Consider the following 230,686-nt stretch of genomic DNA (forward strand, 5'->3'; position numbering starts at 1 on the left):
GCGCCGACCGCCCCGCTCGCCGTCTCCGCTGCGCCGCTGGCGCCGGCCCCCGCGCCCGACCTCCCCGCCGCTCTTCACCCGTCGCCCTCCGAGACGGAGGGACACGACATGGAGGGGATGGATCACGGGCCGATGGACCACGCCGCGACGAGCTCCGAACCGATGCCGTCCGCCGCGTCGGCCGAGGCCCCGATCCGCCCGGTCCTCGACGCCTACCTCGCCGTCCACGACGCGCTCGCAGCGGACCGGCTGGCGCCCGACGCCGCCGACGCGCTCGCCGAAGCGGTCGACGCCTGGACCGCGACCCCGCCGGCTGACGACCCGCACGTCTGGCACCGTCAGGCGGACGCCGTCGCCGCCGTCCGCCAGTCGGCCGACGCGCTCGCCGAGGCGGACGACCTCGACGCCGCGCGCGCCGCGTTCGGCGCCCTCAGCGTCCCGTTCGCAGCGCTCGTCGAGGCCGTGGGCGTACCCGATGGGTACGACCTCGCCCGGTTCACCTGCGGCATGGCCCATGCGCCTGACGGCGGCGTCTGGCTCCAGCCGCCCGGCGACGCCCAGAACCCGTACTTCGGCCAAGCCATGGCGATGTGCGGGACGCGCGATGAGTCCGTGCCGTCTCCCCCCGAGACCGAGACGCACCACGACGGGATGGGGACGCACCGATGAGACGCCTCTCCCTCATTCTGCTGCTCGGCGCCGTCGGCTTCGGCGGCTGCGCGGGCGTCCGTCCCCAGGCCGCGTTCGACGACGTCGAGGCCACGCTCGCCGAGCGGACCGACTCCCGCGTGGCCTGGGCGACGGGGACTGCCGAAGACGCCGCCCTCCGAGCCGCCGTCGACTCGCTCCTCGCCGACAGCCTCACGGCCGGTGCGGCCGTCCAGATCGCGCTCCTCAACAATCGCCGGCTCCAGGCCACGTACGAGGACCTCGGCGTCGCGCAGGCCTCCCTCGTCCAGGCCGGACTCCTGTCGAACCCCGTCTTCGGCGCCCGCGCGCTGTGGCCCATCGAGGGCGGCGGTGCCCCCGACCTCGGGTTCAACGTCGCGTTCGAGTTCCTCGACGTGTTCTACCTCCCACTGCGAAAACGCGTCGCGCGGAGCGCCTACGAGGCCGCCCGGTACCGTGTGGCCGCCGCCGTGCTCGACCTCGCCGCCCGGACGCGCACCGCCTACATCCGGGCCCAGGCCGACCAACTCCGACTGGCGATGCAAGCGCGGATCGTCCAGAACACCGAGGCCGGCTACACCGCGGCCCGGCTGCTCCGCGAGGCCGGCAACGTCCCGGCCGTCGATCTCCTGGCCGAGCAGGCGCTCTACGAGCAGGCCCGCCTCGACCTCCTCGTGGCAGAGGGCGCCGCCGCGGAGAGCTGCGAAACATTGGTCCGGCTGATGGGCCTCAGCGGACCGGCCGCCGCGATCGACCTCCCGACGGCCCTCCCACCGGTCCCGGCCGAGAGCCCGCTCCCGTTCGTCCGAACCTCCACCGAGGCGGACCTCCCCGGCGCTGTCGTCGACGCGGCGGCGCTGGAACGACTGGCCGTCGAGGCCAGCCTCGACCTCGCCGCGGCCCGCCAGGATGTCGAAACGGCCGCGGCCCGACTCGGCATCGCGAACGTCGAGAGCGTCCTCCCCGACCTCGAGGCGGGCGGCGAGTTCGAGCGCGAGGAGGGCGAGTGGCAGGCCGGCCCCGAGGCCGAGGTCGTCCTCCCCCTGTTCGACCAGGGACAGGCCGCACGCGCCGCCGGCCGGGCCGAGCTCCGCCGCGCCCGCGCGCTCTACGAGGCCGTGGCCGTCGACGTGCGGTCGGCCGCCCGCGTGCTCGCGCAGCGCCTCGCGACGGCCCGCCGCGCCGGACTCCACTACCAAACGACGGTGCTCCCACTCCGCGCCGAGCTCTCGGCCCAGACGCTCCGCCAGTACAACGCCATGCAGACCGGCGTCTTCGGCGTGCTCCAGGCCCAGCGCCAGGAGGCCGAGGCCGCCCGCGCGTATGCCGACGCCCTCGCCGCCTACTGGACCGCGCGCGCCGACCTGGACCTGCTCCTCCAGGGCCGGATGCCGCCGCTCGACGGCGGGCTCGCGCTCTCCGCCGCCGGCCCCTCGATGCCCACCCCCGACCGCCACTAGCCCGATGTCCACGTTTTCCCGCCGCGACTGGCTGAGGGCCGGCGCCGCCGCCGTCGGCGGCGCCACGCTCGGCCGGATCTCGCGCGCCGCCGCGCTCCCCGCCACCTGGGACCCGCAGACCGCCGCCGACGCGCTCGCCGCCGACTCCGTCGCCGCAGCGAACGCGAGCCGCACCGCCGGCCGGCCGGCTCCCCCCGCCTCAGCGCCGAGGCGGGACCTCTCGACGCCGTACGTCGGCGACCGACCGCCACGCGTCCACACGCCAAACGGGTCGTCGATCACGGGCTCCCGGGGGCCCGACGGCGTGTGGGTCTACCACCTCACCGCCGAGGAGGTCGAGCACGAGTTCGCGCCCGGCCTCACCGCCACGTGCTGGGGCTACAACGGGCAGGTCCACGGGCCGACGTTCGAGGCCGTCGAGGGCGACCGCGTCCGGGTGTACGTGACCAACAGGCTGCCCGTCGCCACGACGGTCCACTGGCACGGGTTCTTCCTGCCGTCCGGGATGGACGGCGTCGGCGGGCTGAGTCAGGCGCCGATCCCGCCCGGCGAGACCTACGTCTACGAGTTCCCGATCACGCAGAACGGGACGTTCATGTACCACTCGCACCACGACGAGATGACCCAGATCGCCCTCGGGCTGACGGGGATGTTCGTCGTCCACGAGCGGGGCGCGGACCGGTTCGACCGGGACGTCGCCATCATGCTCCACGAGTGGCGGATCGAGCCGGGCACGAGCCGCCCGGACCCGAACGAAATGAGCGACTTCAACGTGCTCACGATGAACGCCCGGGCCTACCCGGGCACCGACCCGCTCGTCGTCGGCCACATGGACCGCGTGCGGATCCGGTTCGGCAACCTCTCGCCCATGGACCACCACCCGATCCACCTCCACGGGCACGTCTGGAAGATCGCGGCCACCGACGGCGGCCGGATCCCCGACGCCGCGCAGTGGCCCGAGACGACGGTCCTCGTCCCCGTCGGCAGCACCCGCACGGTCGAGTTCACCGCCGACGCGCTCGGCGACTGGGCCATGCACTGCCACATGACGCACCACGTCATGAACCAGATGGGCCACGGCGTCCCCAACATGACCGGCGTCGACGCGGCCACGCTCGACCGCCAGGTCCAGCCCGTCGCGCCGGGCTACATGACGATGGGCGAGGCGGGGATGGACGAGCACGGCGCGCACGTCGAGTCCGGCCACATGCCGGTCCCGGAGAACTCGATCCCGATGGTCGGCCAGATGGGACCGTTCGGATACATCACGATGGGCGGGATGTACACCAACCTGAAGGTCCGCCCGAAGCCGGTCGACTACGATCGGGACCCCGGCTGGTACGACCACCCGCCCGGGACGGTCGCCGGCCCGGCCGACCCCGCCCAGCTCGCCCGTGACGGCATCGCTCTTACCTAGCCCCTCCCGCCTCGGTCCGCTCGCCGCCCCAGCCATGTCTTACAAACGCTTCTTCGCCATGATCATCACGTCGACGGTGATCATGTTCGGCCTCATGTACTCGACGGTCTACACCGCCGACCACGTCTGGTGGAGCCAGACGAAGTTTTGGATGGCGCTCTACATGGGCGCCGTGATGGCCGTCGTGATGCTGGCGTTCATGTGGAAGATGTACGACGACCGGCGGGCCAACCTCGCCATCGTCGCCGGCAGCGCCCTCGTGTTCGCCGTCGCGCTGTGGCTCGCGCGGAGCCAGGCGGCCGTCGGCGACGTGGCGTGGATGAAGGCGATGATCCCGCACCACTCGATCGCGGTCCTGACGAGCGAGCGGGCGAGCATCTCCGACCCGCGCGTCCGCCGCCTCGCCGACGACATCATCCTGGCCCAGCGGCGCGAGATCGCCGAGATGGAGGCGTTCATCGCCGACCTCGAGGGGTCGGACGTCGAGGGCGAGATCCTCCCGCCCGACGTGCCGCCGGTCGAGGGCGGGTCGGCCGAGCTCACGGGCCCCGTGCCCGGCGCGCCGGCCCTGTTCCTGGGCGCGGCCCCGCTCGTCGGCGACGTCCTCGTGGTCGACTCGGTCAAGGTCGTCTCCGACGCCTGGCTCGTCGTCCACCCCGCCGGCGAGGGCGGCCGGCCGGACGTGTCGCAGATCGTCGGGCGGGCGTTCGTGCAGCACGGCGTGTCGGAGGACGTCCCCGTCGAGCTGAGCGGGGCCGAGGCCGGCGTCCCGCTGGTGGTGATGCTCCACGACGACACGGGCGCGATCGGCCGGTTCGAGTTCGGGTCGGGGGAGGCCGACGGCCCGCTCCTCCGCGACGGAGCGCCCGTCCTCGCGACCGTCCAACCCTAGCATCCGCTTCGATGCCTCGATTCGCCCTCGCCGCCCTGCTCGCGCTCACCCTGGCCGTCCCGCTCCGCGCGCAGCACGGCCATGCCGCCCACGGCGCCGCGCCGACCACCGACGGGCCCGCAGGCCTCACGGCCGACGAGGTCGCCGGGCTCCGTCAGGGCCACGGCCTCGGCATGGCCCGGCCGGCCGAGCTCAACCACTACCCTGGCCCCCTCCACGTCCTCGAACTGGCCGGCGACCTCGGCCTCGACGCCGAGCAGCGGGCGACGGCCGAGCGGCTCCGCGCCGACATGCTGGCCGAGGCGGTCCCCCTGGGCGAGCGGATCGTCCAGGCGGAGCACCACCTCGACGCCCTCTTCGCGTACGAGGAGGCGAGCCCGGATGCCGTCGGCCGGATGACGGCCCACATCGCCGAGCTCCGCGGCCGGCTCCGGGCCGCGCACCTCCGGGCGCACCTCGGGATGCGCGACGCGCTCACGCCGGAACAGATCGTGGCGTACGGCCGGCTCAGGGGTCACGCCGAGTAGCCGGACCCTCCGCCGGGGCCGACGCGTCCCACCGCCTCGACTCTCCCTCACCCCGATGCCCCTCCGTTTCTCCGCCCTGCTCGCCCTCGCTGTCCTCGCCGGCTGCACCTGGGAAGGCCGCCCCGACGGCGCCGAGGCCGTCCATTCCGCCAGCGACGGGTACTATGAGGACGACGGCGCGCCCCAGACCACGCCGCTCGGCGGCGACGCCGAGGTCGTCGAGCCGCTCGACGCCGAGGTCACGGCGCCCCTCGCCCCGGCCCCTGGCGCCCCCGTCGAACTCACCCAACCTCCGCCCACCACGGGCACGGCCGACGCGACCTCTGAGGTTGAAGAGGCCCTCACCCCCGGCACCGAACAGTAGCCCCATGCGCCCACTCCTTCTCCTCCTCCCGCTCCTCGTCCTGACCGCCTGCCGCGTCGAGGACGCGCCGGCCGCGCCCGCCGAGCCGGCGCCACAGGCCCAGGAGGCCGCGATCGTGCCCGCCTCGGCCGTCGCCCCGGCCGACGCGCCGACCGTCACGGTCTACAAAAGCCCCACGTGCGGCTGCTGCTCGATGTGGGTGGAGCACCTCGAGGCCTCGGGCTTCGAGGTCGAGAGCGTGGACCGGACCGACATGGGCGCCGTCAAGGACAGCCTCGGCGTTCCGAGTCACCTGTCGTCGTGCCACACGGCCGTCGTCGGCGACTACGTCGTGGAGGGCCACGTGCCGGCCGAGCACGTCGCCCGGATGCTGGAAGAGCAGCCCGCCGGGCGCGGCCTCGCCGTCCCGGGGATGCCGATCGGCTCGCCGGGCATGGAGCAGGGCGACCGCCGCGACCCGTACGACGTGATCGTGTTCGACGAGGCCGGCGACGGCGCCGTCTTCGCCCACGTCGAGGGCAACACCCGGCCCTAGCCCGGCCCCCGTGACGACCGAGGCGGGCCCGGCGGCGGCGTATCCTGCGCCCATGCCGAGCCCGCTCGCCGTGAGACTCCGTCCCGCTCTCCTCGCCGCCCTCGTCCTGGCGGCCTGCGCCGACGCCCCCGACCCCGTCGGCGCCGCGCCCGAGGCGGCGCCCGTCGCCGCCGGCGAGGTCGCCGTGCCGGCCGACTCCGGGGCCCTCGCCCCGCGCCTCGCGCTCGACGGCGCGGGCCGGCCGCTCCTCTCCTGGGTCGAGCCCGCCGACAGCGGCCACGCCCTCCGCTACGCCCGGTGGGACGTCGACCACTGGACCGACGCCCGCACCGCCGCCGAGGGCACGGACTGGTTCGTCAACTGGGCCGACACGCCGGGCGTGATGGAAACGGCCGACGGCCGGCTCGTCGCCCACACGCTCCCGCGCCACCCGGGCGACGACTCGCCCTACGCCTACGACGCGGCCGTCCGCCAGATGACGGCGGCCGGCTGGGGCGGGTGGACCGAGCCCCGGCTCCTCCACGACGACGGCCGCGCGGCCGAGCACGGGTTCGTCTCGGCCGTCGCCCTACCCGACGGCCGGACCGGCCTCGTGTGGCTCGACGGGCGGAACCAGGGTGGCCACGGCCACGGCGGCGGTGCCATGACGCTCCGCTACGCTGCGCTCGACGTGAGCGGCGCGCTCGCCGACGAGGCCGAGCTCGACACCCGGACCTGCGACTGCTGCCCGACCGCCGCCGCCGCCACGCCGTCCGGCCTCGTCGTCGCCTACCGCGACCGGAGCGCGGCCGAAGTGCGCGACATCGCCGTCGTCCGTCTCGTGGACGGCGCGTGGACCGACCCGACAATCCCGCACCCCGACGGCTGGACGATCGCAGGCTGCCCGGTCAACGGCCCGGCGCTGGCGTCGCGCGGCGACCGCGTGGCGCTCGCGTGGTACTCCGAGGGGGACGGCGCGCGCGTCCAACTCGCGGCCTCCGAGGACGGCGGCGCGACGTGGGGCGAGCGCGTCCGGATCGATGGCGAGAGCCCGATCGGACGCGTCGGCGTGGCGCTGATGCCGGATGGGAGCGCGGTCGTGAGTTGGCTCGCGACAGTAGGCGACGCCGCCGAGCTCCGCCTCCGGCGCGTCGCGGCCGACGGCACGCGCGGCGAGTCGGTCCCCGTCGCGACGGTCGCCGCCGGCCGGAGCAGCGGGATGCCGCACGTCGTCGCCCTCGGTGGGCAGGCCCTCGTGGCGTGGACCGATCCTGCCACCGCGACCGTCCGGACCGCCGTCGTCGACGTCTAAGCCCGCTGGGGGCTCAGGACGCGGGTTCAAGGCCCCTGCCCTCTCCGCCTTCCGATGAACCTCCTCTGGATCCTGCTCGGCGCCGCGCTCGCCCTCCCCTACATCGCCGCCGGGCGCCGGAAGCGGGGCCGACCGGCGCGCGCGTGGTGGGCCGGCGGGCTCGTCGTCGCCGCGCTCGTGTACGTCGGGTTCGCGAGCGCGGCCGGCGCCGGCTGGGCCGGCCTCGGCGTCGAGGTGGGCGGGGTCGTGCTGTTCGGGGCCTTCGCCGCGCTCGGGCTTCGAGGGCTCCTCGGGTGGACCGCGGCCGGGTGGCTGCTCCACCCGATCTGGGACCTCGCCGTCGGGCACCCCGGCGCGCCGGAGTGGTACCTGTGGCTGTGCCTCGGCTTCGACGCCGTCGTCGGCGTCTGGCTCTGGTGGCGCGCTCAGTCCTGATCCCTCCGTTCCCCCTCCGATGGCCGACTACACCTTTACCCGCACCCTCGACGCCGACCTCGCCGCTGCCGAAGAGCGTGCCACCGCCGCGCTCCAGGACGAAGGCTTCGGCATTCTCACCGAGATCGACGTCCAGGCCACGCTCAAGAAGAAGATCGACGTGGACGTGCCGGGCTACAAGATCCTCGGCGCCTGCAACCCGGCGCTCGCGCACCAGGCGATGCAGGCCGAGCCGCGGATCGGCGTGATGCTCCCGTGCAACGTGATCCTCCGCGACCTCGGCGACGGGCGCACCGAGGTGGCCGCCGTCGACCCGGTCGCGAGCATGGCCGCGGTCGAGAACGCCGGCCTCGGGGAGGTCGCGACGGAGGTCCGCGAGCGGCTCCAACGCGTCGTCGCGGCGCTGTGACGATCGGGCGCCTCGCGGACGCCGCGGACGTCTCCGTCGACACCGTCCGCTACTACGAACGGCGCGGGCTCCTCGCCGAGCCGCCCCGGACGGCGGGCGGCTTCCGCGACTACGACGCCGACGCGGTCCGACGGCTCCGCGCGCTCCGCCGCGCCCAGGCCCTGGGCTTCACGCTCGACGAGGCCGCGGACCTCCTCGCCCTCTCGCGCGACGAGCACGCCGACGCCGAGGCCGTCCGCGAGCGGACCGTCGAGAAGATCGCCGACCTCGACGCCCGGATCGCCGAGCTAGAGAAGACGCGCGACGCCCTCGCCGAGTTGGCCGACGCCTGCGGCGGGCGCCACGACACCCGAGCCGAGTGCCCCGTGCTCCGCGCGCTCGCCGTGCCAGATCCGTAGCCGGAATCTTCACGCAACCCTGGACCCCGGTCCAGGGCGTTGAGAGAGTCCACAGCCTCTCCGTGACCATGCCCGCCACCGCCCCGCCCCCCGACGACCGCACCGTGACCCTCCGCGTCGAGGGCATGGAGTGCGCCTCGTGCTCGGCCCGCGTCGAGCGCGTCCTCTCCCGCCTCGACGGCGTCGCCGAGGTGGGCGTGAACCTCGCGACGGAGCGGGCGACCGTCCGCGCCCGGCCAGGGCTCTCGGACGACGTTATCGCGGAGGCCATCCGGAAGGCGGGCTTCGGGGCCGAGACGGAGGCCGCGGCCCGGAACGAGGCCGAGCGCGCCGCCACCAAGGACGCCGAGCGCGACCGCCAACGCACGCGGCTGTGGTGGGCCGTCGGCCTGACGATCCCGATCTGGCTCCTCGAGATGGTCCCGATGCTCGTCCCCGGCGGGCACGCGTGGGTGGACGCGACGCTCGGCACGCAGCCCGTCCGGCTCATGCTGCTGGCGCTCGGGACGGCCGTCCAGTTCGGGCCGGGCCTCCACTTTTTCCGCGCCGGCTGGGCCGCGCTCCGCTCGGGCGCCCCGTCGATGGACACGCTCGTGATGATCGGCACGTCGGCGGCGTACGGCTACTCGGTCGTGGCGACGCTCGCGCCGGGCGTCCTCCCGGCCGGGGCCGACCACGTCTACTTCGAGGCCGCGGCGACCATCATCACGCTCATCCTGGCCGGCCGCTACCTCGAGGCCGTCGCGAAAGGCCGGGCCGGCGAGGCCATCCGCGCGCTCCTCGACCTCCAGCCGCCGACGGCGCTCGCGCTCCGGAACGGCGAGCCGGTCGAGGTCCCACTGGCGGAGGTCGCCGTCGGCGACCGCGTCCTCGTCAAGCCCGGCGCCCGGGTGCCGGTCGACGGGACGGTCGTCGAGGGCCGGTCGTTCGTCGACGAGTCGGCGATGACGGGCGAGCCGGTCCCGGTCGAGAAAGAGCCCGAGGCCACGGTCGCAGCGGGGACCGTCAACGGGACCGGCGCGCTGACCGTCGAGGCCATGGCCGTCGGCGGGGCGACGGCGCTCGCGCGGATCGTCCGGATGGTCGAGGACGCGCAGGGCTCGAAGCCGCCCATCCAGGCGCTCGCCGACCGCGTCGTCCGCGTGTTCGTCCCGTTCGTGCTCGCCACGGCCGCCGTCACGTTCGCCGCGTGGATGCTCGTCGGACCCGACCCGCGGCTGACGTACGCGCTCGTCGCGTCCGTCTCGGTCCTCATCATCGCGTGCCCATGCGCCATGGGCATCGCCACGCCGATCTCGGTCCTCGTGGGCACGGGCCGGGCCGCCGAGAAGGGCGCGTTCGTGCGTGAGGGCGCCGGCCTCCAGGCGCTCGCCGAGGCCGACCTGATCGTGTTCGACAAGACCGGCACGCTCACCGTCGGCCGCCCCGCCGTCACCGACGTCGTCGCGCTCGGTGACTTCGACGCCGAGGAGGCCGTTCGCCTCGCCGCGGCCGTCGAGCGGCAGAGCGAGCACCCGATCGCGCGCGCCCTCGTCGAGTACGCCCCCGGCGCGCCCGAGGCGGCCGACGTCGAGGCCGTGCCCGGGTACGGCGTCGCCGGGACGGTCGGCGGGCGGCGCGTCGCCGTCGGCGCCGAGCGCTACCTCGACCGCCTCGGCGTGGCGCTGGACCCGACCGACCGCGAGCGGGCCGAGGCGTTGGCCGCCGACGGCAAGACGCCCGTGTGGGTCGTGGTCGACGACGCCCCGGCCGCGCTCCTGGCCGTCTCCGACCCGATCAAGCCCGGCGCGCGGGCGGCGCTCGACGCACTCCGCCAGCGTGGCCTCGACCTCGCCCTCATCACCGGCGACGCCGAGACGACCGCCCGCGCCGTGGCCAAGCAACTCGGCATCGAGACGGTCCGGGCCGAGGTGCTCCCCGACGAGAAGGCCGACGCCGTGGCCGCGCTCCAGGCCGAAGGCCGCGTGGTCGCCTTCGTCGGCGACGGGATCAACGACGCGCCCGCCCTCGCTCGCGCCGACGCCGGGCTGGCCATGGGCACGGGCACCGACGTGGCCATCGAGGCCGGCGACGTGGTCCTCGCGGGCGGTGACATCGAGGCCGTCGGTCGCGCCGTCGGCGTCGCGCGGGCCACGCTTCGCAACATCCGCCAGAACCTGTTCTGGGCCTTCGCCTACAACGTGGTCCTGATCCCGGTCGCGGCCGGCGTCCTCTACCCGGCCCTCGGCGTCCTCCTCTCCCCCATGCTCGCCGCCCTCGCGATGGTGTTTTCCGACCTGTTCGTGATCGGCAACGCGCTCCGGCTCCGCTCGGCGTGACGCCTAGGGCGAGCGCACCCTCCCCTCTCTCCATCCCCTCCCCTGTCATGACCATGAAGCTGATGCCCGACCGTCACGTCGAAGTCCTCGAGATCGAGGGCATGACCTGCGACCACTGCGTCAAATCCGTCCGCGAGGCGCTGGCCGGCGTGTCGAACGCCGTCGTCCGGTCGGTCGAGATCGGGCGGGCGGAGGTCGACGCCGGGCCGGAGGCCACGCGCGAGCAACTCGTCGCGGCCGTCGAGGGGGCTGGGTTCGACGTCGTGGGCGGGACGAGCGAAGCCGCCCCCGAGTAGCCCGTAGCTTCCGGGCCGACCTTTTCCGATGATGGCCGACGACTCGACCCCGACTCCCCGCAAGTCCGACGTGCGCGCCGGCGGCACGCTCGACCTCTCGACCGGCGCGCCCCCCCCGCCGCCGCCCGAGCCCACGCCGCTCCCGCCCGCCCCCGCCGACACCGACGTGAAGGCCGGGCGGACGCTCAACCTGTCGACGGGCAGGGCGCCGTCGGCCCCGCGTCGGAAGCCGGCCGCGGCGTCGCTCGGCCCCGGCCCCGTCGTCCGCGAGACGCTCGACCTGTCGAGCAAGACGCCCGAGCCGTCCGCCGAGGCCGCTCCCTCGGCGGCGCCCAGCGCACCGTCGCAGCCGGGCTCTGGTGGATCGCGGGGCACCAAGCCGAAGGGCGGCGACCGCCGCGACGACCGCAAGGGGGGGCGCTCGAATCGCGGCGAGGCCCCGACCGCCTCGGGCGAGTCGCTGGCGGACCTCCTCGACCCCGACGTCCTGGCGAAGCTCCGCGGCGGCTGACCCCGCCTCGGGCTTCCGTTCGGCCGGGCCGGAGTCGTTCGGTCCGGTGCCGATCCTCTCCTCCTGTCGTCCTGAGCGGAGCGAAGGATCTCGTTGGACTCAGCCTCGTGGCCTATCGACGTGGCGAGGGTACCGACACGTGATCTTTCGTCGCCCCGCTCCTCAGGATGACATGTGGAAGGGGGCGGAGGAAGGTCCACACGCAGAGACGTCATCCTGAACGGCCGCGAGGGATCTCGACGCCGTCGTTCCCGCTCGTCGAAGGCGCAGCCAGCGACCGGTAGCGTCTCATCAAGGCCCTTCGCTACGCTCAGGATGACGAACGAGGCTGAACGGAGGCAACGCAGGGCACCCGCCTCTCTCCCCCATCCCACCGAGGCGGGCGGGCTCAGCGCGGCGTGACGCGGAGCGGGAGCCCGTCGGCGGCGCGGATGATGACGCCGGGGACGAGCCGCGGCGGCCCGCCGACCTGCTCGAAATCGAACCGAGCGACTAGCTCCGACACCATCAGGCGGGCCTGCTGGAGCGCCATTCGCTTGCCGATGCACGTGTGGCGGCCGTGCGAGAACGGGAGGTACTCCATGCCGAGGAGCGCGTCGTTGTCGGGCGCGTCGAAAAAGCGCGCTGGCGCGAACGCGTCGGGGTCGGGCCACCACGCCGGGTTCCGCTGGAGGGCGAACGGCGAGGCCATCACGTGCTCGCCCTTCGGGACCGTGAACCCGCCGAGTTCGACGTCCTCGGTGGCCGTTCGGTGGATGGCCCAGACGGCCGGGTAGAGGCGAAGCGTCTCGCGGAGGACGGCCTCCAGGACCGGCCGGTCGTCCGCCTCGGCCTCGGTGCGGACGGCGTCCGCGAGGTCGGGCCGGGCGGCGAGGCTCCAGAGGGCGAAGGTCACGAGCGCCGACGTCGTGTCGAAGCCGGCCACCAGGAGCGTCCCGATCTCGTCGTGGAGGTTCTGCGCGTCGACCTCGCCGCGCGCCTCGGCCTCAAGGAGCGTGGCGAGCAGGAGCCCGGCGGAGTACCGCCCCGAGCGCGTCCCGTCGATGAGGTCGGCAATGAACGCGTCGAGGCGGGCGAGGGCGCCGCGGACGGCCGTCTCGCGCCACCGGATGCCGACGAGCGCCAGGTTCTGCCGGATCACGGTGCTCCGCATCCCGACAAACTGGAGCACCGCGTCGAGGTCCGCGATGACCTGCCGGTCGTCGACAGGCGCCTCGGGGCTGAACATGATGCGGACGAGCGCGCGGAGGAGGACCCGCTTGGCGTCCTCCTGCACGTCGACGACGGCGCCGGGCACGCGGCGCCAGCGGTCGGCGAGCGCGTCGGTCTCGACTCGGGTCGCCTCGTCCACCACGGCGACGTGGCCGCGGGCGTAGGCCGGGCGGAGCCGCTTCCGCTGCTCGACCCACGTGGTCTCGTCCGAAAAGAGGAGACCGGCGCCCACCAGCTTGCGGAGCTCGCCCAGCCACCGCGACCGCGAGAACCGCTCCGGCACGCGGACGAGGAACTCCTTGACCACGTCCGGATGGTTGACGACGAAGCTGGCACCCGGACCGAACTGGAGGTGGACGACGGGGTCGTCGTAGCGCCGGCTGAGCTCGACGAGGTACGCCAACACGCCCCTCCGGAAGCGGGGCAGCTCTCGGAGGATCGCGGCGTTCTTCGGTCCGGGCGGAAGGGCGACGTCGGTCACGAGTCGGAGTCTGGGGAGCGGTCGAGAGCGGAGGGGTCGAGCAGTCGGCGGTGGACGCTCTGGATGAAGGCCCCGACTTCCAGCCCGTCGACGAGCCGGTGGTCGAACGTGAAGCAGAGGACGGCCCGGCGCCGCACGACGACCTCCCCCCCGACGGCCGCCGGCATCTCGCGCGGGGGGAGGACGGCGACGAGCGACGCGTTCCGGGCAGCCGGGAAGAGCGGGACGAACGCCTCCGTAAAGGCGCCGCGGTCGTGGTCGTAGCCCCGCGCGACCGGCTCCATGCTCGTCACGACGAGCGCGCCGTAGCTCTCCGGCGCGAGGTCGAACCGGGCCATCGGCACGCCGAGGTGGGCCAGGCCGCGGGCCGCGCGGAAGACGCCGTGGCGGAGCGGCCACGGGAGGCCCGCCAGGACGTACTCGGCGAGCGGCCCGCGCTTCGCCCGGTCGCGGAGCCCGCGGATCTGCGCCCGCAACGTGCTCGCGAGCGCCGTCGCCGACGCCACGTGCGCGTCGCGGAGCGGGAGCGCGAGGAGGCCGCCCTGCCCCGGCACCGGCGCTGTGATCGAGACCGTCACGCCGTCGCGCGCTCGGACGCGCCCTCGCTGGAGGTACCCGTTGAGCGCCGGGACGTCCTCGGCGACCGCGCGGGCGGCGGCGGCCGCGACGAAGGGCAGGAACCCGACGGCGCGCTGGGCCCCGGGCGTCGCCGCGAGGTGGGCCTCGACGGGCTCCGCGTCGACCTCGATCCGCACCAGAATCCGCCCCGAGTGGGGCGCATCGAAGAGCGTCGCCGCGAGACGGCGCCAGGGGGTGTCGAGCACGGAGCGGGAGGACGGGGGCGGAGCCCGGAAGGTAGGCCGACCGCCCGGGCGCTACCTCCGCTCGCGCTTCCAGAACTCGCGCACGCGCGTCTCGATGGCGTCGATGCCCGGCAGCGAGAGGCCGCGGCGAAGCGCCTCCCGCACGATGAGGGTCCGGAGCGTCTGGTCGGCCGGGGGCAGCGGGTGGAGCGACGCCTGGATCGGGCGGACGATCGGCCCGAGGAGGTTGTCGACCAGCCCGAGGCGGAACGCGACGAAGCCGGCCACGCCGGTCCACACCGCGGCGAACATCCCGGCCGACGCGAACGCGCTCAGCACGCCGATGTAGATGAGGCCCTGGACGACCGGCTGCTCCATCACCTTCAACGCGGGGATCGCGCCGGGCAGCACGAGGCCAGGCGCGGCGGCGCTCCACAGCGCGTAGAGGAGGAGCACCGTCCCGAGCGCGCCCCACCACGGGAGCGCGAGCAGGAGGGCCGGCAGGAGGAGCACGGCGACCGTCTGCGGCGAGCGGAGCCACACGCCGGCCCGGAGCAGCAGCGGCCCGAGGCCGACCGCCTCGACGACCTCTCTGGCGTACTCGCGCAGGAGCGGCTCGGTCGTCCGGTAGTGCGTGCCGTCGGCCGACAGGAGGCCGGCGGGCGTGTCGACGTAGAGCGGGACGTCGCGGGCGGGGCGGCGGGACCAGGGCCAGGTCATTCGGGAGGGACAGTGCGGCGGGAGCCCTCGGCGTTGACGTCGAGCGTGTCGCCGGGCGCGATCACGAACCGGAAGCGGACGTCGTCCAGGTTCACGCCGGCGGCTTCGAGGGGCGAGGCCAGGACACGGCGGAGCGCGCGGGCCGAGTTGACGCGGGGCTGCTGCGACGTGTCGAGGTGCTCCTCGGCCTGGCGCCGGAGCGCCGGGCGGACCTGGTGGAGCGTCTGCTCGACCGTTCGCTCCGTGAGCGACGGCGTGAGGCGGGCCTGCCCGCTCAGGTCGATCTCGACGTCGGCGTCCTCGAGTTGGGGCTCGACGGAGAACACGCTCAGCGGCGGGAGGACGACCTCGACCACGCCGTCCTCGCGGAACCGGATGGCCTCGGCGTCGAAGTCGTCGAGCGAGAACCCGTACGTCATCGTGGCCGGCACGTGGACGGTGACCTCGGCCCGGCCCGTCTCGACGTCGAGGAGCCGGAGCCGCCAGCGCCGCGCGCTCGACCCGGACAGCGTGGACGACAGCCGGCCGGTCACGACGAACCCCTCGGCCGCCTCGCTCTCGATGCGGGTCTGGACGAGCGTCCGGACATCTTCCTCAGTCAGCCCGCTGCCGCCGCGGACGAGCGCGACGCCGAGGGCGAGGGCGACAGCCAGCGCCGCGGCTAACGCGAGACCGATGACGATCCCGACGCGGCGGGGACGGGGGGACTCAGGCATGGGGCCGGTACGACGCGGGGCGAGCGGGGATTCGGGAACGGGGAACGGGGAACGGGGAACGGGGAACGGGGAACGGGGAACGGAAGGTGCCTGCTGGCGGACCGCGTCGCCAACCGGCCAGGCACTCGCTCTACTCCGTGTCATCCTGAGCGAGCGCAGCGAGGCGAAGGATCTCTGGCGCGGCCGCGTCTCAAGCCGACCGCCGAGAGCGATGACCAGCTGCAGGGCTCGCCAACGACCCTTCCACTCCGCCGTTGCGCGGCTCCGCTCGGGATGACATGGTGGAGAGGCCATGCGCGTCAGACGCGATGGCCGGACGGCAGCCCAGACCACGGGGGCCAAGTCCGCCCGCCTCGGTGTCGAGGCGGGCAGAGTCGCCACCGGAGCGCCGGCAGCCGGGGGACCCACGGCGCCCGCGCTCTCCCCGTTCCTCGTACCCTCTCCCTCGTTCCGAGAGCGGAGCCAGCCCCCTCATCCCGCCAGCAGCACCAGGGCGGCGGCGGCGAGGCCGAGGCCGGCGAGGTTGGCGCGCGACAGCCGCTCCTGCCACACGACTCGGCCGATCAATGCCGCGCCGAACACGATGGCGACGCTGTTGGCCGGGAACGCGACCGTCCCGTCGAGCCGCTCCAGCGCCCGCAGCAGGAACTCCGCCGAGCAGTAGTTGACGACCCCGAGGCCCGTGCCCCAGAGCCACGCCGCGCGGCTCGGCCACCGGCCCGTCCGCAGCCCCGTCGTCACGACGACCGCGGCGCCGACGAGGAACGCCACGCCGAACACGAACACGAGGAACGTCGCGATCGGCGTCGTCCCGCCGGCGGCGACGGAGAACGACTCCCGGAACACCTTCATGTTGACGTCGACGAGGCCGCCCGAGAGGAACAGGAGCGCGAGCACGCCGACTGTCTTGCCATCGGTCACGCCCGCCTCGGGCGAGTCGTCGCCGAGGTCGGGCGGGCCGAGCTTCCCGGGCGGCTCGGCGGCCGGCCGAGCGACGAGGAAGAACGCGCCGCCGGCCAGCGCCAGCCCGACGAGCTGCCACGCCGTCGGCGCCTCGCCCCAGATCAGCCACGACGCGAGGAACGGGACGACGACCGACAGCCGCATCACGCCGGCCGCCAGCCCCATCCCCGCCTCGCGGATGGCGAGCGCGAACAGCCAGAAGCCGACGATGAACAGGACGCCCTGCCCCACGCCGAGCGCGACGAGGCCGCCCGAGAGCCCTGCCGGCGGCTCGACGCCCTGCAGCGCCACCGCCAGCGCGGCGCCGGCGAGGTAGTTGACCGTCAGCAGCGCGGTCCGGTCGAGGTCGCGCCGCTCGGCGACCTTGAAGACGACGGCGATCGCGAGGCTGCACGCGACCGCGAGGGCGAGGAAGAGCATGATCCGGCGTTGGGGGCGCGGGAAGAAGCGGGCGCCTCGCGCGCCCGACTGTGCGTTCTCTCCCTATTCCCCGCCGTCCCCCGGCTCGGGCGCGGCCGGGCGCTGGATGAAGTAGCCCACGCGGGCCGGCTGGAGCGTGACGTTCCGGATGTCGAGGTTGTCGGGCCAGCGCGGCGAGACCGGGACCTGCCCGTCCTGACGGGTCGTGTCGCGGGCGATGTCGAAAAAGTCGACGACGGCGCGGACGCGGGGCGAGTTGAGGGCGCGGTCGTAGGTGTCGCCGGCGGCCGGGACGCGGAAGACGGCCCGCACGCGGGGCGGGTCGAACCGGACGCCGAGCACGCCCGGCGGCACGTTCTCGACCTCGACCTGGAGGTCCCGGAAGCCCTCTGTGAACTCGCCGACGTCGACCTGCACGCGCGTGGCCTCGACGGACGGGCGGAGCAGCCCGCCGAACGTGTCCGCCAGCGCGACGATCCGCGTGAACGAGTCCTCGACGTCCCGAGCCACGAGGAGGTCGGTGGGCCACGAGTCGAGCGTGCCGAGGAGCGACTGCGCACCGGTGACCGTCACGGAGTCGGGCGAGAGCCGCGGCGGGCGGAGGAGGTCGAACCCGACCTCGGTCCCGATCCGCTCGCGGAGGCGGATGGGCAGGCGCCGGTTCGTCTCCGTGTCGAGGTCGAGCTCGACGGCCTGCGGCGTGACGGCCTGGACCTCGATGCCGTCGGGCAGGCCGAGCTCGGAGAGCGCCGCGGCGAGGCTCACGACACGGCTCTCGGCGTCGACCGTGATGGTGGGCGTCCGCCGCGTGAGCGACAGGAGGGTCCAGCCCTCCCCCCGGAGGGTGACCGTGGCCACCTCGGGCGGCCGCGAGCGGAGGGCCGAGCCCGGCGGCGTCTGCGCGATCACGACCGGCATCCGCATCGTGAGCGGGTACGTCTCGCGCATGCTGAAGCTGAACCACATCACCAGCGCGACGACCAGCGACAGGAACATCGCGAGGCTCCGTCGGCCGGGCGGCTCGTCGCCCTCGTCCACGAGTTCGGCGCTCGGGAGGAGCGCGCGGAGCCGGTCGCGGACCGACGTCAGCGTGGGTCGAGGGCGCGGCGGGTCGGGCATCACTCGGAGGCCCGGAGGAACGCCACGAGCTCGTCCTTGGTGGCCGCGGCAATGGCCCGGCCGCGGAGCCGGTCGTCGTCGCGGTCGCGGGCGAGTTGGCGGAGCTCGCGGACCGTCCGGTCCTCGTAGTCGTCAGCCGGCTCCGGCGTGGTCGACGAGACCGCCGAGGCGGGCGCGGCCGGCGGGACCGGGGCCCTCGCGGTGCCGCCGAAGACGCGCCACACGCTCGGGTCCGGCCGCGGGATCACGTGGCGGGCCACGACGCGGCCGACGCGCTCGGCGGCGGCGGCCCCGGCGTCGACGGCCGACTGGACGGCCGCCGTCTCGCCGGTCACGAGGTGCGTCACGAGGCCCGGCACCGTCCGCTGCTGGCGGACGAGCCGGACGTCGGCCGCCTTGAGCATGGCGTCGGCCGCCTCGATGGCGGCCACCAGCCCGAGCGTCTCGAGCAGGCCGAGGGCGCCCTCGGGGACGGAGGTCGGCTCGGCCACGGGGCTACTCGCCCGGGAGGATCGCCTCGACCTCCGTGTGCGGGCGCGGGATGACGTGGACCGACACGAGCTCGCCGACGCGCTCGGCGGCGGCGGCCCCGGCGTCCGTCGCGGCCTTGACCGCGCCGACGTCGCCGCGGACCATCACGGTGACGAAGCCGCCGCCGATCTGCTCCTTCCCGATGAGGTTGACGCGGGCGGCCTTGACCATGGCGTCGGCCGCCTCGATGGCGCCGACGAGGCCTCGCGTCTCGACCATTCCGAGGGCGGCGCCGATGTCTCCGTTGGGCATGGGATCTGTCTGAGTGTAGAAGAGAGGGGGCGCAGCGTCGCGCCGGCCGCCCAATCTACGACGGCCTCCGCCCCGTCAACGATCCTCGGGGTCGCCCGCCTCGGTCGTGCTCCCGGCGTGCTCCCGGACGAGGGCCACGGCCCGGCCGAGGTCGTCCCGCCGGTAGACACCGAGGAGGAACAGGCCCGGGACGTACGCCGCCGCGAGCGCCACGCGCAGCGCGAGCCGCGTCGGGACGGACCACTCCCCAGAGGGCTGAGCCAACAGAAAAAGGGCGGCCACGAGCGCGCCGACCCACACGAGCACGCGCCAGGGATAGCGCACGGCCATGGACGACTGTGCCATCCAGGCCGTGCCGAGCGCCATCGCGGCGTAGGCGATGAGCGTGGCGACGGCCGCGCCGGCGATCCCCATCGTCGGGATGAGGACCGCGTTGAGACCGAGGTTCAGGAGCGCCGCCGCGCCGACCGTGAGCGCGACCGCCGCCGTCCGCCCCGCCGCGTAGAGCACGTTGACGACCACGAAGTAGAGCCCGTAAAACGCGAACCCGCCGCCGATAAGGAGGACCAGCGCCTCGGTCGCGACGTACTCCGGGTCGTCGGTGAGCAGGCGGCTGACGTCGGCCACGAACAGGCCGAGGCCGAGGGTGACCCAGCCGGCGAGCGCGGCGAAGTGGCGGAACGACTGGCGATGGAGGTCCGACGACCCCGACTCGTCGAGCGACTTCAACCCCAGGACGGTGAACGCGAGGACGAAGCTTTGGACGAGGAACACGTTGACGACGCCGCCGAACCGCGCGGCCCACTCGTAGACGGCCGTGGCCTCCGGGCCGAGGTACGCCAGGAGGAGGAACCGGTCGCCGATGTTGAGGAACCGCGAGGCGATGCCGGACGCGATGAGCGGGAGCCCGAACAGGAGCATCGGCCGGATCAGCGCCCACTCGACGCGGCGCTCGACGCGCGACAGGAGCACGGGCGTCACGAAGCACGCGACGACGGCGGCCGAGACCGCGTACCCCTTCATCACGCCCGTCAGCCCCTCCCCCATCAGCAAGAACGCGATCACCGCGCCGACGAGCAGGAGCGCCTCGACCACGCCGATGAGGACGAACGCCCCGGCCCGCTCGCGCTGCCGAAGGACCGTGTACGACACGTCGGCGACGGTCTTGAAGCCGACGAACACGGACAGCCAGCGGACGGCCTCGGCGCGGGCGGCGGTGCCCACCAGCGCCTCCGACGCGAGCGGCGCCAACGCCCACCCCGCCGCGGCGGCGACGGCGCCCGCCACGACGGCCACGAGGAGCGCCGTCGCCGGCACCCGCGCCCGCTCTCGCTCGGACAGGTCGGAAGACGAGGCGAACCGAATGATCCCGAGCGGGAGCCCGACGCCGGCCACCAGCAACACGAGCGCCTTCGCGGCGTCGAGCGCGCCGAGGTAGCCGAACTCGGCCTTCGGCAGGTACTCGGGGTCGCCGTAGTAGATCAGCAGCGCGAAGCCGGTCAGCTTCGAGACGACGCTGGCGACGGCGTACGTCGTGCTCTGGCGGAACAGGCGGCGGAGCATCAGCGGCGCCCCCCACCTCGGCGGCTCCCCGGAGCGGAGCCGAAGGGCCGAGGCGGGCCGGGGCGTCGTGTCGTCGCGCGCCGCACGGCCTAGCCCCGCCGCGTCGCCGCCGCGATCCGGTCGGCGAACGCCTCGGCGACGAGAGCCCCGGACTCCATCGCGCTCTGCCGCATCCGCTCGACGCCGTCGAACAGGCGCGCCCGCGTTTCGGGGAGCTCCGCCAGCACCCGGTCCACGCGGGCCACGAGGCGGTCGGGCGTGACCGTCTCGATGTCCTCCGTCCACCCCTCGACGCCGAGCTCCTCCAGCAGCTCCTCCGTCTTGAACTCGTAGGCGATCCCGAGAACGGGCGTGCCGGCGGCGAGGGCGAGGATGGCCGCGTGCATCCGCGTCGCGATCACGAGGTCGGCCTCGGCGTAGGCGTCGCGGATCGCGTAGGGGTCCCGCGCCTCCCGGTCCACCTCGACCGCCTCGCGGACGTCCGCGTCGAGGAGCCCGACGATGTCGAGCGCCACGGCCGAGTCGTCGAACCGGTACTTCGGGCGGCCCTGGCAGGTCGAGAGGAACCGGACGCGCGCGCCGTGCTGACGGACGAGGTGCGTCGCGGCGGCGGCCACCGACGCTTTGTAGGTCGCCATCCCTTCCGCGGCGTCCTTCGTCGTGAAGTGCGGCCAGTCGCGGACCGAGATGGCGACGGTCGGACGCTCGGGCCACGTCCGCTCCCTCGCCGCCGCCAGTTGGTCGGCCTCGGCGAGCGCGAAGGCGGCGTCGGCCCGGACGATGGCCCGGGTCGCGGGCGCGATCTCGTCGACGAAGTCCTTGCTCCGCTGGCCCCGCAGGAGCGTCACGCGAGCGCCCTCGAAGATCCGCTTCAGCCGGCTCTTGGGCATCGTGTCGAACGGGCCGACAGACTGGGTGTAGAGCGCGTACGGCTGACCCAGTGCGTGGAGCACGTCGAACTCGAGGTAGCGCGGGCCGAGCCAGTAGGCCGGCACGAAGTAGGTCCCCCCCGTGCTCACGACGACGTCGGCGGTGGCGACGGCCTCGAACGGGCCGGCGCCGTCGGGCCCGGCGAGCGCGCGGGCGAGGCCGTGGCGGCCGGCCCTCCACGCCCTCGCGGCGGCGACGAGGCGCGGCCGGCGCTCGAGCCAGCGGGCCGCTCGGCGGGCGCGGGCCGGGATGCCCCTCGCGATCTGCGGCCACGCCACGCTGGCCAGCCCCGTCTCGATGTCGTACTGCGGGAACGCCTTCCGGGCGACCTCGGGCTGCGTCTCGAAGAGCGTCATCTCGAACGGCGGCAGCGCCGCCCGGAGCGCGCGCTCGACGCCGAGCAGGATCGCGGCGTCGCCGCCGTTGCCGAGCGTCACGTTGGTGATGGCGACGCGGAGCGGGGTCGAGTCGGACATGGTCGCGAAGCTACCGGGCGGCCGTTCGGGTCGCGGTGAACTTTGGCGGGCCTACCGCCCTCCGCCCCGTAACGCGGCACCCACGCCCACGAGCGCGCCCGCCCCGGTCGCCAGTCCCCGCAGCGCACCGTGGAGCGCCCGCGGCCGGACGACCGCCAGGGGCAGCCGCGCGAGCCCCGTCGCCACCTGCTTCGCCGCCTTGAGCGCGCTGAATCCGGCCTTCCGCCCGCGCCCGCCGCCGACGTAGCGCCACGCCTGCCGGCCGTTGACGAACGCCCGCCGCGCGACGTAGCCCGGACGCTGCTTCCATGCTGGCTCCAGATGGTCGATGCCCATCCGCGGCGCGTGCCACGTCGCGTTGCCGTAGCGCTCGACCAGGCGGTTCGCGAGTTCCGTCTCCTCCCCCAGCCCGAGCCGGCCCGCGATCATCCCGAGGCCGGGGTCGAACCCGCCGACGGCGTCGAGCGCGGCGCGGCGGACGGCGAGATTGCCCCCCGAGAATCCCTCGCGCGCCGCCGCATCCGAGAGCGGCCCCTCCGGCCCGAACGTGCGGCGGACCGAGTCGGGGTCGAACCACGGCGGCGGCTCGGCCTCGAACCGCGGCGCGATGGGGCCCCCCACGAGCACGACGCCCGGCTGGGCGACGGCCTCGCAGAGGGCGTCGAGCCACGTGTCCCACACGAACGCGTCGTCGTCGAGGTAGACGACCCAGTCGGCCTCGGTGGCGTGGCGGGCGCGGTTGCGGGCGTGGCTGAGGCCGGGCCGTTCTTCCTCCACCGCCCGGAACGCGGGCCAGTCGGCGACGCGCTCCGCGACCTCGGGCGTGGCGTCGGTCGAGCCGTTGTCGACGAGGAGGACCTCGACCCCCTCCGGCGACTCCCCGAGGCGGGCGCGGAGGTGGGCGAGCGTCTCCATGAGGATCGGCGCTCGGTCGCGGGTGCAGATGGCGACGGCGATCGTCATCGGGCCGAGCGGCGGGCGAGGCCGCGGATGACCTCGGCGAGGCGGGCGGTCTGGGCGCGGCGCGTGTACGGCACGACGGCCTCCCAGGGCGCGCCGTCGAGCGGCGTGCCGCCGGCCCAGGCGTCGTAGTGCCGGCGGATCGCGTCGGCGATGCCCCCGATGTCGTCACGGGCGAGGAGGACGCCGCCGCGGGTCTCGACGAGGAGCGCCGCCGCGTCGCCCCCCACCGGGCCGACGCCGAGGACGGGCCGGCCCGACGCGAGGTACTCGTACAGCTTCCCCGTGATCATGCCGCGGTCGGCCGCGAACGGCTCGATGGAGAGGAGCAGGAGCCCCGCCCGCGCCTGCTCGCGGACGGCCTCCTCGTGGGGGACGTAGGGGACGACCTCCACGGGCACCCCGGCCGCCTCGGCACTCTGGCGGACGGACTCGTCGACGCGGCCGACCAGCCGGATCACCAGCTTCTCGGCCTCGCCCGCTTCACGCAGCCGCCGGACGGCCTCCCACACGGCCAGCGGGTCGCGGGTCGCGTAGAAGCTCCCGACGTGCGTCAGCGCGAACGCGTCGTCGCGGACGGCCACGCCCGCGGCGGCCCCGAGGTCGGCCTCGTCGACACCGTTGTGGACGACGGTGACCTTCGACGACGGGAGGTCGCCCTGCTCCGTCAGGAGCCGCGCCCACGTCGGGCTGACGGTCGTGACGGCGTCGGCACCCTGGAGGACGCGGCGCTCCATCCAGCGGTCGACGGCGCGGGCCGCACGCGACATCGGGAGGTCGCCGTAGAAGTTGATCTCGGTCCACGGGTCGCGGAAGTCGGCGACCCACGGGACACCCGTCCGCTGGAGCCGACGGCCGACGAGGTGGACCGAATGCGGCGGGCCCGACGTCAGGACGGCCGCGAACGCCTCCTGCGCCCGCTCGGCCCGCCCCAGGATCCGCCGCCCCGCGTGCTTGGCGAACGGGACCCACCCGACGCGCGCGTCTGGCAGAAACACGTTGGCCCGAGCCCACAGCGCCAGCTTCGACATGATGCCAGCGCCGGAGACCGCCCCCGTCGGGACGGCGTCGGCGCCCTTTCCGGAGAGCCGACCGTAGGCCGTGATCGGGTCCGGCGCGGTCGTCCGGATGACCTCGACGCCCTCGGGGATGTCGGCCGCGAGGCTGGCGTCGGTGCTCGGGAACGCGCCGGCCTCGACGGTCAGCACGACGGGCTCGTAGCCGGCGTCGCGGAGGTACCGCACCGTCTTGAGCGTCCGCTGCACGCCGGGCCCGCCGGCCGGCGGGAAGTAGTACGTGACGACGAGGACGCGGGGGAGCACGGGGGAGTGAGGAGTGAGGAGTAGAAGGTCGTGCGTTGGGCCCCGGCGGGCCGTGAGGTCTCGGAAGAACCTCGCACCACCTCCCCGACGGTGACCCCGAGGCGGGGGACCTCGCGGAGGGAGCGAGGACACCCTCTCAGCCCCATGCGCCTCGTCCTCCTCGCGATCGCGTTCGCCGCCACCGGCTGCTCCGCCGCCGACGCCCTGAACGTGGTCCTCGACCCCACAGCCCGCCCCGTCTCCTCCGCGTCAGACGATAGCCCATCGAACGGCGCTTCGCAGGCCGACGTCATCATCCTCGTCGCCCAGCGGGGCACGCCCGCGTACGCGTTCGCCGAGAGCCGCGAGAACGGCTCCACCATCTTCGCCGAGCGCAAGCTCTGGCGGGGCCTCCAAAAGGCCGCCGAGATCCTCAATGAGGGCGGCAGCCGGACCGTCACGGTCGGCGTCGCCGGGGGCGAGTACGACGGCGAGTTCGGCGGTGGCATCCAACGCGTGCCGAGGATCGACAACCCGGAGGGCACGCTCAAGCTGCTCGCCGGCTTCAACGACGACTTCTCGGGTCGCCAGCCGTTCGCCTTTGCGGTGAGCGTCCCGACGATCCGGGGCCGCGACGGCGCCATCTTCCAGATCGCCAGCCGGACGACGCTCAAGGAGCTCGTCATCAGCGGGCTGATCCTCGACGCCGCGCCGTCGAACAAGTACGACGCGCGGACGAACAGCCTCGTCAAGGGCGAGTCGCGGAACTACCCGCTCATGTCGTGGGCGCAGATGGAGGCCGAGCGCGTCGTCATCGCCGACAACATCTTCCTCAACGGCGCGAGCGGGACGGTCCGCCTCGGGATGACGCCGCCGCGGGGCGTCTCCGGCGAGGTCATCGTGCAGAACAACTTCTTCCTCAACAACCTCCTCGCGTTCGAGACGCAGACCTACGGCCGGCGGATCGGAGCGCCGTACGGGCGGCTCGTGGTCCGGAACAACTCGTTCCTAGCCAACTTCCCCTACAACCCGGACCCGACCTCGTCGAACGTCTCGGCCGTCGAGCTCCACACGTCGGAGAGCTTCCAGGAGACCGTCTTCGAGCGGAACCTGTTCGCCTACAACGCCGGCGGGGCCTTCCAGGTCGACTGGCCGCAGGACCGGCTGGCGGACTTCACGCTCCGGGAGAATCTGTTCTTCCTCAACGGCGTGCTGTGGGGCGAGGGCGCCGCCGAGGCCGCCGTGTTCGCCGGCAAGTTCGGGACCGGCGCCGTGTACCGCATCCTCGACCTCTACGACGTGGAGGACGATGTCGACGGCGAGGTGTCGGGCAACGTGGCCTTCGACCCGCAGGTCCCGATCGTGATGGCCCCGCTCCAGTCGGTCGACGGGGCGAGCGTCTCGGCCCAGCCGACGCTGATGAACGACGTCCGCCGGCTGTTCGGCGCGAACACGGACGGCGGGACGGTCGCCATCGCCAACTTCGCGCCCCAGATGATGTTCGACATCCGCGCGGTGCCGCTGCCGCAGAATGAGGAAGCGAAGGCCTTCGGCGTCCAGCCAGCCATCATCTACGGCGCGACCGGGGCGCCGCAGTAGCCCGGCTCTCCCCGCCTCGGCGCCGAGGTGGAGGTACTGAGGTGCGGTAGTCTGAACGGATCAGTCGCGGGCTCGGGCCCGTCGCTACTGTCGGTCCGCACGCTCCGCGGACCCATGCGCCTCGCCGTTCTGCTCCTCGCCTTCGGCCTCGCCGGCTGCACGCACACCCGCCCCGCCGACCTCTCGTCGGCGGCGACGCGGGCGGAGGTCAACGCGCGGGCCGAACGCGGGCACCCGGTCCTCCACCTGGACGGCCAGCGGGGCCGGCAGGTCCGCTCGCTCCACGTCGCGCCCGACGTGACGACGTGGATCGACAAGAAAACGGGCGAGGCCCGCTCGGCGCCGACCGCGGAGGTCCGGGCGGTCGCCTTCCGGCGCGACGGGCACGGTGCCCTCCAAGGGATCGGCATCGGCGTCGCTGTGGTGGGCCTCCTCGACACGTACCTCGGCGCCCTGGACGGAGAGGGGTTCCTCACGTTCAGCCCGCTCCAGGGCGCGGCCTTCGGCGCCGCGGGCGGGGCCGAGATCGGCGCCCTCGTCGGTGCCATCCGCTCGGACCGGGTCGTGTACGAGACCGCTCGGTGCCGCGGGCCGGTCGCCCGCTGCTCGGAGTAGCCCCGCCTTGGCGCCGAGGCGGGCCTAGTCGCGCTCGACCGTGAGCAGCACGCCGACGGGCTCGACGGCCGGGCGCGCGTCGCCGGGCGGGGAGAACACGCCGTCGGTGGCGGGGACGAACCACGACTGGTCGCCCTGGCGGACGTAGAGCTCGAACGGGACGCCGGCGAGCGTGCCGCCATCGCCCTCCACGGACCACGAGAGCGTCCGCGTGGATTCGTCCCAGCGTGTGCGGAGGGTCGGGACGCCCTCGCCATACACCCAGCGTTCGAAGAGCGGGCCGAGGTCGCGGTCGGCCTCGGCCTCGAGCGCCGCGCGGAACTCGTCCGTCGAGAGCGGCCGGTCCGCGTAGTCGCGCTGGATCTGGCGGATCGCCTCGAAGAATGCCGTGTCGCCGATCGTGAGGCGGATCAGGTGGAAGACGGCGCCGCCCTTCTGGTAGACCGTCGCCGAGAGGACGTCGCCGGGGTCGTCGTAGGACTGGGGTACGAGGGGGCGGGCGGCGTCGCGGGCCGAGATCTCGCGCGACATCAGCGTGCGGAAGCGCCGGCCGGCGGTCGGGCCGTCGAGGCGGGCGTAGACCTCCGTCGTGAAGTACGTCGCAGCCCCCTCGCTCAGCCACAGGTCCCGCCAGTCGTCCGGGACGACGGCGTTGCCCCACCACTGGTGGACGATCTCGTGGACGTTGACCTCCTCGATCGGATTCCGGCCCTCGGCGGTCGCGCCGTACAGCTCCGCCCGGAGGAACGGCGCGGCGGCGTTCTCCATGCCGGCGTAGGCCATCGGCACCTGGACCGTCGCGTAGGTCTCGTACGGGTAGCGCCCGAGGAAATCGGCGAGCGTCTCCAGGATCTCAGGCGTCCGCCCGAGCCGAGACGCGAGGTGGGCGTCGGCGGCGAGGAGCGCGTGGCGGATCGGGACCGGCCCGTCCTGCTCCGTCACCGTGAAGTCGCCGATGGCGAAGGCCCACGTGTACGGCGGCGCGGGCTCGTCGAGGACGAACCGGGCGCGGCGCCGGCCATTCGCGAGCGAGTCGCCGACGGCGCGGCCGGAGGCGACGACCTCGGCCGCCTCGGGCACGTCGAGCGTGAGGTCGAGCGTCGCGGGGTCCGACGGGTGGTGGACCGCTGGGAGCCAGCCGGCCGTCCGGTCGGGCCAGCCGTCGGTGTAGACGACCGTCTGCCCCGCGAACGCGTCGGCGTAGAGCCCGGCCTCCGGGACGCCGCGGTAGGCGACCTCGACGCGGGACGAGTCGTCGGCCCCCGCGAGCGGGACGTCGAGGGCGTCGCCCTCGCGCCAGAACAGGACGGTCTCGCCGTCGACGCGTACCGTGACCACCTCGAGCGCGTCCTCGAGGCCGAACACGAGGCGTCCGAGCGTGTCGGGGTGGACCACGTCGAGCGCCGCCGTCGCGTCGAGCTGGCGCGTCGCGGGGTCGAGGGTGATGTCCGCCCGGACGTGCCAGACGTCGACGCCGGGCTGGGGGCGCGGCGCCTCGACGCCGTCGTCCACGGCGCTCTCGCCGCACCCGCCGACGGCGACCACCAGCGGGACTAGAACAGCGAGAGCGAGTCGGCGGCCCACAGGACCCAGGCGATGAGGACGGCTTGCAGCGGCAGCCGCAGCAGAAGCACCCAGCGGGGCGCGAGACGGCGGAAGCGCTCGGACTCCCGCGCCATGTAGAGGTTCGCCGGGAAGACGGCGACCAGGAGGGCCACCAGCCCCCACCCCGCCCACGGCCGAAGCGCCGGGATCAACAGGCCGGCGCCGCCCAGGATCTCGGCCGCGCCCGACACCAGGACGAGCGTGCGCGGGCTCGGCAGCGACGGCGGGACGATGGCCTCGAACAGCCGCGGCTTCACGAAGTGGAGCACGCCGCCCCCCACGAAGGCGACGGCCAGCAGGACGAGCGAGACGCCGCGCGCGGTCACGGGTGCGCCCGCCTCGGCGGACCGGTCGGGCGAGTCGCCGAGGCGGAACGGGTCACGCGTCGTCGCCGCCGAGCACGTCGCCGTACATCCCCTCGATGAGCGCGTCGGAGATGCCCATCGCCGAGAAGCCGCCGTCGTGGTAGAGCGTCTGCATCGTGACCATCCGCGTGTAGTCGCTGAGGAGCGTCACGCAGTAGTCGGCGCAGGACGCCTGGTCGGCGTTGCCGAGCGGGGCCACCTTCTCGGCGAAGTCGAACATGGCGTCGAAGCCCTGGATGCCGCCACCGGCCGTCGTCTTGGTCGGGCTCTGGGAGACCGCGTTGATCCGGATGCCGCGCCGGCCGAGCCGGTAACCGAAGCTCCGGACGATGCTCTCCAAGAGCGCCTTCGCGTCGCCCATCTCGGAGTACTCCGAAAAGACCCGCTGCGCGCCGATGTAGCTCATCGCGAGGACCGACCCGCCGTCGGCGAGCGCGTCCTTGGCGAGCGCGGCGCGGACCATCCTGTGGAGCGAGATGGCCGAGATGTCGAGCGACTTCTGGTACCACTCGTACTTGAGCTCCTCGTAGGCCCGCCCCTTGCGGACGTTCATCCCCATCCCGATCGAGTGGACGACGAAGTCGAGCGGCCCGCCGAGCGCGTCGGTCGCCTGAGCGAACAGGTCTTCGAGCTCGTCGTCGGCCGTGGCGTCGGCGTAGACGACGGGGCTGCCGCCGGTGGCTTCGGCGAGCTCGTCGAGGCGGCCGAAGCGGCGGGCGACGGGCGCGTTCGTGAGCACGAACCGGGCGCCCTCGCGGTGGGCGGCCTCGGCGAGCGCCCAGGCGATGGAGTCGGGGTCGAGCGCGCCGGAGATGACGCCGGTCTTGCCGGCGAGGAGACCATTCGAGTCGGCCATCGGAAGGGGAGTCGGGAGGGGGCCCCCAAGCTACGGCCGGCCCGGCGGCGCCTGCCGCCGGCGCCCTCGCCGCTCCGACCTCGTCCGCCTCGGCGCCGAGGCGGAGGGAGTCGGCTCGGACGATCCGGCCTCCGTGCTACCGCAGGCGACGCTACGCCAGGAGCTTCTCGACGGCCGCCAGCATGTCGGCCTTCATGACGGGCTTCGAGAGGTAGGCGTCGAAGCCGGCCTCGAGGCAGCGGCGGCGGTCCTCCGGCGAGGCGTGGGCCGTGAGCGCGAGCGTCGGGAGTGTGCTCAGGCGCGGGTCGGCGCGGATCTGCTGGACGAGCTCGATCCCGGTCATCCCGCCCTGGTAGTTCAAGTCGAGGAGGGCCACGTCGACGCCGCCGCCGGCCAGCCGCCGGGCGGCCTCCTCGGCGGACTGGGCCGTCACGACGTCGTACCCCTTGCGGAGGTAGATCTCGAACAGCTGGCAGTTTTCGGGGTAGTCGTCGGCGATGAGGATGGTCGGTCGGGGGGCGGACATGGGGCCAGGGTGGTGGTCTTTGAGGTATCGCCGTGGATCCCTCGACCTGAAGCCCTCGGCGCCAGTTAGGTCCCCACCGCTCGCCGAAACGCGTCACCGAGCGGCGCCGCCGCATCCCGGAGCGCGTCGAACACGCCGGGCGCAGCGGCGACGAGGCCGCCCGTCGTCACGGGGTCGGCGCCGTCCCAGAGGCCGGTGACCGTCCCGCCGGCGGCCTCGACCAGCACGACGCCGGCGGCCACGTCCCACGGCGCGAGGCCGGCCTCGAAGAACCCGTCGAACCGCCCGGCCGCCGTCCACGCGAGGTCGACCGCGGCGGCGCCGTGGCGGCGGAGCCCGCGCGTTGAGCGCATGAGCGCCTCGGCGGTCTCGAGGTAGCCGTCCATCCAGCGGTAGTCGCGGAACGGGAAGCCGGTGGCGACGAGCGCGTCGTCGAGGCGGGCCGTGTCGGACACCGAGGCGCGAGCGCCGTCGAGGGTGAGGCCGGCGCCGCGGACCGCTGAGAACAGCTCGCCGGAGGCCACGTCGAGCACGACGCCGACCTCGCCGACGCCGTCGACGCGGAGGCCGATCGACACGGCGTAGGGCGGGACGCCGTGGGCGAAGTTGGTCGTCCCGTCGAGCGGGTCGACGATCCAGACCCGGCCGCGGTCGAGGTCGACGCCTTCGTCCTCTCCCTCCTCGCCCACGAGTGTGTCGTCGGGGAACGCCTCGCAGAGCGCGTCGAGGACGATCCGCTGCGCGCCCTCGTCGACGAACGAGACGAGGTCGTGGACGCCCTTGGCGCGGAGGTCGTCCGCGGACAATCCACCCGCATGAGGACGGATGAAGGCGGCGGCGGCGCGGGCGGCGGCCTCGGCGGCGCGGCGCTCGGGGTCGAAGGGCATGGGGCGTCCGGGGAGGGTCGAGTGCAACCGTACGCCGGGGGGCGGGTTCTGACCGCGCGTATCCTCGTGCCCGTGCGTTCGCTCCCCGCCCTCGCCCTCCTCGCGCTCGCCGCCGTCGGCTGCGCCGACCCCGACCCGGCCCCGCCACCCGCCGACCCCGAGGCCCTGCGCCTGCTCGACGCGGTCGACGCCTCGGCCGTCGCCGACGCCTTCGCCGACCTCGACGCCGACGGCTACGAAGCCGACCTGACGGTGACGACCCTCGGCGCTGGGGGGCAGCCCCTCGACCGCGAGACGGTCGCGATCGCCTACGGCTCCAACGGGACTCGCGTCCTCGCCGGCACGCCGCAGGAGGACGAGGCCCCACGCCTCCGTGACCCCATCGCCTCGGCGCTCTCGGACGACCCGCCGTACGTCGACCCCGTCGCGCGCGAGGCGTACCGGCTGGCGGCCGTCGGCGACACGACGATCGGCGGCGTCAGCTTCCGCTTGGTGGAGGCCGTCCTCACCGATACGACGGCCGAACAGGGCGTGCGGCGCGTGTGGGCGGCCGTGACCGAGGGCGGTCGCGTGGGCGCCATCGAGGTCGAGCGGCGGGCCGACGCCGCGATCTACACCGAGCGGAGCCGCGTCCGCGTCGACCTCGCCCCCCACGCCGGCGGCTGGGTCCCGCGCCGCGTCGTGACGGACGCCGCGACCGACGTCCCGCTCTCCCCTCCGAGCCGCGTCCGCACCGAGTGGACGATCCGGCCGCGCGGCGCCTCCGGGACGTGACGGCCGCGGCGACGCTCGGCACGCCGATCCGGCACCTCGCGTCGGCCGGCTCGACGATGGACGAGGCCGCGGCGTGGGCGGCCGAGGGCGCGCCGCACGGCGCCGTCGTCGTGGCCGAGCACCAGCACGGCGGGCGTGGGCGTCATGGCCGCGCGTGGGAGGCGCCGCCCGGGCAGAGCCTCCTCGTCACCGTCGTCCTCCGCCCGGACCTCGCCGCCGACCGCGTCGGCCTCGTCCCGCTCGCGGCCGGGCTCGCCGTCGCCGAGGCCGTCGACGCGTTCGGCGCCGACGCCCGCCTCAAGTGGCCGAACGACGTCCGCGTCGGGGGGCGGAAGCTGGCGGGCGTCCTCGCCGAGACGACGTGGTCGCGCGGCCAGGCCTGCGTGCTCCTCGGCGTCGGGCTGAACGTGGGGCAGGACGCCTTCCCTCCGCCTCTCGACCAGACCGCGACCTCGCTCCGCCTGGAGACCGGCCAGCCCGTCCCCCGGCTCGCCCCGCTCCGCCCGATCCTCGACCGGCTCGCGGGCCTCCTCGCCCTCGCCGAGGCGGACCCGGCCGCGCTCGTCAGCGCTGTCGAGGCTCGACTCGAACGGGTCGGCGACGCCATCGAAGTGCGCGACCCCGGGAGCGGTGCGCTGGTCGTCGCCGGCCGCGTCCTCGGCCTCGCCCCCACTGGCGCGCTCCGCCTCCTGACGCCCGGCGGCGAGCGGGACGTCTACGCGGGCGAAGTGACGCTGGCAGCTCCGTGATCCTCGTCACCGGCGCCACGGGCTTCGTCGGCTCCGCCCTCGTCCGCCAGGTGCTGGCGGAGGGCGCGCCCGTGCGGATCCTCCGCCGCGCGACCTCTGACCTCGCCCACCTCGGGGAGGCCGCCGGCCGAGTCGAGCACGCCATCGGCGACGTGACCGACGCCGATTCGGTGTATCGGGCGATGGACGGCGTCCGGACGGTCTACCACGTGGCGGCGGTCGTCGCCTTCGGGCGCGGGGCGCGGCAGCGGCTCCGCGACGTCAACGTGCGGGGGACGGCGCACGTCGTGAACGCGGCGTTGGCGGAGGGCGTCGAGCGGCTCGTCCACACGTCGAGCATCGCCGCCCTCGGGCGGCCGGAGCGGGCCGGCGGCGTCATCGACGAGACGGCCGTGTGGACGCCATCGAAGGCGAACACGGCGTACGCCGTCAGCAAGCGCGACGCCGAGTTCGAAGTGCTGCGCGGCGTGGCCGAGGGGCTCGACGCCGTCCTCGTCAACCCGGCCCTCATCTTCGGGCCGGGCCGACCGGGTGAGGGGACGTTCGCCCTCGCGGAGCGCGTCGCCGCGGGGCGCGTCCCGCTCGCGCCACCGGGCGGCACGGCCGTCGTCGACGTGGAGGACGTGGCGGCCGGCCTCCGCCTCGCGTGCGCCCACGGCGAGACGGGCGCCCGCTACGTCCTCGCCGCGGAGAACCGGCTGTGGGCCGACCTCCTCCAGACCCTCGCCGAGGCGGCCGGGGCCGCGCCGCCGCGTCGGACCGCGCCGGCGTGGCTTCTGAGAACGGCCGGCGCGCTCGCCGAGGTGAGCGCGGCGCTCACGGGCGCGGAACCCGGCCTCACCCGCGAGACCGCTCGGACGGCCGCCGCGGCGCACCGCTACGATGGGTCGAAGGCCCGTCGCGACCTCGGCCTGACGTACCGCCCGTTCGACGAGACCGCCCGGCGCATCGCCGACGCCCTCGGCTAGCGCGGCGGCCCGGTATCTTCCGGCATGGCCCTCCACCTCCGCACCGGCGAGACGTCACTCTCGCTCGACCGCGCCGACGGCGCCCTGACCGCCGACGGCGAACCGCTCGACGCCCGCCTCACCCGCCTCGGCGCGACCGGCGACGCCGAGACCGTCCTCCTCGTCGCCGACGGCCGCCCGCGCGTCGTCACCGTCGAGCGCGACGGGGGCACCACGCGCGTCTGGGTCGATGGCGCGCCCGTCGAGGTCGAGACCCGCACCGACGCCGACCTCCTGCTGGAGCGGTTCGGCCTCGACGCCGGCGACACGGCCGCCGACCGCGAGGTCCGCGCGCCGATGCCGGGCCTCGTCCTCCGCGTGCTCGTCGAGCCCGGCGCCGAGGTCGAGGCGGGCCAGGGGCTCGTGGTCCTCGAGGCCATGAAGATGGAGAACGAGCTGACGGCCCCCGCCGCCGGCACCGTCGCCGCCGTCCACGTCACCGCGAGCGACGCCGTGGCCAAGAACGAGCTGCTGGTCGAGATCGACGTCTAGGCACGCGGACCTCCCGTCGGATGAGCGAGTTCGTCCCTCGCCCCCTCCCGCGCTCGCATGTCCACGCTCCTCCTCCTCAGCAACTCGACCTCGCCGGGCCGGCCTTACCTGGCCCACGCCCGCGACTGGATCGCCGAGGCCGTCGGGGACGCGCGGCGCGTGGCGTTCGTCCCGTACGCCGCCGTGACGTTCGCGTACGACGACTACGTCGCCCGCGTCCGCGAAGCGCTCGACGGGCTGCGCCTGGAGATCGTCGGCGTCCACGCCTCGGCCGATCCTGCTGGCGTCGTGGCCGGGGCTGACGCCGTGTTCGTCGGTGGGGGCAACACGTTCCACCTCCTCCGCGAGGCGTACCGCCACGGGCTCCTCGACGCGATCCGCCAGCGGGTGGCCGACGGCGCGCCGTACGTCGGGTGGAGCGCCGGCTCGAACCTCGCGTGCCCGAGCGTCCGCACGACGAACGACATGCCCATCGTCGAGCCGCCGTCGCTCGACGCGCTCGGGCTCGTCCCGGTCCAGATCAACCCCCACTACACCGACGCGCACCCCCCGGGGCACCAGGGCGAGACGCGCGCCCAGCGGCTCGCCGAGTTCGTCGCCGCGAACCCCGAGTCGCCGGTCGTCGGTCTGCCCGAGGGCACGGCCGTCCGCGTCGCCGACGGGCGGGCGGGGCTGCTCGGAGAGGGCGCCGCGCGCGTGTTCGACCCGCAGTCGCCGGAGGGCCGGGAGGCCGCGCCGGGCGAGGCCGAGGCTCTGTTCGTCCGCTAGGTCCGCCGGCCTCGGGCGCGGCGCCGAGGCGGCCGCATCTCCGGCGAGGCGTCTCCGTTGAACCCCGGACCTCGCGCCCCTCCCCTCGACCGATGCCCGCCCCCCTCATCCCGATCACGTCCGCCGACCACATCCCCGGCCAGACCATCCTCGAGCACCTCGACGTCGTCTACGGCAACACCGTCCGGGCCAAACACGTCGGGCGGGACCTCATGGCCGGGCTGAAGTCGGTCGTCGGCGGCGAGATCCGCGGCTACACCGAGATGCTTCGGGACGCCCGCGATGAGGCTCTCGACCGGATGAAGGAGGACGCCCTCGGCCTGGGCGCCGACGCCGTCATCAACGTCCGGTTCACGACGAGCCAGGTCGGCCAGGGCATGGCCGAGATGCTAGCGTACGGCACGGCGGTCCGGCTCGAGGACTGACCCGCCTCTATCCGGCTTCGGCCTCTGTGGCGGCTTTCTGCGCGAACGCCGTCACCAGCCGCGCGTGCGCGGCGACCACGTCGACGAGGCCGGTCTCGGCGAGGCGCGCGTCGGGCGACGTCGGGAGCTTGGGCGGCGAGACGCGGCCCATCCACAGCGGCAGCTTCTCGCGGAGGAGCGACGGACCCGGGAACCGGCCGGGCGCGAGGTGCACGGCGTAGAACGCCGCCTTCCGGTCGAGGCGGGCGTAGACGCTCTGGTCGGGCTCGACCTCGCCCTCGGCCCCCGTCGCGACGACGGCCGCGCCCAGGAGGAAGTCGTGGTAGAGGAACGGGAGTTCGGCGAGCGCCGGCCCCACGGCGGCCAGCACGTCGGGGTGCCCGCGGAGGCCGACCTCGGCGGCCCGCGCCGTGACCGTCGCGACGAGGGCGAGGGTCTCCTCCGCGACGAGTTCGGGGTCGGCCTGGTCGGTCAACACGGGGAGGACCGAGCGGACGACATCCTGGGTCGTGGACAGCGCGGCGGCGGCGGCGAACGCCGTTACCCGCGCGGAAAGGGAGAGGCCAGAGGTCATGGCAGACTAGATTTTTTAGGCGGAAGCGCTTTTCAGTTTGGACTTGGTGTTGCCAACGGCCACGTCGCAAAAATAAATAGGGGGTTCCACCCACCTACCCCTCCGCTCATGCCCCGCTCGCTCCTCGCGCTCGCGCTGTTCCTCGCCGCGCCCACGGCTCTCGCCCAGCCTGGCGTCTCGCTCGGCGCCGACATCGTCAGCCGCTACGTCTGGCGTGGCATCGACTACGGCGACCAGATCAACATCCAGCCGACCCTCGCCGTCACGTTTGACAACGTCGAGGTCGGGACGTGGGCGTCGTACTCGATCAGCAGCTTCGGCGACGGGCCCGCGTTCGCGGAGCAGGACTTCTACGTCAGCGCCTCGGCCGGCCCGGCCTCGTTCGGCATCACGGACTACTACTACCCGATCCTGAACGGCGCCGAGAGCTCGGACTTCTTCAACTTCGACGGCGACTACGCTGGGGCCCACACGCTCGAGGCCTTCGTCCAGCTCGCGCCCGAGAGCGTCCCGCTGAGCCTGCTCGTGGCGACGGCGTTCTACAACGCCTCGGACTTCCCGACCTACGTCGAGCTGGGCACGGGCTTCGAGCTCGGCGGCCTCGAGTGGGGCGCGGCGGCCGGGGCCGTATTCGCCCTCGACCCGCCGGAGGGGACGACCGGCAGCCCGTTCTACGGGACGACCGACGACGCCGCGCTCATCAACCTGTCGCTCGGCGCCACCAAGGACATCCCGCTGACGGACGCGTTCTCCCTGCCCGTCTCGGCCGCGTTGATCGTCAACCCGGACTCGGAGCGGAGCTTCCTCGTCTTCGGCGTGAGCCTGTAGCGGACTCAGGGCGACGCGTCGCGCCCGGCCGGCGGTCCGCGCCGGCCGGGCGCGATCGAGTTCGGCCCCGGAGTCGGCGCGGCTCAGCTCTGCTGCTGGGTCCCGCCGCCCGGCCCGCCGCCGATGGCCGTCCGCATCTCGGTGTCGGCCTCGATGTTGCGGAGGTTGTAGTAGTCCATGATCCCGAGGTTGCCCTGGCGGAACGCCTCGGCCATGGCCTTCGGGATCTCGGCCTCGGCCGCGACGAGGTTGGCCCGCTGCTCCTGCTCGGAGGCGACGGCCGCCGCGCGGCGCTCCTCGGCCTTGGCCCGGGCGACGCGGAGGTCGGCCTCGGCCTGGTCGGTCTGGAGCTTGGCCCCGATGTTCTCGCCGACGTCGACGTCGGCGATGTCGATCGAGAGGATGTCGAAGGCCGTCCCGTTGTCGAGGCCCTTCGAGAGGACCGTCTTGGAGATGTTGTCCGGGTTTTCCAGCACCATCGCGTGCGTGTCGGACGAGCCAATCGTGCTCACGATGCCCTCGCCGACGCGGGCGATGATCGTCTCCTCGCCCGCGCCGCCGACCAGCCGCTCGATGTTGGCCCGGACGGTCACCCGCGCGATGGCGCGGACCTGGATCCCGTCCTTTGCGATGGCCGAGATCGGCGGCGTCTCGATGACCTTCGGGTTGACCGACACCTGGACGGCCTCGAACACGTCGCGGCCGGCGAGGTCGATGGCCGTCGCCCGCTCGAACGAGAGGTCGATGTTCGCCTTGTCGGCCGAGATCAGCGCGTTGACGACCTGCTGGACGTGGCCGCCGGCGAGGTAGTGGGCCTCGAGGAGCGGCGGCTCGACCGGGATCCCCGCCTTGTGCGCCGTGATGAGCGGCCGGACGATGGCCGCCGGCGGCACGTTCCGCAGCCGCATCCCGACGAGGTCGCGGAACAGGCTCAGCTTCACGCCCGAGAAGATGGCCGTGATCCACAGCCGGACCGGGACGAAGTACAGGATCACGATCCCGAACAGGACCGCGCCGAGGATGACGATGAGGCTGCCGACGCCGAGGAGGTCTTCCATAGGTCTCATAGGTACGCGGCGGCCGGTACGCCCGCCGAGGGTCTAGTTGTTGCGCGGCCCGGCGGGCCGGCGGTAGTCGCCGCTCCGCCCGCCGGTCTTGGCGAGGAGCCGGACGCCCGTGATCTCGATCTCCTTCGTGACCGACTTGCACATGTCGTAGATCGTCAGCGCGGCGATGGACACGGCCGTGAGGGCCTCCATCTCGACGCCCGTCGGGCCCTCCGTCTTCGTGATCGCGCGGACGTCAACCGCCCCGGCCTCGTCGTCGAGCGAGAACTCGATCTCGACGTTCTGAAGGTTGACGTCGTGGCAGAGTGGGAGGAGCCGGCTCGTCTGTTTGGCGCCGAGGACGCCGGCCACGTTCGAGACCGTGAGCACGTCGCCCTTGCGGATCTCGTTCTCGCGGATGAGCCGGAGCGCCTCGGCCCCGACGATCACGCGGCCCGCCGCGACCGCCGTCCGTGCCGTCGAGGTCTTCTGGCTGACGTCGACCATCCGGGCTTGGCCCTGGTCGTCGACGTGGCTGAGGGTAGGGGTCTCGGTCATGGAAGCGGCGGGGGAACGCCCTCGAAGATACCTGGGCGCGGCGAACGGATTCGGGCGTTTTCGAGGGCCGAGTTCCAGGGGGACGGCGTTGCGGCTTGACCCCGGCCGCCGACCGGACACGCGACGTCACCTGCCCCCTCCGATGGCGCTCGCCGACCGGCTCGCCTCTCCTCGCCTCGGCGCCGAGGCGAGGCCACCCGGCGTCAGCCGCCGATGGTGATCATCGGCCGGTTCTCCGTGGCGGCGAGGACGTCCATGCCGGCATGAGCGCGGGCCTTGCCGGCCAGCGACCGGCGAACGAGCTCGAGGAGGTCGGCGTCCGTCGCGCCGCCCCGCATCGCGTCGCGGAGGCTGACCTCACGGGCCCCGAACAGGCACACCTTCAGCGCCCCATCGGCCGTGACGCGGAGGCGGTTGCAGCCGGCGCAGAACGGAACCGTCATGCTCGCCACGAACCCGACGCGGCCGCGCCAGCCGGGGCGCGAGAACGTCCGAGCCGTGGAGTGCGGCCCGTCATCGAGCGCGTCGAGCGGACCGTGGACGTCCTCGATGCGCGCCCGGGTCTCGGCGTAGGGCACCAGCTCCGACCGGTCCCAGCCGTTCCCGTCGAACGGCATGACCTCGATAAAGCGGACCTCGATCGGCTCCCGCGCCGCCCAGTCCGCGAAGTCCACCGCCTCGTCCTCGTTGACGCCGCGGAGGGCGACGACGTTGACCTTCAGCGAGCGGGGGCCGTCGATCCGATAGCCGAGGCGGAGCGCGGCGTCGAGCGCCGAGAGCACGCGATCGAGGCCCGGCCGGCGCGTGACGGCCTCGAACCGGTCGGCGCGGAGGGTGTCGAGCGAGAGCGTGAGGTCGGTGAGGCCCGCGGCACGGAGGTCCGGGAGGCGGTCTTCGAGGAGCAGACCGTTCGTCGTGAGCGCGAGCGAGCGGAGGCCGAGGCGCCCAAGCCGCTCCGCCACCTCGACGGCGTCCTTCCGCACGAGCGGCTCGCCGCCGGTCAACCGGATCTTGTCTACTCCCACCTCGGCGAGCACGCGGGCGAGGCGCTCGATCTCGTCGGTCGAGAGCATCTGCCGGGTCGGCGTGAGCGGGACGCCCTCGGCCGGCATGCAGTAGACGCAGCGGAGGTTGCACCGCTCCGTGAGCCCGAGCCGGAGCGTCGTGTGCCGGCGGCCGAACGAGTCGGTGAGGGGGCTCATTCGTCCTTGCGGAAGATCGTCCGCGCGATGGCGATCACGACGCCGACCGCGATGCCGGCCAGGAGCATCACCACGAACCAGGGGGTCGATCCGAACTCGAGGGGGGCGTCTTGCATGGCGGCGGCGGGGCCCGTCAGGATAACCGCCGCCGGGCTGACGAATGCCCTGAACGCGGCGCGGGCTACTCGAAGTCCTCGACCCAGACGATGTCGCTGTCCGCGCGGTCGAGGCGGGAGAGCAAGAACCGCCGGCCGCCGGGGAAGACGCCGAGGCCGGAGTCCTCGGGCACGTCGGCGACGGCCGCCAGCCGCTCGGCGCGGCCGGTTCGGAGGTCGACGCGGGCCACGGAGCCCCGCCGCTCGTAGTCGCGGAGAAGCACGTAGACCTCGTCGCCCACGACGGTCCAGTTGGCCCAGTCGGCCGGCGAGAGGTTCACGTTGATCCGCTGGGCGCGCACGTCGCGGACCTCGCCGTCGACGACGGGCAGGCGCCAGAGGCCGCGTTGGTCGGGCCGGAGCACGAGGAGCCCGCCGTCGGGCGCCTCGGCCGCCGCCACGCCGCCGTGGACCGTCACCGGCTCGGCGTCGCCGCCGGCCGACGGCACGCGGTAGATCTGCCAGCGCTCGCCGCGGTTCGACGCGAAGTAGACCCAGTTCCCGTCCCGCGACCACGCCGGGGCCACGTCGTCGGCCGGATCGTCGGTGAGCGGGCGGACCTCGCCGTTCGGCAGGACCACGAACACGTCGGCGTTGCCCTCGGGGCGGGCCGAGACCGCCAGCCGGCGGCCGTCCGGGCCCCACCGCGGGCCACTCACGCGGACGCCGTCGAACGCCGTGAGCTTGTTCGCGCCCGACCCGTCGGGGCCGGTGACCCAGACCTCGTGGCTCCCCGAGCGCGTCGAGACGAACGCGACGCGCTGGCCGTCGGGCGAGACGGTCGGCTGTCGGTCGTCGCGGGTCGAGGGCACGAGCCCCTCCGCCTCGACGCCCACCCCGACCGACACGACCTGCGACCGGACCTGCTGGCGCGCGAAGGCAACGCCGCCGCGGCGCCCGACCGAGGGGCCAGCGATCTCGCCGCCGTCGGCGCCGAGGGCCACCCAGCGCGGGTCGCCGCCGGCCAACCCGACACGCCACAGCCCGGCCGCGCCCTCCCGGTTGGCCGCGTAGACGACCTCACTCCCGTCGGGCGTCCAGTCGAGCCCCGTCACGCCCTTCTGCTCGCGCGCCAGCCGCCGCACACGCCCGCCGCTGACCGTCACGACCGCCACGTCTTGCCGCCCGTCGAGCTCCGTCCGGACGAACGCGAGCTGTTGGCCGTCGGGCGAGAACGCCGGGTTGAGGTCGCCGGGGTACGTCGAGGCCGGCGACGTGAGACGCTGCGGCGGCGAGCCGTCGAGCGGCAGGAGGTGGAGGCTGAAGGCGCCCTGCCGGCCACGGCGGCCCGAGAAGGCGAGACGCGATCCGTCAGGGCTCCACACGAGGTCCGTGATGGCGAGGTCGCCGGACGCCACGAGCGTCTCCTCCGCCCCGCCGCCCGCGTCGACCACGTGCACGCCGCAGTCGCCGCCGATCCCGCAGCGGACGAACGCCACGCGCTCGCCGTCGGGACTCCAGGCCGGGCTGAGTTCGTCGGCCGGCTGCATCGTCAGGCGCGTCGGCGCGCCGCCAGCCGTCGGCTGGACGTAGATGTCGAACTGGGGGCCCTCGCCTGGGACGTTCGTTCCGCCGTCCCACGCGAAGGCCACGCGCTCACCGTCAGGCGAGAGGGCCGGGTCGCGCTCGTCGCCGGGCGTGCTGGTGACCGGCACGGCCGCAAGGGGCCGGACGCCGGCCACGCCCGCGCGGTAGGCGACGTACGCCCCCACGAGCGTCACGGCGGCCGCGATCAGCCCCCACACGAGGGCCACAGGCCGCGTCCGCTGCGGGAGGACCGGGCGGCGGACGTCGAGGCCGGTGATGGGCTCGTCCCGACCGACGATAAACGGGACGGCCCCGTCGCCGGTCGGCATCGTGGGCGAGGCCGCGAGGTCGAGGTCTACGTCGTGCTCGACGGGCGCGATGAGCGCGTAGCCTCGCTTGCGGAGCGTCTCGACGTACTTCGGGTTCCGGGCCTTGTCGCCGAGGGCCTTTCTCAGTTCCGAGATGCACCGCGCGAGCACGTCGTCGGTGACGACGGTCCCGGTCCAGACCTCGGCCATGAACTCGTCCTTCGTGACGGTCTCGCCGGGCCGGGCCGCCATCGCCGCGAGCACCTCCATCACCTTCGGCTCGACACGGCGCACGTCGTCCCCTCGCGTGAGCCGGTTGGCCATCGGCTCCGCGATCCAGGCGCCCACGCGGAACGGGGCGGTGAGGGTTGGCTGGTCGGCCGGCTGTGCCGGTTCCATGCGGTGACGTCGTAGAGGGTGCCAGGGATGCCGCCAGAGCCCGGACGATCGAGGGCGGAGGGCGGCCTCGTGTGCCCCAAACGGCCCGGCGCGCTCCGTGGTGCCCGGGTCGGTGGGGGCCCCCTTCACGATAGCGCTGGCGGTCGGCATACGCTACGGACGATCTCCCAAAACGCTCCCAAGCGGCCCCAGCAAGCCGTCTGGAGGGAATCCCTCAGACAACCCTCACGTCTCTCGCAGCCCGTCCCCAAGGTTTTCGGCCCCAGACTCCGCACCTTGGGGTCGTTCGCCACGGGGCCACCCACCACCCTCGGGCCTCGCGGCGAACACACCTGACTACGGCCGGAAGGGGATTCGTGAGCCACCCCGACCGGCCGAGGTCGCCTCCCATCACCATCGGGCGACCGTCCGGGCCGATCCCTGGCCCCCCAGCCCCCGCCCCGTGACGTCGTCGGGGCGGGGGCTCGTTGTGGGTGGGGGGCCCGTCGTCGGGTCCGCCCGCCTCGGCCCTTCCCTTCGACTTCGCTCAGGGCAGGCGGCTTCGCTCAGGAGAGCCGCCGAGGCGGGCGGGCTCAGTCGGCCTCGTAGACGGCCGCGCCGTCGAGGTAGGTCGCCACCACGTCTGTATCGAGGATCTCCTCCGGAGGGACCGTCATGAGGTCCTGCGAGAGCACGACGAAGTCGGCCCGCTTGCCGGGTTCGATGCTCCCGACCTCGTCCTCCATGAAGGCGGCGTAGGCGGCGTCGAGCGTGAACCCGCGGAGGGCCTCAGCGCGCGTCAAGACCTGGTTGCCGAACCACCCGCCGAGCGGCATCCCGTCGGCGTCCTGACGGGTGACGGCGGCGTAGAACCCGAGGAGCGGCGAGACGCGCTCGACGGGGAAGTCGCTGCCGAGCGCGAGGCGCGCCCCGCTGTCGCTCAGCCGGCGCCAGGCGTAGGCGCCCTTCAGACGCTCATCCCCGAGCCGGTCCCCGGCCCACGGCATGTCGCTGGTCGCGTGCGTGGGCTGGACGGAGGCGATGACGCCGAGCGCGACGAACCGCTCGAGGTCGTCGAGCGAGAGGATCTGGGCGTGCTCGATGCGGTGCCGGCCCGGCCCGCCGCCCGTCGCGTCGATGGCGGCGGCATAGGCGTCGAGGACCTGCCGGTTGGCCCGGTCGCCGATGGCGTGCGTGTTGACCTGGAGGCCGCACACCATGGCCGCGCGGACCGTCGCCTCGAGCGCGTCGTCGTCCTGGAACAGGAGGCCGCGGTTGCCGGGGTCGTCAGCGTAGTCGGCGAGGAGCGCGGCGCCGCGGCTGCCGAGGGCGCCGTCGGAGTAGACCTTGACCGAGCGGACCACGAGGCGGGGCTCGTCGATGCCGTCGGGGTTCCGGTCGCAGAACGGGGCGATGCCGGGCGGGGTGATCATGGCGTAGTTCCGGATCGGGAACCGGCCCTCGGCTGCGAACCGCTGGTAGAGCGGGAGGACCGCCAGCGGCACGCCGGCCTCGTGGACGCCGGTCAGCCCGGCCTCGGCCGTCGCGGCGAGCGCTCGCTCCAGCGCCTCGGCGTAATAGGCCTCGTCGGGCGCGGGAATGGCGTTCGCCACGAGCGCCTCCGCGGCGTCGACGAACACGCCGGTCGGCCGGCCCTGGTCGTCGCGGATCACGGCGCCGCCCTCGGGCGCCGCGGGCGCGGGCGCGTCGGGGTCGATGCCAGCAGCGCGGAGCGCGGCCGTGTTGGCCCAGCCGGCGTGCCCGTCGACGCGGCCGAGCCAGACGGGCCGGTCGGGGAACGCCGCGTCGAGGTCCTGGCGGGTCGGGAAGGCGCCGTCGCCGCCCCAGTCGTTCTGGTCCCACCCGCGGCCCATGATCCACGTGCCCTCGGGCACGTCCTCGGCGAAGGCGACGAGGCGCTCGACGACCTCGTCCGTCGAGGTGGTCCCGACAAGGTCGGCCTGGAGGAGCGCCTCGCCCAGCCCCATGAGGTGGGCGTGCGCGTCGATGAGGCCGGGGACGACGGTCCGCCCGCCGAGGTCGAGGCGGGGCCAGTCGGCGTGGGCCCCGGTCACGTCGGCCTCGGTGCCGACGGCGACGAACCGGCCGTCCTCGACGGCGAACGCCTCGGCCGTCGGCGTCGTCTCGTCGACGGTGTAGACCCGCGCGTTGACGGCGACGTAGCGGTCCTGGGCGGCGAGCGCGGGCACGAGGAGCAGGGCGAGGAAGAGCGATCGGAGCATTCGAGTCGGGAGGAAGAACGGACGGAAGGTGCCGCCGACTGGCGCCGCGCGCCACCCGAGGCGGCCGAAGTCGACAGGAAGTCCCCGGCTCACGCGTCGGGCGCGCGCTCGATCCACAGGGTCACGGGCCCGTCGTTGACGAGCGCGACCTCCATTTTGGCCCCGAACACGCCGGTCGCCACGGGCCCGTCGAGCCGCTCGGCGAGGGCGGCGGCGAACGCCTCGTACAGCGGCTCGGCGACCTCCGGACGGGCCGCACGGGCGTAGCTCGGACGCGTCCCCTTCCGCGCGTCGCCCGCGAGCGTGAACTGGCTCACGACGAGGGCCCCGCCGCCGACGTCCTGGAGCGACCGGTTCATGCGGCCGTCGTCGTCGGGGAAGATGCGGAGGCGCGCCACCTTGTCCGCCAGCCAGTCTTTCTCCGCCTCGGTGTCGCCGTCGACCACCCCGAGCAGGACCAAGAGGCCGCGCCGGACCTCCCCCACGGTCTCGCCGTCGACGTGGACGGAGGCGGAGGAGACGCGTTGGACGAGGGCGATCATGAGAAGCGGGAAGCGGGAAGCGGGAAGCGGGAAGCGGGAAGCGGGAAGATGCCCGCGTTCCTCACCCGCCGCCAGTGAGGCGGACGAGCCGTCCGTCCTCGCCCCGCCTGCTCATCCCTCGGGAGCGCCGACGCGACGTGTGAGTAGGAGCGGACCTCGGTTAGCTTCCAGCCCCCTCCCCTCTCGCCTTGGCCCGTCTGCTCCTCACCCTCGGCGTCGTCCTCGTGCTGGCGGCGGCGCTCGCTGCGGCCGTCGGCGTGTTGGCGTACGGGACCACGGCCCCACACGACGGGACCGTCGAGGTCGCGGGGCTGACGGCGCCCGCCACGATCGCGTGGGGCGACAGCGGGCGCGTGTGGATCGAGGGAGAGGACGAGGTCGCCCTCGCGGCCGGGCTCGGCTACGTGCACGCCGCCGACCACGGCTGGGCCGCCGCGCTGTGGCGCCAGGCCGCACAGGGGCGGCTGTCCGAATGGTTCGGCGCCGACGCCCGCGCGCTCGACCTCCACGCCCGCGCGCTCGGGTTCGGCGGGCTCGCCCGGCGGACCTACGACGCGCTCCCCGAGCCGGACCGGGCCGTCCTCGACGCCTACGCCCGCGGCGCCTCGGCCGCCTTCGCCCAGCCCGGCGTGGCGCAGGGCGACGCGTTCATCGTGGCCGACGTGGTCCCCGAAGCGTGGGCCCCGTGGGACGCGCTGGCCGTCGAGCGCCTCCACGCCTACCTCGCAGCGCCCGCCCCCTCCGCCGACTCGACGTGGCTCCGCGCCGCCCGCGCGGACACGGCCGTCGCTCGCTTCGTCGAGGCCGACTCCGCCTTCCGCGCCTTCCTCGGCGTGCCCGACGGCGGCTACGACCGGGCCTACACGCTCGCCGCCGACACGTCCGGCACCGGCCGCCAGCTCGTGCAGCAGGTCTCCGGGGGCGACTCCGCGCTCGGCCTCCTGGCCCCAGCCATTCTGAGAACGCCCGACCGCGAGACGCTCGCCCTCACGATCCCCGGCACGCTCGTCTCGCCGGGCGGGTGGAGCGGCGGGCTCGGCTGGGGGGTCCTCCTCGGCTCCGGCCTCCGCCTCGAGCCCTATGGCGGGCCGAAGCCGCCGCCCGTCTACAGCCGGATCGTCGAGCGCGACGGCGACGAGACGCTCCTCGAGGTGGCCCGCGACACGACTGGCCTCGTCCTCCGCGCAGGCCGGGACGGCGCGCGGCCCGACACGACGGCAGCCGCGGCGTCCGACAGCCTCGGCCGCGGGTGGCGCGTCCGGTGGAGGGGCTTCCGCCTCGGGACCGACCTCGGGGCGTTCCGCGCGCTCCGCGCCGGCCGCGTGCCGGCTTCGTTCACGCTCCTCGATGGTGCTGGCCTCGTCGCCACGCGCGCCGAGGTGCGGGTCCTCGGCTCGCCGCTCGCGTTCGCCGCCAACGGGACCACGCTCGTCGCGCAGGACTCGCTCGCCCGGTACGCCGCGGAGGTCCTCGCCGCGGCGCCGCGCGGGGCGCCCCCACCGCCCGACTCGCTCGTCTCCGACTCGACACTCCGGCCCATCACGCCCGCCGACCGAGAGGTCACGAGCGCGTGGGCCCGGGATCGGCTCCGCGGCCTCATCGCTGGCCTCGGCGCCCGCGACTCGCTCGACGACGTGCTCCAGGCGCCGTACGCCTACCTCAACGGATGGGACGGCGCCTACCGCGCCGACGGCATCGCCCCGTCTCTGTTCGAGTGGTGGCTCGAGGCCCACCGCGACTTTACCGGGCATCTCCCCGACCCCGCCGACTCGCTCGACGCCGCCCTGCTGCCCTCGACCCTCCGCATCGCGCGCGCCGAGCTCCGCGACCGCTACGGCCCCCTCCCGACCGACTGGCGGTGGGGTCGGATCCAGGGCGGCCCCCAGTTCCCCGTCCTCGGGACTCGGCGCTCGGCCGCGGCCCGGCGGTTCCGCAACGGCTACGGCGCGCCCGGGGGGCACCCGACCTCCCTCCTACCCGGCCCCTCCATCGTCTTCCCCGACGCCCGTCCGGGCCGCGCCGTGTGGACCGTGCGGACCGACCTCCGGACGGGCGCGATGACGCTCCGACCTCCCACCTTCCGTCCGTTCGCGGCCTCCGGCGTCGACCTCGACGCCGGCCCGGACGGTCCCGTGATTACCCTCGCCCCGTCGGACCCGATGCCGGCGGAGTGGCTCACCCTCGCCCCCCCATCGTAGTGTCCGATCTGTTGTTCGTGGGCGTGGATGCCGGAGGGACCAAGACGGCCGCGCTTGCGATGGCCGGCGACTGCTCGTGCCGGCTGGAGGGCCCGGCCGCGCAGGCCCTCCGCGACGGCCCCGAGGCGGCCGCGGCCGTCGTCGCCGCCCTCCTCTCCGACGCGCAGGGGCAGCTCGGCGGCGTCCCGTTCGGAGGCGTGGCCGTCGGGCTCGCCGGCGCCGGCCGCGACTCCGTCCGCGGCGCCGTCTCCTCCGCACTCGCCCCGCACCTGGACGGCGCCCCATTCACCGTGACGCACGACGCCGACATCGCCTACCACGCCGCCTGGGGCGACGGCAGCGGCGCGCTCCTGCTCGTCGGGACGGGCTCGCTCGTGTTCGCCCGGACCGAGGACGGCGAGACGGTCCGCGCCGGCGGCTGGGGCACGGTCCTGGGCGACGACGGGAGCGGGGCCGCACTCGGCCGGGCCGCGCTCCGGGTCCTCCTCGCCGCGCTCGACGGCGGCCCCCCCTCGACGCTCCCCGAGATCGCCGCGGAGCGGTTCGACCTGACGACGGCCGACGACGTGATGGCCGCGGTCTACACAGAGCGCCGACCGCTCGCCTCGTTCTGCCCGCTCCTGCTGGCCGCCGTCGAGGCCGGCGACTGGACCGCCGAGGCCGCGCTCCATGCCGAGGTCAACGGCCTCGCCAAGCAGGCCGGCTGGCTCGCCACGCGGACCGGCGACGGCCTCCGCCAGCGGCTAGCCTACGCGGGCGGGCTGTCGGGGGAGCCTGTGTACCGGGCCGCGCTGGAGGCCGCGCTCGACCGCCACCTCCCGGGCTGGGACGTCTCGCGCTGCGAGGCCGAGCCCGTCGAGGGCGCCCTCGCCATGGCCCGCGCGCTCGCCGGCTGACCCCGCCCGCCTCGGCGCCGAGGCGGGGCCTCCTACGCTGGCCTCCCCTCCTACGCCGGCCACAGGATGCCGCTCACGAGATGCTGTCGGGCGGGTACTCGTCCGGGTCGAAGTCCGGCTCGGGGTACTGCGGGTCGATGGACTCCAGGGTGTCGAGGAGGATCTCGCTCACGACGAGGTCGCGGTACCAGCGCGTCTCGGCGGGGACCACGTACCACGGCGCGTCCTCGGTCGACGTCTGCTCGATGGCGACCTCGAAGGCGTCCATGTAGTCGTCCCAGAGCTTCCGCTCGTCGAGGTCGCCGGGGTTGAACTTCCAGTGCTTGTCGGGCCGGCGGAGGCGGCGGCGGAAGCGCTCGAGCTGGTAGTCCTTCGAGATGTTCAGCATCACCTTGACCACGCGGGTCCCGGCGTCGGCGAGGAGCGCCTCGAAATTGCGGATGTGCTCGTAGCGCCGCTCGATGACGTCGGCCTCGGCCCACCCGTGGACGCGGACGATCAGCACGTCCTCGTAGTGCGACCGGTTGAACACGCGGATCATCCCCTTCTCCGGCGCCTTCTTGTGGACGCGCCACAGGAAGTCGTGCCGGAGCTCCTCCTCCGTCGGCGCCTTGAACGACGCGACGCGGACGCCCTGCGGGTTCATCGGCCCGAACACGCTCTCCGTGGTCGAGTCCTTGCCCCCGGCGTCCATGGCCTGAAACACGAACAGGACGGACTGCTCGCGCTCGGCGTAGAGCGCCTCCTGGAGGTCGCGCGCCCGGTCGATGTTGTCGTCGAGCTGGTCCTCGGCCTCGTCTTCGGTCAACCCGCCGTCGTCGTCGGTGGCGCGTTCCCCGAGGCGGACGGGGACGCCGGGCGCGATGCGGTAGCGGTCGAGGTCGAGGGGCATGGAACCGAGGGGTTGGAGGACTGGACACGGGCGGAGGTTGGGACCAGCGGTCTGCCGATTCCCCCTCCAGATTCCCGCACGGAGCGTGCTAGCGGCCGAACAGCTTCCCGAGGACGGCCTTGCCGGCCTGCTGCATCACGTCGTCCTGGATGCTCCCGTCGCCGTCCTTGTCGAGGAAGCCCGACAGCGCGCCGAGGACGCCCGACGGCGCGGCCTGTCGGGCGCGCGTGGCGTCTTCGCCGAGGATGCCCGAGAGGCCCGCCCCGTCGAGGTCGGCCTGGCGCTTCCGCTTGCCGAGCGCGGCCATGACGATCGGCGCCAGGAGAGGGAGGAGCTTGGCGACCTGCGCCATGTCGAGCCCGGAGGCCTTCGCGACGCCCTGCTCGACATGCGGGCTGCGGGCGCTGCCCGCCGAGGATGTGGCCGAGGATGCCCCCGCCGTCGGCCTGCTTGCCGGTGAGCTGGCCGCCGAGGAAACCGCCGAGGTGGTCGAGCAGGGACCCGTCGTGGTCGCGGTCGAGCGCGCCCGCGAGGGCCTGCGCGCCGTCCGTCGAGTTGGTGTTCCGGTTGAGCGCCGTGAGGATCGCCGGGAGCGCGGCCGAGACGGCCGTCTGCGTCTGCTGCGGGCTCGCGCCGATGGCGCCGGCCAGCTGACCGATGTTGTCGCCGCCGATCGAGTCGGCGAGGAGGTCGAGGATGCTGTTCATAGGTCGGGGACGGAGGGGTCGGAGCATACCGCCCCCGGCGGGAACGGGTCCTCGGTGCGTCGGGGTCGACCCGGCCCGCCTCGGCGCCGAGGCGGGCGGGGCCGCGCGCTCTTCGTCACCCGGAGCGGCTTCTACTCGACCAGCGCCACCGGCATCCAACCGCGGAGGGCGTTCGAGAGGAACACGGCGTCGGCGGCGCGGAGGTCACCCGGCGTCAGCCGCCTCTCGCCCGCCTCGGCGCGCGTGTCGAGGACGTGCGCCCGCATGACGCCGCCCAGGCCGCCGGCGTCGAGCGGCGGCGTCCAGAGGCGGCCGTCGATCTCCGCCCACACGTTCGTCCGCGTCCCCTCCGTGACCTCGCCCCTGCCGTTGATGAGGACCGCCTCGTCGGCGGCGCGCGCGACGGCGCGGTCGTGGCGCGCGCGGTAGGCGGCGCGTTCCGTCGTCTTGTGGGCCGTCCGCCACGTGCCCGCGTCCCCGAAGGGCTCGGGGTCGATCCACGCCGTCCGGAACGGCGCGTCCGCGAGCGGCCAGGACTCGACCCGGACATCGCCCTCCTCCCCCAACGTCAGCCGGACGCCCCGAACGCCTCCCCCAGCGGCCTCCGCCTCGACGCGTTCGCGGACCGCGTCGAGGTCGGCCCGGTAGCCGAGGGTGACGGCGCTCGCCCCGAGGCGGGCGAGGTGGCGGTCGAGGAGCGCGATCCGCCCGCCCTCCGCCCGCATCGTCTCGAGGAGCCGCGGCGCGCTCATCCGGCCAGGTCGGTCAAGACGCGCGCCTTCAAGAGACACTCGGCGTACTCCGCATCGAGGTCGCTGTCCCACACGATCCCGCTGCCCACGTCGTAGCGCCCGACGCCGTCGGCGACGACGGCCGTGCGGATGGCGACGTTGAACGCGGCCTCGCTCAGCCCCGAGGCCCCGCCCGGCGCGGCGTAGCCGATGGCCCCGCAGTAGACCCCACGCGGGCCGACCTCCAGGTCGCGGATGATCCGCATGGCGCGGAGCTTCGGGGCGCCCGTGATCGACCCGCACGGGAAGAGCGCGCGGAGCACGTCGCCGAGGCCGACGTCGGGCCGGAGTGCTGCCGTGACGGTCGACGTCATCTGCGTGACCGTCTCGTAGCGCTCGGCCTCGAAGAGCGCCGGCACGCGGACGCTACCCGGCGCGGAGACCCGCGCGAGATCGTTCCGGAGGAGGTCCACGATCATCAGGTTCTCGGCGCGGTCCTTCGGGCTGGCCCGGAGCGCCTCGGCGAGCGCGTCGTCGTGGCTGGGCGAGCCGCCCCGAGGCGCCGTCCCCTTCATCGGCCGCGCCCGGATCGTCCGCCCGCCCCCCTCGGGGTCGACCCGGAAGAACAGCTCCGGTGAGACCGACGCGACGGCAGCTCCCCCCGCCTCGGCCTCGAGGCGGACGAAGGCGCCGTAGGCGACCGACTGGCGGCGACGGAGCGCGCCGAAGAGCGCCAGCGGGTCGCCGTCGAGCCCGAAGCGGAACGGCGCCGTCAGGTTGATCTGGTACACGTCGCCGGCCCGGATGTGAGCGCGGATGGCCGCCACACGTCCGCCGTACGCCGCCTCGTCGAGCGCGAACGTCGGGCGCTCGACCCGGACGGGTCCGGCCTCCGCCAGCGCGGCGTCGACGGCCTCAGCCGGGACGTCCGTCGGCGCGTCGTACACGCCGAACCACGCGAGCGGGACGGCCGGATCCAGCGGCGGGTCGCGGACGTGGTCGGGCTCGATCGCGTAGCCCGCCTCGTAGCTCAGGACCCCGGCGACGTGATGGCCCTCGCCGAGGGCACGATCGAGGGCGTCGAGGAGCGGGCCGACCTCGTCGAGCGTGCGCGCCGCCAGCGCGCAGCGCGGCGACGTGAACAGCCATGCGCCCCGCCGGCCGGTGTCGGCGTCGGGACGCGGGGCGTCGAGGAGGACGGTGCCGGGGCGGCGGAGGGCGGCGGCGAGCACGGGGTGTAGAGCCCGCCGGGCCGTCCTTCGTTCCGCAACATGGTCGTTGGCTCTCGCCGCCTCGACGTCGAGGCGGGCCGACTCGCCCCGGGCCGCCCGCCGTCTATCGGTTCATCTGGGTGTCCGTGTCCTCCGGGCCCAGGTCGACGCCCGTGAGGTTCGCGAGGGCCGGGCCGAGCGCCGTGCGGAACTCGTGGGCCCGCATCCGCTCCATCACGTCGCCGCGGCCGGCGCAGTAGCCGAGGAGCGCGTGCGGGCGCTGCATGTGCTGGAGCCCCTCCCGCACAACCCACGTGTGCCACGGCCGGAGGTCCCGGTCGAACGGCCCGATGAGCCGCGCGTAGAGCCGGTTCGCCGCGCGCTCGACGTCGTCCTCCGACGTCAGCTCGCCCATCTCGAGGAGCCGCTGGAGCCCGCCCCAGATGTAGCCCGCGAGGAAGTCGTGCTGCCCGTCCGTCAGCGCCAGGCCCGACTCGGGGCCGGTGTAGCCGAGGTCCGCCAGCGGCGTGCGGATGCAGGCCTCGACGTGGGCGACGGCCTCACGGATCATGGCCTCGACGTAGGCGGGGGACTTGGAGGGACGAGACATGGGCAGCCAGGGTGGGAGTGTGCGTAGTGCGGCCTCCGTTGCAACCGCCGTTACCACGTGCCCGCGGCTCCCTTCACCCCCCCCGCGATGTTACGACAGCGTGCCATCCGCGAGGACAGGAGCTCCCCGCCCGATTGGCACGGCCGGGCGCCTTAGAGTGAGACGGCCGGCGGGGGGCGCTGCGGCGCCGCTCCGCCGGCCGAGAGCAACTGGGACGAGGCCCCGCTCGGGCCGGGCTAGTTCCCGCCGCGACCGAGGAGCCGACCGAGCCGGCGGCGGCCCTCCTGGACCGCCCCCTCGACGGCGCCGCGCGCGCGGTCCGTGGTCCCCTCCGTCGCCTCCTGGGCCCCCTGCGTCGCGGCCTGAACGGCCTGCCCCGACGCCGAGCACACGCTCGACGTGTCGTCGAAGGAGCGGAGCCACGCAAGCTGGTCTTCGTCAGTCGTGATGTAGACCGACAGGTCGTTCAACGTGTACCCCCCTGCGACGGGCTGGCCGTTGCGGTAGCCCGTTTGCTCGGGCGAGGCCCGAACCGAGAGGGCCACCTTGCCGCCACGCGGGTGCGTCTGGAAGATGTCGCTGAACACGATCACGTTCTCTCGGCGGTACCGCTCCTCGTCGTAGGCGGGCGAGGGGCACGTGTGATCGCGGAAGGAGATCTCCCCTTTGAGCAGCGCGTCCAGTCGTTCGTCGATCCACATCTGGGTTGCGAGGTCTACGGCCCCGTTGCCTCCAGCAACGAAGGCATCAGCCGGCAGCACGGCCCGAATCGTAGCCTCCAGAGTCGGCCGATCCGTGGTCTCGCGGAAGGCCTGGTAGAGGTACTTCGCAAGCTCCATGTCGGACCGAAACTCGGGCACCTGAACGTCGGGCAGAGTCGCGGCGTAGGCCGCAGACGCGGCGTTGTCGACCGCCTCGGAGATCTTCGGGGTCCCCGGCTGACCCGGCCGACGACCGACCTCGTCAGCGCTCCCGATGGAGCCGCCCCGGATGAAGCCCGTCCACGGGGCTTCGAAGGACTCGCGATACAGCCGCACGTCCGTGTCCCACTCGTAGTCCACGAACTCGCGCTCGTTGCCGTCGTAGGTGGTGTAGCGCATCCGGATGGGCACCGTGACGGACTCGAGGCTGTGCCACTTGACCGTGCCGCCGTCGATCACGTCGATGCTCCGGGGGAGGTCCACGGCGTCGATGGGATAGGCGTCAGCGGGCTTCGTCTCCATTAGCGCGAGGATTTCCTCGCTCGAGGGATCCGGTAGGCCGAAGTACTGCCAGTCGCCCACCCGAACGCGGTCGAAGACGTACCGGGAGCCGTGGGACTGGTACACGACATCGTGGTAGCCCTCGATCTCCACGCCCTCGACCTCGGAGTGCGGGTAGCGGGCCGTGATCGAGTGGACGAACTCGTAGACGCCGCCGTTGAGCTGGCGGGATCCGTTGCCGCGGAGGGTGACCGTGGCGTCCGCCGCGATGTTCGCGCGGACGTCGGCACGGATCTGGGATTCGGAGGGCGGGGTCTGTGCGGCCGCACCGGCAGTGAGGACCAGCGAGACGAGGAGGGCGAGGGTGGTGCTGCGCATGGGGAGCAGAGGGGGATGCTCCCTCCCTCCGCGAGTCCGCACGCGAGGGGATCACCCTAACGGTTCCTCGAGCCCAAATAATTGACCGTGTTGGGTTCGACCTCGAAGGTCCAATACGTTCGCTCGATGCAGCCCGCCGGGCAGTCGCCCGAGCCGCGGCTGAAGTCGAGGACCCAGCCGTCGTCCGTCCGGACGGCCGAGATGTCGTCGCCGTCGCCGGCCAGCCCGTCCGGCTCGGCATAGCGGACGCCGTCGACGGCGGCGAACCGGCCCGCCAGGGCGACCGTGTTGAGCGCCGTCGGCGAGTGGAGGACGGCGAGGTCGAGCCCGTCGAGGTAGCGCGAGAGCGAGAGGCCGTACCGGTCGAGGAGAGCGTCGACGGCCGCGTCGCCCGTCTCCGTGGCGCCGGCCCGCCAGGCCCCGGTCCACGCCGCCTCGGGGTCGACGGCCACGAGGAGGCGGACGGGAGAAAGCGCCGCGCGCGCCCGGATCCCCAAGATGAGGTCCCCCTCCTCCGACGCCCGAGCGCGAATGAGGGCGTCGGCGAGGTCGTGCACGAGCGCATCTGGGATCTCGACGGCGTCCCGGTCGCCGGCCTGCAGCTGATACCGGAAGGCGAGGACGGTGGCGTCCTCGGCGTAAGCGGCCTCCTCCTCGGGCGAGAGGGCCGGCGTGTCCGGCGAGACGGGGCCGGCGGCGTCGCACCCCCAGACGAGGGCGGCGGCGAGCAGACAGAGGGCGGTGCGCATGGGGATTCGAGGGGGTCGCGCCACAACGTGGGCGCGTGCACGGGTCGTGTCAAGGGCAAATCCTGAGGCTTCCCTGAGGTCCGGTCACGGCGACGACCCTCACCCGTCCCCTGCCCCGTCGGTGCGCCGACGGGGCGACCGAGGCGGGGCTACATGCTCCGCCGGTACTGCCCGCCGACCTCGAAGAGCGCGACCGTGATCTGCCCGAGCGACGCCACGCGGACCGTCTCCAGCAACGCCTCGAACGTGTTGCCACCCTCCCGGGCCACGCGCTGGAGCGCCGCCAGCGCCGCGGGCGCCTCCGCCTCGTGGCGCCGGTGGAACCGGTCGAGCCCGTTGAGCTGGCGCTGCTTTTCGGCCTCCGTCCCGCGCATGAGCTCCACCTCGGACTGGGACTCGGCCCCCTCGGCGGGCAGGAACGTGTTGACTCCGATGACCGGGAGCTCGCCCGTGTGCTTCCGGTGCTCGTAGAGCATCGACTCCTCCTGGATCTTGCCGCGCTGGTACATCGACTCCATCGCGCCGAGGACGCCGCCGCGGTCGGAGATCCGCTCGAACTCGAGGAGCACGGCCTCCTCCACGAGGTCCGTCAGCTCGTCGATGATGTAGGCGCCCTGGATCGGGTTCTCGTTCTGCGCCAGCCCCAGCTCGCGGTTGATGATGAGCTGGATCGCCATCGCCCGGCGGACGCTCTCCTCCGTCGGCGTCGTGATGGCCTCGTCGTAGGCGTTCGTGTGGAGGCTGTTGCAGTTGTCGTAGATGGCGAGGAGCGCCTGGAGCGTCGTCCGGATGTCGTTGAACTGGATCTCCTGCGCGTGCAGCGACCGGCCCGACGTCTGGACGTGGTACTTGAGCTTCTGGCTCCGGTCGCTCGCCCCGTACAGCTCGCGCATCGCCACCGACCAGATGCGCCGGGCCACGCGGCCGATGACGGCGTACTCCGCGTCCATCCCGTTCGAGAAGAAGAACGAGAGGTTGGGGGCGAACGCGTCGACGTCCATCCCGCGCGCGCGGTAGGCCTCGACGTAGGTGAACCCGTTGGCCAGCGTGAACGCGAGCTGGGAGATCGGATTCGCGCCGGCCTCGGCGATGTGGTAGCCCGAGATCGAGACCGAGTAGAAGTTGCGGACGCCGTGGTCGATGAACGCCTCCTGCACGTCGGCCATGCAGCGGAGCGAGAACTCGGTCGAGAAGATGCAGGTGTTCTGCGCCTGGTCCTCCTTGAGGATGTCGGCCTGGACCGTCCCGCGGACGCTCGTCAGGGCCTTCGCGCGGATCTCCTGGTACTCGTCCTCCGACAGCAGGCCCCACGCGACGAGCTCGCGGCCCGACGTGCCGAGGAGGCCGAGTCCGGAGCCGTCGTGCCCTTCAGGGAGGCCCGCCTCGGCGTCGAGGTCGGCGGAGTCGGGGACGTAGGGGATGTAGCGCGGGCGGTCGTCGCCCAACTCCTCCGCGATCCGCGCCTCCGCCTCGTCCCAGCGGCCCTCGGCCTTCAGGACCTGCTCGACCTGCTGGTCGATGGCCGTGTTGAAGAACATGGCCAGGATCGTCGGCGCCGGGCCGTTGATCGTCATCGAGACGCTCGTCGTCGGCGCGCAGAGGTCGAAGCCGGAGTACAGCTTCTTCATGTCGTCGAGCGTCGCGATCGAGACGCCCGACGTGCCCACCTTGCCGTAGACGTCGGGCCGCGGGTCGGGGTCGCGGCCGTACAGCGTGACGCTGTCGAACGCCGTGCTGAGCCGCTTCGCCGGCATCCCGAGGCTGACGAGGTGGAACCGCTTGTTCGTCCGCTCCGGCGTGCCCTCGCCGGCGAACATCCGGGTCGGGTCCTCCCCCTCGCGCTTGAGCGGGAACACGCCGGCCGTGAAGGGGAAATGGCCGGGGAGGTTCTCGAGGAGCGCGTAGCGGAGCCGCTCGCCGGGGTCCTCCGTCCGCGGGAGCGCGACGCGGGGCACCTTCGTCCCGCTCAGCGTCTCGCGCGTGAGCGGCTGGCGGATGTCCCGACCGCGGACCCGGTAGACGAGCTCGTCGTCGGCGTACTGCTCGGCGACGGCGTCCCAGTTGTCGAGGATCGCCCTAGAGCGCGGGTCGAGGCGCCCCCACCAGTGAGCGGCCATCTCGTCGAGGCGACCCGCGATCTGCTCGCGGTCCTCCGGCGCCCAGCTCTCGACCTGCGCCTTCGCGCCGGCGGCCTGCCCCCACTTCCGCGCCGTGGCCATCTCCGCCTCGGCCCAGTCGCGGTAGGACCGGCACGTCTCGGCGATCTCGGCGAGGTAGCGCTGGCGACTGGGGGGGATCACCGCGAGCTCCGACGGGTCGAGCGCCGGGAGCGTCTCAGCGTCGAACAGCGACGACGCGCGGTCGAACCCGTGCTCGCGGAGCTGATCGAGCAGCGCGAGGTAGAGCCGCGACACGCCCGGGTCGTTGAACTGGGCGGCCATCGTCGGGTAGACCGGCATCTCGTCGGGGGGCGTCGAGAACTGGCCGCGGTTGCGCTGGACCTGCTTCTTGACGTCGCGGAGGGCGTCCTCGGCCCCGCGCTTCTCGAACTTGTTGAGCGCCACGAGGTCGGCCACGTCGAGCATCCCGATCTTCTCGAGCTGCGTCGGCGCGCCGAAGTCGGACGTCATGACGTAGAGCGAGACGTCGACGAGCTCGGCCACCTCGGTATCGCTCTGGCCGATCCCGGCCGTCTCCACGATCACGAGGTCGAACCCGGCCGCGCGGCACACGTCGATGGCCTCGCGGAGCGCCCCGCTCGTCGCGCGGTGCGCCTGGCGCGTCGCGAACGACCGCATGTAGACGCGGTCGGCGTGCTCGCCGGTCAGGCTGTTCATCCGGATCCGGTCGCCGAGAAGCGCCCCGCCCGTCCGCCGCCGCGTCGGGTCGACCGACAGCACGGCCACGTGGACGTCGTCGAAGTCGTTCAAGACCCGGCGGACCAGTTCGTCGGTCAACGTCGACTTGCCGGCGCCGCCGGTCCCGGTGATGCCGAGGACGGGGGCGTGGGACTCGGGACGGGGGACCGGGGACTGGGGGGCGAGCGACGGAGCGCCGTCGCCGGAGGGCTGGGCCGCGCGCTGCTCGACGGCTGTGAGCCGCCGCGCGACGGTCCGCGATGCCACCGAGGCGGGCGCGGTCGCCACGACGGCCCCATCCGCCTCGGGCGCGTCGTCGGTGCCCCGGGCGGCCTCCAGCGGATCGACGTCGCACGCCCGGATCATCGACTCGATCATGCCCTCGAGGCCCATCCGCATCCCGTCCTCGGGCGAGAAGATCTTGGCGACGCCGTAGGCCTCGAGCTCGGCGATCTCCTCGGGGACGATGACGCCGCCGCCGCCGCCGAACACCTTGATGTGGCCGGCCCCGCGCTCGCGGAGCAGGTCGACCATGTATTTGAAGTACTCGACGTGGCCGCCCTGGTACGACGACACGGCGATCCCCTGCGCGTCCTCCTCGATCGCCGTGCGGACGACGTCGTCGACACTCCGGTCGTGCCCGAGGTGGATGACCTCGGCGCCCTGGGCCTGGAGGATCCGCCGCATGATGTTGATCGCGGCGTCGTGACCGTCGAACAGGCTGGCGGCGGTGACGAAGCGGACGGGGTGCGTGGGCGTGTACGCCATGGGATCTCGGAAGGGCTTCCGCAAGGTAGAGAGGCGGGCTCTCGGCGGGGTTGAACGCGCGGGGAAGTGGGCCGTTCAGCGGGAGGCGCCGGAGTGACTTGACCGGTCCCGCGGCGCCCCCTACGCTGCCCTCCCCCGCCCCGCCGCCCATGCGCGCTCTCGCCCTCGCCGCCCTCCTCGCCGCCGGGCCCGGGTGTGCCGGCCCGGGCGCCCCCGCCACCCCGGAGACCGACGCCCGCCCGCCCGTCGAGACCGACGACGACCTCGTGCGGGCGTTCCTCGTACGGGGCTGGACCGTCCTCCCCGTCGGGTTCTCGACCCCGTTCGGCGTCGCCGGCGAGGGGACGGTCTATCGCGTCCAGAACCGGACGGTCGTCGTCTACGACTACGCCTCGCCTGAGGAGGCAGAGGCCCACGCGCACGAGGACGCCGATCGGCTCCTCCGACTCGGCGCGGGGCAGGAGGTCACCGTCTACCGGCGGCCGTCGCTTGTCGTGGTCACCTTCGGGCGGGCCCGGGGGGCCTTCGAGATCCGACTGGCGCGGCTGCTCGCCGGGCCGTCGCTGGCACGCGTGGACTACGCCACCGCGGCACCGCCGACGGCCCACTGAGGCTCCCCGGCGCGCTATCCGAGGCGGACGGTCACGGCGTGCTCGGCGCCGTCGGAAACCAGCGGGACGCGCGCCGTGCCGCCCTCGACCGTCACGGCCTCCCCGTCGACCTCGGCGGAGGTGGCGCCTCCGGGACCGTCGCGCACGACGCGGACGACGTACACGGTCCCCCGCGCGTCGGTCCGGTAGCGGAGCGAGTAGCCGTCCCAGTCGTCGGGGACGCGCGGCGTGAGGACGAGGGCCTCGGCCTGGCGGCGGAGCCCGAGGATCGTCTCGACGGACACGCGCCACATCCACCCCGCCGAGCCGGTGTACCACGTCCACCCGCCGCGCCCGACGTGGGGCTCCACCGAATAGACGTCGGCGGCGATGGCGTAGGGCTCGGTCTTGTAGCGGTCGGCCAGGGCCGGCGTCCGCGTGTGGTTGACCGGCATGATCATCCGCAGGAGCTCCGTCGCGCGGTCGGTCCGGCCCGCCTCGGCGAAGGCGCGGATGGCCCACAGCACGCCGTGCGTGTACTGCCCGCCGTTCTCGCGGACGCCCGGGAGGTAGCCCTTGATGTAACCGGGGTCGTGCCCGGTGATGTCGAACGGCGGCGTGAGAAGGCGGATGATCCCGGCCCGCTCGTCGACGAGGTGCTGGTCGACGGCGTCGAGGACCGAGTCGACGCGGTCGTCAGGCGCGACGCCCGAGATGATCGACCAGCCCTGGGCGATGGCGTCGATCCGGCACTCGTCGTTCTGGGCCGAGCCGAGCGGCGTGCCGTCGTCGTAAAACGCGCGGCGGTACCACTGGCCGTCCCAGCCGTCGGCGTTGAGCGCCCGTTCGAGATCGGCGAGATACGCCGTGTACGTCTCGGCCCGCTGGCGGTCGCCACGGCGCTCGGCGATGGGGATGAACCGGTGGAGGATGTGGGCGAGGAAGAACCCGAGCCAGACGCTCTCGCCCTCCCCCTCGTTGCCGACGCGGTTCATCCCGTCGTTCCAGTCGCCGGAGCCCATGAGCGGGATCCCGTGGCGGCCCTTCGTGAGCGAGATGTCGATGGCGCGCGCGGCGTGCTCGTAGATCGAGCCCGTCTCGCCGCTCGGCTGCGGCGTCAGGAACACCTCGTCCTCGCCCTCCTCCAGCTGGCGCGCCGTGAGGAACCGGGCCTCCTCGTCCAGCAGCGTCTCGTCGCCCGTCGTTTCGAGCGTGAACCCGACGGCGTACGGGAGCCAGAGGAGGTCGTCGGAGAACCGCGTGCGGATGCCGGCGCCGGTGATCGGGTGCCACCAGTGGAGCACGTCGCCTTCGGTGAACTGGTGCTCAGCGTTCGTGAGGATCTGCGCCCGCGTGAGGTCGGGGCGCGTGTAGACCATCGCGAGGCTGTCCTGCAGCTGGTCGCGGAAGCCGTACGCGCCGCCGCTCTGGTAGAACGCGCTCCGGCCCCAGAGGCGGCAGCAGAGGTTCTGGTAGAGCAGCCAGCCGTTGACGAGCACGTCGAGGTCGGGCGCCGGCGTCTCGACGCGGACCGCGCCGAGCGTGTCTTCCCAGAACTGCGTCACGTCGTCGAGCGCGCGGTCCGCAGCCTCGGTCGTGGCGTAGCGGGCGACGAGCGCGCGGACCTCGGCGACCGTCGGGGCCTGGCCGAGGAGGAACACGACCTCCTTCGTCTCGCCCGGCTCCAGCGCCAGCGGCACGCGGAGCGCGGCGCACGGGTCGACGTCGGTCTCCAGCCGCCCGTCGAGGGGCCCGCCGAGGCGGACGGCGTCGGGCGCCGAGGCGTGCCCGTTCCGCCCGATGAACGCGCCGCGCCGCGCGCTCACGGACTCGACCTCGGCGCCGGCGACGGCCACGAACGCGAGGCGCGTCCCGAACGTCTGGTTGTACGGGTTGTGGGCGAGGACCGCGCCCGATTCGAGGTCGCGCTCGACCACGACGTACGGCGCGTTCGGCTCGCGGCGCTCGCCCAGCACCCACTCCGCGTAGCGGTAGAGCGAGAGCCTCCGCGCCTTGTCGGTCGTGTTCGTCACGCGCAGGCGGACCAGCTTCAAGGGGTCGCGCTGCGGGACGAACGCGGTCGTCTCGGTTTCGAGGCCTCCCCAGGCGGTCGTCCACGACGTCGAGCCCCAGGCGTGGCGCGTCTCGTAGGGCGCCGGCGCGGGGGCCGGGCGCGGCGTCGGCGTCCAGAACACGCCCGCGTCGTCGTCGCGGAGGTAGAGGGCCTCGCCGGCGGGGTCGGTGACCGGGTCGTTGGACCACGGCGTGAGCTTGTTCTGCTGCGAGTTCCGGGCCCACGTGTAGCCCTCGCCGCTCTCGGTCGCCGTGAACCCCGCGGCCCGGTTGGCGACCACGTTGATCCACGGGAGCGGCGTCCGCTCGTCCGCCGCCCCGCCCCGCTGGCGGACGACGTAGGCGCGGCCGTCGTCTTCGAAGCCGCCGTAGCCGTTCATGAACTGGAGCGTCTCGCGGACCGGGGCCGGCATGGCCGCCGCGATCCCGAGTTCTTCGTAGCGGGCCGCCGCGTCGGCGTGCGTCGCCGGGACCGCCTCGGCGCCGCCGTAGGCTTGGCCGTCACCGCCGGGCGCAGGTGCGGCCACGACGGCGTGCGCGTCGGCTACGCCGACCGTCGCCGACGTGAGGAGCGTCGGGACCTCGCCGAGGAAGACGACGCGCGCCGCCGTGTGGAACAGCGTCACGTCCTCGTCGGGCATCCCGTCGCTGCGACGGAGGAACACGCCGCCGCGCTGGCCGAGGAGGCCGCGCTGCGGCGAGCCCTCGACGGCGGCCGTGAGCGCCTCCTGGAGGCTGTCGGCGTAGCTCGGCGGGTGGTCGTTGAGCACGACGACGTCGACCTCGAGCCCGCGGCGGCGCCAGAACGCGTGCATCCGGAGGAGCAGCCGGAACGCGTCGAGCTCCTCCATCCGCCCGATCCGGAACAGCAGGATCGGGAGGTCGCCCGAGACGCCGTAGGCCCAGAGCCCCGACTGGGGGCGGACGTTCCGCTGGCGCGTGTGGGGCGGCGCGGCGAGGCGCGGGTCGCCGTAGAGGAGACGGCTGGCGATCTCCTGCGCGTTGAGGGCCTCCTCCGCCGAGAGCCCGAGGTGGCCCAACTCGACGAGCCCGTACGTCGAGGCCAGCTCGAAGGCGCGCTGCGAGGCGTCGGGGTGGTCGTAGCGCTCCGCCAGCCGCTCGGCCTCCTCGCGCGTGTCCGCGACCGCCAGCGAGAACACGACGGTGACGCTCTGCTTCGGCTGGAGCGTCACGACGCGCCGGAGCGACACGACGGGGTCGAGGACCGCCCCGGCCGTCCGCGAGAGCTGCGTGCCGGGGTCGAGCGCGGCCGGGGCGTCGAGCGTCCGGCCCCGGCCGATGAAGCGCATCCGGTCGGTCTCGTACTGGAGCGGCGAAATCGCCGCCCGGTCAGCTCGCGCGAGGCCCTGGTCGGCCACGGCGTGGACCAGCCAGCGGCGGACGTCGTTCTCGGCGCGCGGCCGGCGCGTGGCGATGAGGGCGTTGTTCTTGGGGATGTACTCGGTCTCGACGAACAGCTTCGAGAAGGCCGGGTGGCCGAGGTCGCCGGCGGGGGGCTGGAGCACGACCTCGGCGTAGCTCGTCAGCTCGATCGTCCGCGGCCGGTCCTCGTAGTTCGTGACCGTCACGCGGCGGACCTCGACGTCGTCTTCCGGCGACACGACGGCCTCGGTGAACGTCTCGATCCAGTCGTCGACGCGGGCCGTCTCGACCTTGTTGAGGTGGACCCACACGTCGTACCGGTCCGGCGGCGCGGCCGACGTCACCGGCTGCGCCGCGTTCGACCAGTACCGCCCGCTCTCGAGGTCGCGGACGTAGACGAAGAAGCCGTCGGCGTCGCGCGTCCGGTCGCCGTGCCAGCGCGTGAGCGCCACGTCGTTGAGCTTCGAGTAGCCGGTACCGGAGGTCGTGAGGAGCGTGGCGTAGCGCCCGTTCGAGAGGAGGGCCCCGTGCGGCGTCGGGTCCTCGGTGCTCTCGATCCCGAAGTGCTCGACGCGGGCCTCGACCGGCGTGATGTCGACCGGCTCCACGTCGGTCTCGTCGAGCGGGTGCGGGTCGATCTTCTCGACGACGGACGGCACGCGCTCCTGCAAGAGGATCTCGACCGAGCGGACCAGCGGGTCGCGGTGGAACCGCTCCTGGAAACGGTTGCCCTCCAACACGTTCGCGAGGGCCAGGAGTCCCATCCCCTGGTGGTGCGCCATGTACGACGTGACGAGCGAGAACGGCGTGTCGCCGTCGGCCGTCACGCGGCCCGGCGTGTAGTCGACGGCCTCGTAGTAGCCCATCGGCCCGAAGGCGCCCGTGTCGTCGAGCTTCTCGAGGTTCGAGAGCGCCCGCTCGGGTCGGACCATCAGGGCGAGGAGCGTCGAGTACGGCGAGACCACGTAGTCGTCGCCGAGGCCGCGCTTGAGGCCGAGGTACGGCACGCCGAAGGCGCGATACTGGTAGGTCAGGTGCAGGTCCAAGAGCGCGTAGCCGCTCTCGGAGATCCCCCACGGGCGGTCCTTCGTGCGGCCGTAGAGCCGCTGGAGCGAGACGGCGTTGTAGCAGGCGTCGTAGAGGAGCGTCCGTTCGTAGAGCCGGGTGTAGAGGACCGGCATGAGGTACTCGAACATGGTCCCGCTCCACGAGAGCAGCGCGCGCCGGGCCCGCGTCACGCGCGTCGGGCGCGAGAGGTGGAACCAGTGCTCGGGTGGCGCCTCGCCCTTGGCGATGGCGAGGAGCGACGCGAGGCGGGCCTCGCTCGCCAGGAGGTCGTACGTGTACGGGTCCGGCCGCGCCATCCCGGCGTCGTAGCCGATCCGGAAGAGGTTGCGCTCGGCGTCGTAGAGCGGCCGGAAGTCCATGTCGCGGACGAGCGCGTCGGCCCGGTCGGCGAGGTCGTGGGCGGCGTCGACCCACGTCCGGATCGTCGCCCGGCCCGCCTCGATGGACCGGCGGGCGGGGCCGGCGTCGAGGTCGTCCAGCGCGGCGTCGAGGCGGGTGGCGAGGCCACCGAGCGTCGTCGCGGCGTCGAGGTCGGCGGCGAGGCCGGCCGGGAGGCCCACGCCGTCGCGGAGCCACGGGGCCACGGCGTCGACCTCCTCGACGTAGAGCCGCGCCTGCTCGGCGAGCGCGGCCGTCCAGTCGCGGGCGTCCGGGTGCTCGTGGGCCGAGGCCGAGGCGAGCCCGCGCGCGAGCCGGTCGACCGTCACGATCCGCTCGCGCCAAGCCGCGATCCCACGGGGGGCCCGCTCGTCGAGCACGCGCTGGACGGCCGCCCGCGCGTCGCGCGCCGGGCCGCCCGTCACGTCGACCTGGGCGAGCGTGTCGCGGAACCCGTACAGCACGCGCCGCCCGGGCCACGGCGTCTCCGTCACTTCGAGCACGCCCTGCTTCAGCACGAGGAGAGCCCCGGCGAGGTTGCCCGAGTCGACCGTCGAGACGTAGCGCGGGGCCATGACGGCGCCCGACTGCGTGTCGTACCAGTTGTAGAGGTGGCCCTGGTACCGCTCCAGCCCCTCGACCGAGTCCAGCATCTTCCCGAGGCGGGCGATCTCCTCGCCGCGCGGGAGGTAGCCGAGGTCGCGCGCCGCCTGGACGGCGTTGACCGCGAGGCCGATGTTCGTGGGCGAGGTCCGGCGCGCGAGGCCCTGGGACGGCTGAACCTGGAGGTTGTCGGGCGGGAGCCAGCGGTCGCGGTCGCTCAGGACCTCGTCGAAGAACCGCCACGTCCGCCGCGCGACGGACCGGAGGCGGAGGCGGTCGTCGCTCGTCAGCGTGTACTCGTCGAGGTCGATGGGCTGGCTGACGGACCGCGCGATCCAAGGGGCCGCGATCCAGGCCGCGGCGAACGGGAGGGCCGTGAACCACGCGATGGGCTCGGTGAGCGTGACCGAGGCCAGCACCACGAGGCCCCAGCCCACCGAGGCCCACATCGACCCCGGAATCTCCTTCGCCGACTCCTCGGCCTGCTGCGCCGTCGTCCACTCCAGAAGGTTCGCCTTCGACACGAACAGCCGCCAGAGCGTCCGCCCGATGGCGTCGAGCATCACGACCGACTGGTGGGCCAGGAACGCGACCGACAGCCCGATCTGGCGGGCGTGCATCACGACGTCGGCCCAGACGACCCGGAGCCAGCTCGACGTGACGGTGTCGGGCGGCTGGAACAGGAAGCCGTGCGCGGCCGGCGCGTAGATCGGGAACGCGAGGACGAACAGGGCGATGAGCGTCCAGACGAACGGCGAGCCCGGAAGGACCGTCCATGCCAGCAGCAGGAAGACCAGGAGCGCCGGCGGCATGAGACTTCTTCGGAGGTTGTCGAACAGCTTCCACCGGCCGACGACCGACAGCGGGTTCTTGCGCCACTCGCCGAGGGCGTCCTTCACGCGCGGCAGGAGCCACGGGAGGAGTTGCCAGTCGCCTCGGACCCAGCGGTGCTGGCGGAGCGCGAACGAGGCGTAGCGCGACGGGAAGTCGTCGAACACCTCGACGCCGGTCGCGAGGGCCGCGCGGGCGTGGTTGCCCTCCAGGAGGTCGTGCGACAAGACCGAGTTCTCGCGGACGGCCCCGCCCAGCGTGTGCCGGAACGCGTCGACGTCGTAGAGCCCCTTGCCCGTGTAGATCCCCTCGCCGAAGAGGTCCATGTAGGCGTCCGAGACCGCCGTCGTGTACGGGTCGACGCCCGGCCGGCCGGCGTAGATGCGCGCGAACATCGTGAGCCGACCGCTCTCGGGCGAGATCGAGACGCGCGGCTGGAGGACGCCGTAGCCGCGCGTCACGCGGCCGCGCTCGTCGGAGTACTGCGGCCGGTTGAGCGGGTGCGCGGCCGTCGCCACGAGCGCGCGCGCGCCGTCGGGCGTCGTCCGCGTGTCGGCGTCAAGCGTGAGCACGTAGCGGATGGCGTCGCCCTCCGTCGCCTCGCGAACGTCGCCCTCGACGACGACGTAGCTCGTCTCGGCGTCGGGGTCGCGGAGGAGGTCGTTGAACTCCTCGAGCTTGCCGCGCTTCCGCTCCCAGCCCATCCACACGCCCTGTGCTTCGTTCCACCTCCGTTCTCTGTGGAGCAGGAAAAAGCGGTCGCCGCCGGGCGCGCCGTCGCCCTGGGCGCGGGCCGCACGGGCGCGCTCGTTGAGCCGGCGGATCGCCAGCCGGGCCGCGTCGACCGTCTCCTCGTCCCCGGGCATCTCTTCCTCGGGAGCGTCGGCCCAGTCGGTGAGGAGCCCGTACCGGAGCGCGGCGTCGGGGTTGGCGAGCGCGTGGACCTCGAGGCGCTCGACCATCTCGCGCGCGTGCTCCGGCGACGTGATGAGCGTCGGGATGACGACGAACGTCCGGTCCTCGTCGGGAACCCCGTCTGCGAAGTCGAGCCGGGGCAGCTTCCGGGGCGGGAAGAACCGGACGACGTTCCAGTTGACGAACGTGACGGCGAAGTCGAGAAGCGGGAGGAACGCCGCGGCGACCGTGAGCGCCAGCCACCCGAGGTCGGCGCCGCCCGCGTCGGCGACGAGGACGGCGGCGAGCAGGCCGATCGCCGTGACGAGCGCGATGCTGCCGAGGTAGACGACCGTCGGGTGCCGCTCGGCGAACCAGAGGAGCCGACGCCCGAGGCCGGCGTGGTAGCCGGCGGCCTTGCCGAGCGTCCGCGCGCCCGGCCCGATGAGCCAGTGGCCCACGTGATCCTCAGCGGGCGCCCACGTGCCGACCTCCTTGCCGACGGGCGCGTCGCCCTCGGCGGCGAGGCGGGCCAGGGCGACCGCCCGCTCGGCCACGCCGAACTCGGTCTCCGGCGAACGCCGCGCGATCCGCTCGACGACGTGCCGGTACGAGTCCCGTGTCTTCACGTCCATCTTCGCGTAGACGCCGGCGGGGTCCTCGCGGAGCGTCCGCTCGACGGCCGAGAGGGCCTCCACGATCACCGTCCAGTCGGCCGCCGCGGCGGCACGGAGGGCGAGCACCGCGTTGGCGATCGAGCCCTGCCACTGCGTCTCGCGCTGCGTCTCGATCCGCTCGACGTCGTCGAGGGTGAGGCGGCGCGCGCGGAGCCGGTGCTCCAACCACTCGATGGCCGGCGCGCTGCCGCCCTGCGCTTGGAGCGCCGCGGCGAGCGCGAGGGCGAACGGGCCCGACAAAGGCGCCCGTTCGCGGGCCATCGCCGCGAGGTCGTGGACGACCTCCGACGGGTCCTCTCGCTCCGCGATGGTCGCGGCCCACACGGCGGCGGCCTCCCGGTCGGCGCGGGCCTCGCGTAGCGGCCGGGCGAGCGCGGCCACGCGCTGCGCCAGCACGACGCGGAGGAGGATCGGGAGCGCCCACAGCTCGGCCAGCGTCAGGAGCTCGACCTCCTGGTAGCCCTCCACGAACGTCCGGAGGTGCTGGGGGTCGACGGCGTTGTCGGTGTGCTCGGCCAGCGTCTCGAGGATCTCGTAGACGCGCGGCAGCCCCTGGTACGGCCCGGCGGTCAGCTTGGGGAGGAGCCGGTAGTAGGCCCGCGGGAGGGCGCTCTCGGCCTCGCGCGCCTGGTCGCGCACGATGTGGTAGTTGTCGAGGAGCCAGTCGGCCGCCGGCGTGAGCGTCTCTCCGGTCCGACCGGCCGCGGCGAGGGCACGGTACGCCGTGGTGAGGTCGCCGAGCGCGTCGCGGACGAGCGGCCGAAGCGAGCGCCCCCGCGACGGGTCCGTCTCGACGGCCTGCGTCCGGGCCAGCCGGCGGGCGTGCTCGGCGAGGTGGACCGGCTTGAACAGGCTCTCGACGGTCGGACCGGGCACGGGCGGGTGGGTAGGGAGACGGGACTACGCCGTGAAGCTAGTCGCGGTGCCCCCGGTCTCAAGGCCGGGATCGCTCTGCCCCGGCTCCGAGCCGCTCCGTTCCTGGTCCGCCCTCCCCGCCTGGGCGGTGGGGCGGACGGGCTCAGGCGGTGTCGAGCCAGCCCCCGCGGAAGCCACAGGCGCGGAGGCCGTCGGCGACCGGGCCACACCGCTTCATGAGGTCCCACACGAGCTCAGTCTTGTGGTTCTCGACGGCGAGCACGATGGGCCCCTGGTCCAGCGCGAAGTAGTGTTCGCAGACCCACCCCAGCGTGGCGTCGCCGTTGGGGAACGTCGGGTTGTACGCGGCCTCGAAGCCGAACGTGTCGCCGGTGCCGCCGTGCGTAGCGGCCAGCTCGTCGAGGCACTCGAGCACGACGTCCGGGGCGAACGGCAGGCTGGCGAGCGCGGCCCACGGCGCGAGTGTCCCGTCGTCCGGGCCGAACGGCACCCCCCGCGCACGGTAGCCCCAGAATCGCCGCTCTTCGCCGTCGATCGTCACGACGGCGTCGCCGGGCCCGTCGCTGGCGGTGATGCCCCAGGCCGTCGGGCCGTAGCCGACGAAGCCGCGCGGGTTGCGGATCGCGTACTCGCGCTGCACGAGCGTCGCGCGGCGGCTGTTCTCGAAATAGTCCATCGGCTCGCCGAGGTCGGCCGACCTGCGCCGCATGGCCTCGTCCTGGACCCCGCGGAAGTCGATCCACAGGTGCGAGAACTGGTGGATGAAGAGCGGGCCGGCGTAGAGGAAGTCATGGCCGTAGATCCGTTTCCAGCGGTAGGGCCGCGTCGAGGCCTCAAAGGCGCGGCGCGGGACGGGGTGCGTCGGCGAGCCGGCCGCGAGCGCGTAGAGCAGGAGCGCCTCGGTGTAGCCTTCCCAGCGGTAGCGGAGGAACCCCGTCTCGGGCGTCCACCCCATCGTCACCGTCTCGCCGCCGTCGCGGGCCCAGTCCCAGTCCACGCGCTCGTAGATCCGGTGCGCGCCGTCGCGAACCTCGGCCTCGGCGGGGTCGTCGGCGTCGAAGTAGGCCGCGGCGCAGAGGACGCCCGCCACGAGGAGCGCCGTGTCGATGGTCGACAGCTCGCATCCGCGGAACCGGCGGCCCTCCTCCATGTCGAGGAAGTGGTAGAAGAACCCGCGGTGGCCGACGCCGTCCGTGGCCCCATCCTGGGGCGCGTCGCGGAAGAACCGGACGGTCGCGAGGGCCACGCCGCGGGCCGCGGCGCGCGGCACCCACCCCCGCTCGACGGCGACGGGCAGCGCCGCCAGCCCGAACCCGACCGCCGCGATCGACGCCGGGCTCCCCGCCGACGTGTTGTCGACGACGAGGCCGTTGGCCCAGTTCGTCGTCCGCGCGAAGTAGTCGAACGCCGCGCGGTGGACGGCGTCGAGGAGGGCGTCGGTGGAGGGCGGAGTCGGATCGGCCATGGAGCGCCGGCGAACGGCCGATGGAGATGCGAGGGTCCGGGGAACGCGGACCCAATCGCATAGTTGTTGCAACAAACAACCACGCCCTCGCATGACCTCCCCCCTCCTCACTCCGTTCGACCTCGGGCCCTTGGCGCTCCCCAACCGGGTCGTCCTCGCGCCGCTCACGAGGAGCCGGCACGAGCGTCAGATCCCGACCCCGCTCGCGCCTACGTACTACGCGCAGCGGGCCTCGGCCGGCCTCCTCATCGCCGAGGCCACGCAGGTCACGCCGCGCGGGCAGGGCTACCCCGACACGCCCGGCATCTACACCGACGAGCAGGCCGAGGCCTGGCAGGCCGTCACCGACCTCGTCCACGCCGTCGGCGGGCGGATCGTGCTCCAGCTGTGGCACGTCGGCCGGGTGTCGCACTCGGCGTACCACGGCGGCAGGCTGCCCGTGGCGCCGTCGGCGATCGCGGCGCCGGGGAAGGCCATGACGCCGGACTTCGAGATGATGCCGTTCGAGACGCCGCACGCGCTGTCGACCGAAGAGGTCGCCGAGACCGTCCGCCAGTACGCCCACGGCGCGCGGCTGGCGCGGCAGGCTGGGTTCGACGGCGTCGAGATCCACGCGGCCAACGGGTACCTCATCGAGCAATTCCTGTCGTCGGGCACGAACGAGCGGACCGACGCCTACGGCGGCTCGCTCGAGAACCGGCTCCGGTTCCTCCGCGAGGTCACCGAGGCGGTCTTGGGAGAGTGGCCAGGCGAGCGCGTCGGCACGCGGTTCTCGTTCGGGCTTGGGACGAGTGGGGTCCGCGACGCGAGGCCCGAGGAGACTTTCGCCGCCGCGGCCGAGCTGCTGAGCGAGGCCGGGCTCGTCTACCTCCACGGCGTCCGCCCCAACGCCCGATCCGGGACCGATGGCACCGGAGGCTTCGACGCCATCGGCCTGCTCCGCGACCACTTCGACGGCGCCGTGATCGCGAGTGCCGAGTTCGACCGCGAGGAGGGCGAGGCGATCGTCGAGGCGGGAACGGCCGACCTCGTCGCCTACGGCCGCCCGTTCCTCGCCAACCCGGACCTCCCGATCCGGTTCGCGGCCCAGGCCGCCGGCCTCGACGCGCCGCTCAACGAGCCCGACCGGGGGACGTTCTACGGCGGCGGCACCGAGGGCTACACCGACTACCCCATCTGGGACGGCCAGCCGGTGGCCATCGAAGCCGACGTCTGACGGATCGCCGGGAAGCCGGGAGCCGGCCGTGCGTAAGCGAGCCCGGCTCCCGGCTGTCCAGATCCTTTCTCCGTCACTCCCCGCCCATGCGCCCCGCTCTCCCACTCGCCCTCGCGCTCTGCCTCGCCGCTTGCGCCGACCCGGCCGAGGCGCCGGCCGAGGCCGCCTCGACCGAGCGCCCGCCTCCCTCGGTCAGCGACCGCGACACGGTCACGGCCGAGATGGCCGAAGGTTCAGCCCTTCGGGTGGGCGACCGCGCGCCCGACTTCGAGTTGCCCGACGTGGGGGGCGGGACCGTCCGTCTGAGCGAGCGGCTGGCCGAGGGCCCCGTCGTGCTCACGTTCTACCGCGGGGCGTGGTGCCCGTACTGCAACACGCAGCTCCGCGACTACCAGGAGGCGCTCGACCGGATCCGCGCGGCCGGCGCCTCGCTCGTCGCCGTCTCGCCGCAAACGCCCGACGGGTCGATGTCGATGCAGGAGAAGAACGACCTCCGCTTCGCCGTCCTCTCCGACGTCGGCAACGAGGTCTCGCGCGACTACGGGCTCGTGTACCAGGTCGACCGCGAGACGCGCGAGCGGTACCAGGCAGTCGGGATCGAGCTCGACTCGATCAACGGGACGGCCACCTGGGAGCTCCCGGTCCCGGCGACCTACGTCATCCGGCCCGACGGGACGATCGCCTACGCCTTCGTCGAGGCCGACTACACGACGCGGGCGTCGGCGCGGCAGGTTCTCGATGCGCTGGCCGACCTCTCGGTCTCTCGGGCGAGCTGAGCCGCGGGACCGACTACCGTTACTCTGGGAGTCCGGCTGGCGGCTCGACTCCCATCATTCCCTCCCCTGTCCCATGCGTCTCCTCGCCCTTGCCGCTCTCGTCGTTGCCACCGGATGCGCCAACTCGGCCCGCCTCGGGCCGAACGCCGACGAGGTCGTCGGCACCGAGTCGTTGGTCCGGTATCTGGAAGACGTCGGGTTCACGCTCGCGCCGGCCGGGCTCACGAGCTCGACCGTTCCGCTGGCCGTCTCTGCCACCTACCGTGTGACCGGCGTGGCGAATCCGTCCGTAATCGAGGTGTTCGAGTTCGAAACGGACGAGGCAGCGGAGGACGGACTGACACAACTTCGCGCGGAGATCCGGTCGCGCGTGCGACAAGAGGTCTACGCGAGGGGCCCGCTCGTGGTGTACTACCGGCCGGCGGAATACCGGCGCGGGGACAACCGGAGCCTCCGCCTCGCCCTCGCAGACGCGTTGGGCGGACCGCGCGGCGGCGCCTAGTTCTCCCCCTCGGACTTCGTGCCCTGATCGGTTCAGCCCGGCGCCGGCCGTGAAGAGCGGCGCCGAGGACGAGCGAGTCCATGGTCCTCCCGAGGCGGGCACGGTCTCAGCGCGCCCGCCTCGGCGCCACGGAGGGCGGGGCCTATTAGAGCCACTGCTCGGCGGTCGACCGGCGCCGGACCGTCCCGCCGACGACAATGCCTGCAGCAATGAGCACGATGTTCTTGACGATGTATTGACCCTCGAGCGTCAGCGCGAAGAGGTCGAGCGGCGACGTGAACGGCCACTGCGAAAAGCAGACCTCCGGAAGCACGACGAACGGCAGGAACGTGCCCGGCATCTGGAGCGCGAGCAGGAACAGCGCCCCGCGCACGGCCGGCCGGATCAGCAGGAGCAAACCGATGAGCACCTCCCACACGGCGAGGACCGGGTAGAAGAGGTCGGGATCGACGAAATAGACCGTGTTGCGGACGAGGTCCTCGGCCGGGCTCAGGCCGGGCACCAGCTTGAGCGCGCCGAACCAGACGAACACCACCCCGATCGTCCAGCGGAGCGTGCGAACGCCGTGGCGGCGCAGGAACCGGGCGATCCGGTCGTCGAGGCGGTCGAGGGCGGAGTGCGGGAGGCGGGTCGGGTCGGCCATGGCGGGGAACGGAGGGGTTGCTCTGAAGACGCACGACCAGTGCGTCCGCCGCGAACGCACGGCGAAGAAGAGGCCGGCGTCCCCTCGCGTGCTCGCCGCCGACCTCGCGGAGCCGCCCGGCGGTGTCGCCGACCGTCGCCTCCGCCTCGCCGAAGACATGTGCGTATCGTGTCGGATCGCCTCCGGTTCGATGCGCCCTGTCCTGCTCGCCCTCGTCGTACTCGTGCCCGTCGCCGCAGCGGCCCAGCCCCTCGCGCCGGCACCCGCGGAGGCGGGCGTCATCACGCCTGCCGTCGCCGTCGGGGTCTCCGTCGCCGCGACGGCCGGAGCCATCGGGGCCGGGCTCGCGGTCGACGTCGATGACGGCTCGCGGGCGGTCCTGATCGTGCTCGGCGCGGCGGTGGGCCCGTCGGCCGGCAACCTGATCCAGGGCGAGTGGGCCGACGCCGGGATCGGGCTGGGTCTCCGGGCGGGCGGCGCCGCGATCCTGCTGGGAGCCGCCGCCGGAGCGTTCTGGAACGACTCCGAGGCCCAGCGTCTGGCCCTCGGGGGCGTCGCCGTCGTGGGCGGGCTCGTGGGTCTCTCCGGCGTGGCCTACGACGTGGTCACGGCCGGGACGAACGCGAGCTCCCGTCGCGTCCGACTCACGCCGACGGGGACGGGCCTCGCGTTGCGCGTGGGCCTGTAGTCAGCCCGCGTACTCGCCCCAGACCTCGCGAAGCCGCCCGGCGATCTCGCCGACCGTCGCCTCCGCCTCGACGGCGTCGAGCACGTGTGGCACGACGTTCTCGTCGCCGCGCGCGGCCCGCTCGACGGCGTCCATCGCAGCCTCCCACCGGCCGGCGTCGCGCGCCTCCCGGAGCGCCTGGACGCGCGCGACCTGCTCCTCGCGGACCTCGTCGGACACGCGGAGCAGCTCGACCTCGGCCTCGTCGCCGTCCGACGCGAACCGGTTGACGCCGACGACGACGCGCTCGCCCGCCTCGATCTCGCGCTGCGCCCGGTACGCCGACTGCGCGATCCGGTCTTGAAAGAATCCGTCCTCGATGGCCGCGACCGCCCCGCCCATCGCGTCGATCTCCTCGATGAGCCGTCGCGCCGCGGTCTCCACGTCGGCCGTCAAGCGCTCGACGAGGTACGAGCCTGCGAGCGGGTCGACCGACTCCGTGACGCCGCTCTCGTGGCCGATGACCTGCTGCGTGCGGAGCGCGAGCGTCGCCGCCTGCTCGGTCGGGAGGGCGAGGGCCTCGTCGAACCCGTTCGTGTGGAGCGACTGGGTCCCGCCGAGGACGGCCGCCAGGGCCTGGAGCGTCACGCGCGGGACGTTGACGAGCGGCTGCTGGGCCTGGAGCGTCGAGCCGGCCGTCTGGGTGTGGAACCGGAGCATCATCGCCTTCGGGTCCGTCGCGCCGAACCGGTCGCGCATGATCTCGGCCCACAGCGTCCGTGCCGCCCGGAACTTGGCGACCTCCTCGAAGAAGTCGTTGTGCGCGTTGAAGAAGAACGAGAGCCGGGTCCCGAACGTGTCGACGTCGAGCCCCGCGTCGAGGGCGGCCTCGACGTAGGCGATCCCGTCGGCGAGCGTGAACGCGAGCTCCTCGACGGCCGTCGCGCCGGCCTCGCGGATGTGGTACCCGCTGATGGAGATCGTATTCCAGCGCGGGGTGTGCTCGGCGCACCACGCGAACGTGTCGGTGATAAACCGCATCGACGGACGCGGCGGGTAAATGTAGGTTCCGCGCGCGGCGTACTCCTTGAGGATGTCGTTCTGGATCGTCCCGCCGAGCTTTTTCGGGTCCGCCCCCTGCTCCTTGGCGACGGCCACGTAGAGCGCGAGGAGGATCGGCGCCGTCGCATTGATGGTCATCGACGTCGTGACCTTCTCCAGATCGATCCCGTCGAACAGCCGTCGCATGTCCTCGATGGAGGCGATCGACACGCCGACCTTGCCGACCTCGCCCTCGGCCATCGGGTCGTCGGGGTCGTAGCCGATCTGCGTCGGCAGGTCGAAGGCGACGCTGAGACCGCGCGCGCCGGCCGCCAGGAGCGCGTGGTAGCGCGCGTTCGACTCGGCGGCGGTCGAGAAGCCGGCGTACTGGCGCATCGTCCAGAGCCGCGTCCGGTACATCTCGGGGTAGACGCCGCGCGTGAACGGGAACTGCCCGGGCTCGCCGAGGCGGCCGTCGAGATCGGAAGGGAGGTCGGCCTCGGTGGCGACGGTGGGGACGGCGAGGCCGGAGGTCGTCTCGGCGGCGGCGGTGTCGGCGGGCATGGCGGTCGGGGTTTCGGGCGGGTACGCCGGTCGGCGGCCGCGGTGCCGGGGACGGGCCCAGACACGATCGGGGCTTCTGCTCCCCCCACCCACGTGGCCCCGGCCCGCCCCGCCTCGGCGTCGAGGCGAGCGGGGGCGCCTAGCTTCGGGCGTCCCTCCATCGTGCCATGCCCCCGCCCCGCGACCTCTCCCCCGACGCCCGCCTCCGCCACGAGCTCACGGCCCTTCTCCGGGGCGGCCAGGCCCACGCCGGGCTCCGCGCGCTCGACGGGGTGCCCGAGGCCCACGTGAACGACCGCGTCGACGGCCTCCCCTACTCGCTTTACGACCTCGTGTGGCACCTCCGCTACGCGCAGGCCGACCTCCTCGAGTACGCGACCTCCGACGACTACGCGTCGAAGGACTGGCCCGACGACTACTGGCCCGACGCCCCGGCCGATTCGGGCGACTGGGACCGCGAGAGGGCCGCCTTCCTCCGCGACCTCGACACGCTCGTGACGCTCGCCGAGACGGCCGACCTCACGGCCGAGCTCGACCACGCGCCCGGCTACACGGTCCTCCGCCAGCTCCTCGTCGCGGCCGACCACAACAGTCACCACCTCGGGCAGATCGTCGCGCTCCGGCGCCAGCTCGGCCTCTGGCCGCCTCCAGGCGAAGGCCACCCGGACGGGGTGTAAGAGGTCGCCGATTCTTTCGCCGAGCGGCCGTTCCGATGCGGCGCGACGGGTCCGGCGGAGGTAGCCTGCGCGCGTGTCCGCGCCGTCCCCCCTCGCCCGCCTCCGCGCCGCCGCCCGCCGCCTCGAGCGCGAGGTGGACGCGCTCGTCGTGGCGTACCGCGACCCCCGCGTTCCCCGCTCCGCCCGCGTCGTCATCGGGCTGACCGTGGCGTACGCCCTGAGTCCGGTCGACCTGATCCCGGACGTGGTCCCCGTGCTGGGGGTGCTCGACGACCTCCTCGTCGTCCCGTTCGGGCTGTGGCTCGCGCTCCGCCTCGTGCCGGACGGCGTGATCGAGGACGCGCGCCGGCGGGCGGCCGAGGCGCCCGGTGAGACGCTCGCGTTGCGCCAGACGGGCTTCCGCATCGTGCTCGGCCTGTGGGTCGGGCTCGTGGCGCTGGCCTGGTTCGCGTTCGCCTGACCGCGCGGCGACCGTACCGCAACCCCGCCCGCCTCGGCGCCGAGGCGGAGGAGGTCGACGGCCACGCTGCCGACGGCGCGGAGGGCGGGTAGAGGTCCGCCCCTCTCCCCCGCCCCCCTCCATGCCGACCGTCGACACCGACCGCCGCTGGGTCTACGCCTTCGAAGACGCCCCCGCCGATGCTAGAGCCCTGCTCGGCGGCAAGGGCGCCGGGCTGGCTGCCATGACCGCGGCCGGCCTCCCGGTCCCGCCCGGGTTCACCATCACGACCGAGGCCTGCGTGGCCTACCAGGACGCTGGGCACCACGTCCCCGATGGCCTCTGGGACCAGACGGAAACCGCGCTGGCCGAGGTCGAGGCCGCCGCCGGCCGCCGCTTCGGCGACGCCGACGACCCGTTGCTCCTGTCCGTCCGCTCCGGTGCCGCCGTCTCGATGCCGGGCATGATGGACACCGTCCTCAACCTCGGGCTCAACGACGGGACGGCCGCCGCGCTGGCCCGCCAGACCGGCGACGAGCGCTTCGCCTACGACGCCTATCGGCGGTTCGTCGCGATGTTCGGCGAGATCGTGATGGGCGTCGAGGCCGACCGGTTCGAGCGGATCGTGCAGCGGGCGAAGGGCCAGACCGAGGGCGGCCAGGACACGGACCTCTCCGTCGACCAGCTCAAGGAGATCGTGGCCCAGTCGAAGCGCGTGATCGCCGGGCAGACCCGGCAGCACTTCCCCGACGACCCGCGCGAGCAGCTCCGCCAGGCCGTCGCGGCCGTGTTCGACAGCTGGGACAACGACCGCGCCGTCCACTACCGCCGCGTCCACAACATCCCGGACGACATCGGGACGGGCGTGACGGTCCAGGCCATGGTGTTCGGCAACAAGGGCTGGGACTCGGGCACCGGCGTCGCCTTCACGCGCGACCCCTCGACCGGCGCGAAGGGGCTCTATGGCGAGTACCTCCTCAATGCCCAGGGCGAGGACGTCGTCGCCGGGATCCGCACGCCGAAGCCGATCGCCGAGATGGCCGGCGACCTGCCCGAGACGTTCGACCAGTTCCAAGCCCTGGCCGACCAGCTCGAGCAGACCTACGGGGACGTCCAGGACATCGAGTTCACGATCGAGCAGGGCACGCTGTGGCTCCTCCAGACGCGGACGGCCAAGCGCTCCGGCGCCGCCGCGGTCCGCATCGCGGTCGAGATGGTGGGCGAGGGCGTGATCGACGAGCGGACGGCCGTCGGGCGCGTCGACCCGGCCGCGCTGGAGGCCCTGCTCCACCCGGCCGTCAACGACGACGCCGAGGTCGAGCTCCTCGCCGAGGGCCTGCCGGCCAGCCCGGGCGCCGCGCAGGGCCGCGTGGCCTTCACCTCCGACGACGCCGAGGCCCGCGCCGCCGAGGGCGAGCCCGTCGTCCTCGTCCGCCAGCAGACCTCCCCGGAGGACTTCCACGGGATGGTCGCCGCCGTCGCTGTGGTGACGGCCGAGGGCGGGATGACGAGCCACGCCGCCGTCGTCGCCCGCGGGATGGGCACGCCGTGCGTGGCCGGGGCCAGCTCCCTCCGCCTCGACGCCGCGCAGGGCCGCCTCGAGGCCGGCGGCCACACGGTCCTCGACGGCGACTGGGTCACGGTCGACGGCGCCACGGGCCGCGTCCTCCTCGGGCGGGTCCCGACGAAGGACCCCGAGCTCGGCGACGACTTCCGCACGCTCATGTCCTGGGCCGACGACGTCCGCCGCCTCGGCGTCCGCGCCAACGCCGACACGGGCGAGGACGCGGCCAAGGCCCGCGAGTTCGGGGCCGAGGGGATCGGGCTGTGCCGGACCGAGCACATGTTCTTCGGCGACGAGCGGCTCCAGCCGATGCGCGAGATGATCCTCGCCGAGGACGCCGGCGCCCGCGAGGCCGCCCTCCGGAAGCTCCTCCCCCTCCAGCGCCGGGACTTCGACGCGCTCCTCCGCGCCATGGACGGCCTGCCCGTGACGGTCCGCCTCCTCGACCCGCCGCTCCACGAGTTCCTCCCCGACCTCCTGGAGCTGACCGGGCGGATCGCCGAGACCAAGCTGGCGCTGAAGCAGGCGACGACGCTGGAGGAGATGGACCGCCTCCTCGACGAGTCGGCCGCGTCGCGCGCCCTGCTCCGGCAGGTCGAGAAGCTCCACGAGGAGAACCCCATGCTCGGGCTCCGCGGATGCCGGCTCGGGATGCTCTACCCCGAGATCACCCAGATGCAGGTCCGCGCCCTGTTCGAGGCCGCGGCCGACTGCGTGGAGGACGGCATCGGGGTTCAGCCCGAGGTGATGATCCCACTCGTGTCGGCCGCCGCCGAGATCGAGACGCAGGCCGCGCTCGTCCGCGAGACCGCCGACGCGGTCCTCGCCGAGCGCGGCGTCGCGCTCGACTACCTCGTCGGGACGATGATCGAGCTGCCCCGCGCCGCGCTCCGGGCCGGCGACATCGCCCGGACCGCCGAGTTCTTCTCGTTCGGGACCAACGACCTCACGCAGACCACGTTCGGCCTGAGCCGCGACGACGCCGGCCGGTTCCTCTCGGCCTACGTCGAGCGCGGCGTCCTCCCCGCCGACCCGTTCCAGACGCTCGACGTCGAGGGCGTGGGCGAACTGGTCCGCCTCGGAACCGACCGAGGCCGGGCCGAGCGCCCGGATCTGAAAGTCGGCGTGTGCGGCGAGCACGGGGGCGACCCCGCGTCGGTCGCCTTCTTCCACGGCGTCGGGCTCGACTACGTGAGCTGCTCGCCGTTCCGGGTGCCCGTCGCCCGTCTGGCCGCCGCCCGCGCCACCCTCGGCGGCGACGCCTCGTGAGACGCGTCCGCCGCCGCTACGTCGCCCTCGGCGTGCTCTGGACCGTCGGGGCGGTCGCGACGCTGTTCCTGCCGGGATCAGCGGTCCCGCACCCGTCGCCCGAGTGGAACGCGCTCGCGCACATCACCTTTTTCGCCGTCGCGGTCGCGCTGTGGGCCGCCGCGTTTCCGGGTCGGCTCCGGCAGGTCGCGGCCGTCGCCGCCGTGGTGGCGGTGGCCACCGAGGTCGGCCAGGGCACGCTGATCCCGGGCCGCGGCGCGCAGTGGGTCGACCTCGTGGCCGACCTCTACGGCGTGCTCGGCGGGCTCGCCCTCGGCATCGTCCTGCCGTGGGTGCTCCCGGGCCGCGCCCGCCGCTCGCGCCGCCCCTGACTCCTCCCGCCTCGGCACCGAGGCGGGCCACTCAGGCCTCGTCGTTGTGGGGGGCGTACTTGCTCCCCCGGAGGACCTCCACGTCCTGGAGGTAAACAATGACCGAGTGGTGCTCGAAGTATCGCTCGGCGACGTAGGACGCGATTCGGTCGGCCACTTCGGACGTGACGACCGTCTCGATCTTGACCGCCGAGACGCCTGGCATCCCGAGACCGTGTCGCCGGGACCCCTCGCCTTTTACGTCAGCGAGCGTGTGCCCCGTCGCGCCGAGCCGGTGGACGGCATCAATGAGCTTGTCGCGGAGGGTCCGCTCCGAAATGATCGTGACGAGACGGTACGAGACGGTCTGCATGAGACTAGGCTCCCAGCCATTCCGCGAGGGCGAGGTAGATCGGGATGCCGACGGTGAGGTTGAACGGGAAGGTGATCCCGAGCGAGGCCGTGAGGTAGTACGCCGGATTCGCCTCGGGGAGCCCGACACGGATGGCCGCCGGGGCCGCGATGTACGACGCGCTGGAGACCATCGCCCCGAGCACGGCCGCACCGCCGACCGACAGCCCCGCCAGCAACCCCACCCACACCCCGAGCGCCCCGTGCACGATGGGCATCCCGACGCCGAACGCGACAAGGAACGGACCGACGGACCGGAGGTCCCGTAGGCGCCGGGCCGCCGTCATCCCCATGTCGAGGAGGAACAACATGAGCGCTCCCTGGAACCCGGCCACGAAGAATGGCGCGACGGCCGCCGTCCCCTCCTCCCCGGCCACCCACCCGATCGCCATCCCCCCGACCAACAGCACGATGCTCCGCCCCGTGACCACCTCGCGGAGCGCTTCTTGCCACGACCCCGCCCGCTCCCCGCGGGCGTACGCGATGAGGAGCCCGACAATGATGGCCGGCACCTCGAGCACCGCCACGAGCGCGGGCATGAACCCCTCCGATGGGCTCCCTGCATACGCCGCCACGGCCTGCGCCGCGATGAACGTGACGGCCGAGACGGACCCGTAGTGAGCCGCCAGCGCCGCCGCGTTCGTCCGGTCCATCCGCCCCAGCCGCCGGAGCACGGTGTACGCTGTGAGCGGGGTGAGCACGCCCAGCGCGAACGTGGCCCCGACCGGCCCGACGACCTCACCGAGCGGCGTCTTGCTTAGGGCGACGCCGCCCTTCAGCCCGATCGCGAGCAGGAGGTAGATCGAGAGCGCCTGATACAGCGGCTCCGGGATCTCGAGGTCGCTCTTGACCGCGACCGCCAACGCACCGAGCGCGAACGCCAGGACAACCGGCGACAGCAGGCTGGTGAGGAGGATGTCGAGCACGGACGTCGGGTCGGGACGGGCGCTAGAAGGGCCCTCGAAGCTAGCACCGTCCCCCGGGCCTGCGGGCGGCCCACCCGCGCCCCTACTCCCCCTGCGCCAGCGAGTACGCCCGCTCGCCGTCGAACGTGTAGAGGTTCTCGGTCTTGATCACGTCGAACCCCGCCTCGGTCAGCCGGCCGAGGAGCGCGACGACCTGCCTCGGCGTCACGGACGCGCCGGTCGCGACGAACCGGCAGCGCCAGTGGTCGGTCCAGAACGTCTCCGGGAGGCCGTCGGGGAAGACCTTCACGCCGCGGTTCGTAATGAGCTTGAGGCGGAGGCCCTCGCCGTCCTGGGCCTGCAGGGCCGTCCCGATCCGGTCCGGGTGGCGGTCGCCCTCGGCCCAGTCGAGAAACACGTCAACGCCGACGAGCTGCTTCTCGACGCGCGGCGTCGGGTGGACGGCGACGGAGACCGAGGCGTCGGAGTAGTGGGCCGCCGGGAGCTCCGAGGGCGTCTCCCCGAGCCGCGCGATGACGGCGTCGGCGAACGCGGACGTGCCGACCTGCTTCGTCGTGTGCTCCCCGGCCACGTCGCCCGTGTGGACCCCGGCCTCGAGCGTCGCCAGCCACGCGTTCTCGACCGTCTCGGCGATCCGGTCGTGGTTGAGGTGGTCGAGCATCATGACGGCCCCGCGCAGGAGGCCCGACGGGTTGGCGACGCCCTGCCCCGCGATGTCGGGCGCGCTGCCGTGGACGGCCTCGAACATGGCCACCTCGGTCCCGACGTTGGCCGAGCCCGCGAGCCCGACCGAGCCCGACGCCTCGGCCGCGATGTCGGAGAGGATGTCGCCGTAGAGGTTCGGCGCCACGATAACGTCGAAGGCGTCCGGCCGGGCGCCGACGAGCGCCGCGCCGATGTCGATGATCCGGTGGTCCGCCTCGATCTCGGGGTACTCGGCCGCGATCTCGTCGAACACCTTGTGGAAGAGGCCGTCCGTCAGCTTCATGATGTTGTCCTTCGTCATGCACGTGACGCGCTGCCGGTCGTGGGCGCGGGCGTACTCGAAGGCGTAGCGGACGATGGCCTCGGAGCCCGGCCGCGTGATGAGCTTGAGCGTCTGGTAGACCTCGGTCGTCTGGCGGTGCTCGATGCCGGCGTACGTGTCCTCCTCGTTCTCGCGGACGATGACGAGGTCGATCCGGGGGTGCGGCGAGGCCACGTACGGCGCGAAGCTCTGGACCGGCCGGACATTCGCGAACATCCCCAGCGACTTGCGGAGCGTCACGTTGAGGCTCTTGTAGCCGCCGCCCTGGGGCGTCGTGATCGGCGCCTTCAGCAGCACCTTGTGCTTGCGGATCGTGTCCCACGACTCCGGCGCGATCCCGGACGTGTGGCCGCTTTTGTAGACGGCCTCGCCGACCTCGACGGTGTCGTAGCGAAGCGGGGCGCCGGCCGCCTCGAGGATCCGGAGGGTCGCCTCCATGATCTCGGGTCCGATCCCATCGCCGTGCGCGACGGCGATCGTCGTGGGCTCGGCCGAGGCGCTGGCGGGGGCGGCGGCGGTCTGGGGGGCGTCAGTCACGGTGCGCGGGGGGGGAGGGTCCGCTCCATCCTACGCGCGTGGCGAGCGGTCGGTCGCGAACTCACTGCGGACATTCGGCGCGCGGTCGGGGGCGCCCACCGCGGCGCTCAGAACGCGAGTTGGCCCTGGAGAATGACGAGGTGGGCATCCCCGAGGGCACCGCCGCCGCGGTACTGGTAGGCCAGCGAAACCCGGGCCCGCTCGTACGGACCGCCCCGCGCGGCGCTCGGACTGTAGCTGAGCCCGGCCGTGAGGTAATCGTCCCCGTCGGCCTCGACATCGGCCCAGAACCGTTCGGCGCGGGCGAAGGCCTCGCCAGCCCCGAGCACGCGGACCGCGCCGAGCGCCGACACCCCGGCGGCCTCCTGCGCGCCGGTCCCGTCGTCGTCGTAGCGGATCGCGAGGGCGTCGAGCTTGAGCCGGACCGGCTGGCTGCCCGGCAGCGCGCCCCAGTACAGGTGAGCCCCGCCAGTCACGTACGACCGGCCGCCGGTCCGGGCCGGCTCGGACCCGTTGACGCCTCCGAACGCGCCCACCTCAACGCTGGCGACCTCGACGGAGCCCGCCGCAGCAAAGGCGACGCCTTCTGTCTCTGGCCCGTTGACGACGTCGGGCGAGGAGATCCCCTCGCGGTAGTTGCCGACGTCGCGGGCGAACGTGCCGGCCCCATTGTGCAGGGCGGCCGTCAGCCGAGTCCCGTTCGCGGCGTACGTCACGTCGACCCCGAGGTCCCGGCCGTCGCCGCCGAGCGTCCCGCCCAGCCACCGCTCGGCGATGGCCGCCCGGTCGACGGCGTCGATCAGGAAGTACGGCGTCAGGATGGCCCCACGCGGCTGAGCCACGGGGAAGTACCCGACCCGCGCCTGGACGCGGTCGGTGAGGTCGGCGAACGCGAACAGGTCGACGCTCTGAATCGTCCCGGAGCCGCCCTCCACGTCGTACTCGATGCCCCCGAGGCCGCGGTAGAGCACGCGGGCCTGGATCCGGGCGCGGCGAAGGCCGACCCCGTAGCGGGCCTCGTCGGTCGCGCCCTCCTCGACGCCGAGGCTCAGCCGGGGTTGGACGCCGCCGGCGACGTCGAGGCGGAGGTCGTCTGAGATCGTGAACTGGGCGATGGCGGGGGCCGCCAGCAGGAGGGAAAGGGCGAGGGGGAGCAGGCGCATGAGAGCACGGAATACGACGGCCCGAGGCGCGGGCGGGCGCCCCGGGCCGTCTGGGGAACGGAGGCGGGTCGAGGACCTAGCTGTCGATCGTCTCAGCCGTGATCATGTCGTCCTCGAAGAACGTGACCTCGCCCGTCGCCACGTCGTGCATGGCCCCGATCACGATGAGGTCGCCGCTCTCCACGAGCCTCCGGATGACCGGGCTCCGATCGACCATGTTCTGGACCGTCAACTCGACGTTGGTGTGGGCCACCTCCTGCACGAAGTCGCTGTTCGAAGACGTGCGAGGGCCCGCGATGTCGTCGACGGCGTAGACGGCCGGGGCGATGTTGGCCAGCGTCGAAGTCAGGTTGCCGAGTTCGACGTTGTCACAGGCGCCCTTGACCGCGCCGCACTCGGTGTGGCCGAGGACGACGATCACCTTCGAGCCGGCCACGGCCGTCGCGAACTCGAGCGAACCGAGGATGTCGGTGTTGACGAAGTTGCCGGCCACGCGGGCCGAGAACACGTCGCCGACGCCCTTGTCGAAGACGATCTCGTGGGGGACCCGGCTGTCGATGCACCCGAGGATGGCGGCCATCGGGTACTGCCCCCCGGCCGTCTGACGGACCTGGCTCAGGAAGTCTCGCTCCACGGCGGTCCCGTTGAGGAACCGCTGGTTGCCGTCCTTGAGCCGCAGGATCACCTGCTCTGGCGTCAGGGCGGCCTGCGTCTCGGCAGTCAGGGCGATGGTCGGGTCGTACTCGTACGACGTCTGGATCTGAGCCTGCGTCGTCGAGCAGGCCGTGAGCGTGAGGGCGAGGAGGGGAAGGAGTAGGAAGCGGTTCATTGGAGGGTGAGTGAGGAGCGCGGACGGCGTCCAGTGGGGTGGGATGGCCTCCCGCGCGCGACCCGCGCAGGACGGCATGAACGAAACGGCAGACGGACCCAGGGGGCCCCGGCTCGCTATCGCGGCGGAGGTTCCGGGGGGCCGCCGTCTGGCGACAGGCCCATTTCAGACGCGGGACGCGGACCGCGCGCCGCCGGCAGCACAGCGGCGAGGCCGCCGAGGCGGGCGGCCTCGTTCTCCTCCTCGGCCTCCTCAGACGCGGGCGGCGGCTCCACAGGGAGCGTCGACTCGTGCGTCTCCGTCGGCGCCGGGACCGCCCACGCCGCCTCTACACCGCCCACAACGGCGACGGCAATCAGGGAAAGGAGGAAGATCCAGCGCGGCATGCGGCCTGGTAGTCGTTCCGACGACTATCGTTCCCCCCGCCGCCCCATTCCCCGTTCCTTAACGAATAGCGGGACGGCCGCCGGCCGCTCCCAACCGGCGATAGGTTCCGTCTGATTCCCCCCGACCGATGCGCCGACTCCGTCCCGCCCTCCTCGCCCTCCTCGCCTCGGCCGCCGCGTGGGCGCAGCCCCAGGTCCCGCTCGCCATCGACTACGCCATCGACGGCACCGCATCCTACGACCCGGCCGTGCCGACACCGCGGGACGTGCTCGGCTACACCATCGGCGAGCGACACACGCGGCCCGAGGAGGTCGTCCGCTACGTCGAGGCCGTGGCCGCCGCCTCGCCGCGGGTGACCGCCGGCTTCCACGGCACGACGTACGAAGGGCGGCGGCTCGTCCACGCCGTCGTCACGAGCCCGGCGAACCACGGACGGCTCGAACAGATCCGCGTGCAGAACGTGGCCCTCAGCGAGGAGCCCGACACCATAAGTGACGCCCAACTCGCCGAGATGCCCGTCGTCGTGTTCCAGGGCTACTCGGTCCACGGCAACGAGGCGTCGGGGACCGAGGCCGCGCTCGTGTGGCTCTACCACCTCGCCGCCGCGCAGGGTGACGAGATCGACCGCCAGTTGGAGGAGGCCGTCGTCCTCCTCGTCCCGATGCTCAACCCCGACGGGCGCGACCGGTTCGTCGACTGGGTCAACGGCTACCGCGGCGCGACGCCCGTGGCCGACGCGCGCGACCGCGAGCACCGCGAGGCCTGGCCCTACGGCCGGACGAACCACTACCTCTTCGACGTCAACCGGGACTGGCTCCCGACGGAGCTCAAGGAGAGCCGGGGGCGGATGGCGTGGTGGCACGCGTGGCGCCCGCAGGTCACGACCGACCACCACGAGATGGGCCCCGAGGCCACCTTCTTCTTCCAGCCGGGCATCCCCTCCCGGAACAACCCGAACACGCCCGAGGCCACGTTCGAGCTCACGGGCGACATCGCGGCCTACCACGCGGCCGAGCTCGACCGGATCGGGAGCCTCTACTACTCGGAGGAAAGCTTCGACGACTTCTACTACGGCAAGGGCTCGACGTACCCCGACATCAACGGCGGCGTGGGGATCCTCTTCGAGCAGGCGTCGAGCCGCGCGCTCCTCCGCGACACCGACGAGAACGGACGGCTCGACTACGCCTTCACCGTCCGCAACCAGGTCGCGACATCGGTCTCGACGCTCCGAGCGGCCGTGGCCCTCCGCGAGCGGCTCCTCCGCCACATGCGCGACTTCTACGCCGCGTCGCGCGACGGCGCCTACGTCATCGACCTCAGCACGCGGCGGACGCGCGGGCAGGCGCTCGCCCAGACGCTGGCCCGGAGCCGCGTCCGCCTCTACGAGTTGGCGGAGGACGTGCGGGCGGGGAGGCGGACCTTCCGGGCCGGCGAGGCGCTCGTGGTCCCGCTCGCCCAGCCGCAGGGCCGGCTCGTGCAGGCCTCGATGGAGCGCGTGCGGACGTTCACCGACAGCCTCTTCTACGACGTCTCGGCCTGGACCTTCCCCCTCGCCTACGGCGCCGAGGCGGCCCGCCTCGATCGGGCTCCGGGCATGGGGGCGCAGGTCGACCCCGCCTTCGACGGCGGCCGGCTCGTCGGCGGCCGGGCTGACGTGGCGTACGCCATCCGGTGGGACCGGTACTTCGCGCCGCGCGCGCTCCGGCGGCTCCAGGCGGCCGGCGCGCGCGTCCGCCTCGCCCAGTCGCCCTTCGAGGCGCAGGCCGGCGGCGCCCGCCAGTCGTTCGACCGCGGGACGCTCGTCGTGCCCGTCCGCCAGGGCGGCGTCGACGCCGAGGCGGTCCACGCGGCCGTCGAGGTGGCGGTGGCGGAGGACCACGTCGAGGCGTTCGCGCTCGACTCGGGCCTCACGCCGTCGGGCGCCGACCTCGGCAGCCGCGGGTGGCCGGTGCTCCAGGCGCCCCGCGTCGCGCTCCTGGCCGGCGACGGCGCGAGCCCCTACGGCGTCGGCGAGGTGTGGCACCTCCTGAGCGAGCGGTTCGGCGAGGGCGTCTCGCTCCTCGACCCCGCCTCGCTCCCGGCCCTCGACGGCTACACCACGCTCGTCGTGGCCGACGGCGGGTACGGCTCGCTCGACTCCCTCGCGGTCGCGCGCGTTCGTGAGTGGGTGCGCGGGGGCGGCGTGCTCGTCGGGATCGAGGGCGGCGCGCGGTGGGCGGCCCGCGCGGGCCTCCTCGACGCCCCGCTCCGCGAGACGGCAACCGACTCGACCGCCTACGCCTACGCCGACCGCGACGCGGCGCGCGGGGCGCAGGCCCTCGGCGGGAGCATCCTCGACCTCCGGCTCGACCCGACGCACCCGCTGGCGTACGGCTACGGCGATCAGGTCGCCGTCTTCAAGTCCGGCACCGCCCTCTTCGAGCCGGCCGCGCCGGGCTCGGGCACCGACGTGGGCCGCTACGCCGACGCCGAGCCGGTCCTCAGCGGGTACGCCTCCGAAGAGACCGAGGCGCGCCTGGCCGGCGCGTCGGCGCTCAAGGCCGGCCGCCTCGGCGCGGGCCGCGTGGTCCTCATGGACTTCGACCCGGCGTTCCGCGCGTTCTGGTGGGGCACCGACGGGCTCCTCCTCAACGCGGTCTACCTCGGCGCGACGTTCTAGGCTGCGCCGATGAACACGGCCAGCGCGACGCCGAGGACGGCCAGGAACGCCGCGACGAGGAGGACCACGAGCCGCGCCGCGCGCGGAGCCTCCGTCCCAGACAGGGCGGTCGGCGCCTCCGGTCCGCCCGACAATTCGACCTCGTCGACGGTCACAGCGCCGGTCGTGCGGTAGACCTCGCCGAGCGTCCGGAGCGTCTCGTAGGCCACGCGCTGCCGGTCCGCCCGCGTGGGCGTGTCGGGCCAGGACCTCCCCCAGAGGGCGTTGCCGTAGCGCTCCCACCCCCGCTCTCGGAGGGCGGCCTGCTGGGCGAACGAGAGCTGACTCGACGGCTCCGGCCCGGCCGTCCCGACGATCTCCGCCTCAAGCCCCGCCTCGCCGCTCGCCCCGATCTCAACGTGGAGGTCCTCCTCCCCCTCGACCTTGACGACGACGAAGCTGTCGCCGCGGTGGGCGGAGATCGCGTCGAGCGCGTCCAGGAGTTCGTCGAGCTCGGACATGGGCGGGTGGAGCTAGTCGCCGATGGGCGGGAGTCCTCCGGCCCCATCCCCGCCGCCGACCGGCGCCTCGTCGACGTAGTCGAGGAGGCGGAGCGGCGGCTCGCGGAGGCCCTCCTCCATCCGCTGGAGCTCGTCGAGCACGTCGGCGGCGTCGTCGCCGCAGGGACGCGCGGCGGCCTGGGCGATGCCGAGGATGCCCTCCCGCTTGTCGTAGTACGTCTCGTGGACGAAGCACGACCCGTCGGGGTGGACGACGAGGCGGTACCCCCAGAACGCGATGGCCGCGAGCCCCTCGGAGGAGGCGACGGTCGTCGTGGTGAGGTCAAACCCGCAGGGCGGGGTAAAAACGTTGCGGAGCATCAGAGGGGGAGCCGGGGCCCACAAGGTCGGTCATCCGAGCCCTCCGCGCTCGCGGGCTACGCCGCGACGGCCTCGGCCCGCTGGCGGACGCGTGCGAGGACGCCCAGCGCGTCGTCGAGCGCCCCGGGTGGGCCCGCCTCGGCGACGCGGCGGCGGACCTCGTCGTCGGAGAGCCGGTCGTCGGGCGAGAGGTAGCCCTCGTCGAGGAGGTACGCTTCGAGGCGCTCGGCCTGGCGGCTCTGGAAGCGCGCGAGGTCGCCGCGGTGGAGGCAGTCGACGAGTCGCTCGGCGTCGCCCTCGAGGTCGCCACAGAGGGACCAGACCTCGTCGATGAACGCCTCGGTGACGGCCCCCGACGCCTCCAGCACGTCGCGGTCAACGCGCCGGCCGCGACCCTGGCGCCACGCCCGCTGCCACGCCGCGACGGCCTCGGCCCGGCGCTCGGCCCGATCGAACGCGACGGGGATCGGCTTGCCTCGTTCGGCGGCGGCGCGGAGCTGGCCCCACGTCGCGTAGCCGCGGCGGAGGAGGGCCTCGACGTCGTCGGGGTCGTCGAGGAGGTACCACACGTGGAGCGCGTCGGGGGCGTCCCAGCCGCTCCAGGGCGGGACGCCGGCCGCGTCGGCGTAGGCGTCCATCGTGAGTCCGCCGGCCTCGGGGACCCGGCGCGTGGTCTCGGCCGTCGGCGTCGCCTCTAGGTCGATGGCGACGAGGGCCGACGCGTCGGGGAGGCCGATGAATCGGCAGTCGACATCGGGGTGCTCGTCCGACAGCCGGCGCCACTTGGCGACCTCCTCGGCCTGCGCCGTGAAGTAGAACACCTGGCGCCCCTGTCGGCACAGCCGGAGGACGGCCGCGACGATGGCCCCGGCCCGCTCGTCGTCGGAGTTGGCGAGCGCCTCGTCCAACAGAAGCGGGAGCCGGACGCCGACCTCCTGCTGCTCGGCGAAGGCGAGGCGGACGGCCAGCAGGAGCTGGAGCCGCGTGCCCGATGAGAGCTCGTCGAGCCCGTAGGCCCGGCCCCGCGTCGCGTCGAAGGCGCGGAACGTGCCCTCCTCGAACTCGAGGCGGAACCGGTCGTCGGTGATGTCGGCCAGGACCTCGCGAGCGCGCTTGAACACCTGCGGGAGGTGCTGGTCGCGCGTCTCCTCGGCCACGAACTCAGCGAGCGCGTGGCCCACGAGCGCGTCGGCCTGCTCGTCGTAGACGGCTTCGAGGGTGTCGAGGGCGCGGGCGTGCTCGGCCTGCGCCGAGGCGAGCTGGTTGCCCCGGCGGGCCTCGCCCACGAGCGTCTGGATGGCCGCCTTCTCTTCAAGCCACTCGTCTCGGCGGGCGGCGCGCGACTCGGCGGCGCTGCGGGCCTCGGCGAGCGCCGCGCGGTCGAGCCCGGCGGCCTCGTCGTCGTACCGGCCGTGGGCCCGGGCCCGGGCCGACGCCTCCTCGGCGAGCGCGTGGGCGCGCGACGCCTCCTCGACGGCGGCGGTGTAGGCGGGCAGGTCGGCGCAGAGCGCGGTGACCTCGACGGCCGCGGGCTCCTCCAGCCCGAGCCGGGCCAAGTGCGCGTCGCGGGCGGCCGTGGCCTCTTCCAGCGCCTCCGTCGCCACGCCGACCGCGTCGTCGAGGCGGGCGACCTCGGCGCGGAGCCGGTCCCGCTCGTCGGCCTCCCGCGTCACGCGGGCGACGTTGCCGGCCGCGGTCGCGGCGTCCGTCGCGGGCTCCACCGGGACGCCGTCGAGCACGTGGTTGAACAGGTCGAGCGCGGTCAGGAGCGCGCCGTGCGCCCGGTCGCGGAGGGCGTCGGCGACGCCGAGGTCGCGGGCGGCCTCCTGCCACGCGAGGACGTTCCGGGCGAGGAGGTGGAGCCCCTCGGGCGTCTCCGGCACGTCGCACCCGAGCCGGTCGCTGAGGTCGGCCGCCTCGGCGTCGAGCTCGGCGCGGGCGGCCTCGGTGGCCACGAGCGTCCGCTCGATCTCGTCGACGGCGTCTTTCCAGAGCAGGCGCTCCTTCTGATCGAGGAGCTGGCGCTCGATCTCGTCGAGGCGCTTCTGGACCGTCGGGATCGACCACGAGGTCGGGCCGGGAACGGGCAGGGCCTCGAACGCCTGCCGGGCCTGGGCCGCCGGGTGCTCCGTCGCCTCGGCCGTCCGCCCCAGCAGGACCGCGACGACGGCGAGGGCGGCGGCGCCGAGGAGCAGCCAGAACGCGCCGGGGGAGAGCAGAACGCCAAGCGCGACGGCGACGACGGCGAGCACGGCCGCGGCGATCCACACGGGCAGCGCGGGGAGGCCCGTCGGCTGGGCCTCGACATCGGACGTCCGCGCGAGCCAGCGGCGGAGGAGGTCGGCGGCGCGCGCGAGGTCGTCGCCCTCGTGGAAGCGGACGGCGTTGAGGCGGCCCTTCGCGGCGAGCCGCTTGCCCTCGAGCTCCTCGACGCGCCCGCGGAGGCGGCCGGCGCGCTGGGCGAACGCGGCGACGTCGCCGAGGGCGGAGATGTCGACGTGGGGGGCGGCGTCGATGTGGCCGCCGAGGGCCTCGCGGGCGCGGCGCTCGCGCTCCGCGGCGGCGGCCCGGCTCGCCTCGGCGTTCTCGAGGGCCCGCGTCGCCACCTCGACCTCCGTCGCGCGCGACCGGAGCTCGGCCTCCTCGGGGAGCGCGACGGCGTCCCAGCCGTGGTCGGCGAGGGCCGCGCGGGCGTTGGCGCGGCGGTCCTCGACGTCGGCCCGGCGGCTCTCAGCCTTGCGGACGGCGAGGCCGAGGTCGTCGTAGCGCTCCTGCGTGTCGGGCGCGACGTGCGCCATCGCCGCGTCGAACTCAGCGACGACGCGGTCGGCGGCCTTGGCGGCCTCGGCGCGGTCGGCGGCTTCCTCGAGGAGCCGGTAGAGCTCGGCCCGTTCGGCGGCCTCGGTGGCCTCGGCGGCGCGCGTCGCGATCTCGTCGAGGTCGTGCTCGCGGGCGCGGAGCGCGTCGAGCTGGTGCTGGCGGGCCTGGACGGCGCGGGCGGCGTCCTCCGCCTCGGCCGTCGCCTTGAGCCGCTGCGTCGGGGCGGATTTGAACCCGAGCCGGTCGCGGGCCGCGTCGAGGTCGACGCCCCCGGCCGCGTCGCGGCGGACGACGTCGGCGAAGGCGTCGCCGTCGGCCTGCAGGAGGTCGGCGAGCGAGAACTCGTAGCGGTCGCGGTACGACTTGTCGGGGAGCGGGAGCCGGTCGGCGGGCTGAGCGCCGCGCTGGTAGCGCGCCTCGCCCGCGTCGAAGTCGACCCGCCAGTCGTCGCCGCCGAAGTGGAACCGGGCCGAGTACGTCGGCCGCGCGCCGGCGACGGTCTCGGGCCAGAGGACGCCGTGGATGGCGCGCGCCATCGTCGTCTTGCCCTGCCCGTTCGGCCCGTACACGACGTTGACGCCGGGGCCGAGCTCGGTCGCCGCGAGCCCCGGCTGCGGGTGCCCGTAGAACGTGCGGACGGTGAGGGCGGTCAGGTCGAGGCGGTCCATGGGAATGGGGGACGATGGACGGCGAAACGGCTCGGCAGATGGGCCGCGAGAGCGAGCGCAGCGCTCACGCCCGTGTCATCCTGAGCGGAAGTCGCCCGAGCGCGGTGCGCGACGGAGACCCGTCGGCTCCGGGCTGCGCCCTCCGCTCGGGACGACACGGTAGGTGCGGGGGGCTCATCCCGACGCGTCGGCGACGTCGGTCGGCACGACCTCCTCCGCCTCGGGCAAGGCGCCGGGGCCCTCGGATGCGGCGGGAGGTTCGGGGGCGGCGGACGGAGGCGCGGCGACAGCGGGCACCGACTCGGCCGGCAGCTCCGCCGAGGCGGGGGCGCTCGCCTCGGACGGGCGCTGCGAGAGGACCTCGTCCAGCATCCGGTAGGTCTGGCGGCGAAGGCGAAGGGCGGCCTCGGCGGCGAGGTCGGCGTCGAGACGGTCGGAGCGGCCGAGCGGCTCGAAGACGCGCGCCCGGCGGGCCTGCTGAAGCGCCTCCACGCCGCGGCGAATCAGGGCGAGGTCGCCCTCCGACGGCTCGCCCCGCTCGAGCCGGCCGGCGAGCGCCGCCAGCGTGGCGACCGGGCCGCTGCCCTCGGCCAGGCCGGCGAGGTCGAGCGCCGGCCGCGCGAGGTCCTCCACGCGGTCGACCACGACGGCCAGCCCGCCGGTCGCCGTCTCGCCGTCCTCGACCAACTCGGACGCGACCCGCTCGACGGCGCGGTAGGCCGGCGTCCTCCCTTTCAGCGTCAGGCGCACGACCGCACGGCGGACGGCGGGCGACGCCTCCCGGACCGTCTCGGCGAAGTCGCGGAGGACGCGGGCCGCGCGCTGCCGGATCTCGGTCGCGTCGGCAGCCCCGTCGAGGTCGACCGCGAGGGCCTCGTAGCGGACCGTCGCGATCGGGATCAGTTCGGCGGAGGCGCGGCCGTCCTCGGTGATCTCGACGAGCCACGCGCCGTGCTCGCCCGGCTCGCCCGGGTCGAGCGGCTGCGGCGAGCCGGGGTACAGCACGAGGTGGCCGTCGCGCTGCTCCGTCCGCGGCGCGTGGATGTGGCCGAGGAGCCACGCGCTGGCGCCCGTCGCCCACAGGTCGGCGAGGGCGACCGGAGCGTAGCGGCTGGCCGGCACGTCGAGGTCCCCGTGGAGGACCCCCACGGCCGGCACGTCGCCGAGGTCCGCCGGCAGCGACTCGAGCGGCGACGTGTGGACGTAGGGGCCGGCGAACGACCAGCCCCACAGCCGGACGACCTCGCGCCCGCCCTTCTCGATCGACGCCGACTCCCACGTCTCGCCCCGCCCCAGCACGCGGACGCCCTCCCCCACCGCCTCGGCGACCGACCCGAGCACGTCGTGGTCGTGGTTGCCGGCCACCGCCACGACCGGCACGCCGGCGTCGACGAGCCGGTGGAGCGCGCGCTCGAGCACGCCGAACGCCTCGAAGTACTTGTTGCTCTGGTCGGCCACGTCGCCCGTCAGCACGACGGCGTCGACGCGGCGCTCCACCGCCTGGTCGACGAGCGACCGGACGACGGCGTCGAGGGTCAGGGCCGGGTCGCCGGGCGGGACGCGGCTCGGGTACCGACCGAGGTGGAGGTCGCCGCTGACGAGGAGGCGGGCGCGCGGACCAGGCATGGCGTCGGGGGGGACGCCGGAATGTAGGGACCGGCAGGGGTTCAATGACGAACGAGACCGCGTTTTCCTCTCGCACCGGCTCGGCGCCCGGCGTGGACTCTCCGCGAGACCTCGGCCTCGCCGGATCGCCGTGCGACATCGGGGGTTAGGTTGCGGAAACGACGCTCCGAACGCCCGATGTCTCGTCTCGTCCCGGCCCTCCTCCTCGCCCTGCTGGCGACCGCCGCGCACGCCCAGAGCGCCCCGCCGGCCCGGCTCGGCGCCGACCTCCCCGACCGGCCGCTCGTGGTAATGAACCTCGCGGCCCACCCGGACGACGAGGACGGCCTCACGATGGCCTACTACCGCGGCAACCAAGACGCCGCCGTCTACTCCGTCGTGTTCACGCGCGGCGAGGGCGGGCAGAACGAGGCCGGCCCCGACCTCTACGAGCGGCTCGGCGCCATCCGTACGGCCGAGACCGAGGCCGCCGCTCGGATCCTCGGCACCCGCGTGGTCTACCTCGACCGGTTCGACTTCGGGTTCTCGAAGCACGCGACCGAGGCGTTCGACGAGTGGAGCCGCCCGCGCGCCGGCTTCTGGGACACCGACGCCCCCCGCGAGGGCGCCGAGGCGGGCCGGGACGAGCTGGTCGCGGACGTCGTCCGCCTCGTCCGCCGCCTCAAGCCGGACGTGATGTTCACCAACCACGATACGACGACGGCCTGGCCCGACGCCCAGCACGGCCACCACCAGGCCGTCGGGATCTCGGCCTACAAGGCGTTCGGTCTCGCTGCCGATCCGACGTACCGCCCCGAACAGCTCGAGGAAGAGGGCGTCGACCTGTGGCAGCCGAAGCGGCTGTTTCTCCGGACCGGCGGTTGGTCGGGCGAGGCGAGCGACGCCGACGTCACGGTCCCCGTCGGCGACGCGTGTGCCGCGACGGCCACGCGCTCGGCCGAGTCGTGCGCCGACCGCGCCGTAGCCGCCGCCGCCCAGCACGTGAGCCAGGGGTTCGACACGTTCGCGCCCCGCTTCCGCCGCGAGACGAACACCTTCACGCTCCTCGCCTCCGCCGACGACGCGCCGCCGCTCCCGGCCGGCGCCACGGATCTCGCCGCCGGCCTCGCCCCGAACCCCGCTGCCGCCGACCTCTCGCTCGCGGCCCTCGTCGACTCCGGCCGGCTCCCGGGTCTCGACCTCCCGGTCAACTCGCCGACGGTCGTTCCGAGCGGGGCCGTCTACGCCGACCTCGGGGCGCTGCCGGACGGGCACACGGTCACGGTCTTCCCGCCGCCGGGTGCCCCGACGCGCGGCCTGTTCGCGGGCGCGCCCGTGACGGCGAGCGCCAACGACACCCGCCTCCGCGTGCCGATCCCGACGGGCACGCCGCCGACGGCGCCGGCCTACCGCCAGCAGTACGGGAGCGGGACGGGCGGCGCGCCGCTCCTCTACGAGGTCCGGGACGCCAAGGGCACGCGCGTGGCCGGCGGCCGGCTCCCCGTCGAGATCGTCCCCCCCGCGACCGTCGACCTCTCGGCCGACCCGATCCGCCTCGTGCCGGGCGTCAACGAGATCCCGGTCGCGGTCACGATCTACGAGGTCGCCCGCGACACCGTCGACGTCGGCGTCACGATCTACCAGGGCGACCGGGCCGTGGGCTACGAGATCGTCCCGGTCGCCGCGACGGACCGCGGCGCGACCGTGTCGATCGACCTCGGCGACGCCGAGCCGGGCGCCTACCGCGTCCAGGCCGCCGCGCGGACGACGAGTTGCGGGCTCCCGTGGTTCATCGTCGAGCGGCCCGCGGCCGTGCTCCCCGACGTGGCCGTCGCGCCCGGCCTCCGCGTCGGGTTCGTGCGGAGCTACGACGGGACGATGGCCGACGCCCTCGAGGTCATGGGCGCCGACGTGGTCGACCTCGACAGCACGGCCCTCGCCACCGGCCAGTTCGACGGGCTCCACACGGTGGTCGTCGACATCCGGGCGCTCCTCGACCGGCCCGACCTCGTGGCCCACAAGGGCCACCTCCTCGACTGGGTCGAGCGCGGTGGGCACCTCGTCGTCGGGTACCATAAGTCGTTCGAGTGGAACGCCGAGGGCGGCGTCGCGCCGTTCCCGATCACGCTCGGCCGCGACCGCGTGACCGACGAGACGGCCGCGATCACGCTCACGGAGCCCGATCACCCGCTCTTCCAGTCGCCCCACACGCTCACCGAGGCGGACTGGGACGGCTGGGTCCAAGAGCGCGGCCTCTACTTCCCGTCCGAGGCCGACGACCGCTTCGAGCGGCTCGTCACCGTCGGCGACCCGGGCGAGGACCCGCTGACGACGGGCCTGCTGTTCGCCGAGGTCGGGCAGGGCACGTACGTCTACTCGCCGCTCGTGTGGTACCGCCAGCTCGCGGCGCTGAACCCGGGCGCGTGGCGAGCCTTCAGCAACTTGGTGTCGCTCCCGCTTGTCGACGGGCGTGGGGCCGTGGGGATGCGATAGCGGGGCCGAGTCCGGCACCTGCTAAAAAAATAGCAACCCCCTGTAACCTTCGGGCGGGTCCATCCGTGGAGGGGGCACATCAAGGCCGCCCGCCTCGCCTCCCTCCGCCTCGACGCGGACCATCCAATCGGAGGCTCCGGCGGGCTCCCGCTCCCCGGTGGCCGTGCCGCCGCACCGGTGGAGTGCGCCCTCTCGGCACGCCCCTCTCCCCCCGATCATGTTCCGCACCCCCGTCCCCCGCTCGTCCTTTCTCGACTCGCCGCTGCGCGTCAGCAGCCACGAGAACCGCCGCCTCGCCCACGGGTCGCCCACGGGCCTGTCCCACCTCGGACGGGCGCCGCGGTCGACCCGGAGCCGGCACGGCGCCTCGCCCCGCCTCCGCGGGCGCGTCCCTCACGTCGGCGGCCCGCTCGCCTAGCCCGGTGGCGTAGCCCGCGTATCCGACGCGTCTCCACGCGTCGGGGCGGCGGGACGGGCCGGGAGGCTGCGTAGTCTCCGGGGCCCGTCCCCCCGCCCGTGACCCGCCTCCGCCCGCCCGCCCGCTACGACGACGCCCGCCTCGGGAGCTACGTCCCCCAGACGGAGAGCCAGGCCGAGGCCCGCGACAAAGCGACACGATTCGTCCGGCTGGCGCGGGTCCGCTACGGCCGGCCGTCGTGGATGCGCCTCTTCCAGCGCGACGACGGGCTCCGCGGCGGCCTCTACCTCGTCGGCCCGGTGGGGACCGGCAAGACGCACTTGCTGGCGTCGATCTATCACGCGCTCCAGTCGCCCGAGGGCGGATCGAAGCCCGTCGCCTGCGCCTACACGCACTCGTCGGCGCTGCTGCGGGCCGTCGAGCCGCCGGACGTCTACGCCCAGCGCGTCGCCGAGGCGGCCCGGGTGCTGTGTTTGGATGAGGTCGAGTTGGACGACCCCGCCGGCGAGGTCCGCCTGATCGCCGTGCTCCGGGCTCTCCGCGAGCGCGGCGTGACGCTCGCAGCGACGTCGAACGCCGAGCCCGAGAAGTTCGTCTCGGCGAACCTGGGACGGGACCGGCTGGAGCGGTTCATCTCGGAGGAGTTCGAGAAGGAGTACCACGTCGTGTTCGTCGGCGGTGACGATTTCCGCCAGCGACTCTCGAAGGAGGGCCGCGCGTGGGTCGGCGAGCCGGAGGTGGCGCGGGCCGCGATGCGGCGGGCGTTCGAGGCCGCGCCCGACCCGAAGCGCTGGCTCGCGTTCGACGACCTGATCCGCCTGACGACCGAGGTCGAGCGGACGCGCCTGACCGACGACCTCGCCCGGAGCCGCGCGCTCTTCCTCGACGGCATCGACGTCTCGGACACCGACGACGCCCTCCGCCTCCTCCGCGTCGCCGACGACCTCTACGGCCTGCCCTCGCCGCCCACGCTCTACTTCACCTCGGCCACGCCGCCGGCGGACTGGTTCGACGCCGAAGGCCGCCGCGGCGTCGAAGCCGCCATCGCCGAGAAGTTCACCCGGACGACGAGCCGCCTCACGGCCCTGGCGGAGGTGGAGCACGTCTGAGTCGGTGCGCCGGTGCGCATCCGCCAGCCGAACCGGGTCCACCCGCCTCGGCGTCGAGGCGGAGGGCCGACTGGCGGATCGGCCAGGGGACGAACCGGGCGCGCGGGGCGGCGTAGGGCCGGTATGCCCCTCCGCCTCCCGCTCCTGGCCGTCGCCCTCGTCTTCCTCGGCGGGTGCGGCGGGCTCAAAGAGTCGCTCGTCGAGCGTGGGATCGCCGACCGCCGTGCCGAGGCGGGCCTGGAGACCCGCGAGGTCGTGGTCTCCGAACGGCCGGTGGCCTATCTCGAGCGGCCGGGGGCCGAGCCGGCGCTCGTGCTCGTCCACGGGTTCGGCGCCTCGAAGGACGCGTGGCTCGCGTTCGCGCGGGCCTACCCCGAGGGCCGACGGCTGCTGGCGCCCGACCTCGCCGGGCATGGCGGCTCGGTCCGCGATTCGTCCGTCGCCTACGACGCCGATCGGCTGGCGGACGAGGTCGGCGCGTGGCTCGACGCGGTGGCGCCCGGCGACGTTCATGTGGCCGGCAACTCGCTGGGCGGGGCCGTCGCCGCGCGGCTCGCCCTCGCGGGGCCCGACCGGGTCCGGCGGCTCGTGCTGATCGACGCGGCTGGCGTGCGCGGGCCGGAGCCGACGGCGCTCGACTCGGCGCTCGCGCGCGGCGAGGTGCCGCTCATCCCCACGACGCGGGCCGAGTACGACCGCTTCCTCGCCCTCGCCTTCGAAGGCGACCCCGGCATCCCCGGCCCCGCCCGCGACGTGCTCGCCGCCGACGTGGCCCGGCGCGCGCCGTTCCTCCGCGACCTGTTCCGGCAGATCGCCACCGAGTCCGACGCCATCCGCCCCCGCCTCGGCGAGATCGAGCAGCCGACGCTGGTGATATGGGGCGCCGAGGACCGCATCTTGAGCCCGTCGGCCGTCCCGCTCTGGGAGGACGGCCTCCCCGACGCCACGACTGCCGTGCTTCCCGGCGTCGGCCACGCGCCGATGCAGGAGCGGCCCGCCGAGACGGCCCGCCTCGTCACCGACTTCCTCCCCGCCGATGGCTGACGCCAAAAACCCCGTGATCGTCTGCGTCGACGACGACCCCGACGTCCTCCGCGCGATCGCCCGCGACCTCCGCCGCCGCTACGGCGACGCCTACCGCGTCCTCCGAGCCGACTCGGGCGCCGAGGCGCTCGACGCCGTCCGCGAGCTGGCCGGGAAGAACGAGCCCGTCGCCCTCGTCCTCTCCGACCAGCGGATGCCGGGGATGGACGGTGTCGGGCTCCTGAGCGAGGTGGCCAACCTCACGCCCAAGACGAAGCGCGTCCTCCTCACGGCCTACGCCGACACCGACGCGGCGATCTCGGCCATCAACGACAGCCGCGTCGACTACTACCTCCTCAAGCCCTGGGACCCGCCCGAGGCCAAGCTCTACCCGACGCTCGACGACCTCCTCGCCGACTGGAAGGCGAACCACCGGCCCGGCTACGGCGGCCTCCGCCTCCTCGCCGACCGCTGGAACGCCGACGCCCACCGGCTCCGCGACTTCCTCTCGCGCAACAACGTGCCGTACCGGTTCGAGGACGTCGAGCGCGACGCCGAGGCGGGCGCGCTCGCCGAGGGCGCCGGCCTCCCGCTCGTGATCCTGGAGGACGGCGACCGGCTGGAGGCCCCGTCGGCGCGCGACCTCGCAGCGCGGATCGGGCTCCGGCAGGAGGCCGAGCGGGCGTTCTACGACCTCGCCATCGTCGGCGGCGGGCCGGCCGGGCTGGCGTCGGCGGTCTACGGGGCGAGCGAGGGGCTCAAGACGGTGCTCCTCGAACGCGAGGCGCCGGGCGGGCAGGCGGGCACGTCGAGCCGGATCGAGAACTACCTCGGCTTCCCCGCCGGCCTCTCCGGGGCCGACCTCGCGCGGCGCGGCGTGGCCCAGGCCGAGCGGTTCGGCGTCGAGATCCTGGCGCCGGTCGAGGTCTCGGGCCTCCGGACCGACGGGCCGTACAAGATCCTCCAGATGAGCGACGGCCGCGAGATCTCGTGCGCCGCGCTCATGCTGGCGACCGGCGTCGACTGGCGGAAGCTGCCCGCCAGCGGGGCGCCCGAGTTCGAGGGCCGCGGCGTCTACTACGGGGCGGCCATGACGGAGGCGATGGGCTGCAAGGACCAGCACGTCGTCGTCGTCGGCGCCGGCAACTCGGCCGGCCAGGGCGCCCTCCACTTCGCCGACTACGCCGACCGGGTGACCGTGCTCGTCCGCGGCGACGACCTCGCCAAGAGCATGAGCCAGTACCTCGTCGACCGGATCGAGGCCCACGAGCGGATCGACGTCCGGCTCAACACGGAGGTCCAGTCGTGCGACGGCGACGGGCACCTCCAGCGCGTGTGCCTCGCCGACTGCAGGACGGGCGCGACGGAGACGTTCGACTGCAGCTACCTCTTCGTGTTCATCGGCGCGGCGCCGCACACCGACTGGCTCCCGCCGGAGATCGTGCGCGACGAGCGGGGGTTCGTCCGCACTGGGCCGGACCTGCGCGACGGCGACCTCGACGGGTGGCCGCTCGAACGGGACCCGTTCCTCCTCGAGTCGAGCGTGCCCGGCGTGTTCGTAGCCGGCGACGTCCGGCACGAGTCGGTCAAGCGGGTCGCGAGCGCCGTCGGCGAGGGCTCAGTCGCCGTCGCGTTCGTCCACCAGCACCTCGCGGCGCTGTAGCGACCACACCTCGTCGGCCAGCCAGCGCGCGGCGTCCTGGAGCGCGGGGACGTAGGCGGCCGGCTCGGTGTGCGTCAGCCCCTCGGCCGGGGCGTACACGACCGGCTTTCCCTCCGCCGCGAGCCGCGCGACGGCCCGCTCGGTGTCGAAGGCCGCGTAGAGCTCGTCCCGCGTCCCGTGGATCACGTAGACCGGGCGCCCGCCGCCGTCGGTGATGGGGTAGGCGGCCATCGCGATGCCGGCCGAGAACAGGTCGGGCGCCGCGGCCAGCGCGCTCCACGTGCCGAACCCGCCCTGGCTGTACCCGGTCACCGCCACGCGCCGGCGGTCGACGGGCCACGCGGCCACGGCCGCCTCGGTGAGCGCGCGGACGACCGCCACGGACTCGGGCGAGTCCCACTCGCGCCCCGGCCGGTCGGGGGCCACGACGATCGCGCCGAGGCCCGCGAGGCCGGGCGCGGCGAGGGCGCGGAGGTAGGTCTCGCCGTAGTACGGCGTGACGTCGCCCGACCAGTGGAGCGCGACGACGAGCGGGACGCGGGCGCCCGCCGTCAGCCCGTCGGGCACCGACAGCGTGAAGCGGACCGGGCCGTCATCGCCCTCGACCTCGACGCGCGAGACCCCCGGCGTGAGCGGGACGTCAGCGAGCGCGGCGGGGCCGAGGGGGCCGGCGTCGCAGGCGGCGAGGAGCAGCGCGAGGAGGACGAGGACGCGGGGCACGGGAGAGCGCGCGGGGCCGGCGAACGTACACGCCCCGCGCGCCGTCCGCGAGGCCAACCGGGGAACCCGAGATCGTTCCCTCCTCACGACTCTCCCCCCACGCGGCCCATGCCCTCCCCCGTCACCGGCCTCCACCACGTCTCGGCCATCACCGGCCCGGCCCAGCAGAACGTCGACTTCTACGCCGATACGCTCGGGTTCCGGCTCGTCAAGCAGACCGTCAACTTCGACGACCCGGGCACCTACCACCTCTACTACGCCGACGCGGAGGCCCGCCCGGGCTCCGTCCTGACGTTCTTCCCGTGGCCGGCGGGCCGGACCGAACGGGTCGGCGCGGGGCAGCCGACGGCGACGGCGTACGCGGTCCCCGTCGGCGCCGTCGACGCCTGGATGGACGCGCTCGCGGCGATCGGGCACGACGGATTCGACGCGCCGGCCGAGCGGTTCGGCGACCGGGTCCTCACCGTCCGTGACCCCAGCGGGATCGTCGTCGAGTTCGTTGAGGCCGGCGACGTCGACGGCCAGTGGACGACCGGGGGCGTCGGCGCCGACCGGCCGCCGGGCGCGTTCCACAGCGCGACGCTCCTCTCGGGAGACCCCGACGCGACGGCCCGCGTCCTCGCCGACGCGTTCGGCTACGAGGAGCACCGCCAGGAGGGCGACCGGCTCCGCCTCGTGAACCCGGCTGCCGACCGCGCCCGGTTCGTCGACCTCGACCTCGGCGACGCCGAGGCGGGCCGGATGGGCATCGGGACAGTCCACCACGTCGCCTTCCGCGTGCCCACCGACGAGGCCCAGGCCGAGGTCTCCAAGCGGCTCCGCGCGCTCGGGCTGGCACCGACCGAGGTCCGCGACCGCCAGTACTTCCGGTCGGTCTACGTCCGCGAGCCCGGCGGCGTCCTGTTCGAGGTGGCGACCGACCCGCCCGGCTTCGCCGTCGACGAGCCGGCCGACGCGCTCGGCCAGTCGCTCCAGCTGCCGCCCCAGTATGAGCCGCGGCGTGAGCGGATCGAGGCCGCGCTCGGCCCGCTCCGACTGCCGCCGGCAGGCCGGTGACTGAGGTTCGGGCCGGATCGCGTACCCTGGAGGGCCGCGCCCGCCCGAACCGCCATGGACCGTCGCTCCTTCGTCGCCCGCTCCGGCCTCGCCCTCGGGGCGCTCCCGCTCGCCGCTGCCCCGGCGCTGGCGTCCCGGCCCGCCCCGCCTCGGGCGTTCGACCCGACCGACTGGGAGAGCGTCCGCGACCAGTTCCCGCTCACGCGCGACCGGGTCCACATGGCGACGTTCCTACTCGCCAGCCACCCCCGGCCCGTCGCCGAGGCGATCGCCCGGCACCGCGACGCGTTCGACCGCGACCCCGCACACTACTGGGAAGAGCACTTCATGACGGCCGAGTGGGAACAGCGCGAGGCCGTCGCCGACTACCTCGACTCGGACCCGGCGCTCATCGCCCTCACCGACAGCACGACGATGGGGCTGGGCCTCGTCTACGGCACGCTCCGCCTCGGCGAAGGCGACGAGGTCCTCACGACGCCGCACGACCACTACTCGACGATCTACGCGCTGAAGCACCGCCAGGCGCGCGACGGCATCACGGTCCGGCGCGTGGCTCTCTACGACGACCCGGCCGCGACGGACCCCGACGAGGTCGTCGGGCGGATGCTCGCCGGCGTCACCGACCGGACGCGCGTCGTGGGCGTCACGTGGGCCCACTCCTCGACCGGCGTCAAGCTCCCCATCGCGCGGATGGCCGCCGCGCTCGGCGACGTCAACGTGGGCCGCGACGAGGCCGACCGCGTCCTCCTCGTGGTCGACGGCGTCCACGCGTTCGGGATCGAGGACGAGACGGCGCCCTCGCTCGGCGCCGACGTGCTCATCGCCGGCACGCACAAGTGGATGTTCGGCCCGCGCGGGACGGGCATCGTCCACGCGACGCGCGAGGCGTGGCGTCGGATGACGCCCGTGATCCCGAGCTTCGGCCCGGACGTCGGCGTGTGGCTGGGGGTCGTGCCCCCGGACGTGGTGACGCCGGGCGACACCTTCACGCCAGGCGGGTTCCACTCGTTCGAGCACCGGTGGGCGCTCGGCGAGGCGTTCCGGTTCCATCAGCGGATCGGGAAGGACCGGATCGAGGCGCGGATCCACGGGCTCAACACCCAGGCCAAGGACGCGCTGGCCGGGATGCGCCACGTCCGCCTCCTCACGCCGCGGTCGCCGGAGCTCTCGGCCGGCATCATCACGTTCGAGGTGAAGGGGCATGGGGCAGAGGCGGTCGTCGCGCACCTCCACGAGCGCGGCATCACGGGGAGTTCGAGCCCGTACCCCGTCTCCTATCCCCGGATCGCACCGGGCGCGCTCAACTCTCCGGCCGAGGTTGAGCGGACGGTCGCCGCGATCGCGGAGTTGGGGTAGCTCGCGGGTCTCGACCGCCACGCGCAGCGTCGCTACGTTCGCCCCATGCGCACGCTCCTCCTCGCCGCGCTGGCCGCGCTCTCTGCCAGCCCCGCCCTCGCCCAGCACGACCACGCCCAGCACGCCCCCGAGGTGGGCGATCCGCACGCCGTCGCCGAGGCGTTCGTCGTCACCGGCCTCCGCGTCGACGAAGCCGATCCCCCGGCGGGCAGCGGTGTCGGCCGTGCCGGGCTCCGATACGAGGACGGCGGCTACGTGTCGGTCGTCCACGGGAAGCCGTATGCGCGGGGGCGCCAGGTCTGGGGCGGCCTCGTCGGCTACGATACCGTCTGGGCGGCTGGCGCTCACCGCGCGACGGAGCTCGCGACGACGGTCCCGCTCCTCGTCGGCGGCACGCGCGTCGAGCCCGGCGTCTACGCCCTCTTCGTCACGCCCCGCGCCGACCGGTGGACGCTCCACGTCAACCGCGTCGCGGGCCAGCACCTCGCCGACGAATACGACGCAGCCGCCGACCTCGCCACCGTCGACGCTGCACCGTCGACGCCCGGAACGCCGGCCGAGGGTCTGACGTGGAGTTTTTCCGGCGACGGCCAGTCCCTCACGCTCGCCTGGGCCGACCGCGCCGCCGCGTTCCCGATCTCCCGCGCCCCTTGACCCCGCCCGCCTCGGTACCGAGGCGGGCCGCCTCGCCCCCCATGCCCGGCCCCCACGACGACCAGCCCCTCCTCCACGCCGGCGCCTCTCTCGCGGACGCCTCCGCCGCCGTCGTCCTCGTCCACGGCCGCGGCGACAGCGCGCAGGGCATCCTGGGCCTCGCGCGCGAGTTCGACCGGCCCGACGTCGCGTATCTCGCGCCGCAGGCGGCGGGCGGCGCGTGGTACCCGAACAGCTTCCTCGCCCCGCTCGAAGCCAACGAGCCCGGCCTCTCGTCCGGCATCGCCGCGGTCCTCCGGGCGGTCGCCGAGGCGGAGGCGGCCGGGATCCCACGCGAGCGGGTCGTGCTCGGCGGGTTCAGCCAGGGCGCATGTCTCGCGGCGGAGACGGCGGCGCGAAATGCCGGCCGCTGGGGCGGCGTGTTCGCACTCAGCGGCGGCCTCCTCGGCACCGGCCCGGGGCCGGCCGACGTGCCCCGCCTGCGGGGCATGGGCGGCTCCTACGCCGAAAAGGCGTTCGACTACAGCGGCGACTTCGAGGGCACGCCCGTCTTCCTCGGCTGCTCCGACGTCGACCCGCACATTCCCCTTGTCCGCGTCGAGACGACCGCCGCCGTCTATGCCCGCCTCGGCGCCGAGGTGGACGCCCGCGTGTACCCAGGCATCGGGCACACGATCGTCCATGATGAGATTTTGGCCATCAATAATATTACTGAATACTTGTAATAATATCTTGGAGCAAGTTTATGATATCATGGGAATCTGATTATTGGAGGTGGATTACGGCTCAAAATATCGATTGATATTCTTGTATCACCCTCTCTGCATCTGACTACTTCTTTAGGATGGCCCCCGTAAGCCTCGCAATCAATTCCGTCCATTCTGTACCTTAATCTATAGCTACATATAGTTTTACCTTCAAAATTGTTTGGTCTATCATATCTTACATCTGCATATATTGTGTTGTTCCTGATCTCCTGATCTGATATTTCACAGTTATCTCCAGCCATAACTTCCAGCAGAGTAATGTCGTTTCTTTCGTAAACTTCCCATTTTAATTTTTGTTTTTTGTTCATGTGACCCGTCTTTACGAATCTACATATGCAATAGTCTACAGTTTCATAATAGTCCACATAAATCAACTTGTGGGACAGACTGTATTCCTCTAGATCATAAAATGACTCCAGGTCAAACATGTCGTTCATATTTTCGAGTATCTAATGGATGGCTCGAACGACCTCTCGCATCCCATCGAATGCAGGATCGCCCCGAATCCCGGTGAAGGTGTGTCCTGCTTCTTTCGCGGCTCTCAGAGCAGTAGCTACGCTTTTTCGGTCCCCTAGGAAACCGAACACGCGCGCGGACTCAAACTGAACTTCCGGATCTGAGGGCGCAAGTCGAACCGCCGATAGAGCGTCCTGTCGAGCGCCTTCCGAGTTTCCTAGGCTGTGGCGGTACACGGCGCGCGCGACAAGCAGTGTAGGGTCGTTGGGGTTCACGGCGAGGCCCCGCTCGACTTGGCGGAGCGCACCCCGCATAGCCCGAGTCCACTGAGCGCGCTCTCCAGTCTCCCAGTACGCCGAAGCAAGGTTGCGCCACGTCTCATGGTCTAAGCTGTCGCTCGCCAGAATCTCGCTGTAGCGGCGAACTGCTTCTTTGTGGTCCCCCTGGTAGAGCAAGATGGTTGTCAGATTCTCCAGAGCCGACGGGTGGCTGGGCCGCAGTTCGAGAACTCGCTCGAAAGCTACCCGCGCGCCGTCGTAGTCGCCCGTCGATAATTGAACGGCGCCCAACCCCGAGTACCCCTGGTAGTTGGCACGCGCCAAGTCGATGACACGCTCGAACTGGACACGGGCATCGTCGAGCCGGAGTTGGCCGTAGTAGAACGAACCGAGATGAAAGAAACCCGACCATGACACCGGGTCCCGCCGGACTAGAGCTTGAAGTGTAGCCTCGGCCTGCTCATAGTCTGAGGCGGAGACTTGTGCATCTGCGAGCGCTCGCAGGGCCTCCGCCGTCGAGTCGAGGGCAAGCGCGTCACGGGCACGACGTATGGCGAGGCGATCCTGCCCCGTCGCGAGCGCCAACTGGGACAGTGTGACGAGAACCTCGCCGTTGTCCCCATCTAGGACTCGAGCGCGCTCGGCAGCCCGGCTCGCCAACCCGACTAGTGCCGTGTCGCGCGAGGCGACGTACTTGGCGAGGTACGCCTCACCCAACCGGGCGTAAGCTTCTGCAAACGCCGTATCCGACACGACGGCCTGTTGGAACAGGACGATGGCTCGGTCGACGTCCTCGACCTCGCGGTCACGCTGCAGAAAGCTCAGGCCTTGGAAATAGAAGTTCTGTGCCTCGGGGTCATCGGTGCCGATCGTGAGACGCGCGGCAGTGGCGTCCGAGATCTCGAACTCCAGCATCTCGGCGATCGCCAGGAGCGCGCGGCCCCGGATGCTGCTCTCCTCCGCACGGCCTATCTCGACGGTCTCCGTGTCCAAAATTCGGGACCGCCGGTCCGTCGACACGAGGGCCAGCGTGAGAGAGAGCCGGTCCTCGTCGCGCCAGAGGGTACCGGTGAGCACGAGGTTGACGCCGAGCACCGTCCCGGCCTGCTGGGGCGTGGTCACACGGTGCTCGCGCACGTCGGCGACCGACTCCACAGACATCTCCCGGTCGGGCTGTGCCATCTTCCGGACGCCGTTTGCCAGTTCCTCCGCGAGTCCCTCGGCGAACGCCCGCGCGTCCGGCCCATCGGGCTGGGGCGTCGGAGGGAGCACGGCGAGATGGATCGACGCCGGCAGCGTTGGGCGCGCCGACGCGCGCGACGTCCACAGCCCCAGGCCGAGCAGTCCCACGAGCGCCAGCGCCGCGACCGCCACCGCGCGCCGCGACTGGCGGAGCCAGCCGACCCACGCGGCCATGCCGACCACCTCGGCGGCTGGGGAGACCGGCGCGTCCGAACGAGAAACGCCGACGAGCGCGTCGCCCAGCGCCGCGGCGTCGGCGTACCGGCGGTCGGGGTCTTTCGCGAGGCACCGCATCACGACCGCGTCCACCTCGGGTGGCACGTCGGCGTGGGCGCTTGGGGGCGCGGGCTCCTCGTGGAGGACGGCGTAGAGGACGGCCGCTCCGTAGGGCGCTACGAAGGGGGTCCGGCCGGTTAGCATCTCGTAGAGGACCACGCCGAGGGACCACACGTCGGAGCGTGCGTCCACGCGGCCCCGGGCCTGCTCGGGGGCGGCGTACTCCAGCGTCCCGGCCGTCTCGCCGGTCCGCGTCAGGGACACGTCGGGCACCTTGGCGATCCCGAAGTCGAGCACCTTCGGCGTGCCGTCCTCACACAGGAACACGTTCGACGGCTTGAGGTCGCGGTGGACGATGCCGCGGGCGTGGGCAGCGGCGACGCCGGCCGCGACGCCGCGCGCGATGCGGACGGCCTCCTCGGCGACCACCGGGCCGCGCGCCAGCCGCTCGGCGAGCGTCTCGCCCTCGTAGCACGCCAGCGCGATGTACGGCCGCCCGGCGTCCGTCTCGGCCACCTCGTAGACGGTGCACACGTTGGGGTGGTCGAGCGTCGCGGCGGCCCGGGCCTCGACGAGCAGCCGGGCCGTCGCGGTCTCGTCCCGGCGGCCCGCCGGGAGGAACTTGAGCGCGACCTGACGGCCCAGGCGCGTGTCCTCCGCCCGGTAGACAACGCCCATCCCGCCGCGCCCCAACTCCCCGAGAACCCGATACGGTCCCACCCGCTCGCCGAGCAGGGTCGCCGCGCCGAAAGTGTGAGCCGGTGCGTCCACGACGGGGGACGAATATCTGACCGAACGTACGACGTCAAGCGTCCCCGACCATAGGCCGAGGCCCGCTTTTGTCATCGCCGCAGGCGATTCCTCCTGTGGGCGTAAGCTCTCCCGTCGAAATGACTTCTCCGGTAGGCCCCTCTCCCCTGCCCATGCCGTTCGTCCTCGCCGCCGGCGCCGTCCCCCCGTTCCTCGTCGAGGTCGTGGCCATCGTGGCCGCGGCGGCGCTCGTGGCCTACGTCAGCCAGCGGGTCGGCCTTGTGCCCATCGTGGGCTTCCTGCTGGCGGGCGTGCTGATCGGGCCGAGCGGGCTGGGCGTCGTGACCGACCCGGAGCTGATCGATGCGGCGGCCGAGGTCGGCGTCTTGCTCCTCCTGTTCACGATCGGGATCGAGTTCTCGCTCGACAAGCTCCAGAAGATCCAGCGGCTCATCTTCGTCGGCGGCGGGCTCCAGGTCGGGCTGACGACCCTGCTCGTGGCCGGGCTGTGCCTCGCGTTCGGCGTCGGCTGGCGACCGGCGATCTTCACGGGCTTCCTCGTCGCCCTGAGTTCGACGGCCATCGTGACGAAGCTGCTCGGCGACCGGGGCGAGACGAACACCGAGGTGGGCCAGGGCGCGGTCGGGCTGCTGATCTTCCAGGACCTCGCCGTGATCCTGATGGTCCTCCTCGTGCCCGCGCTCGGCGGCGAGGGCGTGACGGGCCTCGACCTCGGGATCGCGCTGGGCACGGCCGCGGCGATCATCGTGTTCGTCCTCGTCGTCGCCCGGCGGATCCTGCCGCCGCTGTTGGAGCACGTCGCGCGGAGGTGCTCGCCGGAGCTCTTCCTGCTGACCGTCATCGCGATCTGCTTCGGGACGGCCTACGCGGTCGGGCTGGCGGGCGTGTCGATCTCGCTGGGCGCGTTCCTGGCGGGCCTCGTCGTGAGCCAGAGCCGGTTCTCGGAGCACGCGCTGTCGGAGATCCTCCCGCTCCAGATCCTGTTCTCGGCGACGTTCTTCGTGTCGGTCGGCCTCCTCCTCGACCTCGGCTTCCTGGTGAACAACCTCGGCCTCGTGCTCGGCGCGCTCGCGGTCGTCGCGCTCGTGAAGCTGGCGACGACGTTCGTGGCGGTCCGCGCGGTCGGAAGGGCGGCGCCAGCGGCGGCGGCGACGGCGCTGTGGCTGGCGCAGGTCGGCGAGTTCTCGTTCGTGTTGGAGCGGTCGGGCCGCGAGGTTGGCCTCGCGCCGCTCGGGTCGGACGCCATCGGCGGCCCGCTCTTCATCGCGGCGACCGTCATCTCGATGGCGCTCACGCCGGTCGCCGCGCCCTACGCCGGGCGGATGGCGGCCGGGCTCCGGCGGATGACCTCCGACGCCACGCCCGAGCCGACCGAGGCGGAGGCGGTCGAGGCGGCCGGCCATTTTTCGGACCTCGAGAACCACACGATCGTGGCCGGCTACGGCGACGCCGCGCGGAAGCTGGTCCACGTCCTCGAGGGCTCGGGCGTCCCGTTCGCCGTCGTCACGCTTTCGCCGGAGGGCGCTCGGGAGGCGGAGGAATCGGGGCTCCGCGTCCTCCGCGGCGACTACGCCAAGCGCCACATCCTCGAGGCCGTCGGGCTCCAGCGCGCGAAGATGCTCGTCGTCCCGGACGACAACCCGGCCATGACGCACCGCGTGGTGTCCGTCGCCCGGGCCCTCAGCCCGACGACCCGGATCGTCGCATCGGTCCCGTCGCTGCACGACGCCGAGGAGTTGGTCGAAGCCGGCGCAGATCGGGCCATCGCGACCGAGTTCGAGGCCGTCGTCGGCCTGTTCGACGACGTCCTCCGGCGCTACCAGGTGGCGCCGGCCGAGATCCTCCGCCACGAGGAGACGCTCCGCCGGGGGAGCTACGAGGCGTTCGACGCCGACGTCATGGACACGCCGGCCGTCCGCTGCGAGCTCGCCGCCGACTGTTTCTCCACGCGCACCGTCACGATCCGCACCGGCGCCCGCGCCGCCGGTCAGTCCCTCGCCGCCCTCCAGCTCGACGAGCGGCTCCTCCACGTCACCCAGGTCTCGCGCGACGGCGACGTGACGCGCGAGCCGGGCGGCGGCTTCGTCCTCCGGGCCGGCGACGAGGTCCTCTTCGGCGGCACGCCGCAGGCGCTCATCGACGCCGGGGACCTCTTCCGCGTCACCGACGGTCGGACGCCCGCCCTCCCCGCCCCGCCGCCCATGCCCACGCAGCGCGCCGACTGGATCGACACCTCGGCCCCGGTCCACCTCGACCCCGACCCCGACGCCGGGTGCACCCACCTCGACCACGTCCACGACGTGACGCCCGGGACCCAGGGGTGCGAGGAGTGCCTGGAGCGCGGCGACCGGTGGGTCCACCTCCGCGTGTGCCTCGAATGCGGCCACGTCGGCTGCTGCGACTCATCGCCCAACAAGCACGCGACGAAGCACTACCACCGGACGGGCCACCCCGTCGTGCGGAGCATCGAGCCGGGCGAGACGTGGGGCTGGTGCTACGAAGACGAGGTGATGCTGTAGGGCGCGCTCCTCTCGTGGGGACCCGCTCCCTCCGCCTCGGCGCCGAGGCGGACGGCCTCCCGCCCTCTCTACGCGTCGGCCAGCGGGAGCACGGCGGTCACGGTCGTCCCTTGGTGGGGCACCGAGTCGACCTCGAGTTGGCCGCCGGCCAGGCCGAGGCGGTGGCGGAGCTCGCTCAGGCCCAGGCCGGTCGCGTCCGCGGAGTCGTGGTCGTCGAACCCCTCGCCCTCGTCGCGGACCGAGAGGTGGCAGCCCTCCGCGTCGCACCACGCCCGGACCCACGCCTCCCCGGTCCCGGCGTGCTTGACGACGTTGAACAGGAGCTCGCGGGCGACGCGCGTAAGCAGCGACCGGACTCCGTGCGACGGCATCGTCCCGGCCGACGTCACGTCGAGGTGGACGGTCAGGCCGTAGCGCTGGCGGGCGTAGTCCGCGACCCAGCCGAGCGCGGCGCCGACGCCGTCGTCGAAGAGCGACGGCGGGTGGAGCTCGGTGGCGAGCAGGCGCGTCTGGTTGATGGCCTCGTCGACGTAGCCCTCGACGCGGTCGCCGAGGCCGTCGGCCCCGCCGGCCGCCCGCGACAGGAGGTCGACGTGGATCTTGAGGCCGTAGAGCGTCTGCTGGACGTCGTCGTGGAGCAGCTGGGCGACCCGCTCGCGCTCTCGGAGCTCGGCCTCGGAGAGCGACCGGGCGAGAGACTCGACCTGATGGGCGCGGTCCCGGAGCGCGGCCGTCTGCTCGTCCACGCGGTCTTGGAGCTCGGCGTTGAACCGCTGGACGCGGTCGAGGAGGTCGCGCACGCGGAGCTGCTGGCGGCGGGCCTCGACGGCGAGCCGGACGACCGACCGGAACGCGACCGGCTGGATCGGCCGCTCGAGCACGGTCACATGCCGGCGCCCGCCCAGCAGGCCGGTCAGCCCGAGGTAGTCGCCGGCGCTCCACCCCGCGTCGACGAACAGGACGAACGGGAGCTCGGACCAGTCGGGCTCGCCGGCCAGGGCCTCGGCGAGCACCTCGATGCCGGGCAGCGAGAGCGCCTCGCCCGTCAGCACGACGGCGCCCGCGTCGGGCCGGCCGACGGACGTGCAGAGGCCGGGCGCGTCGGGCAGCGACACGACCTCGAGGTCGTCGTCGGTCAGCACGCGCCCCACGAGCTCCGCGTCGCGGCCGACCGGGGTAAGGACGAGGGCCGCCAGCCGCTGGGCCGGCGTCGTGCCGTTGCTAAGTGATGCGAGGGGCCCCATTAACCGTCAAGAACGCCGGGCCCAAGTGGGAGATGCGCTCGGGCACCCTGAACCCCGAGTGAGGGAATCCCCCGCTAGAGAGACGTCCCGTCCACGAAGGCCGCGAGGCCGGTCAGGACGCCCTGGTAGTCGGTGATCGCGTCGCCGACGGCCATCCCGTCGTCGCTCATCACGAACTGGCGGACGCGCCGGTCGTGCCCGCCGCGCCGCCGCTTGACCACGGCGATGGCCTTGCGGATCTCGCCGCGAGCCTCGTAGTGCTGGAGCAGGAGGACCGTGTCGGCGACGTAGCTGATGTCGATCTGGGGCGCCGTCGCGTCACCGAGAAGCCCGTGCTCGGGGACCGTCAGGAGCGTGACGACGCCTCGCCCGCCGAGGTAGGCCAGGAGGTCGTGGAGCTGGCTCGCTGCGCGGTCGGCGCCGGGGCAGGCGTGCGTGAAGCCCGTCAGGCTGTCGATGACGACGAGCCGGACGCCCGCCTCGACGTCACGGTGGACGCGGTCGATGAACCGGCCGGTGGTCATGATCGAGGCGCTGAGCTCCTGGACCTGGAGCACGTCCCCCATCGACCGGAGGTCGTACCCCAGGCCCTCCATCCGGTCGAGGAGCGTCCGCTTCCGCTCGTCGAAGGTGTAGATCGCCGCCGGCGCCCCGCCCTCGGCGGCGGCCACGGCGTAGGAGGCCGCCAGCGACGACTTGCCGGTCCCCGAGACGCCGACGACGACGCACGACGCGCCGGGGTCGAGCCCCCCGTCCAGCATCGCGTCGAGGCCGTCGATCCGGCTCGACCGCGAGGCCCCCACCTCGCCCGCCTCGGCCCGTTCGTCGGCGCCCTCGTCCTTCAGCCGCATCGTGAGGCTCGGGTACACCTCGAGCCCGCCGTGCAGGATCCGGAAGTCGTGGTACCCCGTCGGGTGGTCGACGCCGCGGATCTTGGGGATCTGGAGCCGGCGGTAGACCTGCCCGTACTGGGGCGCGTCGCGCTCGAGCCGGACGACGCCGTGCATGATCGAGTACACCGCGCTGTCGCCGTCGCTGGCGCTGTAGTCGTCGAGGAGGAGCGTGGTCACGTCACGCTGGCCGAGCGCGTGCTTGAGCGCGAGGAACCGGCGGCGGCTCCGGAGCCCGTCGCCCGACAGCAGGCGGAGCTCGGCGGCCGAGTCGAGGACGAGCCGGGCCGGCCGGACCGACCCGACGGCGCCCAGGACGGTGTCCATCAGGTCCACGAGGTCGACGTCGCCGGCGGGGAAGAGCGTGTGGTCGGAGGCGTGGAGGTCGAGCCCGCCGGACTCCACGTCGAGCACGTCGACGCCCTCGAGGTCCCACCCGTGCGAGTCGGCGATGGCGAGGAGCTCGTCGCGACGCTGCGACAGCGTGACGTACAGGACGCGCTCGCCCGCCTCGACGGCGGCGCGGCAGAAGTGGAGCGCGAACGTGGTCTTGCCGGTCCCGGGTCGACCTTCGAGGAGGTACATCCGCCCGGCAGGAAAGCCACCGCCGAGCAGCACGTCGAACCCCGGAACGCCGGACGAAACACGAGAGGACACGGTCGGGGTCACGGGCCAGGGTGAACGGGATCGGCCCGGGAGTATACCAGGCGCACACATATCGGCGCACGCCCGGTTCCCTTTCCGTCTCGCCGTTAGCCTTCGCGCATCAGCTTCCACGCGCACGGAACGCCCCGTACACGGCCTCGCGGACCCCGTGGTGGAGCCCGACGCCGTCGAACGGCATGAGCTGGACGAAGAGGACCGCCGTGAGCTCGTTCACCGGGTCCACCCAGAACAGCGTGCTCGCCGCGCCGTCCCAGAAGAACTCGCCGACCGTCCCCGGATTCTCGTCGGCGGAGGCCGGGGGCCGGACACGAACCGCAAAATCGATCCCGAACCCGACCTGTCCCTTGCTGGGCAGCCACATGCGCTGGGTCACGGCGTCGTCCAGGTGGCTCGTCGCCATAAGACGGACGGTCTCGGGCTGGAGGATCCGGACGCCGTCGAGCACGCCGCCGTTCAGCAGCATCTGCGCGAAGCGCGAGTAGTCGTCGAGGGTCGACGTGAGCCCCCAGCCGCCGGGCGTCAACGGCCACGCCTGTGTGTTGAACACGTCGATGCCGTCGATGGGCGAGAGCGCGCCGTCGTCGCCGCGGCGATAGACGGCGGCCATCCGGTCCCGGTCGGCCTCGGGGACGACGTAGCGGGTCTCGCTCATCCCGAGCGGGGCCAGCACGTGCTCGCGGACGTACTCGGCGTACGGCTGCCCGGAGATCCGCTCGACCAGAAACGCCTGGAGGTCGACCGACGGCCCGTAAGCCCACTGCTCGCCGGGGTGGAACCCGAGCGGGACGCTCGCGAACTGGCGGGCCATGGTCTCGAGCGTGTTCTCGCGGTTCATCGGGTCGGCCTCGCGGAGCATCGCCGCCAGGGCCTCGTGCCCGCCGTCGGCGCCGATGCCAGCCGTGTGCCGCGTGAGGTCGCGGATGGTGACCGGCCGGCGCGGCGCCTCGAGGATCGGCTGGCCGTCGGCGTCCACGCCCGCGTAGACCACGACGTCGGCGAACTCCGGGGCGTAGTCGGCGAGCGGGTCGTCGAGGTCGAAGGCGCCGGCCTCCCACAGCGTCATCAGCGCGACGCCGGTGACGGGCTTCGTCATCGAGTAGACCTGGACGATGGCGTTGCGGGTCATCGGCACGTCCGCCTCGCGGTCGGCGTGGCCGTAGGCGCCGACATAGGCCTCCTCTCCCCGCTCTAGGACGAGGGCCGAGACGCCCACCACGTCGCCCCGCTCGACGAACCCGGCCAGCGTGGCGTCGAGGCGGGCCACCGCGGCCTCGTCGACCACGCGCGGGAGGTCGGGCGCCCTGGGTTGCGCGCGGGCGGAGGCGACGAGGAGGAGCGCAGCGACGATCGCCGACGGGATGCGGAGCATGGGTGGTGGGGCTGTACCGTCCAGAATAGCGCCTCCAACCCGCTCCGCCGTGGCACCCGTGTGCACGTCGCTCGCGACTCAGGGCAGCTCCGCTCTCCCCCGCAGGTCCCGCCACGACGGGTTCGCGGCGTTGACGAGCGCCACCTTCTTGCTCCGCCGCCAGCCCTTCAGCTGCTTCTCCCGCGCGATGCCATCGCGCGCCTCCGGGTACGACTCGACGTAGATGAGCCGGTCGAGCGCATAGCGCCCCGTGAACCGCTCGTCCCCGCTGGCCACGTGCTCCGCCAGCCGCCGCTCCAGATTGTTCGTCACTCCAACGTACAGCGTCCCCGAGCGGTTGGTGAGCATGTAGACCCAGTACGTGCGCGCCGCTCCCATACCGCACGATAGCGTGCCGCCATCATCCAGCACCCTCCCCTCCCCGTGTCATCCTGAGCGAGCGGAGCGAGTCGAAGGATCTTTTGGTGCGATGAGGTCTCTCGCTGACACAGAGAGGGCGGTCCGTGCGTGGTGCTCGCCAGAGATCCTTCGACTCCGGGCTGCGTCCTCCGCTCAGGATGACACGTCTGAAGCGCCGCGCGGGCGGACGTGGCGACGCCCCGGGTCCCTCCGCCTCGACGCCGAGGCGGACGGGGTCAGGCGAACTGGAGCCGGCGGCCCTTCGGCGTTGGGATCTCGCGGCCCAGTTCCCGCGCCGTCTCGATCCACTCTCGCATGATGACCTGCACGGTCTCCATTACCTCCGTGTACGTCTCCCCATCGGCCATGCACCCGGGTAGTTCCGGGACCTCGGCAAGATATGCCTCGTCCTCGTCGCTCCAGTAGACGATGACTTCGTAGCGGAGGTCAGGGGTTTCCATCGGGAACGAGGCGATAGGCGACAAGCAGAGTCCGGACCTGCTTCACTTGGTACGACTTGGCAGCAGTGCCCTTCGGCTGGAGATTCAAGATCTCTGGAACACCAGGGTAGCTGAATATATGATGGCTCCCCTTGACCCTCTCCTCGAACCCGAGCCGGAGGAGGATGCGGCGCACCTCCTCGAACGAGAAGCTAGCGTCTGATGTACCACGGAGGAGGCGTTCGAGAGCTTTTGCTGCCTTGGACATGGCACGAGCCGGAGTGTGGGTAAAGGTGGAAAACGATTGGTTGCAACCACCGCCCCGGCATCCCTACCATGAGGTCCCCACCTCGGTAGCGATCGGTCCGGAAGCGGACGGTCGCGTCGAACTTCCACCCCGTTGCGACTCATCGCGGCGGGGTGGTTTTTAGGTTCGCGCTTCACGGCGACGGTAGCAACCGTCATCCGTCCACGGCTTATCCACAGCGTGGGTGAATCGGCCTCTCCCGCCTCGGTCGCCCCCTCAGCGCGCCCGGGCGGCCCGAGTCGCTCCGTCCTCTATCTCCAGAGGCACTCGGATAATGGTTCCTCCTCTTTGTGCTCTCCCAGCGCTCGCAGGAGCCACTTAGGACCTATCCGAAAAGGTAGTCGTCGGCTGAGATCGGGCATCGGCGCCAGACGATCACGGCACACGCCAGGTGGAGCAAGGCCGCGAAGTTCTCGGCCTTCTTCTCCCACCGGATTAGCAGCCGCCGGAACCGGTTGAGCCACGAGTGCGCCGCCTCGACGACCCATCGTCGTGCCCGGTACCCCGGCATCTTCAGCGCCAGCTTCTCGTCGCCTCGGCTCAGGATGTGGGTGACGTACCCCGATGCGCTCAGCGCCGAGCGGACCGAATCGAAGTCGTACCCCTTGTCGGCGCACAGGTGCTGCTCGGCCTCGAACGACACGACGGCCATCGAGTCGAGCACGGGCTCGACCTGCGTCATGTCGTTGCGGTTGGCGCCGGTCACGACGAGCCCGACCGGGAGCCCGTGGCCTTCGGTGAGCAGGTGGCGCTTGGTGCCCGACTTGCCGCGATCCGTCGGGTTGGGGCCGGTCGCCGCGCCCCCGAGCGGCGCCTTCGTCGTCGCCCCGTCGATCGCTTGCCACGTCCAGTCGAGCCCGACGGAGGCGTCGAACTCGACGAGTCCCGTCGCCCAGAGGTGAGCGAAGACGTCGGCCTCGGCCCACTCCTGGAACCGGTCGTGGACGGTCGAGGCCGCCCCGAGACACCGTGGCAGCGCCTTCCACTGGATGCCGGTGGTGAGCACGTAGAAGATCGCGGCGAAGACCTCGCGGTCGGGCTTCCGGGGTCGGCCTCCACCGGGTGGCTCGGGGAGCAGCGGCTCGACGGCGGCCCAGAGTTCGGGGGGCGGCAGGAAGCGGGCGTCGATCTCAGACTCGAAGTCGGGCGCGCTAGCTTGAGCGCGTGCGGGCGTCGCGGGCACGTCGGGCGTGAGGAGAGGTAAGAGTCCCTCAAGCTAGACGGCCGGGCGCCCGCACCCTTTTCGGATAGGTCCTTAGGCTACATCGCAGCGCAAGAAGAAACGCCCCCGGCTCCAAAGAACCGGGGGCGCCCGCCTCGGCACAGTCACCGAGGCAGCCAAAGCCGGAGGGATCAGCCGCAGCCCGTGGACGAGCCGCAGTTCGGGCAGGAGTAGCAGCTCCCCGCCCGCACCGTGATCCCGCCGCAGTTGGGGCAGGCCGGCGCGTCGTCCTGGTTGTCGAAGGCGCCGAGCTGGCCCTTCGCGTCGGCCGCGAGGGCGGCCTCGACGGAGCCGCCGACGTGCGTCGGCTGGCCGGCGTCCACGACGGCCTGGGCCGTCGCGAACAGGTCGGCCTGCGTCTGGTCCTCGGCGGGGCCGTGGGCCTTGGACTCGTTCGCCACCGCGACGACCGGGTCGGCCTCGGGCTCGTCGTCGGCCAGGTCCTTGGGCGCGCCGTCGCCGCCCGAGAGGAACTTGATCGAGAGGTAGCGGAAGATGTAGTCCGTGATCGACTTGGCGATCGGGATCTGGGGGTTGTTCGTGAACCCGGCCGGCTCGAACCGGACGTGGCCGAACTTGCTCACGAGGTCCTCCAGCGGCACGCCGTACTGGAACGCCAGCGAGATCGCCGTCGCGAAGCTGTCCATCAGCCCGGCGATCGTCGAGCCCTGCTTGGCCATCGTGATAAAGATCTCCCCGGGCCGGCCGGCGTTGCGGTGGCCCTCCGGGTAGAGGCCCACGTGGAGGTACCCCTCGTGGCCCGCGACCGAGAACTTGTGCGTCACGCTCGGCCGCTCGTCCGGCAGCCGCTCGCGGTGCGGGCGGTAGACCACCTTCTCGACGACCTTCTCCACCTCGCGGATCTCCGGCTCTGGCGTCGACGCGCCGTCGCCCGAGTAGGCGGCCTCGGCGGCCGTCGTCTTGCCCTTCGTGTTGCCGCCGGACGTCGTCGAGAGCGGCTGGCTCCGCTTCGAGTTCTCGCGGTAGATCGCGACCGCCTTCAGCCCGAGCTCCCAGCTCTTCATGTAGGCGTCGGCGATGTCCTCGACCGTCGCGTGCTCCGGGAGGTTGACCGTCTTCGAGATGGCGCCCGAGATGAACGGCTGGCACGCGGCCATCATCCGGATGTGGCCCATGTGCGAGATCGAGCGCTCGCCGTTGTGCGGTTTGAACGCGCAGTCGAACACCGGGAGGTGCTCGTCGCGGAGGCCCGGGGCGCCCTCGATCGTGTCGTGCTCGTCGATGTACTCGCGGATGACCTGGGACTCAGCCTCCGTGTAGCCGAGCCGAGCCAGCGCCTCCGGCACCGTCTGGTTGACGATCTTCATGAGCCCGTCGCCCTTGCCCGCGAGGAGCTTGTACTTGACGAGCGCGAGGTCGGGCTCGATGCCCGTCGTGTCGCAGTCCATCATGAAGCCGATGGTCCCCGTCGGAGCGAGGACCGTGGCCTGCGCGTTCCGGTAGCCGTACGTCTCGCCGAGGGCGACCATCCGGTCGGCGCTCTCCTGGGCGGCGTCGCGGAGGTAGGCCGGGCAGCTGGCGTCGATCTCCTTCACGGCGTCGCGGTGCATCCGCATCACGTCGAGGAAGGGCTCCGCGTTCTCGGCGTAGCCGGCGAACGGGCCGATCTTTTCGTTCGCGGCGATCTCGGCGGAGCGGGCGTAGGCCTCGCAGTGCTCGATCGCCATGAGCGCGCCGGCGACCGCGCGGCCCTCGTCGGAGTCGTAGGGGAGGCCCATCGACATGAGGAGCGCGCCGAGGTTGGCGAACCCGAGGCCGAGCGGCCGGAACGCGTGGCTGTTGGCCGCAATCGAGGCCGACGGGTAGCCGGCGTTGTCGACGAGGATCTCCTGGGCCGTGATGAACAGGCGGGCCGCCGCGCGGTAGCGCTCGACGTCGAAGCCACCGTCAGCCGTCTTGAACTTGCGGAGGTTGAGCGAGGCGAGGTTGCACGCGCTGTCGTCCAAGAACATGTACTCCGAGCACGGGTTGCTGGAGTTGATCGGGCCGGTGTTCTTGCAGGTGTGCCAGCGCTGGATCGTGTCCTCGTACTGCGCGCCCGGGTCGCCGCAGACGTGGGTCCCCTCGGCGATCTGGAGGAGGAGGTCCTCGGCGTCGACCTCGTCGACAGCCTCGCCGGACGTCACAGCGGTGAGTTTGTACTTCTGGCCCTTGTTGGCGGCCTCCATGAACGCGTCGTCGAGGCGGACCGACTGGTTCACGTTCTGGAAGGCGACCGAGCCGTAGGCGTCGCCGTTGAACGAGCCGTCGTAGCCCTCCTCGATGAGCGCCCACGCCTTCCGCTCCTCGGTCTGCTTGGCGCGGACGAACTCGAGGATGTCCGGGTGCCAGACCTTCAGCGTCTGCATGATGGCCGCGCGGCGCGTCTTCCCGCCCGACTTGATGGTGCCGCCCGTCGCGTCCTGGACCTTCATGAAGGACACGGGGCCCGACGGGATCCCGCCGCCAGACAGCTTCTCGTGGCTGCTCCGGAGCTTCGACCAGTCGGCCCCGACGCCGGAGCCGAACTTGAACAGCCGGGCGCTCTCGCCCATGAGCTGCCAGATGTCGTCGACCGAGTCGTCGACGGAGATGATGAAGCAGGCCGACGCCTGCGGCCGCTCGTACGGGTCGACGTCGACGACCTCGCCCTTCTCGAAGTCCCACCCGGAGATCGTCTTCCCACCCGAGTCGCGGACGCCGTACTGGGCGTGGAGCCCGACGTTGAACCAGACGGGGCTGTTGAACGCGCCGTACTGGTTGGTGCAGAGCCACGTCAGCTCGTCGTAGAACGTCTCGGCGTCGGCGTCGGTGGCGAAGTAGTTCTGGTCGCGCCCCCAGTCCGTGATCGTCCGCGTCACGCGGTGGACGAGCTGCTTGAGGCTGTACTCGCGCTGGCCCTCGGCCGGCGAGCCGTTGCCCTTGGCGAGGTCCCCATAGAAGTACTTCGACGCGACGACGTTGACCGCCAGCGGCGTGAACGCCTCCGGGAACTCGACGCCGAGCTGCTCGAAGATGGCCTCGCCCGTGTGGTTCTTGATGGCGGCGTCGCGCGACTCCCAGGCGACGCTGTCGAACGGGTGCTGGCCCTCGGTGGAGAAGACACGGTCGATCGTCAACCCGCCGGACACGGCGGGGGCCTTTTGCTTGGCCATAGGTGTGTGGGTTGGGGGGACAAAAACGGCGTCCCAGGGCCTCGCCTCCGCGCTGCGCAGGGACGGCTGGTGACGCCGGAGCCTTCGTCCGGGCGGGGGCCTGCGTCGCGCTGGTGCGGCGGCTCAGCCCGCGTGCGTGAAGGCACATCGAAGCGGACTTCAAGTAACCGGCGAGCGCGCCCGGTCGCAACCGTCATCCGTCCACGGGTTATCCACAGCGTGGACGAATCGGCCTCTCCCGCCTCGGTCGCCCCATCACCCTCACCGAGGCGGGCCGACCCACGCGTCTTCTTCTCCAAGCGCGTCCGTTATCTCCGAGGCCTCCTGAATAACGGACTCTCGCGGCTCCTGCCTGCCTGCCGTCAACGGGGCCGCGGGCGAGCCCGCAGGGCGCATAACGGTCCTTCGTCGTGAGCCCGCATTCCAGGCCCACCCGCCTCCCCACGGCGGCGCCGCGGGGCCGGTTCATCGCCCGTCGGTCCGACTAGAAGTCGTCGTCGTCGTCGGGGTCATAGTCGATGTCCTCGTCGAGTTCGAGGTCGTCGTCGTCGAGCTCGAGGTCGTCGAGGTCGAGGTCGTCGTCGTCGTCGAGGTCGTCGTCCTCTTCGAGGTCGTCGTCGTCGATCGCGAGGTCGTCGTCGTCGAGTTCGAAGTCGTCGTTGAAGTCGTCCATGCCGGGAGGGAGATGGGGGGGACGGGCGAGTCTACAGCGTCAGTCGGGATGGGGGCAAGCGGAACCGTCCGGAGTGAATCGGGAGGGAAAGCCGCCGTGACGCGCCGTCCGGGCGGAGCCCACGACCGACGCCCGCGTACCTTCTCCCGTTCCGACATCCGCACCCCCATGTTCGACGACCGCAGCGCGTACCCGCACCCCGACGAGTTCAAGGTGGTCCGCCCCGAGTACTCCGACCCCGAGGAGGACGGCGACGACGTCATCGCGACGATCCAGATCGAGGCGTTCCGCGTCCACGGCTACAGCGCCACGCGGCCGGGCGCCCGGCGGGCCGCGCTCTACGAGGCCGCCAAGACGTACCGGAGCTACCACCCCGGCTACCGCGTCGAGAGCCCGTTCCCGGACGAGTTCGAGGACGGCGAGGGCAAGCAGTGGACGCGCGTCCCGTCGGGCAAGCGCGACACGCTCGGCGACTACACATTCGAGGACGAGGACGGCGAGGACTCGGCAGACATCGAGCAGATGCTGCTCTGGGACATCCGCCCCGAGCCCGTTTTCGAGGACGAGGACGACGAGTAGCCCCCGCCTCGATTCGTCACACCGACGCCGCGCCCCGCTGTGGGCGCGGCGTTTTCTTTGGGTCGCCTCTCCCCCACCACCGATGCCCCTCCGCTCGCTCCTCCTCGTCGCCGCCGCGCTCGTCGCCGGCGGCTGCGCCCCGGCCCTCACGGCCGCGTCCTCCACACCCGCCGGGCAGGCCGCCATTGAGCGCGCCGTCCAGTCGGCCCTCGTCCGGGCCGGGCTCGCCAGCCCGACGGCCTCCCCCCTCCCCACTGCCGAGGCGGAGGCCCCCGCTCTGCACGCCGGCCCCATGCTGGCCGACGTGACGCACCGTGGGGCCGCCGTCTGGGTCCTCACCTCGCCCGGCTCCGAGGTCGTCGTCGACGCGTTCGGGCCCGACTCGCTCGAGGCCGGCGGGACGATGCTGGCCGCCTCGGGGCGCACGACGAGCGGGCCGGACGGGACCGCGACCGTCCGCCTCTTCGGCCTCGAGCCGGGCACGACGTACGACGTCACCGTCACCGTCGACGGCGTCGACGTCACGCCGACCTCCTACGCCACGCGCGTCGAGACGCAGCCGTTGTGGCAGTGGCGGACCGACCCGCCCGCGTTCACGGCCGCGATCGGCTCGTGCTACTACGACAACGACCCGGCCTACGACCGGCCCGGCGACGCCTACGGCGGCTCGCCGTCCATCTTCGGCGAGATCGCGGCCCTCGACCCCGACCTCATGCTGTGGCTCGGCGACAACGTCTACCTCCGCGAGGTCGACTGGTGGGACGCCGCCGGCATCGACTACCGATACCGCCACAGCCGCTCCGAGCCGGCGCTCCAGCCGCTCCTCGCGCGCGCCGCCCACTACGCCATCTGGGACGACCACGACTACGGTCCCAACGACTCCGACCGCTCGTACGTCCTCAAGGACGAGGCCCTCGAGACGTTCTCCGACTACTGGCCCGCCGCGGCGCGCGGCCTCCCGGGCGTGCCCGGCGTGTTCACCCACTTCCAGTGGGCCGACGTCGAGTTCTTCATGCTCGACGACCGCTACCACCGCGCGCCGAACGACGCGCCCGACGCCGAGCGCCAGATCCTCGGGCCGGAGCAGGCGCAGTGGCTCCTCGACGCGCTCACCACGAGTCAAGCCCCGTTCAAGATCGTCGCCGTCGGGGGCCAGTTTTTGAACCCGCTCCCCGTCTTCGAGACGTTCGCCGCCATCGCACCGCGCGAGCGGCGGACGCTCCTCGACCAGATCGCGGCGCGCCGGATCGAGGGCGTCGTGTTCCTCTCCGGCGACCGCCACCACACGGAGCTCCTCAAGATGGACCGCCCCGGCGCATACCCGCTCTACGAGTTCACGTCGAGCCCGCTCACGGCCGGTGCCTCGACGTACCCACTCCGCGGGGACTCGCCCGAGTACACGAACCCGCTCCGCGTCGACGGAACGCTCGTGGCCGGCGAACACAACTTCGGGACGCTCACGGTGACGGGCCCCCGCACCGACCGCGTCCTCACGATGCGGACCTACAAGGCCGACGGGGCGCTTCTCTGGGAGCACGCCGTCCGCGCCCGCAACCTCACGGTGCCGGGCGGCGAGTAGCGCCGATGTCCGAGTCCTCCCGCCTCGGCGCCGAGGCGGGCGGGGCTACTTCCGCTTGAAGCTCAGCGTGAGCGGGACGCCCTCGAACCCGAACGCCTCGCGGAGCCGGTTCTCGAGGTACCGCCGGTAGCTCTCCTTCACGCCCTGCGGCTGGTTGCAGAAGAACGCGAACACTGGCGGCTCGTCGCGGACCTGGCTCGCGTACTTGATCTTGATGTACTGCCCGTTGAGGCTCGGCGGCGGCTGGCGGCGGACGGCGGCCTCGACGACCTCGTTGAGCTTCGCCGTCTGGACCCGCTTCCGGCGCTCGTCGAACACCTTCAGCGCGACCTCCAGCACCTTCTCGGCCCGCTGGCCCGTCAGCGCCGAGGCGAACACGATGGGGACGAAGTCGATGAGCCCCATCTTCTCGCGGATCATCCGGTCGACGTCGCGGGCCGTGTTCGTCTCCTTCTCGACGAGGTCCCACTTGTTGACGACGATGACCATCCCCTTCTTCATGGCCTCCGCCTCGCGGAGCACGCGGGCGTCCTGCGACTCGAGCCCGCGCTCGCCGTCGATGAGGACCACGGCCACGTCGCACGACTGGAGCGCGCGCTCGGTCCGGAGCGTCGAGTAGAACTCGACGTTCTCGCGCACGCGGGCCTTCTTGCGGAGCCCGGCCGTGTCGACGAGGACGACCTCGCGGGCGTCTTCGCCCTCGCCGATGCGGAGGCGGGCGTCGACGGCGTCGCGCGTGGTGCCGGCCACCTCGGTCACGATGGAGCGCGTCCGCCCGAGGAGCTTGTTGGCCAACGACGACTTGCCCACGTTGGGCCGGCCGAGGAACGCGATCCGCGGGACGTCCGGCTCCTCCTCCCGCTCGGGCTCCTCCGGCAGCGCCGCGACGACGGCGTCGAGGAAGTCGCCCGTCCCGGTCCCGTTGACGGCGCTGAGGGGGAACATCTGCTCGAACCCGAGGCCCCAGAACTCGCTCGCGTCGAGCGCCCGCGCCGTGTTGTCGGCCTTGTTGGCGACGACGATCACGGGCTGCTTGGCGCGGCGGAGGAGCCCGGCGACCTCGGCGTCGAGGTCGGAGATGCCCGTGAGCGTGTCGACGACGAACAGGATGACGTCGGCCTCCTCGAGCGTGAGCATGACCTGCTCGCGGATGGCCGCGTCGAACCGCTCGGCGGAGCGAGGGACGAGCCCGCCGGTGTCGACGAGGTCGAACGTCCGGCCGGTCCACTCGACGGTCCCGAACAGGCGGTCGCGCGTGACGCCGGGCTGGTCGTCGACGATGGCGCGGCGCTCTTCGGTGAGCCGGTTGAACAGGGTCGACTTGCCCACGTTGGGGCGGCCGACGATCGCGACGAGGGCCATCGGGGGTGGGGGTTCGAGAGCCCCCAAGCTAGGGAGACCGCCCGTGGAAGACCTCCGCGAGCCCTTCGCGCCGAGTCCCCCCGCCTCGGCGCCGAGGTGGGGGCAGGCGTTACCCCCTGGACGCGGGCCGCGACCTCTATTTACCCTCTCATTCCATCGCACGTCGCCATGCGCCGTTCGCTTCTCGCCCTTCTTGCCTGTCTCGCTGCCGTCGGAGGGTCGGCCCAGTCCACTGATCGTGCTCCGTTTACGGTCGAGGTCCAGTCCCCCGACGGCGAGCCGCTCCCGGGCGCGTCCGTGATGCTCGGCGACCGCGGCGGCGCGGCCGACGCCGACGGGCGGGTCACGTTCGAGAACGTCCGGCCCGGCCGCTACCCCCTCCGCGTGTCGTTCATCGGCCGGCCGACGCGTGAGCTCGCCGCCGTCCTCAACGCCCCCGGCCCGTGGGGCCTCATCGTCGAGATGGTCGACACGACGACGCTGCTCTATGACGTGGTGGTGGAGGGCCGGGACCTCAGCCGCTCGCGCCTCGTGGCCGACGGGTTCTTCGAGCGCCAGGCGCTCGGCGGCGGCACGATCCTCGACGCCGAGGACATCGCCTACCGGAGCCCGCTCCACCTCGCCGACCTCCTCCGCGGTGGGGTCCTCGGCGTCCGCGTCCGCGACGGCCGCTTCGGCCCGGTCGCCACGTCGTGGCGGACGGGCTGCACGATGGACGTCTACCTCGACGGCGTCTACTCGTCGATCTTGACGGAGAGCCTCGACGCGTTCCCGGCCCAGGGCCTCGTCGCCGTCGAGGTGTACCGCGGCGCCACGCAGATCCCGCTCCGCTACCGACGCCTCGCCGGGACGCCCGGCGGTGGGCGGCGCAGCGGCTGCGGCGTCGTCCTGGCGTGGACCGAACTCAGCATCGCCCCCGACTCCGACACGTGATCCGCTCCCGCCTGCTCCCTCTCCTCCTCCTCGGCCTCGCCGTCGGCGCATCGGCCCAGGAGGACTACCGCTCGGACTTCATCGTCGGTGTCCAGACGCCCGAGGGCGAGCCGATCGCGGGCGCGACCGTCCTCGTCGGCGGCCGGGGCGCCTCGACCAACGCCGAGGGCGAGGCGACCCTCCGCGACCTCGCGCCGGGCCGCCACCGGGTCCAGGTCTCGTTCCTCGGCTACGAGACGCGGACGCTGGTGGCGCGCCTCGACGCGCCGGGCCCGTGGGGGCTGATCGTCGAGCTCGACGAGGGCGCCGTCGGGCTCGACGAGGTCGTGGTCGAGGCCCGCGACCTCAGCCGGTCGCGCCTCGCCGCCGACGGGTTCTTCGACCGGCTCGACCTGGGGCTCGGGCGGGTCCTCACGCGCGAGGAGATCGAGCGGAAGGCGCCGATCCGCCTCGGCGACGCGCTGACGGGCCTCCTCGGCGTCCGGATCGTGACGAACCGCGTGAGCGCGCCCGGCGACGTGCCCGGCCGGTCGGCCGTCGCCACGCGCCGCGGCGCCGAGTGCCAGATGGCGATCTACCTCGACGGCGTGTACTCGCCGTTCCTGACCGACGACGTCGACGCGATCACGGCGCAGGACGTCGTGGCCATCGAGGTCTACCGCGGGCCGACGCAGATCCCGACGTTCTACAACCAGCTCGGCCGGGGCGAGGGCTGCGGCGTGATCCTCGTGTGGACGTCGAACAGCCTCTCGGACGCCCAGTAGCCCCGCCCGCCTCGGCGCCGAGGCGGAGACACCCCGGCGTAGGACGGACCCGGACCGACCGGTCACAGACCGGTAACATTCTGTAGAGGAGGGAATACGGAGCGCTCTCGGCACGTCATAGGGGCCCACGCCGCCCCGCCATGCGCCGCCTCCTCTTCGCCCTCGCCCTCCCCGCCGTCGTCCTCGTGACGCTCGCCGCCGGGTGCGGCACGTCCGAGCCCCTCCCCCCCGCCGGCCCCACCGTCGGCACCGCGGCGCCGTCCGCGGCCGACACGGTCGTCTTCGCGGGCGGGTGCTTCTGGTGCATGGAGAAGCCGTTCGAGGAACTCGACGGCGTCTACGCCGTGACCTCGGGCTTCGCCGGCGGAACCGTCCCCAACCCGACCTACGACCAGGTCACGACCAAGACGACGGGCCACTACGAGTCGGTCGAGGTCGTCTTCGACCCGAGCGTCGTCCCGTACGACACGCTCCTCCAGGTCTACTGGCACAACGTCGATCCGCTCGACGACGGCGGCCAGTTCTGCGACCGTGGCAGCCCGTACCGCCCGGCCATCTTCGCGGGCACGCCCGAGGAACGCGCCGCGGCCGAGACGACGAAGGCCGCGCTGGCGGAGCGGTTCGGCGAGACAATCCGGGTCCCCGTCCTCGACGACGCGCCGTTCTACGCGGCCGAGGACTACCACCAGGACTTCTACCGGACGAACGCCGCCCACTACCAGCGCTACCGCATGGGGTGCCGGCGCGACGCCCGCCTGGAGCAGCTCTGGGGCGACGCCGCCGGCCACCTCGGCCCCGCCCTCTAGGCCCATGAAGACGCTCACGCTCTCCCTCCTCGCCGTCGCCGGCCTCGTCCTGGTCGGCGCCGTGTTCCTCCGCCCCGCCGCGGCCCCCGAGGCCGCCCCCGTCGACATGTCCGACGCCGCCCTCAAGGAGCGCCTCACGCGCATGCAGTACTACGTCACGCAGAAGGACGGCACCGAGCCGCCCTACACGAACGCGTACTGGAACAACACCGAGTCCGGCCTCTACGTCGACGTCGTCGACGGGACGCCGCTCTTCGCCTCGACCACGAAGTACAAGTCGGGCACGGGCTGGCCCAGCTTCTGGCAGCCGCTCGACGGGGCCCCCATCGAGACGCGGGAGGACAAGTCGCTGTTCATGACGCGGACGGAGGTCCGCTCGGCGTCCAGCGACTCCCACCTCGGCCACGTGTTCGAGGACGGCCCCGAGCCGACCGGCCTCCGGTACTGCCTCAACTCGGCCGCCCTCCGGTTCGTCCCGGTCGCGGACCTCGAGGCCGAGGGCTACGGCGAGTACGCCTCGCTGTTCGAGAACGCCAGCGACGAGAACGCCTAGCCCGCCCCCGCCCGCCTCGGCGGCTCCCCGAGCGGAGTCGAAAGGCCGAGGCCGGCCCACCCGATCCAGTGCCCATGATCCGCCGCCTCCCGATCCTCGCCCTCCTGCTCGCCGCGCTCGGCGCCGCCGCCCAGCCGCCGCCCGCCGACTGGCGGAAGCCGTCGGACGCCGAGCTCCGCCGTCAGCTGACCGACCTCCAGTACCGCGTCACGCAACAGGACGCGACGGAGCGCGCGGGCACGAGCCCGCTCGACGACGAGCACCGCGACGGGATCTACGTCGACGTCGTCTCCGGCGAGGCGCTGTTCTCGTCGAAGGACAAGTTCGACTCGGGGACGGGTTGGCCAAGCTTCGTCCGCCCAATCTCGCCGCGCGCCGTGACCGAGCACGTCGACCGGTCGCTGGGCGTCGCCCGGACCGAGGTCCGCTCGGCCGTGGCCGACTCGCACCTCGGCCACGTCTTCCGCGACGGGCCCCAGCCGACGGGCCTCCGGTACTGCATGAACGGGGCGGCCCTCCGGTTCGTCCCGGCCGGCCGACTCCGCGCCGAGGGCTACGGCCGCTACGCCGGCATCTTCGGCCGGTAGGCCGCGTCGCCGTCAGGGCGGGCCGGAGAGGGTCCCGGCCCGAATCCGCGCGAGGACGGGCGGGTTGTCCGAGGGCACCTGCCCTTCGCCCATGACGCCCCTCGAGATCCTCCGCCAGCGGACACGCCGGCTGACCGACCACGACGTCGTCGGCGACGCCGACTACGTGCTGTGCTGGCTGATGCAGGCGCTCCGGGCCGAGGACAACCCGGCGATCGACGCGGCGATCGCCCTCGGCAACCGGTTGGGCAAGCCGGTCGTCGTGCTCCACGCGCTCGAGAACCGCTACCCGTACGCCTCGCACCGGCTCCATCGGTTCATCCTTGAGGCGTCGCAGGAGCTAGAGACCGGCGTCGAGGAACGCGGGCTCCGGTTCGTCCGGTGGGTCCGGCGCGAGGGCGAGTCCGAGGTGGACCTCGTGGCCCGGCTGGCCGAGCGCGCCGCGGCCGTCGTCGTGGACGACGTGCCGACGTTCGTCACGCGCGAGTACGCCGACGGGCTGGCGGACCGCCTCGACCGGGCCGTGCTCGCCGTCGACGCGTGCTGCGCGGTGCCCCAGCGTGCGTTCGACGGCCACCTCGGCTCGACCAAGGCGTTCCGGGCCGCCCACACGCCGCTCCGCGACGAGCACCTCTCCACCGACCTCCGCCGGGACCCCGACCTCGGGCCTTACGACGGCGACCTCGCGCTCGACTCCGAGGCGATCCGCGACCTCGACGCCGCGGGCCTCGACGCGCTCATCGCCGGGTGCGGCGTCGACATGAGTGTGCCGCCCCCCGACGGGTGGCACGGCGGCCGGCGCGCCGCGCTCGACCGGCTCGCGCACGCCGTCGAGCACGTCCTCGACCGCTACACGTGGACCCGCAACAACCCGGCGCTCCCGGACGGATCGACACGGCTCTCACCCTGGATGCACTTCGGCGTGCTCTCGCCCCGCGAGGTGGCCCGCGCCGCGCTCGACGCCGAGGCCGACGGCGACCTCCACCCCGCCGCCCGCTACAAATTCCTGGACGAGCTCCTGACGTGGCGCGAGTTCTACCACCACCAGTGCCGGCACGTCGCGGGCTGGTCGCGCTTCGAGGGGCTGCCGACGAAGGCGAAGGCCACCCTCCGCGCCCACGCCGACGACCCGCGCCCGACGCTCTACTCGCTCGACGAACTGGCACACGGCGAGACCGACGACGAGACGTGGAACGCGGCGCAGAAGGCGTTCACGGTCGACGGGTGGATGAACAACAACCTCCGGATGTACTGGGTCGCCCAGCTCCTCCCGTGGCGCCCGACGCCGGAAGACGCCTTCGCCACGGCGTGCTACTTGAACGACCGCTTCAGCCTCGACGGCCGCGACGCGTCGACGTACGGCGGGATCCGGTCGGGCTTCGGAGAAGCGCGCCCGTGGAACGAACGCCCGATCTACGGGACCGTCGCGGGCAAAACGAGCGCCGCGCTCCGGAAACGCGACGGCGTGCCCGCGTGGCTGGCCGCGCAGGCCGCCCGCGACGTCCCGTTCCGCGCCGCCATCGCCGACGACCCGCCGCCGGCCTTCGACCGCTACCGCTAGCGCCCTCCGCCTCGGCGCCGAGGCGGACCTAGTCGGCGCCGTAGAGGCCCTCGTAGATCGCCCGGTTGCGCGTGAGGATCTTGACGTAGTCGCGCGTCTCGCGGAACGGGATCCGCTCGGTGAAGAGGGCGTCGTCGCCAAACTCGGGGAACGTCCGCCACTGGTCGACCTGGTGCGGCCCGGCGTTGTAGGCGCCGAAGACCGCCGGGAGCGCGCCGTCGTAGGCCGCGACCTGCTGGCCGACGTACCGCGTCCCGAGGTGGACGTTGACCTCCGGGAGGTAGAGCAGCTCGGGGTCCCACGGTTCGATTCCCTCCTCCGCCGCGAGCGTGCGCGCCGTCGCCGGCATGAGCTGCATGAGCCCCCGCGCGCCGACGTACGACGTGGCCCGCTCCGAGAATTGGGATTCCTGCCGGATGAGGGCCGCCGCCACGAACGGGTCGATGCCGCGGGCCGTGGCCTCGGCCGCGATCATGCGGCGGAACGGGAACGGGTAGAGGATGCGGAGCCGCCGCGCGTTCGTCCCCCCGCCGAGGCTCTGCCCGATGAGGATCGCCCGACGACCGTACCCACGCTCGACGAGGGCCTCGGCGAGGGCGTAGCGCGTCGCCGTCCCGCCGCCGGCCCGAGCGATCGCCCGGTCCAGCTCGGCCTCCGCGGCGTCGGGAAAGCCGGCCTCGCGCAGGAGGTCGACGCCGCGCAACGCATCGGCCACGCGCGCAGCGGCGTCCGGGTCGTCGGGCGGCGAGGCGCTCAGGGGGAGCGGCCAGAACGGCTCGCCGAGGGCCTCACTGGCGAGGAGGGCGTAGTACGAGTCGCGCTCCTGGCGGAGGACGCCGCGGAACCGCTCGGCGGCGGCCTCGGCGTCGCCCGCCTCGGCGAGCGCACGGCCCGCCCAGTAGAGGGAGCGGAGAGCGTCGGCGCCGCGGGGCTGGCGCGTCCGGTACCCGTCCCACAGCCGGGCGGCCTCGGCGTAGTCCTCGTCCAGAAACGCTTGGCCCGCGCGCCGCATCGTCGCGAGGCCGGCCCAGCTCGTCCCGGCGTGCTCCTGCTCGACGCGCTGGTAGAGCGGGAGCGCGCGGTCGAGGTCGCCGCCCTGGTGGAGCACGTCGGCGGCGAAGTAGAGGTTGGCGACGGGCTTGGCCTCGGCGAGCTCGAGGTACACCGCCGCGGCCTCGTCGGTGCGGCCCATCCGGCCGAGCGTGCCGGCCCAGAGCGAGCGCGCGTCCGTCCGGTCCCGGATCGGCTGGAGCATGGCCTCGACCTCGTCGTACCGCTGGGCGTCGAAGAGCGCGTCGGCGGCCTCGTAGCGGACGTCGGCCTGCTGCTCGGGCGTGCCGGTGTCGGCGTCGAGCCACTGGCGGAAGGCGTCGGCGGCGTCGCTGTTGAGGCCGAGCGCGCGGTCGGTCCGGGCGAGGGCGAGCCACTCGGCGGCCGTCGGGTCGCCCTCGCGGAGGCGCGCGGCGGCCTCGCGGGCGGCGGCGCTCGCGGGGTCGATGCCGATGGCCTCACGGTACAGCGCGCGCGCCGCGTCGCCGTCACCCGCCTCGGCGGCGAGCCGACCGGCCGTCACCGTGAAGCCGGCGCGCGCGGCGTCGTTGCCCGTCTGCCGTCGAGCTTGGTCGGCCAGCCGTCGCGCCGCCTCGAGGTCGCCCGACCGGCGCGCGGCCTCGATCCGAGCGGCCCACGCCCGACGCCCGAGCGTGCCGCCCGAGACGCGCCCGACGACCGCCTCCACCCGGTCGACGTCGCCGTCCTGAGCGAGCGCCTCGGCCTCCAACACGGCCAGCCAGTCGGGCGACACATCGGCCACCTCGGAGAGCGCGCGGTCGCCCGCCTCGGGGTCGGTCCGGGCCAGGACGAGCGCGCGGCGGAGACGAGCGGCGCCGCGTTCCACACCGAGTTGAGACGAGTCCGACGCGGCCAGAAACGCGTCATAGCCGCTGCGCGCCGCGTCGGCGTCGCCCGCGTCGTCGGCGGCACGGGCGAGGAGGTAGAGGCCCCGACCACCGTCCAGCGAGTCGAGCCCCGCGGCGCCGTCGAGGAGCGTGCGGACGCGAGGCCAGTCGTCCGAGCCGGCCTCCGCGCGAGCGGCGAGGAGCCGCGCCTCGGGGGCGAGGCGGGCCGGCTCGTCCGTGTAGGGCCGCAGGAGGCGGACCGCACGCTGGGGGCGGTCCGTGTCGAGGAACGCCGCGGCCTCCGCCAGGACGTCGGGGCTGAGGGACGTCACGTCAGCGGCGACCGGTCCGGTGCCGTCTGGCTCATCGGCGCCCGCCCCGTCGGCGCGACACCCGGCGGCGAGGGCCACGAGCAGGCCCAGCGTGAGGCCGAGAGCGAACAAGGAGCGGGGAGAGTCGGTCATGGGCTGCCAATGCCGCCCGCCGCTCGGCGGTTGCACCGGCGAGACTTCGGAGGGCGCCGGTTCAGGGGATCCCGGGACTCCTCCGCCTCGGCGCCGAGGCGGGGCTACCCGCGGTCCCCGATCCACGCGCCGGGCACGGCCACCAGCCGGAAGCGCCAGATCCGGTAGCCGTCGGCGCCCGTGTCCGCGACATAGTCCTCGACCGTGTAGAGGCCGTCGTAGCGGTAGCCGGCCTCGGGCGGGCGCCACACGCCGCGCCCGACGCCGCGGCTCAGGCGGACCGGGAGGCGCCGCCGGGCGCTCTCCGCCAGCGCGAGGTTCGACCGCGTCAGCGACTGGTCGCCGATCTGGCGGCCCGTCCGCGGATGCCGCGCGCCGGAGCCCGTGTAGAGGACGGTCGCCCCGCGGTCTTCGTCGTCGACGAACGCGCAGTTGAGGATGATCGACTCGGCGCCTTCGGTCGCGCGCCCGCAGATGCCGGCCCGGCGCGGCCGGTGGACGCCGGCGACCGACAGGGCGATGCGGTCGTCGAACAGGGTGCCGATGGGGACGCCGGGGACGGGGCCGAACACGTGTGTGGGGAGCCTGAGGGGGGGCGACGCCGTACGGGGTGAGTTCCGACTGGGCTCCCCGCCCCACCCCATGCCCACGTTCCCGTCCGTCGAGGTCGCGCTCGACGCGCTCCAGACGCGCGCCGACGACCTCGAGCGCCAGCTCGCCGAGGCTCGCCGAGGCGGCGACGTCGAGTCGGCGCTGGACCGGGTCTGGACGCGGGCGCTCGCGCTCGACCACAGCGACGAGACGCTCGGCGTGGCCGTCGCCGTGTTCGACGCGCTCCGCGAGCTCGGGCTGCCGGTCCTCCAGATCGGCCTGAGCGGCCAGCCCGACGGCGGCGAGGCCCCCGTATGGACCGCCGGTGTCGACGCCGATGACGCGCCACGAGCGTCGCACCACGTGACGGCCACGACGGGGCACCCCGTCCTCGCCGCCGCGTTCGCCGCCGACCGCGCCGACGGGCCCGTCGTCGAGCCGCTCGGGCGGACCGCCTTCGAGACCTACCTGCGCGCGTCGCTCGCACCCTACCCCGCGACCTACGCCGACCGCGTCGTCGCCCGCTCGCCGCGCGCCGCGACAGTCTACGTCGTCGCCATCCCGGCCGGGGCCCGGCAGAGCGGCCCGCTCCTCGCCCTGTTTTGGGAGCGGCCCACCGACGACGCGCTCCGCGTCCTGGAACGGTTCGCCGTCCTGTTCGGCCTGGCCTACGCCCGCCACCAGGACCTCCAGCGCGCCGAGGCCGAGGCCCGGACCTCCCGCATCGACGCCGCCGCCGAGCGCGTGCGCGCGCAGGCCCTCGCGATGCGCCGGAGCGACGACCTCGACGGGGCCGCCGCGGCCGTGTTCGACGGGCTCGCCGCGCTCGGCGTCCCCGCCCGCCGCGCCACCCTCGCCGTCGTCGACGCCGAGAGCCGGGAGACGACCTACTGGTCCTCCGCCGCCCCGGACGCCCCGACGACGGCCCACGTCACGACCATCGAGGGCCACCCGTTCTACGACGCCCTCTGGGTGGCGTGGCGCCGCCAGCGGAGCCTGTCGTACATCCTCGAGGGCGACGAGCTCGAGGCCTACCGGGCCCGCCTCGGTGAGATCCGGGCCGACCTCCTCGACGCCCATCCCGAGCGCGAGCGGGAGTACGTCCACGCCGTTGCCGCCCCGAGCGGCGTCCTCGTGGCGTTCTCCTCGCGGCCGTTCTCCGAGGACACCGTCGAGGTGATGGAGCGGCTGGTCGGCGCGTTCCAGGTCGCCATCGAGCGGGCGGAGGGGCTCCGCGAGGCGGAGGCGCGGGCCCGCGAAGCCGAGATCGGCGCGTCCGTCGACCGCGTCCGCGCCGAGATCGCCTCGATGCGGACGACCGACGACCTCGACCGCGTGACGCCGCTCGTGTGGCAGGAGCTGACGGCCCTCGGCGTCCGGTTCTTCCGCTGCGCCGTGCTCATCGTCGACGCCGAAGCCGAGGTGCTCCGCGTTTACCTCGCCACGCCCGACGGCGAGCCGCTGGCCGCGATCGACCTCCCGTTCGGTGGGCACCCGTTCGTCGAGACCATCGTGGCCCACTGGCGGGACGAGCGCGTGCTCTCCGGGGCCTGGGCGCCCGACGAGGTCGAGAGCTGGGTCGCGTTCCTGGAGTCGAACGGGCTCGACGCCGAGACGGCCCGGTCCTTCGCCGACCCCTCGGAGTCGCTCGCCCTCCACTTCGCCCCGTTCGCCCAGGGCCTCCTGTTCGTCGGCGGCGCCGCGGCGCTCCCACCCGACGACGGCGCCGCCGTGCAGGCCCTCGCCGACGCGCTCGAGGTGGCCTACGCCCGCTACGACGACTTCCAGCGGCTCGACGCCCGGACGCGCGAGGTCGAGGCGGCCCTCGCCGACCTCCGTGCGGCCCAAGAACGGCTCGTCCAGTCCGAGAAGCTGGCGTCGCTGGGCCAGCTCACGGCCGGGATCGCCCACGAGATCAAGAACCCGCTCAACTTCGTCAACAACTTCGCCTCGCTCTCGCGCGACCTCGCGACCGAGTTGGCGGCCGAGCTCGACGCCGAGGCGCCCGACGCCGACCTCGTCGCCGAGATCCTCGACGACCTCCGCCAGAACGCCCAGCGGATCGAGCAGCACGGCCGTCGCGCCGACGCCATCGTCCGCGGGATGATGCAGCACGCGCGCGCCGGCCAGGGCGAGCGCGCGCCGGCCGACCTCAACGCGCTCGTCGGCGAACACGCGAACCTGGCCTACCACGGCCGCCGCGCCCAGACCTCCGACTTCGACGCGGCCCTCCAGATTGACCTCGGCGACGACGTGGGCCAGGTCGACGTCGTCGCCCAAGACCTCGGCCGGGTCGTCCTCAACCTCGTCACGAACGCGTTCGACGCCGTCACGGCCCGCGCCCAGGCCGAGGCCCCGGGGTACCAGCCGACCGTCCGCGTCACGACGCGACGGGCCGGCGCGACCGTCGAGATCACCGTCGAGGACAACGGGACGGGCATCCCCGAGGACGTCCGGCGGCGCGTGTTCGAGCCGTTCTACACGACGAAGCCGGCCGGCAAGGGCACCGGCCTCGGCCTCTCGATGAGCCACGACATCGTGGAGCAGGGCCACGGTGGCTCGCTCGACGTTGAGAGCACCGAGGGCGAGGGGACGGCGTTCGTCATCACGCTCCCCGCCTGAGCCTGCCCGCCTGAGCCTGCCCGCCTCGGCGCCGAGGCGGGCAGGCTCAGGCGGGCAGAGCCGGAGGCGGCGGTCAGTCGCCCGTGCCGACCCAGACGCGGAGGAGCGACACGAGCTGGTCGACGTTGACCGGCTTCGTGAGGTAGTCGCTGGCGCCGGCCGCAAGGCACTTCTCGCGATCGCCCTTCATCGCCTTCGCCGTGACGGCGATGATCGGGAGGTCGCGGAATCGGTCGATCTCGCGGATCGCGCGCGTCGTCTGGTACCCGTCCATGCCGGGCATCATGATGTCCATGAGCACGACGTCGACGTCGCCGGCCTCCTCCAGCGTCGCGATCCCATCGCGGCCGTTCTCGGCGTAGACCACGTCCATCTTGTGCTCCTCGAGGAGGCTCTGGAGCGCGAAGATGTTGCGGACGTCGTCGTCGACGATGAGCACCTTCTGGCCGGCGAGCGTGGCCTCGGGCCGGTGGCGCCGGGCGAGCCGCTCGCGCTGGGCGTCCGAGAGACGGCGCTCGTCGCGGTGGAGGTAGAGCGCGGTCTCGTCGAGGAGCCGATCGAAGGCCCCGACGTCCTTGACGATGACGGCCTCGGCGAGCGCGCCCAGTCGCTGAGCCTCGCCCTCTTCGAGGTCCCGCCCGGTGTGGACGACGAGGGGGAGCTCCGTCTGCCCGAGCTCGCCGCGGACGTGCTCGATAAAGTCGAGCCCGCCCATGTCCGGCAGGCCGAGGTCGACCACGACGCAGTCGAACGACCCACCGCCGAGGGCCTCGATCCCCTCGCGCCCGCTCCCGACGGCGACCACCTCGACGTCCTCGCCGCCGACGAGCTCTTCCACGAGCCGGCGCTGCGTCTCGTCGTCCTCGATCACGAGGAGCCGTTTGACGGGCCGCCCGGCGAGGTCGCCGGCCCGGTCGATCCCGGCGCTGACGGCCGCGCGCTCGACCGGCTTCTGGAGCGGGGCCAGGGCCCCCTTCCGCTCGCGGCGCGGGAGCGCGTCCGAGACGGAGACGATCTGGACCGGGATGTGCCGCGTCTCGGGCCGGCTCTTGAGCCGGTCGAGGAGCGTGAGCCCGTGCATCCCGGGGAGGTGCATGTCGAGCGTGATCGCGGCCGGGCCGTAGCGGCGGACGGCGTCGAGCGCGCCCTCGGCGTGCTCCTCGACGACGGCCTTGAACCCCTTCTCTTGCGCGATCTCGACGAGGATGCCCGCGAACGCTGGGTCGTCCTCGACGATGAGGAGCACGCTGTCGTCGGGGCCGATGGCGTCGCGGTCGTCGGCGACGTGGCGCGGGAGCGCGCGGAGCGTCGCGACCTCGACCGCGTCGTCGCCGGGCTGGGCGGTCGCCGGGCTCACCCCGTCGGACGAGGCGGGCTCGGTCGCCCGGGACGTCGGCTCGTCCGGAGCCTCCCTTCCGGCCGATGGCGCCGCCGGGGCGTCGGTGGGCTCGTCGGAGCCGCCGGCCTCGGGCTGGCTGACCCCGTCCGCCTCGGCGGGGTCCTCCGGGGTCTCATTCGGGCCGTCGGGCGCGGGGCCGGCCACGCCGTCGCCCATGGCCGCGGCCACGGCGCCGTCGACCGTGTCGTCGTCACCGGCCTCCGCGCCGCGCGCGAACGTCGGCGCGGTGTAGGCCACGGGGAGGTAGAGCGTGAAGGTGCTCCCCTCGCCCGGCGTGCTCGTCAGGTGGATCTCGCCGCCCAGCAGCCGGGCGATCTCGCGGCTGATCGACAGCCCGAGCCCGGTCCCGCCGTAGGTCCGGTCGACCGAGCCGTCGGCCTGCTGGAACGCCTCGAAGATGACCCGCTGCTTGTCGGGCTCGATCCCGATGCCGGTGTCCTCGACAGCGAACCCGACGACGCGGTCTGCCGCCCGGAGCCCGGCCGTCCGGAAGCGGACGCCGTCGGCCGGCGCCACGCGGAGCGCGACCGAGCCCTCGTGCGTGAACTTGAACGCGTTCGACAGGAGGTTCTTGAGGACCTGCTGGAGCCGCTTCGGGTCGGTCTCGATGCTGGCCGGCGCGCCGTCGGCGACGGCGATCTCGAAGGCCAGCCCGCGGTCGTTGGCGACCTCGCGGAAGGTCCGGTCGGTCTCGTCGGCCACGTCGCCGAGGCGGAGGCGCTCGACCTCGACCGGCATCGCGCCGGACTCGATCTTCGAGAGGTCGAGGATCTCGTTGATCAGCCCCAGGAGGTCGCTCCCCGACGAGTGGATCGTCTCGGCGTACTCGACCTGCTTCGGCGTGAGGACGCCGGCCGGGTTCTCGGCGAGCATCCGGCTGAGGATGAGCATCGAGTTGAGCGGCGTCCGGAGTTCGTGGCTCATGTTGGCCAGGAACTCGCTCTTGTACTTCGAGGTGAGCGCGAGCTGCTCGGCCTTGTCCTCGAGCGCCGCGCGGGCCTGCTCGATCTCGGCGTTCTTCCGCTCGACCTCGGCGTTCTGGTCGGCCAGCTGGCGGGCCTTCTGCTCGAGCTCGACGTTCGTGCCCTGGAGCTCGTCCTGCTGCTCGCGGAGGAGCTCCTCGGACTCGCGGAGGCTGCGGGCCTGCTCTTCGAGCCGCCGGTTCGTCTGCTGGAGCTCCTCCTGCTGGCTCTGGAGCTCCTGCGTGAGGCCCTGCGACTGCGAGAGCAGCGTCTCCGTCCGCATGTTGGCCTCGATCGAGTTGAGGACGATCCCGATCGACTCGGTCAACTGGTCGAGGAACGTGAGGTGGTTCTTGTTGAACCGGTGGAACGAGGCCAGTTCGAGGACGGCCTTGACCTCGCCCTCGAACAGGACCGGCAGCACCACGATGTTGCGCGGCGGCGCGGCGCCGAGCCCGGAGTTGATCTGGACGTAGTCGTCGGGGACGTCGGTGATGAGGATCCGCTCCTTCTCGAGGGCGCACTGCCCGACGAGCCCCTCGCCGACCTGGAACCGGTTGCTGATCCCGCGGCGCTCGCGGTAGGCGTAGGTCGCGACGAGCTTGAGCGTGGCCTCGGACTCGGGCTCCCCCGGGTCGCGCTCGGCCGTGTAGAACGCCCCGTGCTGCATGTCGACGAGCGGTGCCAGCTCGGAGAGGATCATCTTCGAGACCGTGTGGAGCTCCTTCTGGCCCTGGAGGAGCTGCGTGAACTTGGTCAGGCTCGTCTTGAGCCAGTCCTGCTCCTGGTTTTTCCGCGTCGTGTCCTTGAGGTTGCGGATCATCTCGTTGACGTTGTCCTTGAGATCCGCGACTTCGCCGGCCGCCTCGACGGTGATCTTCTTGGACAGGTCGCCCGCGGCCACGGCCGTCGTGACCTCGGTGATCGCGCGGACCTGCGTCGTGAGGTTCGCCGCGAGCCGGTTCACGTTGTCGGTCAGGTCGCGCCACGTGCCGCTCGCCCCCGGGACCTCGGCCTGCCCGCCGAGCTGGCCCTCGACGCCCACCTCGCGGGCGACGGTCGTCACCTGGTCGGCGAACGTCGCGAGCGTGTCGATCATGGCGTTGATCGTGTCGCGGAGCTCGGCGATCTCGCCCTGCGCCTCGACCTGGAGCTTCTGGTCGAGGTTGCCCCGCGCGACGGCCGTCACGACCGCCGCGATCCCGCGGACCTGCGTCGTGAGGTTGTCGGCCATCGAGTTCACGTTGTCCGTCAGGTCCTTCCACGTCCCGCTGACGCCCGGGACCTGCGCCTGCCCACCGAGCTCGCCCTCCGTCCCGACCTCCCTGGCCACGCGCGTGACCTCCGAGGCGAAGCTCTGGAGCTGGTCCACCATCGTGTTGATGGTCCCCTTCAGCTCGGCGATCTCGCCCTGGACCTCGACGGTGATCTTCTTCGACAGGTCGCCGTTGGCGACGGCCGTGGTCACCTCGGCGATGTTCCGGACCTGCGTGGTCAGGTTGTTCGCCATCGAGTTGACGTTGTCGGTCAGCTCCTTCCACGTGCCGCTCACACCCGGCACCTTGGCCTGCCCGCCGAGCTCGCCCTCCGTGCCCACCTCGCGGGCCACCCGCGTGACCTCCGACGCGAACGAGCTCAGCTGGTCGACCATCGTGTTGATGGTGTTCTTCAGCTCCAGGATCTCGCCCTTGACGTCGACGGTGATCTTCTTGGACAGGTCGCCGTTCGCGACGGCCGTCGTGACCTCAGCGATGGCGCGGACCTGGGTCGTCAGGTCGCCGGCCATGTAGTTGACGTTGTCGGTCAGGTCCTTCCACGTCCCGGAGACGCCCTCGACCTCGGCCTGCCCGCCCAGCTTGCCCTCTGTCCCCACCTCCCGCGCCACACGGGTCACCTCGGAGGCGAACGACGAGAGTTGGTCGACCATCGTGTTGATCGTGCTCTTGAGCTCGAGGATCTCGCCGCGGACCTCGACGGTGATCTTCTTCGACAGGTCGCCGTTGGCGACGGCCGTGGTCACCTCGGCGATGTTCCGGACCTGCGTCGTCAGGTTGTCGGCCATCGAGTTCACGTTGTCGGTCAGGTCCTTCCACGTGCCGCTGACACCCGGGACCTCGGCCTGCCCACCGAGCTGCCCCTCCGTGCCGACCTCCCGCGCCACACGTGTGACCTCCGAGGCGAACGACGAGAGCTGGTCGACCATCCGGTTGATCGTCGTCTTGAGCTCGGCGATCTCGCCCTGGACCTCGACGGTGATCTTCTTGCCGAGGTCGCCATTCGCGACGGCCGTCGTGACCTCGGCGATGTTCCGGACCTGGGCCGTGAGGTTGTCGGCCATCGAGTTCACGTTGTCCGTCAGGTCCTTCCACGTCCCGGACACGCCGGGCACCCGGGCCTGGCCGCCCAGCTTCCCCTCGGTGCCCACCTCGCGGGCGACGCGCGTGACCTCGTCGGCGAACGACGAGAGCTGGTCGACCATCGTGTTGACCATTTTGGCCGTCCGCAGGAACTCGCCGCGGATCGGGCGGCCCTCCGACTCGAGGTCGACCTGCTGCGAGAGGTCGCCCTTGGCGACGGCGCCGATGACCCGCTCGACCTCGGCGACGGGCTGCCCGAGGTCGACGATCAGCTCGTTGACGCAGCCGACCATGCTCCGCCACTCGCCGGACGCGCCGGGGAGGGCGGCCCGCTCGGCCAGCCGCCCCTTCTTACCGACCTCGTCGCGGACGCGGACCAGTTCGGCCGCCATCTCCTCATTCTGCGCGATGATGGCGTTGAGCGTGTCGGCCACGCGGCCTACGGCCCCGCCCTGCTCGACAAGGAGGCGGACCGAGAAGTCGCCTCGCTGAACGGCGGAGAGGACCGCCAAGAGGTCGCGGGCACTCAGGTCGCAGAGACCGCCGTCGGAGTCTGCCGCTGAGCCCGTGTCGGGCGTGGACGGCGAGGCGGAGTCGGCGGGACGCGCCGACGCTTTCGAGGAAGCCATGCGGGGAAGGGAAGGCCAGGGGTACCCCGCCATCTCATCGCCGGCGGGGCGGCCTCCCTACTCCCGAACCGGGCATATGTGCCCCAGAGGTGTTCAAGTGCCCCGCGAGTCCACCACCGCCCCCGTTCCGTGTGGCCGGCACGCACATCCCCACCCAACGGGTCAACTCATCCGACCCGGTCCGCCTCGGCGTCGAGGCGGGCGGAGCGAGCCCTACAGCCGCTCTTTCCGCTCCAGGTAGAGCGCGCGGCTGAGCATCACCGCCGCCTGGGCCGTCTGGTCCGTGAACCAGTAGTTGACGCCCGCCCCGACGGCCGCCCCCGCGATCGGGATCGACTGGGCCAGCTTCTGCGCCCCGAGGTTCTTGGCGATCTCGCGCGGGACGTGCCCGAGCTGCTCGCGGAGCGTCCCCTGCGCCTTCCGCCCGCGGTAGCCGCCGCCGTCGATGGCCGCCGCGGCGACCGCCAGTTCACGGAGCGCGTCCGACTTGGCCTCGCGGCTACCCGAGGCGGCCACGTTGAAGATGTTGACCACGAGCGGCGTGTAGCCGGGCCCCTTGAGCGGGAAGCCGTAGGCCGCCGCGATCTGCTGGATCAGCCGGAAGTTGATCGTGAACAGGACCGGGATGTCGGCCGCCAGCAGGAGGGCACCGCCCAGCCCCGCCCCGCCACCCGAGAGCGCCGCCAGCACCGAGTTCTGCGAGGCGTACTGCTTGGCGAGCGCGTCGAGCTGGTCGAGCGGCTGGTCGCGGAGCGCGGCGACCGTCTCGACGTCGATGCCCACCTCGGCCGCCTTCCCGAGGACGTCGTCCTCGTCGTAGGTCCACGCCGAGGCGTCGTTGAGCGACGAGAGCGCCTGCGTGAGCGCGTCGGTCAGCTTGTCGGTGACCGACTCGGGGACGAACTGCTCGAACGCCCAGTCGACCGGGCGCATGGCGAAGCCGAGGGCCTGCTGGAAGAGGGTCTCGCCCCGCTCCCAGCGGTCGATCTCGCGTTGGGCGGTCCGTTCGTACTCGGTGAGGCGCATCGTTGAAGGCATGGTGCGTGGGGCGTAGGCGGTGACCACGCTCCACGCGCCACGTCCTACTCGGTGCTAATGTCGTACTTCTTGAGGAGCCGGTACATCGTCGCCCGGCCGATGCCGAGGTCGGAGGCCGCGCGCTCGACGTTCCCCTCGCGGAGCTCGAAGGCCCGCTCGACGGCGCGGCGCTTGAGCTCCTCCAGGGGGACGATGGCGTCCTCGGGGTCGAGGTCGGCGATACCCCCGCCGGCCGTGCCATGTTGCGCGGGCCGCGCGCCCGTCGCCACGCCCGAGGCGGCCGGAGCCGTGCCGGACACGGGCAGCGGCGGGATGTCGTCCCACGACGTCGGCCGCGCGGCCGGGGCCGCCGAACCGGTCGACACGGGGGCCCCCGCCTCGGGCGCCGACTCGGCGACGGTGGGGACGGGCTCGGGCTCGACAGCCGCCCCGTCACCGGACGAGACGCTGGAGCCGTCGCCCGAGGCGCCGTCGCCGGACGCCCCCAGGCGTTCGGCCCACGGCCGGATGGCCTGCGGCCCGTCCAGCAGGAGGTCGCTCTCCTCGATCTCCTCGCCGTCCGAGATCAGGATGGCCCGCTCGACCGTCGACTTCAGCTCGCGGACGTTGCCCGGCCACCCGTAGTCGAGGAGCGCGCGGACGGCGTCGGTCGAGAGCCGCTTGCCCTTGAACTGGGAGTGCGACGCGAGGTAGTCCTCGAGGAAGCCCTGCGCCAGCAGGAGCACGTCGTTGCCGCGCTCGCGGAGCGGCGGGAGCGCGACCGGGAACTGGAACAGCCGGTAGTAGAGGTCCTCCCGGAACGTCCCGGCCTTGACCATGTCGAGCACGTTCTTGTTCGTGGCCGAGATCACGCGGCACTCGAACTTGATGGTGCCGCTCCCGCCGACGCGCGTGATCTCGCGGTTCTGGAGCGCGCGGAGAAGCTTGGCCTGGAGCCCGAGGTCGAGCTCGCCGACCTCGTCGAGGAACAGCGTCCCGCCGTCGGCCTGCTCGAACTTGCCGATGTGGCGCGCGTGGGCGCCCGTGAACGACCCCTTCTCGTGGCCGAAGAACTCGCTCTCCATGAGCTCCTTCGGGATCGCCGCGCAGTTGACGACGACGAACGGGCCGACCTCGGGCTCGCCCGGAGGCGGGTCGGAGTTGAAGTGGATGGCCCGCGCCACGAGCTCCTTGCCCGTGCCACTCTCGCCCTCGATCGCGACCGTGAGGTTGCCCCGGAGCGTCTTCTGGATGAGCTGGTACACCCGCTCCATCGCCGGGCTGTCGCCGACGATCTCCTCCATCCCATACTTCTTGGCCACCTCGGCCCGGAGCTGCTCGACCTCGCGGGCCAGCTTGACGCGGCCCTTCAGCCGCTCGACCACGACGTCGAGCTTGACGAGGTCATCCTGGCCCTTCGTGATGTAGTCGGTCGCGCCGCCCTTCATGGCCTCGACGGCCACCTCGGCCGTGCCCTGCGCCGAGATCATCACCACGGGCAGGTCGGGCGCGAAGAGCTGGAGCCGCCGGAGCGTCTCCATCCCGCCGATCCCCGGCATCATGATGTCGAGGAAGACGAGGTCGGGCTTGAGACGGTCGAGCGCGTCGAGCGCGTCCTCGCCCGAGTGGAAGACGTGGACCTCGTGGTCCTTGGGCTTGTCGAGCCGGTACGAGAGAAGCCGGGCGTAGTGCTTGTCGTCGTCGACGACGAAGATGCGCGTGGTCACAGGGAGATCGGTCGGTGTGGGCGTGGGGTATCGCACATCGCCTGCCGCCCTTGACCACGCCCGGTTCACGCCCGACGCGGGACGCGGACCGGCTCCGTTTCCGCCCGTTGTATTCTCAGAATGAGACGGGATCCCGGGGAACGCCCCAGCCCCAGCACCTGGCTCCGCCCGCCTCAGGCGAGGCGCCGAGGCCGGGGAGGGCGGAGCGCCGGGGCCGACCGCGCGTAGACTCCGCGCCCCTCCGATCGCGCCCCTCCCCGTGTTGCCCCGTCTCGCCCCCGCCCTCCTCGTCGCCCTCCTGGCGATCGTCGCCTGCTCCGGTCCGGAGCCGGCCGTCGAGCCCCCTCCCCCCCCTGCCCCGCCGGTCGTCCAAGTCCCGCCCGCCCCGCCGCCACGGCCCGTCGTGGTCGAACCGGTCGACCCGATGCGCGGCGGCGAGGTCGTCGACGCGGCGACGCTGCCGGGGCCGGACCGCGAGTTCCGAGCGGCCTGGATCGCGACCGTCGCCAACATCGACTGGCCGAGCGACCGGAGCCTCTCGACGGCCGAGCAGAAAGCGGAGCTGACCCAGTTGCTCGACCGGGCCAAAGCGTTGGGGCTCAATGCCGTCGTGTTCCAGGTCCGCCCCGCTGCCGACGCCCTCTACTTCTCGGCGAAGGAGCCGTGGTCGGAGTACCTCACGGGCCGGCAGGGGCGCGCGCCGGAGCCGTGGTACGACCCGCTCCAGCTCGCCATCGACGAGGCGCACGCCCGCGGGCTCGAGCTCCACGCGTGGTTCAACCCGTACCGCGCTGGCCACCCCGCCGGCGACGGCCCGCGCGACATGACGCACATCTCGCGCCAGCGGCCCGACCTCGTCCGCGAGTACGGCGACTACCTCTGGCTCGACCCCGGCGAGCCCGAGGCCGCCGACCACTCGCTGAGCGTGATCCTCGACGTCGTCCGCCGCTACGACGTCGACGGCGTCCACCTCGACGACTACTTCTACCCGTACCCCGTCAACCGGAACGGCCGTCGCGTCCAGTTCCCCGACGCCGGCTCGTACGCCCGGGCGCAGGCCGCCGGCGAGACGCTCGGCCGGGACGACTGGCGGCGCCAGAACGTCGACACGTTCATCCAGCGGCTGTACGACGAGGTCAAGACCGAGAAGCCGCACGTCCTGGTGGGCATCAGCCCGTTCGGGATCTGGCGCCCGGGGAATCCGGCGTCGGTCACGGGCTTCGACCAGTACGCCGAGATCTACGCCGACGCCCGGAAGTGGTGGCGCGAGGGCTGGCTCGACTACCTCGCCCCGCAGCTCTACTGGTCCATCGACAGCCGCGGGCAGAGCTTCCCGGCCCTCCTCGACTGGTGGGGCGAGCAGAACGTCCGGGGCCGTCACCTCTGGCCGGGTCTCTACGACAGCCGCGTGCTGCCGGACGTGGGCGGGTACCGGCCCCAGGAGATCGTGAACCAGGTCGAGCTCGTCCGCCGCGACCCCGAGGCGACCGGCACCATCCACTTCTCGATGAAGGCGCTCCTCGACCGCTACTCGTCGCTCGGCGGCCAGCTGGCGGCCGGCCCGTACGCCGAGCCCGCGCTCGTGCCGGCGTCGCCGTGGCTCGACGCGACGGCGCCCGCGGCCCCGCGTCTCTCCCTCACCCGCCGCGGCGACGCCGCCGACGTGATCATGCTACCGGGCGACGGCGAGACGGTCCGCCAGTGGGTCGTCCGCGCGCGGCGCGGCGGCCGCTGGTCGTGGGAGCTCGTGCCGACCGGCGCCGGGACCTACGTGATCCCGGGCGACCGGGGCCGCGTCGAGGCCGTCGCGGTCTCGGCCGTGGGTCTCACGGGAGCCGAGGGGCCGGCGCGCGTGGTCGAGCTGTAGGCCCGCGCCCTCCGCCTCGGCGCCGAGGCGGAGGGAGTCGGGAGCCGGACGGCGCGTGACGGAGCCCCCGGGACGCGCGGCCGTATCCTGCGCCCCCCTCTCCCACCGCCCCTCATGGCCGACGACGCCCCGCCCCCCGACGCCGAAGTAGCCACGACCGTCACCGACGGCGACGTCCGCGTGGGCGAGACGCCCGGCGGGCCCGACCGGAAGAGCCCCTGGCGCTGGGTCCCGACGCTCTACTTCGCGGAGGCCCTGCCCTACATGGCCGTCATGTCGCTGGCGGTGATCCTGTACAAGCGGCTGGGGATGTCGAACACCGACATCGCGCTCTACACGAGCTGGCTCTACCTACCGTGGGTGATCAAGCCGTTCTGGAGCCCACTCGTCGACGTGCTCAAGACGAAGCGGTGGTGGATCCTCGTCACCCAGACGCTGATCGGCGGCGGCCTCGCGGGCGTCGCGCTCACGATCCCGGCCGACGCGTTCGTCCAGTGGACGCTGATCTTCTTCTGGCTCCTCGCCTTCTCGTCGGCCACGCACGACATCGCCGCCGACGGGTTCTACATGCTCGCGCTCGACGAGCACGACCAGGCGTGGTACGTCGGCATCCGGAGCACCTTCTACCGGATCGCCATCATCGCCGTCTCGGGCGCCGTCCCGTTCCTCGCGGGCACGCTGGAGAGCTCGACCGGGCTGGGGACCGTCCCGGTCGAGGTCCGCGCCGTGCCGACCTCGTCGGAGGCGTCACTCGCCACGCCCGCCGACCTCCCGTCCGGCGCCACGGACCGGACGGCCGCCGCCGGGACCGAGCGCGGCGACCTCACCCTCTCCGCCTCGGTCGACGCCGTCGACGTCCCGATCGTCGCGCGCGAGCCCGCCGAGGTCGCGGCGCTCCTCGACTCCGCGCGGGCGATGAACCGCGCGGCCGGGTTCTATCCCGAGGAGGCCGAGGCCGCCGCCGAGGACCCGTCGTGGTGGTCGCGGACCGTCTCGGGCCCGCTCGGTGACGCCCTCCGGACGCTGTTCGGGGACGAGCGCGAGGTGTCGGCGACGGCCGGCAACGTGGGCATCGTGGCGTTCCGCCTCAGCGGGCCGCCGCCGCCGGGCGAGGAGGTCGCGGTCAACTTCGAGCTGGACGACGGCGACGAGGCGATCAAGCTGGCCGAGGGCGGCAACCGGTTCACGTTCACCGAGGCCAACTGGGACCGCCCGTTCACGGCCGTCGTCCAGCTCGACGCCAACCTCGACGCGCCGACCGCGGCCACCTTCCAGGCCACGAGCGGCAACATCCCGCTCTCATGGTCGATCTCGTTCTTCGTCCTCGCCGGGGTGTTCCTCCTGCTCATGGGCTGGCACGCGTTCGCCCTCCCGCGCCCGCCGAGCGACGCGCCCGCCCTGGACGGGGGCAGCGGCGCCGGCATCCTCCAGTACCTCGCCTTCCTCGTCGCGTTCATCCCGACGCTGACCGTCCTCCTGCTGCCGATGGCGCTCGCGGGCATCGTCGCGCCGCGGACGACCGGGCCGTGGGGCCGGATCTTCCACGCCCTACCGTTCTCGGGGACGCCGTTCGCGCAGACCATCGTCTCGTTCTTCCAGAAGCCCGAGATCGGCATCGCCGTCGCGTTCGTGCTGTTCTACCGGTTCGCCGAGGGGCAGGTGGTCAAGCTCGTGGCGCCCTTCCTCGTCGACGCGCCCGGGGCCGGCGGCCTCGCGCTCACGACGAGCGAGTACGGCCTCGTCTACGGCACGATCGGCGCGCTCGCGCTGACGGTCGGCGGCATCCTCGGCGGCATCGTCGCCGCGCGCGACGGCCTCGGCAAGTGGCTCTGGCCGATGGTCATCGCCATCAACGTGCCGAACGCGATGTACCTGCTCCTCGCCATCTTCCGCCCGGAGAGCCTGTGGCTCGTGAGCGGCGCGGTCGCCATCGAGCAGTTCGGCTACGGGTTCGGGTTCGCGGCCTTCCTCCTGGTCCTGATCTACATCGCCGAGGGCGAGTCGAAGACGGCGCACTACGCCATCGGGACGGGCCTCATGGCGCTCGGTATGATGATCCCGGGCATGTTCTCGGGCTGGCTCGAGGACATCCTCGGCTACCAGAACTTCTTCTGGTGGGTCCTCATCGCGACGATCCCCAGCTTCCTCGTCACCGCCCGCATCCGGATCGACCCCGAGTTCGGCAAGAAGAAGGACGAGCCGGCCCAGACCGCCGAGCCCGACGCGCCGAACGCCGCGACCGGCGACGCCGACGACGCCTTCCACGGCTGAGTCCGTTCCGTCCAGCCCCGCCCACCTCAACGCCGAGGCGGGCGGGGCCAACGGACGGGCGAGCCGCTCGCGCGTGCCGTCCGGACCGGAACGGCGCAGCCAAGGACCCCCGACGAGCACGGCGCACAGGATGACACGAAGAGAGGCACCAAGCGACGTGACCCTCCGCCCCCTTCGACCCGCCGACCTCGGCGCGGCGCACGCGCTGTGGCAGCGGAGCGCGGCGCTCGACCCGATCCCGCCGGCCGTCCTCGCCGAGAAGCTGTGGGGCGATCCGGCCGGCCCCGCGCTGGCGGCTGAGATCGGGGGGGACCTCGCCGGGGTCGGAAGCGGAGCGATCTGGTACGTGCCGGGCGAACCGACAGGTCGGCGCAGCCAGCGGCGCGGGAGCGTCCGCCTGCTGGCCGTCGCCCCGGAGCGGAGGCGGCGGGGCGTCGGGTCGGCACTGCTCCGTGCGCTCGCCGAGGCCCTCCGCCAGCGCGGTGCCACGTCGCTCCGCATCGGCGAGGCCGCGCCGAACTACCTCACGCCCGGCGTCGACGTCCGGTACGACGCGGCGCCGGCGTTCTTCGCCGCCCACGGCCTCCGCGAGACGGGCGAGGCCGTGAACCTGGGCGTGGACCTGATGGAAGAGGACTGGGCGACGACCGGCGACGAGGCGCGTCTCGACGCGGCCGGCGTCTCCGTCCGCCGCGCGACCGAGGCGGACCGGGCCGCGCTGGCGGCGCTCCTCGACGCCCACTGGCCCGCGTGGCAGCCCGAGGCCGACGGCGCCCTCGCTCGCCGTCCGCCGGCGGTTCACCTCGCCCTCCGCGACGGGGGCGCGCTCGGGTTCGCCGCGCACTCGGCCACGAACGCCCCGCTCGGCTGGTTCGGCCCGATGGGGACGGCGCCCGAGGCGCGCGGCCTCGGCGTCGGCGCCGTCCTCCTCCGCCGCTGCCTCGCCGACCTCAAGGCGGAGGGCCACGAGCGGGCGACGATCGCCTGGGCCGCCGCGCTCCCTTTCTACGAGCGCGCGTGCGGCGCCACGGTCGAGCGCCGGTTCCGCCGGTTCGAGCGGGCGCTCTAGCTCCCCGCCACCCGGCGGATCGCGTCTGCGAGGAGAACCTGACGCTGGGAGTCGTCGGGGAACGCCTCCAGCGGGACGCCGAGGCTGACGGTCCGCCCGAAGGCGACCGCCGCCGCGGGCCCGTTGCCGAGGTACCGGTGGATCACGGCGGCGTCGGGGTTCGAGGCCCGGAGCGCGTCGGGGGCGCGGACGGCGTACCGGTCCGGCCCGTACTCCGTGGCGAACGGGAGCGCGGCGCCGTCCGCCGCGAGCGCCGCCGCGCCCTCGGCGACCCCGCCCGCCTCGACGCCGAGGTGGACGCGGAGCCACGCCGCCGACGCGGGGTCGGACGACGCGTCGCTCACCCAGTGGGCGCCGGAGACGACGAGCGCGCCCCCATCGTCGAGGTAGGCCGCCAGCCGATCCCGGAGCGACGAGGGGAGCGCCTCGAACGCCGGCGCCCGCGGATCCTCGAGACGTGGCCACGGCGTCCGCTTTTCGAGGCCAAGCACGAGGTCGACCACCTCGAAGTCGCCGAGGTCGACGGTGCCATCCCAGACGGCCTCGTCGGAGGCCGACATGAAGGAGCGGGCGAGCGGGAGGATGGCGCGGCCGTGCGCCGCGACGTGGTCGTGGTCGTTCCCCATCACGACGAGCCCTTCCAGCTCGGCGCCGCTCGCTCCCCACCCCGGCGCCGCGTCCGAGTCGTAATCGTCGGTCGGGTCGAAGTTGCGCTGCGCGCCGACCGTGATCACCCCGAGCCCATCGGGCACGCCGACCGGGTCGACGAACCCGACGCGTCCGGGCCGGTCGACGGTTTCGGGCGCCGCGACGCGGTCGAACCCGTCGACCACGAGGACCGGCGCGAGCTCCGCCCGCGACGCCGAGATCCCGACGGCGAGGGCCTCGGATGGGCGGCTCTCCCCGCCCGCGTTCGTCGCCGCCACGCGGTAGCTCCGCACGACGCCCGGCGACGGGAGCGGCAGACGGACGGCGGTCGCGTCGGTCCGCGCGGCCTCGGCCCAGCCCCGTTCGCCGTCCCGCGCGTAGACGACGTATCCGGTGGGTGCGGCGTCCGGCTCGATGGGGTCGGCCTGCGCCCGCCAGCTCAGCGCGACCTCCCCCCGCTCCAGAAGGGCCGCGACATGGGTCGGGCGAAGCGGCTGTGGGACGAACGCCTGCCCCCGCTGCTCCGCGAGATTCCGCCCGAGCGCCTTGTACACGGCCCGGGCGGCGTCGAACCGGAATCGCGGGTCCAGCGCGTGTCGCATGTCGCGGTAGTTCTGGTGCGAGAGGAGCTCCAGCAGAACCGACGGGACGTTGGGCCGCGTGGCTTCGGAATACGCCCGGTCCCACAGCGGCCGGCGCGGCCAGTCGGGCGTGTAGAGCGTGCGGACATCCTCGACGACGGACGTCTGGACGGCGTCGGCGAGGTCGCGGTTGGCGAGGCGCGAGACGCCGTTCGGGAAGACCCGCGTCGAGTCCATGCCCGGCACGTTGTAGATGGCGAGCGTCCCGACCAGCCGGTCCCGGTTGACGCCAGCGTCGGTATGCCAGGCGAGGACGGCGTCGACGGGGACGCCGAGGCCGGGGAGGTCGGGCTGATCGGTCGGGCCGAAGGGGGCGCCACGCAGCCAGTTGGCCCACTCGGCGCGGCTCCGGTAGTCGTCGGTGTAGTCGTCGGTGTCGGACCCCGTAATGTTGTAGACCGACGGCGGAGCGCCGGCGAACTGCTCGTAGTAGCGGGCGGCCTCGAGCCAGCGCGGGCGCCCGCTCGTCGCCGCCTCCCGCCGGATGACGCCCCGCCCACCGCCGAAGCGGACGGCGTCGGCCGAGACCGTCCCGTCAGGCCCGGCCGTGAGCGTGACCGAGCCCGCCTGCCCGGCCTCGAACTCGAACGTGCCGAGGTAGACCCACGTCCCCGCCCCCATCGTCTGGTTGACGAGGATCTCGGTGGTCCCGCCCGCGTGTCGGACGGTGTACCGCGCCGCGTCGCTTCGGTCCGCCCCACCCGCGTAGCTCACGTGGACGGCGTAGGCGCCCGCCTGCGGGAGATCGGGCGTCCACGTCGCGGACCGCAGGTCGCGCGTGCCGCCGGGCGCCTCGCGCGTGCCCCCGAGGCGGAAGGGGTTGACGCCCTCGCCGTAGGCGTCGCGCAGGGCGAAGCCGGCGGGGCCGTCGCTCCACCCTCCCGCTTCGGCGTAGCCCGGCCCACCGTCGTCGACGATCACCTCGGCCGGCTGGGGATCGCGCTCGCGCGGGAGGAGCGTGACGGCGCCGGCCCGCTCCAGCATCGGCGCGAGCTCACGCGTGACGAAGCCGACCGTCAAGAGGTCCTCGACGGACGTGAAGAGGCGCGGGCGCTGCCAGCCCCAGGCGTTCGCGTCGGCGTTGTACGTCCAGCCGTGGCTGGGCCAGAGCGCGAGGTGCCGCCCGGCGAGGCCCGCCGTCGGCCGGCGCGCGGGGTCGGTGGGGCGGACGAGCCCGGGGCCCTCGCCCGACGGCGCGAACACGCGGGCCGGGTCGCGGTCCGCCGGGTCGCGCTCGGCGTTGGGCACGAGCGCTCGCAGCACGTCGCCCCGCGTCTCGACGCGGACGGGCGCCCCCGGATACACGGCGTCCACCACGCGCGCGACCTCGCGCTCGAAGGCCGCGGCGCTGGCGGGCCGGACCGGCACGTCGCCGAGGTCGCGCGAGAACCGGGCGACGACCACGCCGCCTTCCACCGTGACCTCCTCCACCTCGACGCCGTTGCTGACCGGGAGCCCGCAGTCGGCCGTCCGACAGCGGGAGAGCAGCGCCGCCAGCGCTGTCTGGGCCTGCGCGTTCTTCGCCACCGTCCCCACGACGACCACCCGCGGCGGCGGCTCGGGCGGAACGACCGGCGGCCCGGCGGCCGGGCCGGAGGTGCCGCAGCCGGCGACCGCCGAGGCGAGGAAGACGAGAGCGACGAGTCGGGCGGGCATCAGCGCGGCGGGGGGATCGGCCCGGTACGCCGCGACCGGTCGGGACGTTCGCGGGTCTCTCTGACCGATCAGAGCGCGAGAGCCCCGTTGGCGTGGGGGGAAGCGCTAACGCTTAGAAAGTCGCACGGCGGCACGCTGAGGGCGGTAGACTACCAGCTCCGTTCTCCAAGAGCCGCCGCACCGCGCGCTCCTCGGGATGGGGCCCCAGGTCCGTCCGGGACTGTGGCGGGCGGCAGGCCACACCCTGCCTCTCTCAGGCCATGCCCACGTTCGCCGGCCTCGCCACCAGGCCGCACCCCGCCACCGAGCCCCAGTTCACCCGGCAGCCCTGGCGCGCCCACGGCGTCGAGCGAGTCCCGGTCCTCATCTTCGACGACCCCGGCGGCCTCGCCAAGCAGGCCGCCCGCCAGGTCCGCACGCTCATCGAGGCCAAGCAGGCCGCCGGCGACATCGCCGTGCTCGGCCTCCCGACCGGCTCCACGCCCATCGGCGTCTACCAGGAGCTCATCCGGATGCACCGGGAGGAGGGCCTCGACTTCTCGAGCGTCGTCACGTTCAACCTGGACGAGTACGTCCCGATGGCGCCGGACAGCCTCCAGAGCTACCACCGGTTCATGCGGGAGAACTTCTTCGACCACGTCAACGTGCCGGAGGAGAACATCCACATCCCGCGCGGCGACCTGCCCGAGCGCGAGATCGAGACGCACGCCGCCGAGTACGAGCGGCTCATCCAGCGCGCCGGCGGCATCGACCTGATGCTCCTCGGCATCGGCCGGAGCGGCCACATCGGGTTCAACGAGCCCGGCTCGACGCCCGACGACCGGACGCGGCTCATCGTCCTCGACGAGATCACGCGGAAGGACGCGGCCTCGGACTTCTTCGAGGAGAAGTACGTCCCCCGGGAGGCCATCACGATGGGCGTCGGGACGATCCTCGACGCCCGCGAGGTCATCCTCATCGCGACCGGCGAGCACAAGGCGCCGATCGTGCGCCAGGCCGTCGAGGAGGAGCCCAACGCCCAGGTCTCGGCGACCTACCTCCAACTCCACAACAACGCGACGTTCTACGTCGACCGCGCCGCGGCCTCGGAGCTCACACGCGAGAAGACGCCCTGGCTCGTCAAGCGTGTCGAGTGGACCGAGGACGCGGCCAAGCGGGCCGTCATCTGGCTGTCGAAGGAGACCGGCAAGGCCATCCTCCGCCTCGACGCCAGCGACTTCCACCGGCACCACCTCCACGACCTCGTCCACACCCACGGCGTCGACCCCCTCTGCCAGCGCGTCTTCGAGGACCTCCGCCGGCGCGTCGTCTACCGCGACAAGCTGCCGAAGAAGGAGAAGGTCGTCGTGTTCAGCCCGCACCCCGACGACGACGTGATCTCGATGGGCGGGATGCTCCACGCCCTCGTCCAGAACGGGAACGACGTGACCGTCGCCTACATGACGAACGGGTCCGTCGCCGTGTTCGACCAGGACGTCAGGCGGCACCTCCAGTTCGTCGAGATGTCGTGGGACGTCCTCGAGCCCGGCGGCGAGAGCAAGGTCAAGGACCGGATCGCGAAGATCCTCCGCGACCTCGACAAAAAGAAGCCGGCGCAGGTCGACACGGAGGCCGTCCAAAAGATCAAGGCCTTCATCCGCTACACCGAGGCCATCGCGGCGATCGAGGTCATGGGGCTCGGCGCCGAGCACGCCCGGTTCCTCGACATGCCGTTCTACAAGACCGGCCGCGTCCGGAAGGACCCCATCGGCGAGGCCGACGTCCAGATCGTGCTCGACCTCTTGAAGGACACGGGCGCGACGCACCTGTTCGTGGCCGGCGACCTCTCGGACCCCCACGGGACGCACCGGATGTGCTACCAGGCCATCGACCGGGCCGTCCGGCGCTACGGCGACAGCCTCGGCGGCACTCCCGAGGCGGACGCGGGCGGCGACGGGGCCCCGGCCAAGGCCTCCCGCCGCAAGAAGAAGGCGGCCGACGACCCCCGCCCGCTCGTGTGGCTCTACCGCGGGGCCTGGCAGGAGTGGGAGATCGACAAGGCCGACGTGTTCCTCCCCCTTTCGAAGGCCGACCTCGAGCTCAAGATCGAGGCCATCTACAAGCACGAGTCGCAGAAGGACCGGGCCCTCTTCCCCGGCGCCTACGACGACCGCGAGTTCTGGGAGCGCGCCCGCGACCGGAACACCGAGACGGCCCGGTCGCTCGACGCGCTCGGCCTGCCGGAGTGCTTCGCGGCCGAGGCCTTCGTGACCGTGAGAGAGATGCCCTAACGAGTGCGTACACAGCGCTATCCGCGCTCCTGAGTCGGGGGCGGCGAACGATTGACCTTGCGGTGGTCCTCCGCCGCCCCCGATATTTCTCCTCCGTAACGAAACGCTCTCCGCCCAGACAGGGCTGGAAAAAGCGCTTCCGGATCCCCCCGCCCGCGACCGGCCAGCCGATGTCCCTTGCCACCGCGCACCGCGCGCTCCGCGTCCCCCTCCTCGTCCTCCTCGCCGTCTGGCTCGGGTCCCCGCTCGCGGCGGCCCAGGCGGCCGGCAAGATCTCTGGCCGCGTCGTCGACGGCGACGGCCAGCCCGTCCCCGGCGCCTCGGTCCTCGTGCTCGAGACCACGCGCGGCGCGACGACCGACGTCGACGGGTACTACACGATCCTCAACGTCCAGGCCGGGACCTACACGGTCCAGTTCAGCTTCATCGGGTTCGCCACGCAGCGGACCGAGGGCGTCGACGTGAACATCGACCAGACGACGACGGTCGATGCCACGCTCCAGCCCGAGACGGCCGAGATCGACGAGGTCGTCGTGCGGGCGGTCCGCCCGCCCGTCGAGGTCGACGTGTCGAACAGCCGGGCCAACATCGGGTCCGAGGAGATCGAGTCGCTCCCGGTCGCGTCCGTCGAGAGCGCCGTCGAGCTCCAGGCCGGCGTCCAAGACGGTCTCGCGATTCGCGGCTCCGGGGCCGACGAGGTCGCCTTCCAGGTCAACGGGCTCACGCTCCGCGACGGCCGCAACAACGCGCCGTTCACCAACATCAGCCTCTCGTCGATCGAGGAGGTCCAGATCCAGACCGGCGGGTTCAACGCCGAGTACGGGAACGTCCGCTCGGGCGTCGTGAACGTCGTCACCAAGGAGGGCGACCCGCGTCGCTACGAGGTCGACGCCCGGACCCGGATCAGCCCGCCGGCGCAGAAGAACTTCGGGATGGCGGCCAACGACCCGATGGCCTACTGGGTCCGGCCGTTCACCGACCCCGACGTGGCCTTCGTGGGCACCGAGGCGGGCGACTGGGACGCGGCGACGCGCTCGCAGTACCCCACGTTCGAGGGCTGGAACTCGGTCTCGGCCGGCCTCCTCTCGGACGCGAACCCGGCCAACGACATGACCCCGCAGGCGCTCCAGGACGCGTTCCTGTGGCAGCACCGGAAGTCGTTCGAGATCACGGAGCCCGACTACGAGGTCGACCTCGGCTTCGGCGGCCCGGTCCCGGGCGGCCAGCGGCTGGGCAACCTCCGCTTCTATGGGTCCTTCCGCCGGGAGGAGGACATGTACCTCTTCCCGCTCCACACCGACCGCTACGCCGAGCAGTCGGGCCACCTCAAGCTGACGAGCGACGTCGCGCCCGGCATGAAGCTGAGCGTCGAGGGCCGGATTGGGACGCAGGACGGGACGGCCTCGACGCGCACGGGCGCCGTCGCGACCGGGTACTCCAGCATCTTCCGCTCGCCCGAGGGCATCGCCTCGAACCTCACGGCCGTCAGCTACATCGACAGCCGGACCTTCTCGGGCGACTACTGGGGCCCGACGCAGACGACCTACGACCAAGTCGGCTTCAACTTCTCGCACGCGCTCTCGGCCACGTCGGTCTACCAGGTCCGGTTCAACCGGTTCGAGAGCCGCTACGACACGAACCCAGGCGCGCTCCGCGACTCGACGATCCTCGTCGAGTTCGGCGGCGTCGGGTTCACGGAGGCCCCGTTCGGCTGGCAGCCGTTCCCCTCGGAGGGCGTCGACGGGATGCGGATGGGCGTCGGGATGTCGAACGCCCGCGACTCCTCGCGCGTGACGGTCTACAACGTCCAGGCCGACTACACGAACCAGCTCACGCGGTTCGCCGAGGTCAAGACGGGGCTCGAGTACAACCTGACGCGGAGCCGCGTCAACTACGCCTCGGTCGACCTCTACCTCCCGAGCTCGAACGCGCGGACGCTGTGGGACGAGACCCCGATCCGCGCGGCCGGCTACGCCCAGACGAAGCTCGAGCTCGACGGGATGATCGCCAACCTCGGCCTCCGGCTCGACTACTTCACGGCCGGCGGCAACTGGTACGACTACAACCTCTTCGACCCCGTCCTGGCCGGCGTGCCGCTCAGTGAGGACGGGACGCCCGACGCCGCGCTCGACACGCTCCTCGCGACGTCACCCGCGCGGAGCATCGTGACGCTGAGCCCCCGTCTCGGCGTGTCGTTCCCGGTCACGCGCCTGAGCAAGCTGTACTTCAACTACGGCCACTTCCGGTCGCTCCCCGACTCGGACCGGCTCTACGTCATCCGGGCGTTCTCCGTCGGCGGCCAGATCTCGCAGCTGGCCGACCCGAACAACCCGCTCCCGCGGACGATCGCGTACGAGCTCGGCTACGAGCAGTCGTTCGGCGGGTCGTACTCCGCCCGAATCGCGGGCTACTACAAGGACGTCGCGCTCGAGCCCCGGCTCGTGGAGTACCACAGCCGCGACGGCACGGTCAACTACAACCGGTCGGAGCCGAACAGCTACGCGGACATCCGTGGCGTCGAGGTCACGCTCCAGAAGACGCGCGGCCAGTTCGTCCGTGGGTTCGTCAACTACACCTACGACGTCCGCCAGACGGGCTACTTCGGGTTCCTCGACATCTACGAGAACTCGACAACGCAGCGGGAGCAGGAGGAGAGCGACGCGCTCCGCCGGTCCGCCTCGTCGCGGCCGGTCCCGCGGCCGTTCGCCCGGGCCAACCTCGACCTCTTCACGCCGGACGACTTCGGCCCCAGCGTCGGCGGGCTGTTCCCGCTCGGCGGCTGGCGGACGTCGCTGCTCGCGCGCTGGCAAGACGGCGGGCGGTACACCTGGGGCGACAACGGCGTCGCCGCGCCGGGCGTCGCCAACAACGTCGCCATCCGCGACCGGTGGTCGTTCGATCTCCGGTTCCAGCGGGCGTTCCAGGTCGCCGGCCGCGAGGTCTCGTTCTTCGCCGACGTCTACAACGCGCTGAACCGCCGCGAGATGGCCCTCTTCTACGGGTCCGTCGACGGGAACGACCGGAACGCCTACCTCGCCAGCCTCCACTTCCCGGAGAGCCCGGACTACTCGAACATCCCGGGCGATGACGTGGTCGGCACCTACCGGCCCGACGACGTGGCCTACCAGCCGATGGTCCCGGTCCAGACGCGCGGTTCGCTGTCGAGCCCGGACCCCGGGACGATCTACTACGAGCGGGACACCCAGAGCTACCTCGTCTACCGCGACGGGGCCTGGGGCCCGGCCGACGCCGCTCGCGTCGATGAGGTGCTCGAGACGAAGGCGTACATCGACATGCCGAACCAGAGCTACCTCAACTTCCTCAACCCGCGCGACATCTTCTTCGGCATCCGCGTGAGCCTCTAAGGCCGCAGCCTCTCCGGCCGCCGGCCCGCCCCGCCTCGGTGCGTCGGTGGGCCCCGGCGCCCCCCGACGGACGACCCCCTCCCCATGCCCCTTGCCCCGACCGCGCGGCGTGCCGCGCGCCTCACCGGCCTCCTCCTGTTCGCCCTCGCCCTCTCGGCGCCGGCGGCCCACGCCCAGTTCCAGACCAAGTGGGTCGCGGGCGGCTCGTTTCACAACTGGTACGCCTCGTCCGGCAGCGAGATCGAGGTCGGCCTCGTCAACGAGCAGCAGTACGGTTGGCGGTGGCCCGGCGTCTACGACTTCACCGACATGCAGGCCGCCAAGGGCCTCTGGATCGGGGCCCGCAACGTGACCGACGAGTTCGGCGTGAGCTACCCCGTCCGCGTGGCCCACGTCGGCCCGCGCGTGCCCGGGACCGGCGAGGTGTTCCCGACCGAGTTCGAGCTCGTCAGCAAGTACCCGCTCACGGTCGTCACCGTCGACGGCGACCAGTCCTTCGCCTCGGCCTCGATGGTCGTCGACCGCGTGGACCCGGACATGGCCCCGGACTTCATGCTGATCAACCGGTTCAACACGATCCTCGGGCTGACGGTCGAGCGTCGGGTGATGCAGTTCAGCCAGGAGTTCCACGACAACTACCACGTTATCGAGTACGTCCTCACGAACACCGGCAACGTCGACGGCGACGCCGAGGTCGAGCTCCCCAACCAGACGCTCGAGGACGTCATCGCGTACTTCCAGTACCGGATGGCCATCTCGGCCCAGACGCGCTACGTCATGGGCAACCCGACGGGCTGGGGCAAGAACACGATGAACGACGCCCGCGGCGACGGGACGCGCGTCGACCCCGAGGACGAGCAGTTCCGCGCCCAGTTCGCGTGGCACGGGTTCTTCCCCGGCCGGTCCGTCTCGTATGACAACATCGGCGGGTCGATCCAGCAGGAGGCCATCAACGTCGCCCCGGCCGACACCGTCGGCCGCCTCGGCGCCCACGCCTTCGCCGGGGTCGTGACGCTCCACGCCGACGCCTCGGCGAGCGACGACTCCGACGACCCCGGCCAACCGGCGACGACCAACTGGATCGGCTCGGACGACCCCTACCTCTCGAACAACGACGCGTTCAGCATCGGGCGGATGACGACCGAGTACGCCGTGATGTCGCAGGGGCACAAGTCGCCACGTCACGCCCTCGCCGTCGAACCGTCGGGGCTCCCCGGCTTCCTCAACCCGTCGCGGGACCCGTCGGCGGCGGAGGGCCAGGCCAACTCGGGCGGGTACTCGTTCGCCAACGGGTACGGCCCGTACACGCTCGGGCCGGGCGAGAGCGTCCGGTTCGTCGTCGCCGAGGGCGCGGACGGGCTGAGTCGCGAGGCGGCCACCGCCATCGGCCGCCAGTTCAAGGAGTCGGGGAACAGCTCCTCGGCCCCGCTGACCTACGCGGGCGAGACGATGACGAAGAACGAGTGGGTGTTCACCAGCCGCGACTCGCTCTTCCAGACGTTCCGCCGGGCGATCGCCAACTATCAGGCCGGCTACGACATCCCGACGCCGCCGGCCCCGCCGCGGACCTTCGACGTCGCCGGGGGCGGCGACCGGATCACGCTGGCCTGGGAGCCCAACGCAGACGGGCCGTCCCCCGACCGCTGGGAGGTCTACCGGACCCAGGCGCGCCGCGACAGCGCGTACACGCTGATCGCCACGCTTGACCCCGGCGTGACGTCCTACGACGACACGACGCCCGTCCGCGGCGTGAACTACTTCTACTACCTCCAGGCCGTCCGCGACGGGGCGGCCAACGACGGGTCGGGCATGACGCCGGCCGGGCGCGACCTCCGGAGCTCGCGCTACGCGACACAGACCTACGACGGCGCGACGCTGAAGCGCCAGCAGGGCGAGGCGCTCGAGGACATCCGCGTCGTCCCGAACCCGTACTACATCGGGGCCAGCCGTGGGGCCGGTGGCGACCCGGCCCTCCGCTTCCCGGACCGCAACGACAAGCTGGCCTTCTTCAACATCCCGGGCGTCTGCCGGATCGACATCTACACCGAGCTCGGCGAGCTCGTCGACACGATCGAGCACACCGACGGGAGCGGCGACGAGTTCTGGGACCACACGACGTCGTCGCGGCAGGTCGTCGCGAGCGGGCTCTACATCGCCGTCATCACCGTGACCGAGGACGTCCTGGACCTCGCGACGGGCGAGGTGCTCTTCGAGGCCGGCGAGCAGGCCGTCCGGAAGTTCGTCATCATCCGCTAGCGGCCCGCCGACCGCGCCCCGGTCGGCCCCTCCCCCTCCCCCCATGCCGACGCCCCCCATGCCGCTCGCCCGCCTCGCCGCGCTTGCCGTCCTCCTCGTCCCGCTGATCGGGCTCCCCGCCCGCGCCCAACAGGTCGAGGAGCGGGACAAGCTCGCCCAGTCGGGGATGAAGTTCCTCAGCGTCAGCGCCGACCCGCGGATGGCCGCGCTCGGCGGCGCCGCGACGGCGCTCGGGACGGGCCCCGGCGCCCTGTTCTACAACCCGGCCGGGCTCGCCCGCGTCGAGGGCGGCGTCGGCGCGTTCTTGGGCCAGACGACGTGGATCGCAGACATCGACTACAACCACGGGGCCGTGTCGCTGGCTCCGGCCGGGGGCCGGTTCGGCGTGGTCGGGGTGTCGGTGATGGCCGTTGACTACGGCGAGCTTCAGGAGACGGTGTTCGACGCCTCGACCGAGGCGGGCTACCGCGACCTCGGCACGTTCAAGCCGACGGCCTACGCCATCGGCCTCGGCTACGGGCGGACCGTGACCGACCGGTTCTCGGTCGGCGGCCAGGTCAAGGTCGTCGGGCAGAACTTCGGGAGCGTCGCGACGGCGTTCACGCCCGCCGAGGGGGGCGACGGGACGTACACCCGCGAGGACGTCTCGGAGTCCGTGTTCGCCTACGACTTCGGCGTGATGTACGACACGCCGTTCCCCGGCCTCGCCTTCGCCGTGAGCGCCCGCAACTTCTCGCAGCAGGCGGCCTTCGGCGACGGCGAGAGCTTCCAGCTCCCGCTCACGCTCCAGATTGGGGCCTCGCTCGACACCCAAGGCCTGACCGGGTTCGACCCCGACGTCCACCGCCTCGTCCTCGCCGTCGACGCCGAGGACCCCTACGACTACGCCGGCCAGATCGAGGTCGGAGGCGAGTACACCTTCGCCAAGACGCTCTCGCTCCGGGCCGGCGGCGTGTTCCCCTCCGACGTCCAGGGCGTCAGCTTCGGCGCCGGGCTCAAGCAGCGCCTCGGCGGCGTCGGCTTCGGGGCCGACTACTCGTACAGCTCCTTCGAGGTGTTCGACGCCGTCCACCGCGTCGCCGTCCGGTTCGACCTCTGAGCGAGGCCGGCCCCGTCGCCCCGCCCGTCCTCATTCGCCCGTCCATGCTGACTCCGTCGACCTCCTGGCTCCGCCTCGCTCCCCTCGCGGGACTCGTCTTGCTCCTCGCCGCCTGCGACTCAGGCGACGGCTCGAGCCTCTACGACCCCGACGCCGGGACCAATCCGGCCCCGGTCATCTCGTCCGTCAGCCCTGATGGCGTCGTCCTCGCGGGCGTCGACGTCGTCGTGATCGAGGGCCAGAACTTCTCGGACGACCCAGCCCTCAACACCGTCGTGTTCGACGATGCCAACGGGAGCGCCGCCCCCGGCGAGGTCCTCTCCGCGACCCCCACTCGCCTGGAGGTCCGCGTCCCGAACCTTCCCAACCCCGCGCTCCGCGTGCGGGTGGCCGTCATCGGCGCCCAGGACTACAGCAACGCCGTCGCGCTTCCCCTCACGCCGGCCTTCGTGTCGTTCGGCGAGATCTCGCGGACCGAGGTCCCCTATGGGATCGCCGCCGACGCCGATGGGACGCTCTACCTCTCGCTCGAGAACGAGGGCGCGTCGGTCGGCGTGATCGAGATCGGCCCCGACGGCACGCGGTCCCCGTACTTCGCCTCGACGTTCCCATGGGCCGCCCTGGCCCGAGGCGGCGACCAGTTGTTCGGCGTCCGGCGCGTCCGGGCCGTGTTCGAGCTCCCCGAGGGGGGGAGCCAGACCGTGCTGGCCGCCTTCCAGCCGACCTCGCTCCTCCTCGCCGCCGTCGCCGCCACCCCGGACGGGGCCGTCTACGCCGGGGGCAACGCGCCCACGCTGTACCGTGTGAGCGCCGACGGGACGGCCTCCGACACGGCCTTCCCCGCCAACATCCGAGCCCTCGCTGTCGTCGACGGCACGCTCTACGCCGTCGGTGCGGGCGGGACCGGCGCCCCCGACCAGCTCTACACCGTGCCGCTCGCCGCCGACGGAACGCCCGGCACGCCGCAGGCGCTCGCCGCCCTCCCGGCCGTCGGAACGGCCCTCGCCGTCGCCGCCGACGGGACCGTCTACGTCGGCCTCGACCGGACCACGGACCCCATCGTGACGGTCGCTCCCAACGGTCAGGTCGAAGTGCTCTACCCTGGCGTGCTGAGCGGTCCCATCAATTCGCTGGCCTACGGGGCCGGCACCCAACTCTACGCGGTTCGTGAGGCCGCCGACGGCGAGCCCGCCGACGTCCTCCGCGTCGAGACCCGCCGTGAGGGGGCCCGGTAGGTTCGACAGCGTCGGATCAATCGAGCCCCGTTACGGTTCGTTCATCCTCCATACGGGCTCCTGCCCCCTCCCCCCACCTCTCCCTATCCCATGCGGAAACTGCTACTCCTGGCCCTCGCGGCCGCCTTCCCGCTGACGGCCTCGGCCCAGTGGACGTTCGACACCGTCTTCCCACAGGACACCCTCTTCACCAACGGCAACGGCCTCCAGGGCGTCGCCGTGGATGACGACGGGACCGTCTTCCTCCAGACGTTCAACACGGCCGCCGACAGCATCGACATCGGTGGGACGCTGACCGGCGTCATCGGCCTGCGCATCTTCAACCCGGACGGCACGGAGGTCGACGCTTCCCCCTACATCTACATCGACTACGCCGACGGTGTGACCCCGCGCGACACGCTTGGCTTCTTCTCGTTCCTCGATGGGACGGGCGCCGTGGCGACGGACACCCGGACGGGCCGCGGCATGCGCTACTGCGCGGCCGAGGACGCCGTCTACGTCTCCCAGTTCGACACCATCTTCAAGATCGACGCGGACTCCTACGAGGGGCTCGCCAAGGTCACGCCCTTCGCGGGCGCCTCGCTCGGTGCCGTGGGCGTTGACGAGAACTGCAACGTGACGGTCCAGACGGTCGTCGCCGGCGGCCGCTCGATCACGCAGTACGACCCGGACCTCCAGGCCGTGACCGGCACGGTTGGGGTCGCCAGCAACTTCACGCGGACGGTCTTCGCCTCGCCGGACGGCAACACCGTCCTCGAGACGGCCTTCGAGAACCCGTACACGGTCGTCTACCAGCGGCCCGACGAGTTCAGCCCGTACGACTCGCTCGGCATCACGCTGGCCGGTCTCCGCGTCGAGGCCAACGCCGTCAACCCCTCCACGGGCTACTGGTGGTTCAGCTCCGGCAACCCGCTGAACGGCATCAACAACTTCAACGACATCGACCCGGCCACGGGCGACACGCTCCGGACGTACTACACGACGCAGGCCTTCTACGCCTTCGACCCGGCCGACCTGTTCGACGAGAACGGCGACCCGGTGCTGAACCCGACGCCGGTCGACAGCCTCCTCTACAACGATCCGGGCTCGGCCCCGGGCGGTGGCGATGGCGTCGAGGTCGGCCGCCCGCGTGGGATTTCGTTCACCGCGGACGGCAACACGGCCTACGTCGTGCTCTATAACCGCAGCGGCGCCGTCCAGCGGTTCGTCCGCGGCGGCACGGCCACGGAGCCGGGCACGTTCGCGAGCGGCCGCCTCGAGCAGAACCGGCCGAACCCGTTCTCGGGCTCGACGAACATCGAGTTCGAGCTCGACCGCGCCTCGACCGTGACGCTCCGCGTGTTCGACGCGATGGGTCGCCAGGTCGGCACGCTGGCCGACGGCCCGCTCTCGGCCGGCCCGCACTCGTTCCGGTTCGACGCGGGCTCGCTGGCCGCCGGCGTCTACGTCTACACCCTCAACGTCGAGGGTGAGGTGTCCAGCCGCCGGATGATGGTCGTTCGCTAGTTCCGTTCGACATCGGCCGCCCTCCGAGGCGGCTCGCCTCGGGGCGCCGGGCTTCGGTCCGGCGCCCCCTTTTTTGGTCCCACCACTTCCCCCTTCGATGCACCGTCTCTTCGCCCTCCTGCTGCTCCTCGGGTTCGGGAGCGCCGCCGCCCAGACCGAGAGCCCGCCCAAGTACGAGTTCCGCGGCGCCTGGGTCGCGACCGTCCTCGGCCTCGACTGGCCGTGCCGCACCTGCGACGCCGCGAGCCAGCAAACGCACTTGGTCGCGATCCTCGACAGCCTCCAGGGCGCCGGCATCAACGCCGTGCTGTTCCAAGTCCGCGTCGAGGCCGACGCGTTCTACGACTCGCCCTACGAGCCGTGGTCGTACTGGATGACGAACGAACAGGGACGAGACCCCGGCTACGACCCGCTGGCCTTCGCGATCGAAGAGGCGCACGCGCGCGGGATGGAGCTCCACGCCTGGTTCAACCCGTACCGCGCCAACCGAGGCTCCGGCTACGACCTCGACCCGTCTCACGTCATGGTCCAGCACCCCGAGTGGATCCTCGACTTCGGGGCCATCCAGATCCTCGACCCCGGCCTCCCCGAGGTCCGCGACTACGTGGCGACGATCATCGCCGACGTGGTCCGCCGCTACGACGTTGACGGGGTCCACTTCGACGACTACTTCTACCCCTACCCGCCCAACCTCATCACGGACGAAGACGCGGCGACGTACGCCGAGTACGGCGGGAGCTTCTCCCTCGACAACTGGCGACGGTTCAACGTCTTCCGTTTCGTCCGTCAGGTCCGCGACAGCGTGGCAGCCGTCCGGCCCGAGGCGGTGTTCGGGATCAGCCCCTTCGGGATCCACCGCCCGGGGGAGCCCGCTGGGATCACCGGCCTCAGCGGCGCCGATGACCTCTATGCCGACGCCGTGGCGTGGCTCGAGAACGACCTCATCGACTACCTCACCCCCCAGCTCTACTGGCCGTTCGGCGGTGGGCAGGACTACGGGCTCCTCGCGCCGTGGTGGGAGAGCCAGCGGAACGACCGGCACCTCTACCCTGGACTCGGTCTGTATCGGTCGGACCCGGCCACGTTCAGCGGCACGCTCTACGCCTCTACCGAGGTCCCGCGACAGGTCCGGCTGAACCGCAACACGGAGGGGATCCAGGGCAGCGTGTTCTTCCGCGCGAGCAACATCGCGTTCCTCGGCTCGAAGGGCTTCGCCGACACACTCAAGACCGACCTCTTCCGCTACCCGGCGCTCCCGCCCCCGATGGCGTGGCGGAGCCAGGCCGCGCCCGGCACGCCGACCGACCTCGACGTCACGGCGGATCCTGACGGCGACTACGAGTTCACCCTCTCGTGGACGGCGCCCGCGAGTGGCGACGCCGAGGCTCGGTTCTACGCCGTCTACCGGATTCCGGCCGGCGAGGAGGTCGACCTCGACGCGGCGATGGAGAAGGCGGAAAACCTCGCCGGCGTCACCGGTGAGACCATGTTCACAGACGCCCCACCCGAAAACTCCTACACCTACGTCGTGACGGCCGTCAGCGCCAACTCGATCGAAAGCGCACCGAGCAACGAGTGGGTGGTCATCCCGGGCTCGCTGAGCGCCGAGGACGGCCTGACGTTGACGCTCCGCCTCGACGCGCCGCGGCCGAACCCGGCCGCCGGGCCGGTCACGGTCCCGTTCACGCTCACCGAGGCCGCCGACGTCACGCTCCGCGTGGTCGACGTGCTCGGCCGCGAGGTCGCCGTTCTCACGGACGGGCCGCTCCCGGCGGGCGCCCACACGGTGACGTGGCAACCGACGGCGTCCGGGACCTACCTCGTCGTCCTCGACGACGGGCGCCAGCGGGCCACGCGTCGCGTGGCAGTCATCCGCTAGCCTCCCCCCTGACTGCCTCGGTGACCTGACCGAGGCGGCCGAACACGCGACGGGGCGCACCGGTCTGGCCGGTGCGCCCCGTTCTCGTTGACGCGGTCGCGAGTTGAGCGGCTAGCGCGCGACGACGAACGTCACCGCCGCCTGCTCCCCGTCGGCGCGGACGCGGACGACGTAGACGCCGGCCGCGAGGTCGCCCGCCGCGATGCCGAGGTCGTGGGACCCGGCCCCGAACGCGTCGCCGTCGGCGAGGACGGCGACGCGCTGGCCGATGGCGTTGAACACCTCGGCCGTGACGGACGCCGCCGCGCCGAGCGACACGCGGACCTGCGCCGACGCGCGCGCCGGGTTCGGCCAGACGGCATCGACGCGGAGCGGGGCGCCGGCGTCCGGGCCGCCGTCGGCGGCGACGCCGGGCGCGCGGAGGTAGGCGAGGTCGTCGACGAGGATGGCGCCGAAGCGCGGGCCCTCGCCGTCGTAGCCGAGTTGGAGCGACTCCATCCGGAGCGACGAGGGGCTGTCCCACGCGCCGTTGCCGATCCACGTGCCGAACCCGTCGGCGTCGAGGTCCCACGTCACCGTCTTCCAGCCGTACCAGTCGACGGCCGTCCACGGGCTGACCTCGATCCCGCTCGTCCCGTCGTCGACGGCGAAGCGGAACAGGACGCCGGTCCCGTCGCCGTAGACGCGGGCGCGGAGCGTGGCCTCCTCGGTGAAGGAGTGGCCCGGCGAGCAGCCGCCGAAGCACTCGCGGATGAGCTTGGCGTCGCCACCCTCGGCCCAGCCGAAGTCGATCCGCATGGACGTCTCGCCGCCGAGCGGGTACGCCAGCGGACTGGCCGAGACCGACGTCGAGTCGGTCACGATGCCGCTCGTCGACCCGCTCTGCTGCGGGACCCACCAGTCGTCGGCGATGGACGTGCCCTCGAAGTCGTCCAGGAGCACGTCCACGAGGGCGCCGTCGCCCGTCCCGAACGTGAAGGCGTAGCGGGCGGCCGAGGCGTTGCCGAACCGGTCCTCGACGCCGGGCTCGATGGCGAACCGGTAGCTCGTCCCGGGCGCGAGGTCGGCGTCGGGCACGAAGCTGACCGTCGTCCGCGGGCTCGGCGTCTCGCCGACGACGCCGGCCAGCGAGACGATCGCCTCGCCTGGGACGGCCTCCCCGCCGAGCGTCTCCAGCGTGACGCGGCCGTCGAGCGTCTCGGGGACCACGACCTCGTCGAAGGCGACCGTCACGACCGGCCGGATCTCGGCGTCGCGCGCGTTCGGCGCGGGGTCGCCGCTGACGAGCCGCGGCGCGGCCACGTCCGGGAAGCTGGAGATGAACGTCAGCACGAAGTCGTCGCCGCCGGTGCCGTCGCCGTCGCCGTCGAGCGGGCTCCCGTTCTGGGTCGTCGCCGAGGCGGAGAGGGTCAGGGTGTAGTCGGTCCGCGGCTCCAGCGCGGCGTCGGGCGTGAACACGAGCTCGAAGCCGTTCCGCTCGAACGTGACCTCGCCCGCGACCGGGTCGCCGCCGGCCGTCGGCACGAGCGAGAACGCGGGGCCGGCCGTCGCGGGGTCGAGCGGGCGGCTGAGCGTGAGGCGGATCGGGTCCGTGATCGGGAAGCCGTCCTCGCCCGCCTCGGGCCGAGCGTCGACCACCACGGGCGGGACGGTCGAGACGAGCGCGACGTCGGCGAAGGTGAACGTCGTGTCGCGCATCGTGACCTCGGCCGTGGCCGTGGCGTAGCCCTCGGCCTCGACGGTCACGGTGTGCGTGCCGGCCGAGACGTCCTCGAGGTAGTAGAACCCATTGGCCAGCTCGTCGGGGTCGTCCGAGTACCGGTAGAAGAGCGACTCGTAGGTGTCGGTCGTGTACGTCTGCCCGTCGACCGTGACCGTCGCGCCGTTGATCGGCCGGCCGCTCTCGGCGTCGGTGACGATCCCCGTCGCGATCCGGTGCGTCGAGCGCGGGACGCCATGCCAGTCAAGGATGCCCCAGTAGAACGACTGGGCCTCGAGCCGCTTCCAGTCGGCGTTCATGTTGAGCGTGTTCTGCCGCGGGTTCGTGTGGAACCCGGACTCGCTCAGGACCGACGCCATCGCCGACGTCCGGTTGACGAAGAGGTACGGGAACTGGTTGTCGTGGTTGTCCGGGAAGCCCTGGTAGAACGTCCGGTCGGCGTAGTTGCCGATCGTCGGGAGGCGCATGGCCTCGACTTGGGCGTCGACGTACTCGTCGCCCATCCGAGCGCCGCCCTCCGGCGTCTTCTCGACGGTCTGCCCGTTCTGCCGCCAGCCACCGTAGAGCATGAGCACGTTGTTCGTGCCCGGCGCGCCGGCGTTGGAGTGGATCGAGTGGAAGAAGTCGGCCCCGAGCGCGTTGGCGCGGTCGGTCCGCTGGCTGAGGCTGACCGACTGGGTGTCGCTGGTCCGCGACGTGTAGACCGTGTCGATGTCGGTCCGGTCGAGGAGCATGTCGCGGAGCGCGAGGCTCACGCGGAGGACCTTCTCGGCCTCGGAGTAGCCGTAGATGCCCTGGTTCTCGGTCTGGCTGTGGCCGGGGTCGAGGAAGAGCTCCCAGCCGTCGAGGCCGGTGACCTGCTGGGCGTGGGTGGTGGGAAGGAAGAGGAGGGCGAGGAGCCCGAGAGTCAAAGCGCGGGTCATCGGGGCTACTCGGCGATCGGGAGGAGGAAGAGGGCGTCGCCGTCGTCGAAGGCGATGCGGGCGCCGTCGGGCGACCACGAGGGGTTCATCTCGAGGCGGTCGGGCGTAGCCGTGAGCGGCACGCGCGCCGAGCCGTCGGCGTGGACGGCGACGATCTCGGAGGCCGTGAAGGCGTGGCCGTCGTCCTCGGACACCATGACGGCGAGCCAGCGCCCGTCGGGCGACCACGACGGCCGCGACCCGGCGCCGAGGTCGATGAGGTTGCTCCCGTCGGCGTCCATGACGTAGAGGCCGCCGCCGTAGGCCTCGAAGGCCACGCGCGAGCCGTCGGGCGACGGCGTGACGTTGAGGAGTTGGGCGTCGCCGAGCGGCGCGAGCGTCCGGACCTCGCCCGAGGCGGGCGTGGCGAGGGCGAGCCCGCCGTCGAGGAGCCCGAGCACGACGGGCCCCGAGGGCGCGGGCACGCGCGCCTCGGCGTCGGCCGCGAGCACGTCGAGGCCGCCCTCCCCGAGCGCGACCACGTGGGCGGCGCCCGCCCAGCGCGGGAGCCCCGGCGGCGTCGTCCGCCAGTCGGTGAGCGTCTCGACGGAGCCGTCGAGGCCGACGAGCTCGATCGCGTCGAGCCGCCGGGGGCCGTCGACCTGCGCGGCACGCACGGCGATAGCGGCCCCGTCGGGCGACCACGCGAAGCCGAACCCGGCCGCCGGCGCGTCGGTGAGCTGCCGGGTGCCCTGGCCGTCGGCGCCGACGACCCAGAGGCCGGCGTAGCGGGCGCGCGTGAACGCGAGCGTCTGGCCGTCGGGCGACCACGAGGGGTGGAGGGCGGGCGCGCCGTCGGCCACGAGGCGGACGGGCGGGCCGCTGGCCCGGAGGCTCTGCGCGCCGACCGGGACGGCGAGGCAGACGAGGAGGGCGACGAGAGAACTGCGCATGGTGGGATCGGGGGGGCCCGAAAGGTAGGCCCGCGCCTAACCCGCGGATGCCCGATCCACACGTCGGCCACCGAGTCTCCCCGCCTCAACGCCGAGGCGGACCGACTCGTGTCCAAATCCGCCGAGGGCATGTGCCCGACCGTCTCCGCCCCTTGGGGCACAAACGCAGGGCGCCCTACGCCCCTTCGAGCTCCGCTTCCAGCTGCTGCTTGCGGACGAGCGTCGCGTACGCTCCGCCGGCCGCGACCAGCTCGGCGTGCGACCCGCGCTCGGCGACGCGGCCCTCGTCGAGCACGAGGATCTGGTCGGCGTCCTGGACCGCCGAGACGCGGTGGCTCACCACGACGACCGTCCGCTGGCCGAACTGGGCGCGGAGGTTCTCCAGAATGGTCGCTTCTGTTCGCGTGTCGACCGCACTGAGGGCGTCGTCAAAAAGAAGGATCGGGGCGCGACGGATGAGGGCGCGGGCGATGGCCGTCCGCTGCTTCTGGCCGCCCGAGAGCGTGATGCCGCGCTCGCCGACGCGCGTCTCGAACCCCTTGGGGAAGTCCTCGACGTTGGCGAGGAGGTCGGCCTCGCGGGCCGCCTCCGTGATCTCGGCCGCCTCGGAGTCCGGCACGCCGAAGGCGATGTTGTTGCCGACGGTGTCGGAGAACAGGAAGACCTCCTGCGGGACGTAGCCGATGGCCGCGCGGAGCGTGTGGAGCGGGATCTCTCGGAGGTCGCGGCCGTCGACGCGGACCGTCCCCTCGGTCGGGTCCATGAGCCGCGGGATGAGTTCGACGAGCGTCGACTTGCCCGAGCCCGTCCGCCCCACGATGCCCACGGAGGTGCCGGCGGGGACGTCGAACGAGACGGCGTCGAGCACAGCCGGGCCGCCCGGCGTGTAGCGGTACGTCACGTCGTCGAACGTGAGCCGCCCGGCGACGTCGTCCACCTCGGCGATGCGCTGGGCGTCGTCGGCGACGCCGGGCTCGGTGTCGAGGATCTCCGCGATCCGCGCCATCGACGCCGAGGCCTGCTGGATCATCGACACGACGTAGCCGAACGACGCCACCGGCCACGTCAGGTTGGCGACGTAGATGATGAACTCGGCGATGTTGCCGAGGGAGAGCTCGCCCGCGATCACGAGCCGCCCGCCCACGCCCACCACGAGGACCGTGCTCAGCCCGATGAGGATCATCAGGACCGGCCGGAACGCGGCGTCCACCTTCGCGAGGTCGAGCGCCTTGTCCTGGTAGTCTTCGCTCGCGTCGTCGATCCGCCGGCCCCACGTCTCCTCCTGCGTGTACGCCTTGACCACGCGGATGCCGGAGAGCGCCTCCTGCACGCGGCTCGTGAGCCCCGAGTACGACGTCTGCTGGCGGTCCGTCCGCACGTGGACCAGCTTGCTCACGAAGAACACCGACACGGCGAGGACGGGCATCGGGAGGACGGCCCAGAACGTGAGCGTCGGCGAGATGGCGAGCATGAACGCGAGCGCCATCACGATCGCGGCGACGGCCCGCGAGAGGTACATCAACGCCGGGCCGACGTAGCGGCGGACCTTTTCGATGTCGCTCGTGGCTCGCGTCATCACGTCGCCCGTCGCGAACCGGTGGTAGAAGCTGCCCGAGAGCGTCTGGAGGTGGGCGTAGAGCCGGTTCCGGAGGTCGTACTCGATGTTCCGGCTGGCCACGACGACGAGCCGCCGCATGAGGAACATGAACAGGCCCGAGAGGAGCGCCAGCCCGAGGATCATCAGCCCGAGGAGCACGAGCGCCCAGCGGAACTCGGCGCCCAGCGCGGCGCCGGCCGCGGTACCGGCGGCGTAGCCCTGGACGGCCACCATCCGCGGGATCGCGTCGATGGCCTCGCGGACGAGCCCCGGGATGAACAGCGTGAACAGCGCCGAGGCGAGGGCGCAGAGGAGCCCCGGGCCGAGGGTCCAGCGGTAGCGCCAGAGGTCGGCGTCGAGGCGGCGGAGCGGGGAGGCCATGCGGTCGGGGGAGCGGCGCGCGGGCGGGCGCACGGGACCTACGCTACGCCCCGAACAGGGGTCCCCGCCAGGGCGGTCTGGGACGGCCCACCGGCGTCCCGAGGCGGCCGGGGCACGCCGGGCCTACGCCTCGGCGCGGGCGGCGAACTGGGCCAGCGCCTGTTCGGTCTCGGCGACGGCGGCCGTGAGCGAACCGTCGAGCGCGGACGCCTCGCCGCGACGGGCTCCGGTCTCGACGACGTCCCAGGCGTCCGTCAGCGACTCCAGCCCGACGTTCGCGGCGCTCCCCTTCAGCGCGTGCGCCGACGCCGCGATGCTGTCGACGTCGCCGGTCTCGCGGGCGGCCGACACCGTCGCGAGCGCCTGCCGGGCCGACCCGTCAAACGCCTCGACCAGCTCGGCCACGAAGTCCTCGTCGTCCTCGCCGAGGAGGCCGCGGACGTGGGCACGGACGGCGTCGACGAGACCGACCGCCACGGGCACGCAGACGACCTCCTCGAGGGCGGCCACCGACAGAGGCTTGTGGATGGCGTCGTCGAAGCCATCCGCACGGAGCCGCTCCGTCATGCCGGAATCCGCCCGTTCCGTGACGGCGACGACGCGGAGGCCACCGGATCGCCGGACACGGATCGCATCGCGGATCTCCGCCCCGCCCACTCGCTCGCTGAGGAAGACCACGTCGTAGTCCCGTGCCGACACGCGCTCGACGGCCGCCCGACCGTCCTCCGCGACGTCCGCCTCGATGCCGAGGTGCCGGAACATCGAGAGCGCGATGAGTTGCTGAGTCGGATCGGCCTCGACGAGGAGGACGGCCGGGGGCGGGGACATGAGCCCGGGGGGTGAGCCTGAGATACGCGGGCGGGGTGGGTCCAGGCCGGTATCGGCGGCGCCCTCCTGGGGTTTAAACCGCTGGCCTACAGCCGGGTGACCCTGCCCGTCGTCGTCCTACACCTCCAGGAGGCGGACCTCGGTCTGGACCTCCGACTTCGGGATCAACGCGGGCCAATACGCCACGACTTCGCTCGGTCGGGGCCGCCCGCCGGCGAACCCGGTGACCGCGCTGGGCCCGGTCAGGATGAGCGGGGCGATCTCGCGGCCGAACTGCTCGACGGCCGCTTTGTCCTGGCCGCGCACTGACACGCGGAGTTGAACCTCGTCGAGGTCCGCCTCTCGCGTCGGGTCGGCCTCGGCGACCTCGGAGAGCGCGTTGAGCCCGACGATCTCGGCGCGGTACTCCTCGAACTCGAGGCCGAGCGCGTCGAGCCGGTCCTTCAGGATGCGCGCCGCGGCGCGGGCCTTGGCAGCGGCCTCGGGCCAGGCGTAGACGAGCGTCGAGGTCGCCTTCCAGCCATCCGAGTACGCGGCCGAGACCTTGAGGAACTCGGTGTCTTCGGAACCGCGGATGCCGCTCACGCGGACGCGGTCGCCGCCCTCGTCCTCCAACTGGATGGACGTAAAGTCGGCCACGACGTCGGGCGTGATGTAGTCGGTCGGGTCGCCGATCTCGTAGAGGAGCTGCTCGGCGACGGTCCCGCGGCTGACGAGCCCGCCCGTCCCCTCGTGCTTCGTGACCACGAACGAGCCGTCGGCCGAGACCTCGGCGATGGGGAACCCGATGGAGGCCATGTCCGGCACGTCCCGCCAGTCGGTGAAGTTGCCGCCCGACGACTGTGCGCCGCACTCGAGGATGTGCCCCGCGACGGTGCCGGCCGCCATCTTGTCCCAGTCGGCCCAGTCCCACCCGAAGCGGTCGACGAGCGGGGCGAGCGTGAGCCCGGTGTCGGTCGTCCGGCCCGTCACGACGACGTCGGCGCCGAGGGCCAGCGCCTCGGCGATGGGCTGGGCGCCGAGGTAGGCGTTCGCGCTCACGACGCGGTCGCGGACGGTCGAGAGCGGCTCGCCGGTCTCCATGTGCTTCAGTTCGACGCCCCGGTCCAGGAGGTCGTCGAGACGGTCCAGGAGGTCGTCGCCGGTGACGACGGCGACCTTGAGGCCGGTCGCTCCGCGCGCACGGGCGCCGGCGACGATGGCCTCGGCGCAGGCGACGGGGTTCACGCCGCCCGCGTTCGAGATGATCTTGAACCCCTTCTCCTTGACGTCCGGCGCCAGCTCCGTCACGACCTCGACGAAGTCGCGGGCGTAGCCCATGGAGGGGTCGCGGAGCTTCTGCTTCTGGAGGATCGACATGGTCACCTCGGCGAGGTAGTCCATGACCAGGACGTCGATGGGGCCGCGGCGGGCCTGGTCGATGGGGGCGCGCTGGAGGTCGCCCCAGAAGCCCTGGCCGGAGGCGATGCGAAGCGTGTCGGGCATGGGTCGTCGGTCGGGGGGCGGTGGAAGGGCTTCCGTCAAGCTAGGCCCGATCGCGGGGCCCGCCAGTGGAGCACGCGTGCAGCCGGCGCGCCGTTCGGCGGCCACCGTGAAATTTGCAGACGACGACACGAGCAGGTCCAATCCGGAACCCAGCGCCGTTTCTTCGCGCGCTTCGCTACCCTGGGGCTCGGCCCCACCCATGACCCCTCCCCTCCGCCGGGCCTCCTGGTCCGGCCTCGGCCGCTTTGTCGCGGTCCTCGTCGCGTTCGCGACCGCCGCCGGCGCGCAGCCGGCCCCCGCCGGGACTTGGTCCGACGTGTTCGCGTACCCGGGCGTCCGCCTCTCTGCCGACCTCGCGCCTTACAACGGCGGGGACGCCGTCGTCGAGGCCGTCGAGCCGGATGGGCACGGCGGCGTCTACGTGGCCGGCCGCTTCGACACCGTCGACGGGCAGGCCGTCACGAGCATCGCCCACTGGGACGGGCAGGCGTGGCGCCCGCTCGGCCGCGGCCTCACCAACAACGACACGTACTCGGGCGGGCTCCCGCTCGTGAACGACCTGCTCCTCGCCAGCGACGGGTCGCTGTACGTCGCCGGCCAGTTCACGGGTGCCCTCCAGCCGAACGGCCGGGCGGTCCTCGCCCGGTCCGTCATCCGGTGGACCGGGACGGCGTGGGAGCCGCTCGGCGGCGGCCTCCTCAACGGCGACCCGTTCTACTATTCGGCCACGGCCGGCGCGCTGGCGGAGGGCCCCGACGGCGCCCTCTACGTCGGCGGCATCTTCGACTCGGCCGTCGGCGCCGACGGCCAGCCGGTCGGCGCGAGGGGCGTCGCCGTGTGGGCCGACGGCACATGGGCCGACCTTCCCGGCCTCGGCACGTCGACCGCTGGCGTCGACGCGGTCGCGGTGCGCGACGACGGCGTGATCGCACTCGGCGGAGCGTTCGAGGGAGACGGGTACTACTCACCGGGCGTCCTGCTCTACCGGCCGGATGGGACGACCGAGCGGGTGCTCAGCGGGACCACCTCCGTCTTCGCGCTCGCCTGGATCGACGACGCGCTCTACGTCGGCGGCTCGTTCAACGTGTGGACGGCGGACGTCGGCGGCGTCGCCGTCCGCAACGTGGCGCGGTGGACGGACGGCCAGTGGGACGCGCTCCAGGGCGGGACCGACGGCCCGGTCCACGGGATCGAGCCCGACGGGACGGGCGGGTTCTACGCCGTGGGGACGTTCGCGTGGGCGGGGACTGACGACGTCGGGGCGTACCCCGAGCCGGGCGGCCCCCCGAGCGACATCTCGGTCGCGGCCCGTGGCGTTGCCCGGTGGGACGGCGCCGCGTGGAGCGGCGAGGGCGCCGTGATGCCGTTCCCCACCTGGTACTGGTACGGGTACGGGAGTGAGGTCGGACCGCGGGCGGTCGCTGTTGTCGGCGACGACCTCGTGATCGGCGGCCAGTTCGACGGCGTGGAGGGGCCGGGCGGCGCGAGCCGGAACACCTCCAATGTCGCCGTCCGCCGCGGGGGCGCGTGGGGCCCGTTGAGCACGTTCGGGGGCGGGGCCGCCCTCGGCCGCCGCCAGTCGAGCCAGTACGCTCAGCCGTCGGCGGTCCGGGCGACCGCCCCGAACCCGTGTGGCGCCGGCGTCCTGGTCGCGGGTAAGATCGAGACCGTCGGAGCGGCCGACTCCGTGAGCGTGGCGCTGTGGGACGGAGGGGCGTGGCGCGCGGTCCCCGGCAGGCTCAGCTATCACGGTTCCGCTGGGACCGCCGCGGCCTTGGCTCCGGCCGGGTGCGCGGGGGGCCAGCCCCGGTTCTTTGTCGCGGGCTCGTTCACGTCGGTCATCCTGGAGGACGGGACGGCGCTCGACGCGCCGGGCGTGGCATACTGGGACGGCACGGCGTGGTCCGCGCTCGGCGGGACGCCGCCCGAGGGCGAGATCCGAGCGCTCGCCTACGACGGCCGGGCGCTCGTGGCCGGGGGCTACCTCACCCGCAGCGGGGTTCCGGCCGTGTTCTCCTGGGCGCCGGGCGCGGGGTGGCAGATGCTGGGCCGCGTCGACGGGACCGTCTACGCCCTCGCCTACGGCCCCGACGGAGCGCTCTACGTCGGCGGCGCCTTCTCCACGGTCCAGCAGCCGAGCGGGCTCACGCTCCAACTCCAGGGACTCGTCCGGTGGCCCGGCGCCGAGTGGCAGTGGATCGGGAGCCCGACCTACGGCGAGGTCCGCGCCCTCGCGTTCGGGCCCGACGGGACGCTCTACGCGGGGGGCGCGTTCGACCAGTTCGAGCAGCCGTCCCGCCCGGCCACGCCGGCCCGACGCATCGCGGCCTGGGACGGGACCTCCTGGACCGATGCGGGCGACCCCTCCGCCACCGTCTCAGCCCTCGCGGTCGGCGCAGATGGGCGGATCTACGCGGGGCAGGACCCGGCCGGGAGCGGGTACTACTACACCTCCGGCGCCGACCGGCTGTTCGCGTTCGGCGACGGCGGCTGGGAAGGGCTCGGCGTCCGCGACGGCGGCGTCGCCACGCTCACGCTCGTCGGCGAGGACCTCTACGTGGGCGGGACGTTCCGGTCGGCGGGCGGGACGCCGTCGGCCTACCTCGGCCTCTACGTCGACCCGCTGGCGACACCGACGGCCGGCCGGCCGACCGGCCCGGCGCTGGCCCTGTCGGCGGCCCCGAACCCGACGCGCGGACGGACGACGCTCACCGTCAGCGTCTCGGAGGCCGGCCCGGTGCGGGTGGCCGTCTACGACGCGCTCGGGCGCCAGGTGGCCCTGCTCGCCGACGGGCCGCGGCCCGCCGGACCGCTCACGCTCGACCTCGACGCGACCCGGCTCCCGGCCGGCGTCTACGTCGCCCGCGCCACCCTCGGCGCCGAGACGACCGCGCGGACGTTTACCGTCGCCCGCTAGCGCTCGGCCCCGCCCGCCTCGGCGCCGAGGCGGGCGGGGTCAGACCGCCACGGCCGGCTCGAACGTGACCGACACGATGGTTCCCCCACCCGGCCGCGGCCGAACCTCGAACTCGCCCCCCACCCGGTCGGCGCGGTAGCGCATGGTCCGGAGGCCCAGTCCCTCGCCACCGGCGAGCGCCGTGTCGGAGATGCCCACGCCGTCGTCCCGGATGGTGAGGACGGCCTCGTCGTCGGCCATCGTGAGCGTGAGGGCGATGGCCCGCGCGCGGCCGTGCCGGGCCGCGTTGGCGAGGGCCTCCTGGGCGATCCGGTAGAGGTGGCCGGCGTGCTCGCGCGAGGGGCACACGACGTCCTCGCCCTCGAACGTGCAGTCGATGTCGAACGCCTGGGCGCCGTCGGCGGCGAGCCGGGCGAGCGCGTCGGCCAGCCCGTCCGGTTCGACGTTGACCGGGAAGAGGCCGCGGGCGATGGCGCGGGCCTGCCCGAGCGCGGCCTCGACGAGCTCGCGCGAGCGGAGCGCGTCGGCGGCGAGCTCGTCTTCGCCCATCCGCTCGAGCGCGTGGAACAGGGCCTGGAGGCGGAACGCGGCGCCCGTCAGGACCTGCCCGAGCCCGTCGTGGAGGTCCTGCGCCATCTTCTCCTGCTCCCGCGCCGCGACCTCGAGGATCTCGCGCTCGAGCTGGCGCCGCTCCGTCACGTCGCGCTGCGTCCCCACCCAGTTGACGAGCGTCCCGTTCTCGTCGCGGACGGGCGCGATCTCCCACTGGAGCACGAACTCGGACCCGTCCTTCCGGTAGTTCACGGTCTCGGCCTGGACCGGCTCGCCGGCCTTCAGGCGGTCGCGGACCCGGTCGAGCACGGCCCGGTCCGACTTCGGCCCCTGGAAGACCCGCGGGCTCCGGCCGAGGAGCTCGTCGGCGGTGTAGCCGAAGACCCGCGTGTGCGCCGCGTTCGCGTAGAGGATCCGCGGCCCGGGCTCGTCGACCTCGGTGCCCGTCACGACGATGGGCTCGGCGGCCTGCTCGACGGCGGCGGCCAGGAGCCGGCGCTCGCGGTCGGTCCGGCGGCGCTCGGTCACGTCCTCGGCCACGTACGAGAAGAGCGGGCCGGCCCCCTCGGTCGTGTTCACGACGACGTCGAGGTGGCGGGCCTCGGGCGCGTCGGGCTCGACGCCCCACGGGAAGACCGTCCGGAAGTGGACCGGCTCGCCGGTCGACGCGCACGCCTCGACGTGGCGCCGCCAGGTGTCGGCCTCGGCCGGGGTGAACCCGAGGTCGGCGAGGGTCGCGCCCTCGACCTCCCCGATCGCCGCCCCGCTCGACCCGAACAGGTCGAGCGCGGCCTCGTTGGCCGTCTGGTGGCGGACGAGCGCGCCGTCGTACTCCACGACGCCCATCAGGAACGGGGCGCTGTCGAAAAAGGCCCGGAGCAGGCGCCGCTGGCGATCGGCCCGGTCGCGCTGCTCGATCTCCTCCGTCACGTCGTTCTGGACGCCGACGAAGTGGGTCACCTCACCGGCCGTGCTCCGGATGGGCGTGAGGAAGAGCCGGTTGTAGAAGAGCGTCCCGTCCTTGCGGTAGTTGCGGAGGAGGACGTCGGTCGCGGTCCCGGTCCGGACGGCCTCGCGGATCTGGGCGAGCGCCTCGGCCTGCCCATTGCCCTCGTCGTCGCGCGTCCCGTTCGGACGGACCTGGAGGAACCGGCAGTTCCTCCCGATGATCTCCTCACGCGGGTAGCCCGTCGTGTCGACGAAGTTCTGGTTCACCACCACGAGAGGGTTATCCGGCAGCCGGACGTCGGTCACGACGACGAGGTTGTTGACGGCGTCGAACGCCCGGTGGATCAGGTCGTCGGCGGCGCGGACGGGCGCGCTCCCGCGGCGGTCGCGGACGAGGAGGAGCGCGCGGTCGCCGAGCACGCGGTCGAGCGCCGCCGGCCGCTGGCCCTCCCGGTCCGTCGCCGGCGACAGCGCGCGGACCCAGACCCACCGCCCGCCGGGGGTCCGGACCCGGAACTCACGCTCGAACGGGAGCGCCGCGGACCAGAACTCGCCGGCCTCGCCTCGCACCATGTCGTCGGGGTGGACGAGGTCGAGGAACGGGCGGCCCTCGATGGCCTCCGCCTCGATCCCGAGGACGCCCCCAAGCGCGGGGTCGGCGAAGGCGACGGTCCCGTCGGGGTCCAGGATGACGACGGCGTCGGCGAGGGACGCGGAGAGGACGTCGTAGGCGTCCTGCCCCTCGAACGAGAACGCGGGCGGATCGGAGCGGTCAGACATGCGAGCGGCCAGAGGGGGGCCGCCGCCATGGGCCGAGGGGCGTCGCGGCGACGGGACACAAGGTACGCACACGCCCGATCTAGGAGCCCTACCTAACGGGGCCTGTGCCTAGCGTTCCACGCGGACCGAGTCGAGCACAACGGTCGACACTTCGAACGTCCGCCCGGCGTCGTAGGCGTCGCCGAAGGCGCGGAGGGCGCCGAGCGAGTCGGCCGAGAGGTTCCGCCAGTCCTGGAACACGACGCCGCCCTCGCGCCACGTCCGGATCGGGACGCGGAAGCGGGTGCCGGTCGCCGCCCGCGCCGTGTCGCCCGGCGTGACCTCATAGGTGTAGGCGTAGTGGCCGATCTGTCCGTCCGACTGGCGGAGCCAGTAGACGTAGCGGTCCTGGTAGTCGGCCCCGCCGCCGTTCTGGGCGAACGTGACCTCGACCCGGTCGTAGTCCTCCCCGCCGACGCGGTCGGGCGTGAGGAGCCGGGCGCGGACGGCCGGGTCGGCGAGCGGCGCCGGGAGGAGGGCGAAGTAGACGACCGAGTTCACGCCCGTCGTGAGCGCCGCCGCCCCGTCGGCCGTCAGCGGAGCCTCGACGCCGTCGACAAACCGGTGCGCCCCGTCGTTGTCGACGACCTCCTCGATCACGCGCCCCCGCTCGTCCGTGAGCGTCCGGCTGTAGCGGAACCGGCCGCCGTCGCGCTCGGCGACGAACGGCGTGCCGCGGAAGGCGAACCGGACGGTCGCGTCGTCGAGGAGGGCCGAGCCGTGGTGCGCTCGGGCCCGGTCGAGGAGGGCGAGGGCCTCGGGGTCGCCCTGCGGCGCTGGCCGCTCGCAGGCGGCGAGCAGCGTGAGAAGGGCGACGGCGGCGAGACGGGACACGGGCGACGGGGGTCGTGGAGGATACGGAGACGCCCCGCGGCAACTCGCCCTTACACGAACGGCGACTGGCGGGCGGCGAGCGCCAGCTTCTGCGTGTCCTGCGCGATCACGAGCTCCTCGTTGGTCGGGACGACCCACACCGGCACGGCGCTGTCGGGCGTGGTGATGACCGCCTCGGTGCCGTTGGCGGCCTCGTTCGCCCCAGCGTCGAGCGTCATCCCGAGGCCGGCCAACCCGTAGAGGATCTGCGCGCGGACCGGCGCCGCGAACGTCCCGATGCCGGCCGTGAACGCGACCGCGTCGAGCCCGCCCAGGACCGCGAGGTACCGGCCCAAGTACGACTTGACGCGGTAACAGAACACGTCGATGGCCTGCTGGCAGCGGACGTCGCCGTCGGCCGCCTCGGCGAGGAGGTCGCGCATGTCGGCCGCGTAGCCGCTCAGCCCGAGGAGCCCCGAGTACCGGTTGAGGAGCGTGTGGACCTCGGCGAGCGGCATGTCCTCCTTCTCCATCACCTCGAACACGATGGACGGGTCGAGGTCGCCCGAGCGCGTGCCCATCACGAGGCCCTCCAGCGGCGTCATCCCCATCGACGTGTCGACGGACTTGCCGTCGCGGATGGCAGCCATCGAGCACCCGTTGCCGAGGTGGATCGTGACGACCCGGCTGTTCTGCTGGTCGAGCCCTGCCAACTCGTAGAGCCGCCGCGAGACGTAGTAGTGGCTCGTCCCGTGGAACCCGTACCGACGGATCTTGTGGCGCCGGTAGAGCCGGTTCGGGAGCGCGTAGAGGTAGGCCTCGGCCGGGATCGTCTGGTGGAACGCCGTGTCGAAGACGGCGACCTGCGGGACGTCCGGGAACGCCTTCTGGGCCGCACGGATGCCCTGGAGGTTGGCCGGGTTGTGGAGCGGGGCGAGGTCAAACGCGTCGCGGATGGCGTCGACCACCTCGCCGTCGATGAGGGCGGACTCCGCGAACCGCTCGCCGCCGTGGACCACGCGGTGCCCGACGGCCTCGACGTCGGGGAGCCGGTCCTCCTCCCCGTCCGCCTCGCGCATCGTCTCGAGGAGGTGGGACAACGCGGCGGCGTGGTCGGGCGCCTTGAGCGAGATCCGCTCCGGCTTGGCGTCGCCGACGCGGAACGAGGCGAGCGACGAGACGGCGCCGATCCGCTCGACCTGCCCGGCCGCGAGCGTCTGCCCGGCCGCGGCGTCGATCAGGTCGACCTTGAGCGAGGAGGACCCGGCGTTGAGGACGAGGACGGTCACGGGGAACTGGGGATGGGAAGAGGAATCCGGCAGACGTCGGGGCCACCGCCGAGCGCTCTGGCTCGCTCCGCCTCATTCCCGTTTCCCCGTTCCCAGTTCCCGCGAGAGGAGCGAACGGGAGGTCGGCGCAGCCTGCCCTACGCCTCGACCACCCGGGTGCGCTTCTGGTCGTAGGCGTCGTGGAGCGCGCGGGCCGCCGCGTTGCGGACGTCGGTCGGGTCGCCGTCGGCGGGGGCGACGGCGCCGATGAAGAGCGGCGGGTCGCCGGAGGCGAGCCGGTCGCACCACGCGGCGGCGCCCGCCGGGGCGAGGGCGAGGAAGACGCCGAAGAGGAGGTCGCCGAACGGCTCGATGCGGCGGACGTCGGGGGCCGTCTCGAGGCGCTCGCGGAGCTCGGCCTCGGCGCGGGCGACAGCCTCGGGGGCGTGGCCCGTGAGCCGCTCCTCCGCGTCGGCGAGCGTGACGAGGGCGAAGGCCAGCGGGCGCTCGGCGTCGCGGGCCTCGGCCTGCTCCTCGGCGATGATGGTCGCGCGCGGGACCGGAGCGGCCTCGGCCGCCTCCTCGTCCCCCAGGTCGAAGTCGTCCATCTCGTCGACGTCGTCGACCTCGGGCGCGCGCTCGGGCGCCTCGGCCGACGCACGGGCCGAGGCGGGCCGGGACGGCTCCAGCGCGCTCTCCGGGAGGACGAGCTCCAGCAGGTCGAAGTACGGGTCCGCGGCGTCGGCGTCGCCGCCGATCAGGAGGACCGCGTCGCCGACCGGGATGGCGCGGGCCCGGGCGCCGACGGCCCCGGCGAGCCCGCCGAGCGCGTCGGAGGCGAGCCACGTGTCGCCGTCGAGGTCGAACCTCCGCCCGTCCACGGGCACGAGCGAGCCGCCGTCGGTCCGGGCCTCAACGAGGTGCTGCCGCCCGTCGTGACGGACGATCGCGACGCCGCCGCCGACGTGGCCGGCCAGCGAGGCGAGCAGGTGGGCGACGGCAGGGTCGGCCCAGGGCGTCCCGGACCTCGTCGCCGGACCGGGGTGCGTGGCGGCCTTCGGGCGGGCCGGCTCGTCGCCGCGGGGGACCGTCGGGAGCGTGACCGGCCGGGCGCCGGCCGACGGTGCCGGCGACGCGGGCTCGGCGGGGCGCGGGCTCACCGGGCGGGCCGCCGAGACGGACTCCGGCCGCCGGGCCTCCTCCTCAGGGCGCGCCGCCCGGGGGCCGGCCGGGCGGACCTCCGAGAGCCCCAGGCTCCCGAGGTCGTCGGAGCCCTCGGACACGCGCGGGACCGTCGGGCCGGGCAGCTTCGGGCGGCGGCGCGACGCGGCGTACGCCCCCGCGAAGGCCAGGACGACGAGGAGCAGGAGCCAGCCGACGAGCGTCACGGGGGTGCGGCGAGCCGCGAAAACGGGGGGGGACACGAATTCGGTAAGGTATCCGTCCGACGGACACTCCACAAGCCGCCGCCCCATCTCCGCGCAGGCTTGAGCCCGCTGTCGCGGCGCCCCTAGCTTCGCCTCCCCTCTCCCCCCTGCCTCTTATACCCCCTACTACAAGCCGGAGCACCTCCCCCGATTCCCCGAGATTGGCGAGGGCTCGAAGCCGCTCGCCGACGCCTTCTTCAGCTACTACGGCAAGGTGTTCGAAGACGGCGCGCTGACGGCCCGCGAGAAGGCCCTCATCGCCCTCGCCGTGGCCCACACGGTCCAGTGCCCCTACTGCATCGACGCCTACACGCAGGACTCGCTGGCGAAGGGCGCCGACCTGGAGCAGATGACCGAGGCGGTCCACGTCGCGACGGCGATCCGAGGCGGGGCCTCGCTCGTCCACGGCCTCCAGATGCTCGACGGGGCCAAGGCCCAGATGATGTAAGGCCCGGCGCGGGGCCTGGCGACCGTGGGCCCCGCGCTTCCGATGTAGGACGATCCCCCACCCTCCTGTCAGCATGGACTCCGGCGACGGCTCTCCCCTCTCCCTCCCCGTCCTCTCGGCCGAGTTGATGGCCGACGTGATGGACGGGCCGAAGCGGACGACGAGCCTCTACGGCCGGCGGACGCCGCTGGCTCGACCCGCGGCCCAGATCGAAGCGCTCGACGCGGTCGACCTCGCCGCCGGCCCGACCGGGACGGGGAGCTTCCACCGGGACCTCGTCGCGAGCGGGTGGGAGCGCGGGCTCACGCCGGCCCCCCTCGAGATCGTCCAGATCAACATCGGCAAGCTGTGCAACATGACGTGCCGGCACTGCCACGTCGACTCGGGGCCGGACCGGACGGAGGAGAACATGGACCGCGCGGCCGTCGACGCCTGCCTCGCGGCCATCGACCACATCCAGGCCCACCCGGACGGCGGGAGCCTCCACACGGTCGACCTGACGGGCGGGGCGCCGGAGCTTAACCCGCACTTCGAGTACCTCGTCGACGAGTGCGTGGCGCGCGGGCTCCACGTCATCGACCGGTGCAACCTGACGATCCTGCTGGTCCGCCGCTACCGGCACCTGCCCCAGTGGCTGGCCGAGCGCGGCGTCGAGGTGGCCTGCTCGCTCCCCCACTACCGGAAGCTCGGCACCGACGCCCAGCGCGGTGACGGGACCTACGACAAGTCGATCCGCGCGCTCGCCGCGCTCAACGAGGCCGGCTACGGCCAGGGCGACCCGGACAAGGTCCTCACGCTGGTGACGAACCCGGTCGGGAGCTTCCTCGCCGGCAGCCAGGCGTCGCTCGAGGCCGAGTGGAAGGCGGCGCTCCAACGGTACCACAGCGTCTCGTTCGACCGCCTCTTCGCGCTCAACAACATGCCGATGAGCCGCTACCTCGAATGGCTGCTGGAGAAGGGCCAGCTCGACGCCTATATGGACCGTCTGCTGGGCGCGTTCAACCCCGCCGCCATCGACGGGCTGATGTGCCGGAACACGATCTCGGTCGGCTGGGACGGGAAGATCTACGACTGCGACTTCAACCAGCAGCTGGAGATGGACGCGGCCGTCCCGTTCGGGCACGTCGCCGACTTCGACCTCGACGCATGGCAGGCGCGGACGGTGCGGACGGAGCGGCACTGCTACGGGTGCACGGCCGGCGCAGGCTCGTCGTGCGGCGGCGCGACGGCCTAGGAGGCCGCGGCGCGACGCCGCCCGCCTCGGCGCCGAGGCGGGCGCGGCTGGGGACTTCCCGGAGGTCTAGGCGGCGGCGACCCCTGGCGCGGGTGGGCCGTACCACCCGAAACCGACTCCACTCCCCATGCTCACCCACAAGCAACGCTGGATCGCCGTCTCCGGCCTTTCGGCCATGGCCGCCGCCTTCGCGACCCGCTCGCTGCTCCGCCGCTCGTGGCACGCCGCCACTGGCGAAGACCCGCCCATGAACCCGGCTGACTCGGACACGGCCTGGACCGAGGCCGCCGTCTGGACGATCGCGGCCAGCGTCGTCGCCGGCCTCTCGCGACTGACAGCCCGCCGCGCGGCCGCGCACGTCCTCGACGGCTCCGTCCCCGACGACAAGTTCGGCGGCTAACGGCTCACGCCGCCTCGCCCTCGGCGTAGACGAACCGGGGCGCGCCGGTCGGGACGGTCTTCGCCCCCTGTGGCATGTCGATCTCGGGGAGCCGGATCGGCGGGGCGTAGCCCTCCGGCAGCGGGTTCGGCTCGGCCCAGAGCGTCCCGCGCGTCGTCTCCATCACGACGTGGTCGCCGGCCCGGCCGAGGACGTAGTCGCGCGTGAGCGGGACCTTCCCGTCGGGCGTGTCGAGGACGTAGGTCGGTACGGCGAAGCCGGAGGTGTGTCCGCGCATCTCCCGCATGATGGCCATGCCCGCCTCGATGGGCGTCCGGAGGTGGGCCGTCCCGCCGATGAGCTGCGCCTGGTAGACGTAGTACGGCCGGACGCGCATCGAGACGAGCCCGTTGCAGAGCGCCATCATGGTCTCCGCGTCGTCGTTAATGCCCCGCAGCAGAACGGTCTGGTTGCCGACGGGCACGCCCGCCTCGGCGAGCCGTTCGCAGGCCCCTCGCGCCTCGGGCGTAAGCTCCTTCGGGTGGTTGAAGTGGGTGTTCAGCCAGACCGGGTGGTGCGCCTTGAGGATCTCGCACAGCTCGAGCGTGATCCGCATCGGGTTGACGACGGGCAGCCGGCTGCCGAGGCGGACGACCTCGACGTGCGGGATCGACCGGAGCTCGCCGAGGAGCCAGTCGATGTTGGCGTCGGAAAAGACGAGCGGGTCGCCGCCGGTGAGGAGGACGTCGCGGATCTCGGGGTGCTCCCGCAGATACGCCAGCCCCTCGCGGAGCTCGTCCTTCCGCATCATGAAGTCGGCGTCGCCGACCATCCGCTTGCGAAGGCAGTAGCGGCAGTAGACGGCGCACTCGGAGGTCACGCAGAAGGCGACCTTGTCCGGGTAGTTGTGGACGAGGTTCTTGACCGGGCTGTGGCCGACCTCGTCGAGCGGGTCGACGACGCCGACGATGTCGGGCGCCGTCTCCTCGGCCTGCGGCACGACGTGCTGGCGGACCGGGCAGCCGGGGTCGACGGGGTCCATCAGGCTCGCGTAGTACGGCGTGATGGTCCACCGGAACACGTCGGCGGTGGCCTCGATGGCCGCGCGCTCGGCGTCCGTCGGGCGGACGTACCGCTCCAGCGTAGCGACGTCGCTCACGCGGTGGCGCATCTGCCACCGCCAGTCGTTCCACTCCGCGGCGGAGGCGTTGTGCTGAGGCCAGGTGGTCACGTGTCCTCGGGCTTGCGGACGTACGGGTAGCGCCGGTACTGGTCCAGCACCACCGGGTCGGTCGTGTCCTCGAACGTCTCGCCACAGACGGCGCACGAGAACCGGATCCGCTTGGGCGTGCTCGACAGCCCGTTGAAGAGCGCGAGCCAGCCGCCCGTCCCGTGCGTGAGGTCGGCGCGGGCCGAGTGGTGGTAGCGGTCGTGGCCGCAGGAGCAGGTCGGGCGCGGGTCCATGGCGAAGCCTACTCCCCCGACACCCCGGCGTTCACGGATCGCCTGCGGATTCGAGGTCAGGACCGGTCTCGGCGGCGTAGGTGTGCCGGGAGCGTGCCGGCCACCGAGTCGTCTTCCGGCGAAGCATCGAGGAGGGACGGGTCGATCTGGGGCTCAGCCGCGGCCTCGACCGCTGGGGACTCTGTCGCCGGGGCCTCTGGAGACCGTCCGAGTTCGAACGACCGCGCGAGTTCGTCGGCCAGACGCTCGGCCTCGGCGGCCTGGCGGGCCCGGCGCCGTTCCGTCGAGCGCATCAGCAGCGGGGTCCCGATGGCGGTCACGACGGCGAGCGTGAGGAGGAGCGCGGCCACGCCCGCGAAGTCTCCCCACCCCAGCCCCTCGGCGACGCCCGCCCCCGCGAGCATGCCGAGGGTCAGGCCCACGACCCCCGCGAGCACGGCCGACTGCCAGCGCGGGTCGGCCGACCCACCATCCACGGTCACGACGCGCACGCGCGTGCGGCCCCCGCGCGGGCTCGCGGTCACGGTCGTCCGGCTGCCGGAGAGCGTCGTGTGGGTCCATTCCTGGCTGGCCCCCTCGTGCGCACGCGCCAGGGTGTCCGCCGATCCCGGCCCGTGGCGGACCTGGAGTGCCGCGACGGCGTCCTCCCACACGGCGAGACGGAGCGGGGCGTCGACCCACCGCTCGACGACCGTCGTCCCCGGCCGGTCCACGTCGAGCGCGAGGAGGCCAGCGTCGAGGTCGGCCGCGGCTCGTCGGACGAGGGACGGATCGAGGCCGGCCTCGGTCCCGGCCCGCTCGATCTCGGACAGCGTGAGGCCCGGGGCGTCCTCCCCATCGAGCCCGCGGCGCTGGCCCTCAGCGGCGCGGGCGAGGATCGCCGCGATCTCGCGTTCGGAGTAGGTGCGGTCGGACATGAGGGGCAGGACGGGGGACCTGTGCTACCGCCGGCCCGCGGCGGCGTTCACCGATCGTTTGCGGGTGGGCCGCCCCCCCCTGCCTCGGCGCCGAGGCGGGCGGAGTCGGCAAGCGCCCGATCGAGCGCGGCGCCCAGCACGTCGGCGAGGAAGGCGTCGTAGGGCTGGCCGTCGAGCTCGGCGAGGATAGCGAACGTCCCGTCGGGCGCGAACGTCGGGAGCGGGTTGATCTCGATGAACACGGGCACACCGTCGGCGGCGACGCGGAAGTCCGACCTCGAAAAGTCCCGGCACTCGAGCGCGCGGTGGGCGGCGAGCGCGGCGTCCCCCAGTCGCTCCTCCAACTCCGGCGTGAGCGCCCCTCCAATCACGTAGTCCGGATCGCCGGGGAGGGCGTGGACGCCGATGCCGGAGCGGGGCTCGACGGCCCGCTGGAGCGCCGGCAGCGCCCGCGCCCCGTCGCCCGTGCCGACCACGCCGACCGTCCACTCGGCGCCGTCGACGAACGCCTCGACCACGACGTCCTGCCCGTAAAGCGCGTGCTGTCGAGCGACCTCGGCGACGAGGCCGTCCGAGGTCTCGCACCGGCTCGACGGCGTGATGCCCTTGGCCGTGCCCTCGTAGCGCGGCTTGGCCATAAGTGGGAACGCGAGGCCGGCCGCTTCGACGAGCGCGCCGGCGTCCGCACCAAGCGGGACGACGCCGCCGGGCGGGACCCCCACGCCGGCCGCCGCGACGACGGTCTTCGTGAGGTGCTTGTCGAGCGACACCGACAACGAAAGAGCGTCGCTTCCCACGCACGGCACGCCGGCCAGCTCCAGCAGCACCGGCACGTGGGCCTCCCGATTCCGGCTCCCGTAGCTCTCGGCGATGTTGACGGCGGCATCGACCCCGAGGTCGGGCATCCGGGCGAGGACGGCCGCGGCGTTGCCGAGGCGGACGGGCTCGTGACCGAGCCGCCGGAGCGCGGCCTCGAGCGCGGCGACGGTCTCCTCCGGCTCGTACTCGGCGTCCCAGTCGGGCGGGGCGCCGGGCGGGCGGGGCGCGTCGCCGAACCGGTCGTAGCAGAGGCCGACGCGGAGCGGTCCGTTTCGGGACTCAGCCACGGACACGGCCCCGGCTCGCGTCGCGCCCGTCCGCCTCGGGCGCGTCCGGGAGCGCGTCGAGATCGAGACGACCCAAGGCCGCCCCGTCCGCCTCGGGCACCCCGTCGGCGTCTTCGGGGAGGCGCTCGGGCTCCGACTCGGCGTCTTGATCGGCCGGGACGCGAAGAACGGGGACGAGGTCGTCGGCCAGGTCGCCGAGCTCGCGGAGCTTGCGGGCCCGCCAGCGGCGGTCGGCGGCGGCGACGAGCGGGGCGGCGGCCACCCACGACAGCAGGAACGAGAGGGCCCCGACGACGGCCGCGAGGCCGGCCGACCCGCTGAGGGCGCCGGTCGTCACGACGGCGGCGACGGCCAGGACCGCCGCGATGATGCCGCCGTAGGCGACGCCCTCGACCGTCGAGCTCGCCATCCCGACAAGCTGCGTGACGCGGAGCCGCGTCTGGTCGCCGCGCGGGCTGGCCGTCACACGCGTCCGGACGCCGAGCGGGCTCGTGTGCGACCACTCGAACGACTGGCCGACCTGCTGAACCGTCTCGCCGGTCGTGCTCCCGAAGGCCGACCCGATCGTGGCGCCGAACCGCGTCCGCAGCTCCGACACGGCGTCCTCCCAGCCGGCGGCCGTAAACGGGGCGTCGATCCAGCGCTCGACGTAGACCTGCGTCTGGCTCTGGCCCGACTGGCGGGCGAGCGTCCGACCGGCCTCGTCGATCTCGGCGGCGGCCGCGCGGAGGTGGGCCGGGTCGATGCCCGACTCGCGGCCGATCCGCTCGATTTCGTCGAGGGTCAGGCCGGCGTCGCCGCCGCCCTCCTCGGCCGCCTGCTGTCGCTCGACGGCCCGCTCGATGATGGCCGAGACCTCGCGTTCGGAGTAGGTGCGCATGGCGGCAGGCTACGAGCGAGTGCGAGTCCGAAGCGAGCCCAGGGGCTCTGCGTCGTCGCCGGCCTCCGCCAGCCCGTCGAGACCGAGCCGCGGGACCGCGGTCCCCCTCCCCGTCCCACCCGACGCCCCGAGGCGGTCCGCCTCGCCGGTCTCCGACCGGACGAGCAGGTCGACCTGGTCCGCCAGCCCTTCGAACTCTCTCTGCCGCCTGTCGGACCACCGCTTGAGCGACGCGCGCACCGAGAAGTAGATGGCCGCGCCCATCCCGAGCGTCAGCACTGGGATGACCCAGACCATCGGCTCGAAGTCGCCGAACCCGAAGAGGAGCGACAGCAGGAGCGCGAACCCGGCCGAGATCGGGACGAGACCGCGGAGACCGCCCGCGTCGTGCGCTTTCGACGTCGAGAACGTGAGACGCGTGCCGCCCTCGGCCGGCTCGGCGACAACGCGGAGGTTCGACTGCTCGCCGCTCGTCCACTCGCGGACGCGGCCGATCTCGGTCGGGATGCCCTGCGCGCCGAACGTCCTCCGGAAGCGGGCGATGGCCTGCGCCCAGACGTCGTCCGTCAGCTCGCCCGGCACGACGCGGACGACGCGCGGCGTGAGGTCGACGCCGGCCGCGACGACGGGCTCCGTCGGCGGGCCGTCGCGGAGCTCGGCGACGGCCGCCGCCACGTGCGCCGGGTCGAGCCCGGCCTCCGCGCCGATGGCCTGGAGTTCCTCGAGCGACAGCTCCTCGCCGCGGGCCTCGACGGCGTGCTGGCGCTCGGCCGCCCGGGCGAAGATCTGCCGGGCCTCGTCTTCTGTGAACCCTTTCATCGCGACCGGCGGCGATCGGCGGGTCGGTCCGCCTCGGGGCCGAGGCCGGCGGGGTCGTCGGCCAGGAGCGACGGGTCGATCCGCCCCGCAGCGTTGGGAGAGGCGACGGGTGGTGCGGCCTCGCCCGCCTCGGCGGCGCGCTGGATGACCCCGTCCATCTGGCGCCCGCGCTCGTCGGCCCAGCGGCGCTGCCCGATGCCGAGGGCGAGCGCGCCGAGGGCCCCGCCGACGATCAGCATCAGACTCGTTGGGATGGCCTCGGGGTCGAACCCGGCGTTGATCGTCGAGAGGAACAGCGTGACGAGACCGGCCAGCGCGGCGACGGCGGCCATGACCGTCCCCTGGACACGGTCCTCGCGGCGGGTCTGGAGGTGGAGCCGGCTCCCCCCCCGCGCGGGCTCCAGCGACACGCGGAGGTTCCCGTTCCGCCACTCCCGCACGCCCCCACCGCCCGACACTTTGCCCTGCGCCGAGAACGTCCGCCGGGCGTCGCCGAGAACCTGCTCCCAGAGCGCGTCGGAGGGCGCGTCCGGGAGGAAGACGGTTCGGGAGACGCCGCGCGGGATCGGGCCGAACGACGGGCGCGCGGTCTCGGGCTCCCCGAGGGCGACCGAGCGGGCCGCGGCCTCGACGAACTCGGGGTCGAGCCCGGCCTCGGCCCCGATCGCACGGAGCTCGTCGAGCGACAGGCCGTCGGCGCGCGCGCCGACGGCGTGCTGGCGCTCGGCGGCGCGGGCGAACACCTCGCGCGCTTCCTCTTCGGTGAACTGGCGGTCCATCAGGTTCGGGTGCGGGTGCGACCGGCCGCGCGCTCTTCGTCCGGGGCCTCGCCGAGAGTGTCGAGCGAGAGGCGGGGCGCCGGGGCGGCCGACCGGGCCGCCGGGACGGGCGGGACCGCCTCGGCCACGGGCTCGGCGTCACGGGCCACGAGCTCCAAGCGGTCGAGGAGCGCCTCGAACCGCCCGGCCTCGTGGCGCTGCCAGCCTCGCGAGCCGATCTGGACACCCGCGCCGAAGAGGATCCCCAGCCCCGCCATGATCCCGGCCGCGATCCACAGTTCGGGGTCGACGCCCGCCACGGCCAGGACGGTGAACAGCACGGCCATGGCCGACTGAATCGCCGCGGCGATGGAGAGGCCAAAGACGACCTCGCGAATCGACCGTGTCAGCGTGAGGCGCGTGCCGTCGGGGGTGGGCTCGGCGGTCAGCCGTGTGACGGTCCCGTTTTTCGTCCCGCCGTTGATCACGGTCCACTCGCGGAGCCGGCCGATCTGGCCGGCCATGCCGGGCTGGCCGAACTCGCGCCGGGCGTGCCCCACCATCGAGGCCCAGGCGTCCTCACTGATCGGACCGTCGAGGAGCCGCGTCCGGACGACCTCGACGGGTGCTCCGAGCAGCGTCTTCTGGTCGTGGGGCGCGGCGTCGAGCTCGGCCGCGGCGACGGCGACGAGGCGGGGGTCGAGGCCGGCCGCGCGGGCGGCCTCCTCGAGCTCCTCGAGGGACAGCCCCTCGGCCCCCGACGCCGTGCGCTGGCGGTCGGCGACGAGCGCGAAGATGCGCTGGGCCTCCTCTTCGGAGTAGCGGCGGGGCATGGCTAGGCGCGGACGCGGTGGGGGGACGACGTGGAGCCGGCCCTGTCCGCCTCGGCGTCGAGGTGGACGGGGTCGATGCGTCCGGTGGTGGTCGCGGGCGGGGCCGACGCGGGCTCGGTGCGGGAGGCGAGGTCGATCCGGTCGAGGAGGGACTCGAAGCGATCGGGCGTCCGGCGAGCCGAAACGCGGGCCGACATCCACATCACCGCGTACAGGGCGAGGGCTGCCGCAGCGATCCAGGACACCGCGAGGACCACATTCCCCATCTCCCCCGGCGGACCCAGCAGGGCCCCCATCGCGCCGAGCATCAGTCCGACGAAGCCGATCGTACCGCCGAAGATGTAGCCCATCATCTGGTACGTGTTCGGCGCCTCGACCGTCACGAGGTCGCCGTCCGGACGCTGCTCGACGGTCACCGTGTAGGCCGTCGACATGGACGAGGTGCTGCTCGACGACGTCCCCGTCGACCACTCGCGACGCGTGCCGATCTGCTGGGCCGTCCCGCCGAGCTTGAACTCGGCCCGGACGAGGTCCACGATGCGCTCCCACTCGCGGTCGGAGACCCGATCCGGCAGCAGCCGCGCGCGGCGGACGCCAACCGGCACACCGTGCCACGTCGCCCGGTGTCCGTCGCAGACGCGCTCGGAGGTCGCCTCGGCGCGGACGAGCGAGGGGTCGAGGCCGGCGCTCCGAGCGATCTCTGCCAGTTCGTCGAGCGTGAGGCCGTCCTCGGCCGGCGCCGCGTGCTGGCGGCGCGCGGCGCGGGCGAAGATGCGGCGGGCCTCGTCGGCGGAGTAGCGGTCGGGCATGGGCTCGGGGGGTGCCCGAACCTACGGAGCTCACCGGCCCGGGGTGCGCCCAGAATCGGCCCCCAGCGACCCGCCCGTGCGATTACCGGACGTACGAGGCGGCGTTGACGTCGACCGTCGTGCCGGTCGCGTGGTCGGCGAGACCCGAGGCGAGGAAGACGACCGTCGGGGCAACGTCGTCGGGCTCCGTCAGCCGGTCGAGCGCGATTCCTCGCGCCGCGGCGGCCTCCCCGTTCTTCTCGATGAAGGCGGCGGCCATGTCGGTCCGCGTGAACCCGGGGGCGACGCCGAACGCCGCGAGCCCGCCGCCGGCCCGCGCCAGCGACTTCGTGAGCGCCACGACGCCGCCCTTCGACGCCGCGTAGGCGAGGTACTCGGGATCGTCGCCGCGGAAGGCGGCCCGGCTGGAGACGGTCACGAGGCGGACCGTCACACCGGATTCGCCCTCCTGACGGCGGTCCCGGGCATGGCGCACCGCGGCCCGCCCGAGCTCGGCGACCGAGCGGAGGTTGACGGCGAGCGTCCGGTCCCAGGCTGCGAGCCAATCGTCGAACGGCGCGTCGAGCGGCGCCTCCTCAAACGTGCCGGCGTTCGCGACCACCACGTCGACGTGGCCGAACGCGTCGAGGGCCGCGTCGAACAGGTCCTGCCCGGCCCCCGACGCTTCGAGGTCCGCCCCGAAGACGCGGCTGTCGTTCCCGATGGCGAGGGCCAGCGCCTCGGCGGCCTCGCGGCTCCGGCCGTAATGGACGCCCACGGTCGCCCCGGCGTCCCCGAGGTGCTCCGCGACGGCCCGGCCGATCCCTCGGCTGGCGCCCGTCACGAGCGCGACGCGGCCTCCGAGGTCGACCGTCACGAGCGGGCGCGCACCAAGCGAACGACGAGCCCGTCGGTCGTCGTCATCTCCAAGCGGCCGTCCGAGAGGAATCGGTAGCCCACGGGGTCGTCGCCCTCCACCATGATCTTTCCTTCTTCGGTGTCGAACGAGAACGTCCGCTCGTGCGAGAGCGGGTCGAGGTCCTGGACCATCTCCATCTCGACGCGCGCGGTGCCCTCGGCCCGGAACATGCAGGTCATCTCCTCGACCGCGACGTCCATCTCCCCGAGGCGGCCGGCCTCGACGACCTCTTCGAGCGTCCACTCGCCGACGAGCGCGGCGTCGACGTCCTCCGCCTCGGCGACGGTGGCGGGGGGCGTGGTCGGCGGCGGGGCCGGCTCGGGATCGGACTGGGCGACGGCGGGGACGGCCAGGACGGCGGCGGCGAGGACGAGCGTGCGCATGGCGATGAGGTGGGACGGGGCACGAACGGGTGCCCGGCGGAGCTTCGTGCGGCCTAGTCGGCCATTCGTGACAAAATCGTCCGCTCCCCGTCGGCCTCGACCACCAACTGGCGGCGGCCGGCGTCGTCGCGGGCGAACGTGTAGCGGGCGGGGTCGTCGCCGAGCAGGACGTACGGGCCGGCGACGACGTATTCGCCGTCGTCGAGGTCGTCGCCGCGGCGGATCTCGGCGCGACCGTCGGGACCGAACCGGACGCCGAACGGCTCGCCCTCGCGGGTGCCTTCCCAGCCTCCGAGGAGTTCGGGGTCGCGGGCGAGAGCGGGATCCGCCTCGCGGAGGAGCAGGACGATGCCCGTCTCGAGATCGGCCACGGTCAGGAGCGTCCGGTCGCGGGCGACCTCGAGGACCGTCACGTCGCCGCGGTCGCGGAGGACGAGTTGGCCGGCCGAGGCGACGTACCGCCCGCCCTGGAAACGGCCGATGAGCTCGGCGTCGTCGGGGTCGAGAAAGACGTAGACGGCGTCGAGTTCGTCGGGCGTGAACGTGAGCCGGGCGAAGACGAGGTTGTCGTCGTACGGCACGTTCTCGGCCGCCACCAGCTCCCACGTGCCGACCACGTCGGGCGCCTCGGGCTCCACCGGCGGCGGGAGCACCTGCCCATGGGCGGCGGCCGCCCACAGGACGAGGAGGATCGGAAGGGCGCGGAGGAGCACGGCGACGAAGAGGGGCGGTCTCTTCGACGCCTCCGCTCTCCCCACGGTTCTACCGAGGCGGCCCGACGGGCTTCTTTCCCGTCGGCAACCCGGCCGGCTTGACGCCAGCGGGCTTCGCGGTGGCCCCCCCGGTGGACGCCGTCGCCGGCTTCCGCCAGACGGGCACGGCCGAGCAGGCCTCGCCGTACATGATCTTCGACGCGCCCCCCTGGAGCCGGCGCGTCGCCTGCACGAACGCGTCGAGCGGGACGAGGTCGTTGCCGCAGCCCTTCAGCACGACGGGCTTGCCCTCGTACCGCGACCAGTCGAGGTCTCGGAGGTTCGCCATCAGCCCGGCCTGGCGGACCTCGGCGGGCGTCCCGGCCGCGACCGACGCCGCGACGCCGTCGAGGCGGGCGGCGACGAGCATGTAAGCCCACGTCGGAATCAGCGCGTCGGCCGAGCAGAACACGGCAACGTCACTCCCCTCGTACTGCGACCAGTCGGTCTCCTTCAGCGACTGGCGGAACTCGCGCTCGCGGAGGACGAGCCCCCGGTAGAGGTGCGGCTCGAGGTCGAACGCCGCGGGCTCGGGCGGGGCGAGCGCGGCGAGGTCGAGCGTCTCGATGGCGCTCTCGGCGACGCGGTTGACGATCTCCATGGAGTCAGAGTGGGGAGTTGGCAGAGCCGGCCTTCGACTCAGGGTTCAGAGGTCGTGGCCCGGGGCGCTCTTACGCGGAGCGAGACTCGGAGGTCGGTCGCCCCGATGATCTCCGCACTCTGAGCTCACAGCCTCGACCTCACGCCGCGGCGCGGCGGCGGACGGTGTGGACGGCCTCGGCGACGCGCTCGACGGCCGCGTCCACCTCCGCCTCGGTGGTCGGGCGGCCCAGGCTGAAGCGGACGGAGGCGCGGGCCTGCGCCTCGGTCAGCCCCATCGCGCGGAGGACGTGGCTCGGCTCGTCGGTGTGGGCGTGGCAGGCGGAGCCGTTCGACGCGGCGACCCCGTGCATGACCGGGAGGAGCTGCGCGGCGCGGGCGCCTTCGAACCGGAGGCTCGTCGTGTTCGGCAAGCGTGGGGCGTCGGCGGCGTTGACGACCGTCCCGGGCACGGCCTCGCAGACGGCGGTCTCGAACCGGTCGCGGAGCGCGGCCAGCCGCTCGGCGTCGGCCTCCCGCTCACGGCGCGCGAGGTGGGCGGCCATCCCGAGGCCGACGATGCCTGGCACGTTGAGCGTGCCGCCGCGGAGCCCGCCCTCCTGACCGCCGCCGGTCACCTGTGGGCGGAGCTTCACGCGCGGCCCGCGCTGGCGGACGTAGAGCGCGCCGACGCCCTTCGGTCCGTACAGCTTGTGGCCGGACATCGAGAGGAGGTCCACACTGTCGTGGTTGACCGAGATCGGGACCTTGCCGACGGCCTGCGTGGCGTCGCTCATCATGACGGCGCCGGCGGCGTGGGCGCGCTCGGCGATCTCCGGGATCGGCTGGATCACGCCGGTCTCGTTGTTGGCCCACATCACGCTCACGAGGAACGTCTCGTCGTCGAGCGCGGCCTCGAGGTCGTCGAGGTCGACGAGGCCGTTCTCATCCACCGGAAGGTAGGTCGTCTCGAACCCCTCCCGCTCCATGGCCTCGCACGTGGCGAGGACGGCGCGGTGTTCGGTCTGGACGGTCACGATCCGGTGCCGCCGGCCTCCGTAGACGTCGCCGGCCCCCCGGATGGCGAGCGAGATGGCCTCGGTCGCGCCGCTCGTGAAGAACATCGTCCGCGGCGTGGCGCCGATGAGGCGGGCCGTCCGCTCGCGGGCCTGCTTGACGGCCTCGTCGGCAGCCCAGCCGAAGGCGTGCTCGCTGGAAGCGTTTCCGAAGTGCTCGCCGAAGAACGGGAGCATCGCGTCGAGCACCTGGGGGTCGACGGGCGTCGTCGCGTTGTAATCGAGGTAGATGGGCGTGGCCATGCGGTCGGTTCGATGGGCCGACGCGGCTCAGATTCTGGAGCTCCGCCGGCGACGATTTTCGGGTCCGCTGATGTATACGCTTTGGCTCGACGGGATGTTGTGGATCTTCGCTGGAGAGGGCCCCCGGGCACCGGCACGCCGGCCCGGTCGTTGACGCTCCTCCCCCGCTCCCGACCCATGGTTCTCGGCCGCCTCCCGCTCCTCGCCCTGCTGACTGGCGTCTTCGCCGGCTCCGTAATGCTCCTGGCCGGCTGCAGCGAGTCGCCGCCGGTGACCGAGTGCGTCCCCGCCATCGACCCCGATTGCGAGACGCCCGACCCGGGCGAGGACGAGGTCGTCGCGGGCGTCAACCTGACCGACCTCTTCGAAACGCCGACGGCCCCCGAGTCGGACGCGGCCCTCGCGATCGGCGTCAGCGCCACGGACGGCGAGCCGACCGTGACGGAGCTCCGGGCCGCAGCAGACGGGTCCCGGCAGTTCCTCCTCGCCTACGACTTCGAGGGCGAGCGGATCGTGACGGCGCTCGCCCGCGTGCCCCAGGGCGTCGGGGCCACGACGCGCCTGCCGACCGTCCTCGTCCTCACCGACGGGACCGACGGCGCCTCCGAGGCCGACCTCCTCACGGCCGCCGGGTTCGGCTTCCTCGTCGACAACGCCGTCCAGGTCGTCATGGCTTACCGCGGCGAGCCGCTCGTGGTCGGCGGCGACGCCGCGCGGTCGCAGTTCGAGCCGGACCCGTACCGCGCCGACGTGGGCGACGTGCGCGCGATCCTCGGCGTGATCGACCGCGTCCCGCGCACCGACCCGTCCCGCCTCGGGCTCGTCGGCGTGGGGCGCGGCGGGACGGTCGCGCTCCTCGCCGCGGTCCGCGGCGCCAGCGTGTCGGCCGTCGTCGCGCTCGGCGCCCCCACCGACCTCTTCGCCGACTCGTTCCGCGGCGAGGTCCGGTCCCGCCTGCTCGGCACCACGCCGGCCAACCCGTACCCCGCGCTCGACGCCCTCGCGGCGCCGGCGTTCGCGCTCCGCGACGGCACGCTCGACCTCGAAGGCGCCCGGCTCGCCCTGACGCGTCTCTCCCCCGCCCGCCTCCGCCCGAACGACCGGCTCCCGGCCATCCTCGCCCTCCATGCCGCCGGCGACCCCGTGGTCGGGGAGGACCAGCTTACAAGCCTCGATGCCGCCCTGACCTCGTCGGCCGCGAGGCCCCGCATCACCGAGATCGTCGACGACGTCACGCGCGAGGGGCTGATGGCCAACGGAACGGTCCAGGGCCGCATCGCGGCGTTCCTCGCTGCCGAGCTGTGAGCGAGACCCTCCTCCGCGAGGCCGTCACCGAGGCGGACTGGCAGGCCGTCCGGGCCGTCCGTCAGCGCGTGTTCGTCGAGGAGCAGGCGTGCCCTCCTGAGGAGGAGTGGGACGTCCACGACGCGCCCGAGGCACGCGGGGTCGCGGTCCACCACCTCCTCGCCGAGCACGACGGGGCGCCCGTCGGCTGCGCCCGCTGGCGGCCTGTGGGCGACGCCGTCAAGCTGGAGCGGTTCGCCGTCGTGCCCGAGGCGCGCGGCACCGGCCTCGGCCGCGCCCTCGTCGCCCGCGCCCTCGCCGACGCCCGCGCCGCCGGCCACAGACGGTTCGTCCTCCACGCCCAGACCTACATCGCCGACCTCTACGCGTCGTTCGGGTTCGAGCCGGAGGGCGACGTGTTCGATGAGGCCGGCATCGAGCACGTGAAGATGGCGTTGGAGGATCGCTAGGGCCGGTTTCCCTGTTTACCTTCGTCGTCCCGCCCGGCTGGAACCGGGTGCCTCAGACCTGCCGCGTTCGTCTAGAGGCCTAGGACGCCGCCCTCTCACGGCGGTAACACGGGTTCGAATCCCGTACGCGGTACCCCGCCCGGCGCCTCCTCGGCGCCGGGCGTTTTTTTGTCCGCCCGCCTCGGTAGGCTGGGTGTCGAGGTGGAGGAAGCGCGGGGCATGACAGCGCGACCAGGCGGCCCTCCGCCATCGGTGGCTCCTGCAGCGTCATGCGCCTCCGCTCAGTTGCCCCAAGCGAAGTAGATCGCAGGGGTTCTGCGTCCGTCGGGACGCCCCATCTCGAGCTGCGCAGCGTGCCGGTAGGGGTACACGACGGGACCCAGCAGCGTCAGTTGAGGACGGACGAAACCCGAACGGGTCCAATCCGCCTTCGGCCACCCTTCGACCGGCGGCAGTTCGAGCGCGCGACCGGATCCCCACCTGTAGTTCTCATTCGCTCCCCACACCCTACAGAGTGGACCGAAGATCTGGATGTGCCGGACGATGACGGCACCCTCGTAGTCGAGTGCGAACACCCGCTCGAAATAGTTCGCTCCACGGGGCCGCAGTCGCTCAACGAACACGATCTGCCCCGGCGCGAGCACGGGCCATTCCGCGTCGTCCGGTACGACCACGGCGCCCACGATGGGATTTCCCGATAGGTAGGGGTCCGTAGAGAACGGCGTCACAACGGTCAGGGCTCTGGAGTCGAAACGTCGATCAGGAGCCTGACGCTGGTGTGTCAGTGACCCATTGCCACGCGACCAAGGGTGAGAGGGGACGCCGAAGCCAGGGGCCCACCAAAAGACGACGCCGGGGGCGCGAAGCCCCCGGCGTCGGGAATCGGAGCGGAGCCGAAAGCCCTAGCCCGCGTTGAGCGCCTCGGCGCCCGACGAGATCTCGATGATCTCCGTCGTGATCGCCGCCTGGCGGACGCGGTTGTAGGTCAGCTTGAGGTCCTTGAGGAGCTCGCCGGCGTTCGTCGTGGCGTTGTCCATGGCCACCATCCGGGCGCCCTGCTCGGACGCGTTCGATTCGAGGAGCGCGCGCCAGAGCTGGTACTGGAGGTACTCCGGGATGAGCCGCTCCAGCAGGACCTCCGGGGAGGGCTCGAAGAGGTACTCCACGTCGCCGGCCTCGTCGGCCTCGGTGTCGATCTGGTCCGACTCCTCCATGAGCGGCGTGAAGAACGTCTCGGCCGGGATCGGGAGGAGCTGCTCGGCCACGCGGTTCTGCGTGATCGTGTTCTTGAACTCGTTGTAGACGACCTCCACGACGTCCCACTCCTCGGCAAGGAAGCCCTCGACGGCGCGGTCCACGACCTCGCCCGCGAGCGGGAAGCGGAGGTCGTTGAACACGCCCTGGTAGTTGCCCACGAGCTCGAACCCGCGCTTGCCGAAGTACTCGTGCGCCTTCCGTCCGATGGCCAGGACCTTTAGCGTCCCGGCGTCGCGCTGGGCCTGGAACCGCTCGGCGATCGTGGCCTCGGCCACCTTGAGGAGGTTCGCGTTGAACGCGCCGGCCAGCCCGCGGTCGGACGTGACCACGATGAGGAGCGCGCCGCGGATCTCCTCCCGCTCCTCGAACAGCGGGTGCGTCGCCACGTCGAGGCGGGCGCGGAGGTGCCCGATCATCTCGCGGATCTTGAACGCGTAGGGCCGCGCCGCGAAGATCCGCTCCTGCGCCTTCCGCAGCTTCGCCGCCGCCACCATCTTCATGGCGCGCGTGATCTGCTGCGTGTTCTGGACCGAGCCGATCCGGTCGCGAATGTCTCGAAGGCTAGCCATGAGTGAAGAGGGATGGAGGGAGTTGGGATGGAGGGATGGGGCGGGACGCGTCCCGCGTGGCCCATCCCCCTACCCTTCTCAGCCGGCGTACTTGGCGGCGATGTCGGTGGCCTCCTGCTCGAAGGCCGAGGCCGCCTCGTCGGACAGCTTGCCCGTGTCGACGACCGACGTGAGCGCGTCGGCGTGCTTGAGGCGGAGCGCCTCGCGGTAGTCCTTCTCCCAGGCGCGGACCTGCGCGACCGGGACCTCGTCGATGAGGCCCTTGCCGGCGACGTAGATCACGGCGACCTGCTCGGCGACCGGGACCGGCTCGTACTGGCCCTGCTTCAGGACCTCCACGAGGCGGGCGCCCCGGTTGAGTTGGCGCTGCGTGGCCGGGTCGAGGTCGGAGCCGAACTTGGCGAACGCCTCGAGGTTGCGGTACTGGGCGAGGTCGAGTCGGAGCGTGCCGGAGACCGACTTCATCGCCTTGATCTGGGCGTTGCCGCCGACGCGAGACACCGAGATGCCGACGTTGATGGCCGGCCGGACGCCCGAGTTGAAGAGGTTCGACTCGAGGAAGATCTGGCCGTCCGTGATCGAGATCACGTTGGTCGGGATGTAGGCCGAGACGTCGCCCGCCTGCGTCTCGATGACCGGGAGCGCCGTGAGCGAGCCGCCGCCCTGGACCATGCCCTGGAGCGACTCCGGGAGGTCGTTCATGTCCTTCGCGATCGAGACGTCGGCCGTGATCTTGGCCGCGCGCTCGAGGAGCCGCGAGTGGAGGTAGAACACGTCGCCCGGGTACGCCTCGCGGCCCGGCGGGCGGCGGAGGAGGAGCGAGACCTCGCGGTAGGCGACGGCCTGCTTCGAGAGGTCGTCGTAGATGCAGAGGGCGTGGCGGCCCGTGTCGCGGAAGTACTCGCCGATGCAGGCGCCCGCGAACGGGGCGATAAACTGGAGCGGCGCCGGCGCCGAGGCCGGCGCGTTCACGATCACCGTGTACTCCATGGCGCCGTAGCGCTCGAGCGCGGCCTGGAGCGTGGCCACCGTCGAGGCCTTCTGGCCGATGGCGACGTAGATGCAGTAGACCGGCTTGTCGCCCGCCTCGTGCGTCGTCTTCTGCGACAGGATCGTGTCGATGAGGACGGCCGTCTTGCCCGTCTGGCGGTCGCCGATGACGAGCTCGCGCTGGCCGCGCCCGATCGGGACCATCGAGTCGATGGCCTTGATGCCCGTCTGGAGCGGCTCCGTGACGGGCTCGCGGTAGATGACGCCCGGCGCCTTCCGCTCGATCGGCATCTCGTAGGTCTCACCAGAGATCGGGCCCTTCCCGTCGAGCGGGTTGCCCAGCGGGTCCACGACGCGCCCGAGCATCCCCTCGCCGACGCGGATCGAGGCGATCCGGCCGGTCCGGCGGGCCTCGTCGCCCTCCTTGACCTCGTTGGCGTCGGCGAAGAGCACGGCGCCGACGTTGTCCTCCTCGAGGTTGAGGACCATCCCGGTTACGCCGGACGACGGGAACTCGATGAGCTCGCCGGCCTGGACCTTCGAGAGGCCGTAGAGCCGGGCGATGCCGTCGCCCACCTGGAGCACGGTGCCGACCTCGTACGTGTCGGTCTCGGAGGAGAAGTTGCCGAGCTCCTGGCGGAGCACGTCGGTCACTTCGTCGGGGCGAATCGCAGTAGCCATGTCGGTGGAGTACAGGAGGTCGGCCCGGTCCGCCTCGGGGGGTCCGGGGTCGGACCGAGGCGGGCAGAGCCAGCGGGGTTAGTTCAGGCTGACGGCGGCGCGCTGGGCGAGCTGGCCGCGGAGGGTGTCGAGCTGGTGGCGGACGCTCCGGTCGTACACGACGTCGCCGAGGCGGACGACAAGCCCGCCGATGAGCGACGGGTCGACGCGGAGGTCCATCCGGACGGTCTTGCCAGAGCGGCCTTGGAGGGCCGTCTTGAGCCGCTCGGCCTCCTCGGCGGAGAGCGGCCGGGCCGTGCGGACGGTGGCCTCGACCGTCCCCGTCCGCTCGTCGCGGAGGAGGCGGTAGGCCTCGAGGATGTCCGGGATCTGGCCGTCGCGCTGCTTCTCCACGAGGAGGTGCAGGAAGCGGGTCGTCAGGTCCGAGACGCGCCCCTCGAAGAGCCGGTCGAGGACGGCCCGCTTCTTCGGGGACGGCACGACGGGGCTCGTCAGCGCCAGCCGGAGCTCGCGCGAGCCGTCGAGCGTCTCCGCCACCAGCGCCACGTCGGCGTCGGCGGCGTCGAGCTGGCCGGCGGACTGGGCCTCTTCGGTGAGGGCCTGGGCGTAGCGTCGGGCGACGGGGTCCATGAGGGGGAGGCGGGATGGGCGAGGCGAGATGGGCGCTCAGAGAGCGCCACGCATCGCGCGTCGCGGATCAGTTCTGCGGCAGGTCGGCGATGAACTGGTCGACGAGGCCGCGCTGCTGCTCGGCGTCGATCTCCTTGCGGAGGATCTTCTCGGCGGCGCCGACGGCCAGGGCGGCCACCTCGGCGCGGAGCTCGCCGAGCGCCTGCTGCTTCTGGCGCTCGATGTCGGCCGAGGCCCGCTCGCGCTGCTCGGTGAGCTCGGCGGCGAGGTCGGCCTTGGCCGCCTCGCGCTGGCGGGCGGCCTCGTCGCGGGCGTCCGCGAGGATCCGCTGGGCCTGGCCCTCCGCCTCGCGGCGGGCGGCCTCGTTGTCGGACTGGAGCTGCTTCGCCTCGGCGAGCGCGGCCTCGGCCCGCGTGATCGACGCCTCGATCGTCTGCTCGCGCTCGTCGAGCGCGGACGTGATCGGGCCCCAGGCGAACTTGCCCAGGAGGAACATCAGGAGCAGGAACGCGATGCCGAGCCAGATGGCGAGGCCGAAGTTGGCCGAGAGCAGGCTGGCAGCGAGGACGAGGGCCATCGGAGAAGCGGGCTAAAGGGGGGGTCGGGGTCACACACGGCCCCGCCACAGCGGGCGGGGCCGTGCTCCCGGGCGTGGCGCCGGAGCGCCAGAGTGGCCGCCGAGGCGGCCGGCGTCGCTAGGCGATCGCCATCAGGATGCAGACGATCAGGCCGAAGAACGTCGCGCCCTCGATGAGGGCGGCGGCGATGATCATCGTCGTCCGGATGTCACCGGCGGCCTCCGGCTGGCGGGCCGAGCCTTCGAGGGCGGCGGCGGCGAGGCGGCCGATGCCGAGGCCGGCGCCGATGACGGCGAGGCCGGCGCCGAGGCCGGCGGCGAGGTAACCGAGACCGATGGGTTCCATGGTCGTAAAGGGTAGGGGTGGTGTTGGCGATGAAAGGGCGCGGGGCCCGGGGATGCGGCGTGCCGCAGGGCGGCGGCCGCGGTGCGGCGCGAGCGCCGCGGTACTGGTTTAGGCGGAGGGCGCCGAGAAGGCCATGACGGCCTCCGTCCCGACGGTCCGCTCGTGCTCCTTGTGGACCTCCTGGTAGCCGTTCGACTGGGAGACGGCGACGTCGTGGGCCGTGAAGCCGTGGTCCTCGGAGTGGTCGTGGTCGTGCTCGTGCTCGGCCGTGGCCATCCCGATGAACAGGGCCGAGAGGATCGTGAACACGTAGGCCTGGATGAACGCGACCAGCAGCTCGAGGGCGTAGACGAACAGCGTCAGCCCGAGCGCGGGGATCGAGGTGCCGTAGCCGGCCGCGGCGCTCATCCCGCCCACGATGAAGATGAGCCCGATGAGGTTGAGGATCACGAGGTGCCCCGCCACCATGTTGGCGAAGAGCCGGACGGCCAGGGCGAACGGCTTCGTGAACAGGCCCAGGATCTCGATCGGGATCAGGATGGGCTTGAGGAAGACCGGGATGCCGGGGGGCCACAGGATGTGCATCCAGTAGTCCTTCGTCCCGGCGAACTGCGTGATGACGAACGTGAACAGGGCCAGGACGGCCGTCACCGTGATGTTCGCCGTCGCCGTCGCCCCGAACGGGACGAGACCGAGCAGGTTGGCGATGAGGATGAAGAAGAAGACCGTCAGGAGGTACGGGAGGTACTTGTCGGTCTTCGCGCCCAGGTTCGGCCGCGCGATCTCGTCGCGGACGTAGATCACGAGCGTCTCCAGGACATTCTGGAGCCGGCCCTTCGGCGCGCTCGTCCGCCCGACGCCGCGCTTGTACTTGTTCGCCATCGGGACGAACAGCAGGAACAGGACGCCGATGGCGATGAAGATGAACACGAGGTGTCGCGAGATCGAGAGGTCGATCAGGATCGAGCCCTCGGTCGCGACCAAGTGGGCGTCGTAAGGCGCCTCGGCCTCGACGGCCTCGCCGAGGATCTCCTCGGCGTTGGCCTCCTGCAGCTCCTCGGGGTCGAGGTCGCCGTCCACCAACCCGGCCCCTTCGGTGTCCGCCTCCGCCTCGGCCTGGTGGCCGGTGCCCTCCCCGTGGCCGCCTTCGAGGTGCGTCTCGATCCCGTAGCGTCCCGAGGCCACGGCGGCCGTCGAGGACCCGAACACGTCGAACGCGAGCGAGCCGTCGGCCCGGCGGGTCAGGAAGATGCGCGGGAGCTCGACCTTCCCGATCGGCGAGAAGTCGAGGTAGTACCCGTCGGCCGTGTGGTGGACGGCGTCGAGCTCCTCGCCCTCGGCCGCCGAGGCGGGGGCCGTGGCGACGGCGGCGACCGTCAGGAGCAGGACGAAGCGTAGGGCGGTCCGCATGCGGAGAGTCTTAGGCGTCGGCCTGGGGCCGGGTCTGGCCGGACGACCGGCCGAGGACGAGGGCGACCTCCACGAGGAGGCCGCCGACGAAGAGGACCCCGAGCCCGCCGACGAACGCGCCGCGGTGGACCGGCACGAGGGCGAGCACGAGGGCGACGGCCGCCAGCACGACGGCCATCCGCACGACCATCCCGCCGAGGACGAGGTGGAGCGCCCGCTCGGAGGCGCCGTCCATCGCCTTGCGGGCCGTCCAAGCCGCCGCCGCCGCGTTGGCCGCGCCCAGAAGGGCGCCGAGCAGGAGGCTGGTGGTGACGGTCATCGGGGGGACGAGAACCCGGGCTGGGGGGTCAGGGCGAGCAAGCTAGTCCGCCCCCCGCAGAGGCTCCCCCAAGCCGGGGTGAAGACCGGACAAAGCGACCTTTGTATGTGGCCCGTCCTGCGTCCCATCGTCCGCCCCAGCTCCCTCCTATTCCCCGCCCCGCTCACCCGTCTCCAGCCACGCGGCGAAGGCGTCGAGAGCTCGGCCGCGGTGGCTGATCCGGTTTTTCTCGCCGGCCCCCATCTGGGCGAACGTCCGGCCGTCGCCGTCGGTTGGGCGGAAGAGGGCGTCGTACCCGAACCCGCCCGTTCCAGACTCCTCCGTCGCGATGAGCCCCTCGCACACGCCGTCGAAGAACCGGACCCCGTCGCCGTCGACGTAGGCGAGGGCGGTGCGGAAGCGGGCCGTCCGAGTCGGCGCTCCCGCGAGCTCGGCGAGGAGCTTCCGGCGGTTGGCCTCGTCGTCTGCGTCCTCGCCAGCGTAGCGCGCGCTCCGGACGCCCGGCGCCCCGTCGAGCGCGTCGACCTCGAGGCCGGTGTCGTCGGCGAGGGACGGGAGCCCCGTGTGGGCCCAGAGCGCACGGGCCTTCTTCTCGGCGTTACCCCGGAGCGTGTCGGCGTCCTCCTCCACCTCGGGCGCGTCGTCGAGGGAGCCGGCCGAGACGAGGTCGACGTCGAGTCCGGCGAGGCGGGCCTCCAGTTCGGCGACCTTGCCGGCGTTGCGGGTGGCGAGGACGAGGTGCATGGACGTGGGGGACTGGGGACGGAAGGTCCCTCCGTCGGGCCGACACCGCCAGCCCGGATCGGCACCGGACCCGATCCCAGTCCCGATCCTGCGTTGGGGCGGATCGAATCGAGGGCGCCTCCTGCCGCGCCCCCTCAAACGCTGTCCTTCCCCTCGTATTCACCGATCCCGCCCGCGGCGTCCTTGGTTGCACCGGGGCAGTCCCCTAGCTTTCAAGGCTGCACTCGGCACGCGCCTTCCGCTCCGCTCACCCCCATAACCAGACAGGTATCGCCTTGGCCATCGGCATCAAAGTACGCGACAAGGAGTCCATCGACCGCGCCCTCCGCCGCTTCAAGCGGACGGTGAACCGCGCCCGTGTCCTCCGGATCTACCGGGAGAACATGTCCTACACGAAGCCCTCGGCGGTCCGCCGCGAGGAGCGGAAGGAGGCGGCCAAGAAGGCCCGCCGCGCGAACCGGCGCCGCTACTAGCCGACGGCCCGCTGGCGTCGACGCCAGCGCGTGACCGCGCGCCCGCCCCGGACGGAAGGTCCAGGGCGGGCGCTTCTGTGTCCGCCCGCCTCGGCGCCGAGGTGGAGGGAGCCGAACGGACCGGGGCGTCCGGTTAGCTTCCGGTCCTCCCCTCCCCCGCCCCATGTCCGACCAGCCCGCCGACCGCTACGCCGACCTCGACCGCCGCCGCGCCGAGTCCCGCCAGGGCGGCGGCGAAGCCCGCGTCGCCCGCCAGCACGACAGGGGCAAGCTGACCGCCCGCGAGCGGATCGAGATCCTCCTCGACCCCGGCTCGTTCGTCGAGACCGGCGCGTTCGTCCGCCACCAGGCGCGGGGGTTCGGGCTCGAGAAGAGCCGGCCCTATGGCGACGGCGTCGTGACGGGCTGGGGGACCGTCGACGGGCGGACCGTCGCCGTGTTCTCGCAGGACTTCACCGTGTTCGGCGGGTCGCTGGGGCTGGCCCACGCCGAGAAGATCGTCCGGCTGATGGAAATGGCCCTCGGGAACGGGATGCCCGTCATCGGGCTCAACGACTCGGGCGGGGCGCGCATCCAGGAGGGCGTCGCGGCGCTCGGCGGCTACGCCGACATCTTCCTCCAGAACACCCTGGCGTCGGGCGTCGTGCCGCAGATCTCGGCCGTCCTCGGGCCGTGCGCCGGCGGGGCCGTCTACTCCCCGGCCATCACCGACTTCACGTTCATGGCGCGTGGGACGAGCTACATGTTCGTGACCGGGCCGAACGTCGTGAAGACGGTCACCAACGAGGAGGTCACGCAGGAGGAGTTGGGCGGGGCCGACACGCACGCCTCGAAGTCGGGCGTGTGCCACCGCGCGTTCCCCAACGAGGGCGCGCTCCTCCTCGGCATCCGGGAGCTCCTGGGCTATCTCCCGTCGAACTGCGAGGACCCCGCGCCGCGCGTCTCCACGAGCGACCCCGTCGGCCGGGCCGACGCGGCGCTCGACGAGCTCGTCCCCGAGAACCCGAACAAGCCGTACGACATCCACGAGGTCATCTCGCGCGTCGTCGACGACGGCGGGTTCTTCGAGATCCACCCCGACTTCGCCGCGAACCTCGTGGTCGGGTTCGCCCGCCTCGGCGGCCGGTCGGTGGGCGTCGTGGCGAACCAGCCGGCCGTTCTGGCGGGCGTGCTCGACATCGACGCGAGCGTCAAGGGCGCGCGGTTCGTCCGGTTCTGCGACGCGTTCAACATCCCGCTCGTCGTGTTCGAGGACGTCCCGGGCTTCCTGCCCGGCACCGATCAGGAGTGGAACGGGATCATCCGCCACGGGGCCAAGCTGCTCTACGCCTTCTGCGAGGCGACCGTCCCCAAGATGACCGTCATCACACGGAAGGCCTACGGCGGGGCCTACGACGTGATGAACTCGAAGCACATCCGCGCCGACCTCAACCTCGCGTGGCCGACGGCCGAGATCGCGGTGATGGGACCCAAGGGCGCCGTCGAGATCATCCGCAAGCGCGAGATCGCGGCCGCCGAGGACCCCGCCGCGGCCGAGGAGGCGTTCACTGAGGAGTACCGCCAGCGGTTCGCGAACCCCTACGTCGCCGCCGAGCGGGGCTACGTCGACGACGTGATCCGCCCGTCTGAGACGCGCGAGCGGCTGATCCGCACGCTCGGGATGCTGGAGCACAAGGTCCAGACGCTCCCTCGCAAGAAGCACGGCAACTTGCCCCTGTAGGCAAGACGGCGCGGCCAGCCTCCCACTCTAGGGACGCCGGTCCGACGCGAGTCCGTCCACGTCCATGCCGAGGCCGGCGGTGACAGCGGCACGCAGCGAGTCGGGGACCGGGCCGCGCACAACGAACCGGTCGAGTTCGCGACGCTCTGGGTAGGTCTTTCGGAGCGTGGCGAACGCGGCCGCCCGGGCCTCGCCGTCGCCCCCCGCCATCGCTGCCCGGAAGCGGGCGTCGTCGGCGCGGACGTCGTAGGCCTGGCGGGCGAGCGCGTCGAGCCACCGCGTCTGCTCGACCGCCGTCTCCGTGGGCAGGTCCGGCGCGTCGACGACGATCGGGTCGACGGCCGGAGGCGTCCACGCGTCTCCGCCAGCCCACGCCGCCAGCGCCGCGGCAAGCATGGCCGTCCCGCGCGTCTTGGCGTCGGCGGCATAGCCGGCGACGTGGGGCGTGGCGAGCGTGGCGGCCCTGACGAGCGCCGGATCGGGCTCCGGCTCGTTCGGCCACACGTCGAGGACGACCGGCCGGCTGGTGGCGAGCGTCGCCGCGGCCTCGCTCGTAACCACGCGCCCGCGCGCCGCGTTGATCAGCCACGCATCCGGCTTCATCCTCGAGGCGGCCTCGGCGTCGATCAGCCCGAGCGTCGGCCACGGGCTCTCTCCGGGCCGAGTGAGCGGCGTGTGGAGCGTGACCACGTCCGCCTCGGCGAGCACGGCGTCGAGGTCGAGGGGGTCGTGATCGGTCTGGCCCGAGGAGGCGCGGGGCGGGTCGGAGACCAGGACGCGGAGGCCGAGCGCGCGGGCCCGCGGCACCAGCCGGCCGCCGACCTCTCCTACCCCGACGACGCCGAGCGTCTTCCCGTCGAGGGTCTCCCCCCGGTCGGCCGCGACCGCCAGCAGCGCGGCGACGACGTAATCGACCACGGATGCGGCGTTGGAGCCTGGTGCGGACGCGAAGGCGATGCCCCGCTCGTCCAAGGCCGCCACGTCCACGTGATCGATCCCGGCCGTCGCCGTGCCGACGAACCGCACGGGCGTCCCGTCGATCAGCGCCGCGTCCACCGGCGTGACGCTGCGGACGAGGAGCGCCTCCACCTCGGCGAGGTCGTCTCGGGTGATGTCTCGCCCGGCCATCGTGCGGACGAGTCCGTAGCCCCCAAACGCAGCCTGTGCGTGGGGAATGTTGGCGTCGACGAGAAGGCGTGGCGGGCGGGTCATGAGGAGAGAGGCGTACGCGGAGGACCACGAAGATCTGTCCACAACGGCGGGCAGCCGGAACAGCCCAGTAGACGCTTGGGTCTGAGCGGCCCGCGTAGAGATGCCCCTCCGAGGCAATCGCGCGTGAAAAGGCCGTGCGGGCACGCCGTTTGGAATGCGAACTGGCGCCCCCCGCGCCGTTTCCCGACTCCTTCGCAACCCCGCCATCGCGCCTCCGCTACGCCTCCATCGAACCGGCAAGATTCTCGCATGACGCCGGTCGTCCTCCAGGCTCACCCACCGGACCCGCATGAGCACCATTGCAAAAGGGATTGCCACCGCGCTCTCCATCGCCCTCGCCGGGATGCTCCCCCTGCTCGGGCTCTTCGTCACGATCCACTCCTCGACGGACCTCTCAGGCGACGAAGTCCCCGTGTCGCTGGTGTCGGACCTTGACGCGCCCCCCCCGTTCTCGCTCGACACGGTGAGCGACGACGTGCTGTGGATGGCGCGCTGTATCTACTCCGAGACGAAGCGAGCCGATGAACAGGAGCTCGTGGCATGGGTCCTCCGCAACCGCGTCGAAACGGGCTACCGCGGGGTGCACACCTACGAAGGCGTCGTGCTCGACCCGTACCAGTTCAGCGCGTTCAACCCGGGCAACCCGAAGCGGCGCCTCTACACGTCGCTCGCGCCGTCGCCCGACTCGCCCGCGTTCGTGCAGGCGCTCGAGGTGGCCCACGCGGTCTACCACGCGCCGGCCTCGTCCCGGCCGTTCTCGCGCAAGACGCGCCACTTCTACAGCGAGCGCTCGATGGTCGGCGGCCAGGCCCCGAACTGGTCGAACGGCCACGTGCCCGTCAACCCGACGGGCTTCCGGGTCGACCCCAAGCGGTTCCGATTCTATTCGGGCGTCGCGGCGCCCCTCCCGGCCGCCGTCCCCGCCGCCGCTGGGCTGGTGCTCTAGCCGCCCGCTCCGCTCCCGATCTTGAGGGGCGCGCCCGACCGGCGCGCCCCTCCTTTTTTGCCTCGTCCCGCCGCTCATGACACGCCCGCTCGCCCTCCTCGCCGCCTTCCTGTCGATCCTCGGCGCGTGCGCCGGCCCGTCCGTGCCCGCCGGGCCCGAGGCGTCGGCCTTCGAGGTCCAGCCGCCGCCCGTCTGGACCGCCGAGGGGGTCCGCGTGGCGACGTTCAACGGCGAGTTCCTGTTCGACGGGGCCGGCGGCGAGGGCGAGGCCACGTTCGCGTGGAAGGGCGATCCCGCCGCGGCCCGCGCCCACCGCGACGCCGTCGCCGCCGTCGTCCGAAGCCTCGACGCCGACCTCGTGCTGATCCCCGAGACCGAGGACCTCGCCACGCTCCAGATGCTGGTCGACGAGTCGCTCGCGGACCTCGGCTACGAGGCCGTCCTCGTCGACGGACGTGACTCGTTCACGGGTCAGGATGTTGGTCTCCTGTCGCGCCTCCCGGTCGAGGCCGCCGGGCGGACCGACGAGCGCGCGCCGGTGGGCGTGAGCGACCAGCTATACGGCGTGTCCAAGAACCTCTGGGCGCGCGTGACGATGCCGGACGGGACGCCCGTGACGGTCGTCGGCGTCCACTTCCTCGCGCGGCCGGACGACGTCGAACGGCGGGACCGTCGGAACGCCCAGGCCGAGGTGATCCGCCAGTTCGTGGCCGCCGAGGTCGCCGAGGGCCGGCAGGTGATCGCGCTCGGCGACTTCAACGACTTCGACGACGCGGCGCTCGACCGCCGCAGCTCGATCCCGATCACCGACGTCCTGGCGACGGTCAAGCGGGTCGGGCCGGGGCCGGAGGACGACCTCGTTAACGTGCTCGGCGACGTGCCGCAGGCCGAGCGGTTCACCTCGTTCTACGACCGGAACGCCGACGGGCAGTTCGACGACGGCGAGTTCTCGGCCATCGACCACGTGCTCCTGTCGCCCGCGCTGTACCGCCGCGTCGTCGACGTCCGGTACGTGCACGCGCACGACCCGCGGGAGGTGAGCGACCACTTCCCGATCGTCGTCACCCTGTCCGAGTAGGCCCACCTCGGCGCCGAGGCGGGGGGAGGCCGGACTTCGCCGGGCCACCGCGTCACGAGGGCGTGCGCTCGCGAGGATCCGCACGCCGGGCCGGATCCTCCCGCGCCCCGTCCCGGTTGACACCGACCGGCCCCTCCGGGCCACCGCCCTTCTCGATCCCCCTCCGTCCCATGACCTCCGACCGCCCGGCCGCCGAGTCCTGGCGCCGCGCCCTCGACGGCGACCGCGACGCCTTCAACCAGGCCCTCGCCCCCTACACCGACGACCTCCGAACGGCCGCCGAGCGCCAGCTCGAAGTCGAACGCGACGTCGTCACCGACGAGCCCGTCGACGGGGCCTCGGCCGTGGACCTCACGCCCGACGAGCTCGTCGGCGAGACAATGCTGCGCGCCTGGGACCTCCGGAGCCGGTTCGACGGCGACCGGATGGGGTTCCGCGCGTGGCTCCTCGGCCTCCAGACGCGGTCGCTCTCGCGGTTCGCCCAGCGCGAGGACCGCTACGCCCGGCGGAAGACCGTCTCCTTCGACGAGGAGCTCCCGACGAACGAGGACCAGGACGCGGTCGGCGAGCAGTTCTACGAGTTCCGCCAGCCGTTCGACGTCGACACGTACGAGGAGGTCATCGTCGGCGAGGAGCCGGCGGACCCCGTGATCGGCAGCCGCAAGCGGCCGGTCGACGAGGCCGACCTCTCCGACGAGGACCGCGAGGCGCTCGCCGACGCGTCGTTCCGCGCCGAGGCCCGCCAGGCCGCCGTGCTCCACGACGAGTTCGACGTCGCGCTCCCGGAGGTCGCCCAGATCCTCGACGCCTCGCTCAAGGACACGGCCACCTACCTCGGCCTCGCCCGCGAGGGCATGCTCGCCCGGTTCGGCTCCGTCGACGACGACCACGACGACGACCCGGCCGTCGACTCGTACACCGGCGACCCGCTCCCGGACGCCTGAGCCCACCGGGGATGCGCGATCCGGGATGACAGGGATGCGGGGTGGCCCGCATGGCCCGGAGCATCCCCGTCCCCGTCCCCCGATTTCAGATCCCCTCTATCCCTCCCGCACCATGTCGAACCTCTCCCCCGACGACCGCGACGCCCTGCTCAAGGAGCTCCGCCGCCGCACGACGTCGCCCGGCTTCCACTTCCTCTCCGCCGACCACCTCTCGCGCCTCAACGAGGCCCGCTCCGCCGACGCGCCGATCGTCAGCCTCTACCTCGAGATGACGCCCGAGGCCCGGCTCGGCACGACGTGGTCGACGGTCCTCAAGGACCTCTGCGAGCGGGCCGTCGCCGACGCCGGCGACCACAAGGCGGCGGTCAAGCGCGAGTGCGAGCGGATCCAGGAGGCCCTCGAGGCCGGCCTGCCCCGCACCGGCCGGGGCGTGGCCTTCTTCGCCTGCGAGAGCCAGGGCCTGTTCGAGCAGATCGGGACGGCCGTGACGCTCCCGAACGCGGTCCACGTCGACGACAACCCGTACGTCCGGCCGCTGGCGCGCGTCCGCGACGAGAACGACCGGTTCGTCCTCGCGCTCCTCTCCATGCACAAGAGCCGGTTCTTCTTCTCGCAGATCGGCCTCGTCGAGGAGGTCTATGAGCTCGAGGGCGAGGAGTTCGCCGTGACCGACCTCGTGTCGAAGGACCAGAAGCAGGACCGGAAGGCCGAGCTCCGCCGCCAGCAGGCCCAGCGCTCGGCCCACGCGCTCGAGCTCATCGCCAAGACGCTCGAGGCCCGGCACGTCCTGTACTCGGCCCCGGCCGACATGGAGGCCGACTTCCTCGACAAGCTCGACCAGGCCACGCGCCAGAAGGTGGCCGGCAACTTCCCCTGCGACACGAACGCGACATCGTCCGAGGTGGCCGACGCCGCCGAGGCCGCCCAGCGCGCGGTCGAGGAGAAGGAGGAGGTCGAGACGCTCGGGAAGGTCCAGGAGCTCCTCTCGTCGCGCGCCGTCGCCGGCCTCGACGACACGCTCGACATGCTCAACCAGCAGCGCGTCATGACGCTCGTCGTCGACGGCGACCAGACGATCGCGGGCGGCGTCGACTCCGAGTCGGGCATGCTCACGACGCAGACCGAGGGGACCTACGAGGCCACGGGCGGCAACGTCAAGCCGGTCTCGGACCTCGTCGAGCTCATGCTCGACAAGGCCATGGAGCAGGGCGCGAGCCTCGAGCTCGTCCACTCCCACGCCGGCCGCGAGGCCCTCGCCCCCCACGGCCCCGCCGCCGCCCTCCTCCGGTTCTGACCCCGCAGTCCGAACACAGGTCGGCCCGCCTCGGTGAGATCCCGAGGCGGGCCGACTCGCGTCTGGGAAGGGCGGCGGGCTAGATGCCGACGCCGAGGCGGATCATGACGAGGTGGACCTTCACGTCGTCGTCGGACGTGCCCGTGTCGGAGCGGAGGCCGGAGAAGTCGCGGCCGTAGCGGAGCTCGAGGTAGCCGCTCGGCCCGATGAGCGGGAGCCCGCCGCGGACGCCGAGGCCGACGTTGCCGGCGTACTGGACGTTCTCGGTCTCGAACGTGTCGAGGCCGTCGACGGGGAACCGGAATTCGGGGCCGATGAGGGCGTAGGCCTGGAAGATGGGCGTCGGCGTCTTGATCTGGAAGTCGATCGGGACGGCGACGTAGTCGAACGACGTATCCGTGTTCGGGTCCGGATTGCTGATGTCGTCGCGGATGTCAGCGGCGCGGACGTAGTAGACGCCGGTCCGGGCCGAGGCGAAGAGGACGCCGACGTCGGCGTAGAGGCCGATGTGGTAGCCGGTCGAGCTGTCGAGGTCGAAGTCGGTGGCGTCGCTGATGCTGGCGAAGTTGACGCCGCCGGCGACGCCGAGATCGAGGGACGGGATGATCTGGGCCTGCGACGCGGGCGCGGCGAGGGCCAGGAGAAGGGCGAGTGGGAGAAAGCGCATGGAGGGGTCGGGGGGTGCGGCGTCGCAAACGGCGCGACGGCCCCTCCGGTTCGCCCGGGCTCGGCGAGTCCCCCACCGAGGCGGACGAGGACGCGGGTAAGCGCGTGCCCCGGCGCGTCGTCCGCCCTGTGATCCTTTGTCCCAGGCGGACCCCCACCCCGCAACCCGCGTTCGGCGCTCCATGACCATCGGCATCACCTGCTACCCGACCTTCGGTGGCTCCGGCGTCGTCGCCACCGAGCTCGGGAAGGCGCTGGCCCGGCGCGGGCACACCGTCCACTTTATCGCCTACGCGCTCCCGCTCCGGCTGGAGCACATGGTCGAGAACGTGTTCTTCCACGAGGTCCGGGTCAACACGTACCCCCTCTTCGAGTACCCGCCGTACGCCCTCGCGCTCGCCTCGAAGATGATCGACGTGGCGCGACACGACGGGCTCGACCTCCTCCACGTCCACTACGCGATCCCACACGCGACGAGCGCGGTCCTGGCCCGCGACATCCTCCGGAGCAAGGGGATCTCGATCCCGATCGTGACGACGCTCCACGGGACCGACATCACGCTCGTGGGCAAGGACGCCGGCTTCCGGCCGGTCGTCGAGCACTCGATCGACGCGAGCGACGGGGTCACGTCGGTGAGCGACTGGCTTCGGCGCGAGACGTACGCCTCGTTCGACGTCTCGGCCGACATCGAGGTGATCCCCAACTTCGTGGACACGGAGCGCTTTTCGCGCCAGCCGAAGGACCACTTCAAACGGGCCATCGCGCCCGATGGCGAGCGGCTCATCGTCCACGTTTCCAACTTCCGGCGCGTGAAGCGAGCGCCGGACGCCGTCGAGGTGTTCGCACGGCTCCACGCGCAGGGGGCGTGGCCGGAGGGGCACCCGAAGCACGGCCAGCCCGGCGGCGTCAAGCTCCTGATGGTCGGCGACGGGCCGGACCGGATGGCGTCGGAGGCCGCCGCCCGCGCGGCCGGCGTCTGGGGCGACGTCCGGTTCATCGGCAAGCAGGAGCCGGTCGAGGAGATCCTGTCCATCGCCGACCTGTTCCTGATGCCGTCGGCGAGCGAGACGTTCGGGCTGGCGGCGCTCGAGGCCATGGCCTGCGGCGTGCCCGTCGTGTCGAGCGACGTCGGCGGCCTGCCGGAGCTCAACATCGACGGCGAGACGGGCTTCCTCCGCCCCATCGGCGACGTCGACGGGATGACGGAGGCCGCGCGGACGGTCCTCACCACGCCGGACCTCCACGCGCGGATGGCCGAGGCCGCCCGCCGCCGCGCCGTCGAGCACTTCGACCTCGACCGGATCGTGCCCCAGTACGAGGCCCACTACGACCGCGTGGTGGACGCCGTGGGCGTGTAGCGGCGTGAAGGCAGGCGGGGCGCGCCCTCCCAACCGGCTCGGCCCGCCTCGGCGCCGAGGTGGACGACCTCAGGGTCTCCACCTGTCATCCTGAGCGGAGCGACCCCGAGGGGACGGCGCAGCCGAGGGTCTCGTATCGGTCCACCTCGGCACTCCAAGGGCCGGGGCGCGCGAGTCCAGCGAGATCCTTCCCTCCGCTGTCTTCGGCTCCGCTCAGGATGACGAGACCCTGAGTGGAGCGGCAGACGGATCGATCGCGAGGTGTCCGAAACGCCCGCTCAATGGTCGTAAAGGATCGTTGATTGGACAAACCGGACCGGGGAGGTAGACTCGGGCCGTGCGCCCGGTTTTCCCCTACCCCGCCCGCCTCGCCGCGCTGGCGGTCGCGTTCGCCCTCCCGGCCGCGGCCCAGCCCGCCGCGCCCGCGGCCCCGATGCCCGCCGCGCTCGACTCGGCCGTCGTGTGGGCGCCGGCGCCTGGCCTCGTCGTCGCCGTGGCCGACTCGGCCGCACTCGTAGCGTTCGCGGCCGAGGTGGGCGACCTCGGCGCGGGCACCGAGGCGGCCGGCGTCGTCGTCGGCGAAGGCCGGGCGAGCTACTACGGCGAGCGCTTCCGCGGCCAGCGGACCGCCAGCGGCGAGCGGTTCGACCCCGACGGGCTCACGGCGGCCCACCGGACGCTCCCCTTCGGCACGCGCCTCCGCGTGACGAACCTCCGCACGGGCCAGAGCGTGGTCGTCCGCGTCACCGACCGCGGACCGTTCCACGGGTCGCGTGTGATCGACCTGTCGAAGGCGGCGGCGCGGCGGATCGGGATGGTCCGCTCGGGGACGGCGCGCGTGCGGATCGAGCGGCTCTAACGCCCCGCCCGCGTCGGCGTCGAGGCAGACCGGGTCGGCTCGGCGGGACCTCCGCGTGGACGTAGCGTAGGTGTCGTCCCCCCGCCCCGTTGCCTGTGGAGCCCGTCCGCAACCTGATCTCCCGGAAGAAGCCGGCCTACCCGGTCTCCGACCACCTCTGCGACTTCCTCCACGAGTACGGCCGGCTCGTCGACGGCGGCGTCCGCTACGACGACCTCGCCCGCTACGCCGGGCAGGCCCCGCTCTACGACGAGCACGGCGACGACACGCTCTGGAGCTCCGTCTACTACGGCCACGCCGAGCAGGCCGAGATCCACGACCAGCTCCGCACGACGTACGCTCTGCTGAAGTCGGCCGGCGACCTCTCGACGGTCGAGCACCTCTACATCGACCGGGTCGACCTCTGCCTGTACGGCAACACGCTCCCGTTCCGCGTCCGGATCGTGAACCGGCTGAACGAGAACTTCGACTACTTCTACGTCAAGCGCGCCGACGCCTCGCGGGTCTACGGGCTGGAGCTGGCCCACATCCTCTCGCCGAGCTCGCTCAACTTCCTCACCCGCGTCGACGGGCCCGAGCTCCGGGACCAGACGATCATCGAGGAGCACATCATCGGGCTGCCCGGCGACGCGTTCATCCGCGAGAACCTCCCCGACAACCGGTTCGACCAGGTCCGGCTGGCCAAGGAATTCGTCAAGTTCAATGAGCGGTGCTTCGTCCGGCTCCTCGGCGACATGCACTCGGGGAACTGGGTCGTCGACATCACGCCGGACTTCGAGAAGCTCCACTACCGGCTCCGGGCCATCGACTTCGACCAGCAGAGCCACCACCCGCGCAAGCAGGTCTACCTCCCGCAGTTCTTCCCGGCCAACAACGCCATCATCAAGTTCGGGCTGGAGCACCTCACCGAGACGACGGTCGACCAGTACCAGCGGGAGGAGCGGGCGCTCATGGCCGGCCGCCTCCGCGTGCTCCACGGCCGCTTCGACGAGCTGATGGCCGTCATGCGGGAGGACCTCATCGCGCCACCCGAGAACGTGGCGGCGCTCGGCGCCAGCCTCGCCGACCACTACGCCGAGCCGGCCTTCCGCGACGCCGTGACGATGGGCGAGCTCGTGGGCCTGTCGCTGGAGCTCCTGATGGCGCGCGCCGAGCCGGCCTCGCTCAAGCTCCTCTCGGGCGCGACGGTCGAGGACGTGGCCCGCGACGTCCGGGGCCGCGTGGCCTGAGCCCGCTCGCCTTGGGCCCGAGGCGGAGGGGGCCAGACCGCAAGAAGGGCCCGCAGAGGCACAGCCGCAGAGGAACGCCGACCTTGAGAGCCCCCCCGTTGCCGGCCGGAGGCGCGCTCGCGCCGTCGTGATTCTCGGAAGCGGACCCCTCGCTTCCCGCTCCGCCCGCCTGGCCCTCGCGCCAGCGCCCCGCGGACGTTCCACGACGACCCATGCCCACCCACGCCCCCGTCGACTCGTTCGACGCCCTCGGCCTCGCCCCCTCCGTCCTCCGGGGCGTCCGCGACGCCGGCTACGACTCCCCCACGCCCGTCCAGGCCGCCGCCCTGCCCGTCGCCCTCGACGGGGTCGACGTGGTCGGCGTGGCGCAGACCGGGACCGGCAAGACGGCCGCGTTCGTCCTGCCCATCCTCGACTACCTCGTCAAGGACCCGATGCCGGGCAAGAAGCGGGCGGTCCGCGCCCTCGTCGTCACGCCGACGCGCGAGCTGGCGATCCAGGTGACCGAGGCCGTCGCCGGCTACGGCAAGCACACCGGCCTCCGGGCCGCCACGATCTACGGCGGCGTCGGGAAGGGCGGGCAGCGGACGGCCCTCCGCAACGGGATCGACATCGTCGTCGCCACGCCGGGCCGCCTCCTCGACTTCCTCGGCGAGGGCGTCCTCGACCTCTCGTTCGTCGACGTCCTCGTGCTCGACGAGGCCGACCGGATGTTCGACATGGGGTTCGTGAAGGACGTCCGCCGGATCGTGGCCGCCGTGCCGAAAGAGCGCCAGACGATGCTGTTCTCGGCGACGATGCCGCCCCCCATCCAGGACCTCGCGCGGAGCATCCTCTACCAGCCTGAGACCATCGAGGTCGGGGAGCGGCGCGACCCCGCGGCGACGGTCACGCAGCGCCAGATCCGCGTGGCCGAGGCCGAGAAGCAGGCGCTCCTCCACCACCTCATCGAGACCGAGGCGGTCGACCGGATGATCGTGTTCTCACGCACGAAGTACCGGGCCGACCGGATCAAGAAGAAGCTCGACCGGGCCGGCTTCGACGCCATCGCGATCCACTCGAACCGGACGCAGGGCCAGCGCCAGCGCGCGCTCAAGGGGTTCGAGGCGGGCCAGTACCAGATCATGGTGGCGACCGACATCGCCGCGCGCGGGATCGACGTGCCGGGCGTCTCGCACGTCGTCAACTTCGACGCGCCCAACATGCCGGAGGACTACATCCACCGGATCGGGCGGACCGGGCGGGCCGAGGCGACGGGCGACGCGATCACGTTCGTCTCGGCGGCCGAGGCCTCGAACCTCGCCGCCATCGAGAAGCACACGGGCCGGCGGATCGACGAGCTCCGGGTCGACGGCTTCGACGCCCCGCGGATGGCAGAGGCCCTCGCCAACCCGGCGCGGCGCTCGAACCCGTCGGGCCACAAGTCGCGCCAGAAGCAGGGCGGCGGCCGGCCCGGTGGCAACCGGAACGGCGGCGGGCGCTCCAAGAAGGGCCGCGGCAACCGCTAGCCCCCTCGGCGTCGAGGGGGGCGGGGTCGGCTTCCATTGGCGATGCCCTCCCCCGCGTCGTCCTGAGCGGAGGGCGACGCCCGGAGCCGAAGGATCTCCGTCGCGCACCGCGTCCGGGCGCCCTCATGAGTGCCGTGCTCGTCTGAGATCCTTCGACCCGCTCCGCTTGCTCAAGATGACGACCCGGGCGCGACGGGGCCTACACCCTCCACTTCGTTCCTGGAGTGGCGAGGCTACAGGTCTCGCAAAAACGGGTTCGTCCGCCGCTCGGCGCCAACGGTGGTCTTCGGCCCGTGACCGGAGTAGACGACCGTGGCGTCGGGGAGCGTGAGGACCTCGTCGCGGATTGAGGCCAGCAGCACGTCGAGGCTGCCCTGCCAGAGGTCGGTCCGCCCGATGGAGCCCTGGAACAGCACGTCGCCGCCGACCAGGATGGAGTCGGCCTCCGAGTAGAAGGCGACGGAGCCCGGCGAGTGGCCCGGTACGTGGAGCACGCGGAGCGTCACGTCGCCGAGGGCGATCTCGTCGCCCGCCGCGAGGTCGTGCGCCGGTGGCGGCGGCGGGTCGACGCGGACGCCGAACATCTCGCCTTGGACGACAGCGTTCTCCAACAACGGCGCGTCGGCCGGGTGGAGCTGCCAGCCGCCGTGCTCGGCCGCCTTCCCGTAGCGCTCGGCGAAGTGGTGGCAGCCAAAGACGTGGTCGATGTGGGCGTGGGTCAGGAGGAGGTGCCGCACCGCGAGCCCGGCCGCCTCGACGTACGCCTCGACCGCCTGACGCTCGGCCCGCGACGCCGTCCCGGGGTCCACGATCGCCGCCTCGCCCTGGGATGAGAGGACGTAGGTGTTCTCCGCGAACGGGCTGACGACGAACGACTGGACGGAGAGCGGCATGAGCGGGGGGCGAGTGGGTCCGCCTCGGTGCCGAGGCGGGGAGGGCGGGCGTCGGAATTCGGCGCCCCGTGCATGTCCGAACGCCGCCGGTCGTTCCGCTCGCGGCGGATCTCTGCCATTTCCCCGTTCCCATTTTCCGCGAGCGCCAGCGAACCGCAGGTCGGCGTCGCCATCTTCCCCCCCGTGATCAAGCGTCTCCACCGCCAGATTCTGAAGGGCCTGCCACTGCCGTTCGTGGCGGCGCTGCTGACGCTGCTGTTCCTGCTCCTGATGCAGTTCTTGATCCACTACCTCCCCGACCTCGTCGGGCGGGGGCTGCCGGCGGTGGCGGTGGCAGAATTGATCGCCTACAGCCTGGCCTACATGGTCACCCTCGCCGTCCCGATGGCGTGGCTCGTGGCGCTGCTGGCGTCGTTCGGGCGGCTGGCCGAGAGCCGGGGGTATCTCGTCGCCAAGAGCGCCGGCGTGTCGCTGCCGACGCTCGCGTGGCCGACGCTCGTGGTCGGGCTGGCGCTGACGGCGGGGATGGTGTACTTCAACAACGAGATGCTGCCGGAGGCGAACTACCGGCTCAACGGCCTCTGGCGCGACATCCGCGTGAGCCGACCGGGCTTCGCCCTCACGCCCGGCGAGTTCTACACCGACGTCGACGGCTACGCCATCCGCGCCGACGCCATCCCGCCGGACTCGTCCGGGCTGCTCCTCGGCGTGACCGTGTTCGAGGGCGGCTCCGGCGGCGACGCGGCGACGCTCACGGCCCGGCGCGCCCGGCTCCAAACGCAGTACGGCGGCCAGCGCCTGACGATGCTCCTCGAGGACGGCGCCATCCACCGCCGCTCGCCCGACCCGCAGTCGGACCGCTACGAGCGCCTGACGTTCGACCGCCACCGGATGGCGTTCGACCTCTCCGGCCTCGGGGGCTTCGAACGCCGGGACACCGACGTCGGCCGGACCGACCGCTCGATGCGGACGTCGGAGATGCTCGCCGTCGTCGACTCCCTCGACGGCCTCGCCGCGGGCCATGCCGACTCGGTCCGCGCTGCACTCGACCGCTGGGGCGAGTCTCCGACCGGCGAGTACGCGGGCGCCCGCCGGATCGACTCGACGGCGACGCCCGAGGCAGCCCGGGTCGGCACCGGGCGGCCCACGCTCGACGGGCTCGCCGACCCCGAGCGCGAGTCGGTCTACGACCTCGCCCTGATGCGCGCGCGTTCCATCGGCTCCGAGGCCGAGACGGCCGTCGCCGCGCTCGACCGCGACCGCCAGCGGGCCGACCGCTTCCGGGTCGAGATCTACAAAAAGAACTCGATCGCCCTCGCGTGCCTCGTGTTCGTGCTCGTGGGCGTCCCGCTCGGGCTGGCCGTGCCGCGGGCCGGCGTCGGGCTGGTGGCAGCGCTCGCCGTGTTCGTGTTCCTGTTCTACTGGATCTCGCTCGTCGGCGGCGAGAAGCTGGCCGACCGCGAGATGCTGCCGCCGGAGATCGGGATGTGGGCGGCGAACGTGATCATCGGCGCGCTCGGCGTGTACCTCGTCGTCCGCGAGACCCGCGACCCGGCGTGGCGCGACCCCGTCCGCGCGCTGGCCGGGCGGTTCAAGCGGAGAGGGTGAACGCTCCCGGTACGTTTGGATCAGGGCGAGGGCTCGGTGGGCTCGTAGGCTCCGATCGGTTCAGCCCCTCGCCGATGCGCCGCTGGCTCTTCACGCTCCTCCTGTGCGCGCCCGCCTTGTGTTCGGCGCAGCACCGTCCGGAGACGCCCTCCATCCTCCTCGGGCATGGACCGGCAGCCACGCCGCTCCCGCACCTCCTGGATGAGACGCTGGGTTCTCCGACGGGTCCGCGATGGCGCGCAATCACCGCGCTCCTGGGCTCGACAGGCGGATACGTCGCGCTCGGACTCGCGGGGGGCGGCTTCGGCTACCACATCGACGACTCCGCCGGGTGCGACGACCTCTGCCTGCCCGAGGGGGTGTGGGTCGGGTGGACGATCGGGAGCGCCGTCGGTGCCGGCCTCGGTGCGCATCTCGGGGGTGGCGGGTCGGGGTCGCTGGCGTGGACGCTCGTCGGCGCGGGAGCGGCCCAGAGCGCGCTGGGCCTCTACGGCGCCTCGATCGACAACCCCTTCGTCGTCCTCATTCCGGTCTCCGTTCTCGCGGCTCTGGTCGCGGACGGCGTGTCGGCCTCGCGCTGAGCGGTCGTGGGGAGGCTTCGTGAGTTCATCAGGTCGCGCGGTGTCGGTCCCCGCTGACCCGCGTACCCTGCCCGCCTCCCCGATCCCGCCCCGCTCCGATGCTCGTCCTCGTCCCCACGCCCGTCGGCAACCTGGAGGACCTCACGTTCCGCGCGCTCCGCGTGCTGAAAGAGGCCGACGTCGTGGCGTGCGAGGACACGCGGACGTCGGGCGTCCTCTTCGGCCACTACGGCATCGAGACGCCGCGCGTGAGCTTCCACATCCACAACGAGCACGCGAAGGCGAGTCAGTTGGTCGAGCGGATGGCGGCCGGCGAGACGGTCGCCCTCATCTCGGACGCCGGGACGCCGGGGATCTCGGACCCCGGCTTCCTCCTGGTCCGCGCCGCCGCCGAGGCGGGCGTCCGCGTCGAGGCCCTGCCGGGGCCGACGGCGTTCGTCCCGGCCCTCGTCGCGAGCGGCCTCCCGTGCGACCGGTTCGTGTTCGAGGGCTTCCTCCCGCACAAGAAGGGCCGCCAGACGCGCCTCAAGGCGCTCGCCGACGAGCCGCGGACGGTCGTCCTGTACGAGAGCCCGCACCGCCTCGTGAAGCTGCTCGGCCAGCTCGGCGAGCACCTCGGACGGGATCGGCCCGCCGCCGTGGCCCGCGAGATCTCGAAGCTCCACGAGGAGGTCCGCCGCGGGACGCTCGCGGAGCTTGAGGCCCACTACGGCGCGCAGGCCAAGGTGCGCGGCGAGATCGTCGTCGTCGTCGGCGGGGCCGGCTAGCGGGGCACCGACTCCGCCCGCCTCGGCGTTCTCCCCGGGGCCGACGAAGCCGTGCCCCGACGGGTACGATGCTATCCTCTCCCCTCCTTGCTTGGCCGCCCGTGCGCCTCGTCCTCCTCGTCCTCCTCACTGCCACGGCCGCCAACGCGCAGGCCGAGCTCCCGCCGCAGTCCGCGCCCACGCCCGTCGCGCTCCAGGAGGCCGGGGCCGACACGACGTCTGACGGGCGAACCGAGACGGAACTCGCCGTCGAGGCCACGATCGCCGAGCCGGGCGTCCACGTGGTCCACTTCTGGGCGCCGTGGTGCGGCAACTCGCGAGCGGAATTCGAGGCTGGCTGGTACGAGGTCGTCGAGGCCAACCCCGACGTGTCGTTCTCGTTCGTGGCGATCTGGAACGACGGCCGCGACTCCGCCGACCGCCTCGCGCGCTACGGCATCACGCCGGGCGGCCACGTCGCCGTCTACGCCCAGCCCGACCGCGGGCCGACGGCCGAGCGGAGCCTCCGCCGCCGCGCGTTCCTCGGCCTCCCGCTGAGCTGGACGCCGACGACCTGGATCTTCAACCGCGAGGGCCAGCTGGCCTACGCGTTCAACTACGGCGAGGTCTCGCCGGACATGCTGGCGACCGCCATCGAGCACGCCCGCGACGAGTGGACACATGATTGAGCACGCCTCGACCGACGCCGCCCTCCGCGAGATCGTGAGCGCTGACGGCGTCCACGTCGTCCACGTATGGGCGCCGTGGTGCGACAACTCGCTCCACGAGCACGAGCCCATCTGGTCCGACTGGCAGAGCCTGAGTGCCGACTCGGTGACGTTCGTGACGGTCTGGAACGAGGGCGAGAGCGGGGCCGAGACGCTCCGCGAGACCGGCGTCGAGGGCGTCCGCGAGCTCGTCGTGCCCGGCCCGAAGCCCGAGAAGCCCGACCGGCGGATCCGCCTCCTCGGCGTCCCCGTCACGTGGATCCCGACGACACTCGTGTTCAACCGGAACGGCCTGCTGGCGACCGCCTTCGCCTACGGCGAGGCCTCGCGCGAGCAGCTGACGGAGGCCATCGCGGGCGCGCGGAGCAGCTGGTGACTCCGCCCGCCTCGACGCCGAGGCGGGACGAGTCAGGCCAACCGCTGGACGCCGGCGGCCGACGCGAAGGCCGCCAGCTTGTCGGCGTCGAGCGCGCCGCCCGTGCGGAGCCCGCTGCACACGTCGAGGCCGAACGGCCCGACGGCCCGGACCGCATCGGCGACGTTGCCGGGCGTGAGGCCGCCGGCCAGAACGACCGGGATGTCCAAGAGCTCGCGGATCGTCCGGCTCACGCGCCAGTCGTGGACGCGGCCGGTCCCGCCGAGCGCCTTCGTGTCGAGCGTCGGGTCGCCCGAGTCGAGAAGCACGGCGTCGACGTGGCGCGCGACGCGCTCGGCCTCGGCGATCGCCTCGGGCCCCGTCACGTGGACGACCTGCCACAGCGACCGCCCCGGCAGGTCGGTCCGCAGTCGCGCGTAGACGGCTGGGCCGACGCGGTCGACGATCTGGACGGCCGAGACGCCCGCAGCGTCGGCCTGCCGGGCGATCGTGTCGGCGCTCTGAGCGCTCGTGAGGAGGACCGACATCACGGGCGGCGGAACGGCCCGAGCGATGTCCGCGATCCGCTCGTCCGGGATCACACCCGGCCCGCTCGGCATCGCCCCTACGAGCCCGACCGCGTCGGCGCCGAGGCGGACGGCCAACCGCATCTCCTCGACCGAGCTGATGCAACAGACTTTCAGGCGGGGGAACAGCGGAGGCGTCACAGGGGCCGGGGTCAGTACAGGCCGTCGCCCTCATTGAGCGCGACGCGGACCACGAGGCGCGGCCGGCGACCGGCGAGACGGGGAATCTGGCCGTCGTCGATGAGGTAGTGGAACGAGTTCTGGAGCGTCGAGCGGATGCCCTCTGAGTCGACGCCGAGCGAGAGCGTGAGGTCCCCCCAGTACAGGTCGGCGGCCAGGATGCCGTGGGCGTAGGCCCCGCCGTACTGTCCCGAGAGGTCGTACGTCTCATCGCGGTTGAGGCGTCCCAGCCCCTCCGTCGTCCCTATCCACACGACCGTCCGCAGCCCGACGCCACGTAGCACGTCCGCGTCGTGCCGGACGTACCGCACGCGGAGAGCGAACGTCCGGTAGCGGTCGAGGAGCTGCTGGGCGAGGGCGTCGTTCTCGAACGTCACGTCAAAGGAGGATGCCTCCCCGGCGAAGCGGTAGCGGACTGCACCGGACAGCTGGGACGTGTGGTCGGTGTCGAGGTACAGGAGGAGGGTGTACGAGAGCGTGTGGGCCCTTGGCCGCGCCCGGTGGAGCTCGGCCCCGCGGTACGCGCGGCGAGGACCAAACCCGTAGCTCAGGCCGAGGGCCGCCTCCGCCCCCACGCTGGATCCGGGAAGCCCGAGGTCCGCTACGAGTGCTTCGGCGCCGAGGCTGGCCTGGGCCGATACGTCGTGCGCCCGTTCGAGCCCGAGCGGGAGCGGTGCCGAGCCGCCGGCCGCCACCCCCACCCCGCTCTCGTGCGTGCCGACCTTCGAGGTCACTGCCGCGCCCACCGAGGCGGGACGGTCCAGCACGAGGGCGTGTCCCTGCGCCGCGACCGTGGCTGCCATGAGGTGCAGGCCGATAAGGACCCCGTGCCTCACTCGCTGCCCCCCGCCCGTCGACCCGGATCGAGCAGCCGCCCCCAGACGGCGTCGTACGGGTGGACCTCCTCGACGGGATGCCCGTCGCGGACGAGCGGGCGCCCCTCGTTGGCCCAGCGGAAGATCGAGCCTGCGAGGTTCTCGACGTGCTCGAAGCCGGCCGACTGGAGCCGCCGCGCGACCGCGCCCGAGCGGACGCCGACGGAGCAGTAGACCACGACCGACCGCTGGCGGTCGATCCCGTCGAGCGCGTCGGCCAGTTCGGCCGCCGAGGCGTCGGGGTCGACGCGGTGCGCGCCCGGGAGGTGCGAGACGGCGTACTCCGCCTCGGTGCGCGCGTCGAGGAGGACGGGCGCGACCGTCGAGTCCGCGAGGTGGGCCGCGAGCGCGGCGGTCGTCGTCGTGGGGACGTCGGCGAACCGGGCGGCGAGGTCGCGGTCGACGGCCCGCCAGGCGAGCGAGCCCGGGCGGTGGGCGGCGCGACCGGCCCACAGCCACAGGCCGCCGACCGCGACGAGGGCCACGAGGAGCAAGACGAGGGCGAGGCGCATGGCGGAGCAACGGCGCGGCCCCGGCCGGAGTGCCCGGCCCGGCGCACCCGAAATGCACGGGGGATCCCGTTGGGCCGCCCCGGGGCCCGCCACGCCCCGGGCTATCTTCGCGACTCGCCACAGCCCCCGACCGCCCTCCCGCATGACCGGCAAGCTCATCGACCGCCTCGTCGCCGCCGCGGTCTTCCTGTACGCCTTCGTCGTCTACGTCGCCACCATGGCGGAGACGTCGCCGTTCTGGGACTCGGGCGAGTTCATCGCCATCGCCAACGGGCTCCAGGTGAGCCACCCGCCCGGCGCCCCGTTCTACATGCTCGTCGGGCGGCTCTTCGCGATGGGCGCGCCCCTGTTCGGGGGCCTCAGCCCGGAGCCGGTCGCCTACGCCGTCAACCTCGTGTCGGTCCTGTGCAGCGCGCTCACGGTGCTCCTGACGCACCTCGTGATCGTCCGGCTCGTGCGGATCTGGAAGGGCCACCCGGCCCAGTGGACGCCGGCCCAGCGGATCGGGGCGAACGCCGGCGGCGTGGTCGGGGCCCTCGCGTTCGCCGTCACCGACTCGTTCTGGTTCAACGCCGTCGAGGCCGAGGTCTACGCCATGTCGATGCTGTTCACGGCGCTCGTGGTGTGGCTCGCGCTCGTGTGGCGCGACGCGACGCGCGCCGAGGAGGCCGAGTTGGCCAAGCGCGGCGAGCACCCGTTCGGGCTCCACGCCGACCGCTACCTCGTGGCCATCGCCTACCTGTTCGGCCTCGCGATCGGCGTCCACCTCCTCAACGTCCTGACGCTGTTCTTCATCGCGCTGATCGTCTTCTTCCAGAAGGCCGACCGCGACGACTGGTCGACGGCCGACCGCGTGAAGGGGCTTCTGATCACGGGCGTCATCTCCGTGGTCGTGTTCCTCGTGATCTACCCCGGCGTGGTCCAAACGCTCCCGACCCTGGCCGGCGCCTCGGGCGCGCCGACGCTGTTCCTGCTGGCCGTCGTCGCCGCGCTCGTCGGCGCCGTGTGGTACACCCAGAAAAAGGGGATGCCGGTGGCGAACCTCGCCGCGCTCATCGTCACGCTCGTCATCGTCGGGTACTCGTCGTACGGGCTCATCTTCGTCCGCTCCGCCGCCGACCCGCCGATCGACGAGAACGACCCGGAGAACGCGGAGGCCATCGTGAGCTACCTCAAGCGCGAGCAGTACGGCTCGACGCCGCTCCTCACGGGCGAGACGTTCAACGACCGGACCGGCCGCGTCGACGAGCAGACGACGTTCCCGCGCCGCTACTCGACGGCCCCGCAGCACACCCGCGTCTACGCCCAGTACGACTCCGACTGGGACTTCTTCTGGAAGTACCAGCTCGGCCACATGTACGGGCGGTACTTCATGTGGCAGTTCGTCGGGAAGGCGTCCGACGTCCAGGACGCCGGCTGGTACGCCGGCCTCGGCGAGGCGCCGAGCACGGGCCCGACGCCGTCCGAACGGGCCGGGCAGAACGGCTACTTCTGGTTGCCCCTCTTGCTGGGGTTGTTCGGCCTCGCGGTCCACGTCCAGCGCGACTGGCGGCGGGCGCTGGCCGTCGGCGTGCTGTTCCTGATCACGGGCGTCGGGATCATCCTGTACCTCAACCAGACGCCGTTCCAGCCACGCGAGCGCGATTACTCGTACGTCGCCTCGTTCTTCGCCTTCTCGCTGTGGATCGGGATCGGGGCGACCGGCCTGGTCGAGATCGTGACCGAGGCGCTGGAGAGCAGGGCCGCCGGGATGCGGAAGGTGGCCGGGCTGGCCGTGGCCGTCCTCGCCTTCCTCGCGGTCCCGGGCTGGATGGCCGTCGAGAACTACGACGACCACGACCGCTCCGGCCGCCGGATCGCGACCGACTTCGCGCGCAACCTGCTCGAGAGCACGGCGCCCAACGCGATCCTCTTCACGAACGGCGACAACGACACCTTCCCGCTGTGGTACTTGCAGGAGGTGATGGGCGTCCGCCGCGACGTCCGCGTCGTGAACCTGTCCCTCCTCAACACGCCGTGGTACATCCGCCAGCTCCGCGACCAGGCCAGCCGTGAGAGCGCGCCGATCCCGATGTCGGTCACCGATGCCGACCTCGAAGGCATCAGCGGGCCGCCGGACGAGCGGGCCACGGGCGCCCTCGCCCCGCGGATCATCGCCGACACCGAGGTCGCGCTCCCAGTCGACGCCCGCGCGTTCTCGGACGACCGGGTGGCGGGCCGCATTCCCGCGTCCGAGATTCCGGACCGCGTGACGTGGACGCTCCGCGGGCAACCCTACGGCGAGGGCCAGAGCGTCCTCTACACGGCCGACCTCGCCGTGCTCGACATCCTTCGGTCCGTCGCCCAGGAGGGCTGGCAGCGGCCGGTTTACTTCGCCGGGACCGTCGCGCAGTCGTCGGAGCTCGGGCTCCAGTCGCTGTTTCAGAACGAGGGCCTCGCCCGGCGCGTGGTGCCGCTCGAGCGGCCCGGCAGCGGTCCCGATGGCGTGACGGTCCCCGAGATCGCGCTCGACCGGCTCGGCAAGTTCCGGTTCGGCGGCCTCGCCGACCCCGCCGTCTACCACGACGAGAACGCCCGCAACATGGCCGACGGCTACCGGATCCGCGTCGGCTCGATCGCCACGCGGCTCGCCGAGGCCGGCCAACCCGACGCCGCGCGAACGCTTCTGAACCGGCTTCGCGAGGAGATCCCGACGGCGACGATCCCGGCCAGCTTCGGCTCGTTCCTGACGATGGCCGAGGCCTACGACGCGGCCGGCGACCGGCAGCAGGCCGCCGAGATCTTCCGCGAGGCCGAGTCGATCGCCCTCCGCGAGCTGACGAACGCGCGGACGGCGACGGCGCAGGAGGAGGCGTTCCAACTCGTCCAGTACATCCAGTCGGCCTACGTGCTCGACGGGAAGTACCAGGCGGCGTCGGCGTTCATGGACCGGATCGCCGAGGCGACGGGCAACGACGCCGTCCGCCGCTCGGCCGAGGACTTCCAGCGCGAGGCCGAGGCCGTCCTCGGCCCCGACGCCGCTCGCTCCGACTCCGCCGGCGGCCAGGGCTGACGGCGCCCCTCGCTCCTCGTACTTTCCAGTCCCGCCGCCCCCCGCCCCGATGCCCCAGCTCCTCCCCGACGCCGACCTCGACCGCGCGGCCGCCGTCCTGGGCGTGACGCCCGAGCGCGACGGCGGTCTCACCCGGCTCGCCCTCTCAGACGCCGCCAGCGGCCGGCGCCTCGCCGTCGAGGTCACGCGCGGCGAGAGCGGCTCGATCGTCAAGGTCTACGGGACGGAGTCGCACCTCGAACTCCACGACTGCGCGGGTCTCGTGACGTCGGAGGAGCTCGGCGAGGTCATCTTTTTCGCCCGCGGCGGCGGGCGCGTGGCCGGGCTCGTGATCGAGCGCGAGGCGGCGTGCTCGCTCTACGCCAACGTCTCGGAGAAGCTGCTCTCGGCCGACTTCCTGACGGTCGCGCCCGAGGTGGCCCAGGCCGCCGTCGTCCTGTCCCTGAGCGAGCCGCTCTTCGAGGGCGACTGGACGCCCGAGGGCTCGACGGAGGCGTGAGCCCCGACGGAGGCCCCGAGGCGGAGGGGCTGGAGATCCACCACGAGCACGAGACGCTCCGGCTGGACGAGGACCGCGTCCGCGCCGTCGTCGAGGCCGTGTGTGCCGGCGAGGGCGTCGAGGTGGTCAGCCTCGGCGTGATCCTGGGCGACCACGCGCTCGTCCACGAGCTCAACCGGGAGTGGCTCGGCCACGACTACGAGACCGACGTCGTGTCGTTCGTGCTCGACGAGGAGGCGCAGGCCGACGGACAGATCGATGGCGAGGTGTACGTCGACCTCGACACGGCGGCCGAGCGGGCGCCCGAGTTCGGCGTGCCGACGGAGACGGAGGCGCTCCGCTACGTGGCCCACGGCGTCCTCCACCTCTGCGGCCACGACGACGACACGGACGAGCAGCGCGCGTCGATGCGGGCCCTGGAGGACCGATATCTGAAGGCGGCGGGCATCTAGCTCTTCCCGCCTCGGCACCGAGGCGGACCACCTCCTACCCCACCAGCTTCCGCAGCGGCTCGGCCACGCGGACGACGTGCTTCGCCGTCGACATGATGTAGAAGTGGATGCCGGGGACGCCCGCCTCGAGGAGCTCTTCGGCCTGCTTCCGCGCCCACTCCACGCCGACCTCGGCCACGTGCTCGGGCTTGGCCGCCTCGACCTCGGCCGCGAGCGCCTCCGGGATCTCGGTGTGGAACGAGCGCGGGAGCGACTGGAGCTGGCGCTTCGACGTCAGGATCTTGAGGCCCGGCACGATCGGCACGTCGATGCCGACGTCGCGGCACTTCTCGATCCAGCCGAGATAGTGGCGGTTGTCGAAGAACATCTGCGAGACGACGTAGTCGGCCCCGGCGTCGACCTTCCGCTTGAGGTTCAGCACGTCCCACGTCATGTTGGGCGCGTCGGCGTGCTTCTCGGGGTACCCGCCGACGCCGATGCAGAAGTCGCTCGGCGCGGCGTCGAGGAGGTCTTCGAGGTAGCGGCCCTCGTTCATCGCCCGGATCTGGGCCACGAGGTCACAGGCGTAGGCGTTCTGCTGGCGGCCGGGACGGACGAGCTTCTGGACGCCCGTGTCGTCGCCGCGGACGGCGAGGAGGTTGTGGATGCCGAGGTAGTTGAGCTCGATGAGCGCGTCCTCGGTCTCCTCCTGCGTGAACCCGCGGCACAGGATGTGGGGCACGGCGTCGATGCCGAACCGGTACTGGATGGCCGCGCACAGGCCCAGCGTGCCGGGCCGCTTCCGCTTGACCCGCTTGCGGATGGTGCCGTCGCCCATCTCCTCGTAGACCGCCTCGGCCGAGTGGCTCGTGACGTCGATGAAGGGCGGGTCGTAGGGCTTGAGCTGCTCGACCACGCCCAGCACGTCGCCGACGGAGCTCCCCCGCGTCGGCGGGATGATCTCGTACGAGAAGAGCGGACCGTCGGCGCGGTCGTAGTGCTCGATGACTTTCATCAGATCGGTCCGGGGCGGAGGCCCCAAGATCCCTCACGGACGCGGCGACTGCCAGTCTCGACGCCCCGCTTGGAGCGCCCTTAGTTCCGCCGGAGCCAGAGGTCGTCGAACAGCGGATGCGCAGGCGGCCCCGCCGGGCCGTCGCCCGAGGCCGGCTCGGCCATCGACTGCCGGGCTCGCTCGTCCTCGAGGATGTCGCGGAGGCGGACAGGGACGGACTCGCCCGCCGCCGCCCGCCGCCGGGCCGACGGATCGAGGGACAACGCGTCGTCGTGGAAGAGGAGCTGGTAGGCCGTGACGCCTGCCCACACCGCCATCAGGAGGATCGCCGGGACCGCGACCCAGAAGAACGCGACGAACAGGGCGGCGACCGGCGGCAGCATGGGGCTTATTCGGTGGCCGTCTCAGACGGCGTGGTCACGGCGGCGTCGAGCGCCTGCGAGCCCGCGGCGTCGGTCTCGGGCGCCCCGAAGAGGTCGGCGTCCGGCGTCTCACGGACGAGCGGAACCGCCTCGAACTCCTCGGCGATCTCGGCCTCGGTCTCCTGCGCCTGCAACGCCTCCTCTTCGAGCACGTCGGTCGGGACGGCCGAGAGCTCCTCGAACGTGCCCCGGAAGGCGAAGTCGAGGAACGTGAACCCAAAGAAGACGAGCAGGAACGCCGTGCTCCCCAGGAAGACGAGTGTGTTCGTCTTGGTGGTCTCGAACTTGAGCCCCATAAACCGGGAGGCGACCCAGTAGACCTTCGTCGCGGCGATGCCGAGCGCGAGCGGGACGCTCAGGAAGCCGACGGGGAGAGCCGGATACGTCAGCTCCAGCCCGAACACGTTGGCGAAGCCGCGCTCCCAGAGCGCGAGGACGACGGTGAGGATCGTGAGGCCGACGAGGATCGCGAACGTCTTCTTCAGCGTCGCCGCGTCGAACACGTGGTGGCTGCCGTGGCCGGTGTGCTCGTCGTGCCCCTCGGAGTGTGCGTGGTCTGCCATGGTGGGTGCGGTCCGTGACCTGCGCGGGTGCCCGTCGCCGGGCCGCGCGTCAGATCAGGTACATGAGGGGGAAGACGAAAATCCAGATGATGTCGACGATGTGCCAGTAGAGGCCCACGTTCTCGACCGGGGTGTACCACACGCTGGAGTAGTGGTCGCGCTGGGCGAAGAACACCAGGAAGCCGATCGCGATGATGCCGATCACGATGTGGATGGCGTGGATCCCCGTCATCACGTAGTAGATGGCGAAGAAGATGCCGGCGCGGCGGTTCGAGAAGATCTCGCCCTCGCGCCCGTGGCCGCTCCCGTGGTCGTCGCCGTGTTCGGTCTCCACGCCGGCCGTCGCCAGTTCGCCGGGCGCGTCGCTGTTGGCGTGCGCGGCGTCGGAGGCGGCCGCCGCGTCGAGCGCGGCCCCAGCACCTTGGGCCTCGACCGCCGCCGGCTCCCCGGTCGCGGCGCCCTCGCCCCCGCTCGCGGCGAGATCGGCCGCCTCGGCGTCGGACGCGCCCGTGGCCTCCGGGCTGTCGGGAACGGCGTCCGCGTCGCCGGACGGCGCGGCCTGGTCCTCGCCCGTGAGGGGTGCGTCGGCCGCGCCGAGCGCGCCGGACTCGGCCTCGGCCACCTCGGCGTCCTCGGTGGCCCCGGTCACCTCGGGGGCGCCCTCGTCCTCGCTGGCCGGCGTAAAGAGCGGCGTCAGCGCGACGGCGCCGTTGAGGTCGCTGACCCGCTGCGTCCCCTCGTCCAGCTCGAAGTTGACGCCCGGCCAGATGCCGAGCTCGAACTTGTGGGTGTACTCGAAATACTTCACCACGAGGAAGCCCGAAGCCAGCACGATCGTGGCGATCAGGTTTCCCACGAGCACCTTCTTGTTGTCCATCTGCGCCCCACGGATCGCCCAGGCCATCGTCAGCGACGAGAGCAGGAGGACGAGCGTGTTCGTCGCGCCGAGGACCGTGTCGAGCTGGAGGCTCGCCTGCTCGTAGAGCTCCGGGTAGAGGACGCGGAAGATGCCGTAGGCCACGAACATCCCGCCGAACAGAAGGATCTCCGTGGACAGGAACAGCCACATGCCCAGCTTCGACGCCTCGAACTGCTGCTCGGAGGAGACGAAGAAGTGCTGGAGCCTCGACGGGTGGAGCTGGCCGTCGTGCCCGACGAGCATGTGCTCCTCGTGCCCGTGCCCGTCGCCTCCGTGGGCGGCGTGCGGGTCGTCGACCGTGACCGAGTGGGACGTTGCCATGAGTCTGTGTGCGTGGGGAGCCGGTCCGCCTCGGGCCCCTCTCTGGGGGTGCCCGAGGCGGGGCGGGCTACATGTCGGCCGCGGAGTCGGGCTGGCGCGTGCCGTCGTCGATCTCCTGGTCCATCTCCTGCGGGCCGCCGACCTCGACGATCGGGACCGGCGCGCCGCGCTGGCTGTCGCCGGAGGTCTGGAACAGGACCTCGTAGTCGTACGGCCCGTGGGTCACGAGCGGCGTGTGGTGGAAGTTGTGGTGGTCCGGCGGGCTCGTCGTGTGGGTCCACTCGAGGGTGGCGCCGCCCCAGGGGTTGCCCGGCGCGCGCGGCGTCTTCTTGCGGAGCGAGAGCATCCCGTTGACGAGGACGACCAGCAGGCCGAGCCCGAGCACGTACGAGCCAATGGTCGAGGCCTGGTGGAGCGGCTCGAGCCACGGCATGTCCGGGTAGTCGTAGTACCGGCGCGGCATGCCCTGGCTGCCCATGACGAACTGGATGAAGAACGTCATGTTGAAGCCGAGGAACACGAGGAGCGCCGAGATCTTGCCCAGCGTCTCGTTGTAGAGCCGGCCCGTCATCTTCGGCCACCAGTAGTGGATCCCGCCGAGGAACGCCATCACCGTCCCGCCCATCATCACGTAGTGGAAGTGGGCGACCACGAAGTACGTGTCGTGGAGGTGGATGTCGACCGCGAGCGCGC

Annotated in this window: 193 protein-coding genes, 1 tRNA gene and 2 pseudogenes (1 of these 196 only partly in view); 88 read left to right on the forward strand and 108 right to left on the reverse strand. The window is 72.9% G+C overall.

Translation table 11 applies throughout. From position 1 onward, the window contains the following. The 14 genes from BSZ37_RS18065 to BSZ37_RS18130 form a co-directional block, all read left to right on the forward strand. A partial coding sequence (locus tag BSZ37_RS18065; protein ID WP_143537725.1) for a DUF3347 domain-containing protein occupies positions 1-669 on the forward strand: 669 nt, incomplete at its 5' end. After that, complete coding sequence (locus BSZ37_RS18070) at positions 666-2,129, forward strand: TolC family protein (protein WP_095511895.1); 1,464 nt, start codon at positions 666-668, stop codon at positions 2,127-2,129. The genes BSZ37_RS18065 and BSZ37_RS18070, both read left to right, overlap by 4 nt. A gap of 4 nt (positions 2,130-2,133) precedes the next feature. Next, positions 2,134-3,546, forward strand: coding sequence for a multicopper oxidase family protein (locus BSZ37_RS18075; protein WP_095511896.1), 1,413 nt, complete (start codon positions 2,134-2,136; stop codon positions 3,544-3,546). Between the two features lie 34 nt (positions 3,547-3,580). Further along, on the forward strand, positions 3,581-4,438 hold the full coding sequence (locus BSZ37_RS22890; protein WP_179299746.1) for a DUF305 domain-containing protein: 858 nt from the start codon (positions 3,581-3,583) through the stop codon (positions 4,436-4,438). 11 nt (positions 4,439-4,449) lie between these two features. Then, on the forward strand, positions 4,450-4,965 hold the full coding sequence (locus BSZ37_RS18085) for a Spy/CpxP family protein refolding chaperone (protein WP_095511897.1): 516 nt from the start codon (positions 4,450-4,452) through the stop codon (positions 4,963-4,965). A gap of 55 nt (positions 4,966-5,020) precedes the next feature. Beyond that, positions 5,021-5,329, forward strand: a complete 309-nt coding sequence (locus BSZ37_RS18090; RefSeq protein ID WP_095511898.1) for a hypothetical protein — start codon at positions 5,021-5,023, stop codon at positions 5,327-5,329. A 4-nt stretch (positions 5,330-5,333) separates the two neighbouring features. After that, positions 5,334-5,864, forward strand: coding sequence for a DUF411 domain-containing protein (locus tag BSZ37_RS18095; RefSeq protein ID WP_095511899.1), 531 nt, complete (start codon positions 5,334-5,336; stop codon positions 5,862-5,864). A gap of 70 nt (positions 5,865-5,934) precedes the next feature. Next, positions 5,935-7,155 (forward strand): hypothetical protein, encoded by a 1,221-nt coding sequence (locus BSZ37_RS18100; RefSeq protein ID WP_143537726.1) that lies wholly within the window; start codon positions 5,935-5,937, stop codon positions 7,153-7,155. A 54-nt stretch (positions 7,156-7,209) separates the two neighbouring features. Further along, the gene (locus BSZ37_RS22220; RefSeq protein WP_095511901.1) at positions 7,210-7,590 is read left to right on the forward strand and encodes a DUF6010 family protein; all 381 of its coding nucleotides are present in this window, start codon (positions 7,210-7,212) and stop codon (positions 7,588-7,590) included. A gap of 19 nt (positions 7,591-7,609) precedes the next feature. Then, the gene (locus BSZ37_RS18110) at positions 7,610-7,999 is read left to right on the forward strand and encodes a DUF302 domain-containing protein (RefSeq protein WP_095511902.1); all 390 of its coding nucleotides are present in this window, start codon (positions 7,610-7,612) and stop codon (positions 7,997-7,999) included. Continuing rightward, positions 7,996-8,397 carry a MerR family transcriptional regulator gene (locus BSZ37_RS18115; RefSeq protein ID WP_095511903.1) on the forward strand — a complete coding sequence of 134 codons (402 nt, stop codon included), beginning with the start codon at positions 7,996-7,998 and terminating at the stop codon, positions 8,395-8,397. Before BSZ37_RS18110 ends, BSZ37_RS18115 begins: the two co-directional genes overlap by 4 nt. Before the next feature lie 68 nt (positions 8,398-8,465). Beyond that, complete coding sequence (locus BSZ37_RS18120) at positions 8,466-10,715, forward strand: heavy metal translocating P-type ATPase (RefSeq protein WP_095511904.1); 2,250 nt, start codon at positions 8,466-8,468, stop codon at positions 10,713-10,715. Between the two features lie 62 nt (positions 10,716-10,777). Next, complete coding sequence (locus BSZ37_RS18125) at positions 10,778-11,011, forward strand: cation transporter (RefSeq protein ID WP_095512448.1); 234 nt, start codon at positions 10,778-10,780, stop codon at positions 11,009-11,011. Positions 11,012-11,042: 31 nt separating this feature from the next. After that, on the forward strand, positions 11,043-11,522 hold the full coding sequence (locus tag BSZ37_RS18130; RefSeq protein ID WP_143537727.1) for a hypothetical protein: 480 nt from the start codon (positions 11,043-11,045) through the stop codon (positions 11,520-11,522). A gap of 388 nt (positions 11,523-11,910) precedes the next feature. Here the strand turns inward: BSZ37_RS18130 and BSZ37_RS18135 are convergent, their stop codons facing one another. The 12 genes from BSZ37_RS18135 to BSZ37_RS18190 form a co-directional block, all read right to left on the reverse strand. Further along, a complete protein-coding gene (locus BSZ37_RS18135; RefSeq protein ID WP_179299747.1) occupies positions 11,911-13,215 on the reverse strand; it encodes a cytochrome P450 in 1,305 nt (434 codons plus the stop codon). Further along, positions 13,212-14,039, reverse strand: a complete 828-nt coding sequence (locus BSZ37_RS18140) for a 2-oxo acid dehydrogenase subunit E2 (protein ID WP_095511907.1) — start codon at positions 14,037-14,039, stop codon at positions 13,212-13,214. The genes BSZ37_RS18135 and BSZ37_RS18140 overlap by 4 nt, the downstream gene beginning before the upstream one ends. 51 nt (positions 14,040-14,090) lie before the next feature. Further along, a complete protein-coding gene (locus BSZ37_RS18145; protein ID WP_095511908.1) occupies positions 14,091-14,738 on the reverse strand; it encodes a hypothetical protein in 648 nt (215 codons plus the stop codon). Continuing rightward, positions 14,735-15,454 carry a DUF4230 domain-containing protein gene (locus BSZ37_RS18150; protein ID WP_179299748.1) on the reverse strand — a complete coding sequence of 240 codons (720 nt, stop codon included), beginning with the start codon at positions 15,452-15,454 and terminating at the stop codon, positions 14,735-14,737. The genes BSZ37_RS18145 and BSZ37_RS18150 overlap by 4 nt, the downstream gene beginning before the upstream one ends. A gap of 471 nt (positions 15,455-15,925) precedes the next feature. After that, on the reverse strand, positions 15,926-16,837 hold the full coding sequence (locus BSZ37_RS18155; RefSeq protein WP_095511910.1) for an EamA family transporter: 912 nt from the start codon (positions 16,835-16,837) through the stop codon (positions 15,926-15,928). A 63-nt stretch (positions 16,838-16,900) separates the two neighbouring features. Continuing rightward, positions 16,901-17,956, reverse strand: a complete 1,056-nt coding sequence (locus BSZ37_RS18160) for a CdaR family protein (RefSeq protein WP_095511911.1) — start codon at positions 17,954-17,956, stop codon at positions 16,901-16,903. After that, positions 17,956-18,447 (reverse strand): BMC domain-containing protein, encoded by a 492-nt coding sequence (locus tag BSZ37_RS22810; RefSeq protein WP_095511912.1) that lies wholly within the window; start codon positions 18,445-18,447, stop codon positions 17,956-17,958. Before BSZ37_RS22810 ends, BSZ37_RS18160 begins: the two co-directional genes overlap by 1 nt. Positions 18,448-18,451: 4 nt before the next feature. After that, positions 18,452-18,739, reverse strand: a complete 288-nt coding sequence (gene eutM, locus BSZ37_RS18170; RefSeq protein WP_095511913.1) for an ethanolamine utilization microcompartment protein EutM — start codon at positions 18,737-18,739, stop codon at positions 18,452-18,454. 75 nt (positions 18,740-18,814) lie between these two features. Then, on the reverse strand, positions 18,815-20,302 hold the full coding sequence (locus BSZ37_RS18175; RefSeq protein ID WP_095511914.1) for an oligosaccharide flippase family protein: 1,488 nt from the start codon (positions 20,300-20,302) through the stop codon (positions 18,815-18,817). An 89-nt stretch (positions 20,303-20,391) separates the two neighbouring features. Then, positions 20,392-21,708, reverse strand: a complete 1,317-nt coding sequence (locus BSZ37_RS18180; protein WP_095511915.1) for a polysaccharide pyruvyl transferase family protein — start codon at positions 21,706-21,708, stop codon at positions 20,392-20,394. 51 nt (positions 21,709-21,759) lie between these two features. After that, positions 21,760-22,671: a glycosyltransferase family 2 protein gene (locus tag BSZ37_RS18185; RefSeq protein ID WP_095511916.1), complete on the reverse strand. Its 912-nt coding sequence runs from the start codon at positions 22,669-22,671 to the stop codon at positions 21,760-21,762. Next, entirely contained in the window at positions 22,668-23,990 is a 1,323-nt protein-coding gene (locus BSZ37_RS18190; RefSeq protein WP_095511917.1) for a glycosyltransferase family 4 protein, read from the reverse strand. The genes BSZ37_RS18185 and BSZ37_RS18190 overlap by 4 nt, the downstream gene beginning before the upstream one ends. Before the next feature lie 144 nt (positions 23,991-24,134). Here BSZ37_RS18190 and BSZ37_RS18195 point away from each other — a divergent pair, with 144 nt between their 5' ends. Then, on the forward strand, positions 24,135-25,568 hold the full coding sequence (locus BSZ37_RS18195) for a hypothetical protein (RefSeq protein ID WP_095511918.1): 1,434 nt from the start codon (positions 24,135-24,137) through the stop codon (positions 25,566-25,568). 114 nt (positions 25,569-25,682) lie between these two features. Beyond that, positions 25,683-26,183: a hypothetical protein gene (locus tag BSZ37_RS18200; RefSeq protein ID WP_095511919.1), complete on the forward strand. Its 501-nt coding sequence runs from the start codon at positions 25,683-25,685 to the stop codon at positions 26,181-26,183. Positions 26,184-26,207: 24 nt separating this feature from the next. Here BSZ37_RS18200 and BSZ37_RS18205 read toward each other — a convergent pair whose 3' ends face one another. The 5 genes from BSZ37_RS18205 to BSZ37_RS18225 form a co-directional block, all read right to left on the reverse strand. Next, the gene (locus BSZ37_RS18205; protein WP_179299749.1) at positions 26,208-27,728 is read right to left on the reverse strand and encodes a M1 family metallopeptidase; all 1,521 of its coding nucleotides are present in this window, start codon (positions 27,726-27,728) and stop codon (positions 26,208-26,210) included. Positions 27,729-27,736: 8 nt separating this feature from the next. Next, positions 27,737-28,114 (reverse strand): DoxX family protein, encoded by a 378-nt coding sequence (locus tag BSZ37_RS18210; RefSeq protein ID WP_095511921.1) that lies wholly within the window; start codon positions 28,112-28,114, stop codon positions 27,737-27,739. A 52-nt stretch (positions 28,115-28,166) separates the two neighbouring features. Beyond that, positions 28,167-29,009, reverse strand: a complete 843-nt coding sequence (locus BSZ37_RS18215) for an enoyl-ACP reductase FabI (protein WP_095511922.1) — start codon at positions 29,007-29,009, stop codon at positions 28,167-28,169. 151 nt (positions 29,010-29,160) lie between these two features. Then, positions 29,161-29,535: a response regulator gene (locus BSZ37_RS18220; RefSeq protein WP_095511923.1), complete on the reverse strand. Its 375-nt coding sequence runs from the start codon at positions 29,533-29,535 to the stop codon at positions 29,161-29,163. 65 nt (positions 29,536-29,600) lie between these two features. Further along, positions 29,601-30,422: an inositol monophosphatase family protein gene (locus BSZ37_RS18225; RefSeq protein WP_095511924.1), complete on the reverse strand. Its 822-nt coding sequence runs from the start codon at positions 30,420-30,422 to the stop codon at positions 29,601-29,603. Between the two features lie 72 nt (positions 30,423-30,494). On the opposite strand from BSZ37_RS18225, the gene BSZ37_RS18230 reads away from it, so the two are divergent. The 6 genes from BSZ37_RS18230 (at position 30,495) to BSZ37_RS18255 (ending at position 34,637) form a co-directional block, all read left to right on the forward strand. Next, entirely contained in the window at positions 30,495-31,196 is a 702-nt protein-coding gene (locus tag BSZ37_RS18230) for a hypothetical protein (RefSeq protein ID WP_095511925.1), read from the forward strand. Further along, complete coding sequence (locus tag BSZ37_RS18235; protein WP_095511926.1) at positions 31,160-31,945, forward strand: biotin--[acetyl-CoA-carboxylase] ligase; 786 nt, start codon at positions 31,160-31,162, stop codon at positions 31,943-31,945. Before BSZ37_RS18230 ends, BSZ37_RS18235 begins: the two co-directional genes overlap by 37 nt. Beyond that, complete coding sequence (locus tag BSZ37_RS18240; protein WP_095511927.1) at positions 31,942-32,913, forward strand: NAD-dependent epimerase/dehydratase family protein; 972 nt, start codon at positions 31,942-31,944, stop codon at positions 32,911-32,913. The genes BSZ37_RS18235 and BSZ37_RS18240 overlap by 4 nt, the downstream gene beginning before the upstream one ends. 24 nt (positions 32,914-32,937) lie before the next feature. Continuing rightward, positions 32,938-33,444, forward strand: a complete 507-nt coding sequence (locus BSZ37_RS18245; protein ID WP_095511928.1) for an acyl-CoA carboxylase biotin carboxyl carrier protein subunit — start codon at positions 32,938-32,940, stop codon at positions 33,442-33,444. A gap of 57 nt (positions 33,445-33,501) precedes the next feature. Further along, positions 33,502-34,212, forward strand: a complete 711-nt coding sequence (gene pepE / locus BSZ37_RS18250) for a dipeptidase PepE (protein ID WP_095511929.1) — start codon at positions 33,502-33,504, stop codon at positions 34,210-34,212. 107 nt (positions 34,213-34,319) lie between these two features. Beyond that, the gene (locus BSZ37_RS18255) at positions 34,320-34,637 is read left to right on the forward strand and encodes a YbjQ family protein (protein ID WP_218830601.1); all 318 of its coding nucleotides are present in this window, start codon (positions 34,320-34,322) and stop codon (positions 34,635-34,637) included. Positions 34,638-34,644: 7 nt separating this feature from the next. On the opposite strand, the gene BSZ37_RS18260 is transcribed toward BSZ37_RS18255, so the two are convergent. Continuing rightward, positions 34,645-35,211, reverse strand: a complete 567-nt coding sequence (locus BSZ37_RS18260; RefSeq protein ID WP_095511931.1) for a hypothetical protein — start codon at positions 35,209-35,211, stop codon at positions 34,645-34,647. A gap of 108 nt (positions 35,212-35,319) precedes the next feature. Here BSZ37_RS18260 and BSZ37_RS18265 point away from each other — a divergent pair, with 108 nt between their 5' ends. Beyond that, positions 35,320-36,039, forward strand: a complete 720-nt coding sequence (locus tag BSZ37_RS18265) for a TorF family putative porin (protein WP_095511932.1) — start codon at positions 35,320-35,322, stop codon at positions 36,037-36,039. Between the two features lie 83 nt (positions 36,040-36,122). Here BSZ37_RS18265 and floA read toward each other — a convergent pair whose 3' ends face one another. From floA to dtd, 6 genes are all read right to left on the reverse strand, one after another. Beyond that, positions 36,123-37,097, reverse strand: coding sequence for a flotillin-like protein FloA (gene floA, locus BSZ37_RS18270; protein WP_095511933.1), 975 nt, complete (start codon positions 37,095-37,097; stop codon positions 36,123-36,125). A gap of 42 nt (positions 37,098-37,139) precedes the next feature. Continuing rightward, positions 37,140-37,643, reverse strand: coding sequence for a cyclic pyranopterin monophosphate synthase MoaC (moaC, locus tag BSZ37_RS18275; RefSeq protein WP_095511934.1), 504 nt, complete (start codon positions 37,641-37,643; stop codon positions 37,140-37,142). Between the two features lie 203 nt (positions 37,644-37,846). Further along, on the reverse strand, positions 37,847-38,845 hold the full coding sequence (gene moaA, locus BSZ37_RS18280; protein WP_095511935.1) for a GTP 3',8-cyclase MoaA: 999 nt from the start codon (positions 38,843-38,845) through the stop codon (positions 37,847-37,849). A gap of 181 nt (positions 38,846-39,026) precedes the next feature. Continuing rightward, the gene (locus BSZ37_RS18285) at positions 39,027-41,234 is read right to left on the reverse strand and encodes a winged helix-turn-helix domain-containing protein (protein WP_179299750.1); all 2,208 of its coding nucleotides are present in this window, start codon (positions 41,232-41,234) and stop codon (positions 39,027-39,029) included. Positions 41,235-41,806: 572 nt separating this feature from the next. Beyond that, positions 41,807-43,456 carry an amidohydrolase gene (locus tag BSZ37_RS18290; protein ID WP_095511937.1) on the reverse strand — a complete coding sequence of 550 codons (1,650 nt, stop codon included), beginning with the start codon at positions 43,454-43,456 and terminating at the stop codon, positions 41,807-41,809. A gap of 89 nt (positions 43,457-43,545) precedes the next feature. Further along, entirely contained in the window at positions 43,546-43,998 is a 453-nt protein-coding gene (gene dtd / locus BSZ37_RS18295; protein ID WP_095511938.1) for a D-aminoacyl-tRNA deacylase, read from the reverse strand. Positions 43,999-44,186: 188 nt separating this feature from the next. Between dtd and BSZ37_RS18300 the strand changes: the two genes are divergently transcribed. Further along, the gene (locus tag BSZ37_RS18300) at positions 44,187-46,196 is read left to right on the forward strand and encodes a penicillin acylase family protein (RefSeq protein ID WP_095511939.1); all 2,010 of its coding nucleotides are present in this window, start codon (positions 44,187-44,189) and stop codon (positions 46,194-46,196) included. Continuing rightward, a complete protein-coding gene (locus BSZ37_RS21640; protein WP_143537728.1) occupies positions 46,196-47,092 on the forward strand; it encodes a BadF/BadG/BcrA/BcrD ATPase family protein in 897 nt (298 codons plus the stop codon). The genes BSZ37_RS18300 and BSZ37_RS21640 overlap by 1 nt, the downstream gene beginning before the upstream one ends. A 73-nt stretch (positions 47,093-47,165) precedes the next feature. Here the strand turns inward: BSZ37_RS21640 and BSZ37_RS18310 are convergent, their stop codons facing one another. The 9 genes and pseudogenes from BSZ37_RS18310 to BSZ37_RS18340 form a co-directional block, all read right to left on the reverse strand. Next, positions 47,166-47,984 (reverse strand): polyphosphate kinase 2 family protein, encoded by an 819-nt coding sequence (locus BSZ37_RS18310; protein WP_095511940.1) that lies wholly within the window; start codon positions 47,982-47,984, stop codon positions 47,166-47,168. 88 nt (positions 47,985-48,072) lie between these two features. After that, positions 48,073-48,336, reverse strand: coding sequence for a DUF937 domain-containing protein (locus BSZ37_RS22420; RefSeq protein WP_218830556.1), 264 nt, complete (start codon positions 48,334-48,336; stop codon positions 48,073-48,075). A gap of 19 nt (positions 48,337-48,355) precedes the next feature. Beyond that, positions 48,356-48,718, reverse strand: a pseudogene (locus tag BSZ37_RS22895) (DUF937 domain-containing protein); the annotation flags it as partial. A gap of 104 nt (positions 48,719-48,822) precedes the next feature. Continuing rightward, a complete protein-coding gene (locus tag BSZ37_RS22425; RefSeq protein ID WP_218830557.1) occupies positions 48,823-49,443 on the reverse strand; it encodes an aminotransferase class IV in 621 nt (206 codons plus the stop codon). After that, positions 49,440-50,654 carry an aminodeoxychorismate synthase component I gene (gene pabB, locus BSZ37_RS18320; protein ID WP_218830558.1) on the reverse strand — a complete coding sequence of 405 codons (1,215 nt, stop codon included), beginning with the start codon at positions 50,652-50,654 and terminating at the stop codon, positions 49,440-49,442. Before pabB ends, BSZ37_RS22425 begins: the two co-directional genes overlap by 4 nt. 103 nt (positions 50,655-50,757) lie before the next feature. Beyond that, positions 50,758-51,243 (reverse strand): hypothetical protein, encoded by a 486-nt coding sequence (locus BSZ37_RS18325; RefSeq protein WP_143537729.1) that lies wholly within the window; start codon positions 51,241-51,243, stop codon positions 50,758-50,760. Between the two features lie 236 nt (positions 51,244-51,479). After that, a complete protein-coding gene (locus BSZ37_RS18330; protein ID WP_095511943.1) occupies positions 51,480-52,823 on the reverse strand; it encodes a hypothetical protein in 1,344 nt (447 codons plus the stop codon). Between the two features lie 56 nt (positions 52,824-52,879). Further along, positions 52,880-53,572, reverse strand: a complete 693-nt coding sequence (locus BSZ37_RS18335) for a hypothetical protein (protein WP_095511944.1) — start codon at positions 53,570-53,572, stop codon at positions 52,880-52,882. A gap of 149 nt (positions 53,573-53,721) precedes the next feature. Next, positions 53,722-57,198, reverse strand: coding sequence for a methylmalonyl-CoA mutase family protein (locus BSZ37_RS18340; RefSeq protein WP_095511945.1), 3,477 nt, complete (start codon positions 57,196-57,198; stop codon positions 53,722-53,724). A 149-nt stretch (positions 57,199-57,347) separates the two neighbouring features. Here BSZ37_RS18340 and BSZ37_RS18345 point away from each other — a divergent pair, with 149 nt between their 5' ends. Beyond that, positions 57,348-57,809: a hypothetical protein gene (locus tag BSZ37_RS18345; protein ID WP_095511946.1), complete on the forward strand. Its 462-nt coding sequence runs from the start codon at positions 57,348-57,350 to the stop codon at positions 57,807-57,809. A gap of 14 nt (positions 57,810-57,823) precedes the next feature. On the opposite strand, the gene BSZ37_RS18350 is transcribed toward BSZ37_RS18345, so the two are convergent. Both BSZ37_RS18350 and BSZ37_RS18355 read right to left on the reverse strand, forming a co-directional pair. Then, positions 57,824-66,571, reverse strand: coding sequence for a glycoside hydrolase family 94 protein (locus BSZ37_RS18350; RefSeq protein ID WP_095511947.1), 8,748 nt, complete (start codon positions 66,569-66,571; stop codon positions 57,824-57,826). A gap of 142 nt (positions 66,572-66,713) precedes the next feature. Next, positions 66,714-68,036 (reverse strand): glucoamylase family protein, encoded by a 1,323-nt coding sequence (locus BSZ37_RS18355; protein ID WP_095511948.1) that lies wholly within the window; start codon positions 68,034-68,036, stop codon positions 66,714-66,716. Between the two features lie 91 nt (positions 68,037-68,127). On the opposite strand from BSZ37_RS18355, the gene BSZ37_RS18360 reads away from it, so the two are divergent. The 3 genes from BSZ37_RS18360 (at position 68,128) to BSZ37_RS18370 (ending at position 70,530) form a co-directional block, all read left to right on the forward strand. Further along, positions 68,128-69,252 carry an alkene reductase gene (locus BSZ37_RS18360; protein WP_095511949.1) on the forward strand — a complete coding sequence of 375 codons (1,125 nt, stop codon included), beginning with the start codon at positions 68,128-68,130 and terminating at the stop codon, positions 69,250-69,252. 86 nt (positions 69,253-69,338) lie between these two features. Next, positions 69,339-70,028, forward strand: a complete 690-nt coding sequence (locus BSZ37_RS18365) for a peroxiredoxin-like family protein (RefSeq protein ID WP_218830559.1) — start codon at positions 69,339-69,341, stop codon at positions 70,026-70,028. 73 nt (positions 70,029-70,101) lie between these two features. Further along, complete coding sequence (locus BSZ37_RS18370) at positions 70,102-70,530, forward strand: hypothetical protein (RefSeq protein ID WP_095511950.1); 429 nt, start codon at positions 70,102-70,104, stop codon at positions 70,528-70,530. A 145-nt stretch (positions 70,531-70,675) separates the two neighbouring features. Here the strand turns inward: BSZ37_RS18370 and BSZ37_RS18375 are convergent, their stop codons facing one another. Continuing rightward, the gene (locus BSZ37_RS18375; protein ID WP_095511951.1) at positions 70,676-71,173 is read right to left on the reverse strand and encodes a hypothetical protein; all 498 of its coding nucleotides are present in this window, start codon (positions 71,171-71,173) and stop codon (positions 70,676-70,678) included. A gap of 190 nt (positions 71,174-71,363) precedes the next feature. On the opposite strand from BSZ37_RS18375, the gene BSZ37_RS18380 reads away from it, so the two are divergent. Then, the gene (locus tag BSZ37_RS18380; protein ID WP_143537730.1) at positions 71,364-71,861 is read left to right on the forward strand and encodes a hypothetical protein; all 498 of its coding nucleotides are present in this window, start codon (positions 71,364-71,366) and stop codon (positions 71,859-71,861) included. Here the strand turns inward: BSZ37_RS18380 and BSZ37_RS18385 are convergent, their stop codons facing one another. Further along, positions 71,862-73,445: an acyl-CoA mutase large subunit family protein gene (locus tag BSZ37_RS18385; protein ID WP_095511953.1), complete on the reverse strand. Its 1,584-nt coding sequence runs from the start codon at positions 73,443-73,445 to the stop codon at positions 71,862-71,864. A 167-nt stretch (positions 73,446-73,612) separates the two neighbouring features. On the opposite strand from BSZ37_RS18385, the gene BSZ37_RS18390 reads away from it, so the two are divergent. The 4 genes from BSZ37_RS18390 (at position 73,613) to BSZ37_RS18405 (ending at position 77,765) form a co-directional block, all read left to right on the forward strand. Next, on the forward strand, positions 73,613-74,122 hold the full coding sequence (locus BSZ37_RS18390) for a DinB family protein (protein WP_095511954.1): 510 nt from the start codon (positions 73,613-73,615) through the stop codon (positions 74,120-74,122). Positions 74,123-74,195: 73 nt separating this feature from the next. Next, positions 74,196-74,582, forward strand: a complete 387-nt coding sequence (locus tag BSZ37_RS18395) for a YkvA family protein (protein WP_095511955.1) — start codon at positions 74,196-74,198, stop codon at positions 74,580-74,582. Between the two features lie 121 nt (positions 74,583-74,703). Continuing rightward, the gene (ppdK, locus tag BSZ37_RS18400) at positions 74,704-77,394 is read left to right on the forward strand and encodes a pyruvate, phosphate dikinase (RefSeq protein ID WP_095511956.1); all 2,691 of its coding nucleotides are present in this window, start codon (positions 74,704-74,706) and stop codon (positions 77,392-77,394) included. Next, entirely contained in the window at positions 77,391-77,765 is a 375-nt protein-coding gene (locus BSZ37_RS18405) for a hypothetical protein (RefSeq protein ID WP_095511957.1), read from the forward strand. The genes ppdK and BSZ37_RS18405 overlap by 4 nt, the downstream gene beginning before the upstream one ends. Before the next feature lie 31 nt (positions 77,766-77,796). Here BSZ37_RS18405 and BSZ37_RS18410 read toward each other — a convergent pair whose 3' ends face one another. The 5 genes from BSZ37_RS18410 to BSZ37_RS18430 form a co-directional block, all read right to left on the reverse strand. After that, complete coding sequence (locus tag BSZ37_RS18410; RefSeq protein WP_095511958.1) at positions 77,797-78,117, reverse strand: P-II family nitrogen regulator; 321 nt, start codon at positions 78,115-78,117, stop codon at positions 77,797-77,799. Between the two features lie 4 nt (positions 78,118-78,121). Next, positions 78,122-79,081 carry a sodium-dependent bicarbonate transport family permease gene (locus tag BSZ37_RS18415; protein WP_095511959.1) on the reverse strand — a complete coding sequence of 320 codons (960 nt, stop codon included), beginning with the start codon at positions 79,079-79,081 and terminating at the stop codon, positions 78,122-78,124. Between the two features lie 82 nt (positions 79,082-79,163). Continuing rightward, positions 79,164-80,645, reverse strand: coding sequence for an NADP-dependent isocitrate dehydrogenase (locus BSZ37_RS18420; protein ID WP_218830560.1), 1,482 nt, complete (start codon positions 80,643-80,645; stop codon positions 79,164-79,166). 107 nt (positions 80,646-80,752) lie between these two features. Beyond that, on the reverse strand, positions 80,753-81,808 hold the full coding sequence (locus BSZ37_RS18425) for a hypothetical protein (RefSeq protein WP_095511960.1): 1,056 nt from the start codon (positions 81,806-81,808) through the stop codon (positions 80,753-80,755). A 76-nt stretch (positions 81,809-81,884) separates the two neighbouring features. Continuing rightward, entirely contained in the window at positions 81,885-82,637 is a 753-nt protein-coding gene (locus BSZ37_RS18430; protein ID WP_095511961.1) for a carbonic anhydrase family protein, read from the reverse strand. 514 nt (positions 82,638-83,151) lie between these two features. Here BSZ37_RS18430 and BSZ37_RS18440 point away from each other — a divergent pair. Beyond that, complete coding sequence (locus BSZ37_RS18440) at positions 83,152-85,683, forward strand: M14 family zinc carboxypeptidase (protein WP_095511963.1); 2,532 nt, start codon at positions 83,152-83,154, stop codon at positions 85,681-85,683. Here the strand turns inward: BSZ37_RS18440 and BSZ37_RS18445 are convergent. The 4 genes from BSZ37_RS18445 to BSZ37_RS18460 all read right to left on the reverse strand — a co-directional run bounded on the left by BSZ37_RS18445 (position 85,680) and on the right by BSZ37_RS18460 (position 91,657). Continuing rightward, a complete protein-coding gene (locus BSZ37_RS18445; protein WP_095511964.1) occupies positions 85,680-86,183 on the reverse strand; it encodes a TY-Chap domain-containing protein in 504 nt (167 codons plus the stop codon). The two genes, BSZ37_RS18440 and BSZ37_RS18445, sit on opposite strands and share 4 nt — an antisense overlap. 12 nt (positions 86,184-86,195) lie before the next feature. Further along, on the reverse strand, positions 86,196-86,543 hold the full coding sequence (locus BSZ37_RS18450) for a hypothetical protein (RefSeq protein WP_095511965.1): 348 nt from the start codon (positions 86,541-86,543) through the stop codon (positions 86,196-86,198). Between the two features lie 56 nt (positions 86,544-86,599). Further along, a complete protein-coding gene (locus BSZ37_RS18455) occupies positions 86,600-90,031 on the reverse strand; it encodes an AAA family ATPase (RefSeq protein ID WP_095511966.1) in 3,432 nt (1,143 codons plus the stop codon). Positions 90,032-90,205: 174 nt separating this feature from the next. Continuing rightward, the gene (locus tag BSZ37_RS18460) at positions 90,206-91,657 is read right to left on the reverse strand and encodes a DNA repair exonuclease (protein WP_095511967.1); all 1,452 of its coding nucleotides are present in this window, start codon (positions 91,655-91,657) and stop codon (positions 90,206-90,208) included. A gap of 177 nt (positions 91,658-91,834) precedes the next feature. Between BSZ37_RS18460 and BSZ37_RS18465 the strand changes: the two genes are divergently transcribed. The 4 genes from BSZ37_RS18465 to BSZ37_RS18485 all read left to right on the forward strand — a co-directional run bounded on the left by BSZ37_RS18465 (position 91,835) and on the right by BSZ37_RS18485 (position 98,342). Beyond that, positions 91,835-94,129, forward strand: coding sequence for a PIG-L family deacetylase (locus BSZ37_RS18465; RefSeq protein WP_095511968.1), 2,295 nt, complete (start codon positions 91,835-91,837; stop codon positions 94,127-94,129). A 516-nt stretch (positions 94,130-94,645) separates the two neighbouring features. Continuing rightward, on the forward strand, positions 94,646-95,656 hold the full coding sequence (gene zapE / locus BSZ37_RS18475; protein ID WP_095511970.1) for an AFG1/ZapE family ATPase: 1,011 nt from the start codon (positions 94,646-94,648) through the stop codon (positions 95,654-95,656). Positions 95,657-95,779: 123 nt separating this feature from the next. Beyond that, positions 95,780-96,700 (forward strand): alpha/beta fold hydrolase, encoded by a 921-nt coding sequence (locus BSZ37_RS18480; RefSeq protein WP_095511971.1) that lies wholly within the window; start codon positions 95,780-95,782, stop codon positions 96,698-96,700. After that, complete coding sequence (locus tag BSZ37_RS18485) at positions 96,693-98,342, forward strand: NAD(P)/FAD-dependent oxidoreductase (RefSeq protein ID WP_095511972.1); 1,650 nt, start codon at positions 96,693-96,695, stop codon at positions 98,340-98,342. The genes BSZ37_RS18480 and BSZ37_RS18485 overlap by 8 nt, the downstream gene beginning before the upstream one ends. On the opposite strand, the gene BSZ37_RS18490 is transcribed toward BSZ37_RS18485, so the two are convergent. Further along, complete coding sequence (locus BSZ37_RS18490) at positions 98,298-99,062, reverse strand: carboxylesterase family protein (protein ID WP_179299752.1); 765 nt, start codon at positions 99,060-99,062, stop codon at positions 98,298-98,300. The two genes, BSZ37_RS18485 and BSZ37_RS18490, sit on opposite strands and share 45 nt — an antisense overlap. A 108-nt stretch (positions 99,063-99,170) precedes the next feature. Between BSZ37_RS18490 and BSZ37_RS18495 the strand changes: the two genes are divergently transcribed. From BSZ37_RS18495 to BSZ37_RS18510, 4 genes are read left to right on the forward strand one after another with little or no spacing between them, the layout of a single operon-like run. After that, positions 99,171-100,118: a ring-cleaving dioxygenase gene (locus tag BSZ37_RS18495; protein ID WP_095512452.1), complete on the forward strand. Its 948-nt coding sequence runs from the start codon at positions 99,171-99,173 to the stop codon at positions 100,116-100,118. A 54-nt stretch (positions 100,119-100,172) separates the two neighbouring features. Then, positions 100,173-101,474: an aminotransferase class V-fold PLP-dependent enzyme gene (locus tag BSZ37_RS18500; RefSeq protein WP_095511974.1), complete on the forward strand. Its 1,302-nt coding sequence runs from the start codon at positions 100,173-100,175 to the stop codon at positions 101,472-101,474. A 45-nt stretch (positions 101,475-101,519) separates the two neighbouring features. Further along, positions 101,520-102,128: a DUF2911 domain-containing protein gene (locus BSZ37_RS18505; protein WP_095511975.1), complete on the forward strand. Its 609-nt coding sequence runs from the start codon at positions 101,520-101,522 to the stop codon at positions 102,126-102,128. Between the two features lie 41 nt (positions 102,129-102,169). Beyond that, the gene (locus BSZ37_RS18510; RefSeq protein WP_095511976.1) at positions 102,170-102,853 is read left to right on the forward strand and encodes an alpha/beta hydrolase; all 684 of its coding nucleotides are present in this window, start codon (positions 102,170-102,172) and stop codon (positions 102,851-102,853) included. Between the two features lie 26 nt (positions 102,854-102,879). On the opposite strand, the gene BSZ37_RS21645 is transcribed toward BSZ37_RS18510, so the two are convergent. Both BSZ37_RS21645 and BSZ37_RS18515 read right to left on the reverse strand, forming a co-directional pair. Further along, positions 102,880-103,332, reverse strand: a complete 453-nt coding sequence (locus BSZ37_RS21645; protein ID WP_143537731.1) for a hypothetical protein — start codon at positions 103,330-103,332, stop codon at positions 102,880-102,882. Positions 103,333-103,344: 12 nt separating this feature from the next. Beyond that, positions 103,345-105,993, reverse strand: coding sequence for a protein kinase domain-containing protein (locus BSZ37_RS18515; RefSeq protein WP_095511977.1), 2,649 nt, complete (start codon positions 105,991-105,993; stop codon positions 103,345-103,347). Between the two features lie 77 nt (positions 105,994-106,070). Here BSZ37_RS18515 and BSZ37_RS18520 point away from each other — a divergent pair, with 77 nt between their 5' ends. Beyond that, positions 106,071-108,437 (forward strand): cation:proton antiporter domain-containing protein, encoded by a 2,367-nt coding sequence (locus tag BSZ37_RS18520; RefSeq protein ID WP_179299754.1) that lies wholly within the window; start codon positions 106,071-106,073, stop codon positions 108,435-108,437. Positions 108,438-108,505: 68 nt separating this feature from the next. Here BSZ37_RS18520 and BSZ37_RS18525 read toward each other — a convergent pair whose 3' ends face one another. From BSZ37_RS18525 to BSZ37_RS22225, 9 genes are all read right to left on the reverse strand, one after another. Then, on the reverse strand, positions 108,506-109,681 hold the full coding sequence (locus BSZ37_RS18525) for a sensor histidine kinase (protein ID WP_095511979.1): 1,176 nt from the start codon (positions 109,679-109,681) through the stop codon (positions 108,506-108,508). A gap of 74 nt (positions 109,682-109,755) precedes the next feature. Continuing rightward, the gene (locus BSZ37_RS18530; RefSeq protein ID WP_179299755.1) at positions 109,756-111,228 is read right to left on the reverse strand and encodes an ATPase domain-containing protein; all 1,473 of its coding nucleotides are present in this window, start codon (positions 111,226-111,228) and stop codon (positions 109,756-109,758) included. Positions 111,229-111,337: 109 nt separating this feature from the next. Next, positions 111,338-112,606, reverse strand: coding sequence for a serine hydrolase domain-containing protein (locus tag BSZ37_RS18535; protein WP_095511981.1), 1,269 nt, complete (start codon positions 112,604-112,606; stop codon positions 111,338-111,340). A gap of 78 nt (positions 112,607-112,684) precedes the next feature. Next, positions 112,685-112,954, reverse strand: coding sequence for a GIY-YIG nuclease family protein (locus BSZ37_RS18540; RefSeq protein WP_218830561.1), 270 nt, complete (start codon positions 112,952-112,954; stop codon positions 112,685-112,687). Positions 112,955-113,241: 287 nt separating this feature from the next. Further along, positions 113,242-113,466 carry a type II toxin-antitoxin system HicB family antitoxin gene (locus tag BSZ37_RS18545; RefSeq protein WP_095511983.1) on the reverse strand — a complete coding sequence of 75 codons (225 nt, stop codon included), beginning with the start codon at positions 113,464-113,466 and terminating at the stop codon, positions 113,242-113,244. Next, the gene (locus BSZ37_RS18550; protein ID WP_095511984.1) at positions 113,453-113,713 is read right to left on the reverse strand and encodes a type II toxin-antitoxin system HicA family toxin; all 261 of its coding nucleotides are present in this window, start codon (positions 113,711-113,713) and stop codon (positions 113,453-113,455) included. The genes BSZ37_RS18545 and BSZ37_RS18550 overlap by 14 nt, the downstream gene beginning before the upstream one ends. Positions 113,714-114,077: 364 nt before the next feature. Next, the gene (locus BSZ37_RS18555; protein ID WP_425442620.1) at positions 114,078-114,881 is read right to left on the reverse strand and encodes an IS5 family transposase; all 804 of its coding nucleotides are present in this window, start codon (positions 114,879-114,881) and stop codon (positions 114,078-114,080) included. Positions 114,882-115,105: 224 nt separating this feature from the next. Continuing rightward, positions 115,106-118,129, reverse strand: coding sequence for a vitamin B12-dependent ribonucleotide reductase (locus tag BSZ37_RS18560; RefSeq protein ID WP_095511985.1), 3,024 nt, complete (start codon positions 118,127-118,129; stop codon positions 115,106-115,108). 484 nt (positions 118,130-118,613) lie between these two features. Continuing rightward, positions 118,614-118,802 (reverse strand): hypothetical protein, encoded by a 189-nt coding sequence (locus tag BSZ37_RS22225; protein WP_179299756.1) that lies wholly within the window; start codon positions 118,800-118,802, stop codon positions 118,614-118,616. 168 nt (positions 118,803-118,970) lie between these two features. Between BSZ37_RS22225 and BSZ37_RS18570 the strand changes: the two genes are divergently transcribed. Beyond that, on the forward strand, positions 118,971-119,381 hold the full coding sequence (locus BSZ37_RS18570) for a hypothetical protein (protein WP_095511986.1): 411 nt from the start codon (positions 118,971-118,973) through the stop codon (positions 119,379-119,381). Between the two features lie 82 nt (positions 119,382-119,463). Then, positions 119,464-120,960, forward strand: coding sequence for an alkaline phosphatase D family protein (locus tag BSZ37_RS18575; protein ID WP_218830562.1), 1,497 nt, complete (start codon positions 119,464-119,466; stop codon positions 120,958-120,960). Positions 120,961-121,005: 45 nt separating this feature from the next. On the opposite strand, the gene der is transcribed toward BSZ37_RS18575, so the two are convergent. Further along, positions 121,006-122,322, reverse strand: a complete 1,317-nt coding sequence (gene der, locus BSZ37_RS18580; protein WP_095511987.1) for a ribosome biogenesis GTPase Der — start codon at positions 122,320-122,322, stop codon at positions 121,006-121,008. Between the two features lie 168 nt (positions 122,323-122,490). On the opposite strand from der, the gene BSZ37_RS18585 reads away from it, so the two are divergent. From BSZ37_RS18585 to BSZ37_RS18615, 6 genes are all read left to right on the forward strand, one after another. After that, complete coding sequence (locus BSZ37_RS18585) at positions 122,491-123,255, forward strand: carboxypeptidase regulatory-like domain-containing protein (RefSeq protein WP_095511988.1); 765 nt, start codon at positions 122,491-122,493, stop codon at positions 123,253-123,255. Then, entirely contained in the window at positions 123,252-124,019 is a 768-nt protein-coding gene (locus BSZ37_RS21650; RefSeq protein ID WP_179299757.1) for a carboxypeptidase-like regulatory domain-containing protein, read from the forward strand. Before BSZ37_RS18585 ends, BSZ37_RS21650 begins: the two co-directional genes overlap by 4 nt. Before the next feature lie 140 nt (positions 124,020-124,159). After that, positions 124,160-124,825 carry a peptide-methionine (S)-S-oxide reductase MsrA gene (gene msrA, locus BSZ37_RS18600; RefSeq protein WP_095511990.1) on the forward strand — a complete coding sequence of 222 codons (666 nt, stop codon included), beginning with the start codon at positions 124,160-124,162 and terminating at the stop codon, positions 124,823-124,825. Positions 124,826-124,829: 4 nt separating this feature from the next. Further along, on the forward strand, positions 124,830-125,378 hold the full coding sequence (msrB, locus tag BSZ37_RS18605; protein WP_095511991.1) for a peptide-methionine (R)-S-oxide reductase MsrB: 549 nt from the start codon (positions 124,830-124,832) through the stop codon (positions 125,376-125,378). Between the two features lie 74 nt (positions 125,379-125,452). Then, on the forward strand, positions 125,453-125,965 hold the full coding sequence (gene msrB / locus BSZ37_RS18610; protein WP_095511992.1) for a peptide-methionine (R)-S-oxide reductase MsrB: 513 nt from the start codon (positions 125,453-125,455) through the stop codon (positions 125,963-125,965). Positions 125,966-126,056: 91 nt separating this feature from the next. Continuing rightward, positions 126,057-127,526 carry a deoxyribodipyrimidine photo-lyase gene (locus BSZ37_RS18615; RefSeq protein WP_095511993.1) on the forward strand — a complete coding sequence of 490 codons (1,470 nt, stop codon included), beginning with the start codon at positions 126,057-126,059 and terminating at the stop codon, positions 127,524-127,526. A gap of 28 nt (positions 127,527-127,554) precedes the next feature. On the opposite strand, the gene BSZ37_RS18620 is transcribed toward BSZ37_RS18615, so the two are convergent. Beyond that, positions 127,555-129,888 carry a transglycosylase SLT domain-containing protein gene (locus tag BSZ37_RS18620; protein ID WP_095511994.1) on the reverse strand — a complete coding sequence of 778 codons (2,334 nt, stop codon included), beginning with the start codon at positions 129,886-129,888 and terminating at the stop codon, positions 127,555-127,557. A gap of 104 nt (positions 129,889-129,992) precedes the next feature. Then, positions 129,993-130,460, reverse strand: a complete 468-nt coding sequence (locus BSZ37_RS18625) for a YDG/SRA domain-containing protein (RefSeq protein ID WP_179299758.1) — start codon at positions 130,458-130,460, stop codon at positions 129,993-129,995. A 70-nt stretch (positions 130,461-130,530) separates the two neighbouring features. Here BSZ37_RS18625 and BSZ37_RS18630 point away from each other — a divergent pair, with 70 nt between their 5' ends. Next, positions 130,531-133,101 (forward strand): sensor histidine kinase, encoded by a 2,571-nt coding sequence (locus BSZ37_RS18630; protein WP_095511996.1) that lies wholly within the window; start codon positions 130,531-130,533, stop codon positions 133,099-133,101. Between the two features lie 73 nt (positions 133,102-133,174). On the opposite strand, the gene BSZ37_RS18635 is transcribed toward BSZ37_RS18630, so the two are convergent. From BSZ37_RS18635 to BSZ37_RS21655, 3 genes are all read right to left on the reverse strand, one after another. Continuing rightward, the gene (locus tag BSZ37_RS18635) at positions 133,175-138,448 is read right to left on the reverse strand and encodes a response regulator (protein WP_218830563.1); all 5,274 of its coding nucleotides are present in this window, start codon (positions 138,446-138,448) and stop codon (positions 133,175-133,177) included. 213 nt (positions 138,449-138,661) lie between these two features. Further along, complete coding sequence (locus tag BSZ37_RS18640) at positions 138,662-139,486, reverse strand: EcsC family protein (protein ID WP_095512454.1); 825 nt, start codon at positions 139,484-139,486, stop codon at positions 138,662-138,664. A 44-nt stretch (positions 139,487-139,530) separates the two neighbouring features. After that, entirely contained in the window at positions 139,531-141,192 is a 1,662-nt protein-coding gene (locus tag BSZ37_RS21655; RefSeq protein WP_179299759.1) for a sigma-54-dependent transcriptional regulator, read from the reverse strand. 259 nt (positions 141,193-141,451) lie between these two features. On the opposite strand from BSZ37_RS21655, the gene BSZ37_RS18655 reads away from it, so the two are divergent. From BSZ37_RS18655 to BSZ37_RS18665, 3 genes are all read left to right on the forward strand, one after another. Next, complete coding sequence (locus BSZ37_RS18655; RefSeq protein ID WP_218830564.1) at positions 141,452-143,059, forward strand: glycoside hydrolase family 10-like protein; 1,608 nt, start codon at positions 141,452-141,454, stop codon at positions 143,057-143,059. Positions 143,060-143,173: 114 nt separating this feature from the next. Then, entirely contained in the window at positions 143,174-145,330 is a 2,157-nt protein-coding gene (locus tag BSZ37_RS18660) for an MFS transporter (protein ID WP_095511999.1), read from the forward strand. A gap of 157 nt (positions 145,331-145,487) precedes the next feature. Beyond that, positions 145,488-146,399 carry a GNAT family N-acetyltransferase gene (locus BSZ37_RS18665; RefSeq protein WP_179299760.1) on the forward strand — a complete coding sequence of 304 codons (912 nt, stop codon included), beginning with the start codon at positions 145,488-145,490 and terminating at the stop codon, positions 146,397-146,399. Here BSZ37_RS18665 and BSZ37_RS18670 read toward each other — a convergent pair. Further along, positions 146,396-149,344 carry a golvesin C-terminal-like domain-containing protein gene (locus tag BSZ37_RS18670; protein ID WP_095512001.1) on the reverse strand — a complete coding sequence of 983 codons (2,949 nt, stop codon included), beginning with the start codon at positions 149,342-149,344 and terminating at the stop codon, positions 146,396-146,398. The genes BSZ37_RS18665 and BSZ37_RS18670 overlap by 4 nt on opposite strands. A gap of 260 nt (positions 149,345-149,604) precedes the next feature. On the opposite strand from BSZ37_RS18670, the gene nagB reads away from it, so the two are divergent. The 7 genes from nagB to BSZ37_RS18705 all read left to right on the forward strand — a co-directional run bounded on the left by nagB (position 149,605) and on the right by BSZ37_RS18705 (position 162,954). Beyond that, a complete protein-coding gene (nagB, locus tag BSZ37_RS18675) occupies positions 149,605-151,614 on the forward strand; it encodes a glucosamine-6-phosphate deaminase (RefSeq protein WP_095512002.1) in 2,010 nt (669 codons plus the stop codon). Positions 151,615-151,784: 170 nt separating this feature from the next. Next, positions 151,785-154,979: a carboxypeptidase regulatory-like domain-containing protein gene (locus tag BSZ37_RS18680; protein WP_095512003.1), complete on the forward strand. Its 3,195-nt coding sequence runs from the start codon at positions 151,785-151,787 to the stop codon at positions 154,977-154,979. 84 nt (positions 154,980-155,063) lie between these two features. After that, positions 155,064-157,235, forward strand: coding sequence for a hypothetical protein (locus tag BSZ37_RS18685; protein WP_095512004.1), 2,172 nt, complete (start codon positions 155,064-155,066; stop codon positions 157,233-157,235). A gap of 43 nt (positions 157,236-157,278) precedes the next feature. Beyond that, a complete protein-coding gene (locus BSZ37_RS18690) occupies positions 157,279-158,334 on the forward strand; it encodes a PorV/PorQ family protein (protein WP_143537735.1) in 1,056 nt (351 codons plus the stop codon). A 44-nt stretch (positions 158,335-158,378) separates the two neighbouring features. After that, positions 158,379-159,569, forward strand: a complete 1,191-nt coding sequence (locus BSZ37_RS18695; RefSeq protein ID WP_095512006.1) for an IPT/TIG domain-containing protein — start codon at positions 158,379-158,381, stop codon at positions 159,567-159,569. A 90-nt stretch (positions 159,570-159,659) separates the two neighbouring features. After that, positions 159,660-161,075 carry a T9SS type A sorting domain-containing protein gene (locus BSZ37_RS18700; protein WP_095512007.1) on the forward strand — a complete coding sequence of 472 codons (1,416 nt, stop codon included), beginning with the start codon at positions 159,660-159,662 and terminating at the stop codon, positions 161,073-161,075. Between the two features lie 97 nt (positions 161,076-161,172). Then, positions 161,173-162,954 carry a family 10 glycosylhydrolase gene (locus BSZ37_RS18705; protein WP_095512008.1) on the forward strand — a complete coding sequence of 594 codons (1,782 nt, stop codon included), beginning with the start codon at positions 161,173-161,175 and terminating at the stop codon, positions 162,952-162,954. A gap of 111 nt (positions 162,955-163,065) precedes the next feature. On the opposite strand, the gene BSZ37_RS18710 is transcribed toward BSZ37_RS18705, so the two are convergent. From BSZ37_RS18710 to BSZ37_RS18730, 5 genes are all read right to left on the reverse strand, one after another. Next, on the reverse strand, positions 163,066-165,597 hold the full coding sequence (locus BSZ37_RS18710) for an Ig-like domain-containing protein (RefSeq protein ID WP_095512009.1): 2,532 nt from the start codon (positions 165,595-165,597) through the stop codon (positions 163,066-163,068). Between the two features lie 5 nt (positions 165,598-165,602). Beyond that, a complete protein-coding gene (locus tag BSZ37_RS18715) occupies positions 165,603-166,529 on the reverse strand; it encodes a PD40 domain-containing protein (protein WP_095512010.1) in 927 nt (308 codons plus the stop codon). Positions 166,530-166,704: 175 nt separating this feature from the next. Continuing rightward, positions 166,705-168,507: an ABC transporter ATP-binding protein gene (locus tag BSZ37_RS18720; RefSeq protein WP_095512011.1), complete on the reverse strand. Its 1,803-nt coding sequence runs from the start codon at positions 168,505-168,507 to the stop codon at positions 166,705-166,707. A gap of 123 nt (positions 168,508-168,630) precedes the next feature. Further along, positions 168,631-169,335 (reverse strand): response regulator, encoded by a 705-nt coding sequence (locus BSZ37_RS18725; protein ID WP_095512012.1) that lies wholly within the window; start codon positions 169,333-169,335, stop codon positions 168,631-168,633. 117 nt (positions 169,336-169,452) lie between these two features. Next, the gene (locus BSZ37_RS18730) at positions 169,453-170,820 is read right to left on the reverse strand and encodes an acyclic terpene utilization AtuA family protein (protein WP_095512013.1); all 1,368 of its coding nucleotides are present in this window, start codon (positions 170,818-170,820) and stop codon (positions 169,453-169,455) included. A gap of 199 nt (positions 170,821-171,019) precedes the next feature. Here BSZ37_RS18730 and BSZ37_RS18735 point away from each other — a divergent pair, with 199 nt between their 5' ends. Next, the gene (locus BSZ37_RS18735; RefSeq protein WP_143537736.1) at positions 171,020-173,737 is read left to right on the forward strand and encodes a T9SS type A sorting domain-containing protein; all 2,718 of its coding nucleotides are present in this window, start codon (positions 171,020-171,022) and stop codon (positions 173,735-173,737) included. A 39-nt stretch (positions 173,738-173,776) separates the two neighbouring features. On the opposite strand, the gene BSZ37_RS18740 is transcribed toward BSZ37_RS18735, so the two are convergent. The 4 genes from BSZ37_RS18740 to BSZ37_RS18755 form a co-directional block, all read right to left on the reverse strand. Further along, positions 173,777-176,017 carry a PAS domain S-box protein gene (locus BSZ37_RS18740; protein ID WP_095512015.1) on the reverse strand — a complete coding sequence of 747 codons (2,241 nt, stop codon included), beginning with the start codon at positions 176,015-176,017 and terminating at the stop codon, positions 173,777-173,779. Between the two features lie 108 nt (positions 176,018-176,125). Then, positions 176,126-176,890, reverse strand: a complete 765-nt coding sequence (locus BSZ37_RS18745) for a DUF6503 family protein (RefSeq protein ID WP_095512016.1) — start codon at positions 176,888-176,890, stop codon at positions 176,126-176,128. Positions 176,891-176,940: 50 nt separating this feature from the next. After that, positions 176,941-178,158 carry an acetate/propionate family kinase gene (locus BSZ37_RS18750; protein ID WP_095512017.1) on the reverse strand — a complete coding sequence of 406 codons (1,218 nt, stop codon included), beginning with the start codon at positions 178,156-178,158 and terminating at the stop codon, positions 176,941-176,943. A gap of 137 nt (positions 178,159-178,295) precedes the next feature. Beyond that, the gene (locus BSZ37_RS18755) at positions 178,296-179,561 is read right to left on the reverse strand and encodes a hypothetical protein (RefSeq protein WP_143537737.1); all 1,266 of its coding nucleotides are present in this window, start codon (positions 179,559-179,561) and stop codon (positions 178,296-178,298) included. Positions 179,562-179,688: 127 nt separating this feature from the next. Here BSZ37_RS18755 and BSZ37_RS18760 point away from each other — a divergent pair. The 3 genes and pseudogenes from BSZ37_RS18760 to BSZ37_RS18770 all read left to right on the forward strand — a co-directional run. After that, positions 179,689-180,012: pseudogene (locus tag BSZ37_RS18760) on the forward strand (arsenosugar biosynthesis-associated peroxidase-like protein); the annotation flags it as partial. A 139-nt stretch (positions 180,013-180,151) separates the two neighbouring features. Further along, on the forward strand, positions 180,152-181,246 hold the full coding sequence (arsS, locus tag BSZ37_RS18765; RefSeq protein ID WP_095512456.1) for an arsenosugar biosynthesis radical SAM (seleno)protein ArsS: 1,095 nt from the start codon (positions 180,152-180,154) through the stop codon (positions 181,244-181,246). Between the two features lie 127 nt (positions 181,247-181,373). Beyond that, a complete protein-coding gene (locus tag BSZ37_RS18770) occupies positions 181,374-181,646 on the forward strand; it encodes a DUF4235 domain-containing protein (RefSeq protein WP_095512020.1) in 273 nt (90 codons plus the stop codon). A gap of 4 nt (positions 181,647-181,650) precedes the next feature. Here BSZ37_RS18770 and BSZ37_RS18775 read toward each other — a convergent pair whose 3' ends face one another. The 14 genes from BSZ37_RS18775 to BSZ37_RS18840 form a co-directional block, all read right to left on the reverse strand. Further along, on the reverse strand, positions 181,651-182,856 hold the full coding sequence (locus tag BSZ37_RS18775) for a KamA family radical SAM protein (RefSeq protein WP_218830566.1): 1,206 nt from the start codon (positions 182,854-182,856) through the stop codon (positions 181,651-181,653). Then, positions 182,853-183,089 (reverse strand): hypothetical protein, encoded by a 237-nt coding sequence (locus BSZ37_RS18780; protein WP_095512021.1) that lies wholly within the window; start codon positions 183,087-183,089, stop codon positions 182,853-182,855. The genes BSZ37_RS18775 and BSZ37_RS18780 overlap by 4 nt, the downstream gene beginning before the upstream one ends. 56 nt (positions 183,090-183,145) lie before the next feature. After that, complete coding sequence (locus tag BSZ37_RS18785) at positions 183,146-184,006, reverse strand: hypothetical protein (RefSeq protein ID WP_095512022.1); 861 nt, start codon at positions 184,004-184,006, stop codon at positions 183,146-183,148. A gap of 47 nt (positions 184,007-184,053) precedes the next feature. Continuing rightward, positions 184,054-185,112, reverse strand: a complete 1,059-nt coding sequence (locus tag BSZ37_RS18790) for a D-alanine--D-alanine ligase family protein (RefSeq protein WP_095512458.1) — start codon at positions 185,110-185,112, stop codon at positions 184,054-184,056. Further along, entirely contained in the window at positions 185,105-185,992 is an 888-nt protein-coding gene (locus BSZ37_RS18795) for a hypothetical protein (protein WP_095512023.1), read from the reverse strand. The genes BSZ37_RS18790 and BSZ37_RS18795 overlap by 8 nt, the downstream gene beginning before the upstream one ends. A gap of 9 nt (positions 185,993-186,001) precedes the next feature. Beyond that, complete coding sequence (locus BSZ37_RS18800; RefSeq protein WP_095512024.1) at positions 186,002-186,811, reverse strand: DsbA family protein; 810 nt, start codon at positions 186,809-186,811, stop codon at positions 186,002-186,004. Beyond that, the gene (locus BSZ37_RS18805; RefSeq protein WP_095512025.1) at positions 186,808-187,590 is read right to left on the reverse strand and encodes a hypothetical protein; all 783 of its coding nucleotides are present in this window, start codon (positions 187,588-187,590) and stop codon (positions 186,808-186,810) included. Before BSZ37_RS18805 ends, BSZ37_RS18800 begins: the two co-directional genes overlap by 4 nt. Continuing rightward, positions 187,590-188,402, reverse strand: coding sequence for a hypothetical protein (locus tag BSZ37_RS18810; RefSeq protein WP_095512026.1), 813 nt, complete (start codon positions 188,400-188,402; stop codon positions 187,590-187,592). The genes BSZ37_RS18805 and BSZ37_RS18810 overlap by 1 nt, the downstream gene beginning before the upstream one ends. Positions 188,403-188,404: 2 nt before the next feature. Beyond that, on the reverse strand, positions 188,405-189,211 hold the full coding sequence (locus tag BSZ37_RS18815; protein ID WP_095512027.1) for a hypothetical protein: 807 nt from the start codon (positions 189,209-189,211) through the stop codon (positions 188,405-188,407). A gap of 82 nt (positions 189,212-189,293) precedes the next feature. Then, positions 189,294-190,067, reverse strand: coding sequence for an SDR family NAD(P)-dependent oxidoreductase (locus BSZ37_RS18820; protein WP_095512028.1), 774 nt, complete (start codon positions 190,065-190,067; stop codon positions 189,294-189,296). After that, positions 190,064-190,492: a lipocalin family protein gene (locus tag BSZ37_RS18825; RefSeq protein WP_095512029.1), complete on the reverse strand. Its 429-nt coding sequence runs from the start codon at positions 190,490-190,492 to the stop codon at positions 190,064-190,066. The genes BSZ37_RS18820 and BSZ37_RS18825 overlap by 4 nt, the downstream gene beginning before the upstream one ends. Before the next feature lie 53 nt (positions 190,493-190,545). After that, positions 190,546-191,205 carry a hypothetical protein gene (locus BSZ37_RS18830; protein ID WP_095512030.1) on the reverse strand — a complete coding sequence of 220 codons (660 nt, stop codon included), beginning with the start codon at positions 191,203-191,205 and terminating at the stop codon, positions 190,546-190,548. A 49-nt stretch (positions 191,206-191,254) separates the two neighbouring features. Next, positions 191,255-191,845: a DUF2480 family protein gene (locus BSZ37_RS18835; protein ID WP_095512031.1), complete on the reverse strand. Its 591-nt coding sequence runs from the start codon at positions 191,843-191,845 to the stop codon at positions 191,255-191,257. Between the two features lie 139 nt (positions 191,846-191,984). Then, positions 191,985-193,142: a cysteine desulfurase family protein gene (locus tag BSZ37_RS18840; RefSeq protein WP_095512032.1), complete on the reverse strand. Its 1,158-nt coding sequence runs from the start codon at positions 193,140-193,142 to the stop codon at positions 191,985-191,987. A 177-nt stretch (positions 193,143-193,319) separates the two neighbouring features. Between BSZ37_RS18840 and BSZ37_RS18845 the strand changes: the two genes are divergently transcribed. The 3 genes from BSZ37_RS18845 to BSZ37_RS18855 all read left to right on the forward strand — a co-directional run bounded on the left by BSZ37_RS18845 (position 193,320) and on the right by BSZ37_RS18855 (position 195,029). Further along, positions 193,320-194,447 carry a hypothetical protein gene (locus BSZ37_RS18845; RefSeq protein ID WP_095512033.1) on the forward strand — a complete coding sequence of 376 codons (1,128 nt, stop codon included), beginning with the start codon at positions 193,320-193,322 and terminating at the stop codon, positions 194,445-194,447. Further along, entirely contained in the window at positions 194,444-194,896 is a 453-nt protein-coding gene (locus BSZ37_RS18850) for a GNAT family N-acetyltransferase (protein ID WP_095512034.1), read from the forward strand. The genes BSZ37_RS18845 and BSZ37_RS18850 overlap by 4 nt, the downstream gene beginning before the upstream one ends. A gap of 60 nt (positions 194,897-194,956) precedes the next feature. Beyond that, positions 194,957-195,029: transfer RNA gene (locus tag BSZ37_RS18855), tRNA-Glu, on the forward strand. 148 nt (positions 195,030-195,177) lie between these two features. On the opposite strand, the gene BSZ37_RS18860 is transcribed toward BSZ37_RS18855, so the two are convergent. The 9 genes from BSZ37_RS18860 to rdgB all read right to left on the reverse strand — a co-directional run bounded on the left by BSZ37_RS18860 (position 195,178) and on the right by rdgB (position 202,419). After that, entirely contained in the window at positions 195,178-195,624 is a 447-nt protein-coding gene (locus BSZ37_RS18860; protein WP_095512035.1) for a hypothetical protein, read from the reverse strand. A 174-nt stretch (positions 195,625-195,798) separates the two neighbouring features. Further along, the gene (gene atpG, locus BSZ37_RS18865) at positions 195,799-196,722 is read right to left on the reverse strand and encodes an ATP synthase F1 subunit gamma (protein WP_095512036.1); all 924 of its coding nucleotides are present in this window, start codon (positions 196,720-196,722) and stop codon (positions 195,799-195,801) included. Between the two features lie 78 nt (positions 196,723-196,800). Beyond that, positions 196,801-198,393, reverse strand: coding sequence for a F0F1 ATP synthase subunit alpha (atpA, locus tag BSZ37_RS18870; protein WP_095512037.1), 1,593 nt, complete (start codon positions 198,391-198,393; stop codon positions 196,801-196,803). 78 nt (positions 198,394-198,471) lie between these two features. After that, positions 198,472-199,023, reverse strand: a complete 552-nt coding sequence (gene atpH, locus BSZ37_RS18875; RefSeq protein ID WP_095512038.1) for an ATP synthase F1 subunit delta — start codon at positions 199,021-199,023, stop codon at positions 198,472-198,474. A gap of 67 nt (positions 199,024-199,090) precedes the next feature. Next, positions 199,091-199,600, reverse strand: coding sequence for a F0F1 ATP synthase subunit B (atpF, locus tag BSZ37_RS18880; RefSeq protein WP_095512039.1), 510 nt, complete (start codon positions 199,598-199,600; stop codon positions 199,091-199,093). Positions 199,601-199,718: 118 nt separating this feature from the next. Further along, positions 199,719-199,946 carry an ATP synthase F0 subunit C gene (gene atpE, locus BSZ37_RS18885; protein ID WP_095512040.1) on the reverse strand — a complete coding sequence of 76 codons (228 nt, stop codon included), beginning with the start codon at positions 199,944-199,946 and terminating at the stop codon, positions 199,719-199,721. Between the two features lie 108 nt (positions 199,947-200,054). Continuing rightward, complete coding sequence (gene atpB / locus BSZ37_RS18890) at positions 200,055-201,356, reverse strand: F0F1 ATP synthase subunit A (RefSeq protein ID WP_218830567.1); 1,302 nt, start codon at positions 201,354-201,356, stop codon at positions 200,055-200,057. A 10-nt stretch (positions 201,357-201,366) separates the two neighbouring features. After that, complete coding sequence (locus BSZ37_RS18895) at positions 201,367-201,675, reverse strand: ATP synthase subunit I (RefSeq protein ID WP_095512041.1); 309 nt, start codon at positions 201,673-201,675, stop codon at positions 201,367-201,369. A 147-nt stretch (positions 201,676-201,822) separates the two neighbouring features. Next, positions 201,823-202,419, reverse strand: a complete 597-nt coding sequence (rdgB, locus tag BSZ37_RS18900) for an RdgB/HAM1 family non-canonical purine NTP pyrophosphatase (RefSeq protein WP_095512042.1) — start codon at positions 202,417-202,419, stop codon at positions 201,823-201,825. Positions 202,420-202,700: 281 nt separating this feature from the next. Here rdgB and rpsU point away from each other — a divergent pair, with 281 nt between their 5' ends. After that, the gene (gene rpsU / locus BSZ37_RS18905; RefSeq protein WP_342761220.1) at positions 202,701-202,892 is read left to right on the forward strand and encodes a 30S ribosomal protein S21; all 192 of its coding nucleotides are present in this window, start codon (positions 202,701-202,703) and stop codon (positions 202,890-202,892) included. A gap of 163 nt (positions 202,893-203,055) precedes the next feature. Then, entirely contained in the window at positions 203,056-204,612 is a 1,557-nt protein-coding gene (locus tag BSZ37_RS18910) for an acyl-CoA carboxylase subunit beta (protein ID WP_095512044.1), read from the forward strand. 27 nt (positions 204,613-204,639) lie between these two features. Here the strand turns inward: BSZ37_RS18910 and BSZ37_RS18915 are convergent, their stop codons facing one another. Then, positions 204,640-205,824, reverse strand: a complete 1,185-nt coding sequence (locus BSZ37_RS18915) for a 4-phosphoerythronate dehydrogenase (protein WP_095512045.1) — start codon at positions 205,822-205,824, stop codon at positions 204,640-204,642. 289 nt (positions 205,825-206,113) lie between these two features. Between BSZ37_RS18915 and BSZ37_RS18920 the strand changes: the two genes are divergently transcribed. From BSZ37_RS18920 to BSZ37_RS18935, 4 genes are all read left to right on the forward strand, one after another. Further along, positions 206,114-206,770, forward strand: a complete 657-nt coding sequence (locus tag BSZ37_RS18920) for a cell wall hydrolase (RefSeq protein WP_095512046.1) — start codon at positions 206,114-206,116, stop codon at positions 206,768-206,770. Between the two features lie 76 nt (positions 206,771-206,846). Next, a complete protein-coding gene (locus BSZ37_RS18925; RefSeq protein ID WP_095512047.1) occupies positions 206,847-207,848 on the forward strand; it encodes an endonuclease/exonuclease/phosphatase family protein in 1,002 nt (333 codons plus the stop codon). Between the two features lie 170 nt (positions 207,849-208,018). Further along, positions 208,019-208,792: an RNA polymerase sigma factor gene (locus tag BSZ37_RS18930; protein WP_095512048.1), complete on the forward strand. Its 774-nt coding sequence runs from the start codon at positions 208,019-208,021 to the stop codon at positions 208,790-208,792. 112 nt (positions 208,793-208,904) lie between these two features. Next, positions 208,905-210,086, forward strand: coding sequence for a baeRF10 domain-containing protein (locus tag BSZ37_RS18935; protein ID WP_095512049.1), 1,182 nt, complete (start codon positions 208,905-208,907; stop codon positions 210,084-210,086). Between the two features lie 79 nt (positions 210,087-210,165). On the opposite strand, the gene BSZ37_RS18940 is transcribed toward BSZ37_RS18935, so the two are convergent. Continuing rightward, positions 210,166-210,753, reverse strand: coding sequence for an outer membrane beta-barrel protein (locus BSZ37_RS18940; RefSeq protein ID WP_179299761.1), 588 nt, complete (start codon positions 210,751-210,753; stop codon positions 210,166-210,168). 181 nt (positions 210,754-210,934) lie between these two features. Here BSZ37_RS18940 and bshA point away from each other — a divergent pair, with 181 nt between their 5' ends. The 4 genes from bshA (at position 210,935) to BSZ37_RS18960 (ending at position 215,706) form a co-directional block, all read left to right on the forward strand. Then, positions 210,935-212,110 carry an N-acetyl-alpha-D-glucosaminyl L-malate synthase BshA gene (bshA, locus tag BSZ37_RS18945; protein ID WP_095512051.1) on the forward strand — a complete coding sequence of 392 codons (1,176 nt, stop codon included), beginning with the start codon at positions 210,935-210,937 and terminating at the stop codon, positions 212,108-212,110. A gap of 337 nt (positions 212,111-212,447) precedes the next feature. Further along, a complete protein-coding gene (locus BSZ37_RS18950; RefSeq protein WP_218830568.1) occupies positions 212,448-212,969 on the forward strand; it encodes a septal ring lytic transglycosylase RlpA family protein in 522 nt (173 codons plus the stop codon). Positions 212,970-213,064: 95 nt separating this feature from the next. After that, a complete protein-coding gene (locus BSZ37_RS18955; protein ID WP_218830569.1) occupies positions 213,065-214,198 on the forward strand; it encodes a hypothetical protein in 1,134 nt (377 codons plus the stop codon). A gap of 212 nt (positions 214,199-214,410) precedes the next feature. Then, entirely contained in the window at positions 214,411-215,706 is a 1,296-nt protein-coding gene (locus tag BSZ37_RS18960; RefSeq protein WP_095512052.1) for a DEAD/DEAH box helicase, read from the forward strand. A gap of 233 nt (positions 215,707-215,939) precedes the next feature. On the opposite strand, the gene BSZ37_RS18965 is transcribed toward BSZ37_RS18960, so the two are convergent. Next, the gene (locus BSZ37_RS18965; protein ID WP_095512053.1) at positions 215,940-216,599 is read right to left on the reverse strand and encodes an MBL fold metallo-hydrolase; all 660 of its coding nucleotides are present in this window, start codon (positions 216,597-216,599) and stop codon (positions 215,940-215,942) included. Positions 216,600-216,782: 183 nt separating this feature from the next. Here BSZ37_RS18965 and BSZ37_RS18970 point away from each other — a divergent pair, with 183 nt between their 5' ends. The 5 genes from BSZ37_RS18970 to BSZ37_RS18990 all read left to right on the forward strand — a co-directional run bounded on the left by BSZ37_RS18970 (position 216,783) and on the right by BSZ37_RS18990 (position 220,638). Beyond that, positions 216,783-218,207: an LptF/LptG family permease gene (locus BSZ37_RS18970; protein WP_218830570.1), complete on the forward strand. Its 1,425-nt coding sequence runs from the start codon at positions 216,783-216,785 to the stop codon at positions 218,205-218,207. A 74-nt stretch (positions 218,208-218,281) separates the two neighbouring features. Continuing rightward, a complete protein-coding gene (locus BSZ37_RS18975; protein WP_095512055.1) occupies positions 218,282-218,788 on the forward strand; it encodes a hypothetical protein in 507 nt (168 codons plus the stop codon). Positions 218,789-218,886: 98 nt separating this feature from the next. Next, positions 218,887-219,555 (forward strand): 16S rRNA (cytidine(1402)-2'-O)-methyltransferase, encoded by a 669-nt coding sequence (rsmI, locus tag BSZ37_RS18980; protein WP_095512056.1) that lies wholly within the window; start codon positions 218,887-218,889, stop codon positions 219,553-219,555. Between the two features lie 101 nt (positions 219,556-219,656). Beyond that, entirely contained in the window at positions 219,657-220,223 is a 567-nt protein-coding gene (locus tag BSZ37_RS18985) for a TlpA family protein disulfide reductase (protein ID WP_095512057.1), read from the forward strand. Beyond that, a complete protein-coding gene (locus BSZ37_RS18990) occupies positions 220,216-220,638 on the forward strand; it encodes a TlpA family protein disulfide reductase (protein ID WP_095512058.1) in 423 nt (140 codons plus the stop codon). The genes BSZ37_RS18985 and BSZ37_RS18990 overlap by 8 nt, the downstream gene beginning before the upstream one ends. Before the next feature lie 32 nt (positions 220,639-220,670). On the opposite strand, the gene BSZ37_RS18995 is transcribed toward BSZ37_RS18990, so the two are convergent. Genes BSZ37_RS18995 through BSZ37_RS19005 form a run of 3 tightly spaced genes read right to left on the reverse strand, consistent with a single transcriptional unit; the run spans position 220,671 to position 222,771 of the window. Beyond that, on the reverse strand, positions 220,671-221,345 hold the full coding sequence (locus tag BSZ37_RS18995) for a phosphoribosylanthranilate isomerase (RefSeq protein ID WP_218830571.1): 675 nt from the start codon (positions 221,343-221,345) through the stop codon (positions 220,671-220,673). 11 nt (positions 221,346-221,356) lie between these two features. Then, complete coding sequence (locus BSZ37_RS19000) at positions 221,357-222,187, reverse strand: polymorphic toxin type 23 domain-containing protein (RefSeq protein WP_095512059.1); 831 nt, start codon at positions 222,185-222,187, stop codon at positions 221,357-221,359. Positions 222,188-222,216: 29 nt separating this feature from the next. Further along, complete coding sequence (locus tag BSZ37_RS19005; protein WP_095512060.1) at positions 222,217-222,771, reverse strand: rhodanese-like domain-containing protein; 555 nt, start codon at positions 222,769-222,771, stop codon at positions 222,217-222,219. A 142-nt stretch (positions 222,772-222,913) separates the two neighbouring features. On the opposite strand from BSZ37_RS19005, the gene BSZ37_RS19010 reads away from it, so the two are divergent. From BSZ37_RS19010 to ybeY, 3 genes are read left to right on the forward strand one after another with little or no spacing between them, the layout of a single operon-like run. Next, complete coding sequence (locus BSZ37_RS19010) at positions 222,914-225,823, forward strand: glycosyltransferase family 117 protein (protein ID WP_095512061.1); 2,910 nt, start codon at positions 222,914-222,916, stop codon at positions 225,821-225,823. A gap of 49 nt (positions 225,824-225,872) precedes the next feature. Further along, complete coding sequence (locus BSZ37_RS19015; RefSeq protein WP_095512062.1) at positions 225,873-226,322, forward strand: hypothetical protein; 450 nt, start codon at positions 225,873-225,875, stop codon at positions 226,320-226,322. Further along, positions 226,319-226,774: an rRNA maturation RNase YbeY gene (gene ybeY / locus BSZ37_RS19020; RefSeq protein WP_218830572.1), complete on the forward strand. Its 456-nt coding sequence runs from the start codon at positions 226,319-226,321 to the stop codon at positions 226,772-226,774. The genes BSZ37_RS19015 and ybeY overlap by 4 nt, the downstream gene beginning before the upstream one ends. A 34-nt stretch (positions 226,775-226,808) precedes the next feature. On the opposite strand, the gene BSZ37_RS19025 is transcribed toward ybeY, so the two are convergent. From BSZ37_RS19025 to ctaD, 5 genes are all read right to left on the reverse strand, one after another. Further along, positions 226,809-227,768, reverse strand: coding sequence for a methylenetetrahydrofolate reductase (locus tag BSZ37_RS19025; RefSeq protein WP_095512063.1), 960 nt, complete (start codon positions 227,766-227,768; stop codon positions 226,809-226,811). A gap of 80 nt (positions 227,769-227,848) precedes the next feature. Beyond that, entirely contained in the window at positions 227,849-228,151 is a 303-nt protein-coding gene (locus tag BSZ37_RS19030; protein ID WP_095512064.1) for a hypothetical protein, read from the reverse strand. Between the two features lie 5 nt (positions 228,152-228,156). Next, entirely contained in the window at positions 228,157-228,753 is a 597-nt protein-coding gene (locus BSZ37_RS19035; RefSeq protein ID WP_095512065.1) for a cytochrome C oxidase subunit IV family protein, read from the reverse strand. 49 nt (positions 228,754-228,802) lie between these two features. Then, on the reverse strand, positions 228,803-229,993 hold the full coding sequence (locus BSZ37_RS22430; protein WP_218830573.1) for a cytochrome c oxidase subunit 3: 1,191 nt from the start codon (positions 229,991-229,993) through the stop codon (positions 228,803-228,805). 67 nt (positions 229,994-230,060) lie between these two features. Further along, on the reverse strand, positions 230,061-230,686 hold the 3' portion of the coding sequence (ctaD, locus tag BSZ37_RS19045; RefSeq protein WP_095512066.1) for a cytochrome c oxidase subunit I. 1,228 nt of this gene lie beyond the right edge of the window; 626 of the gene's 1,854 nt are visible here — the last part of the coding sequence; its start codon lies off the right edge, out of view; the stop codon is at positions 230,061-230,063.

Source organism: Rubrivirga marina (assembly GCF_002283365.1).
Lineage (GTDB): Bacteria > Bacteroidota > Rhodothermia > Rhodothermales > Rubricoccaceae > Rubrivirga > Rubrivirga marina.

Coding starts and splice junctions, on each gene's coding strand:
- BSZ37_RS18070 (WP_095511895.1), top strand. CDS start 666: ATGAGACGCCTCTCCCTCATTCTGCTGCTCGGCGCCGTCGGCTTCGGC.
- BSZ37_RS18075 (WP_095511896.1), top strand. CDS start 2,134: ATGTCCACGTTTTCCCGCCGCGACTGGCTGAGGGCCGGCGCCGCCGCC.
- BSZ37_RS22890 (WP_179299746.1), top strand. CDS start 3,581: ATGTCTTACAAACGCTTCTTCGCCATGATCATCACGTCGACGGTGATC.
- BSZ37_RS18085 (WP_095511897.1), top strand. CDS start 4,450: ATGCCTCGATTCGCCCTCGCCGCCCTGCTCGCGCTCACCCTGGCCGTC.
- BSZ37_RS18090 (WP_095511898.1), top strand. CDS start 5,021: ATGCCCCTCCGTTTCTCCGCCCTGCTCGCCCTCGCTGTCCTCGCCGGC.
- BSZ37_RS18095 (WP_095511899.1), top strand. CDS start 5,334: ATGCGCCCACTCCTTCTCCTCCTCCCGCTCCTCGTCCTGACCGCCTGC.
- BSZ37_RS22220 (WP_095511901.1), top strand. CDS start 7,210: ATGAACCTCCTCTGGATCCTGCTCGGCGCCGCGCTCGCCCTCCCCTAC.
- BSZ37_RS18110 (WP_095511902.1), top strand. CDS start 7,610: ATGGCCGACTACACCTTTACCCGCACCCTCGACGCCGACCTCGCCGCT.
- BSZ37_RS18120 (WP_095511904.1), top strand. CDS start 8,466: ATGCCCGCCACCGCCCCGCCCCCCGACGACCGCACCGTGACCCTCCGC.
- BSZ37_RS18125 (WP_095512448.1), top strand. CDS start 10,778: ATGCCCGACCGTCACGTCGAAGTCCTCGAGATCGAGGGCATGACCTGC.
- BSZ37_RS18130 (WP_143537727.1), top strand. CDS start 11,043: ATGGCCGACGACTCGACCCCGACTCCCCGCAAGTCCGACGTGCGCGCC.
- BSZ37_RS18145 (WP_095511908.1), bottom strand. CDS start 14,738: ATGACCTGGCCCTGGTCCCGCCGCCCCGCCCGCGACGTCCCGCTCTAC.
- BSZ37_RS18150 (WP_179299748.1), bottom strand. CDS start 15,454: ATGCCTGAGTCCCCCCGTCCCCGCCGCGTCGGGATCGTCATCGGTCTC.
- BSZ37_RS18155 (WP_095511910.1), bottom strand. CDS start 16,837: ATGCTCTTCCTCGCCCTCGCGGTCGCGTGCAGCCTCGCGATCGCCGTC.
- BSZ37_RS18160 (WP_095511911.1), bottom strand. CDS start 17,956: ATGCCCGACCCGCCGCGCCCTCGACCCACGCTGACGTCGGTCCGCGAC.
- eutM (WP_095511913.1), bottom strand. CDS start 18,739: ATGCCCAACGGAGACATCGGCGCCGCCCTCGGAATGGTCGAGACGCGA.
- BSZ37_RS18175 (WP_095511914.1), bottom strand. CDS start 20,302: ATGCTCCGCCGCCTGTTCCGCCAGAGCACGACGTACGCCGTCGCCAGC.
- BSZ37_RS18180 (WP_095511915.1), bottom strand. CDS start 21,708: ATGTCCGACTCGACCCCGCTCCGCGTCGCCATCACCAACGTGACGCTC.
- BSZ37_RS18185 (WP_095511916.1), bottom strand. CDS start 22,671: ATGACGATCGCCGTCGCCATCTGCACCCGCGACCGAGCGCCGATCCTC.
- BSZ37_RS18195 (WP_095511918.1), top strand. CDS start 24,135: ATGCGCCTCGTCCTCCTCGCGATCGCGTTCGCCGCCACCGGCTGCTCC.
- BSZ37_RS18200 (WP_095511919.1), top strand. CDS start 25,683: ATGCGCCTCGCCGTTCTGCTCCTCGCCTTCGGCCTCGCCGGCTGCACG.
- BSZ37_RS18215 (WP_095511922.1), bottom strand. CDS start 29,009: ATGGCCGACTCGAATGGTCTCCTCGCCGGCAAGACCGGCGTCATCTCC.
- BSZ37_RS18220 (WP_095511923.1), bottom strand. CDS start 29,535: ATGTCCGCCCCCCGACCGACCATCCTCATCGCCGACGACTACCCCGAA.
- BSZ37_RS18225 (WP_095511924.1), bottom strand. CDS start 30,422: ATGCCCTTCGACCCCGAGCGCCGCGCCGCCGAGGCCGCCGCCCGCGCC.
- BSZ37_RS18245 (WP_095511928.1), top strand. CDS start 32,938: ATGGCCCTCCACCTCCGCACCGGCGAGACGTCACTCTCGCTCGACCGC.
- pepE (WP_095511929.1), top strand. CDS start 33,502: ATGTCCACGCTCCTCCTCCTCAGCAACTCGACCTCGCCGGGCCGGCCT.
- BSZ37_RS18260 (WP_095511931.1), bottom strand. CDS start 35,211: ATGACCTCTGGCCTCTCCCTTTCCGCGCGGGTAACGGCGTTCGCCGCC.
- BSZ37_RS18265 (WP_095511932.1), top strand. CDS start 35,320: ATGCCCCGCTCGCTCCTCGCGCTCGCGCTGTTCCTCGCCGCGCCCACG.
- floA (WP_095511933.1), bottom strand. CDS start 37,097: ATGGAAGACCTCCTCGGCGTCGGCAGCCTCATCGTCATCCTCGGCGCG.
- moaC (WP_095511934.1), bottom strand. CDS start 37,643: ATGACCGAGACCCCTACCCTCAGCCACGTCGACGACCAGGGCCAAGCC.
- moaA (WP_095511935.1), bottom strand. CDS start 38,845: ATGAGCCCCCTCACCGACTCGTTCGGCCGCCGGCACACGACGCTCCGG.
- BSZ37_RS18285 (WP_179299750.1), bottom strand. CDS start 41,234: ATGGAACCGGCACAGCCGGCCGACCAGCCAACCCTCACCGCCCCGTTC.
- BSZ37_RS18290 (WP_095511937.1), bottom strand. CDS start 43,456: ATGCTCCGATCGCTCTTCCTCGCCCTGCTCCTCGTGCCCGCGCTCGCC.
- dtd (WP_095511938.1), bottom strand. CDS start 43,998: ATGATCGCCCTCGTCCAACGCGTCTCCTCCGCCTCCGTCCACGTCGAC.
- BSZ37_RS18310 (WP_095511940.1), bottom strand. CDS start 47,984: ATGCCCCTCGACCTCGACCGCTACCGCATCGCGCCCGGCGTCCCCGTC.
- BSZ37_RS22420 (WP_218830556.1), bottom strand. CDS start 48,336: ATGGCGCAGGTCGCCAAGCTCCTCCCTCTCCTGGCGCCGATCGTCATG.
- BSZ37_RS22425 (WP_218830557.1), bottom strand. CDS start 49,443: ATGAGCGCGCCGCGGCTCCTCGAGACGATGCGGGCGGAGGGCGGGCGG.
- BSZ37_RS18325 (WP_143537729.1), bottom strand. CDS start 51,243: ATGTCTCGTCCCTCCAAGTCCCCCGCCTACGTCGAGGCCATGATCCGT.
- BSZ37_RS18330 (WP_095511943.1), bottom strand. CDS start 52,823: ATGCGCAGCACCACCCTCGCCCTCCTCGTCTCGCTGGTCCTCACTGCC.
- BSZ37_RS18335 (WP_095511944.1), bottom strand. CDS start 53,572: ATGCGCACCGCCCTCTGTCTGCTCGCCGCCGCCCTCGTCTGGGGGTGC.
- BSZ37_RS18340 (WP_095511945.1), bottom strand. CDS start 57,198: ATGGCGTACACGCCCACGCACCCCGTCCGCTTCGTCACCGCCGCCAGC.
- BSZ37_RS18345 (WP_095511946.1), top strand. CDS start 57,348: ATGCGCGCTCTCGCCCTCGCCGCCCTCCTCGCCGCCGGGCCCGGGTGT.
- BSZ37_RS18355 (WP_095511948.1), bottom strand. CDS start 68,036: ATGGCCGATCCGACTCCGCCCTCCACCGACGCCCTCCTCGACGCCGTC.
- BSZ37_RS18360 (WP_095511949.1), top strand. CDS start 68,128: ATGACCTCCCCCCTCCTCACTCCGTTCGACCTCGGGCCCTTGGCGCTC.
- BSZ37_RS18365 (WP_218830559.1), top strand. CDS start 69,339: ATGCGCCCCGCTCTCCCACTCGCCCTCGCGCTCTGCCTCGCCGCTTGC.
- BSZ37_RS18370 (WP_095511950.1), top strand. CDS start 70,102: ATGCGTCTCCTCGCCCTTGCCGCTCTCGTCGTTGCCACCGGATGCGCC.
- BSZ37_RS18375 (WP_095511951.1), bottom strand. CDS start 71,173: ATGGCCGACCCGACCCGCCTCCCGCACTCCGCCCTCGACCGCCTCGAC.
- BSZ37_RS18380 (WP_143537730.1), top strand. CDS start 71,364: ATGCGCCCTGTCCTGCTCGCCCTCGTCGTACTCGTGCCCGTCGCCGCA.
- BSZ37_RS18385 (WP_095511953.1), bottom strand. CDS start 73,445: ATGCCCGCCGACACCGCCGCCGCCGAGACGACCTCCGGCCTCGCCGTC.
- BSZ37_RS18390 (WP_095511954.1), top strand. CDS start 73,613: ATGCCCCCGCCCCGCGACCTCTCCCCCGACGCCCGCCTCCGCCACGAG.
- ppdK (WP_095511956.1), top strand. CDS start 74,704: ATGCCGACCGTCGACACCGACCGCCGCTGGGTCTACGCCTTCGAAGAC.
- BSZ37_RS18410 (WP_095511958.1), bottom strand. CDS start 78,117: ATGCAGACCGTCTCGTACCGTCTCGTCACGATCATTTCGGAGCGGACC.
- BSZ37_RS18425 (WP_095511960.1), bottom strand. CDS start 81,808: ATGCGCCTGCTCCCCCTCGCCCTTTCCCTCCTGCTGGCGGCCCCCGCC.
- BSZ37_RS18430 (WP_095511961.1), bottom strand. CDS start 82,637: ATGAACCGCTTCCTACTCCTTCCCCTCCTCGCCCTCACGCTCACGGCC.
- BSZ37_RS18440 (WP_095511963.1), top strand. CDS start 83,152: ATGCGCCGACTCCGTCCCGCCCTCCTCGCCCTCCTCGCCTCGGCCGCC.
- BSZ37_RS18445 (WP_095511964.1), bottom strand. CDS start 86,183: ATGTCCGAGCTCGACGAACTCCTGGACGCGCTCGACGCGATCTCCGCC.
- BSZ37_RS18450 (WP_095511965.1), bottom strand. CDS start 86,543: ATGCTCCGCAACGTTTTTACCCCGCCCTGCGGGTTTGACCTCACCACG.
- BSZ37_RS18455 (WP_095511966.1), bottom strand. CDS start 90,031: ATGGACCGCCTCGACCTGACCGCCCTCACCGTCCGCACGTTCTACGGG.
- BSZ37_RS18460 (WP_095511967.1), bottom strand. CDS start 91,657: ATGCCTGGTCCGCGCGCCCGCCTCCTCGTCAGCGGCGACCTCCACCTC.
- BSZ37_RS18465 (WP_095511968.1), top strand. CDS start 91,835: ATGTCTCGTCTCGTCCCGGCCCTCCTCCTCGCCCTGCTGGCGACCGCC.
- BSZ37_RS18480 (WP_095511971.1), top strand. CDS start 95,780: ATGCCCCTCCGCCTCCCGCTCCTGGCCGTCGCCCTCGTCTTCCTCGGC.
- BSZ37_RS18485 (WP_095511972.1), top strand. CDS start 96,693: ATGGCTGACGCCAAAAACCCCGTGATCGTCTGCGTCGACGACGACCCC.
- BSZ37_RS18495 (WP_095512452.1), top strand. CDS start 99,171: ATGCCCTCCCCCGTCACCGGCCTCCACCACGTCTCGGCCATCACCGGC.
- BSZ37_RS18500 (WP_095511974.1), top strand. CDS start 100,173: ATGGACCGTCGCTCCTTCGTCGCCCGCTCCGGCCTCGCCCTCGGGGCG.
- BSZ37_RS18505 (WP_095511975.1), top strand. CDS start 101,520: ATGCGCACGCTCCTCCTCGCCGCGCTGGCCGCGCTCTCTGCCAGCCCC.
- BSZ37_RS18510 (WP_095511976.1), top strand. CDS start 102,170: ATGCCCGGCCCCCACGACGACCAGCCCCTCCTCCACGCCGGCGCCTCT.
- BSZ37_RS21645 (WP_143537731.1), bottom strand. CDS start 103,332: ATGAACGACATGTTTGACCTGGAGTCATTTTATGATCTAGAGGAATAC.
- BSZ37_RS18515 (WP_095511977.1), bottom strand. CDS start 105,993: ATGACAAAAGCGGGCCTCGGCCTATGGTCGGGGACGCTTGACGTCGTA.
- BSZ37_RS18520 (WP_179299754.1), top strand. CDS start 106,071: ATGCCGTTCGTCCTCGCCGCCGGCGCCGTCCCCCCGTTCCTCGTCGAG.
- BSZ37_RS18525 (WP_095511979.1), bottom strand. CDS start 109,681: ATGGGGCCCCTCGCATCACTTAGCAACGGCACGACGCCGGCCCAGCGG.
- BSZ37_RS18535 (WP_095511981.1), bottom strand. CDS start 112,606: ATGCTCCGCATCCCGTCGGCGATCGTCGCTGCGCTCCTCCTCGTCGCC.
- BSZ37_RS18540 (WP_218830561.1), bottom strand. CDS start 112,954: ATGCTCACCAACCGCTCGGGGACGCTGTACGTTGGAGTGACGAACAAT.
- BSZ37_RS18545 (WP_095511983.1), bottom strand. CDS start 113,466: ATGGAAACCCCTGACCTCCGCTACGAAGTCATCGTCTACTGGAGCGAC.
- BSZ37_RS18550 (WP_095511984.1), bottom strand. CDS start 113,713: ATGTCCAAGGCAGCAAAAGCTCTCGAACGCCTCCTCCGTGGTACATCA.
- BSZ37_RS18560 (WP_095511985.1), bottom strand. CDS start 118,129: ATGGCCAAGCAAAAGGCCCCCGCCGTGTCCGGCGGGTTGACGATCGAC.
- BSZ37_RS22225 (WP_179299756.1), bottom strand. CDS start 118,802: ATGGACGACTTCAACGACGACTTCGAACTCGACGACGACGACCTCGCG.
- BSZ37_RS18570 (WP_095511986.1), top strand. CDS start 118,971: ATGTTCGACGACCGCAGCGCGTACCCGCACCCCGACGAGTTCAAGGTG.
- BSZ37_RS18575 (WP_218830562.1), top strand. CDS start 119,464: ATGCCCCTCCGCTCGCTCCTCCTCGTCGCCGCCGCGCTCGTCGCCGGC.
- der (WP_095511987.1), bottom strand. CDS start 122,322: ATGGCCCTCGTCGCGATCGTCGGCCGCCCCAACGTGGGCAAGTCGACC.
- BSZ37_RS18585 (WP_095511988.1), top strand. CDS start 122,491: ATGCGCCGTTCGCTTCTCGCCCTTCTTGCCTGTCTCGCTGCCGTCGGA.
- msrA (WP_095511990.1), top strand. CDS start 124,160: ATGCGCCGCCTCCTCTTCGCCCTCGCCCTCCCCGCCGTCGTCCTCGTG.
- msrB (WP_095511991.1), top strand. CDS start 124,830: ATGAAGACGCTCACGCTCTCCCTCCTCGCCGTCGCCGGCCTCGTCCTG.
- msrB (WP_095511992.1), top strand. CDS start 125,453: ATGATCCGCCGCCTCCCGATCCTCGCCCTCCTGCTCGCCGCGCTCGGC.
- BSZ37_RS18615 (WP_095511993.1), top strand. CDS start 126,057: ATGACGCCCCTCGAGATCCTCCGCCAGCGGACACGCCGGCTGACCGAC.
- BSZ37_RS18620 (WP_095511994.1), bottom strand. CDS start 129,888: ATGACCGACTCTCCCCGCTCCTTGTTCGCTCTCGGCCTCACGCTGGGC.
- BSZ37_RS18630 (WP_095511996.1), top strand. CDS start 130,531: ATGCCCACGTTCCCGTCCGTCGAGGTCGCGCTCGACGCGCTCCAGACG.
- BSZ37_RS18635 (WP_218830563.1), bottom strand. CDS start 138,448: ATGGCTTCCTCGAAAGCGTCGGCGCGTCCCGCCGACTCCGCCTCGCCG.
- BSZ37_RS18640 (WP_095512454.1), bottom strand. CDS start 139,486: ATGCCTTCAACGATGCGCCTCACCGAGTACGAACGGACCGCCCAACGC.
- BSZ37_RS18660 (WP_095511999.1), top strand. CDS start 143,174: ATGGCCGACGACGCCCCGCCCCCCGACGCCGAAGTAGCCACGACCGTC.
- BSZ37_RS18670 (WP_095512001.1), bottom strand. CDS start 149,344: ATGCCCGCCCGACTCGTCGCTCTCGTCTTCCTCGCCTCGGCGGTCGCC.
- nagB (WP_095512002.1), top strand. CDS start 149,605: ATGCCCACGTTCGCCGGCCTCGCCACCAGGCCGCACCCCGCCACCGAG.
- BSZ37_RS18680 (WP_095512003.1), top strand. CDS start 151,785: ATGTCCCTTGCCACCGCGCACCGCGCGCTCCGCGTCCCCCTCCTCGTC.
- BSZ37_RS18685 (WP_095512004.1), top strand. CDS start 155,064: ATGCCCCTTGCCCCGACCGCGCGGCGTGCCGCGCGCCTCACCGGCCTC.
- BSZ37_RS18690 (WP_143537735.1), top strand. CDS start 157,279: ATGCCGACGCCCCCCATGCCGCTCGCCCGCCTCGCCGCGCTTGCCGTC.
- BSZ37_RS18695 (WP_095512006.1), top strand. CDS start 158,379: ATGCTGACTCCGTCGACCTCCTGGCTCCGCCTCGCTCCCCTCGCGGGA.
- BSZ37_RS18700 (WP_095512007.1), top strand. CDS start 159,660: ATGCGGAAACTGCTACTCCTGGCCCTCGCGGCCGCCTTCCCGCTGACG.
- BSZ37_RS18705 (WP_095512008.1), top strand. CDS start 161,173: ATGCACCGTCTCTTCGCCCTCCTGCTGCTCCTCGGGTTCGGGAGCGCC.
- BSZ37_RS18710 (WP_095512009.1), bottom strand. CDS start 165,597: ATGACCCGCGCTTTGACTCTCGGGCTCCTCGCCCTCCTCTTCCTTCCC.
- BSZ37_RS18715 (WP_095512010.1), bottom strand. CDS start 166,529: ATGCGCAGTTCTCTCGTCGCCCTCCTCGTCTGCCTCGCCGTCCCGGTC.
- BSZ37_RS18720 (WP_095512011.1), bottom strand. CDS start 168,507: ATGGCCTCCCCGCTCCGCCGCCTCGACGCCGACCTCTGGCGCTACCGC.
- BSZ37_RS18725 (WP_095512012.1), bottom strand. CDS start 169,335: ATGTCCCCGCCCCCGGCCGTCCTCCTCGTCGAGGCCGATCCGACTCAG.
- BSZ37_RS18730 (WP_095512013.1), bottom strand. CDS start 170,820: ATGCCCGACACGCTTCGCATCGCCTCCGGCCAGGGCTTCTGGGGCGAC.
- BSZ37_RS18735 (WP_143537736.1), top strand. CDS start 171,020: ATGACCCCTCCCCTCCGCCGGGCCTCCTGGTCCGGCCTCGGCCGCTTT.
- BSZ37_RS18740 (WP_095512015.1), bottom strand. CDS start 176,017: ATGTCTGACCGCTCCGATCCGCCCGCGTTCTCGTTCGAGGGGCAGGAC.
- arsS (WP_095512456.1), top strand. CDS start 180,152: ATGGACGGGCCGAAGCGGACGACGAGCCTCTACGGCCGGCGGACGCCG.
- BSZ37_RS18770 (WP_095512020.1), top strand. CDS start 181,374: ATGCTCACCCACAAGCAACGCTGGATCGCCGTCTCCGGCCTTTCGGCC.
- BSZ37_RS18780 (WP_095512021.1), bottom strand. CDS start 183,089: ATGGACCCGCGCCCGACCTGCTCCTGCGGCCACGACCGCTACCACCAC.
- BSZ37_RS18785 (WP_095512022.1), bottom strand. CDS start 184,006: ATGTCCGACCGCACCTACTCCGAACGCGAGATCGCGGCGATCCTCGCC.
- BSZ37_RS18795 (WP_095512023.1), bottom strand. CDS start 185,992: ATGCGCACCTACTCCGAACGCGAGGTCTCGGCCATCATCGAGCGGGCC.
- BSZ37_RS18800 (WP_095512024.1), bottom strand. CDS start 186,811: ATGAAAGGGTTCACAGAAGACGAGGCCCGGCAGATCTTCGCCCGGGCG.
- BSZ37_RS18805 (WP_095512025.1), bottom strand. CDS start 187,590: ATGGACCGCCAGTTCACCGAAGAGGAAGCGCGCGAGGTGTTCGCCCGC.
- BSZ37_RS18810 (WP_095512026.1), bottom strand. CDS start 188,402: ATGCCCCGCCGCTACTCCGAAGAGGAGGCCCAGCGCATCTTCGCGCTC.
- BSZ37_RS18815 (WP_095512027.1), bottom strand. CDS start 189,211: ATGCCCGACCGCTACTCCGCCGACGAGGCCCGCCGCATCTTCGCCCGC.
- BSZ37_RS18825 (WP_095512029.1), bottom strand. CDS start 190,492: ATGCGCACGCTCGTCCTCGCCGCCGCCGTCCTGGCCGTCCCCGCCGTC.
- BSZ37_RS18835 (WP_095512031.1), bottom strand. CDS start 191,845: ATGGAGATCGTCAACCGCGTCGCCGAGAGCGCCATCGAGACGCTCGAC.
- BSZ37_RS18840 (WP_095512032.1), bottom strand. CDS start 193,142: ATGGCCACGCCCATCTACCTCGATTACAACGCGACGACGCCCGTCGAC.
- BSZ37_RS18845 (WP_095512033.1), top strand. CDS start 193,320: ATGGTTCTCGGCCGCCTCCCGCTCCTCGCCCTGCTGACTGGCGTCTTC.
- atpG (WP_095512036.1), bottom strand. CDS start 196,722: ATGGCTAGCCTTCGAGACATTCGCGACCGGATCGGCTCGGTCCAGAAC.
- atpA (WP_095512037.1), bottom strand. CDS start 198,393: ATGGCTACTGCGATTCGCCCCGACGAAGTGACCGACGTGCTCCGCCAG.
- atpH (WP_095512038.1), bottom strand. CDS start 199,023: ATGGACCCCGTCGCCCGACGCTACGCCCAGGCCCTCACCGAAGAGGCC.
- atpF (WP_095512039.1), bottom strand. CDS start 199,600: ATGGCCCTCGTCCTCGCTGCCAGCCTGCTCTCGGCCAACTTCGGCCTC.
- atpE (WP_095512040.1), bottom strand. CDS start 199,946: ATGGAACCCATCGGTCTCGGTTACCTCGCCGCCGGCCTCGGCGCCGGC.
- atpB (WP_218830567.1), bottom strand. CDS start 201,356: ATGCGGACCGCCCTACGCTTCGTCCTGCTCCTGACGGTCGCCGCCGTC.
- BSZ37_RS18895 (WP_095512041.1), bottom strand. CDS start 201,675: ATGACCGTCACCACCAGCCTCCTGCTCGGCGCCCTTCTGGGCGCGGCC.
- rdgB (WP_095512042.1), bottom strand. CDS start 202,419: ATGCACCTCGTCCTCGCCACCCGCAACGCCGGCAAGGTCGCCGAACTG.
- BSZ37_RS18910 (WP_095512044.1), top strand. CDS start 203,056: ATGTCCGACCAGCCCGCCGACCGCTACGCCGACCTCGACCGCCGCCGC.
- BSZ37_RS18915 (WP_095512045.1), bottom strand. CDS start 205,824: ATGACCCGCCCGCCACGCCTTCTCGTCGACGCCAACATTCCCCACGCA.
- BSZ37_RS18920 (WP_095512046.1), top strand. CDS start 206,114: ATGAGCACCATTGCAAAAGGGATTGCCACCGCGCTCTCCATCGCCCTC.
- BSZ37_RS18925 (WP_095512047.1), top strand. CDS start 206,847: ATGACACGCCCGCTCGCCCTCCTCGCCGCCTTCCTGTCGATCCTCGGC.
- BSZ37_RS18930 (WP_095512048.1), top strand. CDS start 208,019: ATGACCTCCGACCGCCCGGCCGCCGAGTCCTGGCGCCGCGCCCTCGAC.
- BSZ37_RS18935 (WP_095512049.1), top strand. CDS start 208,905: ATGTCGAACCTCTCCCCCGACGACCGCGACGCCCTGCTCAAGGAGCTC.
- BSZ37_RS18940 (WP_179299761.1), bottom strand. CDS start 210,753: ATGCGCTTTCTCCCACTCGCCCTTCTCCTGGCCCTCGCCGCGCCCGCG.
- bshA (WP_095512051.1), top strand. CDS start 210,935: ATGACCATCGGCATCACCTGCTACCCGACCTTCGGTGGCTCCGGCGTC.
- BSZ37_RS18960 (WP_095512052.1), top strand. CDS start 214,411: ATGCCCACCCACGCCCCCGTCGACTCGTTCGACGCCCTCGGCCTCGCC.
- BSZ37_RS18965 (WP_095512053.1), bottom strand. CDS start 216,599: ATGCCGCTCTCCGTCCAGTCGTTCGTCGTCAGCCCGTTCGCGGAGAAC.
- BSZ37_RS18975 (WP_095512055.1), top strand. CDS start 218,282: ATGCGCCGCTGGCTCTTCACGCTCCTCCTGTGCGCGCCCGCCTTGTGT.
- rsmI (WP_095512056.1), top strand. CDS start 218,887: ATGCTCGTCCTCGTCCCCACGCCCGTCGGCAACCTGGAGGACCTCACG.
- BSZ37_RS18990 (WP_095512058.1), top strand. CDS start 220,216: ATGATTGAGCACGCCTCGACCGACGCCGCCCTCCGCGAGATCGTGAGC.
- BSZ37_RS19000 (WP_095512059.1), bottom strand. CDS start 222,187: ATGGCAGCCACGGTCGCGGCGCAGGGACACGCCCTCGTGCTGGACCGT.
- BSZ37_RS19005 (WP_095512060.1), bottom strand. CDS start 222,771: ATGCGCCTCGCCCTCGTCTTGCTCCTCGTGGCCCTCGTCGCGGTCGGC.
- BSZ37_RS19010 (WP_095512061.1), top strand. CDS start 222,914: ATGACCGGCAAGCTCATCGACCGCCTCGTCGCCGCCGCGGTCTTCCTG.
- BSZ37_RS19015 (WP_095512062.1), top strand. CDS start 225,873: ATGCCCCAGCTCCTCCCCGACGCCGACCTCGACCGCGCGGCCGCCGTC.
- BSZ37_RS19025 (WP_095512063.1), bottom strand. CDS start 227,768: ATGAAAGTCATCGAGCACTACGACCGCGCCGACGGTCCGCTCTTCTCG.
- BSZ37_RS19030 (WP_095512064.1), bottom strand. CDS start 228,151: ATGCTGCCGCCGGTCGCCGCCCTGTTCGTCGCGTTCTTCTGGGTCGCG.
- BSZ37_RS19035 (WP_095512065.1), bottom strand. CDS start 228,753: ATGGCAGACCACGCACACTCCGAGGGGCACGACGAGCACACCGGCCAC.
- BSZ37_RS22430 (WP_218830573.1), bottom strand. CDS start 229,993: ATGGCAACGTCCCACTCGGTCACGGTCGACGACCCGCACGCCGCCCAC.